This window comes from Vibrio sp. 3-2(1), from assembly GCF_963887575.1.
Taxonomy (GTDB): domain Bacteria; phylum Pseudomonadota; class Gammaproteobacteria; order Enterobacterales; family Vibrionaceae; genus Vibrio; species Vibrio anguillarum.
This window is the reverse complement of record NZ_CAWPGB010000011.1, coordinates 1-230,686: the sequence shown is the minus strand read 5'-3', so window position 1 is coordinate 230,686 and position 230,686 is coordinate 1. Positions and strand designations below refer to the sequence as shown.

Genomic DNA, 230,686 nt, shown 5'->3' with positions numbered 1-230,686 from the left:
CTGAAATATCCCCTTGAGCTTTTACGATATTTTGATTGAGGATATCGTCATTAAAAGAGCCAAGCGCAGTCAAGTAGTCACGCCAGAGGTTTTTAACTGGCTTAAAAATCGAACGCTCGTGATCGGTCCAAACCGCACGCTCATAGGTGGCTAGTGCACTATCAATTGCTTGATAGTGTTCCTGCATCCAACGAATATCCTCCGTAATTTCGGCTTGATCGGTTGCGGAAAGTAAACTGATTTGAGCACGTCGCACAGAAGCCATATTGTATTTGACGTTATTGACCATCATCATTGATGGGAGTGTGTCATCTGTTAGATTGAGCAGGTCATCTTGTATTTCGTTCAATGAACGATATAGGTAATAACCGAAGGCGATGTTGACTAACGCGATAATAGTAAAGGCAAGCGCAATTTTTTTGCGAATGGCTAAATCTTTTAAAAAAGACATGGTAATAAGTGACCTCGGAGTAAAACAACGGAGTTATACCTGTCCCACTTGCAGCATTGCTGTATTGATCACGTTCATTGACGCCAATTCCACCATTTTATTGATGTTTTTTCGGCCTCACTTACTGGTCATCTACAGCATCCTAAGTGGCTTGGGTATCGGGTCACGTCCATATGAAAATAGAGAGATATCCATAAAGTTGTGCATCGTATCACAATTGAAACTTGACTCCTATGGTGTTTTTGAGATTTTTGTGAGTGAGATATTGGGTGTGAAGAGCTTAGAATAACGCTCAAGACGGTTATTTTAAGCTCTGTTAAGGTCACAATTCTTTACATCTCAACCACCTAGTTTATAGTGATTTCCATTTTGAATTGGGTGCTAATTGGGTAACGAAAGGGATGGTTGTACTGTTCACTTGGTACTTTTGGCGTTAAGGTAAACGGAAAAAGGTATTTGAATCATGAAATTAAAAACACGTTTACAGCTACTGTCTGCGATCGAACATAAAACTGAAATTCCGATGCTGCTATTATCGGTAGTGTATGTGATCGTCGCTTTACTACCAGATATTGCACCTTTACAACCCGGAGAGCTTGATTTTCTGGAGCATCTGCTTTGGATTATTTGGGCATTGTTTGCAACAGAATTACTCATTAAAGTGTTGCTGAGCCCCAATCCTATCCGTTATATGATTAAGAATTGGCCTGACGTGTTGATTGTGGCCATGCCATTCCTACGTCCGCTCCGTTTTTTACGCATTTTACTGATCTTGCCAAGAGCATGGCGTCAAACAAAGGCGGTACTGAGACAAAAAACGCTCAGCTTTATTGGGCTAACCAGCTTATCGACAGTGCTTCTTTCTGCGGCTTTTGTCTATTTGGTCGAAAAGGGCACGGATAGCCCAATCAATGATTTTTCTGATGCGATTTGGTGGGCAATGACCACGATTACTACTGTTGGTTACGGCGATATGTATCCAATCACTCCATTTGGGCGTGGTGTTGCCGTGTTTCTGATGTTGACGGGTATTACACTTTTCGGTTTATTGACCGCGAGTGTCGCCTCATTTTTCATTGAAGAAGATGGGCAATCAGCAGAGCATAATAGTGCACATCACACGAAACAGCTTAATAAAGTGTTAAAACAACTTTCTGTTCAACAACCTGTTCGCAAGCGTTTTCATTTAGCTCGCTACCGTGCTCAGTTGGCCTCTCGTCATAAGAAATAACCACTGAAGTTCTAGTTATCATCGTATTGGAATGCCAGAGATTGATCTAGGTGGTTTTAAGCAGAGTGATAAACTCACTGAGCGGCATAGGTTTATAAAAGAAATAGCCTTGTAAATAGTCAATTTCTCTTTCGTTCAAAAAATCAATTTGATCTTGGGTTTCCACACCTTCGGCGATGGTTTTTAACCCAAGTCGCTTAGCCAAATCGACTAAGTTTTCAACAATATGGCTAGAGATCGCATCACTACCGATCATGGTAATAAAGCTTCTGTCGATTTTTAAAATGTCAAACTTGAACTCTTGCAAATAGTTCAAACTAGAATGACCCGTACCAAAATCATCAATTGCCAGCAACACACCTATTTTATCCAATGACTGGAAGAGCTTTTTTGCTTCATCACTATCAATAACCAACTCTCTCTCAGTGAGCTCTAGCGTTAAAATATGTTTACGATTGTTGAAGGTTTCAATGAAATGTTTGCAATCATCAAACAAATTGGAAGCTACGCAGTGCTTGGCTGAAATATTAAATCCAATACTGAAATGCTCTGGAAATTGTGACTGATGTAATGAAAGTTCATGCTCTACTTGGGACATTAACTGAGTCGTAATAGGAATGATTAGCCCAGATTCCTCCGCTAAGGGAATAAAAAGATCGGGCCTCACTAATCCATGAACAGGATGTTGCCAACGGGCAAGCACTTCGATATGGCAGAGCTGGCCACTACCATCAACAATTGGTTGTACATACGGAATGAACTCGTTGGATTGAATAGCGCGTTTCACTTCTCCTTGCATTGACGAAGCTTGGCCGAGTTTCCAATAAGCAAAGCCGCCTAAACCAATACTCATAAGAAGAACTAACATCGTGCTGGTTTGTTTGGTGTTTTTAAAATAAAGCCAATAGTCGTCCAATGTCAGCTTAGCTGAAAAGGTATAAGGGTATTGAGAGGATATGAGGCTCAGTGTTGTTTGAACCTGCTGATTCGATACCCTCCCTTCACTATTTAATTTATGTTCACCAACTCCAAAATAGAGAATTCCATAATCTTTTAACAGAGTAATAGTGTTGGTTAGATAGTAGCCATTGACCCCCGTTATTACCGAACCTTTGGGGTATTGCCGATGAAAAGTGAGCACGGGCATTAATGGGGTTAGCCGATTACCATCGGATAAATAGAGTTCATGTGCCGTATAATGCTGAGTGCGGTAAAAAGTTTCGCCGTGTAATGAATTACAATAAACGTTTGAATCTTTTGCCAAGTTTAATGTGCGTATATCGGGTGTGGTGGCAACAAGCTCTCGTAAATATGGAAATACCTCTTTGCATTCCATCTGTAGGTAATATGACGCACGTTCGTTAGCGACTTCAGCATTTCGAATGACCCGATTAAACTGAATTTCACCTACTTTGAGTTTATCTTTAATATAATTGTTCAAATCAGTTTGTGTTTGCCAAGCGATAATTGGACTAGCAATAATAATAGGCAGCAAGCAATATAAAAAGCTAACTACCCATCGTTTAGATCGTTCATGTTTTACTAATCTTTGCATTAAGTCTGGTGGTTGTTTGCGTGTTGATGCCATAAGTGTAGCAAATAGATTTAGAAAACCATTAGTTTATATTGATTTCCATCCCAAAATTGTCTCTAGTTATTTTGTTTTTCTATCAATTGCGTCTTACGGCAGCATTATCATTTAGCCAATCCATCGATCAAGCATGTGCTTATCTGGTAGCGCTGTCATTGCCCCTTTTTGAGTGGTGGCTAATGCTCCGCAGCCATTAGCCCATTGCACTGCGTTTATGATATTACCCTTAGTAAACCACTCTTTATGTAATGACAACTGGCACAGCAATCCACCGACAAAAGCATCTCCGGCACCTGTTGTATCGATAGGTTTTACGGCTTTTCCCGTAATCATTGTTTGCATCTCTGCGGTGATCACCAGCGCTCCTTTTGCACCTTGAGTAATGACAATCAGCGGAATGTTCAATTCTTTCACTGAGATTAATCCCTGCTCAAGGCTAGGGCGCTGCGTGAGCAAGAGCAGTTCGTCATCGGAAAACTTAACCACATCCGCCATTGCCACCACGCTCATCACCACTGGGATCATCTCTTCGGAGTTAGGCCAAACCTCTTCTCGTAGATTGGGATCAAAACTGACAAATCCACCGTTGGTTTTGATGCGTTTAATCGCTTCAATGGTAGTGCTGCGACTCGGTTCACTGGCCAGTGCAATGGAGCAACAATGCAGCCATTCGCCCGCTAAAAAGGTGGGAATGTCTGAACATTGGACAAATTGATCCGCGCTCGGTTTCACCATAAAGGTAAAACTGCGTTCGCCGTGCGAGTCTAAATCGACCACGACGGTTGATGTTCTTTGTTGATCATCCAACTGCAAATATCGGGTGTCCACTTTCTCTTCGGTTAATGTGGATTGCATAAAGCGCCCCATAGGGTCATTACCCACACGGCCAAAAAAGGCGCTCTTACCCCCCAATCTTGCGATGGCAACAGCCACATTCGCCGGAGCACCGCCCGGACATTTGAGATAGTGTGTTTCACCATCAGGAATTAAGTCGACGACCGCGTCGCCTGTCACCCAAACTCGATTCATTTTTTCTTCCAATATCCGTGTTATTCGCTGAAGAAATAAGCCCACTCACATCGAGCGGGCTTAGGAGCATAACAGCCTTGGGGGTTACGCTGTTGCTTGTTTATCAAGCTTTGCGCGCTCTTTGGCACCCAAAACAAGTGTTAAGGTAAAGGCAATGACAAAAGAAATCAGCATGCCAATGATGTAGTAGCTGATTTTCTCTGGGTTAATGGAAATCACTCCTGGAAGCCCAGCCGCGCCTAACGCTTGTGCTTTGACATTAAACAAGGTGATGAATGCACTGGCACAAGCTGAACCGATGATCGCAGCAATAAATGGGTAGCGAAGTTTCAGGTTTACACCGAACATTGCGGGTTCGGTAATGCCCAGAAGGGCGGTCACACCGGATGGAATCGCAATGCCTTTTAATTTGATATCTTTGGTGTTCATACCAACCGCTAAAGCTGCTGCACCTTGTGCGACGTTTGACATGGCCGCAATAGGAAAAATAAACGTACCGCCAGTAATGGCGATGTCAGCCAATAGTTGTGTTTCGATAGCAATAAAGCTGTGGTGCATGCCAGTAATCACAAACGGTGCGTAGATAAAGCCAAACAGTGCACCACCAATGAAGCCAGCAGAATCGTATAGCCAGTTCAGCCCATCACCCAATAGAAAGCCGATATCGCGAGTAATCGGACCTACCAGAGTGAAGGTTAAAAAGCCTGCAATGAAAATCGAGAGCATAGGCGTCAGTAAATTATCCAGTACAGAAGGGATAATTTTGCGCAGGCCATTTTCGATTTTTGCAAGAATAAAGGCGGAGACTAAAACGGGTAAGACAGAGCCCTGATAGCCGACTTTCTGGATCTCAAAACCAAAAATATTCCAAGTAGGGATGGTGCCTGCGACGGACGCGCCGCCAAATCCCCAACCATTAAGCAGGTCTGGGTGAACCATCAACATACCTAATGCAGCGCCAAGAAATGGGTTGCCGCCGAATTTTTTTGAAGCAGAAAATGCCAACAAAACAGGAAGATAAACAAAAGGGGCGTTAGCGAAGGTGTTGATCATGCTGGCAAGATCAGCCAAGCCCGGGTTGGCATCAATCAGTGACTGCCCTTCGATAAAAAGCCCAGTAGCTGTCAGTACATTGAACAGCCCCATCAATAAACCGCCAGCGACGATGGCCGGGATAATAGGGACAAAAATGTCCGACAACCCTTTAACGGCGCGCTGAACTAGGTTCTGCTTTTGTGCACCCGCGCTTGCAACATCATTGGTTGACATTTCAGCAAGTCCGGTCAGCTTGGCCATTTCCGCATAAACTTGGTTCACGATACCGGAGCCAAAAATAATTTGATATTGGCCAGCGACTTTGAATTGTCCTTTGACACCTTCAAGTGAATCAATGGCTTGTTCATCAACCAATGCGTCATCTTTTAGCGCTAATCTTAAACGTGTTGCACAGTGAGCAAGGGCTTGGATATTTTCTCTGCCACCTAATTGCTCTAATAATTGTTTTGCTATGACTGGATAGTTCATAACCCACCCCGGTTGTTGTTTGGTATCCAGATGACTTGATCTCTTTAAGATAAGCATGGTGGATAAAGTTAAAATAAGTATTTTTGGGAACGTTTGCAAAATGGATTTTTGATGAATAATTCAAAGTAGTCAAAAGCCAACCATTGATTCTGTGAATTAGATCAGTAAAAGAGAGATCGATAATTCTACAAACAGCGTTAGAATCACACTATTCGATCGTTTGCCGCGCTGAGTTTTGCAAACAATCCCAAAACAGAATAAGTAAGGTTATGTATGTCGAGTTTGCACGATGTCGCTAAGCTGGCCGGAGTTTCTAAATCGACGGTTTCACGCGTTGTAAATGATGAGTATGGTGTTAAAGAGTCTACAAAAATCAAAGTGTTAAAGGCAATTTCCGAATGCGGCTATATGGTCAACCAAGTCGCTAAAGATCTCAAATCACAAAAAACCAATTTAATTGGAGTCATCGTTCCGCGAGTCTCTTCGCATGCGACAGCACAAGGCGTTGATGGTTTAAGTGCCATATTTGAACAAGCGGGCAAACACGTGTTGCTTGCCAATACGCATCAAGATCACGCTAAAGAATTGGAATATATTCAAATATTTAATCAAAAGAGGGTCGAAGGCATTGTACTTTACGCCACACACCTTGATATGCCATTAGTGAAAGCAATCCAACAATCTAATGTCCCGGTGGTATTGGTTGGGCAAGATGGCTCACTGCACGATATCCCAAGTATTGTTCATGATGATCTTCGCGTTGGATTCGAAGCGGGTAAACGGTTGATAGCAAAAGGTTGTCAACACATTGGTTTTATTGGTGTTCAGAGCGATGACGTAGCGGTGGATTGCTTGCGTTCTCAAGGGTTAGAGCAAGCACTGGGTATCAACAATTTAACCCTGTTGTTTCATGTGCGTGGTGATTTTTCGATTGAATCTGGTTACTTACAAGCTAAAACATTAATCACGCAATACCCACAATTAGATGGTCTTTTTTGCGCAACCGATAGAATTGCGGTTGGAGCGGTGAAAGCACTACAAGAGTCTGGAGTTCAGGTTGGATCGCAAATAAAAGTATTAGGAGTTGGCAATGATGAGCTCGCATTTGTCAGTAACCCAAGCTTATCAACATTCAACTATGCCTTTGATAAAGCAGGTGAAAATGCAGCCAAGATGTTGCTTGAACGTATTGCTGGTCGTGGGCAGGAGATGAGTAAAGTCGTGTTAACATTCCAAAATATCGAACGTGAAACCGGCTAAGACTGAAGGTACTTGCTGAGGGGAAGCCCGCATAATTGAGGGCAATATTTCACCAATGCTTGCAAGCTGGCTTATTTTTTTATATTTTGCAATCGTTCCCAGAAATTGAGTGTAAGTCATGTCATTAGAAACAGTGCCAGTAGAAAAAATGTCATTTGAAGAGATGGTGAGATTAGTTGGAGGCCCGGCCAATATTCAGCGAGTACTCGCACCAAGAGGCGAAATCGTTATTGCGCTGCGAGATCCAGCTTTAGTCAATGTTTTGTCGAGCTATATGCGATTGCGAGAAGTGCTTGGTGAGTGGCAGCTTTCATTTTTGATTCAACAAGATAGCATCAATGAATATGCCGATGAACTGATCAATAATTTAGGTCGAATGATTGACTCTCAGCTGCGGCTTAATGCGTACGCCTATTCCTCGCCAAACGATTGTCCCTTTCGTCCAACGTGGCATATTTCTCCGCCGCAAGGGTTGCTCAATGATCCAAACGGTTTCATTTATCACCAAGGAAAATATCATCTTTTTTATCAGTGGTATCCTTATGGGTGTGAGCACAAGGATAAATATTGGGTACAACTGACGAGTACTGATCTTATTCACTGGCAATGGCAAGGTATTGCACTGACTCCATCAGATTGGTATGACAGTCACGGAGTTTTTTCTGGTCATGCTTTAAGTCACAACGATGAGTTGATGCTTTTCTATACTGGCAATGTTCGGTTAGGTGAACAGCGATTGCGTCAAACAACGCAGTGTTTAGCCGTGTCGCAAGATGGTCTCCGTTTTGAAAAACGTGGCCCAGTGATCCGTAATTTGCCAACGGGTGTCACGGAACACATTCGCGACCCTAAAATAGTGCGCCACCGAGGAAAATGGCTCATGTTGCTTGGCGCGCAAACAACGCAGTTGCAAGGTCGGCTGGCGATTTACCATTCATATGATCTTAAAGAGTGGCATTTCGATGGTCTATTTGGTGAAGAAATCGCACCGCTAGGTTACATGTGGGAATGTCCCGATCTGTTTGAAATCGCAGGCCAAAGTTATTTTGTTTTTGGCCCTCAAGGGATTATTTCAGATAACGTGAACCACACCGTTGTCCATCAAAATCGTATTGCAAAAGTATTATGGGATGAAAATGATCATCCTCACTTTTGTCATCTGCAGCCACTGGATCACGGCTTTGATTTTTATGCCCCTCAAACCATGCAAACGGCAGACGGGCGGCGCGTCTTGTGTGCATGGATGGGGCTGCCTGACGAAGTTAATCATCCTAGCTGTGACAACGGCTGGTTGCATCAACTTACGGCACTGCGTGAGTTGAGTGTTGAGAATGATCAACTTATTCAAAGGCCTATAAGAGAACTAGAGCAGTTATGTCACCAGCCGGTAAGTTTGGAGTTAAGCGATAAATGCACCATTCTCAACACCAAAAGTTTTGAAATGTGCATCACTTTACCGTGGGGGGCAAGCTTACGTTTGTTTGAAAAAGATGAGCAATACGTTGAACTGAGTTTGGATGCCCAGCAAAAAGTATTACGTTTTGATCGTTCCCATACTTTGATACGTCAAGGTGATGTGATTCGTGAATTGGCCTTAGAGTGTGAACAGGTTGAGCTGCAGATTCTCGCGGATAATTCTTCATTAGAAGTGTTCATCAACGGCGGAAAAGCAGTGATGAGTGCAAGAGTGTTTACCGAACAAAAGGCGACAGGGGTATCACTATTAAATGCGTTGGTTACGGCCAAATACTCTCCTATCCAGCCCGTCAGCGCTTCTTCATTCGCTACTCAATTCTAAATTAAGCCGAAAGTAAACTTTCGGCTTAAAAAATAATAGCCTTTTTCTTTCTTGGTCTATCCTTAAGTAAAAGATAAGTGAGATCAACATGATCGGTATGAGTTCAGACAATAGCAGAGATGATATTGACCTCTCTTCTGGTCTGCATTGTCCTATTCATTAAACACAAGAGTCAGATGGTTATCATGCGGTGCGATGAAGTCAACGCACAGTGCTTAACTCATACCATTGATTAAGGCGAAATGAAGTATGTGGAAAAGTGTCAAAGTGATCTTTGTTACCCAAGTTGTTCTGGCAGTGTCCATTGTGTTGGGCATTTCTAGTTACATTGATTACCAGTCAAAGAAAGCGGAGCTACAGCATAGCCTAGATACATCAATCTTGAATGCAAAAGAGCGTTTGAGCTACAGCCTACCTAAAGCAATTTGGGATTTTGATTTACATGCCGCTAAACTCACTATTTCAGCAGAGTTAAATAACCCAGACATACAAGCGGTTAGAGTGAAAGATGCGGGTGGTACACCGCTTCTTTTCCTGAGTACATCACCCGACTCTCAAGATGTGAAAGAGATGGAACCCAATGAGGGGAAACAATACGAATCCATGCTCTCTTCGGTGCAAAAGCTCACCTTTGTTGAGTATGAAAAGGAAAATGAAGTTGGTCAGGTAGAGCTTTTCTATAACACAGATAGGCTAGAAAAAACCTTGTTACAAAGTCTGCAATATAGCCTGATTGAGTTGCTGATTTTAGATAGCGTAATGATTGTATTCTTAATTTTGGCGTTAACGAAAACCGTCCTTCGCCCGCTCAACGATTTAACAGAGCGAGTGGCCGATCTTGCAACCGGTGAAGGGGATTTAAGTCGTATCATTCCAGAACCCAAATATAGAGAGTTTTCACAGATCATCCGCAGTATTAATCATTTTACGGAGTCGCTAAGGGAGATAGTTGTACAAGTAACGAATGCTTCTGTGCAGTTAAAAGACACTGCAGAGATGAGTGGTCAGGTTGCCATGAGAAATGCGCAGCAAATTGATCAACAAAAACACAGTTTATCGACCGTCGCTGCCGCTTCCACACAGATGAGTCAGTCGGTGGCAACAGTGGCTGAAACCGCTAATGACGCCGCAAGGCAAGCAAGTGAGGCTTCTCAACTGGTCGATAATGTTTACCACTCAATAGAACGCTCTGCCGCCGAGATTGTAAACATGCGTTCCGAAATGGGTTCGGTAAACGCGGAAATGCATAAGCTACTTGATGAAGGGCGGAAAATATCAACGGTGGTCGGGGTGATTAATGACATTTCCGAGCAAACCAACTTGCTGGCACTGAACGCTGCTATTGAAGCGGCACGCGCAGGTGAGCATGGCCGTGGTTTTGCAGTCGTGGCTGATGAAGTACGCAACCTTTCGACCAAAACCAGCCAATCCACCGAACAGATCCAAACCAATATTCGCTCACTTAGCAATGCAACAGAATCGGTTGAGCAAGAAATTATTCGCATCTCTAATTTGTTAGAAAGCACCGCTAAGCGAGTATCAGAGTCACAACATTCTGTTGAGCAGGTGAAAAATACTATCTCTGAAATTTCTGAAAGAAATGGCGAGATTTCGCATGCTACAGAAGAGCAGAAACAAGCCATTGATGAAGTCAGTCAGGCGATTGTTGAAGCATCAGAGGCCACTAATGAGCTGTCGAGTAGTGGTCAAGATAATGCTCAGAGAACGAAAGAAGTTCTTCAACTGAGCTCAAACATTAAAACTCATATGCGTAAGTTCAAAACATAAGTTCCACCTTCAAGGAGAAGAAAGTATGAAGCGTCTGTTGATCTTTATTTTCAGTATGATGATGGCCTTACCGAGTAGCTTTGCTGCTACTATTACGGCTGCGCAAGATCCATGGCCACCGTTTATTTCACCGGATAAAAGCATGCCGGGGCTATCGGTAGAAATCGCTGTTGCGGCTATGAAAACACAGGGCTATGACGTCAATTTTCAAATCATGCCTTGGTCACGAGCATTAGATGAGGTGAGTAAAGGCAGAATTGATCTGTTGCCTGCAACTTGGTATACGCAGGAGAGAACGGCTTATTTACTTTACAGTGATTCATATTTAGAGAATGAACTGAGCTTTATTAAAAGAGCAGGCGATGCTTTCGAATTTTCAGGTTTAAATAGTTTGAGTGGCAAACAAGTTGGCATCGTTAGGGGCTATGGTTATGGGGATGACTTTTTATCCGCCACTAATTTCAACAAACCAGACGCTAATGATCTCACGACTAACTTGAAGAAACTGCAAGCCAAACGAATCGATCTTACCCTTGAAGATAAGTTGGTTGCGTTATCGACCATGAAAGAGGCGGGCTTAAATAGCAGTGATTTTCAGTTTACCACTGCATCTTTGTCTAAAAATCCTTTACATGTTACCTCAGGTAAAGCAAACCCTAATGCGCAGAAATATATTGATGCGTATAACAAAGGGTTAGCCACGATTAAAGCTGACGGAACATTTGATGCCATTTTAGCGAAATACGGTATTCAGTGATTTTTTTAAAAAAAAGGCCGCAGTTTTAACGCTGCGGCCTTTTTCTATTCCAATAGGATTTGAATTCTTTGAAGTAAGCATTGGGGTAAATATTAGCGCTTTGAACCCCGCTGCTCAGCTTTACGTGCTAATTTTTGCGCACGCTTTTGCTCGATCAGTGATGCGGTATCGCCGCCAATGTGTGCTTCGCCACGCTGTTTTGCGAGCTGAACTTGTTTTTCTCGCTCACGGAAACGGGCCAGTTGTTCCGCAGAATGAGTACCGAAGCAGGATGGGCAACTGACGCCTTGCTCGTAGACTTCGCTCTGTTTGTCTTCATCGGTAATCGGCAAACGGCAAGCGTTACATACATCGTAGTGACTCTCTTTTAAAGCGTGCCCTACAGCCACTCTGCCATCAAACACATAGCAGTCACCTTGCCATAAGCTCTCTTCTTGCGGCACTTCTTCTAAGTATTTCAAAATGCCACCTTCGAGATGGTACACCTCATCGAACCCTTGCTCTTTTAAATAAGCCGTGGATTTTTCACAGCGAATCCCACCAGTACAAAACATCGCGACTTTTTTGTGTTTCTCTGGTGCGAGGTTCTTCTTCACATAATCAGGAAACTCACGAAAGGTTTCAGTGTGTGGGTTAAGCGCATTTTTGAAGGTGCCAATTTGGATTTCATAATCATTACGGGTATCGACAACCAGCACATCAGGGTCTGAAATTAGCGCATTCCAGTTTTCTGGTTTCACGTAAGTGCCCACAACGTGACGAGGGTCAATGCCTTCAACGCCCATAGTGACAATCTCTTTTTTTAGCTTCACTTTGGTACGGTTAAATGGCTGCTCTGAGGCTTGTGATTCTTTGTAAACCGTGCCTTTCAAATTCGGTTCAGCATCAAGCCAAGCCAGTAGCACATCTATCCCTTTGCGTGTTGATGCCACTGTGCCGTTAATTCCTTCACTGGCTAATAATAGCGTGCCACGAATTTGGTTTTCCTCCATTAGTTCAAGAAGCGGTGCTTGCAGCTCTTGGTAGTGATTGAGTTCAACAAACTTATAGAGTGCACAGACGACGTACTGACTCATGGGGTACCTTTTAAAAAACGATATGAAGAATTGGGGCGCATTATAGCGAAGGGACGCGCCCACAAATACGGACAATTATTAAGGACAATATTAGATGGGGTAGACCATTGGGAAATCCATGGTTGGATGCGCGGCGACAAGTGACGAGTAGCCATACACCTGCTCAATTCTTTCTGCATTGAGCGCTTCCCAAGGTGGGGCATCGCAAACCAGTTTGCCATTGTGCAGCATCACCATACGATCTGCATATTGAGCCGCAAGGTTGAGATCGTGCAGCACGACGACAACAGCGCATTGCTCTTGGCGTGCTAATGAACGTGCAATGCGCAGTGTATTGTGCTGGTGAGCCAGATCTAACGCTGACGTTGGTTCATCCAGCATCAGGATTTTTTTGTCACCGGAGTGGTGAAGTTGAGTTAATACCCGCGCCAGATGTAAACGTTGTTTTTCACCACCCGATAAAGCCGGGTAGAGATTGTTCGCTCTATCGCTGATATCGGTTTGTTGCATGTAGTGTAGCGCCACTTCACTGACTTGTTGATGGCTTAAATTTAATGGCAGTGCGCCTAATTCCACCACTTCTTGAGCGATAAAAGGAAAGCTCAACGTACTTTGCTGCGGAAGAATGGCCAAGTGCTTTGCTAACTCATTCGGTTGCCACAGTGCTTGCGGAACACCGAAGTAAGCCATTTTGCCTGTTGATGAGATTTCACCGCTGAGTATTTTCAACAAGGTACTTTTTCCAGCACCATTGGGGCCAAGTAACGCTGTGACTTGACCTGAAAAAATCTCAATATCAATCTTATCCAAAATGGTTCGATGGCCAAATTTAACCGATATATTACTGGCTTGGATCGCTGCCGTTGTACTCAAAATACTTTGCCTTTTTGTTGAAACAGAAGATAAAGGAAGAAAGGTGCACCCACCAGCGCAGTCACAATCCCGACAGGCAGCTCCGCAGGTGCTACTGCTATACGGGCAAACATATCGGCGACAGTGAGTAAGAGTGCACCAAGTAAAGCCGAAATGGGGATCAAACTACGGTGATCGGGGCCAACCAGCATCCGGCCTAGATGAGGGATGACCAACCCGATAAAACTAATCATGCCCACCGCGCTGACGGTCACTCCAACGCCGAGTGCGCTGAGTAAAATCATTGAACGTTTAAGCCGTTGCACAGAAATGCCTAGATGACGCGCTTCAGACTCGCCAAGTAATAGTGCGTTGAGCGCCATCGCTTGACGGGAGAAACAGACGAGCAGCAGCAGTAAGGTCACGGCGCACAAGAGAATATTTTGCCAGTTTGCACCCGCCAGTGATCCCATTGACCACAATGAGAGATCGCGTAGCATTTGATCGTCTGCAACATAATTCAAATAGCCAATACCCGCCCCCGATAGCGCGCTGATGGCGACGCCTGCGAGTAGCATGATGGTGACGGAAGTGCCAAATTTACTGGTGCCTAATCGGTAAACCAACAAAGTAGTCAATGCACCGCCTAAAAAGGCAAAAATAGGTATCACCGCAGCACTCATCCACGGGTTGGAAAACAGCGCTAAATTGGCGAATAGCACAATCGCAAGTGCGGCTCCGAGGGCTGAACCTGCCGAAACACCGATAATGCCGGGCTCAGCTAATGGATTACGAAACAAGCCTTGCATCACCGTTCCGCACAGCGCCAAAATTGCGCCGACCAACAAGCAGAGCAGGGTTCGCGGAAAGCGTATCTCGTGGATGACTAAATTGATATGCGCGGCAATGTCATTGGAGTGCAGCACGAGACTTTTTATGCTGTCACTGAAGCTGATATTCATTGGACCAACGGTGACAGAATAAAGGCTCACTAAGATTACCAAAACTAACAGCGTTGCATTCACCACATTTTTTGAGAGATGACGTAACAAAATAAGTTCCTTAAGGATAGAGCAATGCGTTTAGACGTTGCGCTTCAGCCAAGCTTTTAAGGCCTAACCCACCGACGAGAGCGTGGCCATCGATGGTGATGATCTGCTTATTTATCCCAGCCGGAGTTGCTACTAATGTCGGTATGGATTGCAAAATGGCGTCTGCTCCTCCGAGTTTTTCATAACTGCGGCCACTGACTAAAATCACGTCCGGTTGCATCTCAATTATCGCTTCCATCGACAGTGGTTTATAAGACGTCACTTGTTCAGCGGCGGGGTTAACCGCGCCAGCCAACTCAATAATGCTGTTTGGTGTGGTGTCACTGCCAGCCACGTTGGCTGCCCTTCCTTTGTGGATAAGGAGAAATAGCACTTTTTTCGATGTCTTGTGGGTAGATTGATGATGGGTTAACGCCGCTATTGTGCTTTGAACTTGCTGTTTGAGCGCTTTAGCTTGAGGCTTTGCATCAGCGAGCTTCGCGATTTGGTCAATGCGTGCCAACAACCCATGTGGTGTGGATTCATCGTTCACCACCTCGACGTTAACGCCAGCGCCTTTAAGCTGTTGCAATGTGCTTTCTGGCCCCATTTCACTAGAACCAATCAATTGTGTTGGTGCTAAGGCTAATAATCCTTCTGCGGATAATTGGCGATGATAACCGATTTTTGGGAGAGCAAGATCGTTTGGAATTTCACTGGTGACATCGACCGCAACAAGTTTATTTTGTGCGCCTAACGCAACGAGGATTTCGGTCACCGCGCTGCCCGCACTGATGATCCGTTCTTGCGCGCAGAGCCAAGGTGAGAAGATGAAGAGCGTTATGGCAACAAGCCAATGAGAAAGAGATTTGTGTGTCATCGTGTTGTACTCATGAAAATCATACGGTTTTTAAAAGCGCGTATGAATAGGCTATTGGGGATGGTCGGTTAATAACTGAGTGGCAGCGATGCCATTGTCTTGCAAGAACGCCAGCAATTTAACCAACTGCTGCACTTCGGCGGTTTTGTCTGCGCCAATCACGATCGGGCGATCACTCGCTTTGCTTTGCTCTAACAACGCCAATGTGAAATTATTCCAATCGATATACTGTTTGCCATCGATAGCCCAGTAAGGTTCGTGCGCCAGAAGATTCACTGTGATTGACTGCTTGTTCACTTCACTCACGGTGGGTGAGTCGGTTGTTGGCAGTGAAACGTCTAATGACTCAAATTTAACCGCGGCTGTAAGCAGTAAAAACACCATGACAATAAAAATGATATCCAACAATGGCGTTAAATCTGGCATTAATGCGGATGAGTGAGAGTGCGGCGTTTTAATCATGATGCATTAACCACATCATTATCAGAGACGTCTTCATACTTAGCTACACGCTCTTGTTTGGTGGTGCAATCATGCTGTAAAGAAACACCTTCGAGCCATAAGTTGACATAATTTAGTGTGTGCTCAAGTTTTGCCATCACTCTGTCAGCCCATACGCCAAGCAATTGAGCGCCGGTAATTGCGGGAAGCGCGATCAGCAAACCTGCAGCCGTGGTTCGCATCGCAATGCCGAGGCCATCCGCAAGGTCGTTTGGCGTAATATTGCCAGAAGAGAGCGCCACCCCCTTGAACATTTCAATTAAACCTAACACAGTGCCAAGTAAGCCTAGCAGTGGGCTGATCACACCAATCAAAGATAAAATACGCAGTCCGGAATGCAGTTGATGACGCTTTTCTTGCAACCAAATGCCCGCCGCATCTTCACGTAATCCTTTAGAGAAATCGTGATGAGCAAGTAGCATGGCAACCCCTTTATAAAGCAATGGGCGCTTGCTGGAAAATTCACTGGCTAACGCCTCAATTTGCGCTGTATTGGTCGGTGATATTTGGTTGAGCGCACTACCGATCGCACCTTTTCCAACACCAAGGCTAAGCAGTACTTGGAAAAGCCGTTCAGTAATGATCATTGTCGCAAGTGCTGAGCAGACAAAAAGAGGCCAGGCCATCAGGCCAAGTTGTTGTTCTAGTTGAGTAAGTAGTTCCATTATCCTTCCAATTTAAAACGTACTGGGATTTGCACTCGGTGGGCTATTTTTTCGCCGTCTACCACTTGAGGAGAGAATTTCCATTGTTTGATGGCATTAAGAGCTGATTCATCCAGCAGCGCCGCGCCCGACGAAGAGAGCAGCACCTGTTTGATTTGGCGGCCGTTTTCGTCTAACCACACCTCATACATAGCGACCCCTTCAATTCCTCGTTTTTGTGCAAGTCTTGGATAAACAGGAGGGGCTGGGCGAGTAACAAAAGACGGCGCATCGACTAATTTCGGTTGATTAGTTGCGCCGCTGCTGCTTGGGGCGGCGGCGGTTTTCGGTGTCGATTCAGCGCTATTTTCATTCTCTACAGAGGATGTCACAGCTTCCTTTGCAGGAGTTTGCACTTGTGCTGATTTTGTCGGTATTTTAGGAGCCGGTTTGTCTTTTACCGGTTTTGACAGGCTCTTTTTCTGCACCACTTTTTGCGGCGCTTTTTTTGCTGCTTTGGGCTTGTTGGCTCTCTTTTCTGGAGGTGGGTTTTTTGTTGCTTGCTCTTGTAATACCTGAGCTTGAGGTTGAGCCACAAAGTTAATCGACACTGAGGTGGATTGATTTCCCGCAGGCATGGCAAACACTTTTGATTCGTCGTCAACAAACAAAATCGCCGCGTGAATTGCGAGAGATAGGCTGCCAGCGACAAGATATCTAGTGAAATTCACGTGGTACTCCATATAAAAACAAAGCGTTCAGAGAGAGGATTATCGCCCATTAATTAAATAAGATCAATTATCAATTGCATTATCATTTGCATCAAATTATGATTTTATGAATTTGAAAAGCTGGGTTAGAAACGCCTTGTTAGCACAGGGTTTTCTATCAACCACAATTAATCATAAACAATCTGAATTAATTCACCTTTGCCATAACTTTACTTACTGGATCGGGTTTTTAGTGGCGATTAATGTGATGTACTGAGCCAGCGTAAGGCGATTTAAAGCGAAGAACGAACTGGAAATGAATATGGATTTACTTGAACAGAAAGTGGCCTCTTTATTAGAGCAACAACCGACCTTATTGCCGGCAGCGATGGCGCAAGAGTTGAATGTGACTGAATTTGAAGTGGTGCAGGCATTGCCTGAAGAGATGGTTGCGATTGTTGATGGGGCTCAAGCTCAATCGCTGTTGGAATCACTAGCGGATTGGGGAATGGTCACAACGATTGTCCACTCTTTTGGCTCTATATTTGAAGTGAAAGCGCCTTTTCCAAAAGGGAAGTTGGCTCGTGGCTATTATAACTTGATGGGTAAAGAGGGCGAGTTACACGGTCATTTAAAGCTGGAATCTATCCAACACGTAGCTTTAGTCAGCAAGCCTTTTATGGGACGTGAAAGTCATTACTTTGGTTTCTTTAGTGAGCAAGGCGATAACATTTTTAAAATTTATCTAGGCCGAGATGAAAAGCGCGAACTGATTGCAGAGCAAGTCGCACGTTTTAAAGCACTACAACAAGACGTTCATTCCAACCAATAATATTGATATAACGATAAGCCCTGAACGCAATGCGAAAGGGTCGAGGAGAAAGTCATGGATCAGCAGATCAAACAAGAGCGATTACAAGGACGATTGGAACCTGAAATCCAAGAGTTTCGTCAAGAACGCCGTACATTGCAATTGGCTACAGTGGACGCGGAAGGCCGTCCGAATGTGAGTTACGCGCCATTTGTACAAAACCAAGAAGGTTACTTTGTGCTGATTTCGCACATCGCTCGTCATGCGCGTAACTTGGAGGTGAACCCGCACGTCTCCTTGATGATGATTGCAGACGAAGGCTCATCAAAACAGATTTTTGCGCGTCAACGGCTGACGTTTGACGCCGTTGCGAGTGTCGTACCACGTGAAACGGCATTATGGCAGCAAGTCATTGGCCAAATGCAAGCTCGTTTTGGCGAGATCATTGACGGCTTAAGCCAGCTACAAGACTTTGCTTTATTCCAATTGAAAGTAGAAAAAGGTCTTTATGTGAAAGGCTTTGGCCAGGCGTATCAAGTGTCTGGTGATGACATGGTTGATTTTGTGCACCTTGATGAAGGACATAAGAAAATTTCCAACGCGTAATCTTAATCGCTCAAGATACATTGGACATTGGAAGAAAAGGCTAGTTATCTAGCCTTTTTTATTGAAGAGTTCATGGATATTGAAGAGTTCATGGAACAACAAAGCCAGCATAACGCTGGCTTTATGAATAATGGTTTAATCGCTAAAACTCATATTTAGCGGTAATAGCATAGTTACGCTCAGCTTGAGAGTAGTCGTTATCTAAGCTTGTTTTACCGCGGATATCATTCCAACGGTAGTACTCTTTGTCGGTTAAGTTAAATATGCCCGCAGTAATAGTGACATCTTGCATTGGTTTAAAGTAAGCGGTGATATCGACAATGGTCGCACTCGGCAGTTCCACTTGGTTTTCTGTACCGCTATTAAGTTGGTCACGGTTGATATTACCGGCTGACTTCGCAGCAGTATAATTCAACTTCAGGCTAGTACCCCAAGTGGTACTTTCATCATCATAATTTAGTGCTGCGACAACATTCCATGGGTTTACGCTGTTCAATGGACGTCCGTTACCATCTTCACCTTTGCTATAACTTGCCGCTAGGCGTGTTGACATACCATTCGGGGCTCCAATTAATTGATCCAATTTTAATTGATTTGATAATTCAATCCCTTTGATCGTCGCTTCACTTAAGTTGACATAGGAGTAGTGGGTTATTCCGTTCACTTTCTTAGTTGTAACTCGTTCAATGAAATCATCATAGTCGCTATAAAATGCAGAAATTTCAGTTGCCGAGACGTTTGTATTGTGACGATAACCCAATTCATAGGCCAAGCTTGTTTCTGACTTAAGGTATGGGTTTGGATCGTTCACATAACGGTGAGCAATGTTGTCATACGTGTAGTACAGCTCAGTAAAGTTAGGGGCACGGAAGCCTTGGCTGACTTGAGCAAATACCGAATGTTGATTATTGATGCGGTACAGTGCGCCAAGACGGCTGGTGAGTGCTGAATCGTCAAATTTAACGAGAGGTTCTGTGGTGTTACCACCGGGATCGGTGCTAAATGAATCATAACGAAGGCCTGGTGTGACAATCAAATTACCGCTCAAAAGGGTGATCTCATCTTGAACAAAGAGGCCAATTTTTTGGTCTGTAGCATCCGGTGTATAAACCAAAACTTGATTTGGCGTTGCAGGATCCGAGTTGAGTTCTGTATTGGTATTTGAAATATCGCTACTGGCAAAACTTAAACCATAAATAAAGTTATGTTCGGTTTGACCTAAGGTAACTAACTTATCCAGTTGCGTTTCTAATTCAATTTTATCTTCATTATAGAAGTAATCTTTGGTTTGTTGGTTGTCCGCATTGGCTGGAGTGTAAGGAGGCCTTCCTGACGATGCTGGCTGAAAACGGTGCGTTAAGCCGTTATCTTCTTTGCTTTGCCAAGATGCTCGGCTAGTGATGGTGTCTGCGATGGCAGAGTCAGCTAGCCAAATGTGTTTGATGCCAAGGCGATACTGTTTCGTTGTATCTTGACCATGATAGTTTTTGTAACTGGAATGAGCGATATCAGAATCTGTTTTGTTATGCAGTGCTTCACCAAAGAACTCCAAACGGTGAGCATCGCTCAGTTGATATTGGAGCTTAAGTAGCAAGTCATTTTTTGCACTATCTTGACTCTCTATCGAATAATCTTCTTTACGATCTGCAAAATTTTGTTGCTCTTGTCCATCACGGCGAGTATAGGCGACCAAGGTCTCTAAATTGCCACTTCTATTTGCAATGGCAATATGTTCACTGAAAGATTTATCTTCTGAAGAGTAGGAAAGCTTTGCTTGTCCGCCTGTGGTTGCGTCTCCTTTTAGGAAATCACGAGGATCTTTGGTGTCAAAAGCGACGACACCACCAATGGCATCACTGCCGTGAAGGCTTGACGCCGCACCTTTGATGACTTCAACACTCTTTACCATATCGGGATCGATACTGATAGCGCTCGAATTGACAAAAGAGTAAGGACCTCCGTCGAATGCTTGTCCTTGTGTGACTCCATCAACCATGATTTTGATTCGATTACCTTCTACGCCGCGAATATTGATGGTCTGTACACCTTGGCGAGATGAGCTATTGGTTGAAACTCCAGGGGTATATTCAAGGATAGCTGCGACATCTTTTGCCATATTGGCTTCAATGTCTTTGCTCGAAATGACAGCAACAGAAGCGGCGGTATTTTCGATGGTTTGAGAAGTTCGCGTTGCCGAAACAACAACCTCATCGAATCGAGAAACTTCTTCTGCGAGAGCAGCAGGGGAAAGCGCTAGCAATATGGAGGCTGATAGTAGTGTTTTAGTGTACATCTGAGTTATTACCTTATTCATCAATAACAGATTTAAGCTGTGCGCAATGATATTGGATCTAAATGGTAATTACTATCATTTGTATTTGTGTGTTGATGTGAAATATAAACAGAATTAGGAGTGTATGTTTTAAATATCAGTCATTTAATATGTAAAACACTTGCTTTACTTAATTTTGCGATGACTAAATTTGTGACTTTAATCACTTTCTGCTAGTTCAAACCTAGCCAAGCTGCACCACGGATGCCGCTGCTGTCACCATATTTCGCTTGGGTAAACACAATCTGTGCACTATCAGAAAAAACGTAGTTCGCTGTTGCCCGAGGTAGATCAACATACAGCGATGCTACGTTTGATAATCCTCCGCCAAGCACTATCACATCAGGATCCAACACATTAACGATGCAAGCAAAGCTGCGCGCCATTTGATCAATCAATTGTTGGTAAAGCTTTGTTGCTTGTGGGTCTTGCTGCTGGTGGCGAGTGATTATTTCGGCTGCACTCCACTCTTGTTGACCAATCAACTGAGCACTCTTTGTTAAGCCAGAACCGGAGATAAAGAGTTCAATACAGTTATCGCGTCCGCAATAACAGTGGCGAGTAGGCCCATCACGTTCACTGGTAAAACTTGGCAGCGGATTGTGCCCCCACTCACCGCATACGGCGTTCGCACCGACCAATACCTGGTTGTTGATCACAATACCGCCACCGCAACCTGTGCCCAAAATCGCGCCAAAGACTACGTTGCCATCTTTGGCGGCTCCATCGACCGCTTCAGACAGCGCAAAGCAATTGGCATCATTGGCAATCACAACATTGCGTTGTAGGCGAGCGCACAGATCGGCTTTTAAATCTCGACCATTTAAAAAAGTGCAATTGGCATTTTTGATAAGCCCTGTCGCTGGGCTGATGGCTCCGGGAAGTCCAATCCCGATTTGGCAGTGAGTTTGCGTTTCGCTTTCGGCCATTGCAACCAGCTGGCATAAGGTACTTAGAAAAAGCTCGTATTCATGTGGGGTAGGGGTTCGGTGTTTAAAGAGGGTGTTTCCTGATTTATCCAGTACGCAAATTTCAATTTTGGTGCCACCAATGTCGAAACCTATCAGCATGATTTTTCCTTATTTTGGATGTTGAGTGTGAGTCCTGACTATGGAATATAGTCTAATAATCAACGTGTTTTGTCTTTGAACCGAACAAGATAACGTGAAGCGGTGAGATTTTTTCTTTTGATTGCTGAAAATTGTTATATTATAACATTTCTCAGCAAGTGATCTTTTTATTGAAAAGGGGAGTATCTATCCCCATAGTTATGTCATCAATGGGTCAATTCGAATGCAAATCAATTCAGCATTGCAACAAGCAATTATTCAAGTGAGTGTAGATATGGCGGAAGTACGAGCCAGAGTGGATTTCAAAGTCGGTCTAAAAAGCAATATTGACGCCGAAATACTCTCTTTTAGAGGACTGAAAACAGACAAAGAACATGTTGCGGTCATTTTTAAATCCGCTGACGTTACTCAGGAAACTCCTTTAGTCCGTATGCATTCAGAGTGTTTAACGGGCGATGTTTTTCACTCATCACGCTGTGATTGTGGTGAACAATTAGAAGAAACCATTAATAAAATGGGCGAAGTTGGCGGCATTATCCTCTATTTGCGTCAAGAAGGTCGAGGTATTGGTCTGTACAACAAAATTGATGCCTATCGCTTACAAAGTGCGGGTATGAATACCTATGAAGCCAACAATCATCTTGGCTTTGGTGACGACTTGCGTGATTTCACTGAAGCGGCGCAGATGTTGAAAGCGTTAAATGTGACCAAGATTCGTTTAGTCACTAATAACCCTAAAAAAAGTCGTGAGCTAAAGGAGCATGGTATTGAAATTGTCGAGGTCGTGAATACCGCAGCACATATTAAGTCGGGTAATGAAAATTACCTCAAGGCCAAAGTTTCCCATGGCAAACACAACTTAAAACTATAATTCAGACTTATAGATGACAGCCAAAAACCTCACTTCGGTGAGGTTTTTGGCGTTTTTACCTTGCAAAAAAATGGATAATTTGTATTATCGGCGACTAAAAGTGCAAATGATAATAATTAGCACTACCATAAGATAACGCTCAAATCGCCTCAACAAGGATGCTCCCATGAAAGTTAACACGCTTCTTATTCAGTCAATTGCGGCCTCACTTGCCATCGCAAGTAGTGCGTCATTTGCGGCTACCGTCACTAAGGAGCAGGTGGTCGAACATTATGCCAATATTGCCCATGCCGTGTTTGCTGATTCGCTGACGACCGCTCAATCATTAGAAAAATCAATCGATCAGTTCTTGATGACTCCCTCGGCGGCTAAATTGGAAGAGGTGAAACAAGCGTGGTTAGCATCGCGAGTGCCTTACCAGCAGTCCGAAGTCTTCCGTTTTGGCAATGCCGTTGTTGACGATTGGGAAGGGCAACTCAATGCTTGGCCTCTTGATGAAGGGCTGATTGACTACGTCGCTACTGATTACCAATATGAACTGGGCAATGAAGGCGCCAGCGCTAACATCATTGCCAACCAAACGTTGAAAATTGGTGCGACAACGATTGATGTCTCCACTATCACACCAGAGCTGATTGCCAGCTTAAACGAAATCGGTGGCTCTGAAGCTAACGTCGCTTCAGGTTATCATGCCATTGAGTTCCTACTGTGGGGCCAAGATTTAAATGGCACCAATGCGGGAGCCGGTGCTCGTGCTTACACGGATTTTGTCGTGGGTAGCGAATGCACCAATAACCATTGTGATCGCCGTGCTCAATACTTAAAAGCGGCTGCTCAACTGCTCGTGCAAGATTTGGCATGGATGGAAAAGCAGTGGTCTGCGGATGAAAAAGCCAATTACCGTCATGAATTGCTTGCGGAATCAGCAGACAATGGTTTGCGTAAGATGTTATTTGGTATGGGGTCTTTATCACTGGGCGAATTAGCGGGCGAGCGTATGAAAGTGGCGCTAGAAGCAAACTCGACTGAAGATGAGCACGATTGTTTCTCGGATAATACTCATAACTCTCATTACTATAATGAACAAGGTATTTACAACCTTTATACGGGTTCTTACCAGCGTCAAGACGGAAAGGTACTAACAGGCCCAAGCCTGAATGATTTAGTGGCACAAAAGGATGCACAAGCAGCCAAAGAGATTCAAAAGCAGTTTGACAGTGCGCGCGCTGAAGTCGGTAAATTAGTCACGTCGGCTGAAAAAGATAATCAGCATTTCGATCAATTGATCGCGGCTAACAATCCTCAAGGCAACGCGATAGTCAATGGAGCCATTATGGCTTTAGTGGCTCAAACCGCTTCGATAGAACGTACCGCTTCAGTGATTGGGATTGATAACCTTAATCCAGATACTGCAGACCACGAATTCTAATAATAAGATGAAAGATCCAAGGGCTCAGATGAGCCCTTTTCCACGTTTACACTGAATAAAGATGTTGAGAAAAGCCCAATGAGATCGTTTTTTACCGTCGCGCTCCTAACCTTGCTTGCCAACCCCGTTTATGCCGATGAGGTGAAATCGGGTGGCAAAACCAGTACAACCAAAGCAGGGCCGAATGCTTACTCGCTTCCTGCGGCCAATTTGCCCATGAGTAAACGGCTCGATTTTAGCGTGGGAAACAGTTTCTTTCGTAACCCTTGGGTGCCAGCGCCATCATCCACTGATGCAAGAGATGGTTTAGGGCCGCTTTTTAACACCAATGGTTGCCAAAATTGTCACATCAAAGATGGTCGCGGCCATCCGCCAGAAAAAAATGACACACATGCCGTTTCGATGTTGGTTCGCCTGAGTATTCCAGCGGTGACGGATGAACAAAAAGCGATCTACGCTAAAGAAGGGGGGATCCCAGAGCCCGTCTATGGTGGACAGTTACAAGATTTCGCTTTGCCCGATCAAAAAGCAGAAGGACAGATCCAAATCGCTTATCAAGAGGTTGCGGTTGCTTTTATGGATGGCCACCAAGTGATGTTACGCAAACCTAATTTAAAAATTACTGAACTTGGTTATGGTGATATGCATCCTGATACCCAGTTTTCGGCGCGTGTCGCCCCGCCAATGATTGGCCTTGGCCTACTTGAAAGCATTGCTGATGCCAGCTTATTAGCAATGGCAGACCCTGAAGATAGTGATGGCGATGGTATCTCTGGCAAAGTGAACCGTGTTTGGGATGTAGAAAAAAAAGATTTTGCCATCGGGCGTTTTGGTTGGAAAGCCGGGCAGCCTAGTTTAATGCAACAGAATGCCGCGGCGTTTAACGGCGATTTAGGATTGACCAGCCGTTTATTCCCAAAAGAAAACTGCACCGAGAAGCAAATACTCTGTCAAACCTTACCTAACGGCGGCGATCCTGAGGTTAGTGACAACATTCTTGATTTTGTCGAATTCTATTCTCAGCATTTAGCCGTTCCAGTGCGTCGCAATGTCGACGATCCACAAGTGAAGCTGGGTCAATCATTGTTCAAACAAGTTGGCTGTGAGAGTTGCCACCGTACTAACCTCAAAACGGTAAAAAGAACGGATCGCCCAGCCTTGTCAGAGCAAGAAATCCATCCTTACAGTGATTTACTACTGCACGATATGGGCGAAGGGTTAGCCGATAATCGTCCAGAAGCCTTAGCCAATGGGCAAGAGTGGCGTACCCCGCCTTTGTGGGGGATCAGCTATACGCAAGAGGTGAGCGGGCATACTTATTTTTTACATGATGGCCGAGCACGTAATCTCATGGAAGCGGTACTTTGGCATGGTGGTGAGGCGCAAGGCGCCAAAGAGAAAGTACGTCAATTCAATGCCAGCGAACGCAACGCGTTGATCGCTTTTCTTAATTCTTTATAGGGTGCGAGCATGAAATTTCCTCTGTTATTTTCGATAGCGGTTACTAGCGTACTTTCGGCTTGTCAACCCACGCCGAAATCAGCGCTTGAGCCGCAAAAAAACAATCATGTTAGCCAAGGTGTTTATGAGGTTGAATTTGCTGCGGCGCAGCGTTTTGCTCAACAATCGCACCAGCTTGCTCAATTATTTGATCAGCAATGTCAGCTGGGCGATATCGCATTGCCCTTGCTGAAAGAACAGTGGCAGCAAACTATTGGGGCGTGGATGTTTTTACAAGGGCAAGAGAGAGGGCCAGCTAAAGCACTCGAGCAAAGTTGGAACGTACAATTTTGGCCAGATAAAAAAGACACTACCGGGCGAAAAATGAGCCTGTTAGCGAGCAGTGGCAAGCACTGGAGTGAGGAGCAGATTGCAAACCAGAGTGTCACAGTGCAGGGGATTGGCGCATTGGAATGGTTACTCTACGATGCTCAATCGCCGCTTCTGAAAAACCAGCAAGTAGAAACTGGTTGTATGATTGGACAAGCGATCAGCGCGAATTTGGCGACGAAATCTCATTTGATTGCTGAGCAATGGCAACAGAATCCATGGTTGATGCTGGATCTGAGCGCTTGGCAAGCCGAATACATTGCGCTGCTCTCCAATCAGCTTGATTACAGCATGAAAAAACTGAGCCGCCCCTTAGCCAATATCGGCCAGCCACGCCCTTATTTTTCAGAATCGTGGCGCGCCAAAGTCTCTTTGAATAACCTGCAAAAGAATGTGCAAGCGATGCAAGCACTCTATTTAGCAAAAGACGGTTTAGATCAGATGTTGCGGGAAAGAGATCAAGTCGCCATGGCCGAACGCGTAAAAGCACATTTATCCTTGATGTTGGAAACGTGGCCACAAACGGCCAGCTTATTTGATTTATTGCAAACGAAAACAGGCTACCGCGAGGTGCTTGCGCTCTATAACAAGTTCGAACAACTCAATTATTTACTGCATGATGAAGTCGCGGTAGAGCTAGGTGTAGTGATAGGATTTAATGCAACCGATGGTGACTGATCTAACAAGGCGTACGCTACTGAAAGCGGCGTTATTGAGCGCATCAGCGCCCCTGCTGCCGCTGGGGTGCGCTACTACGCGCCGTGGCCCACAACCCGCTTTGATTGGTTGCGCTATTCATAAAGGCTCGCAGTTTCGCGCCGTTGTAGCCGACGCTCAAGGCCAAGCGATTCACCAATTACCTTTGCCTGCAAGGGGACATGGTGTTGCTATCCATCCTACCTTGACGCATGCGGTCGCTTTTGCCCGTCGTCCCGGCGAGTTTTTGATGGTGTTTAACTATCAAAATGGAGAACTCATCAAATTGCAACTGGCGCAACCCACGCGACATTTTTATGGGCACGGCGTTTACTCAAATGATGGTGCGTGGCTTTATGCAACCGAAGGCGAGAAAGCGACAAGTCGCGGCATTATTGGTGTGTATGATGTGCAGCACAGTTACCAAAAAGTGGCTGAGTTCAGTGGTTTTGGTATTGGCCCTCACGAAGTCATTGTGATGCCAGATGGCAGGCTCGCGATTGGGGTGGGTGGGGTGCATACCTTCGGCCGCGAGCCACTCAACGTAGAGAGCATGATGCCAAGCTTGACCTACCTTTCTCATCAAGGAGAAGTGCTTGAGCAACGGATATTGAACGACCACCACTTGAGCATCCGCCATCTTGCTCATGATGGTGCAGATACTGTGCTGTGTGGCCAACAATACCGAGGTCAGCCGGAAGAGTATCCACCTTTGGTAGCGCTACATCACCAAGGTGGCGAACTCATTCCGCTCTTGGCAGAGCCTGAACAATGGGCAAGATTCAACCATTACATTGCCAGTATTGCGGCGACCGACCAATGGATTTTAGCGACTTCTCCACGAGGTAACTGTTACGGTATTTGGTCAAAAGAGACACTGCAACTGGTTGAGTTGGCCTCTTTGCCGGATGCTTCTGGCGTGGTAGTACAAGATCAGCAGTTCCAAGTCAGTTCAGGAGCTGGCTTGGTCGTTAATTCACCCTATCCTCAACCTGAAATGCGCATGCGTAGTAATGTCCAATGGGACAATCACTGGTCTGCCATTGATTACTCTCGCCAAAAAAGCTGAGTAAGCGAACTAAATTTGTTTAATGATGATTCTCATTGCATGAGAGTTTATGAATATATTGTTGATATCGACAACAACGTTTAGCAGATAGCCGTTTCTTTTGCCATACTGAAACGTGAATCAGCGTTGTTGGATAGATCGGAATGAGTAAAAGCATCCTATTTGCTTTATTATTGATTTTTAGTAGCTTTTCTCTTTACTCTGCCGAGAAGGTACAGCCTTTTGCTGCCTCGCAAGAGAATGCCTCGTTGCAATCTTTTATCCAATATCCGCATTTAGTCGAACGAATTTACCAAGAGAATGAGAATCGACGCATTTGGCAAGATGAGCAGATTGTTCGTCAATTTGAACATCAATTGGAAGTGATTCGCCGAGCGGGGTTTAGCCCTTTATTTTCACGCCAGTTAGCGCAAATGAAAGCGTACCGGAATCAGCAAGCGTTCAACGAATACGATCTGCTGGCGACCGATACTTTACTTTTGTATTTGAGTTATGCCGAGCAAGCTCCCAAAGTCGGTATGGCTTGGTTCTTTGAACGTAAGCTCAACTCTGCGATTGCTCCACCAAGCCAAGAAGCCTTGTTCGCTCTTCATGTTGCGGTGGAAGTTAACAGTATCGGCGATCTGCTCAATGGTTATGCGCCCAACAACGCGGCTTATGATCAACTGCTACATGCCTATGATTTTCTGCTCAGTACTGAAAATGCAGCGCTCTCGTTGTACAGCCAAAAAGGGTTAAAAAAACCTGGCGATAAGCTCTCACAACGTAGTGTGCTTATTGCCCGCTTATCATTAGTTAATATCGATGTTAGCACAGTGCGTGACGACGTAACTTGGTATGACAACAGCTTGGTCAAACCTGTGAAAGAGTTTCAAGCGATGCACGGTTTAAAAGCTGATGGCATGATTGGCCCCGAGACCTTAAAGTGGTTAAATTTGTCTTTGCAGGCACGCCTGTCTATGTTGGCATTAAATGCAGAGCGAACTCGTTTGTGGCCAGAATCAAAAGAGACACAGATCGTAGTCAACGTTCCCAGTTTTGATATGCGCTACTGGTATTTAGGTAAAGAAGTCTTTCAGTCTAAAGTGGTGGTGGGCCGAGTTTCACGCAAAACGCCACTCATGAGCACCAAATTAGATTCTTTGATCCTAAACCCGACGTGGAATGTGCCACACAAAATCATGGTTGAAGATATTCTGCCGATGGTAAAAAAAGATCAAAACTATTTGCGTCAACACAATATTGATATTGTTTCGAGCTGGCGTTCGAACGATCAAATTGACCCAAGCAACATCAACTGGTCTGCGGTGAATCCGGCCTCTTTTCCCTACCGAATGCGTCAGCAAGCCGGGCAAGATAATGCATTAGGTCTGTATAAATTTAATACGCCCAATCGCAGAGCGATTTACCTACATGATACGCCGAGTAAATACCTATTCAATAATACGTCGCGAGCCTTTAGTTCGGGTTGCATTCGAGTACAAAATGCCGATAAGTTTGCTTCGATGATATTAGAAACCCAAGGTATTAATGGTGATAAATTAACGGGTAAAGAAGGGCCTGCGAATGGCACGATCCCCTTAAAGCAGCGCATCCCCGTACACATCATCTATCAAACCGTTTGGTATGAAGGTGGGGAACTGCACTACCGAGATGATATCTATCGTTATGATGCATTCAGTACCAGTAATGGGTGAATGGATACTGCTAAAACAGTGGTCACCTAAGTAAGCAGGGATGCGTCTCTCAATTTACCAAAAAATGACTTAATAAAGATCTCTTTTATGTTCAAAGAGTAACGATGCTGTAGCTCTCTCTTGAGCATTTCGAGCACAATTTATGCATTTGATCTTCACAATGGAGTCCGGTAGTGTCCGGGCTTGTTGAAAATAAATTCAGTTGTGAAGGTATCCAACCTTGTTAGTTTCTCGTCGTCATTTTATAAAATTGGCTGGTAGTGGTGTAGTTGTAGCGGCGTGTGCCCCCCAAATAGTATTGGCATCGTACCCTGAAACCTCTCGCATACTCGCGATGAATAATTTACATACCGGTGAAACACTTGAAACCTGTTATTTCAACGGTGTTCGCTATGTTCGATCTGAGCTTGATCGGCTCAACCATATTTGCCGTGATTTCCGCCGCAACGAAGTCCATCCAATGGACAAAAATCTATTTGACCAAATATCGAAAATTCAATCTCTACTTGGTACGCAAGCGGAAGTACAAATCATCTCTGGTTATCGATCTCCTGCCACCAATGAAATGTTGCGCACTCACTCCTCTGGGGTTGCTAAGAAAAGTTTCCATATGCTAGGCCAAGCAATTGATTTTCGGTTAGATGGTGTTCAGTTGAGTCAAGTACGCGAAGCGGCGATCGAATTGGGCGCTGGCGGTGTTGGTTATTATCCTAGCAGTGATTTTGTGCACATTGATACTGGGCCTGTACGTCATTGGTCATAAGGCTGTTCGTGACTTGTCAAATGAAAGTGTCAATGTCATAGTTCGGCCAACTGCGAATTCGAACAAGGTTTTAGTATGTCGTTAAAGTATCAAGTGGTGCCCGTCACTTCCTTCTCTCAAAACTGCTCTATCGTTTGGTGTGATGACACCATGGAAGGGATCGTGGTTGACCCCGGCGGTGATGTGAAACAGCTCGTGATGTTGATCAATGAACTCGGGGTAAAAGTGGTCAGTTTGGTTCTTACTCATGGTCATTTAGATCATGTCGGTGGAACCGAACCGCTGGCGCAGCAGTTGGGCGGCGTCGATATTATTGGACCACATAAAGCGGACAACTTCTGGCTACAAGGCCTCGAAGGTCAAAGCAAAATGTTTGGTTTTCCACTGACGGAAGCCTTTGAACCTACCCAATGGCTTAATGAGGGTGATGAAGTGAAGTTTGGCCTTCAAACTCTGCAAGTATTGCACACGCCCGGCCACACGCCCGGTCACGTGGTGCTGTTTAGCCAGCAAGCGAAATTGGCGTTTGTTGGTGATGTATTGTTTAACGGTAGTATCGGCCGTACGGATTTCCCGCAAGGTGATTTCAATACCCTTATTCACTCGATCAAAACTAAGCTATGGCCACTTGGCAACGATGTGACGTTTGTGCCCGGCCATGGTCCGCAATCGACTTTTGGCCGTGAACGTGCCAATAACCCTTATGTCGCAGATGAAATGCCTCTGTATTGATCTTGATTAGGCTCAGAGTGTTCCTTCTGCGCCCATTAAACCATGTCTTAGTCTGGTTCGGCCGCCGCGAGGTAGCGCCGAATCAGCCCCACAAACGCCTCGGCGTCACGATCCAGATCGTGCGCTGAGATAAAAATATCATAATCAAAAAATTGCCGTTGATAGCGCATCCGATTGGCTAACATTGCCATAAGACCATGATAGTAATTACCGTTTGGCGCAGTGTAAGGTGCGTTGTCGAGTACCAAGTCTTCAAATTGAGTCTCTTTGCGCTGTTGTTTTGCTCCTAAGTAGAGCAGCGCGCGCTGGCTGAGCAAGATCTCACTAGCGATTCTGGGACATACACTCTCAAGGTAAGGTGAATAATCCTTCAGTTTGATCCCAATCCAAGGCAAAGGTTGGTGCCAACCATGATATTCATAACTGCATACCCCAATGCGGCTGATATTGTTCCATTTTACGACCCAACCTCCTTTAAAGAGATGCTGCTGAAAATGGGTAGCGGTTAGAGTGTAGCTAACTTTTCCTTTCAAAATCAAAAGATAGAAGGTGATTAGAGTCACTGCCAGTGCACTTACTAACAGCAGCGCATGAATAATGTTGGATGAGAACATGACAATGCAAATTGAAGCGATGATACAAGTCGTATTTATCCATTTCACTAAAGGTGATTGCAGAGAAAAGCGCGTATTAGACAAATGTTGGGTGTGCATAAACCAGTGAAACTCCTTCGAGCTACAGCATCGTTGTTGGCTGTTGCGACCTGTATAAATTGTAGTCAGTTACCGCATCAAAATGCGTTTTTGCCCCTCAATCTGTGCTATGCCCTACAAATCGAGGACGATTTTTGATATAAAACGCGCTTCAAATTTTCACCACTGCTTGAAACGCAGTGAAATGGAGAAATATTCGATGAGACTTGCTCATAAGCGTAAGGTGCAGGCAAAATTGCAAAAGCGTATTAAAGCGACTGTTGCAAACTTGATCGCCTCTCAATCAGCAAAGCCTGTAACAGCGCAATCGACCGTAGCAAAAACCGCTGCAACAAAAGTAGTTGTGGAGAAAGCTGCGGCGAACTCTAAAAAAGTGGATGTTGCGTTAACGCCAAAACAGCAACAGGTTTTAGATATCGTCGCTAACCACGCAGAAGGTATGAATCCTAAATCGATCGGCTTAAGTGCTGGTCAAGAAGATGCGAAAGCTGCCGCTTGGGCCACTGGCGCACTCAAGAAACTAGTAGAAGAAAATCTGGTAGTGAAAGAGCAGTTAGCAGGCAACAAAGTTATCTATAAAGCCATTTAATCTGCTGTTCGTTGTGAATGAATTAGCCTCGGTAGCCCCGAGGCTTTTTTACGATCAAATTTTAAATGCAATCAAAGCTACTCTTCTTTGGTAATTGAGCCAATTTCGAGCATCGGTGCGACATCGATGTTTTCGGCATTCATCATAGAAGATAAACGTTGTACTGATGAGAGCAACAAGCTTTGCTCCCACTCTTGAAGCTGCCTAAATTGTTCGACAAAGCTTTCTTGCAATGGTTGCGGTGCCTTTTCTAGCAGCTTCTTACCTTCGTCCGTTAAATGGGCGTGCACTTTTCGTTTATCGGTATTGCTGCGAATTCGCTGTACGTATCCGTTGCGCTCTAATCTATCCAAAATGGTGGTGGCAGTGGCCTGGCTCATGTTCGTATGATCCGACAATGTGCGGATAGTCACCTCACCAAGGGTTTGAATTGAGCGCATTAAAATAAGCTGGGGACCAGTAAGCCCAGCGTCTCTATTCAGTTTTTTAGAGTGCAGATCAATTGCGCGAATAATTTGTCGAATTGAGATCAAAACTTCTTCATGTTTTTCCAAACTCATTGTCCCAAAAAGAAAGTTATTAATAAGCGGGGACCATAGCGCAGTTCTTTTCACTTGAAAAGTAGCATTCGACCTCTTTTGTTTTGGTCTAAGATGATGAGTGTATAAGTTGAGATGTAAAATGATTAGTGCTCGAATGTTTTTGTTTTCGATTTTCACCCTAAATTGGTTGAAGTTTAACCATTAAAGCTTGTTTCTTGCCTTTCATGGCATTTTGTGTTGCTTTTTAGTGGATTTTTTCTGTGATTTTGGTAGGGTATTCAGCATATTGAAAAAATAAATTGCTATGAGTACGAAGTTATTTTTGGTTTTTGTCTTAAAATTGTTTCGTTCTCATGGTTATTAATCTCAACTGAAAAATCATGTCTAGATTTCTAGAGAGGTAAAATGACAAAAGGTATTGATAAGTACAGTATCGACAGTACTGACTACACCGTCGGGCAAGATAACGTGCAAAAGTGGGGGTTTGATGTTCATAACCCAGTGTTTGGCTTTAGCGCCGGATTTATTGCGCTATTTTTAGTCGCCGCTTTAGTCGTTGATCCTGAGGTTGCGAAGAGCGTGCTTGATGGCGTTAAATGGAAAATTATTGGCACTTTTGACTGGCTGTTTATTTGGTCGGGTAATCTTTTTGTGCTGTTTTGCTTAGGCTTGATAGTTTCTCCCTTTGGTAAAATACGTTTAGGTGGCCAAGAGGCGACAGCAGACTACTCTTTTATTTCTTGGCTCTCTATGCTGTTTGCCGCAGGGATGGGTATTGGTCTCATGTTCTGGAGTGTCGCTGAACCTGTGGCGTATTTTACCGGTTGGTATGAGACGCCCTTAGGTGTTGCAGCCAACACACCCGAAGCGGCTAAACTAGCATTAGGTGCAACCATGTACCATTGGGGTCTACACCCTTGGGCCATTTACGGTGTGGTAGCACTTTCCCTTGCGTTCTTTACTTACAACAAAGGGCTTCCGCTTTCTATTCGCTCTATTTTTTACCCGTTGCTTGGCGATCGTGCTTGGGGCTGGGCAGGGCATATCATTGATATTCTGGCTGTATTAGCAACATTATTTGGCTTAGCAACGTCATTAGGGCTGGGTGCGCAACAAGCGGCTAGTGGTATCCATCATGTGTTTGGCATTGATGCCGGAATGGGCTTACAAATTGTCGTGATTACCGTCGTTACTTTATTAGCGGTGGTCTCCGTGGTGCGTGGTATTGATGGTGGTGTCAAAGTCATCAGTAACATCAATATGATCGTTGCGTTCTTGCTGCTGATTTTGGTTGCACTGATTGGCTATACCGTAACCTTTTCATCCATTCCAACCACATTAATGGCGTATATTGAAAATATCATCCCACTCAGTAACCCGCACGGTCGAACTGATGAGGCTTGGTTCCAAGGTTGGACAGTGTTCTATTGGGCTTGGTGGATTTCATGGTCACCATTTGTTGGAATGTTCATTGCGCGAGTATCAAAAGGCCGTACTATCCGCGAGTTCCTCACCGCCGTATTATTAGTACCTACTGCTGTTACCTTGATTTGGATGTCTGTATTTGGTGGTTTGGCGATTGATCAAGTCATCAACAATGTTGGCCAATTAGGCGCGAATGGTTTGACCGAAGTGCCACTGGCGATGTTCCAAATGTTTGATGCGCTGCCTTATGGCACCTTACTTTCAGTGATTGCGGTTGTGTTAGTGTTGGTATTTTTTATCACCTCATCAGATTCAGGGTCACTGGTTATTGATAGTATTACTGCTGGAGGCAAAGTGGATGCCCCTGTCCTACAGCGTATTTTCTGGGCGTTGATGGAAGGCGCTATCGCCGTAGCCTTGTTATGGATTGGTGGCACCAATGCTATTGAAGCGTTGCAAGCCGCCGCCATATCAACGGCGCTGCCATTTACTATCGTGCTGCTGCTGATGTGTGTCAGCCTACTGTTGGGAATGCGAACCGAGCTCTTGAAACGTTAATTTCGACATTGATTTGAAAAGGCGACGAAAGTCGCCTTTTTTGATGTTTTTTTGACGATCGTCATTAGAGTGTTTTGCTAAAATACTAAGAAAAGCAAATGGTTATCTTGTGTCAGAATTCGACATATATTTCGTGCATCTTGTGTTAAATCTGGTTAATATTCGCCTCCGTTCCTGTATCAAACATTCTGCAAACCAATGAAATTAACCTTAAAGCAAAAGCTAATCGGTGCCAGTCTTTCTGCCGTCGTCGTTATGGCGAGCGCGTTGACTTGGCTAGCCGCTGATCAACTCTTTGAACAAACTCGAAATGGCGTATATTCGCGGGCAGAAAGCTTGTCAGCTGCCGCTGCGAAAGGCATTTCGGACTGGATTGTGGTCCGTAAAGAGATCTCAACCGCTTTTAATGACTACACCGCTCAAGATGATGTCGTTCCTTTCTTACAGCAAGCTCGCAAAGCGGGTGGCTTTGATGATATTTTCTTTGGTACACCGCAAGGTGAGATGTATCGTTCACACCCTGAGCGTAACCGTGCTGACTATGATCCTCGCCAACGTCCTTGGTATAAAGATGCCGTTTCAGCGAATAAACAAATTATCACCACCGCTTATAAAGACGCGATCACCAATGCACTGTTGGTGACAATTGCAGATCCTGTGCGTCGCAATGGGCAATTTGTCGGCGTCGTTGGTGCCGATGTGTTAATCGATCAGTTGATCCAAGATGTCATCAGTTTAGATGCGGGCAAAAATGCCTACGCGATGTTGATTGATGCGCAAGATGGAACCTTTTTAGCGCATCCAGATAAAAATTTCTTATTAAAACCAGTGTCGTCATTGTCGAAGACGTTGACGATGAACATGATAGAGCAAGCAGTGGCTTCAGGTACCGTTGAAGACGCGTCATTACAAGGTGTTGATAAGCTATTTTACTTCGCCAAAGTGCCGCAAACCGATTGGATCTTTGCTATCCAAATGGATCGTGCAACGGAAGAAGCAGCGCATACATCCTTGCTCATTGACCTAATTGTGACTGCACTTGTGATTACTATCGCTGTGATTGTGATCGTCTCTTGGTTAGTGAGCTTTTTGTTTAGAGATCTTAGCCGAGTATCCAAAGCCTTAGAGGAAATTGCTTCCGGAGACGGTGATTTAACTCAACGTCTTGAACCAAGAAGTGATGATGAAGTTGGGCAATTAGCACAAAACTTTAATACCTTTGTCGGTAATATGCACACCATGGTTTCTAAACTCAGCTTTGTTTCTGCTGCGTTGTCTGAACAGTCAAAACAGACGGCCGCTCAAGCCAAAGAGCGTAGTGCGCGTATCCGTTTACAACAAGATGAAATTAATATGGTGGCTACGGCCATCAATGAAATGGCCGCAGCTACACAAGAGATTGCCGGTAACGCAGATCATACCGCTCAGAACTCTGGCGAAGCAGTAACGGCTTGCGTACATGGCTCGAATCAAGTTTCACAAACACAAGGTTCGATTCAAAATCTGGCTCAAGAAGTTCAAGTGGCCACTGATGTTATCCTTGAGCTGGAAGCACACGGTAAACACATCAATACGATTCTGGCGACTATTCAAAACATAGCAGAGCAAACTAACCTGCTAGCATTGAATGCGGCGATTGAAGCTGCACGTGCTGGTGAGCAAGGTCGTGGCTTTGCGGTGGTTGCCGATGAAGTTCGTGTGCTTAGTCAACGTACACATGCTTCGACAAAAGAAATTCAGCAGATGATCGAAACGTTGCAATCAACGACGGGTAAAGCGGTTGGCATTATGGGTGATAGCCGTATGCTTGCTGGAACCAGTGTAGATGATGCGAACGCCGCTGCAGCAAGTTTGATGCAAATTCATAATTCAGTTGAGCGCATCAGTGACATGGCGACGCAAATTGCCTCGGCCGCTGAAGAGCAAGCTTCTGTGACGTCGGAAATTACTCGCAACACGGAAGGGATCCGCGATGTTTCTAACGATCTTGCACAAGAAGCGCATGAAGCAGCAGCACAAGCATCACAACTTTCTGAGCTTTCGCATCAGTTAGAAAATGAAATTCGTCGCTTTAAGCTGTAAGTTCTAAGCGTAAAAGCATAGCAAGGCGAGATGTTATTAGAAAAGAGGAACCCATGTTAGGTTCCTCTTTTTTTGCTCGTGTCGATCACGGTACTAAACCTTGAAAGAATCCCTTTAAAGGATAATCAAAAAGTTATAGCCACAACGTTCGGACACTTTGCTGCCGATCAAAATGATGAGCGATTTGTGCTTGGAATAATTCCGCGGTGGCAATAGCATCAACTAAAGCGTGGTGTGGAGTGTATGCTGGTAGCCCATAACGCGCCCGCGCTTGCCCTAAACGCACTGATTGTGGTTTTTGCCCTTTTAACTGGTTCCATAAACCTCCATGTAACCGTTGTTGAATTTCCGTTTCCAATTGCAAAGTATCGATCACAGGAAACTCAATGCCTTCACCCAATCGCACTTTTAATGCTTGATTGAGAAAGCTACGTTCAATATGACGGTAATGAACTACAACAATTTTTCCAGATAAGGCCTTCAGTATTGACTCCTGCACTTCTGCCAAATCTGGCGCATCTAAAATATCGTTGTGTGTGATGCCATGGATAACCACCGAATCCTCTTTTAACGCTTGGCGTGGCCGAACTATCCAATGTTTAGAGCGGTTGAGATAGATACGGTTTAAGGTAAAAGGCACCAAGCCAATGGTGATAATGTCATCATGCTGCGCACTTAACCCGGTTGTTTCCAAATCTAAAGCGACAAACTCTATTTCATCGATTGGCGTGCAACCCTTAGCAATCGGCCTTGAATAAAAATCTTTGAGTAACGGATGGTTAACCAACGACTGCTTATTGGCATATTTTGCTACCCAATCGATGCTCGGTTTTTGAAACCATTGTTTAATCATCACTCTCACTTAAAGTTATTGCTGGCTTGATAACGGAATTTCAAGAAATTTTGCGCATTGCTTAGGATTTGAAACGCATCTTTTAAGTTACGTCTTTCAAAATCAGATAGGTTTTCTGGCTCGATATTGTTATCTGGCTCTATTTCTTGTTCAACGTCAGCCGCTTGGTGGCGAATGCGCACCATAGCGATAAACTCCATTGCATCACGCAGATCTTGCGCCCGTCCTTTGGGTAGAATTCCGGCTTCAATGATGTCATCCAAACGTTCAAACGAGTTGGTAGAACGTGAACCGACAGCCAATGCATGCACACGGATTAAATCCGCTAACGGTGCAGTGCCGCGACGTTTTAAATTGATGGTGTTATTGTGTCGTCCATCTTTTTCCATCACAAAGTCTTTGAAAAACCCCAATGGTGGCGTGCGGTTCAGCGCATTTCGTGCAAGGCATGCAAGAAATCGATTATTTTTGCGTGCTCGACGGACAATAAACCCATTCAGTTGTTCTGCCCATTTGGTCCTGCCACACACCCCGTATAAGTCAAAAAAGATGGATGCATTCAATAGCGCCTTAGGGTTAGGGTTATCTATCCAATCGGCAAAGCAGGCTTCCCATTCTTTACGAGTCATACGCCACATCGGGTTGCTGGCCATAATGTCCCCCGTACAGTAGCTGTAACCGCATTGATCTAAGCTGTCGCAGACAAATTTGGCGAACGCTTCGAAATAAGCACCATGCTGTGTTTCTTCATAGCTATCGTCCAAAATTAAAGCGTTATCTTGGTCCGTGACAATTAACTGTTCGTCACGGCCCATAGAACCCAAGGCTAAAAAGCAGTATGGAATAGGCGGCGAGCCTAGTAATTCTTCAGCAAGTTCAATGATTCTTTGTTTAAAGCTACGGCCAATCACTGACATCGCCGTGCCGATCATATGTGAGTTTGCATCTTCATTGACTAAACGAACAAAACTGTCTTTGACTTGGTGCGACAGTGTGGCTAACTCTTCAACGCTTTGTTGCTGGAAGATGCGACTGACGAGCAGCAATGAGTTTTGTGATTCGTAGCGAACAATGTCGGTCGCTTCAATGATACCGATCGGCTTTTTTTCTTTGAGTATAGGAAGATGATGAACATTGTATCGAAGCATTTTCAGCATGGCCTCATAGACATAAGCATTATGATCTAATGAGATAACCTCCGTTGTCATCACTTCCGTGACGAGGTGATTAGGATCGATGCCAACGGCTAATACACGCGTGCAGAGATCTCGGTCAGTCAGGATGCCGATTACTGGGCTGTTATCGTCGTCACTCTCTTGCAAAATATCAGGGTCAATCACCAGCAGTGAAGAGATACTCTCTTCCGCCATCTTGATCGCCGCATGTTGAATGGTTTCTGTTTTGTAAACGAAAGGGGCTTCTCGGCTGAGTAAGGTTCGCACTTTCGAGGTGGTGAGATCATTCTGCTCTGTTTTACTTAGTACGGCTTGGCGAAGGCGTGCGTTATCTTGCACTTCAACGAAATCAGCAAAGGAATCATAGTTGTCATATAAATCCTGAAACCTTGCCTCTGGAATACAATAAACCAGCGTATCTTCAATCGCTGTGACCGGAAAACGAACACGGTTATTGGTCAATAGCCCCATTTGACCAAATAAACCGCCTTCGGTTAGGCGGTTGTATAATTCGCCTTTGCGACGGTACACCTCGACGACGCCGCTTCGGATCAAATATAAGTCTTGGATATGATCACCAAAATGAATGATGGGTGTACCTTGTCGAAAATAGGAGATTTCTACGCTCTGCGTCACTTCGATCAGTGTTTCTTCAGGTAGTTCATTGAACGGTGGATACTGAGCAAGGAAGTTCTTGATTTCAATTAATTCTGCTTCCATGGAGGCTTCCTTGTGTTTCGGAGTTCATATTGTGGGATTCTGACGTCGTGAGCCAGCTAAACGATGTAACTTGTCAAAGGGATCAGGTTACATCGGTGGCATTGGACATAGGATTCAGAGAGTTATAGTACATGAAAAGAACGTGCTTTGCAGGCAAGAGGGGAAAGTGTACGCGCTTCGATGTGAATCAAGTACTATTTCAGTGAATTGAAGATAAAAAAATAGCCGACAAGTGGCGGCTATTGTTGTCTATTTCTTATCATTATCGATTATAGAACCGCTGCAATACCTTTGCACAGTGGGCCCATATTCGATTTCGTCATGCCTGCCACACTGATACGGCCGGAACCGACGATGTAAATTGCCAATTCATCTTTCAGACGAGCAACTTGTTCCTTGTTCAAACCAGAAAAAGAGAACATGCCATTTTGACGTTCAATAAAGCTAAAATCAGCCTTCACACCTTCGGCTTTTAGGGTGGTAACAAACAGCTCACGCATCTCTTGAATACGTTCACGCATTTCTGTCACTTCGTTTTCCCATTCTGCGCGCAGTTCGGCGTTGTTGAGGATATAAGTAACGACCGCAGCACCGTGCGCTGGTGGGTTTGAATAAATGGAACGAATGATCGCTTTGATTTGTGAGAAAGCTGTTTCAGCGACATCTGTTGAGCCAGCAACGATGGTAAACGCACCCACGCGCTCATTGTACAAACCGAAGTTTTTAGAGAATGAGCTCGCCACTAAGATCTCTTTATTGTATTTCGCAAAAGTACGCAGACCTTGCGCGTCTTCTTCAACCCCTTTCGCAAAACCTTGATAAGCAAAGTCAAACAGAGGAAGAAGCCCTTTATCAGCGACCAATTTTGCTAACGTTTCCCACTCTTTATCGGTTGGATCAATGCCAGTTGGGTTGTGGCAGCACCCGTGTAGAAGAACAATATCACCCGCTTGAGCTTGCTCAAGATCGGCAAGCATCGCTGCGAAATCTTTATCTTTCGTTTCGGAATTGTAGTACGAATACTGCGTGGTTTCTAAACCAGCCGCATTAAAAACACCGTGATGGTTTGCCCATGTTGGGTTGCTGATCCACACTTTCACGTCGCCGATTTGACGCTTAATAAATTCACCTGCTACACGCAGTGCACCAGTACCACCGGGCGCTTGCGCCGTTTTTGCGAGCTTTTGCGTCACAATCTCAGATTCATCGCCAAACAGCAGTTTTTGTACCGCGAGCCCATATTCAGCAGTACCTTCAATGGTGAGATAAGATTTGGTCTTTTCAGACTCAAGCAACGCCGCTTCCGCTTTCTTTACTGTCGCAAGAACAGGTGTTTCACCTGCTTCATTTTTGTAGATACCAACACCGAGGTTAATTTTTTCAGTGCGAGGATCTTTTTTAAACTCTTCGGTTAAACCAAGAATAGGGTCAGCCGGAGCTGCGACAACTTTTTCAAACATAATCATCATCCATGTAAAGTGTTAGAAGGGATTTTAGAAACATAAAATTAAGGTATTTATACCTTTATGAAATATCCGTTACAACACACAAAACAGAAAAACTGAAAATAATTTGTGTTGGCTAAGAATCATGAACAAAAAGGCGATTTTTTTAAAAAAACTCTATCATCCACCGTTTTCAGGCGGGGAGATTAAATAGGTTTTACTTTGAGAAGTAGTCAGCTCAACGGCAAAATTCATCATCAAATACGATATTTTGCCGTTGAGCGGAGGAGTCACTGTAATAAGAGATTAATGTTTATCCTGATGGCGAGCGGCAATGGCGACAAATTGTTGTTCAACACTCAAAAAAGCCTCTACGACTTGTGGGTCAAAATGTGTCGCTTCGCCCTGTAGAATGATGGCTTTTGCTTCATCATGAGAAAACGCGGGTTTGTAAACGCGCTTTGAGATGAGCGCATCATATACATCAGCCAGTGCCATTAAACGGCCTGAGAGTGGAATCTCTTCCCCTTTGAGTTGTTTTGGATAGCCCGAACCATCCCATTTTTCATGGTGAGTGAGGGCGATTTCTTTCGCGATTGCTAAAAAGGAACTTGTGCCAAGGTGCTGCTCGGCAATCGACAGCGCTTGTGCGCCGATCTCAGGGTGCCCCTTCATAATAATGAACTCATCATCGGTGAGCTTGCCGGGTTTCAGTAGGACGGCATCAGGGATACCGACTTTGCCAACGTCGTGTAATGGGGCTGATTTGTAGAGTAAATCAATATAAGTGGGCGTTAATAAAGGCTGATATTTCGGTTTTTGGCTTAGATATTGCGCGAGTACTTTGACATATTCTTGAGTACGTAAAATATGAGCGCCAGTTTCATTATCGCGAGATTCAGCTAAAGCGGCCAGGCTGACGATGGCGACATCACGCGTGGTTTTTACTTCATCCTGTGAGTTTTGTAGGCTATCCAACATTTGATTGGTCAACCAAGCCACAGAGCCTAACTCGTTATTTTCAAAAATTGGTAAGCGTTGTGCTATATCACCTTGAGTCACTTGGCATAGCGAATGCTCTTGAGCGTGCAATATTTGCTTCATTAGCCTTCCCCACTGCCAGAGGATAGCGATCACATAACCGCCCAAAACCAAAGAAACATAAATAAACTCTTTAATAATACTTATCTTGCCATGCCCATTGATTAAACTGGCAGGGTTATGTTCAAGCCAAAAAAGATCTTTCACTGCGACCATCGTGAGTGTGGCTGTCAGAGTGATGATCATCAGCATCATTAACCCGATCATCTGCTTAACAATCGAATGCCTTTCACCTTGGAGTTGTTGACGATTCAATTGTACTGCGTGCTGGCGATATTGGGCTCGTTTAGCGATGAGTTGTAATAAGCTTCCGGTAAAGAAACCAAACAGTGTTAAACCAAACAGGACTTTTACGTTGCTATCGAGAGTAAATTGATAGTACTGGTTGTAGTAAAGGGATAGTGGAATACTGACAAGAAAAAACAAAACACTATCGAGTTTTGCATACTGCTCTGTTTTTGCCCAATCATGGTGAATAAAGACATATAGACGCATTACCCATGCACAAAATACGCTAATCGTCACATGGGCTGTGATTTCTAATGCGCTTAAACTGGACAACATCGGACATATTCGTCCGCCATAGGTGGCAAATAGCAGCGCAGCTAAGAGGTAGAGCAGTGCGGTGAGTTGGCTGTTGTTTCGCTTGGTATTATTCATGAATTTGATTTCATTACAGTATGTGATGCTTAAGTTTAGGTGATTAAATTCGTTCAATGTTGTGTTTTCGTGATTAACCGATGTGCGGAGGATCAGAAAAGCGATGGATTCTAGTGATGTATTTCTAGGAAAGATAGCTAAATTAAATGAAGCCCATGTGATCCGATCAGTGTGTCATGTTATGAGTACAGAGGAGAGGGCTCAATGACGTTACTCAGCCGAACTTAACGAAAGTCAATCGTTACTCTGATTGATAAGAGTGGACTGTTTAAAATTACCTAAAACAACAAAAGTAAAATTACATCTGCCGACTACATTGCAGATTCCTCCAAGCTTTCCTATCTTTAGTTATGAGCTCTAGGCGTTGCATAACAACTTCTTACATAACGTCATAGCTTTCGTCAGTGTTTTATGGCTAAAGGATAATAAATCATGCTCCTCATTAGGCTGGTACGTGTTTACGTGCCCTTAGTGCTATTGTCGATAGTTGCTCTTATGCCACAGCCAACACATTTTGGTGTTTGGGCTCTATTATTTGTTACTTTTGCTAGTGTTAGCTATGCCATTTGGAATTACGAATCCTTCATTTCCCAAGTCAAAGCTCAAAAAAAGACGATTGAACACCTTTCTCAAACACAAGAGATCCAACTGGATGGATATCATTCTTTAGAGCCTCTCTTTGCTCAATCTCTGCCAGTGTGGTCTCGTCATATTGATTTAGCTAATGTGCAACTTACCGATTCTGTTACTCAACTGAGCCAGCAATTTGGTGATCTTGTCACGCAGCTTTCACAAGCACTCTCCTTCTCGCAAGGTTCAACCTTAAAAGATGAGCGTAATTTAATGAGCGAAATTGAGCGTTGTCGAGCCATGCTTTCTAAAGCGGTTGATGAGCTTAGAGAAAGCCAAAAGACAAGAGAGCATATGCTTGATGAAATGCGCAGCCTTGATCAATACACAGTCGATTTAAAAAAAATGGCAACCGATGTGGTGGGCATTGCTGAAAAAACCAACTTATTAGCACTTAATGCTGCCATTGAGTCAGCCAGAGCAGGAGAGGCAGGTCGAGGTTTTGCAGTGGTGGCCGATGAAGTGCGTAACCTTTCACAGCGTTCAAGGGAGATCGCTAGCAGCATGACGGAGAAAGTGAACGTTGTCAGTGATGCGATTAATACTACATTTAAGACGGCTGAAATGGCTATTGCGGCTGAGAGTGAACAAATGGAACAAACCGAGCAGCGTATCGATTATGTCATTAACCACTTCCAAGATATGGCACAAACCTTACAGCAACAGTCTGAGCGGTTAAAAGAAGATGCATTTTCGGTGAAGGAAACAATCAGTAGTGTGATTGTGAAATTGCAATTTCAAGACCGAGTAAGCCAAATATTAGAGCAAATCAGCACCAATCTCAAAGAACTCAGTGACTCATTAGAGCTGCTCAAACAAGACAGCAATCATGCGATCGCAGGCGAATTATCCCCGCAAAAATGGCTGGAAAAAATGACCAAGAACTACACCATGATAGAACAACATGAAAGCCACAAAGGCAAGGTTACTGAGGTGAAAAGCAAGGTGACTAGCACGGACATTACTTTCTTTTGAGAACCGTAAATGAATAAATGAGGAACTCTGTGATGAACAAAACGGTACTTGTTGTAGATGATTCGGCTTCAATTCGGCAGGTTGTGAGTATGACCTTAAAAGGAGCAGGCTATCAGACGATCGAAGCTCATGATGGTAAAGATGCATTATCCAAATTGGCCGGGAATCGTGTTCATTTGGTCATCAGCGACGTAAATATGCCGAATATGGATGGCATTACCTTACTTAAAGAGCTGAAGCAAAGGCCAGACACAAAATTTACGCCGGTGATTATGCTCACAACTGAATCTGAGGCATCGAAGAAAGAACAGGGTCGTGCTGCGGGTGCGAAAGCTTGGGTTGTAAAACCCTTTGCACCTGAACAGATGCTTGCCGCCGTAGCAAAACTGATCCAAGCCTAAGGGGGGATTATGCTGACTCCACACCAAACCGATGAGCAATTAATGTTAAAACTTGACGGTGAACTGACGATTTATGAGGCTCGAAATTTGTTTGAGCAGCTGACCCCTTTTGTGTCTCATAGCGAGAAGATCGCCATTGAACTTTCCCAAGTCACTGCTCTGGACAGCAGTTGCGTACAAGTATTGATGGCATTTAAAAAAGCAAGAATAGAACAGGGATGTGAACTGATTCATCACAGTGAAGTCGTGGTGGATGTGCTGGGTAAACTGGGGCTAGTGGGATGGTTTCATGACCCTATCGTTCTTTCGAGTTCACAATAAGACAAAGTGACAAGCTAATGACGAAGCCCCAGGGAGATACTATGGACGAAATGATGGCTGCGGCGCTCCAAACTTATTTTAATGAGAGTAGGGAGTTGCTTGAAGGGATGGAATCTGACCTTCTTGAACTGGATAGCGGGAATCTTGATGGCTTAAATGAGCGATTAAACGCAATTTTCCGAGCAGCGCATACTGTAAAAGGCTCAGCAGGGATATTTAACTTAAATGAGATCGTTCGTTTTACTCATAAAGTAGAAAGCTTGCTTGATTTATTGCGCTCAGAACAACTTAAGTTGCATGAAAAGCATATTTCCTTGTTGCTTGAGTGCCGCGATCACATGGTGAGCTTGATTGATGATGCTCAAACGGGGCAAGAGTCATCAGAAGATGACGTTACCGGACAGCGCTTAGGAGCCCGATTGTCTGAGTTTTTAGGTCAATCTGAACCAGAAAGTCATTCACCAACCACGGAATCTGAACCTGATCACACCGCACTCGACAATTTCTGCTGGCATATCTCTTTAACTTTCCCGCTTCATGCATTCCAAGATGGTATGGATCCGCTCTCTTTTCTTTCTTATTTAACTACGCTGGGAGAGGTTATTTATATCGAGGCTGTCGACCGAAAATTACCTGATTGGCACAACTTTGATCCGGAATGTTGTTATTTGGGTTTTGAACTGCGCTTCTATTCGCCGGCATCTAAACAACAAATCGAAGACGTGTTTGAATTTATTCGTGAAGAAGGTGACGTTCGCATCTTTCCACCCAGTGCCAAAGTGGGTGACTTCATTGATCACATTCAATCAATGCCCGATGAAAATTATAGAATTGGCGAAATATTAGTTCGTTGTGGCGCGCTCACTGAGACTGAATTGAAGCGTGCATTGCAGCAACAAAGTGAGCGGCGAGAAACGAGTTCGGACGCGATACCCATAGGCGAAATTATCACTCAGGCCGATGCTCAATTAGGACCCGTACTCAATGCGGCAGTCGATAAGCAAAGTAAAGCCCGAGAGGCGCTAACCAAAGAGCAAAAAAGCTTGCGAGTGGATGCTGAAAAGTTAGATACCTTAATTAATTTAGTCGGGGAATTGGTCACCGCAGGTGCCGGCAGTGCATTACAGGCGGAGCTAATTGGCGAAAATGTAATGATTGAATCTGTTGCACGGCTTAATGGCCTTCTCGAAGAAGTCAGAGACGCGGCACTACAGCTTAGAATGGTGGCTATCGGTGCGACATTTGCCCGTTTTCAACGCGTTGTTCGTGATATGGCGAAGGAGCTAAACAAAAGTATTCATCTCACGATTACCGGTGCGGATACCGAATTAGATAAATCAGTGATTGAAAAAATTGGCGATCCTTTAATGCATTTAGTGCGCAATGCGATTGACCACGGCATTGAAACAGAGGAAGAGCGTGTCGCAAATGGTAAACCTTCTCACGGCACCATCACGCTCAATGCTTACCATGACTCAGGCAATATAGTGATCGATGTGAGCGATGACGGAAAAGGGCTCAACAGCGAAAAATTGCGCGCAAAAGCGATTGAAAAAGGGCTACTTGATGAAAACCAACTCGTGAGCGATGACGAGATTTTTCAGCTCATTTTTGAGCCCGGCTTTTCAACGGCCCAGCAGGTTTCCAATATTTCAGGTCGCGGTGTCGGTATGGACGTAGTGAAGCGAAATATTACCGATTTGCGAGGTCGAGTAGAGATTCACAGCCTACTTAATCGAGGAACAACTATCCGCATTGTATTGCCGCTCACACTCGCGATCATTGATGGTTTCCTAATTGAAGTGAGTAGCGAAACCTTCGTTGTGCCGTTGGATGCCGTTCAAGAATGCGTCGAACTTGATGACCAGTGGCTCAAAGATGGCCAAGGCAAACCTTATATTAATCTCAGGGGACAAGTGCTGCCTTTAATTGATTTAAGAGTGCAATTTAACCTCACTGCGCGTCGCTCAAAACGCCAAAATGTGGTGGTGGTCAGTAGTGCGGGGCAAAGTGCTGGTTTGATCGTGGATAATTTGTTGGGGGAATTACAAACCGTAATTAAGCCACTTGGGCCGATTTTTTCACGGGTTAAAGGAATCAGCGGTTCGACTATTTTGGGCAGCGGGGATATTGCTCTTATCTTAGATATCGCCAGTTTATCGCAACATATTATGAAGGAAGAGTCGAAGCATCGCTTATTGGCAATGCACTAACTTGGCTCAATTACATCGTCAGAAAGGAATAGGCTATGTTTAAAAATATTTCAGTTAAATTCAAACTAAGTATGCTAGTTGGCATCTTAAGTTTGTTACTCATTGTAGTCGGATCACTCGGGCTTTATGGCATGCAAAAAACACTGCATGGGCTAGAAACGGTCTACTATGACCGAACCGTACCAGCACTGTCTATCGGTGACATTAAATCTCGTCTTCTGAGCAATCGTATAGCGCTGGCTTTCTCACAACTGTACCCAGAAGCGGATATTATTCGTGCTCAGATTGAGACGGTTGAGAACCACCTCAAAGTGATTGATGACAAATGGGGCAAATACAAGTTAACTAAATTAACCAAGGAGGAGGCTGAATTAGCAACACAATTTGAAGAACAAAATAAAGTCTTTGTTGAGCAAGCTCTACAGCCCACCATTGATGCTTTGCGACGTTTAGACATTGATGAAGCGACTCGCCTTGCGGTTGATAAAGTGCGCCCACTCTATGCACCCGTTGAAAAAACAGTAAATGCATTAATTCAGCTGCAATCTAATGAAGCGCAGAATGTTTATAACCATGAGGTTGAGCTTTATGACAACCTACAAATAATAGCCATTGGATCAATTATATTGGGGCTACTGTTTGGTATTGGATTTGCGGTTACCTTGATCCGCGGGATCTGTAATCCTTTAGAGCAAGCAGTGTCGCTGGCTAACCGACTCGCTGTGGGTGATTTAACAGGTAAAATTGAAGCGACGTCAGGCGATGAATTGGGTCGCTTGCTTGAAGCCATGCAAAAAATGGTGGCCAAGTTGTCAGACATCGTAGGTGAAGTGAATAGCTCAAGTAATGCATTGGCTTCGGCATCCGAAGAAGTTTCAGCTACCGCTCAGAACTTAAGTCAAGGTGCGAGCGAACAAGCGGCCAGTGTTGAACAGACTACCTCGTCGGTAGAGCAGATGTCAGCCTCAATCGCGCAAAACACTGAAAATGCGAAAGTGACTGATAGCATGGCAGGTAAAGCGGCTAAAGAAGCGAAAGAAGGTGGAGAAGCGGTAGCTAAAACCGTGTTAGCGATGAAATCGATAGCTGAGAAAATTGGTATTATTGATGATATCGCTTATCAAACTAACTTACTTGCGCTCAACGCCGCAATAGAAGCTGCTAGAGCTGGCGAGCATGGTAAAGGTTTTGCAGTGGTGGCAGCTGAAGTTCGAAAATTGGCAGAGCGCAGTCAGGTTGCTTCTCAAGAAATTGGTGAGGTCGCTAAAAATAGCGTTGGTTTAGCGGAACAAGCCGGAAAACTGCTGGATGAAATGGTGCCTTCTATTCAAAGAACATCCGATTTAGTACAAGAGATCAACGCAGCTTCAATGGAACAGGCAACCGGAGCAACACAGATTAACCAAGCGATGGAGCAGCTCAACAGTATCACGCAACAAAGTGCTTCCGCATCAGAAGAGCTTGCGTCGACCTCTGAAGAGATGAGCAGCCAAGCACAGCAGCTCCAGCAACTAATGACCTTCTTCAAAACAGAAAATAATCGCCGTGAAGCAGCAAATAAATCTTCAGCTCACCACGAGCAGCAGCGCCCTAAACAGAAGAAAGATGTTGAGTTTGTCTCTATGGACGATGAACCTGAGTATGTGCGCTTTTAGTGGCTGGAGGTGAATGTGGCTAATCTTATCCCGGTTGAGGCTAACTCGATGATATTGGCTAAGTCCAATACAGAATTAGCACAAGATCAACAGTACTTAACATTTCAGCTCAATGGTGAAATGTACGCCTTTGCGATTTTGCATGTTAAGGAAATATTAGAGTATGGCAAAGTAACTCAGGTGCCAATGATGCCTGACTACATTCAAGGCATTATTAACTTGCGTGGTGAAGTGGTACCTGTCGTCAACCTAGCTCGGCGTTTTTATCTTAAACCGCAAGAAGTGAATAAAAAGACTTGTGTTGTCATTATCGAAGTGACGAATGAAGAACAGCGTCAAGACCTAGGTGTTATGGTTGACAGTGTTTCTGAAGTCATTGAAATATCAAGTAAGTTTATGAGGCCTGCCCCTAATTTTGGTACCAAGATCCGGACCGAATTTATTTGTGGTATGGCTCAATTCGATGAAGAGTTTGTCATTATTTTAGCGGAGGATAAAGTCCTATCTGTTGAAGAGTTGGCCATGATGGAACAGGTCAAAGAGCAGAATGAACTTGCAAGTTAAGCACAAATCTCAGCAACTTGGGAATTCAGCCATGGAGCAAATGTCCATCATCAGTGATGCAGACTTTGAGTTGTATCGTGGCTGGATATATCAATCTGCAGGTATCGCACTAACACCCAGTAAGAAAGCGTTGGTGGTTGGGCGTTTAAGCGGGCGCTTAAGAGAGCTCGGTATAAGTTCATATCGGGACTATTTTGAGTATTTGACGAAATTTAGCGATCAGCAAGTACGTAAACTTGAACAGCAACGAGCCATCAATTTGCTGACCACCAACGAAACGTACTTTTTCAGAGAAGAGGCCCATTTTGCTTATATCCAGCACCATCTCTTCACTGTATGGGGGAAAAAACAGATCCGTTGCTGGAGCGCAGCAAGCTCGACAGGTGAAGAGGCTTATTCTCTGGCAATGTTATTAGACAGCCGTTACCAAGGAGAATGGCAAATAGTTGGTACCGATATCAATAGTCAAGTGTTGCAAATTGCATCACAAGGTATTTATCCGATGCTACGCCATGAACATATACCGAAAGCCTATCTCAAAACGTATTGCCGAAAAGGCATTGATACCAAGCATGACACATTGAAAATCATTAATTCATTAAGGAAAAAAGTAAAATTCGGATTAGCGAACTTACAAAATCAGTTGGATGAACTTGGTCACTTTGATCTTATTTTTTTACGTAATGTTATGATTTATTTTGATCAAAATACCAAACAAAGAGTCATCAGTAACGTTACGAACCGATTAAAAAGTGGCGGTATTTTATTAATAGGCCACTCTGAAACATTAAACGGACTCAACTGCGATGACTTGCAATTACTGCAGCCGTCTATCTATCAAAAACGAGGGATTCGTGATTAATGGCGAACGAATTTTTACCTAAAACAGAGGCTCTGAACTTGATGCCTGGCGAGATATTCTTTGGTCATCACAGAGGTTGGATTCATACGCTGCTGGGTTCGTGCGTTGCCATTACGTTATGGCATCCAAAAACGCAGTTAGTGGGTATGTGCCATTATCTGTTGAGCCAGCGATCCGCCCTAGGTGAAGAGGCCAAACAACCTGAAGGCTATTATGCTAGCGATGTTGTGGCGTACTTTTCCCTTCAGTGTCGACGACATCAAATCAATCCTAAGGAATGTGTTGTTAAAGTATTTGGAGGTAGCACTATGTTTGCAGGTCACTACAGCAAAGTCGCTTCGATAAATGTTGCACAACAAAATGTGCGACTGGGTATGCAGTTACTGAAAGAGCACGGTTTTCAAGTAAGCCGCAATGATGTGGGTGGAAAGCGTTATCGTAAAGTATTTTTTGATGTCCAAAATGGTGATGTTTGGGTTCAATATGGGCGATCTTCTGCAAGAGAGGTAGCTTATTAATCAGCCATTGAGTGTCGATTTATAGAGGCATTACATGAAAAAAATAAAAGTATTAATCGTGGATGACTCCGCGGTTGTTCGGCAAGTGATCAGCGCTTTGTTGAGTAATGAACCTGATATTGAAGTGCTTACTCCCGCTTCTGATCCCATATTCGCTCAAAAAAAAATGGCTGTTCAATGGCCAGATGTGATTATTTTAGATGTAGAAATGCCTCGTATGGATGGTATTACGTTTCTTAAGCAACTGATGGCGGAGCATCCGACGCCAGTCATCATTTGTTCTACACTGACGGAACGTGGCGCGGAAGTGACTATGCAAGCATTGCAAGCGGGTGCGTTGACGATTATCACTAAACCCAAAGCAGGGTTGAAAGATTTTCTACAAGAAAGTCGGCAGGAAATGTTAAGTGCGGTGCGCGCCGCTGCACAAGCAAAGCTAGAAAATATTGTTAAACCCAAACCTCATGTACTCAAGAAAGTACAGCAAACAATGCCGAATCCGAATCACCCGACATTAACATTGAAAACCACACAAAAAGTGGTAGTGATCGGCACATCTACAGGTGGGACACAAGCTTTAGAAGCGATCTTAACAGCATTGCCAGCAGTCTCTCCGGGGATTGTTATCGTGCAACATATGCCCGAAAAATTTACTGCGATGTTTGCTGACCGGCTCAATGGGCTTTGTCAAATAGAGGTCAGGGAAGCAAAGAATGGCGACCGAGTTCTTCCGGGGTTGGCATTGATCGCTCCAGGTGGCCGTCACATGCAACTGAATCGAAGTGGTGCACATTATCAAGTTGAAATCAAAGATGGCCCCGCAGTTAACAGGCATAAACCATCAGTCGATGTACTTTTTCGCTCAGCGGCAAAACATGTAGGCCCTAACGCTGTCGGTTTTATTTTGACGGGAATGGGAGATGATGGTGCACGAGGTTTGCATGAGTTGAAAGAGAGCGGTGCCTATACAGTTGCACAAGATGAAGCAAGCTGTATCGTTTTTGGTATGCCCAAAGAGGCAATCGAACGTGGTGGTGCTTGTTCGGTGCTACCACTCAATCAAATAGCGCAGGAAATATTGCAACGAGCTTCATCGAGGCACTTATAGATCAGATCTTCATTTATTTTTAGTTGAAACCGACTTGTTGAGACGCTCCCAACAAGTCGTAGTAGTTACTTTTTTAAGCCAATTTGAGATTCGATGGCTTCGGTTTCTATTTCAGGGTGTTCGGCGAGCTTTTCTGAAGCCCATTGATTGATATGCTTCAAAATAGCCGACACGGCATGTTTTTTTGTTGCTTGCTCATTTTCTGCCACATCTAACGCTTGTTTAGGCTTTAAGCCAGTAGCATCTTCTGCGATATGAAGCCAATCAGGATGCCAGTAGTAAGGTTGACCAGAAGGGGTCATCCAGCCATGAACACCGTTTGTTTCACCATTGTACTGCAAATTATCTACATCATTTTTTTTCATATAAGTTCTCGTCATGGATCGATCTGAATACGTGGTTAATGTAACTCGGTTGCATAGCACAATAGAGTGAACATGATCATGTAATTGAACTAAATGTAACAAAGGAAGATGAAATTGAGGTGATTTTGATCTCATGTTTATTTGAAATTCACTCTATTGTTATTGAGAGTGAACACTGATTGTTGGGGAAATAAAAAACCACCGGGTTTAACGTCGGTGGTTTTTACAAAAATCGTGTTTGATTTTTAGAAGTTTGCAGAGCGTGGTGTACGTGGGAAAGGAATCACATCACGCACGTTGCCCATACCGGTCACATAGGATACTAAGCGCTCAAAGCCAAGGCCGAAACCCGCGTGCGGTACAGTACCGTAGCGACGTAAGTCGCGATACCAACTCATGTGTTCAGGATCAATGCCCATTTCAATCATACGCGCATCAAGAACATCTAAACGTTCTTCACGTTGAGAGCCACCGATGATTTCACCAATACCAGGGGCAAGAACATCCATTGCAGCGACAGTTTTACCATCGTCGTTTAGACGCATGTAAAATGCTTTAATGTCTTTAGGGTAGTTCTTGACGATCACAGGCGCTTTGAAGTGCTCTTCAGCAAGGAAGCGCTCGTGTTCAGAAGAAAGATCAATGCCCCATTCAACATCAAATTCAAACTTACGACCTGAATCGATTAGGATCTTCACCGCATCGGTATAGTCTACTTGCGCAAAATCTGAATTAACGAACTGCTCAAGACGAGTAATTGCCTCTTTGTCGATACGCGAAGCAAAAAACTCAAGGTCATCACGACGTTCTTCAAGAACGGCTTTGAAGACATACTTCAGCATATCTTCAGCCAGTTTCGCGACATCGTTTAGATCAGCAAACGCGACTTCTGGCTCTACCATCCAAAATTCTGCAAGGTGGCGGCTCGTGTTTGAATTTTCAGCACGGAACGTTGGGCCAAAAGTGTACACTTTGCTTAATGCACAAGCATACGCTTCGGCATTTAACTGTCCTGAAACTGTAAGAAATGTCTCTTTGCCGAAGAAGTCTTCATTGAAATCGACATTGCCTTGCTCAGTACGAGGAAGGTTAGCGAAATCCAGCGTTGAAACACGGAACATCTCACCCGCACCTTCTGCATCAGAAGCGGTAATCAGCGGCGCTGACATCCAGAAATAACCTTGCTCGTGGTAAAAGCGGTGGATGGCTTGAGAAAGGGAGTTGCGTACACGAGCCACTGCGCCAATCACGTTGGTACGTGGGCGAAGATGCGCCACTTCACGAAGATATTCAATTGAATGGCGAGTTTTTGCCATTGGGTAGGTTTCAGCATCTTCAACCCAGCCAACAACCTTCACCTCAGTTGCTGCAAGTTCAAATGCTTGACCAGAAGCAGGGGACTCAACAATCTTACCTGTTACTTCGACAGAGCAGCCAGTAGTGAGCTTTAGCACTTCGTCATTGTAATTATTCAGATTATTAGGGACCACGGCCTGAATCGGGTCGAAACAAGAGCCGTCATAAATGGCAAGAAAAGAGATTCCAGCTTTGGAATCACGACGAGAACGAATCCAGCCTCGGACAGTCACTTCACTGTCAACGGCCAGCTTACCGCTCAATACGTCTGTTACAGGCGCGTAAGTCATGTTTGATATAGTCTCCATTGAGGTAAAAATTCAACCCAATGTTCAAAGGTATTCTCACTCTATAAAGTGGACAAAAAACAAGCGAAACATTGGGTTGCTTATTACTTTTTAATTCAATGGCACATATTACCTGTCAATTCGTTCGCATCAACCTTTATTGTCGATTCGTGGCCGAATTCTTAGCAGAAAGCGTAAATTGATTCATCAATGTTTCTAAGCGCTGCGATAGCTGTTTTAAATTGACGCTGATTTCTCGGGTTTGCGTTGCCGATTGAGACGTATCATCAGCATGTCGAGTAATGACTTCGATCTTCCCTTGAATTTCTTGGCTGACTTGTGTGGTCGTTCGTGTTTGATCTTGAATATTGTTTGCATGATCAAGCACCTGCTGCATCTCTTGTACGGCATTACTCATTGCGGAAGATAAAACTTCGACTTCATTTGAACGTTGATGCGCATGTGAGCAGACCAAATCAACTGAGGTGAGCGATGTTTCACTGTCACGTTGGAATTGAGCGATGATTTTCTCAATGTTTCCAGTCGCTTCTGCCGTTCGTGAGGCGAGTTTTCGCACTTCATCGGCCACGACCGCAAAGCCTCTTCCTTGTTCACCCGCTCGTGCTGCTTCAATCGCCGCGTTTAAAGCCAGCAAATTAGTTTGTTCGGCGATACTTTTAATCGTTTCAAGAATGGAGGAAACCAGCCCTGTCTGATTATTAAGTTCAGAAATTTTATCTTTCACGGACTCGATATCGCTCACTAAACCTTTGATATCAGAGCTAGCTGTATGTGCTTGCTGTGCACTTTGTTGAGCGACGTTAGCGGTATGTTTGATAAGCTTTGATGCATCAACGGTAGCTTGATTAACCGTCTGTTGTTGAGATTGCATCTCTTCAATATTTAGCTGGACGTCAGAGGTTTCACGCTGCTGATTTTTTGCCGCTTGGTTAGTTGTTTGTGCTACGTCGGTTAGCTGGTTTGCTGAATCGGCAAGCGAATGAGAGGTTTCTTGCACTTTTGCCAAACTGTCCGAAACCGTGTCCATTAAAGAGTTGATGGAGATCGCGAGTTGTCCGAGTTCATCTTTTTTGGTGCTGATAAGTCGTTTTGATAAATCTTTGCTCTTACTGATTTCACACATGAATCGTGACGTATGCTGGATAGGGCGAACAATCATCTTGCGGATCAAAAAAAGCGTGATCATAAATCCGATAAAGGCAATGGAAGCCATAATAATAACGGCAATGACAGTGTGAGTACTGATCATTTGGTTTACATGGCTCAGGTTATATTCAAGACGAATAGCTCCTAAAACGGTTCCTTCTTCCACCATATGACAAGATACACAGTTTGTGCCTCGGTAATCTAGGCTTGATTTCATCGGTAAGGCGACGACCAATCCTTTCCCCCAGGAAGCATTGAATGGTTCAATGACGGTTTCCCCGGCCAGTGCGCGTTTATCTATCTCGTCCATTGGCTTTTGATTTTCTTTTCCAGGACCATAAAGTTTACTGACCGCCTCTGAACGTAATACTCGCACCTGTTCAATACCATCTTGCGCGAGTGCCTTTTGGCGTAAGGTCTCTTTCTGAGCCATGGTACCAGTCAACATCATCATATTGAGGCTATCAAAGTAGTTACTCGCTTTATCGTGTAACTGCTCGCTCAACACCGAATTGAGAAGGTCACGTTGTTGTATATATTGATAGCTCGTTGACACCGTTAATACAAAAGCAAAAACGGTGATGAGCGTAAGTAGCAATTTAGACGTAATTGTTGAGTTCATGATAATTTTATTATTATTGAGAGGGTGACAGTGTAAATATAGCGTTAATATGCACTAGTGCAAAAGTTGTAGTCTTTGGAGTGTGACCCTATACATATTATAGGTTTAACAAATGTGATGTGGCACGTCATGATTCCCTATTAATGCTTAAAATATCACTCAAAGGCGTGGGATTTTCCGTTGTATCACCGTGATAAATTGTACGGTTTCATCTGTCTTGCAATGTAAACAAAGCTGTCTAGAAACTTGTTTCGTGAGTCTATATTCCTTAGTATTGCCTCTCTTTTAAAAGCTTGAGAACCAAGATGAAAACAGAATTATACAAAGAGTTTATGTTTGAAGCCGCGCATCGCTTACCTCATGTACCTGCAGGGCATAAGTGCGGCCGTTTACATGGGCACTCTTTTTTAGTTCGTCTGTATGTAGAAGGTGAGGTCGATCCTCATACTGGTTGGGTGATTGATTTTTCTGAAATTAAAGCGATATTTAAACCTATTTATGATCGTTTAGATCACTATTACTTGAATGACATTGAAGGGTTAGAGAACCCAACCAGTGAAGTGCTTGCGAAATGGATTTGGCAACAATTAAAGCCAAGCTTACCACTGCTCAGCAAAGTTGAAATTAAAGAAACCTGCACGGCGGGTTGTATTTATAAAGGCTAATACCAGCAGATAATTCCCAACAATAAACAATAAACAATAAATAACAAGTAGATAGGCACTACTATCGCGCCTATCTACTTACCCAAAATAAAGAGCCTAATAACCCCAAATTTGGCTTACATATTCAGGATGATCGATATAGGGATTTCGGTTACCTTGAAATTGATAAACGGCGTCATTGCGCTGGCGTTCTTTAGCACTCACAGGATCTTCTTGGTGCCAACGCTTTAGCATAGCCAGAGCCCAAGCTTCAAAAACCACCGTGCTAGTACCATCAAGTATGGCATCAGCGTTGTCAGTATTTCCTTGCCAGCTGCCGATACGGTTCTCGTAGCGGGTTGCCATGTAAAAATAGGCGCGCGCTAGATCGCCTTTAAATTCATCAATAGGCTCAAATACGGTGCCATTATAACCTAGCGTATTGCTTGCACTGCCAAGTCTTGAACCATTGCTTGAGGTATAAGTGATATGACCAACGTCGCCAAATGGCCAGTTACTGCGTTTTGCATTGACAAAACCATCAGTGGCAAACAAGTGGTGACCGTCGGAATTCATTGGCTCAACGCTGCCCCCAAACCAACTTTTAGGAAATGAGTGTTCCCTATTGTAACAATCGCCTTCTCGTCGATACTGACCACACTGATCGCTGACTTTAGTAAAACTAACACTGTCGTTGTTGTCAGGTTTCTCAGAATAGATATCTAACATTGAACCGTCATTCTCATAGTAGTTATCTATGTCTGCATTTTGTAATAGTGTCCAAATTGCGGAATAACCGCGGCTATTATGATTCTTTATGATGTTGTATAAGGCCGTTTTTAGTTCAAAACCTGTTTTTCCTATCGCGGCTTGATAATAGTCATGGTTAGCGGGAGGTGTTGATTCACCAAGTAATAAGCTGTTTGATTGGTTGTATTGAAATTCTCCACCAGAGGCCAGTATTTCCGAGCCTTTGGCTAAGGAATAAAGGCCATTGCCAGAGCCACAGCAAATACCATCACCATAACTGTCATGGATGGTGAATTGATATTCACCATCCGATAAGCATATTTCTTGGCTATAAGATGTGGAGTCTGAGTAATTATTACTCGCATAAATAATCTGTGAGAGGCTGTTTTTTATTTCCCAACTTGTTTCAGAAGCATATTGATCGGTGGTTAAATTCAGAGTCAGGTTGTGAGCGCGACATGTCACATGGCTTGATGGTTGCTCAGCGTTACTATTTTCTGTCTGCGCACTGGTAAGGGGAGAGCAAAGCAGTGCCAGTAGGATAAGGTATGAAATTTTCGTTGTCATAATTTTCTCATTGGATGGTTAAATCGCAACTAAGATAACCATTTGCTCAGTCAATAAATTAAACCTATATCGCATTTTAATTTGTTATGTATGTGATGTTTCATTATTTATGCAGGAGATCTCACGTTCAGAAGGCTGTGCAAAAAGGTGTTCATAAAAACCTACGCAGTCTGCATATATACAATCTCTTTTCTTACCGCGACTGACACGCTGCCGTTTAGTCAATATCTGTGCGATAAAATTGCCAAAAAAGTTGATCGCTTAATCCTCTCAATGCTCATGAACAATCGTAATCATTCTCTTTCGGTGTGCGTGTTATATTCTTAAGTATCATTGTTTGTGATTGATTTTAATAAAATTATTTATTTTCTGTATGTATTTTCGTTGCGCACTTTTTCGCGTGAATTCTCACTTTCAAGACATCAACCTCATTGGGTTGGAACCCTTATCTCGTTACGGACATAGTGATTCTATCGAAATGAAATTAGGTAACTAATAATGAATCGGTAACCCAGTTGTCTATATCCGGAATCGATTGTTGCTTAACCAGCGCAGATTTCGTGGGTTGCTGCTGCTGAAATTCAGGCACGTCACTATAAACTAAAATGAGCAATCCAATGATGAATAAGAAACCATTAACGCTTCTGGTAGCAGGGCTACTGGGAAGCGCACCCGTTTGGGCGCAAAATGAGCTCACCTTGATCCAGATCGGGGAAAAAATCGTCGAGCGGTTAGAATCGATTAAAGCGACCGCCGAACGTGGAGAAGGGGTGTTTGAACGCAACGGTGAGCGTTGGATCCACTATAAAGGCTTCGATTATCGGCTTAGTTACAAAAATGATCTGCAATTCCCCTTTATACCTTATCAAAGTGGCGATGATACGCCTTATCGCAATGTGATCGATTTTGTCGATCAGAGTTGGGAATTCATGGTGTACGACGGCGGTTTTTATCTGATGAGCCGCGAATTTGGTGTTTACGAATCGGACGAGCAAGGCTGCTTTGTCGAATACATTCCTGCGGCACACGGGTCTAAGCGCGCCGATGGTAGCTACATCTGGCAACGTGATGTCATCTATCGTACCGAAACCTCTGATTGTGGTGCGTTAGTGAAGCCAGAGATTACCTCGTTAACCGTCTCGAGCCTGTCTGATGTCGGTGTGTCATTTGACTGGCTTGGGCAAAATGAAGCCGATAAGACTCAGCTCACCTTAACCAATTTGAGTGATGCGAAGGATGTTCGCCGCTATGATTCGGTTTCTGCGGGCTTTTTTATCGGTGACCTTAAGCCAGGCACATCATATGAGATGGTGTTGAACTCGTGTAATCCAGTGGATTGTGCTGAGCCCAAGGTAGTGCGCTTTACTACTCAAGATGCTCGAGTCGGTTTTGCCGATGAAATCCCAACCCCGAACCATTTGCAAGGCAGTTTAGAGGGTGGGTTGGGCATTACTCAAACCCATACATCAGTCGCGCCGAATAGCAATGAGTTAACTGGTCAAGGTCATTTGGACGTGATCATGAACCGTGAAGCGATGCTGCTGTTTACCCCGCAACAAGGGGAAGAGATTAACCAAGTCCGCGCCGAAGTATTCCTCGATGGCGAATTAGTTCACAGCGCATTAATGCTACCACCGAGTGCATTAGCAGCCTCGGATCAGCCGGACAATGGTCGTATGAAGGTGGTGTTCTCTCATCACGCTTGGTCACTGCCGCTGCAATGGAACTGGATGAAGCCGGAGCTCTCACTGCGCTTGACCGACAACTTAGGCCGTGAAGGTGTGCTCAGCCAAGGAGACATCCAGTTTGGTGGTGCGCCTGAGTTGGTGATTCAAAATATCGACATGGGCATGCTGACTCAACCGCGTAACCACAATACGATGATTCAAAATCTTCCAACTTTGGCCGCGGATTATTTCCAAAAAATACCCGCGTCTAAATTGGTGATGGCTGACTACACTCCTGCCTATTTCCCTGTTGTCACTATGCCAAATGGTGTGGTGTACACCGATAAGAGTGCGAGTACGGGTGGTTGGCACAGCGGCGATATGCGTGAAGCGATCGGTAAAGCGTTGGTCTCTACAGGTGTTAACAACGCCAACGTCGGCATTGTGAGTAGTGCGGGTTATTCGCAGCAATACAACCGCCGCTACAACCACATTACCGCACACACCAACGTCGGGGTGTATACCAAAGAAGGTACAGATTTAGCTCAAGTTGTGGTTCATGGCGGCAGTGGCGGTGGCGGTAAAGTAACCCTGCAAAATACTACCGGCAATGAATGGTCCCATGAACTGGGCCATAACTATGGGCTTGGCCACTACCCATATATGGCGTCGATTCACGATATGGAATCTGGCTGGGGTTGGGATGCGTTCCAGCAACGCTTTATCGGTAACCTGCACTGGAAAGGCGATGTCTACACCCAACAGCAAGGTGACGATATTGTACCGCCGTTTAAAGATGCTTTCCGTTTCCTGCGTGATGCGCAAAATGGCGGTGAACAAGAGTACGTTGGCACCATCAGCCGCTTTACCTTGGAGCATCCGGCTCAGTCGCGCAAAGCACAGCGTTGGATGAACAACGGTTTTAACCTTGATAGCAACAGCCCAAGCGGTTATGTGCAGTGGGATCAGAGTACCCAACGTTATAAAGCGGTAGAAACCGATACACCGAAACCGCAGCAAGTGGGCGTACCCGTAGTTACTTTATTGGGGATTTACGATCCGCAGAATGAGAACCCTAGCCAAATCTATCCTCTGGTTTACTCGAATTATGGCAACGTGTTTGAGCCGCCACAGCCAGAGCAAGGGGATTATCAGTTGGAAGGTTGGCAAGCGGTGGCGAACCTGACTCAGGCACAGCTCGATAGCGATATTTGGCAAACATTACGCATAGATGGTGAGCAGCAACGTTTGTGTAAGTTTACTTTCCAAGCGGCCAATAGCGATAGATCGCAGTTTGTCGGTGGAGTTGAACCCAGTACCGACCGTTGTTCTGTTGGACGCGATGTGACATGGAACATCAACGTGAACATGACTTCTGCACAAGGCGAGTATGAACTGCTTTCCAAGTATGGTCGCGGAACGGTGACTTACACACCGACGGCCGATGTCGGTGAAGTGAGCCTATGTACACTCAATAAGTCTGGAAATGATCACGATGGAGCTGGATTTGTCGTTGGTAATCACTGTGAACAGGTTGCAGGTGTGATGCATAAAAATGGCCAAACGTGGCGCTATGCCATTCGTGGCGATGAAGTGTTGCGTCCTACTTACCAGGTTCAGGGCCAGTGTCAGTTGGATGTTGAATTTGCAGATGGGATCCGCGAACAGGTGCGATTGAGTGCTTCTCGCCACGCTGGCAATGAAAGTAACAAGTTCCACGTTAACTTATCGATGGAGAATGGAGTACCAACTCAAGTGAGCTTGCACTGTTCGGATCGCGGTGGTGAAACAGAACTGACTCGAATGACGCCAGATCAGAACCCGCCGCTGGATAAGCTCAAAGGCCCAATCATCATTGGCCAAGAGTACGGTTACAGCCAAGTGGTCGATATGACACCAACCTTCGCGCAGAATGAAACTCTGCTGAACACGGATTTTGCGACGATCGCTGAGTTTGATGCTTTTGTGGCCGAACACTATGGGCGTGGCGTTCTAAACAATGGCGTGACGAAAGCGGAGCGCCGAGCGGGGGCATTGTATGTCCACCCGAACCCAGAAACGGGCATGCGTGATTACTTTGTAATGCGTATGGTAGATGCTGGCGCATTCCCGGCCGATCAAACCAGTAATCAAGGTTGGAAATACCTAGGTTCGGCAGATCGCTATGTGAACTTTGCTTTCAACCCAATCAAGCTCAATAGAGCGGCTGGTGTGAGCATTGAAGCGCGTGTACAAAGCTATTTTGGTGTATCTCGCTTATTGACATGGGATGAGCGTACCTCAACCACTTGGGATAAGGCGCAAAATGCGGTGTTTGTTGGGCAAATCGATGGTGAAAACCATTACTTTATCCAAAAACGCCCAGGAGAGGGGGAAGCTTTCCCGATGCTCGGAGAGTCAAACCTAGATTGGGTTTACCTTGGCAGCGACAGCACCATTCAAGCTTATCTTTCGGAATTAAATCGTGATTTAGCAATCTTTGAACGTTCGTTACTGGAGTGGTATCAACAAGATGCGATGGGCGTGTGGGGTAGTGATGGCCAGCGTGGTCAAGTGAACGATATTTATCAATACGCTTTCCGTGGCGGCTATCATTATTACCGCTTGAAAGTGACTAAGTACGGTTATTTCCCTTACCCAACCGATCCCAATCCAACCAACAGCAACTGGGAATATCTCGGTCAGTTTTAAGTTCCTCACTGGATCGTGAGGTAAAATGCGCCACTCGCTGTTAAGCGAGTGGCGTTAAGTTTTAATGAACGAGGTTTTTAAATAGATAGGTGCTCGTTAGCAAACGACTTTAATCGCTAAACCACCTTGGGACGTTTCACGATATTTGGCGTTCATATCTTTACCTGTCTCAAGCATGGTTTCGATCACTTTATCAAGCGAAACACGAGGTGCCGATGAGCGGCGTAGCGCCATCCGCGTTGCGTTGATCGCTTTCACTGCAGCAATACCATTGCGCTCGATACAAGGCACTTGTACTTGTCCCGCGACAGGGTCACAGGTTAAGCCCAAGTTATGCTCCATCGCAATTTCAGCGGCCATGCAAACTTGTTCGGGGCTTCCACCCATCAGTTCTGCAAGGCCCGCGGCTGCCATCGAACAGGCAACACCTACTTCACCTTGACAACCCACTTCCGCACCAGAAATAGAAGCGTTACGTTTGTAAAGCCCACCGATAGCGCCAGAGGCGGCAAAGTAACGGATATAGTCTTTTTCAGTAACGGTCTGAATGAATTTATCATAATAGGCTAACACTGCAGGAATAATACCGCATGCGCCATTAGTAGGTGCTGTCACCACACGCCCACCCGCGGCATTTTCTTCGTTCACTGCAAAAGCGTACATGTTTACCCAGTCAACGACCGCCATTGGGTCGTTGGTGGTTTTTTCTGAGGTCATTAACTGTTGACGAAGTGCTGCTGCTCGGCGTGGAACACGAAGAGGCCCTGGTAAGATACCTTCAGTATTCATACCGCGGTCCATACATTCGCGCATGGTTTTCCAAATATTGGCAAAGTAAGTACGAACTTCTTCATCAGAATGCAGTGCTTTTTCGTTAGCCATAACCAGTGTACTGATGGAAAGACCACTCTCTTTGCATTGGTTCATCATCTCGTCAGCGCTAGTGAAGACATAAGGAACTTTAATAGGGTTCTCTTTTTCTTTACCAAAGTTCTCTTCATCAACGATAAAACCACCGCCGATAGAGTAGTAGGTTTTTGAGTAAACGACCTCATCATCGATCCACGCGTGGATCTGCATGCCGTTTTCGTGCAAGGACAAATTCGTTTTGTGGAAATTCATTCCACCTTCTTTAGGAAACGATACGGTATGACAGTGCATACCAACGGGAAGACGCTCGGTTTCTTCAACGCGTGCGATAAAGCCTGGAATAGCATCGATATCAACTTTCTCAGGGGTATTACCAGCAAGACCCATGATGATAGCGATATCTGTGTGGTGACCTTTCCCTGTCAGTGATAATGAACCATAAACGTCCACGGTGATTTTAGTGATGTCGCGCAATTTTCCCATTGAACGTAAATCATCAATAAACTCTTTACCCGCTTTCATTGGTCCCACTGTGTGTGAGCTTGAAGGACCAACACCGATTTTATAGATATCAAATACACTAATCATATCGATTACCTCAAAAGTAAGCCCCCCTAGCTAAGAGGGAGGCTCATTATTATAGTTATGTTCTGTATGCAGTATTCATGACGGTTGATATAACCACCAGATTAAAGAGCGCCGTAGATTACAGAAGTAATAGCAGCAAGACCACAGATAGTTGTGAAAATCTGTACTGGTGCTGAAGTCTTGAACTTCGCCATTGCAGGGATCTTGTGCATTGCAAATACAGGCAGCAGGAACAAGATGCCAGCAATCATCGGTGCGCCCATGGTTTCAATCATGCCTAGGATGCTTGGGTTTACAATCGTTACGATCCAAGTTGTCAACACGATGAAGATCAGTGACATTTTTTCAATCTTGCTTACTGAGCTATTTGAGCGAGATTTAATCAAACCAACTAGGCCTTCATGTGCCCCTAAAAAGTGACCAAAGTAGCTAGAGGTAATCGCTGCAAAGGCAACAAGAGGACCCATGTAAGAGATGATTGGTGATTCATGGATGTTTGCTAGGTAAGAAAGCACAGAAATGTTTTGCTCTTTTGCTAACGCGAGTTGCTCTGGCGACAGAGACAGCACAACAGAGAACACGAAGAACATCACAAAACCCATCAGCATCATGGCCGAGCCACCAGTGATCATATCGGTTTTCTTAACCGCGTTGTCACCATGTTGTAGGCGTTGCTCTTTAGAGAACTGGCTAATGATTGGGCTGTGGTTGAATGAAAACACGATGATAGGAATTGCAAGCCAAACGATGGTTGGCATCGCAGACCAATCAGGTGCGACTTCAATCATAGAGGTGTTCCACTCTGGAATAAGGTAGAAAGAAAGTGCTAATAAAATGAAAACCAATGGATACACCATGGCAGACGTTGCTTTTAGCATCAGCTCTTTACCAAATACTACGCCAGCCGTCATTGCCACAATCAGCGCACCAGAAAGTAACCAACGAGGAATCGATTCCATGCCAACTTGGTTAACAAGGAAGGAATCAACGGTGTTTGTGATACCAACGCCGTAGATAAGAACGATAGGGTAGATGGCGAAAAAGTATGCGAACGTAATAAGGTTTGCGCCAGTTTTACCAAAATGCTCTTCTACTGTGTCAGTAATATCAGAATCAACATTTTTTGAAGAAAGAACAAAGCGAGCTAAGCCTTTATGTGCGAACCAAGTCATTGGCGCCGCAATTAGGGCTAACATTACTAATGGCCAAAAACCACCCGCACCAGCTTTAATTGGAAGGAAAAGTACACCGGCACCAACGGCTGTACCAAAAAGTGAAAGACACCAAGTGAAATCTTTATAAGTCCACTTGCTAGAGGATTGTACGGCAGATGCCGACGAAGTTGTTGTGTTCATATTGTATTACTCATTTTTGGGAACAGGAAATAAGTCGAGCGCATTTTGCATAATTTTCTCATTCGAAAACTAGATCTAAATCATGTAACGTTCTGGCTTATTGAATGATATGTCAAAAACCCATTTTTGATCACGAAAATGGCGTGCTACATGTGAGTAATGTTAATGATTTGGATTAGTAAAAGTTATCAATATAATGCTTCGATTAACATTTATTCATGCCAAACGTTTGCTTTTGGACGGGATAAGGAAAAATAATCATCCGTGTTATTTAAACTTATGGTTGAATAGTTTGAATATTAATGAGGTTGAATAACTTGTTTTTGCAAAACATGAATGATCTGCGCTGTCATCCCCCAAATAAAATGATGTTGATAAGGGATGGCGAAAACGCGATGTCGTTGATTTTTTACTTGAAATAATTCGCTATAGAGTTTGTTTCGATCAAACAGGTGGTGGGCGGGAACTTCAAATATTTCGTCCACTTCATTGGTATCAATAATGGCCTTGTAATTGGGGTTGATAAAAGCAAGAAAGGGCGTCACTACAAATTTACTGACGGTAACCAATTCAGGCAGTTGCCCAAAAATAGTGATGTCGTTTGCTAGAATTCCAATTTCTTCTCTTACTTCACGAAGCGCAGTGATCTGCAGTGAGCCATCGACTTCCTCATATTTCCCGCCAGGAAAACTGATTTGTCCTGGATGATGTTTAAGGTGCGCAGCTCTTTTGGTTAATACTACGTTTAGGCCATTTGGCCTCTCAACAAAACCAATTAACACCGAAGCCTTACGCAAGGTTTGAGGAGCAAGGTGTGCCACACGACGGATAGATTCTTCATAATAAGGCACAGGTTGTTGCAACTGAAAGCGCTGGATAAGCCGATCTTTTGTCAAGGGGGTCGCAGTCTGTACGCTGTTTCTCTTCATTTTCGTTACCTACTCGAATTTTGCATCTATCTCTTTTTTTAGCCTAGTTCAATAAACCTTGGAAAGGTTAACGAGAATGTTCAAGCACAGGTAAAATGCGGCTCAGTTTATCCAGTGTCTCCTGATATTCAAGCTCACACTGACTATCGGCAACAATACCGCCACCAGCCCAAACGTGCAGTTGTTGCTTTTCTGCCACCAAAGTTCGGATAGCAATACTGCTGTCCATTGTCCCGTGGCGGCTAATATAGCCTATGCTGCCACAGTAAGCGCTACGGCGGTGAGGCTCTAATTCCTCAATAATTTCCATTGCACGTACTTTTGGTGCGCCAGTAATTGAGCCTCCGGGGAAGCTGGCTCTTAATAGATCGGCCGCGCAATAGGTGGAATCAAGTTCTGCGCGAATGGTACTCACAAGGTGATGCACGGCAGGAAAACTTTCAATATCGAACAGCTTAGGCACATGTACAGACCCCGGTTTTGCCACACGGCCAACATCGTTTCGTAGTAGGTCAACGATCATCAAGTTTTCTGCTTGATCTTTTTCTGCGCAAGCAAGGTCTGCCGCGTTAGCGGCGTCAATGCTGGGGTTATCGCTTCTTGGTCGAGTGCCTTTTATCGGCTTAGTTTCGATGATGTTGTGTTTGACCTGCATAAAACGTTCGGGAGAGACACTCAAAATCGCTGACTTCTCTAAGCGAATAAAAGCCGAAAATGGTGCGCAATTAAACGCTTCCAGTTTTTGATAAGCTTGCCATTCACTGCCTTCATAATGCGCTTGAAAACGCTGTGCAAGGTTGATTTGATAACAATCACCACTGAGCAAATAGTGCTGGATTTGCTCAAATTTCCGTTGGTAGCTCTCTTTACTCATGTTGGATTGCCAATCAGAGCGTAATACAAAATGGCCGTTGTTTTTGGAGTTCTGAGTGTTGAGCCACTGCCATGCTTCATCAATATGATTGCCCACCACGTAGGCGGCTTGGTGCAAATGATCAACGACCACAGCCCATTGATAGAGACCAATCGCCATATCAGGTGTGGATAGATCGTGCTCAGCAAGCGTTGGAATTCGTTCTATCTGCCGCCCTAAGTCATAGGCAAAATAACCGAGTGCACCGCCCACGAAAGGAAGGTCTATATCGCTTTGAACATCGGGCAAATACTGCTGCTGCAACTGTTTGAGCAGTTGGAATGGGTCTGCCTGAGAATCATAACGAGACTGCGGTTCGCATACCGTCGTTTTATCCCCTTGTGTCACTAAGGTGGCCAGTGGCTCAGCGACTAAAATATCAAAACGGCTATCGATATGCGTCTTAGAGGCGGAGCGCAACAGCATAGCCCACGGGCAGTCTTCGATTTTAGAAAACAATTGGTGAGCGAGATCGACATGGTAAGTCAGTGCGTTAACTTGGATATGATTGAATTCGTTGTTGTTCATTTGCGTAATTTGTGACAAAGAGACCGATCACTGCATGGCGTGTTGAGTAAAGCAAGAGTATCATAAAATGCAAATTAAAAGCTGCTACTTGATTGAATCACATCAATAAGTTGATTTTTTGCTGAGAAGCTTACCGCTTATTGAATGAGGAACACGCAACAGTCAAGGGAAGCATAACAATAACGAGGCACGCAATGACGGTAATTCGCAAGCAGGATGTGATCAGCAGTGTCGCTGACGCTCTTCAATATATCTCTTACTACCACCCTCTGGACTTCATTCAAGCACTAGAAAAGGCTTATCATCGAGAAGAGAGCCAAGCTGCGAAAGATGCGATCGCACAAATTCTCATTAACTCGCGCATGTCAGCAGAAGGGCATCGACCCATTTGCCAAGATACCGGCATCGTAACCTGTTTTGTCAACATTGGTATGAATGTGCAATGGGAGTCTGATCTCACGGTGCAAGAAATGATTGATGAAGGAGTTCGTCAAGCGTACACCAATCCAGATAACCCATTGCGCGCTTCTATATTAATGGATCCTGCTGGTAAGCGTATTAATACTAAAGACAATACGCCTGCTGTCGTTCATATCAATATGGTGCCAGGAAATAAAGTCGACATTCAAATCGCAGCCAAAGGCGGCGGCAGTGAGAACAAAACCAAGATGGTAATGCTTAATCCTTCCGATGACATTGCTGAATGGGTAGAAAAAACCGTACCCTTGATGGGGGCGGGTTGGTGTCCTCCGGGTATGCTCGGCATTGGTATTGGCGGCACCGCGGAAAAGGCGGCTGTGCTTGCTAAAGAATCACTGATGGAGCATATCGATATTCAAGAACTGATTGATCGTGGTCCACAAAATGCGGAAGAAGAACTGCGGTTAGATATTTTTAACCGCGTGAACCGTTTAGGCATTGGTGCGCAAGGGCTTGGTGGCTTAACCACCGTTGTGGATGTAAAAATCAAAACAGCGCCGACTCACGCCGCGTCTAAACCTGTTTGTATGATCCCTAACTGCGCGGCGACCCGCCATGTTCACTTTACGCTAGACGGCACGGGCCCTGCTGAACTTACACCACCAAAGCTAGAAGATTGGCCACAAATTGTGTGGGACGCAGGAGCAAGCGCGCGCCGCGTCAACCTTGATGCGGTCACTAAAGAAGAGGTTCAAGAGTGGAAAACCGGTGAAACACTTCTTCTTTCCGGTAAGATTTTAACCGGCCGCGATGCCGCACATAAACGACTCCAAGCAATGTTGCAAAATGGCGAAGGGCTGCCTAAAGGTGTCGATCTTAAAGGTAAATTTATCTACTACGTTGGCCCCGTTGATGCGGTGGGTGATGAAGTTGTTGGTCCAGCAGGCCCGACCACATCGACACGTATGGACAAATTTACCGACATGATGCTTGATGAAACGGGCATTATGGGGATGATAGGCAAAGCAGAGCGTGGACCTGCGACGGTGGAGTCAATCAAAAACCACAAAGCGGTCTACTTGATGGCGGTGGGTGGCGCGGCTTACTTAGTGGCGAAAGCGATTAAGAAAGCACGCGTGGTGGCATTCGAAGATTTAGGTATGGAAGCCATTTATGAATTCGAAGTTGAAGACATGCCAGTCACGGTTGCGGTGGACTCGCGTGGCGCGAATGCTCACCAAATAGGCCCAGACACATGGAAAGTGAAGATTGCCGAAGCTCAAAAGAAAGCTTAATCTGATCTCATCGCGTTCTCACGATAACTGCAGCTTAGGCTGCAGTTATCGTCTATAAATCAGTAGATAATTGAAATGCTCATTTGCAAAACTAGGAGGGTAGATGCCTCGTTTTATTAAAATATTACAAATTATTATCGCTATTGTGGTTGGGGTTTTCCTCGGCTATGACCTTATTCTACATGGCATCAGCATCTTCGATGATAAGTACGTCACAATCACCTGCGTGTTATGGGTGATGCTTGAGGCTGCATTGTTTGTGATTTATAAATTAATAGAAGATGATTGAGCCGATGTGAGCAGCTCAACACAGAACAGCGATTTTTTTGGCCAAAAAAGCCTAAGCCTCTGATTCTTGTCAGGGGCTTTTTGTTCATCTCTGATTAAGGTGAATACACATAAAGTAGCGTCATCAAATGAAGTGGAGTGAGTGAATGAAGCACATTCGTCGAGAAATGACTGATTTAATTAACCGTGGATTAGATTCGCATGTTCGAATTGCTGTCACGGGGTTATCGCGAGCGGGGAAAACGGCTTTTATTACCTCCTTAGTGAACCAATTACTGCACACCTCTACCCATGATAATTTACCGCTATTTTCCGCAACGCGTGACCGACGCATTGTGGGTGCAAAACGTGTCCCTCAAACTAACTTAATGGTTCCACGCTTTGCTTACGATGAAGCGATGTCACAGTTACACAGCGAACCGCCACATTGGCCTGTGCCCACTCGTGACGTCAGCGAAATTCGCCTAGCGATCAAATACAAACCTAAAAAGCGCAGTAAAAAATTATTTGGTCACACGGCCACACTTTATCTCGATATTATCGACTATCCGGGGGAATGGCTGTTGGATCTGCCTCTGCTCGAAATGACCTATGAACAGTGGTCAGAACAGCAGTTTTCAGCGCTAAGTGAGCTACGTTCCTCATTAGCCGAGCCGTGGCTTGAGGGGTTAGCTAAACTTGATGTAACGCATGATACCGATGAGCAAAAGCTTGCTTCACTGTCGATGCTGTTTACGGAGTATTTGCACGCGTGTAAAAATGCCGGTTTGCATTGGGTGCAACCGGGGCGTTTTGTGTTGCCGGGAGAGCTAGAAGGTGCGCCTGTACTGCAGTTTTTTCCATGCCGTAATCCGTACGGTGAAGACAAGCCTGCTCCCAATAGTAATTACAGCATGTTAAAAGCACGCTATGAAGAATACCAAAACAAGGTTGTGAAAGCTTTTTACAAAAATTATTTTGCCACGTTTGATCGGCAGATTGTGTTAGTCGATTGTTTATCTCCACTCAATGATGGCTACGGCTCCTTTTTGGATATGCGTCGTGCGCTTGAACAGATTATGCATAGCTTTCGTTATGGTCGTAATGGTTTACTCAAGCGTCTGTTTGCACCCAAGATAGACAAAGTGCTGTTTGCAGCAACCAAAGCGGATCATGTCACCCCTGAACAACACCCGCATTTGGTGTCGTTACTGCAGCAGATGGTTCATCCTGCTTGGCAAAGCGCCGCCTATGAGAATATTGAGATGAGTTGCATCAGTATGGCATCGATACAGGCCACACAAGCGGGTTTTATTGATAGCGGTGAGCGCACCATTCCAGCCTTACAAGGTGTGACTCTCGATGGCGAAACTTTGACCATTTTTCCCGGCGATGTGCCGAAAAAGTTACCTAACAAAGAGTATTGGCACCATCAAGGGTTTGAATTCACCAGTTTTAAACCAAGAGCATTTAGCTGTGATGAACCTTGCCCTCATATCCGTTTAGATAAAGCGTTGGAATATTTAATTGGAGATAAGCTGAAATGAGTGATTTAAAAACCAAGCAAATCTTTAATCAAAAATTAGAACCACAACAGAAGAGTACGCCAGAGCTTACGGCTCAACAGCAATTTCAAAATAATGAAGCCTTCATTCCAATGCCGATCAGCAATGAAGAGAGTGCTGCGGAAAAAGAGTTGGAGCAAATCATTCGTCCACCACAAGGTCGGAGATGGCGAGCTGCGGCATTAGTTATAAGCTTTGCAGGTTTAATCGGTTGGCAAGCTATCGATTCAGTTATCACGGCGATTCAATCAGCGGACTGGTTAGCATTAGGCTGGGCGGGATTTATTGCTGGTTTGGCATCGTTAGGCTTAAGTACCTTAATCAAAGAGCTGTGGAAGTTACGAGCACTTCGCCATCATTTTAGTATTCAAGAGCAAAGCGAACAGCTTATGCAAACCGACAGCGTTGGTCATGGGCTCGCGTTCTGCCAAGCTCTAGCTAAACAAAGTGGCATAAAAACCGAAAGTCCAGCCTATGATCGTTGGTTAAACAGCGTTAATGCTTCACACAGCGATGCTGAAATACTCGATATGTACGATGCTATGGTGGTGAGTGAACAAGATAAACAAGCAACCCAAATCGTCTCACAATATTCAACAGAAGCGGCAGCTTTAGTGGCAATTAGCCCTTTAGCCATCGCAGATATGTTGTTAGTGGCATGGCGTAATTTCACTATGATTGATCAACTGGCAAAACTGTATGGAGTGTCATTGGGTTACTGGTCTCGTCTCTCTTTATTTAAGTCCGTATTGGTTAATATGGCAGCGGCAGGTGCCAGCGAACTCGCCATCGACGCCAGTATGGATCTCCTTTCTATGGATTTAGCCGGAAAAGTATCCGCGCGGGCAGGGCAAGGTTTAGGAGTGGGAATATTGACCGCTCGTCTTGGTTTGAAAGCCATGGCACTGCTCAGGCCGATGACATGGCAGCCAGACAGAAAAGTAAAATTAGGGGCGATTCGCAAACAGATCGTCGTAAGAATCGCCGCGCTTACGGTGAAATAAGCAACATTTATCAAATAATATGCCCGAATGTGAACCTCAAAACATGAGATAACTTGACGCCATACAAGGCTTGATAGAAACTACTGTCAACTTTTCCTGACACTTTTTATTAGGATTTTTAAGTGCGTCTTGAAGTCTCTTGTGAAGATAGACTCGGCCTAACCCGAGAACTGCTCGATATTCTTGCATCGAGAAACATTGATTTGCGTGGGATTGAAATCGATGTCATCGGCATTATTTACCTCAACTGCCCTGACATTGATTTTGAAACATTCAGTGAATTGATGGCTGAAATTCGCCGAATTTCTGGCGTAAAAGATGTTCGGAAAATTCAATTCATGCCCATGGAGCGGCATAACACCGAGTTAATTTCATTACTCAACAACGTGCCTGATGCTGTGCTGGCGATTGATCTGAAAGGGTTTGTTGATATGGCAAACTATTCAGCACTATCGCTGTTTAATAAAACAGAGAAAGAGGTGATAGGGCAGCCCATTTCGGCATTATTACCTTTCTTTAACCTATCACGCTGGCTTGAAGGCAACAAAGCACGACAACGTGAGGAGATCGTGCACGATGGTCTCGATTATCTGATGGAGATGATGCCTGTTTATATTACGGGTGAGTCGAAAGAATCCACCTTGGCGAGTACCATGATGATGATTCGTTCTAAAAGCCCTAGCGGCGTCGTCGATGATGCTTTGCCCTTACACAATAACCTTGGTTTTGAACATTTTGTCGGAGTTTCTAACCGCCATAAAGCGCTCATTAGCCAAGCTAAGAAGCTGTCAATGCTTGATCAACCTTTGCTTATAGAAGGCGAAACCGGAACGGGTAAAGAGATGTTGGCCAAGGCTTGTCATAATCGCTCTCACCGTGCCTCCTTTCCTTTCTTAGTTCTGAGTTGTGCTTCAATGCCGGATGATGTTGCGGAAACGGAGTTGTTTGGTCATGCGCCAGGGTCATTTAATCATCAACAAGGTCACAAGGGTATTTTTGAACAGGCGAATGGCGGTACTGTTTTTCTCGATGAAATCGGGGAGATGAGCCCCCATTTACAAATTAAACTACTGCGCTTCTTGCAAGATGGTACATTCCGCCGCGTTGGTGAGGAGCATGAAGTTCATGTTAATGTTCGTGTGATTGCTTCGACGCGTCACAAGTTGGCGGATTTAGCCGAATCAGGCGCATTTCGTGAAGATCTTTTTTATCGTCTGAATGTGTTAACTCTCCGTATTCCTACTTTGCGTGAGCGGTCTAACGACATTCAGCCATTGCTTGAACTGTTCGTGGCGAAACACATTAAGAAAATGGGTATGGTCAAACCACTACTAGCGGAAGATTTGGCGGATCAGCTCTCTCATTACCAATGGCCAGGCAACGTACGACAGTTGGACAACATGGTGCTCAGGGCGCTAACGGAGATGTCTGATAATCAGTTAACAGTGGACCTCTTCCATCTGCCGCAGCTTGAAACCGTTCATACTGGCAATACCCATGTCAATCTTGATGGCTCATTAGATGACATCATGAAAGAGTATGAATCTCAAATTTTGGAACGTTTATATCAGTCTTTCCCTTCAAGCCGTAAGTTGGCTAAGCGTTTAAACGTATCACACACCTCTATCGCCAATAAGCTACGCGACTACGGAATTAGGAAAAATTGATGCAGTCATGCAGCACCTTGTCCCAAGTGTATGAAGTGGACAATGATATTTTAGTGCGAACCGCAAAACTTGAAGATGCGGAGATGATCGCCGCCTATTTTACGAGTAATCGTGAACATTTACGGCCTTGGGAACCTAAGCGAGAAGCGGCGTTTTTTGAGGCTCACGGTTGGGCACAGCGGCTGATTAAACTTGGTGAGCTGCATAAAATGCAATTAGGCTATTATTTGCTCATCATCGATATTAACAGTGGTGACATGCTTGGCACCATTTCGTTTAGTAACCTCTCACGCTTTCCATTTTATGCTTGTAATCTCGGCTATTCGTTAGCGAAGAATGCACAAGGTAAAGGCATCATGGGCCGTGCATTAAAAATGGCGTGCCACTACATGTTTAAGGTACAAAACCTACACCGTATCATGGCTGGTTATATGCCAATCAACAAACGCAGTGAAGTGGTGTTGATGAAAATGGGCTTTCAGGCCGAAGGTCACGCTAAAAATTATTTGCTCATTGATGGCCAATGGGAAGATCACAACCTAACAGCATTGGTTAATGCTGATTGGCGCCCAAGCTAATGGGTTATCGTTTTAAAAGTAAAGCGGCTATATTCACAAGTCAGCTAAAACATTAAGGAAATTCAATGTCGTATTTGCCTTTGGATCAATACCAAAGAAAATGGATTTTCACTCACCAATCAATGCCAGTTCCTGAGCAAGATCTGGTGCATATTAAACCCATGTCTCAAGCCAGAGCGGCTCAGTTTTGGCTGGAAAATATCAGTGCTCAAAGCCCAGATTCAGAGAGGTTAAGTTCTCAAGATTGGCCTCGTAAAGCAGGCAGTTGGATCAATGAAATCAGTTGGATGAAAGAATGGGAAAGTGACGATGAATCATTACCCGTTGATATTTTGGCCCATATTGATTGGCAAAATGACGTGACCGTTTATTTTTGTTATGAAAAGTACGATATTATCGAAACCCAATGGTCGGTATTTAAAAAATACTGGAAAAATTTCTTATTTTACGATGATGGACCAATCTTATTGGGGCGTCGCCGTGCTCAAGCGTTATGGTTTGGTTCAAATGGCAAAGTCAAATTGGGTAATAGAAAGTAACGAATAAACGAATAAAAAGCAGCTTAGGCTGCTTTTTATTCGTTCTACAGTACTCGAGAGTTATTTAATTGATACAAACTTTATAACATCACGCTATCCATTCTTTCCTATACTGATCATAAGAGATGTTCGGGAGGGCGCATGGACGATAAAATTCTCCAATCTGTTGTTGAAATTACGGGGCAGAAAAATGCGGTGTCATTGGGTTATTGTGTCATCAGCGCTCTAGTCGAGATGTTGCCTCTGAAATCGGCCTGCTTAGAACATTATATTGGACCTCATTCCTATGTCATTGCAAAAGCTACTATCTGTAGCCGTATACCTGGAAAATTTGAAATTAACTGGGAATATGAGGGCGAGACGGTTCCAAGTTATGAACATAACCATTCTGATATCGAGCCCAAAATAGAAGATTTAGGTACAAACGGATACCATTGCATTTACCCTATTGCGATCAACGATAGTTTTTCTGCTAGGTTGTCTCTGATTCTAAAAGTTCCGCCCAAACAATATCGAATGCTCATTGAAGGCTTTGTTAAAATTTACCAAAATTACGTTTTATTATTGCATGAAAATGAGCGTGACAAACTGACAGGGTTGTTGAATCGAAGGACGTTAGAGGATAGGTTGCGCCTTAGCTTTGATGTGCTTCCTGAAACGACGACAGTAGGTTCAGTGATGCCTTGGGTTGCCATCATTGATCTCGACCATTTTAAACGGATCAATGATAATTTTGGCCATCTGATTGGCGATGAAGTTTTGCTCTTGGTGGCTCAGCAAATGCAGAATTTTTTTCTTAATCAAGAACAACTGTTTCGGTTTGGAGGAGAAGAGTTCGTCATTATTTTCCCTGCCAGTGAGTATGAGGTCGTGCTAAACAGAACCGAGAGGTTTAGACAGCACATCGAGCAGTTTCGTTTTCCTCAGGTTCAACATATCACGCTTAGCATTGGTATCTGCTCTATCTCGCCAAGAGAATATCTCTCAACGATTCTAGATAGAGCAGACAAAGCACTCTACTTCGCCAAAAACCACGGCCGCAATCAAGTACAATGTTATGAAGACTTGTTGCGTAGCGGTGTATTCATTGAAAACGAAGAGGGGGACAGTAGTGCCGAACTATTTTGAACGGTTCACCTTATTTCTTCGCCGATAGCGTGCTACCCATTGAGGCAGTGATGATCATCGTAATGGCGATCCATTGCGTTAAGCTTAATTGTTCTTGAAGAATAATTAATCCAGCTAATGCGGCGATGGCGGGCTCTAAGCTCATTAACACACTAAAGTGTTGTGTAGACAAACGCTTTAAAGCCGACATTTCTAGGCAATAAGGTACGGCGCTTGAAAGAATCGCGACAGATAACGCCATAGGCAGTATTGACCACGTAAAAATAGACGCCTCTGATAATACAACGCCGATTGGAAACGCAAACAGGGCCGCAATTGTCATCCCTATCGCAACGGTTGCGCCTCCAGAACCGACACTCCCCGCCCTTTGACCAAACCATATGTAGGCTGCCCAGCATCCGCCGGCCGCTAAAGCCAGTGCAACGCCAATCGGATCAAGTGCATCGACACCCGTTAGATCGGGCAATAAAAAAACAATACCCAGAATAGCAAGCGCAACCCAAATCAGATCTTTTTTGCGTTTAGATGAGAGAAATGCAATGAGTAATGGCCCAGAAAACTCCAACGCAACCCCAATACCAAGAGGAATTCGTTCAATAGCAAAATAGAACATCAGTTGCATGCCACCTAGGCTTGCTCCGTAAATGATCATTGAGCGCCATTGTGAAAGAGAAAGTCGTAACTGCCATGGGCGAAAAATCATTAACAGTATTAATGCAGAGAGACCAACGCGCAGTGCAATTGTTCCACCTGGGCCAACAATAGGAAATAACTGCTTGGCTAGTGACGCGCCAGATTGAATGGTGGTCATGGCCAAGAGTAGAGTTAACACAGCCAAGAATATAGGGGATTTAATCGGTTGCATGCGCATCCATATGAAATAAAAGGAACGGGCCGATTATGCCTGAAAAATAAAGGGGTTAATAGGAACAACGAGCGGTGAATTAAAAGGGGATACCGTGAGTGCAAAACACTCACGGACCAAAAGATAAATTAAGTGGGCTTGGCTTAGTGGATGTAGAAACGAGGGTTTGCCGTTCCCCAAATCGTATACAGTTCAGGGAATATGAGCTCTGCATTTTCTTCCAGCTCACTGACAGTGATTCGGCCTTGCTTTTGCGCGCCAAACAAGGTGACTTCCTGATTAGGAAGGACGCCTTTCACATCGGTTACGTCAACCAATGTGGTGTTCATTGAGGTTACTCCAACCACCTTTGCTCGTTGACCGTTAATCAATACTTCACCGCGATTGCCCATTTTTCTTGGGTAACCATCTGAATAGCCAACAGGCAGATTTGCCAAAACACTCTCTTTGGTTACGCGGTATGTACTGTCATAGCCAACAGTGCTTCCTTTAGGAAGATGATGCAATGACGCAATACGTGTTTTGAATGAGACGATTGACGGATATTCCGGGTTAGTTGGTAAGTCGCCATATAGGACGCCGCCAGGACGTACCATATCAAGTTGTGCTTCCGGTACATTGAGAGCAGTGTAGGAGTTGGCAACATGCAAAATCAGTTCATCGCGTTTTAGGTTTGCTTGCTGAATCAACCAAGCTGAATTGGTATTAAAACTGGCCAACTTGCTGCGGATTTCGTCTGGGTTGTAATTGGGGAAATGCGTCATTATCCCAACAATTTGTATGCCACTTTGAGTAGCAATCGCAATCGATTCTTGTTTTCCTGCATCGGTTGACATATCGATACCATTGCGTCCCATACCGCCATCATTTAATGCCAAATGTACTCTTATCGTTTTACCTTTTTGCTGGCTTAGCTGAGCGAGTTGCTCAGCTTGCATTTTACTACCGATGAGCTCTTCGATATCTAACTCGACACTTTGTGCGATTTCATCAATGCTCGCAGAGCGAACACGCATCAACTGGCCTTTAAACCCGCTCTCACGTACGGCTCTAGCCTCTGCATTACTGGTAATTGCGATACAAGGGATCCCTTGCGCGAGAATAGTTGGCATTAAACCGCGAATACCGTTGCCGTAAGCATCAGCCTTCATCACGGCGCAAATTTTAGTTTGGCTGTTGATGTGGCTCTTAAACTGCTCAATATTTTGTTTGAATTGGCCAAGATCGATCTCAAGCCAAGTATTGGATTGCTGAATTTCTTGTATAGAAGGCTCACTGACGTTAAGGCTTAAAGGTGCAGAAGTCGCTGAAAAAGAGGGTAAAGCCATGGCAATTGACAGTGTAAGAAAAGAGGCTTTGAAATTCATTCTATCTCCTAGGTAAGTAAAAACAAGAAAGCCCCGTTAGGGGCTGACTCTATTTTAGTTAAGTTTGAAACGCCCCATTGCGTCTTGCAATGTGACCGATAATTGACTGAGTTCGTGGCAAGCTTGCGCCGTTTGTTCTGAACCCTGCGCGACTTCTTGTGAAGCCGTATGGATATTTTCAATGTTGCGGCTTAGTTCATCGGCAACGGAATCTTGTTCACTACAAGCGCTGGCGATTTGTGTTCCCATATCCGCAATTTGAGCTACTGAGTTTTCAATTGAAACCATCAATTGCTGCGAGTGGGTTCCTTGAACGACGCAAGAGTCAATGCTGACGCGCGAACGTTCGGTTGCTTCTTTTGCTTCGCCTGCCATGGTTTGTAATTTTTCAATAATGGTTGTGATTTCGCCAGTTGAAGCTTGAGTTCTTCCCGCAAGGGTGCGCACTTCATCGGCAACAACAGCAAAGCCTCGGCCAGATTCACCAGCGCGGGCTGCTTCAATCGCAGCGTTCAGTGCCAATAGGTTTGTTTGCTCAGCGATGTTACGAATAACGTCAAGTACCACGTTAATTTGTGTGGATTGTTGTTCTAAATTTGCAACGGTTTCGCCAGCCTGACCAATAATTGTAGCCACTTGTTGAATGGAGCTCACCATCGCGGCATTGTCTGTCGCACCCTCTTTGGCTTTAGTGTTGGCGCTACTTGCTTGTGATGCTGAGTCTTCCGTGTTGCGTGCTACATCGGCCACTGCGGCTTTCATTTGCGTCATCGCTGTTGCGACTTGTGTGATCTGATATTGCTGCTCTTTCATACCTTGAGCTGAGATATTGGAGATTTGACTCATCTCTTCCACAGCACTGCTTAGTTGTGTTACAGCGGAGATGATCTCTTCGATCAGTTGACGTAAATTGTTCTGCATCTTTTGTGAGGCATCGGCAAGTTCACCTAATTCGTCATTGCCAATAGCATTACGATCGATCTGTTTTGCTAAGTTACCTTCTGCAATCGCGTTTGCTTGGTCAACAACTAATCGTAAAGGTCCACAAATTATGCGAGTCAAGAAGAGGGTGATAATGACCATGACGACGATAATGGAAACATTACTGATACTTGATGAAGTGTTCAGTGTGTCAACTGCTTTAAGAATATAGCTTTTGTTGCCATCCATTGCTTTTTGCAAGATGCCAATCAGCGTTTTTATGTCGGCTTCAATATGACGAAAATTATCGAGAGATTGGTTTAGCAGTTTATGCGCACTATTTTTGTCATTGTTCGCTAAAGCCTGATTAAACTGAGTCATGATCGTTGTGTAACTATCCCAATTAGCCATCAAACTCTTGAATGTTTGCTCCTCTTCTCCTGGCCAAACACTTTTTCCATACTGTTTTAAACCTGCATCAACCTCTTGTTGTAATTGACGGCTAGTCACTAGGCGTTGTTTCACTTCGTTTATATCATCGGTGAGCAAGGAAGCAAACTGCGTACGACGCCAATAGGAGAGTTTATCTCCCATAGAATCTACGTGTTGTAGTGCAGGCAGTGTATCGTCGGCAAAATTCACCAACTGACTTTTGACTTCTTGGAGTTCGCTATATAAAAACCAAGCGAAGAGGATGTTGATTAAAGCGATGAGGCTAAATGAGCCTGCAATTTTCTGTCTGATGGATAGATTTTTTAAAAACATGAATGAGTTACCTTTGATTGTTTTTGTCAAAAGTCGCTTGAGCGAACAACATCCATTTACCGACAATGTGATCTACATCCTAATTGGTCGCGGATATTATCATGTTATCTATAAATTGACGATACCTATACTATTAAAGTAGCAGATGTTTGATTGTGCAAAGATAAAACGATTGATTAATTTTAATGATGTGAGGGTGGTTGATTATTGGTTTAACACCTAAGAGTGGTGAGAGGATTTGCAAGCGACCCCTCATTCTGAGTATTTGCCTTAGTGGTAATCGTTGTTCATTGATCTAACACCAAACTTTTTGCTGAGTAACTGTAACATAATGGCAACGTTGTTCGAGATTCAAGTACACCTCTAATTATCGTTTCTATGAGTACTCAGGAAGAGTTTATATGGTGCGTCCTTACTTAAAATTTATCATCCCTATTTTAGTTCCATTACTTATTTTATTGTTGCCTATGACCGCTTTCCCTTTTGAAGGGATGACTGTAATACAGCAGCGAGTGATTGCCATCTTTTTGCTCGCCGCTCTTTGTTGGGTATTTGAACCGATCCCAATCTATGCCACATCGGTAGTCGTGATCGTGCTAGAGCTCCTAATGGTATCGGATAAAGGTATCTGGTTTATGAGGCTTGCTGAGGGAGAAGCTCATTTTGGTGGCTTGCTAAAACATACTGATATCATGGCGACGTTTGCCAGCCCAATTATTATGTTGTTTTTGGGGGGCTTTTTCTTAGCCATGGCCGCCACTAAGTATCGCTTGGATGTCAACCTTGCACGAGTGCTGCTCAAACCATTTGGCCAGAACCCCAAGTATGTCATGTTAGGCTTGATGTTAATTACTGGCATCTTCTCGATGTTTATGTCCAATACCGCAACAACAGCGATGATGCTTTCCATCTTAACGCCAGTCATCGCAGTGTTTGGCCCAAAAGATCCAGGGCGAATTGCTTTTGCTTTGTGTATTCCGGTCGCCGCTAATATTGGCGGTATAGGTACGCCAATAGGTACTCCTCCCAATGCGATCGCATTGAAATATCTGGTCGGTGAAAATTTAATTACCTTTGGTGAATGGATGGCCTTTGGGGTGCCGTTTGTGATCATAATGATGGCACTCGCATGGGTATTGATTAGCGCCATGTTTAAAGCAGAGCAACAAAAAATTGAATTGACCATTAAAGGTAAATTTTTAAAAACACCAAAAGCCATTATTGTGTATGTCACCTTTGCTCTGACCATTCTTCTTTGGTTGATGGGCTCAACCCATGGTATGAACTCTTATACTGTTGCACTGATACCCGTGGCTGTCTTTTCTCTTACTGGCATCATCAACAAAGAAGATCTAAAGAAAATTTCTTGGGATGTGCTGTGGTTAGTGTCTGGTGGTATTGCGCTAGGACTTGCATTAGACAAAACGGGGTTAGCGCAACTAGTGGTGAACAGCATTCCTTTTGCGCAGTATTCACCTTACGTTGTTTTATTTGGTGCGGCATTTTTGTGTCTCATCATGGCCAATTTTATGTCACATACCGCCACCGCGAACTTATTAATGCCCATTATGGCCGCGCTTGGTGCTTCAATGACTTCGCTTACTCCACTAGGTGGAGAAATTACGTTGATTCTCGTGGTTACCTTTGCTGCATCACTTGGTATGTCATTACCTATCAGTACACCACCTAATGCGTTGGCGCATGCTACCGGGCACGTTCAAAGTAACCAAATGGCTAAAGTAGGGGTTGTCCTCGGTGTGATTGGGGTGCTGCTCAGTTTTGTTATGGTTTGGTTACTTCATGCGGTTGGTCATATCGGTTAGGTAGCATTATGTCGGATAAAAGACTTGTTGCACTCATTGATCGTTATTTTCGCCATCCTGAACGGATGGTGAAACTGCCTTCGGGAAGTATTGTCATTGAGCAAGAAGGTTATAATGATCGACTCTATTTCGTATGGTCGGGAGAATTGAGTGGCTATTACAACGAAAAAGGCGATAAACCGATAAAAGTTTTTTCAGCCGGTGCAGGTGCTTTTATTGGCGTACACAGTTTTTTTTCTGGTGAATGGATAGCTTCTTCAACAGTGGTGGCTGAATCTACGGTAGAGCTTGCCTGGATCGACCGAACTACGGCCGTCTTAGAAGAAGATCAATATGGACCTTTAACCGCCCAGTTTACCCCCGTTATTGTGAATGAATTATCCCGCCGTCAACGACGCGCAACTCAAGAATCAGTGGCAAAAGAAAAAGCATTAGAAAGGTTATATTCGGCTGAGCAAATGACGACCTTGGGCCAGTTAGCGGCGGGCATTGCCCATGAATTGAACAATGCCATCGGGGTAGTGAGTAGCAAATCTGAGCGATTAGAAGTACTGTTTATGGAGCTGCTCGAAGAGGTTCATCCTGAAGCGAGCCTCTTTTTCGATTTTGGCTTGATGTATGGTCAGAAAGTATCGTCAAACGAAGCTAGAAGGCGAGGTGCTCTTTTCGAAAAGCAATACGCCCTGCCTAAAAATGTGGCAAGAGATTTAGCAAAAGCGGTTCCAGAAGACTACTTATCTTCGCACTGGCTGAAAAATCCACATTTAGCTATCCGTTATTGGCAAATGGGCCGTGACTTGCATGATTTACGTTTGGCCTCTAAACATACTGTTGGCATTGTTAAATCAGTAAAACAACTGGGCCGAACTGAAATTACTCAAGATGAAGAGTTCGATATTAACGATACGATCAATCGAGCATTGGCACTATTACAGAGTGATTTACGACGTGTCAGTGTCCGTATTAGGCCTGCTGCATTACCCTTATTTAAAGGATCTCAGACAGAGCTGGTACAAATTTGGGTAAACATCATCAAAAATGCCTGTGATGCGATGGCTAACATAGCAGAGCCAATGATAGAGATACAAACCAAATTAAGTAAACAACGTATATTGGTAACCATTGCTAATAACGGTCCTGAAATTAACGAAGCCACTAGACGGAAAATATTCCAACCAAGCTTCACCACCAAAAAAGGAGGGTTGTCGTTTGGTTTGGGACTAGGGTTATCAATAGTGAAACGCATTGTTTCTGGGTATGGTGGAAATGTCGTACTCAAAAGTGACAATGAAAGAACAATATTTAGAATTAAATTACCCACGGAGAGCGATTATGGAGAAGCTTAATATCATTTGTGTCGATGATCAAAGGGAAGTATTAAGTGCGATACTGCAAGATCTTCAACCACTCACTTCTTGGTTGAATATTGAAGATTGTGAATCGGCTTATGAAGTATTGGATCTAATGGATGAGTTTGACGAACAAGGTGAGCATATTGCGCTGCTGATGTCAGATCATGTGATGCCAGGAAAGACAGGAGTCGAATTATTAACCGAGGTCGCAGCAGATTCCAGATTTAAGAAAACAAAAAAAATTCTGTTAACAGGGCAAGCAACACACACAGATACGATCAATGCGATTAACACTGCAGGTGTAAATAGGTATTTTGAGAAACCATGGAATGCGAAAGAGCTGGTAGATTGTGTTCGCACTTTAGTGACAGAATTCATCTTTGAAGTAGGTTTAGATTATAAAGACTATCACAACGAATTGGATCAGAAAATAGTGCTAGCAAAACTGAGATAAGTGAATAATGCCCAAATAACTTTAACGGCGGCTATTAAAGTGTTTGGGTATTAATCGATGATATTAAAATGGCCAATAAGCTTGTCATCAGCATTCAATATTTGTCCTTGAGAAGATTCTTCATCATAAATAAAATTGAGATGAAGAGTGTCTAAATTGCAATTTATCTGACTTAATATATGACGTGTCAATATGTCACTATTAAGTTGATGAATAGTCGCATTCCAAGAGCAATGTTTAATATTAAAATGAATATTCATAGTGAGCGTAATTTTTGTGTTGCTTTAGATTTAGCAAACCAAAAACGCTTTCTACCAGTTGTACGAGACATAGTAGATCTCCTTTGTAAAAATGAAAATATTACATAGATAGAAATAGGATTGTCAAAACGGTTTATGCAAAAATGGCTGAATGTTCGAACGGGATAAGCAGAGGGAACGGAGCAGAAGTTTGAGCGATAACGTTGATAACTATAATTTATAATCTAGGTAAAAATAAGAGCGCTGGCGTGGTGCCAACGCTCACACATTCATGCGAAATTATTCAGCACGTACGTTAGCAGCTTGAGGACCTTTAGCACCTTGTTCTACAACAAAAGATACTTTTTGGCCTTCTGCTAAAGTTTTGAAACCTTCAGAAGCGATAGCGCGGAAGTGTACGAATACATCTGGACCGCCGTTGCTTTGAGAAATGAAACCAAAACCTTTAGTTTCGTTGAACCATTTTACAGTGCCAGTAGTAGTGTTAGACATGTTATGTCCCTTATAAAAATAAAAAATTTTAAAATACAGGTGTTGCTTTGAGACGAATTATTTAAATGAGACCATGAAACTAGAGGACACTTTGAATTGAATCTGAAAGGGAACTTTGGCTTACTTGTTACATTAATAACCCTGTTCAACAGAGCGAACACATAATCGCATGGTCCTCAATCAAAGTAAAGCATTTATTTTAAAATAATTGAGCATTAGGAATCTGAGCAGGTTATTCGTGATTTTTGTTACTTTTCAAACCATTTTTAGTCAACATTATCAGTGATAAGGCTCTGCCTATCTTTGGGGTTTTTGTCTTTTATTTTTAATATCAATCGGTTGTGTTTTATGTATTTTTAATTTCTATCATCTGTGTGGCTATTTATTTTCTATTTTATCAATTTATAGGAAAGGTGACATAGGTCACGCCTGTTCCTTGTCTAAATTGACTACTGTCAAGTTGACATCCCTCTTTGGGGGTATGATTTCCTTATGGAATACGATGCGCATCACATAAATGCAACGTGTTCTGTCAAAACCACATCCGTTGAGATTTGTGAGGAATAATGAATATTAAAAAAAGAATGATAGTGGGAGTTCTTGCTATTGGGGTGCTGCTCGGTTGGTTAAGCCTTGGAGGGACTCATGTCATCTTAGAAAAAACGTCGAGTACGGAATTTTGTCTCTCTTGTCATACTATGCAAGCACCCTTTCAGGAGTATCAAGGCTCGGTACACTTCAGCAATGCCAAAGGCATCCGTGCAGAATGTGCTGATTGCCATATACCCACTGATACTATGGATTATTTAGTCACTAAAATCAGGGCGTCCAAAGATATCTATCATGAGTTTATTACCAAGAAGATCAGCACACCTGAAAAGTATGAAGCGCATCGAGCCGAGATGGCTGAAACTGTCTGGGCGCAATTAAAAGCGAACGATTCTGCGACCTGTCGTTCATGTCACAGTGAAGATGCGATGGAGATTTACGACCAAACGGTGCAAGCACAAAAAATGCATCAGTACGGTATCGACAATAATCAAACCTGTATTGATTGCCATAAAGGTGTGGCGCACATGCTTCCTGAAGTCAAAATGGACAGCCAAGCATTAGCCCATTTAGTCGAAGAGGCTAAGTTAACCCCTGTGGGCACTTCTATTGTTTATGCGATGCAATCTACGTCCATTTCTGATTTCGGAACGATCAATCCAGCGACGCCGCTGAAAGTATTGAATGAAAGCGATGGCAAACGCACCGTTGAATTGAGTGGTTATCAGATGCAAGGTGCAGAACAAGTCTTGTATATGGGTGAAGGTAAGCGTGCTGTGATTGCTATGTTAACTGAAGCAGGGCAAAAAGCATTGAGCGTAAAAGAGTATAACGAAGATGCCTACGGAAATCAGTGGCGTCAAGTAACACTTGCCGGGGACATCGACACGCCAGTGTTGGGTAAAATGGATTCGCTTTGGGCATACGCTGAGCAATTGGACAATGTTTACTGTTCAACATGTCATGCCAAAATTCCGAGTAACCATTTTACGGTTAACGCGTGGCCTTCTGTGGCAAAAAGTATGGGGGACCGTACCTCTATTTCCGCAGAGGATCTAGAAATCCTCACGAAATATTTCCAATATAATGCGAAAGATGTTGTTGCCCAATAAAAAATGAAATAAGGATTCAGTGATGACTACTCTCACACGTCGAAGTTTTCTAAAAAGCGCTGGTGCAACTGCAGGTGCGGTCGCTATTTTTTCGGTTAAACCTATGCCAGTTCTCGCTTCCGCACCGCGAGGAGCTGGTGTACTGACTGCTGGGCGTTGGGGCGCTATGCTGGTTGAAGTTAAGGATGGGAAAATTATTTCCTCCAAGAATGCATTGCCGCAAACCGTACCCAATAGTCTACAAACCTCAGCGCCAGATCAAGTGCATACTCAAGCGCGGGTCAAATACCCGATGGTGCGTAAAGGTTTTCTAGCCAATCCCCATATGCCAGATGGTAAACGAGGAGACGATGAGTTCGTCCGCGTTAGTTGGGAAAAAGCGCTGCAATTAATCCACCAACAGCATGCCCGTATTCGCACTGCTTATGGAGCCGAGTCAATTTTTGCGGGCTCTTACGGCTGGCGATCCAGTGGGATTTTACATAAAGCCCAAACCCTACTGCAACGCTATATGAGTATGGCGGGAGGCTATTCGGGTCATTTAGGTGATTATTCTACGGGTGCTGCGCAAGTCATCATGCCTTACGTTGTAGGCTCAATAGAAGTGTATGAACAACAAACAACTTACCCTGTTGTACTTGAAAGTAGTGATGTTGTGGTGCTTTGGGGGCTTAACCCTATTAATACACTGAAAATAGCATGGAGCAGTACCGACGGCGCGGGGCTTGAGTTTTTTAATCAACTCAAACATTCTAAAAAAACCATTATCGCTATCGATCCTATGCGTTCGGAAACCATCGAATTTTTTGGTGAAAACGCTCAGTGGATTGCACCGCATCCTGGTACTGACGTTGCGATGATGTTGGGGATCGCCCACTCATTAGTTGAAAAGGGCCAACATAACCTCGAATTTTTGAATAAATACACCGCTGGTTACGACAAGTTTGAAGCTTATCTGCTAGGTCATTCTGATGGCACGCCAAAGACAGCACAATGGGCTGAGGCAATTTGTGGCGTTCCTGCCAAACAACTAGAGCTATTGGCTGATATTTTTAGCAAAAATAGAACCATGATCATGGCTGGTTGGGGAATCCAACGTCAGCAATATGGTGAACAAAAACACTGGATGCTTGTCACTCTGGCTGCAATGCTAGGGCAGATCGGTTTACCCGGTGGTGGGTTTGGTTTTTCATATCACTATTCCAATGGCGGTAACCCAACGCGAACTGCGGGTGTTTTACCTGCTATATCAGCGGCTATTGATGGTGGTTCATCTGCGGGTAATGATTGGGCCGTTTCTGGAGCAGTAAATAGTTTTCCTGTGGCTCGTATTGTTGAAGCGTTGGAAAACCCATCCGGTCAATATCAACACAACGGGCATGAGAAAACATTTCCTAACATCAAAATGATCTGGTGGGCAGGCGGTGCAAACTTTACTCATCACCAAGATACCAACCGTTTGATTAAAGCGTGGCAAAAGCCGGAACTCATCGTTATATCTGAGCCTTATTGGACTGCGGCCGCAAAACACGCTGATATTGTACTGCCCATCACGACGTCATTTGAGCGTAATGATCTCACCATGACAGGGGATTATAGCAATCAACATTTAGTGCCGATGAAACAAGCAATTGAGCCTCAATTTGAAGCGCGAAATGATTTTGATGTATTTGCTGATATGGCGGAGCTGTTAAAACCGGGCGGACGTGCAGTGTATACGGAAAATAAATCCGAAATGGAATGGTTGGCTGGTTTCTATAAAGGAGCTCAAGCTATCGGTCGCCAGAATCGGATTGCAATGCCTAACTTCAGCTATTTTTGGAAACAAAATCAGCTCATTGAGATGAAATGGAACGAAGCGAACGCGAAGTTTGTGCGTTATTCCTCTTTCAGAGAGGATCCTATCCTGAACCCTCTTGGTACACCAAGTGGCAAGATTGAGATCTTCTCCAAAACCATCGAAGGCTTCAAATATAGCGATTGCCCGCCACATCCTATGTGGATGCCGCCAACGGAGTGGGTAGGGAATGCTCAAGCCGATGAACTGCAATTGATGACATCGCATGCGGCTCATCGTCTCCATAGCCAGTTAAACTATGCGGCACTACGCGAGCAATATGCGATAGCAAACCGTGAACCGATCTGGATTCATCCAGAAGATGCAAAAGTTCGAGGGATCAAAGATGGCGATCTTGTCCGTGCTTATAATCAACGTGGCCAAGTCTTAGTTGGCGCGCTGATCACGGATGGAATTAAGCAAGGTTCGGTCTGTATTCATGAAGGGGCATGGCCTGATTTTGATAAACCTCATGGTTTATGTAAAAACGGAGGATGCAACGTACTGACCGCTGACATACCTACTTCAAGGTTAGCCAATGGCTGTGCTGGTAACTCTTCAATTGTGAAAATAGAGAAATATACAGGAGAGCCACTTCCTCTAACCGCATTCACACCGCCCAAAGGCGCGTAAAAGCAAAAAGGCCACTAGATGAGAGTGGCCTTTACTTTTTAATCAGAGAGTCGTAGTCAGTGAGTAATATCAGCTCGCCGCGATTTTGTTTGTTCTACGAGGTCTATTTTGTCCAGCCGATCCGCTTCTCGTGGGTTGGTTTGCACTTGGTTTGTTGCTGTTTGAACGAGTGGAATTGGCCGCTTTCGGCTTTCTGTCATTAGTTTTGGTATTCGCGCTTATGCTGTGACCTTTTGCTACATCACCAGAGCGCTGTCCGTCATTATGTTCTGGTTTGTTCTTTTTCGGCTTTTTCGCTTTAATCGGTTGTAGCGAAGGAGATGCCGGTAATTTGTTCACTGGCGCAAAGCCTTCAACCTCAATTCGTTCTAGTAAATTTTGGGTAAGGCGCTCAATGGCAAACATGTCTTTTGCTTCATCGGCGCAGACCAAAGAGATCGCATTGCCTTCAGCGCCTGCGCGGCCTGTACGGCCAATTCGGTGAACATAATCTTCAGGGACGTTAGGCAATTCAAAGTTTACCACTTGTGGTAATTGGTCAATATCAATGCCGCGAGCGGCAATATCCGTTGCTACTAAAATGCGGATCTCACCACTTTTAAAATTGGCCAATGCCTTAGTACGTGCGCCTTGACTTTTGTTGCCATGAATAGCGGCGGCGCTGATGCCACTGCCTTCAAGTTGTGCGGTTAAGCGATTAGCGCCGTGTTTAGTTCGTGTAAATACCAACGCTTGTTGCCAATTATTTTCTTTGATTAGTTGAATCAATAGCGCTGGTTTTTTCGCTTTATCTACAGGATGCACCCACTGTTTGACGGTTTTGGCGGTACTATTGCGTGGCGTAACCGAAATCTCGACTGGGTTGTTAACTAACCCTTTCGCAAGTTGGCGAATTTCATCAGAGAAAGTGGCCGAAAAGAGTAGGTTTTGACGTTTTGCTGGCAGCAGTGCAAGGATCTTTTTAATGTCACGAATGAAGCCCATGTCTAACATGCGATCCGCTTCGTCTAAGACCAAAATTTCTAATTGGTTAAATTTAATCGCATTTTGGTTGTATAAATCCAGCAGTCGACCCGGTGTCGCGACCAAAATATCTACTCCACGACGCATTTTCATCATCTGTGGGTTAACTTTCACACCGCCGAAAATAACTTCAGAGCGTAGTGGAAGGTTTTGTCCGTAAGTTGCCACGTTGTCGGCAACTTGCGCCGCTAATTCACGTGTCGGCGTCAGAATTAATGCACGCACTTGGTTGGGGCCTACTTTTGGGCCTTTAACTAATAGATCCAAAATGGGCAGGGTAAATCCTGCTGTTTTCCCGGTACCTGTCTGGGCCGCTGCCATCACATCTTTGCCTTCAAGAACGGCTGGAATAGCTTGCGCCTGAATTGGCGATGGTGTTTCGTAACCTTGAGAAGCAACGGCTTTCAGGATGGCATGGGATAAACCCAGAGAGGCAAAACTCATTAAAATGTCTCGATATGTAAATAAGGAAGTGATCCGCATCACGTTGCGGAAAGGCGCAAGCATACAGTAGTCACAGCAAAAGTGCTACGGAATGTCTCTGTTTGCCACTTGTCAGTAACAAATAGTGCGTATTTTCTTCCGAGAACATTAGAATTATTAATTTCAATGTAACCGGTTTCCGAAACCGGTTACATTTTTACGATAATCGTTTATGATGTCACGCAAAGTAGCAAAGCGATGATGTATTTCTATACAACGTGTCCACATGGCGTGAAATAGCATATTAGATCGACATAAGGGTACATTGAGTCAGCAAATAAAGACGAGGTAGATGACGATGGCAACGAATGGTTTTCCAAAAGATTTTTTATGGGGTGGGGCTGTAGCAGCACATCAAGTTGAAGGTGGATGGAACCAAGGTGGAAAAGGAGTCAGCATTGTCGATGTGCTCTCAAAAGGAGCGCATGAAGTACCTAGGGTGATGACCTCCGGTGTGGATGCAAATTATTTCTATCCTAATCATGAAGCCGTTGATTTTTATAGTCATTACAAAGGTGACATTGCACTTTTTGCTGAGATGGGTTTTAAATGTTTTAGAACCTCAATTGCTTGGACTCGTATTTTTCCACAAGGTGACGAAGTCTCGCCCAATGAAGCAGGGCTACAATTTTATGATGATCTTTTTGATGAATTGCTGAAATACGGCATTGAGCCAGTTATTACGCTTTCGCATTTTGAGATGCCATTCCACCTTGTACAACAATACGGGGGATGGGCAAATCGCAAGCTTGTGGATTTCTTCGTTAACTTTAGCCAAGTGGTGATGGAGCGTTATAAACAGAAAGTGAAATACTGGATTACCTTCAATGAGATCAATAACCAGCGAAATTGGGAATTCCCACTGTTTGGCTACTGTAACTCAGGGGTGATCTTCACTGAACATGACAACCCAGAGCAGGTGATGTACCAAGTCATGCATCACCAATTTATTGCCAGTGCTTTAGTGGTCGATCTTGGTCATAAGATCAACCCTCAATTTCAAATGGGTAGCATGATTCATATGATGCCGCTTTATCCCGCGTCGTGTCGTCCAGAAGATATGATCCGCTCTCAAGAAATGATGAGAGAGAAGTACTTGTTCAGCGATGTGCAAGTTCGTGGCTATTACCCAAGCTATATTTGGCGTGAATGGGAGCGAAAATCGATAACCGTTGATATGCTCGATGGCGATGAAGCGATACTGCGTAAGGGTTGTGCCGACTACCTTGCGATCAGCTATTACATGACAAATATTGTCTCTGATGATCGCAACGCTGAAGGTGAAACAACCAGTTTATTTAAACAAAGTCGCTTAAACCCTTATCTCACAGCGTCTGATTGGGGATGGCAAATTGACCCGGTAGGGCTTCGCTACGCGCTTTCTGAGTTGTATGAACGCTACCAGAAACCGATTTTTATTGTCGAAAATGGTTTTGGGGCGATCGATGAAGTCGATGAGCAAGGCCAAGTGCAAGACGATTATCGGATTGAGTATTTACAAGCACATATACGAGAAGTGAAGAAGGCCATTGCTATAGACGGCGTTGATGTCATGGGCTACACCCCTTGGGGCTGCATCGATTGTGTGTCGTTCACCACTGGTGAATATAAAAAACGTTACGGTTTCATTTATGTAGACAAACACGATGATGGTTCTGGTTCAATGGCTCGCAGTAAAAAGAAAAGCTTTTACTGGTATCAGTCCGTGATCAAAACCAATGGCGAACAATTATAAACGTGGAATGACAATAATAATTGTTGATTGAGAGCGTTCATCCAGCTTAGGAAATTAGGTAAACTCCCTCGGCTTCCAAGAGTCGGGGGTTTTTATTAGGAGTCACCATGGCGACAATCAATGACGTTTGTAAAGCAGCGGGCGTGTCTAAAGCCACCGTATCGCGCGTACTCAACCAAACTGGCCAAGTAAAAGCAAGTACGCGAGAAGCCGTTTTACAAGCCATGTCCACCTTGGGTTATCAACCTAATGTGTTGGCGCAAGCATTAGCCACAAACAGTGCAAATGCGATTGGGCTGATACTTCCTCAGTTTCAAGGGAGTTATTTTGGCAGCTTATTGCATCAAGCAGCACAAGGTGCCGAGCAAGCACGTAAGACCTTACTTGTCATGGACAGTCACGATAATGCGACAGGCGAATTAGCAGCAGTGCGCTCATTGCTCACTCAGCGTTGTGACGCCATCATGCTTTACAGCCGCCATTTGTCGAATCATGAGCTGGCATCATTGCAATCTGATGTTTCAGTGCCACTGATTGTACTCAATCGAACCTTGGAAGAGGTCGGTTTGCATAGTTTTGGTTTTGAGCAGCATCAAGCCGCTTCTTTAGCGATTAATCACTTGCTTGAACTTGGCCATCGCCGCATTGCTTGCATCACTAGCCCTTTGGACAGTGATACAGGACAACAGCGATTTGCTGCTTACCAGTCAGGCTTGCAGCAGACTGGTATTAAGCTCAATCACACGCTCGTTGTTGAAGGTGATAATTCTATGCTGGCGGGTTATGTCGCGGTTCAACGGTTATTAGAACAACAGAGTGAGTTCAGCGCTATTTTTGCCTGTAACGATGATATGGCACTAGGAGCAATGCGCGCACTTTACGAACATGCCATTTTGGTACCTAATCAGGTCTCTGTGATGGGGATTGATGATGAGCCTGCGGCTGCGTATTCGGTGCCCAATCTCTCAACAATATCGCTTCCCATTGAGCAACTGACGAAGGACGCAGTTGCCTTGGCCCTACAATTGGCTGAAGGGAAGGGCTCGGATGATGCCAAGATACATCGCTATCTAGGTAAGCTGGTGCTTCGAGAATCAACGTGCGCACCTTAAGAGGCCTCGCAGATTAATGACTCATTGAAATAATGAGCATTTATTTTAATTAACTGTATAAATCCACAGTTAATTGCTTGACATTATGTCACTCTTTACTAAGCTGTATGTATGCACAGTGAAGTTGGAGGTGAAATATGTTGTGGGAAACGCTAGAACGAGTTAACCGCCTTCGCCAAGAAGCGTTAGCCAACCCAGACTTTGTCCAATCCGCGCAAGACCATGAAGAGACATTGAAGCAGGTCGAGCAATACTTTGAACCAACGAAACGACGCAAGGCAGCAATACGTGCAAAAACCCTTGCAGATATTTATCAACAGACTGAATTTGGTGAAAATCCATCTGGTGTTCAACATTAGTCAGTGTTTAACATGAGCCAATGTTGAACATGCATTAGCCAAAATGGTTTAGCTTGCAAAGAGCTGCTTGATACGCAGCTCTTTTTCGTTTCCTTCCTTAAGGCTGAGCGCTTGTCTTTATTCGGCTCAGTTCATTCAGCCAGTTGATAAATAGTACAGTTTAAGTGAGATTTATCGTCTGATCTAAAGGCGATTGTCCGCATTTGGTTGGGGAGCAAAAAGAAGCTGGAGTCAGAAAATTGTAGTACGTTGTCATGTTCTAGGTGAACGTAAAGTGCTGGTCGGTCAGTGGTCAAACAGAGACTGCCCGCACGATATTCACTCAATATGCGAGCCGATTTTAAGGGCAAGCGTTTGGGTACATCCGGCAGCCAAAAATTATCCCGTTGGCCATCTGTACTGACAAAGTAGATCGCGCCTTTTTCTGGTGTGAAATCCTTTATTGTGTGTTGCCACACGATTTGGTTACTCTCTTGGGGCAGTCGTTCATTGATTGACCAATGTTTTCGCAATTCTCCTTCCCATCCAAACCAATATATATCACCCACAAGGTATTGCTCACTGGGTGCATCATTAATGGCTCTCAGTGATAGGTGTTTCTCATCTTCAGAAAAACAGGCCAAAAGCGGGTTATAAAATCGTTTGGCGTGATAATGTAATTGCTTCCAGCGTCCAGAATACTCAATGCTTGACCAAGACGCGACGGGCCAGTTGTCATTGAGTTGCCAATATAATATGCCACGGCAAATCGGTGAGGTTGCCCGCCACGCTTCGACAGCCGTTTTAATCGCCATGGCTTGCTGAACTTGGCTCAAATAAAGCATCTGCTGGAAGCCATTCGGGAAACGGAAATAGCGAGTAAACATTTCGGTGATGATGCTATTACCACGAGCATTCTTTTGGTGATGTTCAAAATGAGGCGCACTGATATTCCAGTCGCTTTCTGGGATAATCTGCTTCACTTCACTAAATGAAGGCCAAGACTGATAACCGAATTCTGAACAAAATCGTGGGGATATTGAATGGTAAGCGTCAAAAGATTTACCTGAATGCCACACATCCCAAAAATGCATGTCACCTTTATTATCATCATGCCAAGCGTCACCAAAATCTAATTCACCATTGCAAGGTGAGCTTGCCCAAAAACGGCGACTTGGATCTTGTTCATTGACGAGGATTTCTAAAAAACGATTGAGTCGGTCGTAATTGACTAGGTATTTTTCACGGTTTTCTCGAGATTCTGGATACCAAGTTAATGAACCAATCACCTCATTATCACCACACCAAATGGCAAGGCAAGCATGGTGCTTCAAACGTTGTATTTGTTGTGTGACTTCTTGCTTTATCTCTTCTAAGAAACTCGGTGTTGAAGGGTATTGTGCGCAGGAAAACATCAGATCTTGCCAGACTAATAATCCGAGTTGGTCGCAAAGTTGATAGAAATGATCGTGTTCATAATCACCTCCTCCCCACACACGAATCATATTCATGTGAGCTTCTTGTGCGGCTCGTAACAGCTGTTGATAACGGGAAAAATTGACTTTGCTTGGCATGGCGTCCATTGGTATCCAATTCGCGCCCTTCACTGATATCGAGACCTCATTCACGATAAAGGTCATTTCACTGCCGATGGAATCTTTATCAGTGCGCAACGTGAGACGTCTTAAGCCAACTTGGCGGTTGATCTGCTGCTGTGCCATGGTAATAGACAGTGTGTATAAATAAGGGTCACCGTAACCGTTTGGCCACCAGAGATGCGGATGGTGAACATCAATATCTACACTGCTTTGGTTGCAAAATGCCTCACTATCGATCGTAATAGTTTGATCGCCAAAAGTAAGTGTGATGGGTGTGGAGAGCGATTCGCTATGCCGTATTCTCACGTGCAGCGTAACGTGTGTTAAATCATGCCAAACTTGTTCAATATCCACACCCAGCAGTGAATATTCTTGTACCGTTTTTAATTGCATTGGTGCAAAAATACCACAAACAGCAAGGCATATACCCCAATCCCAACCACTGTGGCATTGAGGTTTTCGCACTGTGTTCATGTGAGGAAGTTGATTATTCCCTTGCGCCCACGGAATGGGAAAGGGCAGCTCATCGGCTCTTTGCTTGGCTACCGAAGCGGCAGGTTCAAATCGCCATTCAAAATGATTTACACCAATTTGCAGATAAGGGCGAATATTAACGGTATAGGTTTGAAAAGCGTTATGGCACTGTAAAACCTTCTGTCCGTTGATCCATAGATCAGCAAACGTATCGACCTTATTCAGCTCCAGTAAGTGGTTTGGGCACTGAAGATCTGCCGCATTTAAAGTGATCGCTTTTGTTAATACCCAATGACATAAACCAGCCCACTGAACCTGAGATTCATTGGATGCATAATAGGGATGAGGGATCAAACCCGCTTGCAGTAATGCATGATACTGGTCACCGGGCAGTGTCATCGCGATTTGGATATCGGGATACTCGGGTGAGCTCAATCGCCATTCACCGTTTAAATCAAACATAAATCCACCTCAAAAAATACGATTTACAAGGGCTAAATGAGCTGATTTAACCATGCACTATGAAATAAAAATGTGCATGGGTGGCAGGCTTAAAAGTTGTGCGAAGTTTTTAGATTAAGTTGCGAAGCAGTCAATAATTATGATTTTCTTGACTTTAATTTGACGTCACTAAGCTTGACGAGCGGCTTGTTTTAACTTGTTTTGTCTTGGTACATCTTGAAACAATTTGTTGTGAAAGTGTCCGCTTGTGGCGGTTTATATAAAGAATCATTTTGGAAATGGTGCTGAAAGGTGTATAAATGCCGCATTCAAACAGAGAGAGAAAATATGATGAAAATCGACAAGCTAGAAAATAAAAACCGCCGTATCCGTAAGAAACTGTTTTTAGGTGAATTTGCGATCCTCGGTTTTGAAGTTAGCTGTACAACGTCTATCAAAGACTTTGAACAATACGATCTCTTCGTTGATGAGTTTATTGATTACGTTGATAGCATCGGCCTTTGTTTCGGTGGTGGTGGATTAGAGATTTTTGACGGCTTTGTGTGCGCAGCCGATCGCTACCGTTCAGCAACAGAAGAAGATAAAGCGTTGGTTGTAAAATGGTTAGAAAATCGTGCTGAAGTGAGCAAAGTTGTTGCTGGTGAATTAGTGGATGCCAATTACGCTTAATTGCTCTTCTATTCTACGTTATTCAGCCAGTGCTTTTCATTTGCGATGTCTGACAAAAAAGCCGGAGTGAAACCACTCTGGCTTTTTTATTACGCTAAATTTTATTACGTTAAAAATCAGCATGTTTAACAAAGTAAGGATTGTTGAATTTATTGGCGTGACCAACAATCGAAACCACTAAACGGTTCCATAGCGCTTTATCAAAAGGTTCTTTAGGAATGGCAGGATAAAGTGTTTCGACCTCTTCTCTGGCAAAGGCCATAAACTCTTTCTTTTTCCTCTTGTTATACTCTTGGGCGACATTATTGTAGTTGCGGATCCACTCTTTCTTAAAGCGAAGCAAGGCGGGCTCGGCTTTTTCTAAAGGTAGCCGAGAGAGATAAACGCGCTTATATGAGATTTTGCGATCAATCATCGTTCGCATACTGGTTTGAATGTAGGTACCGTGCTGCGTAATGGAAATATCGCTCTCATCAAACAGATTCACACACCAGCCCTTAGGCCAAAAGTCAGCCTGTTTATACTGATTATTTCTAGCAGTTAATACTTGATGAAGCACTAAATCAGAAGTGCCTTTAAAGGTTTGCTGCCATGTGGTTATGCGAATTTGCAATGAACCAGGCAAGCGATAGACATTGGTAAACTTATCTTCGTTCATGACTTCTACAGTAATTGGTTGAATAAAATACAATTTTTGAATGCCATTTGAGTGCAGGGAATGCACCTCAAAGACGAAAGCCAAACGACGTGTCGATTATTTTATGACACATAAAATTATGTGCAGAGTACTCAGCTAATGATTTCAATTATAAGTATAAAAAGTGAGCGAGGTGGATTTTACAAGGTTTGCATTAAAATGCGAGCTTAAGTTGGCGTTAAATCTAATAATGATCAGCGATTATTTGCCTTATCTTGCAAAATTTGACTTTCTAGGTAGAGATAACTCGTTGTATTGCCTAGTCTAGCTAATAGAACTTCACAACTCGAGACCAATCATGGAGATCAAGTACCAGCAGTGGCAGCATAAGCTATACATGAAAGTGCTCAAATTGGCCGCAGCGATTCTGCCCATCTCCAAGCCAACCTTGTTTATTGGTAAAGAATCGCTCAAGCAACTCTGTTATTCGGTTTCTTTGATGGGTATTGAACGCGTGCTTGTCGTAACAGACCAAGGCATTGAAAAGCTTGGTTATGTAAAAAAACTAACCTTTGAGTTTGAGCGCGTTGGTGTCAGTTGTGTGGTGTTTAACCATGTATTGCCTGATCCTACTTATGATCAAGTTGAAGCCGGCCTCCATCAGTATCGATTGGAGAAGTGCCAAGGCGTTGTCGCTATTGGTGGCGGATCTTCAATCGATTGTGCAAAAGTGATCGCCGCTTGTGCTACTAACCGCAAGTCGATCAAACGTTTAGTGGGGCTGTTAAAAGTATGGAAAACACCTGCGCCGCTGTTTGTGATCCCAACCACGGCAGGTACGGGCTCTGAAGTGACCGTCATTGCGGTGGTTTCTGACCCTCAAACTCAGCAAAAAACACCGATTACTGACCCGAAACTTGTGCCACTTATTGCAGCGTTAGATCCGATGCTGATGATGGCCCTGCCTACTCATATTACTGCGCAAACGGGGTTGGATGCACTCACGCATGCAGTGGAAGCCTTTATATCACGTAATGCCACGCCAGAGACTGATCGCTATGCCATCGCTGCGGTTAAACTGATCCACGATAACTTGGAAAAAGCGGCGTTCTTTGGCCAAAATTTGACGGCGAGACAAAACATGGCACTGGCCTCTTATTACGCTGGACTTGCTTTTACCAAAGCCAGTTTAGGGTATACACATGCCATCGCCCATGCGGTTGGGGCGAAATACCATTTCCCGCATGGCTTAGCGAATGCGGTTGTGTTGCCACATGTATTGGAATACTCCAAAGAGGCGGCGAAAGATAAGCTGGCTAAACTGGCCGACGTACTCAAAATAACCGATCCACATTTGACCGATTCAATGAAAGCGGACGCCTTCATTGGGTATGTGAAAGAGCTCAATCACACACTGCATATCCCTAAACAGTTACAGGGGGTCATGCCAGAGCATATTCCAGAATTGGCCAAACAAGCTTTTCGTGAAGCGTTTTGGAATTATCCTGCGCCAAAATACATGCAGCAAACGGATTGCGAAGCGATTTTTAGGAAATTGTAATCTACATTCAGCGTTATCTTTGACCGCTCTCGTGATCATAGCAACGAGAGTGGTCAAATTAGGTCGATTCATTTTTTAAGCAGTATCAACCCACTTGGCAGAGTATCACCGAAGACACGTTTGGATTCTGTGTCAGACAGGTCATGCACTTCATTAACCAAAGTAAACCAAGTTTCTGGAACCTTACTCTGCTTTATCTTGGCTAAAACGAGCTGACGAACATCATCGCTAATATCAAAAAGACGATCTCCTGTCTTGCGGCACATCATTACCGCGGCAAAGGCAATCATCGGTTCTTTTTGCCAGTTTTGATCAAGCAACTTCGGTAACCATTGTTCCACTTGCGCTCTTGGGATGACTGAATGTTGACTACCATACAGTAGCGTCCGAGAGGTTAACCGCCCAACGGCCCACCAGTGTGCTTGTTCACATTGAGTTTGATTAATCGCTTTGTTCAAAAACCACGTTGCAAGTAATACTTTATCTTCCACTTCTAGATGTTCCAGCGAAGCGGCAAGCCGTACCATGGCTTCGTACCCTTTGTCGTGCGCTTCTTGAGCTGATTTTGGATTTTTGATTGCGCTAGGGTGAAGATACTTAGCGATATCCGCTAGAATCGTTTCTTGTTGTTCTTGACTCAGTCCGCCAGCCACACGCCGCCAAAATACCCACCAATCGCTCCAGCCTTGATGATTTTGGAATTGAATACCTTGTTGATACAGATTCCACATCTGTTCCATACGCCAAGGATCAGTTGGATCGCCAAATCCTGGTCGCAGGGCAAATCCAGCCAGACGCAACCAGTTTTTCTCGTGTTGCTCTGAGCGACGTCGACGTTTACGGCCTTGAGAAAATGCATCAAAGAGCGGTCTTAGCGTGGTGAAATCCCATTCATCACGTGGCCCTAAAAGCTTATCTAAATCTTTGCCAAGCGTTTTTATGGCTTGGTTATCAGAGGCTTTTTTATTGCCACTATAAAGGTGTGTGATGAGCGAAATCGCCTCTGACAAGCGAGGATGACGTTGGATTTCACTGTCTGACTCACTGTGCTTGCGAACTTCAAACTCAAGTTGCCATCGGTTTTTTTCGTCCTCAACACTGACACATTCAATCTTGAGCGTGCCGACTTCCGTTAATTGACAAGCCAGTTGAACTTCTACTCGTTGCTTTTGGTTAGCATGCAATAGAGCATCATCATTTCCTTTTAACGCTGTTATATAGGGAGGCAGTGGCGTAAAAAGTTCATGTTCAACGGTCGATAACAGCCCATTTTGAACGCGGCGATCAGCAAACATATCATGGGTTGAGGTCAGGATGTTGAAGCGTACTGGTTCACCTAACGTCAGTGAAAATCGGCGGCTGGTCAAGCGTATCTCTTGTCCTTCTTCGGTGCCTTTAGCCAAGACACACAGAGCATGTCCCGCACTGTTTTTTTCAGGCAGGTGTAAAAAATAAGAGCGTGCCGATCCGCCGCCGATTTTAAGCTGTGCACCTTGGCGAGCTTTACCATACGCGACAGCACCGAGTGCGACTGCCCAATCAGGGTGAGGATTATCAAGCAGGGTGATCGGCGAACCTCGCCAATCGGTCAATAATTGAGTGATGCGCTTTGTGATAAGCTCACTATTAAATACGCCGCCATTAAGTAGTAATCCAACTGGAATGGCCGTTGCGTTTGACTCTTGCTTGAGCGCAAGGCGAGAAACGGCTTGGTGTTCAGCTAAAAATTCAGCAATGTGTTTACTCACGGCAGGGTCGGCTGCGTAGGGCAAACCAAATTCCACCACTGCACTGCGGCGTTTATTTGGACGTTCTTGTACCGAGCAAAGTGGGAAAAAGCCTTCCAGTGCAATGTCATGCACCTCTTGTTTCGTCAGGGAAATGCTTTTTGCTGCGCCTAATAGCTTTGAACCACTGCCAAGTAGCGTAATTTTTAGCTGCTCTGGGGCTTGGTTTGATAAGAGTTGCTCTTTGACTTGGCGAGTTTGCTGAATTAGTTTGCTCAAACTGGCGGCGGTTAATTTTTTCGAACCGTCAAAGCGTTGCTCAGCTAGATGAGCTAATGCTAAATCAAGGTTGTCACCTCCGAGCATTAAGTGCTCGCCCACGCCAATTCGGTCAAGAGAAAGTTGGTTGTCTGCGCTGTGTTTCGCTTCAATTAAACTGAGGTCAGTCGTACCTCCGCCCACATCACAAACCAAGATCAAAGGGAGTGATTGCAGTTGCTGTGAGGCACAATGGCGGTGACGTGCGTACCAGTCATAGCAAACGGCTTGTGGCTCTTCAAGTAGTACAATTGAGCTTAAGCCAGCCAGTGTTGCAGCTTCGATGGTGAGCTTACGAGCCGTTTCATCAAATGATGCCGGTACGGTGATAATGACATTTTGATCTTCAAGTCGATGACTTGGATGGCGGTAGTTCCATGCTTGCCGGATGTGATTGAGATAACTGGCGCTGGCAATGACAGGGGAAACTTTCGCCACATCGTGAGCGCCTGCCCACGGTAAGATGGCTTGCTTGCGATCAACCCCTTGATGGGAGAGCCAACTTTTCGCGCTGGATACTTGTCGCCCTTCTACTTTTGCACCTAAATCTCTTGCCCATTGGCCAATAATTACCTCTTTGCTATCGCCCATAACCGGTTCAATTTGCCAAGGGAGCGATAGGGCATCAGGTGCGATCTGCCCGTTGGCTGGGTGATAACGAAATGACGGAAGGAGTGGTTTTCGAACCACTTCACCGGGGCCAATCAATTGGTCGACCTCAAAAAGATGCACGGGTGAGTCTTCTAGCGATTCGGTGATTTCACAAAATGCCACCACAGTATTGGTGGTGCCTAAATCGATACCGACGAGAAAGCGAGGAGAAGACATGGAGGCTCCTGAATTTCAAAAACGGCATCCGAAGATGCCGTGTGGGGATTATTGAGTGACTTGAGGATCTTCACGCACATCGAACTCAACGTGCCATGTTTGGCCGTTGTCTGTCGCAATGGCTTCTAAGTGAAGTGTCCCGAGCTCTGTGATCGTTGAGGCTAAGTGAACCGGAACGACTTCGCCTTGTCGACGTCCTTCAGAAACAGGTAAGGTGACGTGGATCTCGGGCAGCTCTACAAGTTCTTCTGGAGCCCAATAATCTAAGTGCATGCCAGCTTCGTCATCGCGGCGTATTGTTGAACCAAAGAATTGAAAATGTACAGGCTCACCAATGACCAATCCAAACTCTTGGCTTGGTACGCGGACACTGGTTCCTTCTTCCATGCTAAATGGAGCGACGCACAAGGCTTCCATCGGTGGTGCGATCCCCGGAATGGCAGGCATAGCACTTTCAATACCGACGTAATAACTCGAGGCTATACCACCGCGAATACGCACACCTTGTCCACGACGAACTGCGCCGTAATACGCTGCGCCGCAGGCGACGGCTAAATCAAGGTCTAAGCCTGTTAAGCGCTTCATCTGTGGTGCTCCCACAGTGCTCAACCAAGCATTAATAGTGCTGAGAAGACGGTTTGCTAATAAATCGGATCTTAACACGCCACCGTTTAGTAAGATGGCGGTCGGCTTGATAAAATCCATCTCCGGAGCTTCGCCCATACCGGGCATGCCAGCAAATGGATTATCATTCAGAGCGGATTTTTCCAGAGCGGATATGTTGCCACTCATTGCATGGGCTTGTTTTGCCAAGAACACGGCGATATGGCGGGTAATTCCAGCGTCTTGCGCGTAGGGAAGGCCCATTTGCGTTAATGCACCACGTGCTTTTTGCACCGGATGATCAGTGATATTCACTTGTGGGAAAAAACCATCGACCAAGGTTTGTTGCACTTCTTGTTGAGTCAATTCGGTTTTAAGCGTTGTACCGAGCAGTTTTGAACCGCGACTTGGTACCACAATCGGTACGGAATTTAGTGCACTGTCATTAAGAAGCGCCTCTTTTGCATCTCGGCAAGCGTGCGTCATCGCTTGTACTTGCCAAGGGGCTAATTCTTTACCTTCTTGCGCCAATTTCATTTTTAAACGGTAAGCAAGGGCAAGGTCCATATTATCGCCGCCGAGTAAAATGTGTTCACCAACCGCAATCCGATTGAGCGTTAAGTTACCAGCGTCTTCAGTCACTTCCACTAAGGATAAATCAGTGGTTCCCCCACCAATATCAACCACCAGAACAATGTCACCCACCTTGACTTCATCGCGCCACGCATCGTGGCTATTATCTATCCAACTGTATAAAGCCGCTTGTGGCTCTTCAAGCAGCGTTAATTGCTCAAAACCAACGTTGCGTGCTGCTTCAGCGGTTAAATCTCGGGCGGCTGGATCAAATGAAGCGGGTACTGTTAACGTGACATCTTGTGTAGCTAAGGGGAAGTCAGGGTGAGCGTGATCCCAAGCGCTTTTTAAATGCTCTAGATAATACTCAGTGGCTTTTAATGGCGAGATCTTTTCCATTTCATCGCTGCTACCCACGGGTAAAAATGCATCACGTCGATTGATGCCACCATGACATAGCCATGATTTGGCACTGGCGACTAAACGAATCGGTGTCTTACTACCAAGGTTGCGCGCAATGGCACCGACTAAAGCTTTTGGCTCGGACGACCAAGGCAAAACACGTGCGGCAGGGCTCATCTCATGTTCATGAGGTTGGTATAAAAACGAGCCTAATTGATGACGGCTTTCAACCGTACCGGGCGCGGTAAGTTGAGGGATGCTCATTACTGAAACGCGAGCGTTTTCATCCTGTGTATCAACATAAGAGAGCACGCAATGTGTTGTGCCTAAGTCAATACCAATACTAAATTTTGGCGCTGTCTGTTCCATTACAATTCAACCTCGGCAGGGGCGATGATTGAAGCATCATACTGTTCAGCCAATTTAGGCAAAGTGATAGCTGTTGCTTTCCAGCCTTTATGGACTAAGGTGCCATTAAAGGGTGCTGAACCCGTCACATTACCCGTTAAGCGAACTTCTTGCGGGTTGAAACCGGCTTCAATGGTAATTCGGCTTTCTTCATCTTCGCCGCGAATGGGCGTGAGCTGAATGTAATCTTGTAGGACTTTTTTACCACCGGCGTGGATCACGCGCGCCGCGGCTCCTACTTCTTCATCCGAAAAAGCGGTGACATCTTCATTTAAGAAGTCAATCAGACGAGCTTCTTGCTGCATTAACGACAAAAGTTGTAGGGCGGAATCGGTTGGCGCTGTCGCTAATTTAGATTCGACTTCAACTACGCGCTCAATCACTTTTTCTACTTCTACGATTTTTTCGACTTCAACAATCGTTTCAACCGGCTTTTCGACTTCGACAATTTTCTCGACAGGTTTTTCAACAACTTTCTCAACGACTTTTGATTTGCGTGATACCACAATGAGAAGTAGCAAAAGGCTTGATGCACTGAGCCCAGCATGCAGCATGTCAAAGGTGGTAGGGATCATATTTAAATCGAAGTTCATTACAATTCTCTTTACACAATGAAGTAGGCGTGGGAATTCTCGTGAGCCTACGGTGAATAGACTTAAAAATAGGGGCGCAGCTTACCATATTCAAGGCGAATACAGGATAGAAAGTCCGCATCATCACGTTTAAGCTAAAGTGATTGCTTGCGTTTTGAGCAGTATCAATCATTAATTCTCTATTCTGGTTCAACTTTAAGATTAATTGGTTAATAAATTGGTGACTGGCTATTGATTTACCTACTTTTATAAGAGTAATTTGAGTCCTGAGTCCTGAGTCCTGAGTCCTGAGTCCTGAGTCCTGAGTCCTGAGTCCTAAGCCACGGAGAGGCTGTTATGCTAGAGAGCGACAAAAAGGTGATCTACCCTTTATGTATTTCAATTATTACCTTAATGATGACAGCGTCAGTCATCTCATTACTCTACATTAATCAAAAGAATCATATTGTCATGTTGTTTGATAGCCATGCTGAACATCAAGCAAGCATATTAGACACGTTGGTTGGAAATGATGTCAGTTTTATTGGTTCGGCTGCCAATTTTTTGCATGCTACCGAGGGGGGGAATGTGCAAGGATTTGACGTTTTTGCTCATGGTGTTATGTCAACATCCTACAGCCTTATCGGTTTGCAATGGTTAGCGAAAGTAACGAAAGATGATGCTGATGAATTTGTAACATTAATGAGGGATCGTTTGCCTCAATTTGAGTTATTTACAGTACCTAAAGCGGGTCAAAAGGTGATTGGATTTTCTGAAGATAATGAACAACCCGTTTATGTTCTGAGTGATATTTATCCTCAAACCCAAAGTAACCTTGAATTGCTCGGTTTCTATTCGCTACGCCCTCGCTTTCAAAGAATTGCTGCACATATTGAGAGTACGGGGCTACCTGCTATATCCGATAAGGTCCGCCTATTGCAAGATGGCATAGAAGCACACCACAAAAAGGATGGATTATTGGTGTATCATCCCGTTTTTAACTACAACAAACAGGAAATGATTGGTGTGGTAGTGGGTGTTATTCGACTCTCTACTTATTTTGATGGATTGGTGAGCCGCACGGCATCCGATCATCGATTGTATATGAAAGTAACCGATCTCGGATTTGATGCCGAAGATGATCCGATTCTATTCCAAAGCCCAGATTGGGATTCAATCAAAGGCATAGAAATAGAGAAACGCTTATCTCTGCCTAACCGTGATTGGAAAATTGATTTTAAGTTCTCAGAACCAATAGCGAGCAACATACAGTGGATTTTAGTGGCGCTCAGCGTCGGTGGTTTAATTATTTCGATCTTGTTAGGTTATGTTGTCTATTTGTTGATGAGAGAAAAACTTCATCTTAGCGAGATGCTAGAAGAACGTACTGAAGAACTGCGCTTTTTAGCGGACCACGATAGTTTGACTGGGTTGTATAACCGACGTGCATTCGGACGTTTACTGCAAGAGAATGTCTTACAGAAAAAAGCTTTTTCGTTGGTAATGTTTGATGTCGATGATTTTAAACTGATTAATGACAACCATAGCCACATTGCAGGCGATGAGATGCTAATACATATCACAACGGTTATTTCACGTCATATGGGAAATAATGATGTTTTAGCTCGGTTAGGTGGGGACGAATTTTGCATTATTTGTGAATTGTCAGAACTTCAATCTTTGCAGTGTTATTTAGAAACGTTACGAGCGGCTGTTGAATCAACCGGATATGAGTTCATAGATGAGGTGCTGTATTGCACGCTCAGTATTGGGGCGGCGATCAATCATACTTATGATCAAGAGTCTTTATTACATTTGGCAGACAGTAAGTTATACGAAAGTAAAGAAAATGGTCGCAACCGAGTTTCAATCGCCCAATAACTGTCCGAACGAAAGGGCGAGAGTCGAGTTTTTGAGAGGAGTCGAGTAAGATAGCGTTCTTTGACCACTTATATTTAAAGGATACGCCTGAACAATGAACTATAACCGAGTTGTCTGCTTCGATTTAGAAATGTGCTGCTGGAATGAAAATGGGATTGGGACAACGGGTGAAATCATTGAAGTGGGGTTAGCTGAAATTGATGTGCAGTTAGGCACGATTGTGAAGCGTGCTCAATATTATGTCAGGCCAGAGCAAGACGAAATTTCGCTGTTTTGTAGTGAGTTAACCGGGATAACTCCGCGTAAAATTGAAAAACAGGGGCGATCACTCGCAGGTGTCATTCAATCAATGGTCAAGAATTTTGGCGGCCCAAATAAGATTTATGTTTCGTGGGGGCGTGATGACCAAATTTTAGCTAAAGAGTGTGAGCAGAAGGGGATCGTTATGCCTTTTAGCGAGTTCATCAACCTAGCAACGCTTTACCGTATTCAGCAGAGAATGAAAGAAAAACGTATTGGTCACCGCGCCGCACAAGAAGCGCAAGGCATTGAGTGGGAAGGGCGACAGCACTCCGCTTATGTTGATGCCTACAACCTTGCGAAATTGGCGTTAACGATGTTGTAATCCGCTCTATTTTTGAGCGGAAAGTTTAGCGCGGATAAATTCACTGTGGTCCACATACAATAATTCTGCCGCTTTGCGGATCACCGCCTCTTCGAGTGGGTCTATCTCACCGTCCGCGTGCGCCACTTGCCACATCGCCTTGATAAGTTCATATCGCGTATCTTGCGAGAGCTCGCGTAATAGTGAAGTGAAATCATACAATGAAGCTGACTGTTTGACGCTTTGTTCTGCCCGAATGAGCAGTTCCGTGGTTTCTGTATCATCTAACGCTAATAGTCGTTTAACTAATTGAAACTTAGCGTCATTTTCTCGTGTGTCAATTTGATGATCGGCTCCTGCCACTTCTCTGAGCAAACAAGCAATCGCTAGGTTGGGGTTAGTGTTGGAACGCTGGCCTAAATCTTCTCCGTCCAAGAGTTGCTTGAATAGCGATGTAATGGCATTAAACATAAAAAAACCTACTGAAAATTTCGAGTCATTATTGTTTAAATAGTGGCGTATTGAGCAAAACACAAGTCAGAATAAAGTGAGATTCTAAATATCACGAGATTCATCTTCATCGCTCTCGTGATAAAAATCATTCGGATCTTGAGGAACGCTAGGATCTTCTAGTATTTCAATGACTTCTGAACTTGAGTATTCATGCCCCATCAGGAAAAGCGCTAACATGGCATCGGCTTTGGATTTATTGTCCGCTTTTTCTAGCAAAATTTCTTCAAAGCGTCGCCGTATCATGGCAATCTCATGTCCAACAAAACCGCGACCTTCTTCCTCTCCTTCACCTTCCTCGGGCGCATTATCAAACTCCAGAAACAGAAAATGGCCGTCCAATTGTGTGTCAATAAGACGTTCAGGCAACCAAGCCTCACCCATCACCAATTCTGGATCGGTGTTATCGGGTAGTGAATCGAGTATGTGTTTCAGTTCAGATGCTTTCACAGTTTTATCGTTTCAGTAATCATGTCGCTATTGTAGCGGCGATTTTCTTATAAACATAAGAAATCCTGATCCGATTGCCCAATTTTAAATCGCTTAATCATACGAACGATGGCAAAACATACCGGAATCGAGGAGGAAGCGAATAAATGCTCGCCGTTTGTGAAAGGATAACTGATTGCAGGAGCGTTGATTATGCTACAATCCGCTCAGTTTTATGTAATGAAATGAATAGGAAATGCTTTGACCTCGTCACAGCCCAATCAACACAAGTCAATGAACGCTAGCAGCAACAGTGCGGCATCTCTGCGCAATGCATTGAAAGAATGCATGATGCGTGATCGTTTTCGTCTGAGTAAACGCATCTCTGGTGCGAGCAAAATAAAAAATGAGCAAGCCAAACATGCCGTTTTTGATCAAATTGCGCTCGATATTGCTCAGTCAATGATGGTGGCGCAGCAGCGTCTCAACAGCCGCGTTACCATCGACTACCCTGATTTATTGCCCGTAAGCCAAAAACGCGATGATATCGCCAAAGCGATTGCTGAAAACCAAGTGGTAATTGTGGCGGGTGAAACAGGGTCAGGCAAAACGACTCAGTTACCCAAAATTTGCGCAGAACTTGGGCGCGGTAAATATGGCCTGATTGGCCATACGCAACCACGTCGCCTTGCTGCGCGTTCGGTCGCGAGCCGAATAGCGCAAGAGATGGAAACAGAACTGGGTGGCTTTGTTGGCTATAAAGTTCGTTTTAACGATCAAATTTCCGAGCAGACTCAGATCAAATTGATGACTGACGGGATATTGTTGGCCGAAATCCAGCATGATCGTTTTCTCAATCAGTACGACACCATCATTATCGATGAAGCGCATGAGCGCAGCTTAAATATCGATTTTATCTTAGGTTATTTGAAAGAACTGCTGCCGCGTCGTCCGGATCTCAAAGTCATCATTACTTCGGCCACCATCGATCCTGAACGCTTCTCTAACCATTTTAGTGGCGCGCCTATCATTGAAGTGTCGGGTCGTACTTATCCGGTCGATACGCGTTATCGACCACTGCTTGGTGAAGAGGACGCAGACCGCGATCAACTTGAAGGTATTTTTGAAGCCGTCGATGAACTCTGTGCTGAAGGGCTTGGCGATATTCTGCTCTTCATGAATGGTGAACGAGAAATTCGTGATACGGCCGATGCGCTCAGTAAACGTAACTTACGTGATACTGAAATTGTGCCGCTTTATGCACGATTATCCGCCGGTGAGCAGAATAAAATCTTTCAGCCCCATGTAGGGCGGCGCATTGTTTTAGCCACCAACGTGGCAGAAACATCCCTTACCGTTCCGGGGATTAAATATGTCATTGACCCAGGTACGGCACGTATCAGCCGTTATAGCTACCGCACCAAAGTCCAACGTTTGCCGATTGAACCAATTTCTCAAGCGAGTGCAAATCAGCGTAAAGGACGTTGTGGCCGTGTTGAAGAAGGGATCTGCATACGCCTCTATTCCGAAGAGGATTTTCTTTCACGCCCAGAATTTACCGATCCGGAAATACTGCGTACCAACTTAGCCTCGGTTATTTTACAAATGACCGCACTTGGGCTGGGTGATATTGAAGCATTCCCGTTTGTGGAAGCGCCGGATAAACGCAACATTCAAGATGGTGTGCGTTTGCTTGAAGAGCTTGGTGCGATTGTTCCTGATACCAATAAACATAGTAACGACAGCAAAAAGCAGTTGACGGATATGGGGCGCAAATTAGCACGCTTGCCGATTGATCCCCGTTTGGCGCGTATGGTGCTCGAAGCGCCAAAGCTTGGCTGCGTAAAAGAGCTGATGGTGATTGCCGCTGCACTTTCGATTCAAGACCCACGTGAACGTCCATCAGATAAACAGCAAGCCTCCGATGAGAAACATCGCCGATTTTTTGATGAAGAGTCCGATTTTCTGAGCCTAGTGAATCTGTGGAACCACATTCAAACTGAGCAAAAAGCGTTAAGCAGCAGCCAATTTCGTAAGCAGTGCAAACAAGATTACCTCAATTATTTGCGGGTACGCGAATGGCAGGATGTCTACTTCCAAATTCACCAATCGATGCGTGAAATGGATTACAAATTGAACGACGAACCGGGCAATTACCAAAGTATCCACAGTGCAATTTTGGTTGGTTTACTGTCGCACATCGGTATCAAAGACCAAGAGAAAAATGAATACCAAGGGGCTCGTAACGCCCGCTTTAATATCTTTCCCGCTTCTGGCCTGTTTAAAAAGCAGCCCAAGTGGGTGATGGTCGCCGAATTGGTGGAAACCTCTAAACTGTGGGGGCGTATTGCAGCTAAAATCCAGCCTGAATGGGTGGAACCGCTGGCACAGCATTTGATCAAGCGTAGCTACAGCGAACCGCATTGGTCAAAAAAACAAGCCGCCGTCATGGCCTATGAAAAAGTGATGTTATATGGCATTCCTATTGTGCCTAAACGTTTGATTAACTACAGCACCATTGACGAGCCACTATGTCGTGAGATTTTCATTCGCAGCGCATTAGTTGAAGGTGATTGGGAAACCAAACATGCGTTTTTCAAGCAAAACCGTCGCTTATTACTTGAAGTCGAGGAGCTTGAGCATAAATCTCGCCGCCGCGATATTTTGATTGATGATGAACAGCTTTTTGAGTTCTACGATCAGCGAGTCGCAACGGATGTGGTCTCTGGACGTCATTTTGATGCGTGGTGGCGAAAAGTCAGCAAAGCCACCCCAGATCTACTCAACTTTGAAAAAGAGATGCTATTTAAAGGTGATGCTAGCCACATCACTGATTTAAATTATCCCAACTTTTGGCATCAAAACGGTATTAAGCTGAAGCTCAGCTATCAATTTGAACCTGGCGTGGATAGTGACGGTGTCACGGTGCATTTACCATTGCCGATCCTAAATCAAATTGAGCCGACAGGGTTTGATTGGCAGATCCCCGGGTTACGTCATGAATTGGTTGTCAGCCTCATCAAGTCTTTGCCTAAAACACTGCGCAAAAACTTTGTACCGGCACCTAACTATGCGGATGCGTTTTTAGCTCGTGTCACACCGATGGAATTGCCTTTATTGGATGCGATGGAAAAAGAGTTAAGACGCATGACGGGCGTCGAGGTGAAGCGTGAAGATTGGAAGCTAGAGCAAGTTCCGGATCATTTAAAAATCACTTTTCGCGCGGTGGATCATAAAAATCGCAAACTCAACGAGCATAAAGATTTATATCAGCTGAAAGAGAGTTTGAAAGAGAAAGTACAAGAAACACTATCTCAAGTGGCAGACGATGATATTGAACAGCAAGGTTTGCATACGTGGAGCTTTGGTGAATTACCGAAAGTGTACCAACAAAAGCGCGGCGGTTTCGAGGTTAAAGCCTATCCAGCGTTAGTGGATAGTAAAGAGAGCGTTGAAATTAAGCTTTTTGAGACCGAGCAAGAACAACTCAATGCAATGAAAGCAGGGCAACGGCGTCTGATTTTGCTGAACGTTCCTTCACCGATTAAATATCTGCACACCAATTTACCGAACAAGTCAAAATTGGGGCTCTACTTTAACCCGTATGGCAAAGTACTGGACCTGATTGATGACTGTATTGCTTGTGGGATTGATAAGTTAATTGAGCAGCAAGGCGGTTTAGTGTGGGAACCGGAGCAGTTTGAGGCACTGAAAGAGTTTGTGCGCGCTGAATTGGGCGATACTGTGGTCGATATCGCCCAACAAGTGGAGACGATCCTTACCACGGCATTCAACATTAATAAAAAGCTGAAAGGGAAAATCGATTTTACGATGGCTTTTGCGTTATCGGATATCAAAGCGCAGATCGAAGGTTTGATCTTTAAAGGCTTTGCCACCGAATGCGGCTGGAAGCGTTTGCCGGATATTCTGCGTTACATGCGCGCGATTGAACGTCGGATGGAGAAGTTACCCATTGATCCAAATAAGGATCGTTTGCACATGTTGAAAATTGAAGCGGTAACCAATGATTACAAAGCGCTACTAAACAAGATACCTCGTGGTGCAGAAGTACCTGAAAATGTTAAAGAGATCCGTTGGATGATTGAAGAGCTTCGGGTGAGTTTATTTGCTCAGCAACTTGGCACTCCTTATCCAGTTTCAGATAAACGTATAAAAAATGCGATTGATGCTTGTTAGGTATAAGATTTGCATCTAACCAACAGTTCACTATAATTTGACGCTATGTGGCAATCGGTCGCCGTTTTGAGGCCACTGCCAAATTAAATAAAGAAGGTTCATCATGAAAAAGACTTTAATCGCACTGGCGCTGATCAGTACATCTTCAATGGCGTTTGCTGACTCTTGGATTTATGGCGGCGCATCAGTAGGCCAATCGGATTTGAATGGTAAAAGCGGTACTTCGTACAACATTCATGCCGGTACTGGTATTCTTCCTCTGATTGGCCTCGAAGCGGGTTACACCGACCATGGCAAATTTGAAGTCACTGCCACGAATGAAATCGCGGCCTCTTCTGTTTATTTTGCGGTAAAGCCAAGCATTGATTTTGGCCCTCTGCATGTGTATGCCAAGGGTGGTTTGCATTCTTGGGATAAAAAATTAAACAGCAATAAAATAGATGATGGTTTTGACATCATGTACGGTGTAGGCGCTGAATACTTCCTGATGGGGCCAATTTCAGTTGGTGCAAGTTACATGAATTACACTTTGGGCGATGACGATATTGGTACGGTTTCATTCAACGCGACCTTCCACTTTCTTTAATCTAGTCACTCAATCGCTTTCAACCACTTCTTGCTCGTTAGTAGCAAGAAGTGGTTTTTTATTTGAGCAGTATGGTGTGGTGTACATTCTCAAGTACGCCAGTAACTGAAAGCAAAGCGTGACCAGTGATTGATGATGTAGTCAATAAATGCCTGAGTTCGCTCAGGAAGAAAACGTCTCTGAGGGTGCAGCAAATAAACATCCGCTCCTTCAATCTGCCAGTTAGGCAATAATGGCACTAATCGTTTCTCCTCTAACTCCTTATCAATTAATCCTTTAGGTAACCTTGCAATACCCATATTCATGAATGTGGCTTGCAAAATCGTATCAATTTCCTCAGAGCTAATACGTGCCTGAGGGATAAATTGAAAACGTTCTTTGCTTTGCTGATGTTCAAATATCCACGCTTGTTTGGTATTTAAAGTGAGTAGTGGCAGAGAAAGTAATTGCTCTGGATGTTTTAGCAGCAAAGAGGCCGAGTAGTCAGGGCTTGTGCACAACACGGAAGGGTTATTAGCTAGTTTGCGCGCAACCCAATCGGATTGAGGTTGTGGACCAAAACGTAGCGCTATGTCAAGGTCGTGCTGGGTATGATAATCCAGCCCTGCACCGACTTGAATACGAATGTTGACTTTAGGATGTTGCTGACAAAATTCCAGTGCTAATGGACTTAGCTGATGCCGAATGGGTAGGATTGGCGCGTTAATGACGATCTCGCCTCTAAACTCTTGTTTGGCTTTTAAAGCTTGTTCTTGTTTATCTTCTATTTGGCTAAATAGGTTGGCATAGGTTTCAAACAAATGCTCGCCTTCTTTCGTTAGTACCACTTCTTTACTGTTTCTGATCAGTAGAATGCTGCCAATATCTTGCTCCAACTGCTGAATTCTGCGGCTCAACGTGCTAGTGGACAAGGCTTTTTGTTTTGCTGCCAGCGTAAAATTGCCACATTTCACTACCGTTAAAAAGAGTGATAAATCATCAAGTTTCATCATTAATCCCATTTATGCAATAAGCCATCCCATTCTATCCTATTTTAGGATGTGCACTATTACGTTATCGTGTCGGTCGCGCATTCTAATCAAGTTCATATGAGGGGCACATGCCTACCGATTCAACTTATTCGGCTAATCCGAAAATTATTTTTGCCAGCGTTGCTTTAGTCATCGCTTTAGGCTCGCTTGAAAAAAGCATCGTTACCACTCCATTGGCTCTTATTGGGCAAGATCTCTCGGCAGGACAAGCATTAACATGGGTGATTACTGCTTATCTATTAGCATCGACCGCTGTATTGCCCGTCTACGGTAAACTGAGCGACTTGTTCGGACGAGTTCGGATGCTAAATGTCAGTATCGTGATCTTTATGTTGGGTTCCGCGCTGTGTACCTTTGCTTTTGATCTACCCAGTTTAATTGGTGCTCGTGTGATTCAAGGGATTGGCGGTGGAGGCTTAATAGCTCTGGCATTTACCGTTATCGCCGATTCAATTCCTGCGCGCGAAGTGGGCAAGTACCAAGGTTATATTTCAGCGGTTTATGCGGTGTCCAGTATTGCAGGGCCACTACTTGGCGGCTATTTTGCTGACTACCTCAGTTGGCGGTGGGTATTCGGTATTAATTTACCGCTAGGGTTGGTGGCACTTTACATGGTTAACCGCTATTTGAAGCATCTCAATAAACGCAGAGATAGTCGCTTTGATTGGGTGGGAGCAGCGTTACTCATGAGTGCGACGACTTTGCTGCTGTTATTACTTTCTTCACATTCATTTATCCCTACTGGCTGGGGCGCGTTTGCATTACTGGCGTGTTTAGTTGCTTTGGTGGTTGTTGAACGCAGAGTAAGTGATCCTATTTTACCGGCGCGTTTAGCACGTCTTCCGAATTATCTGACCGCGATTGTTCTTATTATGGGATCGCAAATGCTGATGTTTGCGCTTTTGGTCTATTTACCACTGCAGTTTCAGTGGCAAAAAGGACTCACTCCGTCAGAAAGCGGTGCCATTATGGTGATCTTCATGGTCTGTATTACCTCTGGCGCTTATGTGGGTGGGAAGCTCATCGCGAAGTTTGGTCGTTATAAGATGTTAGTGATCGTCGGTTTTGCTTTGGCTATGGCTGCATTGTGGCAAGTTCACTACGATATGTGGGTGAAATTTGCATTGGGTTTTGCGGGTATAGGTATTGGTTTAACCTTACCGGCCTTAGGCGTTGTTGTACAAAGTGTCTTACCCGCACGCGATCGCGGCATTGGCATGTCACTGTTTAATTTTGGACGAGAACTCGGCGGTGCACTCGGTGTTGCGTTCTGTTCCGCGCTCTTTTATCTGAGAGTGCCAAGCGAAGTCATGGTTGCTGAACACAGTGCCGAGCAGGCCGGCGTTTCCACTCAGGTATTATCACAAGGTTTTAGCTTGGTTTATATTGGCATGAGCGTACTAGCGTTACTGGCGATGTTACTGACAGTATGGCGCTTGCGTAAAGATGCATTGATGAAAAGTTCATCATGAATTCCTGCGTGTTATTGAGCGTTAACTAAGTATGAAAAAAGCAGCGATTTAAGCTGCTTTTTAAGTTTGGCGCTAAAGGTATCTATGCTTTAGGTGGTCTTGGAAATATTGAGCGTTAAGCACATCCCCAGTCGCTTGTTTCACCAATTCATCGGTTGTTAATAAGCTACCTTTCCGCCAAATATTATCGGCAAGCCAAGTAAATATTGGTGATAAATCACCACTGCGAATGGCGGCATCAACATCCACCGTTTTCTTCATTGCTGCCATAAACTGGGCCGCATACATAGCACCCAGCGTGTAACTAGGGAAGTAGCCAAAGCTTCCATCTGTCCAGTGGATGTCTTGCATGCAGCCGTTTTGGTCATTTCCTTGGGTAGAAAGGCCGAGGTAAGCCTGCATTTTGTGATCCCATAGCTCAGGCACATCGGTATGTTTGATATGACCATTGATCAAATCACGTTCAATTTCATAACGTAAAATGACGTGCGCTGGATAAGTGAGCTCGTCGGCATCGACACGAATAAAGCCTTTTTCAGCGCGAGTGTAGATCTTCTGGAAATTCGCTTGTGCAAATACTTTATCTTCACTACCTGAAAAATAGCGGGCGGCTAGGGTGGCTAAGTGCTCAATAAAGGGTTCACTGCGGCCCATCTGCATTTCAAAGAAGAGCGATTGAGATTCATGAATACCCATCGAACGCGCTTCTCCTGCTGGTGTACCAGCAAGATGTTTAGGCAAGCCTTGCTCATAACGTGCGTGGCCCGTTTCATGGACAATGCCCATTAGAGACTGAATAAACTCCGACTCATTATAACGAGTGGTGATCCGAACATCGGTTGGAACACCGCCGCAAAAAGGGTGAACGCTTTCATCAAGGCGGCCGTGTTCAAAATCAAACTGAAGCAGTTTCATGACTTCTAAGCCTAGCGCCTTTTGCTTTTCAGCAGGGTAATGGCCAGTTGGCATGATGATCTCTTCGGCGCGCTGCTTCTCTATGACTTGATCGATTAACGTTGGCAGCCAAGTTTTAACATCGCTGAAAACAGCGTCCAATGATTGAGTGGTTGTACCCGGTTCGTAAAGGTCGAGCATCGCATCATAAGGCGTTAAACCTGTAGCATCAGCGCGGATCTGCGCTTCTTGCTGTGAGAGTGTGACCACCTCAGCCCAGTTTTTCTCAAAACCGACCCAATCATTGTTTTTGCGTTGGGTACGCCAAGCATGTTCACACTTTGAACCAGCAAGAGATTTCGCTTGCACCAAAGCTTCAGGCAGTACGTTTGCCTGCTGCCAGTGGCGTTTAAGTTCACGCAGAGTTGCTTTTTGCTCATCGTCCAATGACTCATTTTGTGCTTTATCGAACCATTCAGCTAATTGAGGTTGAGTATGTAAACTATGAATATGAACGGACAATTGCGCCATCGCTTCCGAGCGAGCTTGAGCGCCGCCAGCAGGCATTACTGCGGCTTGATCCCAGCCACAAATAGCCGCTAAATGATTGAAATGTGAAATTTTCTTAGAGTGTTGAACTAATTGATTGAATGCATCCATGGAATTAGCCTTCCGTGACGTAAAAGAGGGGCTAGTGTAGCAACCATTAAGTGTCTAACCAAGGCCATCAAAGTCAATTAAGGTGAAAGAGCGTGACCCAAACCGACAAGGCTATGAGTATTTCATTATTTTCTTATCCAGTGAAAACTGTTAAAGACTTTATAAAAGAGGTCAGGTATAAAAAGGCAAACGATGACATTTCTTTTATACAAGGACGGGTATGTATATCCAAAACATTGAAGCCTTTCTGATCGCAATTACTATATTAACGCTAACTCCAGGGCTAGATACGGCACTGGTGATTCGTAACACATCACGAGCAGGGTTCACGGACGGCAGCATAACAAGTTTGGGTATTTGCATGGGGCTATTTGTGCATGCGACCTTTTCCGCTGTCGGTATTTCGGCGATTTTGGCACAATCGGCAGAGCTGTTTCATGTGGTTAAAATGATTGGTGCGGCGTATTTAATTTGGCTGGGACTATCCAGCTTAAAAGCGTTGCTGAAAAATAGCCAAGGTATGCAGGTTACGGCCATTTCACACAGTGAATTCACGCTGAAGCGGTCATTGCGTGAAGGTTTTCTTTCCAATGTGTTGAACCCTAAAACGGCGGTATTTTATCTCGCATTTTTGCCACAATTTATTAACCCAGAATATTCTCCGTTGTTGCAATCGCTTTTGATGGCTGCCATTCATTTTGTTATCGCTATGTGTTGGCAGTGCGGTTTAGCGGGCGCATTGAGCTTTGCAAAAAACTTACTCAAGAATGCGTCGTTTATGAAATGGATGGAAGGGACAACAGGTGTTGTGCTCGTTGCGCTTGGGGTGAAATTGCTACTAGAAGATGAAGCGGCTTAAGAAGTTGCTCGTTAGTCACCTAAAGTTGCCGATAAGCACTGCCACATGCTTATCGGCTGGCAAATGATTAATGTTGGGTTTGAGCATCACGCGTAAAAGGTGCTGACTGTTTTTCAAAAAACAGCTTGGTCTCTTCAAGCACAATATGGCGTAATGCGATTAGTCCGATCAGATTAGGGATAGCCATTAAACCGTTAACGATATCAGCAATAATCCAAATCATATCAAGGTGCAAGAACGCACCTGATGCCACCAAACCGATAAAAATCAGCTTATAAGGCATCACTGCTTTGGTGCCAAACAAAAACACCACGCAGCGCTCACCGTAATAGTTCCAGCCTAAAATCGTCGTAAAAGCAAAAAACATCAAACCAATAGAGACCATCATCGGGCCCAAGGTTTGCGCATTTAAGCCCACGGCAAATGCATAGGTTGTCATGGCAGCACCAGAAAAATCACTTTGCCATGCGCCAGTTAAAATCAGCGCAAGCCCGGTCATGGTGCAAATAATGATGGTGTCAAAGAAAGTGCCAGTCATTGAAATCAACCCTTGTTTTACGCAAGAGTCAGTTTTCGCTGCCGCCGCAGCCATTGGCGCGCTGCCAAGACCAGATTCATTAGAAAATACACCGCGCGCAATCCCTGATTGAATCGCCAGCATGATGCTCGCTCCTAAGAAACCACCAGTAGCGGCTGTGGAAGTGAAGGCAGAAGTGATAACTAAACTGATGGCCGTGAGTAATTGATCGCTGTTGCTGATGATCACACTCAAACACGCAAGGATGTAAAAAAGGGCCATGGCAGGTACCACTTTCCCTGCCACTTTTGCAATTGATTGAATACCACCGACCGTGACAAATGCGACTAACAGCGTTAGAACCACTGCTGATATTTCGCGTGACACACCAAAAGAGATTTCAGTAGCATCTAAAATCGCGTTGACTTGTGGGAATGTACCAATGCCGAAACAAGCGACGCCGATGGCAAATAGGGCGAATAAAACCGCCAAAGTTCGCGAGCCCACGCCATATTGCAGGTAATACATCGGGCCACCAACCATTTGGCCTTTGTCATCCACTTGACGATACTTTACTGCCAGTAAACATTCAGCGTATTTGGTCGCCATACCAAACAGCGCGGCTAACCACATCCAAAATAGCGCGCCCGGCCCACCGAGCTTAATCGCTGTCGCTACGCCAACGATATTACCGGTTCCAATCGTCGCGGAAAGTGCGGTACATAAGGCGGCAAAGCTTGATACATCGCCTTGTTTACCGGCGTCTTTGTCTTTACTAAACAACATCTTAAGTGCGGTAGGTAAATGTCGAAATTGGATAAGACCGAGACGAAACGTAAAATAGATGCCTGTACCGACCAATAAAATTAAAAGTGGTGGTCCCCAGACAAAGTTGTCTATAGATTCAAGAATAGATTGCAGGTTGTTCATTAGTTCCCCTTAATAAAACGACAGTTAAGGAGAAGAGGGAAAGGGCAGTAATCTGAAAAGATCCCACAAAAAGATCACAGCAGGCCAGTGGTGAAGAAACCACACCTATTTATGATTGTAACTTTCCACTCCTCTGTCCTTTTGCCTGAGAGTTTCACCCCAAATAGGGTTTGCTCCTTCGGCGACCGATTAAACGGTTCTCTCCAGAGGTTCCTCCAACTACAGTCCTCGCCAGCTCTCATAAGAGAGAGCATTAGCACCTGAAAGATTTACTTCTTCGGCGAGCCTGTTTACTCATACTTTGAATAAACTAAGGCTACTCTCCTGCAGTCTTCATCGGAACTGATGATAAGTGCGCTTACCATCAAGGCGAGATATGTTACATAAAGCGTTTTTCAAGACAAGAAAAATTGTGCTTTTGATCTCAATTTGCTGCCGTTTGATGGTTTGTTAACCATTTATAGACGTAAACGTTGGATTAGGGGGGAAAACTTTACGCTTGTTGTCGATTGTTCTACTTTTTTCTGACTTATCGCGTGTTATAAATGATATACACTACGTGAGAGGATAGGCTAATGACACGACTCATCACCATTATTTTATTGATCGCCATTGCTTTTATTTTTATTCGTTATCGTACCAACGAAAAGTTGCAAAAAGGTGTGGTGGTTTCTTTACTCACTGCTTTTGTCATTTATGCTGCCTCAATTGTGATTACTGAATTAACTCGCTGAGATAGATAGATAGGAGCGAAAGAGTGAACAAACAGACGGACATTGATGCACAAGACGATGTCGTAGTGATTGAAGAACGAGACAAACGCACCTACGTCTACATCGCGTTAGCAGGGGTGTTGGGGTTAGCATTAGGTGGCTTAATCGGTTCAAGTATCACCACGAATAACTGGCAAAAAACATACCATCAGCTAGAAGAAAAATATGAACAGCTCACCCAAGATAAAAGCCAATTAGCTGAAAAAGTGCAATTAAAAGTCGCCAGTGTCGACGCTGAAGTAGCAAATAAACTTCAACAAGCATTAGAAGAGCAACAAAAGCAGTATCAACAAGAGCTGGATCAAGCGCAAAGCCAATACCAAGCATTAATGGCAGAAAATAAAGCGCTGCAAGCGAAACTTAATACACAGGAAAATACACTAGCGCAAGTTGAGAACAAAAATTCTAAATTAAATCGGCAAGCCGATATGCAGGCAACGATTTTTGAACGTTCACGCGAACTGTTCCAACGTGAATTGAAAATTAAGCAAGAGTTAGAAGCGCTGCAAAAAGAGAAAGAAAGTTTAGTACCGAAGCTAAAAACGCTCAAAACCGATTGTGATGTCTACTTAGAAGGTAAGTCGTGGGATGCAAAATCAGACGCATGTGATAAGCAAGATGAAGCGAATTCAAGAATTAGCCAAATCGATCAGATGATCCAAGTTCACCGCATGGATTTAGAACAAATCAAAGCGTTAACGGAAAATATAGGCTTATAATTTATACAAATCCCACCAATGTTTCTTTAGCAGGCCTCGCGAAAATGAGGCCTGTTTTATCGTAAGGCTTATTCGGTCAAATACGTTGTTAGGAATTCTGCAATCTTCACCATATCACTGATCGCAATATACTCTTCGGTGGTGTGAACTTTCGCCATGCCCGTTGACAAATTGACGGTCACTAATCCTTTTTCGTTAAAGTTGTTTGCATCACTGCCTCCACCAGTACGTTTGGTTTTTGGTGCAATCCCAACCGATTCAAAGCTCTTTTTGATCGCAGCGATATGCGGATGCTCTTCATCCAATACAAAGGCGTTGTAAGCACGAGTAGATTCAATCTTAACCTGCGCGCCATGCTTGTGCGCCGCGGCCTGAAATGTTGACACCATATGTTCAACTTGTAGGCTCAACTTATCATCATTCAATGAGCGGGCTTCAGCGACAATTCTAAGATCAGGCATGACGATATTCGTTGCGCCACCGCCATGAACAAGGCCGATATTCGCCGTGGTTTCCTCATCAATACGCAGCAATTTCATTTGGGTAATCGCATCGGCCGCGACGGCGATAGCGCTAATACCTTCTTCAGGAGCAAGGCCTGCGTGTGCGGGTTTGCCTTTGATATTAACGATGATTTTTTGCTGCCCTGGGGCGGCTTTAACGATGGTTCCTATTGGACCACCAGTGTCGAGTACAATCGCCTTAGTCGATTGAATATGAGACATATCAAAGTGTTTGGAGCCTTGTAGCCCGCCTTCTTCATGGACGGTGAATGCAATTTCGATGGTTTTATGAGGTTGTTTTTGCGCTTTAATCGTTCGGATCGCCTCCATAATGGCCGCAATACCCGATTTGTCATCGCCGCCTAAAATTGTTTCACCGTTAGAGCGAATGACGCCATTTTCAATGACGGGTGTAATGCCAATCCCCGGTTTGACGGTATCCATGTGACAGCTCAGTACGACACTGTCATCGAGTTGTCCTGCTAGGCGAGCATAAAGGTTAAAGCCATTGGAAACATGTTCAGGTACGGGCAGTTTTTGGACTGAAAAACCAAGCTCACCCAATTGTTCAGACAGCGTTTCTGCAATCTGTTTTTCGTTACCAGATTCGCTGTCAATTTGAATTAGTTGTAGAAAGTGCTCAACCAAGCGCTGTTCATTTATCATGGTCATTTTGTTATCTCGTAGGAAACAGAAGCCATACCATATCGCGTGTGGATGACGCGATGTTCTGCGATAAATCAAAGAAGCACGACAAAACAACCGAATTTTTCGCTTATATATAGCCAATGGCTATTGTTTTTAACTTAATGATTCACTTGTGTTGGCCTAATGTTTTGTTCGTGTAGCTCGACATATAAAAATCATGTGCGCCTAACACCTCGCCCGATTGTGTGTTTTTTGCCGGAGGCAGTGTCGGCTTTTGATAAATGTAGCTAAAATGTTACGCTGTGCTATTTATCTTACTGATCAACTGGTTATGATTGACTTGTGATTAACGTGGCCAATTAAGTAAAAGTGCTTAGTATTCAGTCAAATAAAAACAAATCATCTCTGTGAAATTCGCTAATTTACTATCCTACTGCTCATTAATAGATTTGTGTAACATTTTAATTACATTGACACTATTTGTTCTCCGCTAAACCGTTTTTTGTTATAGGGTTCATTTTTGCTGAAAATTACGCCATGTTCGCAATACTCAACACAAGCGTTAACAAAAAAGGAGCGTGAGATGACCTCAACATTTAACCCATTGGGAACAGACGGTTTTGAATTTGTGGAGTACACCGCGGCTGATCCCGCTGGAATCGCGCAGTTAAAAGAGCTGTTTACTTCTCTTGGCTTTGCTGAGATAGCCAAACATCGCTCAAAAGAGGCGTGGTTATATCGTCAAGGGGATATCAATTTTATCGTTAACTCTCAACCCCATAGCCAAGCTGCAGCGTTTGCCAAAGTGCATGGACCTTCAGTGTGTGGGATGGCGTTTCGCGTTCATGATGCATCTGTCGCCATGCAGCATGTGCAGGCAAATGGCGGGCGAGAATACAAAACACAAATTGGCCCGATGGAACTGAGTATTCCCGCGATTTATGGAATTGGCGATAGCTTGCTTTATTTTGTCGATCGTTATGGTAGCCAGAGCATTTATGATGTGGATTTCAAGTTCTATGCCGATGCCAATCAACGAATGACTCACGCCAATGTTGGTCTGTTCGAAATTGACCACTTAACGCATAACGTCAAACAAGGCCACATGGACGTTTGGTCTGGCTTTTATGAGCGGATCGGTAACTTCCGTGAAATTCGCTATTTTGATATTGAAGGGAAGCTAACGGGGCTAGTTAGCCGTGCAATGACAGCGCCTTGCGGCAAAATTCGCATCCCAATCAATGAATCGTCTGACGATAAATCACAAATAGAAGAGTTTATTCGTGAATACAATGGTGAGGGGATCCAACACATAGCTTTATCCACTGATGATATCTACCAGACGGTACGTACTCTGCGCGAGCGAGGGATGGATTTCATGCCGACACCGGATACTTACTACGAAAAAGTCAATGATCGAGTTGGAGGGCATCAAGAAGATGTTGATCAGTTAAAAGCGCTGCGGATCCTGATTGATGGCGCACCGATGAAAGATGGAATTTTGCTGCAAATATTTACTCAAACCGTCATTGGCCCAGTCTTTTTTGAGATCATTCAACGCAAAGGCAATGAAGGGTTCGGGGAAGGTAATTTCAAAGCGTTATTTGAGTCGATTGAAGAAGATCAAATTCGGCGAGGAGTACTCAGCGATGCATAAATGGATCACATTTCCTCATCGAGAAGGGGTATGTTCAAACCAAGCTCATGCCGACTTCCCGCAAGAGGCCATCTATGAAAGAGAAGCAGGACGCAGTGGCTTTTTTGGCCCTGCGGCCCATTTCCATCACCAACATGCACCGACTGGGTGGAGTGAATGGCAAGGTGAGTTAAGGCCGAGAGCCTTTAATTTTAATTTGATCGAGCAAGCCAAACAAAGTTCACCGTGGAGCGTGCCGCATCTATTGCATAATGCACAATGTAAAGTCCGAGTATGGAAGCTGGCTCAAGCGATGGATCATTTAGTGCGTAACGCCGATGGTGATGAGTTACTTTTTATTCATCAAGGAAGCGCTGATTTTTATTGCGATTACGGACACTTGAGCGTTTCACAAGGGGATTATGTGTTGATCCCGCGCTCAACCAATTGGCGGCTTGAGCCAAGTGAGCCGATGTTCATTCTAATGATAGAGAATACGGATGCGGCGTATGCTTTGCCAGAAAAAGGGCTAGTAGGGAACCACGCCATATTCGATCCTGCGGTTTTGCAAGTCCCGTCGATTAACCCAGAGTTTAAAGCGCAGTATTCAGAAAAGACCACCCAAGTTCATTTAAAACGTCATGAGAAAATCAGCGTCATTACTTATCCATTTAACCCATTGGATGCAGTAGGTTGGCACGGTGATCTTTCCGTGGTGAAACTCAACTGGCGAGACATTCGGCCGTTGATGTCGCATCGCTATCATTTGCCGCCCTCCGCTCACACAACCTTTGTTGGCCAAGGTTTTGTGGTCTGCACCTTTGTGCCTCGGCCGATTGAGAGTGACCCCGGCGCTTTAAAGGTTCCGTTTTATCATAACAATGATGATTACGATGAAGTGCTCTTCTACCATGCGGGTGATTTCTTTAGCCGCGATAATATTGAAGCTGGCATGGTCACTTTTCATCCTGCCGGGTTTACTCATGGCCCACATCCGAAAGCGTTCCAAGCTGGGCAAGAGTATAAGAAAAAATTTACCGATGAAGTGGCAGTGATGATTGATACGCGGCATGCATTACACTTTAGTGAGGCGGCGCAGCAGGTTGAAAATCAACAGTACGTCTACAGTTGGAAGAGCGAATAAACGAATAAGAATAAGGAAGTGACATGAAGTTAGCTACGCTAAAAAACGGCACAAGAGATGGTTTATTGGTCGTGGTCAGCCATGACTTATCAAAATGCGTTGCTGTGCCTGAGATTGCCGAGCATTTACAGCAAGCCCTAGACCGTTGGCAGGAAACCGCACCGATGCTCAGCGAAATTTATACGGCGCTGAATGAAGGCGAATTGCTGCAAGAGATGCCGTTTGATCAAACCTTGTGTCATTCGCCGCTGCCTAGAGCGTATCAATGGGCCGACGGTTCTGCTTACGTCAACCATGTTGAGTTAGTACGAAAAGCACGAGGAGCGGAGATCCCTGAAAGCTTCTGGAGTGATCCGTTAATGTATCAAGGTGGTTCGGATGCTTTTCTTGGACCGCGTGATGACATTCAAATGCAAGATGAAGCATGGGGAATTGATTTTGAAGCCGAAGTGGCCGTGATCACCGATGATGTCAGAATGGGTACAACCCCAAGTGAAGCGGCGCAAGCGATTCGATTGGTGATGTTGGTAAATGATGTATCGCTGCGTGGTTTGATCCCTCAAGAGCTTGCTAAAGGATTTGGTTTTTTTCAATCCAAACCGTCTTCAGCATTCTCTCCTGTCGCTGTGACACCCGATGAACTAAGCTGCCATTGGGACGGCGGAAAACTCAACCTGCCATTGCTATCAACCTATAACAATAAACCATTTGGTTGCCCCAATGCTGGCGTGGACATGACGTTTGAATTCCCACAGTTAATTGCTCACGCAGCAAAAACGCGCCCCTTGTGCGCGGGCACTATTATTGGCTCTGGTACAGTTTCCAATAAACAGGGAACCGATTTTGGCAGTGCGATTGCTGAAGGGGGAGTCGGTTATTCATGCATTGCAGAAGTGCGGATGATTGAAACCATTCGGAACGGTAAACCAAGTACCGAATTTATGAAATTTGGTGACAGGATAACGTTAGAAATGCGTGATGATAAAGGGAACAGCCTGTTTGGTTTAATCGATCAACGCGTGGTGAAAGGGTCATGAGTGGCCTCAAGTTATATGGGTATTGGCGCTCTTCAGCCGCTTACCGAGTACGCATCGCACTTCACCTCAAGGCGCTCGATTACCAGTCGATTGCTATCCATTTAGTTAAGGAGGGCGGAGTGCAACATTCAGCCGAGTTTAGCGCTCTCAATCCGAGTGAGTTAATTCCGGTACTGGAAGATAACGGACATTGCATTACTCAGTCGTTAACCATCATCGAATATTTGGATGACCAGTATCCCCAAGTACGTTTGGTTCCGCTATCAGGTAAAGAGAAATATCAGGTTAAAGCACTGGCGCAAGACATTGCTATTGATATTCATCCACTGAACAATCTACGAGTTTTACAATATTTAACGCGTGAACTGGACGTAGATGAAAGTCAAAAAGGAGACTGGTATCGGCATTGGATAGCCACGGGGTTTTATGCCTTGGAAAAGAAATTGGCGACAGTATCAGGGGAGTACTGTGTTGGTGATCAACTGAGCTTAGTGGATGTTTGTTTAGTACCACAAGTGTATAACGCGGAGCGCTTTAATCTTGATATGGCGCAGTTTCCGATCATCAAACAAATCACTGCTGAGCTTCGTGCTCATCCGGCGTTTATTGCCGCTGCACCAGAAAACCAGCCCGATGCTGAGAGTTAATCGAAAAGCCAGCCTTGCGGCTGGCTTTTCTTTGCGCTGTTTATTGAGCATTCGCCACTAAACTTGCATTGCTGTAATTGTTGTATCCATGCAGCAAAATAGAATAGCGGCCCGGTTGAGCATTGGAGAACTGACACGTTTCATTATTGCCACTGCGATAAGGACGGCAGTCGTATTGCTGTAGATCAGCATCAGTTTGATACTTAACGTATAAATCGGCATCGCCGCTTCCCCCTGACAATACAATACTCAAGTTGCTCGCTTCCTGCAGTTCAAATTGATACCAGGTTTTGCTATTTCTGCTGGCCGATAAACCGTTCACAGGTACGCCATTTTTCAGTTGATTACTCGGTGTAGGCGGTGTTGAGGCATTACCCATTTCAACCACATAAGCCAATCCAAGTTTAGTAAATTTCACCGCATGCAATCCTGTTGGGTCGGAATTTTGCAGAGTGTCTTGCGGGCTATGAATATTAGGGTTGTAATCATTAAATTTGGATTCAAAAGGCATCGCAGCTGGGTAACCAACCGCATGCCAAGAGGCATGATCAGAGCAGGCATAGCCACAGGTATCAAATCCATAGGTTAATGACGGTAAATATTCATCCAATAGTTGTGTCAAATACTGGGTAAAATTACTGTCAGTGTAATCGGTTATGAAGACAATATCTTCGCGTGAACCTTGGTAGTTAGTCATGTCTAACTGCATCACAGACATTACTTTTTTACCTTCGGCTTTAAAACGATTGGCTAAGTCTTGTGAACCTCGAAGGCCCACTTCTTCAGCAGCGTAAGCCATGAAAGCGATGCTGCGTTTAGGACGAAAATTTTGCTCAGACAACAAACGGATGATTTCTGTCACGCCCGCGATACCTGATGCATCGTCGTCCGCACCCGGCGCAATACTGCTTTCGTTGGTTCGAGAACCAAGTGTCGAGTCTAAATGCCCGCCAATCACCACCCATTCGTCAGGTTTTTCAGAGCCTGTAATTGTGAGCATTACCGATTTCTGGTTGTAGCCTGAATGTGTGATTTGTTCTACTTTGCTTGCGGGCAGTGACGCAGAGAGTGAGCGCCAATGATCTGCAATCCAATTCGATGCTTGAGCACCAGTCGAGGTAGTATAAAAGCGATTTTTAAACTGGGTTAAGGTGGTGATGGTACTGGTGATTTGTTGCGCTGATACTGATGGCAACCAAGCATTAACGGTGGTTTGCTGAGTGATCTCCGGTGCACTGAAAGCGTTTAGATTCAGCGGCATTGCGCTGACACTCATCGCACTTTGTGCAGAAGGGTGGACCATATAACCACCACATCGCTGATGATTTTCGTGCATTTCATGTGAAAGCGTCGCCAACTCGCTTACTGGTACTTGCCCAACCCATACTGATGTTTGATTGATAAGATTTTCAGGTAATAGGCTTTGGGCTCCAGAGCGAAGCGCCGTTTGCGTCGCGTCACCACCAATGGAAATCCACACCTTTTCTTCTGCATAAGCGGTACTGAAACAGCCTGCTAGCGCAATCGCCAATAACGTTTGTTTCTGGTTCATTCTCTCCTCCCTGGAGTATTATTATCAACATGACGTTGACCATAAACCCTAGGCCAAAAATAGGAATAATGAGAACAATTCGTTTTATACTCAGTTGTTCATAACGGTTGTCACTAAACTATCAATAAGGTATTTCATCGACTGATAAAAAGAAAAAAGCCAGCGAAAACTTCAGCTGGCTTAAAGGTTTTAACGCTGTACCCATACTGGATAAGTGAAGAAAATAAGGTGGGAAAAATTAAAGAGAAAGTGGAAGAGTACAGCCGTCCATAAACGCCCGCTTAGATGATAGATCGCGCCGTAGCCAATACCAGCTAATGTGGCAAATAGAACCAAAGTCACGCCGCCAGAAAAATGCGCAAGACCAAATAGGGTACTAGCGAGCGCAATACCGAGCCATAGACCGAATTTTTCACTCACGGCTTTTTGTAAATAGCCCCGGAAAAATGCTTCTTCCACCACACAGGTTAAAAGCAAATTATTGAGAGCAAAGAGCCACCACCAAGTCGGTAAAGATAACTCGGGCTTAATCGCGCCAAGCGCCCATGCGACAAAAAGCAAAGCAAAAAGAGGAATCGACACTTTACCGATCGCGGCCCAACGAATGGTTTGATGGTTGCCAAGGAGTGGCGGCCAAGCGAGTAGCAAAGCAAAAAATACCACAGGTTTATCTAGGTTCAAGTAGAGACGAAAGGGGGCACTATTTGCACCAGCAACCACATTATCCAGCACTTTAGGATTATTAAAACCTGGAATAGCATGCAGCAGCAGTGCAATTGCCCATAATAGCAACGCACCATGAGCAAACCATTTCCAGCGGCCTTTCAGTTGTGGAATGTAATAAGCACCACATAATCCAATGGCGACATACAGCAGGGCCATTAACGATAATCGGTCTGTGAACCATCCGCCCACTAACGACAGTGCTAGCAAGGTGAATGCTGGACGTAACTGCTTTTGAAAACTGAAGATAACGGCAAAAAGCAGCGGGATCCAAATCCATAACGATGAGTCAAGTATCATAGAGAGTACCTTAGGAAATCATCCATATTATTGAGTGATGACAGAGTGGAAGAGTGGCGCATTATGAAGAATCATTCTCAATAAAGAGATTCTACCAGTCAGCTAAACGCTTGCAGGCTTACAAAAAGCACTGTGGATCGTCACTAAAAATGGCGTCAACTGAGTTGAGATGTTTGAACTTTTTCGGATTATTCACCGTGTAGCACCAAATTTGGTAACCCGCTTGATGTAACTCGGCAATGTGCTTTGCACTGATCCATTGATAGTTAAGGTTACAGCCAAAGGCGTCAATTTCGGCTAACACTTGCTTATCTTTACGCGTTAATCGCTCGCTCAACACCGCCAATTTATAACCCGGACAATGCTGATAAAGCTCGCGCATGATAGCGTGGCTAAAACTGGAGAGAACAATCTGTTCATTTGGTAATCCACATTGATCCAGTTGCGCTTTAAGCTGAGCAGCGACTTGAGCAACATCGTGTTTATCCACTTTGACTTCAATGTTTAAACCAAGGCTGTGCTGCTTTGCGAGTGTCAGCAACGTCTCTAATGTCATGATGGGTTCGCCTGCAAATTGAGGATCAAACCAAGCGCCAAAATCGAACTGTTGTAATTGCTCAAGCGTATAAGAATCAATGCGCCCTTTACCATTACTGCAACGATCAATGGTGTGATCGTGGCAAACAACCAATATGTGATCTTGAGTCGGTTGCACATCCACTTCAACCCACTTTAGGCCTAAATCAATAGCGGCTTGCACACTCACTTGCGTATTTTCAGGGTAATGGCCGGCCACTCCGCGGTGGCCAATAATCATAGGCTTCATAGCGTTATCTCCACACAATTAAAACCGGCTCAGCATAGCGCGCGCCTTCTATTTTGTCTTCAAATTGATGGAAATGAGAGACGACGCGCTTTGGACATCACTTTCGCTAATGCTATGCTTATCCAACATCAGGCAGGAGGTCTGATCTGTCAAGTAGGGATAACGGTGAAGCTACATACGATCAAAGGCTATATTCAGAATATGTATCTGGCTGAATATCCAGAACGATTATTACTGCTAGACGGTGCAAGTCGAGCAGACATACCTACGTTGCAGCACTTCATTGAGAATGAACTGAACCGTCCTTTTTCTCATCTTCATACCGTTGTGGTAACTCACATGCATCCAGATCACGCTGGGGCGGCTCATCAATTGCGTGCATTAACGGGTTGTAAAATTATCTCTGCCAATAAAGATCATGATTGGTATTGTGGTTTGGACGGATTTTTTATGCATCTAGCCGATCTTGCGCTTGCGCGTTGGATGGCGAATCGCCTAGGCCGCCCGCGGCAGAATTTATGGTATCCACGTGTCTTAAAGCCTGACATTAAGCTCAACGATGGCGACACTATTCCTCATTTTAACGAATGGCAAATCTTAGAAACTCCAGGGCATACCGACCGAGATTTGTCTGTCTACCATGCACAACAAGGCATTGTGTATGTTGCCGATTTAATGGTTGAAGTGAAAAAGCAGTTGATTGCCCCTTTTCCTATTTTCCATCCCAATCAATATCGCCAGTCACTTGAACGGATCTTCAAGCTCAACCCAGAAACACTGCTTCTTGCACACGGCAAAGAGGGGCGTTTGAGCGAAAAAACCTACCAACACCTGCTAAATACCGCACCTATACGGCCCATCACACATTGGCGAGTGGTCAAAATAAAAGTCAAAAGTTTAATGAAGTCTGTTTGGCAATTTGGGGTCAGCAAAGGTAAATAAAGGGTAGGTGGCTTTAAAACTCATCAGCAAAGAGTGTTCGCCGCATACTGTGGTTGTTTGCACCGGAAAAAATCGTTAGAATGCGATCCTTGATGATAATGAGAGCTTTTATCAACAAGGTGATAACACTTCGTTGAAGGTAATGAATAACGTCTATGAATCTTTTAAAAATCAGCTTGTCCTTGGTGGCGACTACCAGTTTGTTCGCAGTAAATGCTTCTACACTCAGTGAAGCGAATGCCATCCAAAATAAAACCAATTCGGCTTCAGTCGCCAGCCAACAGAACATCAATAACAGTTCTCAATCAGCGTTGCTGATGCAAGCTGACATCGATCAGTTAAAAGAAGAAGTGAAAAATCTCACTATTTATCGTAATCACTTGGCATCGCTGGTGGAAAACCAGAATCAGGAAGCGCAAAGTCTATCGTCACAAATTGATGAGATAAAACTGACTCGCCAAGGCATCGTTCCTTTGATGTATCAGATGATCGACGGGCTACGTACCCTAATCGAAAACGACAAACCATTAAAGCGCGAAACGCGTTTAGAGCGTTTAGAAAAGCTGGAATCGATGATGGTACGATCGGATGTCAGCGATGCTGAAAAATACCGCCGTATTCTTGAAGCGTACCAAATCGAAATTGATTACGGGACTAAACTGGGTGTTTATCAAGGCGCAGTGGTGCTCAATGAAAACAAAACCATTGAAGCTGACATTTTATACGTTGGCCGTTTATCGCTGGTGGCTCGTAGCTTAAATGGCAAACAGTATTGGAGCTGGAGCCAAAACTCGCACCAGTGGACCGATGTCGATAGTGGGCTATATGCCGATTTAGATACCGCTTTCAAAATGGCCAACAATTTAATTACACCAAACTTAATGACGATTCCTGTTTCACTTGAGTTAGTAGAGGGGCAAAGCAAATGAAGATGGTTTTCTCTCTCTCATCACTCTGTTTAACACTATTGGCTTTCAACAGCTTTGCTTCTACGGAATTAGTCAGCAGCGCCAAAGTGGAAAACAAACAGCAGCAGCAGCACAATATCGAACGCGAAGCGGGTTTTAAACAAACCGAACAGCAGCTACGCCGCGCCAAAGCAGAGCTAGAAGCTCAGCGCCAAGATTTACAAGCGCAAGCGGATAAGCTAAGCACGCAATTCAGTAATAATGAAAACCGACTAGCACGTTTAGAAGAGCAGCTTCGCTTAGAAACAGGAAGCCTTGGAGAGCTGTTTGGTGTGGTACGCCAAAATGCCAAAGCATTAAGCAGTGAATTGGAATCTTCCATCACTGCGGTTGATCGCCATCAGTATACATCGCGGGTACAAGAAATTGTTGCCGCAAAATCTTTACCCTCGATGCCGCAGCTGACGGGGTTATGGCACAGCTATGTTGAACAGATCATCGCCAGTGGTGAGCTAAGCCGCGTTCAGATCGCATTTATCAATGGTGACGGTGTCACGCAAAATGTGGCCGCTTATCGTATTGGAACCTTTGGTTTGGTGACGGAGCAAGGTTATGTCAAATGGAACGGGGATAAACAAGCCGCCACCGCTTATTTGAAACAACCGGACAATGGACCGATTTTCTCTGGCCTAAATACGGGGGAAATCGAAAGCTTAGTGGTCGATCCTTCGCGTGGCATCATGCTTGAACAGCTAGCCCTTACACCAACATTAGCCGAACGGCTACAAATGGGTGGTGCGGTTGGTAACATCATTTTGGTACTGCTTGGTATTGGTTTAATCATTGCTTTCTATCGCGGCTTCGCATTGGTGATGACTCACCACAAGATCAAAGCGCAGCTTAAAGATGTACAGAAAATTGGTAATAACCCATTGGGGCGTGTACTCAGCGTCTATAACAAAGAGCAAAATCGCAGCGTAGAAGCGTTGGAGCTGCGCTTGCTGGAAGCGGTGGTCGATGAACAAGCGCATTTGGAAAAAGGTTTATCGATGCTGAAGTTATTAGCTGCGATTGCGCCGATGCTTGGGCTATTGGGTACGGTGACTGGCATGATTGAAACCTTCCAAGTGATCACACAATTTGGTAACGGTGATCCAAAAGTAATGGCGGGCGGTATTTCAATGGCCTTGGTGACTACCGTTCTGGGTTTAGTCTCTGCGATTCCACTATTATTAGCTCATAATATCTTAAGCTCTCAAGCGGAAAATATTCGCTCTATTTTAGAAAAACAGGGGATTGGCCTCGTTGCTGCGCAAGCAGAGCAAGAATGCCAAGCTTCAATGAGGAATGCGGCGTAATGAACAGCGTATTGCCAAGCGCACTGCTCAGCAATGACTGGCTAACAACCTTGCAGCAGTTTATGCAGCAAGGGGGTATCGTCTTATGGTGGCTAGCTGGGGTGGTGGCGCTTTATTGGTTGTTGATCATCGAACGCGTACTGTTTGTGGTATTGAGCTTTCCTAAATATCGAAAAGGGTGGTTAGAGCAATGGCATCAACGCGCGGAACACCATTCATGGTATGCCCATGCCATTCGCGAGGGTTGGCTTGGTGAAGCACAGCAGATGCTGCGCCACAACCTTAACATGATCAAACTGCTCGTCACACTTTGCCCAATGTTAGGGCTGCTCGGCACAGTCACCGGAATGATCTCTGTGTTTGATGTGATGGCAAATCAAGGCAGTAGCGATCCTAAATTGATGGCATCTGGCATTTCATTGGCCACATTACCGACAATGGCCGGAATGGTCGCGGCCCTTGCGGGCATGTTTGTGCATGCTCGTCTTGCAAAAAAGTGTCATCTACTTGAATTAAAATTAGAAAAATCGTTAAGGAGTTTGCGATGAGATTAGGCAGACGCCAGCCAAGAAATGATGAGGCGCAGATAGACTTAACATCGATGCTCGACATCGTCTTTATCATGCTGATTTTTTTCATTGTCACCAGCTCATTTGTTCGTGAATCAGGTGTTGAGGTTAACCGTCCTCAAGCTTCTCACGCGGTGAGTCAGAAAGATGCGGGTATTTTTGTCGCTATCAATGCATCCAATGATATTTACATCGACAAACGCTTGATTGATGTTGAACGTGTAGAGGCCACCCTAGAACATCTGCTACTCGAACAACCAGATGCGGCGTTAGTGATTCAAGCGGATGAACATGCTTATAACGGTACGGTTGTTAAAGTGATGGATGCGGCCAAAGGGGCCGGAGTGAAAAATATCGCATTGGCGGCGGAGAAGCGTTAATGGGACGTTTACTGCTTGCTTTGCCAATTGCAGGAGCGATTTCGCTGGCGCTGTTCAGTTTTATGGCGTGGATGGTGGATAACGGTAACCAACACGCTGTAAAACCAACTCAAGCACTGCGATTTAACATGGTGATGATGGAACAAGAACACGATTTACAGCGTCGTCAACGTAGCGTTCCGGAACCTTTAAAGTTGCCTGAGCCGCCACCGCAAGCACAAGTGACACAGTCACAAACTACTGCTACGGCCGCTACATCACTCACTAGTTTACCAGCTTTGGGTTTGGATACCGCGCTTAATGGGGTGGCGATTAGCGCACCAACCTTTGGTGATTTTGGCTCAAACCAGCAAGCAATGCCGTTATATCGTGTCGAGCCTGTTTATCCAAGCCGAGCCCTAAAGCGAGGTGTAGAAGGTTTCGTTACATTAAGCTTTACCATTGATACAACAGGAAAAGCCGTCGACATCAATGTCGTCGATGCCAATCCTAAACGTATGTTTGAGCGTGAAGCGATGCAAGCGCTGAAAAAATGGAAGTATCAACCTCAGATTGTCGACGGTAAAGCCATTGAGCAGCCGGGACAAACCGTGACTGTGGAGTTTAAAATTGCCAAATGATGAAACGTATATTGATTGGCTTATCACTTGTTATCGGCTCGCTCTCTTTAAATGCGAGCGAATTAAGTGCGACAACAGTCCTGAAAGTGCAAAAAGCACAGCAATTTGCATTAGAAGAGAACCTCACTCAAGCCATTGAGGTACTGAGCAGTGTTGAAACGTCACGTCTTTATGATAAAGCATTTGTCGCCCGGATGCTTGGTGTGTTTTATTGGCAAAGTGGTCAGCCCAAAGCGGCAGTCAAACAGATCAAGTACGCTGTAGAGAGTGGAGAGCTGCAAGATGAGCAGGCATGGACCACCGAACGTATGTTGGCTGATCTGTATGTCAATGAACAACAATTTGAAAAGGCGTTACCGCACTACTACCAATTATTGAAATCCGTTCCGCCTTCACAGAAAGTAGACGATCTGTGGTTGCGTATCGCACAAACCCACTACCAAATTGCACAATGGAAAAAAGTGCTGCATGCGTTGGATAAATACCAAACCGTGACACCACTTAATACTAAAAACCCACTGTCACTTAAATTAGGTGCGCAGCTTCAGCTAGAACAATGGAAGGCGGCCATTCCAACTTTAGAAAAACTGATCATGCTGGAGCCTGACCAAGCCAGTTGGTGGCGACAGTTGGTCGGTTTACATCTGCGTTTAGATCAGCGTCGTCAAGCATTAAACAGTCTAGCGTTAGCCAAATTACAAGGTGTGGAATTAACCGATAAGGATAAACACTTGCTCGCGCAGTTGTATGCGCAAAATGGCATTCCAGAACGTGCGGCGCAAGTTCTGCAAACATTATCTGATGCTGATCAAGACTTAACTTTACTGAAAGAGCAAGCCACTTACTGGCAGCAAGCCAAAGAATGGCAATCCGCGATCAGAACATGGACAAAAGCAGCTGAACAGGATGAGCAATACTATTGGCAAGTGGCGCTGCTGTACAACCAGCAAGGGCAATTTAAAGAAGCGTTACAGGCGTTGGATAAAGTCACCACGCGCGAGAAAAAAGCCGATGTCGCGTTAGCGCGAGTTCATGCGCTGTACAAACTCAATCAACTCGATAATGCTCTATACCAAGCCAAGCAAGCTGAAAACCTAAACCCATCAAGCCATGCCAAAGGATGGATCAAATTCCTTTCTCGTTTACAAAAAGTTCAGCAAGCGCAAACTGCTAATATCTGATCATAGCGCCTCATCTGCCCGATGATGAGGCGTCTGACCTTTTACGATTTTTGAATCGTCATTATCAAGACTGACATTGGTTCGGTTTTGCCTATCTTAGTGATAAAGAGAACCTATTATTGTCTTTCTGATTTTTTCCGTACCATAACGTTTAACGATGAAGTACAGAGAGAGAATCATGATGAAAGCGTTAGTGGTTGAAGGTGGTGCGATGCGCGGCATTTTTGCCAGTGGAGTCTTGGATAGTTTTTTACACCATCAGCATAACCCATTTGATTTTGTATTAGGTGTTTCAGCTGGAGCTTCAAACTTAATCAGCTACCTTGCGAAGCAACCGAGACGCAGTTATCACGTTGTAACTCAGCTTGCCACCGACCGTCTTTTTTTTAACCCAATTCGCTTTATTAAGGGGGGAAATCTCGTCGATGTGCGTTGGCTAATCGATGAGTCCAACCGACGTTATCCGATTGATGAAGACAAACTGTTTAACTCAGTCCCTTTCTTTGCCGTTGCAACCAATATCGAAACGGGTAAAGCCGATTATTATCGAGTGACTCAAGAAAACTTGAGTACGGCCATTGAGGCCACATCCGCGCTACCGATAGTTTATAAGCATACGCCTTGTTTCCATGGTGGTTGCTACACTGATGGAGGGGTTGCTGACTCGATCCCTGTTAAAGAAGCGTATCGCCGTGGAGCACGAGATATTACGGTTGTTTTATCACATCCACTTAGCTATATCATGTCGCCCCCTAAAAGTAAGTGGATGATGAAAAAACTCTTTTCACGCCATCCAAATATGGCTAAATCAATGCTATTTCGTGCGAAACATTACAACCAATCACTTGAATTTATTCGCAATCCACCTTCTGATGCCATCATCCGAGTAATCGCGCCACCTGAAGGGTTTCCCGTTAAGAGATTGACGATGAAGTTACCGTTGCTCAACATAGGCTATGACATGGGCTTAAAAGCAGGGCAAAATCATTTGGAGTGGCTTGAATACACACGTGCAGCCTAAAAACGCTTAGGTTTAAAAGGCTGATAAAACACTATCTACATGTCGTAACTGTCTATGTAATAAGCTGTTTTTTAGAGATGATTGAGTATGAATTTCATCGCAATTTATCTTGTTTATGGTTTTCATATGAGTGGCACGTGCTAAGTATGTACCACATTTTGATTGATCGAGCCTGATGGCATGCAACTGAAACTATCGCTACTCTCCATCGCTTTATTGAACACAATTCCTGTCACTGCAACGGAAAACTCTCAGATGTTTATTCCGGTCACAGCAGCCAATAGTTACCAACATGGCATTGATGTTGCTGAGTACTGGAAAAGTGAAAAACTGGATGGAATTCGCGCCGTCTGGAATGGACAATATCTTCATACGCGTAATGGTAATAAGATAAATGCGCCTGCTTGGTTTACTGCACCATTACCTAATAAAGCATTAGAAGGAGAGCTTTGGGCTGGACGAGGTCAATTTCATCACGTTCAACAAACGGTATTGGATACCATACCAACCGATGAAGCGTGGCAAAGCATCCGCTTTATGCTGTTTGATATGCCCGAAGCGATCGGTGACTACCAAAAGCGATATCGCAATCTTATCCACTTATCCTCACTTATGAATGCTCCGCACATTACCTATATTGAACATTCACCAATTCACTCAGAAAAAGAGCTGCTTGGGTATTTAGACAACGTAAGTGATGGGCAGGGTGAAGGGGTGATGTTGCGAAAAATTAATGCCCATTACCAAGCCGGCCGCAGTAACGATTTACTTAAGCTTAAAAAACACCAAGATGCTGAAGCTACGGTCATTGGTTATAAACTGGGTTCTGGCAAGTACCAAGGTATGATGGGATCAGTGCTAGTGCGCTTAGAAAACGGTGTTGAGTTCTATATCGGCAGCGGTTTTTCTGATGAGATCAGAAATAATCCGCCAAAGATCGGATCCATTATTACTTTTCGTTTTAATGATCTCACTGCAGAAGGAAAACCAAGATTTGCACGTTTTATGAGAGAAAGGCCAGCAATATAAATAAGGCCAGACAATGTCTGACCTTATTATTGCATCACAACGCCTTTTCGCCACGTTGAAATTCAGAGAATCAAGCTGTTATTTCGATGCAAAATCGAGTTGCACGCTATCGGCTTGTTGATGCATCCAGTGTAAGCGGATACCCAGCATTAAAGCAGCAGAAGATAAGCCAACGATAAATCCTATCCAGAACCCACTGGCACCCATAGGTTCGACAATGAAATCTGTCATTGCTAATACATAGCCCGTTGGCAAGCCAATCATCCAATAAGCGATAAAGGTACGATTAAAAATAGCCGTCATGTCTTTATAACCACGTAGCGCTCCTGCTGCAACGACTTGAATCGCATCCATACATTGATAAATAGCCGCAAAAATAAGCAACTGCATCGCCATGGCTACAACGGCTTGGTTTTCCGTATAAAGCAAAGCCACATATTCACGAAATAGGACCGTTAACGTCGCCGTGATAATTGCAGTAGATAAACCGACTAACAAGCCAACCTGTGAAGCGATGGTTGCCCCTTCAATATTTTTTTCGCCCAGCTTATGGCCAACACGGATGCTCACTGCCGCGCCGATACTCATTGGTAACATAAAAATTAATGATGAGAAATTCAAAGCGACTTGGTGAGCCGCCACCACCAATGAACCGAGTGGAGCGACCAACAATGCGACCACAGCAAATAGAGTAACTTCAAAAAATATCGCTGCCGCCACAGGAAAACCAAGCTTGAATAAGCGAATTTGCGCTTTCAATTGTGGTTTATGGAATTCACCAAAGATATTAATGTGCGCCATGCGTTTAGAAGTGACGACATAAAACAGCAGCATAAAAAACATCAACCAATAGACAATTGCCGTCGCCACACCACAACCCACACCGCCTAGCTCTGGTGCGCCAAATTTTCCGTATACGAAAATCCAGTTAAGTGGAATGTTAACTAATAAGCCCGCGAAACCAATCACCATGGCGGGTTTCGTCAGTGAGATACCATCCGTGAAACTGCGCAATGCTTGAAATAGTAAATAAGAAGGTACGGCAAACATCACGGCGTACATGTACCCGTTAGTTTTTTCAGCCATCAACGGCTCAATATCCATCCAGCCCAAAATCCATTGAGTTTGAAAAAGAACACCAATAATGGGAATAGAGACAAACAACGCTAGCGCTGCGCCTTGCTGTATTTCAAAAGGAATTTTCTTTTGCCGCCCTGATCCGTTGAGTTGCGCTACCACAGGAACCAACGCCATTAACAACCCAACACCAAACAGAATCGAAGGTAGCCAAATACTCGCTGCGATCGATACCGCAGCCATATCAATCGCACTCACACCACCTGCCATGACGGTATCTACAAAGCCCATTCCAGTTTGAGCAATAGAGGCAATCAACACAGGTGTTGCCAATTTGATTAAATTTGAAGCTTCTTGTTTATAACGATGCACAAATATCTCCAGAGGAAGGACAAGCAAAAATCGCGACCAATAATCAACTTATCGCGTAGGCATGGATGATAAAGAAATGTCACACTAAGCTCCATGAAAAACTGATGAAATTACCTAATGTTTATTTGGAAGGTTGCTCGTCGCGCTATATGCGGTGAAATCTATTTCAGACAAAGCTTGATTAGGCTAGATAGGGGGGCTTGGCGTGTTGCACGTAACCATTAAGAAGAGCGCTTGCCAAGCGCTCACTTTTTAAAAGATTTGTTCATCATCGGCATCAACAAACAACTCTATTTTGTCTAAACGTTCATCGACCATCATATTGAGATGAATCGCATGGCAACAGGCGGGGCAATCGTCATAAAACTCTTGGCTACCATTTGATGCATCTAGGGTGATCCTAATGGAATGACCGCAGTGAGGGCAGTTGACCATTCTTTCCGTATAATTTTTCATATCTCTTTCCTTACATCCTTGGAGATACCTTAATACTAAGTCGCTAAGTTCCTTTAAGTGGCAAATTAAGTTCAAACTTTGAATTGGCCCATAAAACAACAAAAGAGCCATTTATTAAGGCTCATTTGTTGTCTATACAGCTCGGTTATTTACACCGTTAAAAGGAGAGGATTTTCTTGATCAAACTTTCCGCTTCGACCAGATAGTGGCCACCAAATTGATTGTAGTGATTGAGGACATGATAGAGGTTATAAATATTTTTACGTTCCACATAGTCCAAACTCAAAGGTAAGATACTCTCATAACCTTGGTAAAACTCAGGTTGAAAACCTTCAAATAACTCTGTCATTGCGATATCGCATTCACGATCACCCCAATAACAGGCGGGATCGTAGCAAATTGGACCAAATACAGAGTTTGCCACATTCCCATGCCACAAATCTCCATGCAGCAGAGATGGGCGAGGGCTATGGTTAGCTAAGCGAGATTGGACAACGTCGACCAACTCGCTGATATTGAACAACTCAATTCCTTTTTCACGCAACAATTGCAATTGCCAGCCGATACGTTGTTCCGCAAAAAAACGACCCCATTTTTTGTCCCACGGATTTGGCTGCAAAGTGGAACCAATATAATTGTCTGCATCAAACCCATACTCTTTTTGTTCTCCCCATTGATGCAGTTTGGCCAGTTGTACACCGAACTCATAGCTGTTCGTCGCGTTATCTAGGGGTTTGGTTGGTAGATAGTTTAGAACAATGAAAGCATGATTTTTACTGGTTCCAATCATCACTAGCTCGGGAACCTGTACTGTTGACGTTTCACGAAGCGAACGTAGGTTTTCACCCTCAATCTCAAACTTAGCTAAGAAGTCTCGTGTGTTCACTTTAACAAAATAGCGTTGCTCACCATCGCTGATCATGTAGCAATCACTAATGTCACCACCGCTGACTTTTTCTTTTTCAACAGGGTTAAATTCAAACATGAGCGTATCGGATAACTGCTGAATGAGAGTTTGCCACATAACGACCTCTGCCTTGATTTACTTAATAATTCGTAGTTTAGGTCATGGTTACGAATATTTCAGAAGTGCGTGACACATAATTTAGCCACTTTCCTTTTGAGGGAGCACCAATGCTCATAAATGTGATTAAGTGCAAGAATTTGCAGATGCGAATACAGAAATAGTATTAAAAATAACGCTATATTTTCCATAAGTTGATCTTGCTTAGGTGCTAGTAACCCAATTTATAGGATGGCGTATCCTACTTTGGGGAAAATAAATGCTCGTGAAATAGATGCTTATCAAGAAATCGCGGGAAATTTGAACGTCTAAACTATCAAATCTGTGAAAATGGGCTGACATGGCTTAGTATTATTGAAGGTACAGTGATTACTAGCAATTTAGCGGTAAAGCGGAGAATTAAAGTGGTTGTAGAAACCGATGGTTATTTGGCTCTGATAGAGCATCTCTCTTTTAATATGGATGTGTTCACATCAGGCGGAGATATTGGCGCTGAAAGTGTAGAAGATGTTGTGACCGACATGGTTTCAAGCAACATCATGGCTATTTTTGAACAAAACCCTGAGCTACATTCCAGTGTTCGATTCCAGTTGCTCAAAGAAGCCGATTCTGTAGTGGAAGATCTTGGTGAAGTATTGGCGGGTGTTTGGAGTAAACCTGCGACCAATGAACAGATCCTTTTTCTTGATGAATACATCGCCTTAGTGAAGAATCTGTTCGATACTGCCGTTGCGAAGTACGACTAATTGAAGTATGACTAATCAGAGTTAGGCGGGCTTATAATCCGCCTAAATTGCCAGAATTTAGAAGCCCAATAGGGGTTATCGATTCTTGAGATCATCACACCTTTAGACGTAGAGGCGTGCATGAATTTTTTGTCTCCTAGATAGACTCCAACATGATTGCTCGTCCTTGATGTTCTAAAAAAGACCAAATCCCCGCGCTGCGCATTTTGATAATTTACCTCAAAACCCGTTTCACTCTGTGAGCGTGTGGTTCGTGGTAGAGGGATCTGCCATACATCTTTAAACGCTATTTGCACAAATGCTGAGCAGTCGACTCCGTTCAATGTTTCACCACCTAATCGGTACGGCACTCCTTGCCAGCGCTGAAAAACCGTGCCTAATCCATCGTCTTTATCTTGGACAATTGACAGAATCTCTTCTTGAGTAACATAAGCAGGGCCAGAATTGGACGAAATAGGAGATCCTACGCAACCCGTTAGTACACTAGTTATTGATAATGCGAAGAGTATTGGACTTTTAATCATTTATCATCCCAATGAAATGTAACTGAAACATTTTTGAAATATTGCATTCCTACTATGGTTGAGCATTAACACATTCTCTAATCACTTAGTTGCATTTATCATGAATTCCTCAATAAATAACCGACATTCACTGTCGTTGATTCAAACCATCAGTGCCATTTTCATCACGATGACGTTACTGGTGATCCTTTTATCCATCACCAGTTTAAAAAGCATCGATAAGGTAGGGCTACAGTTTTCTGGATTGTCTGAACAAACACTACCTTTGGCATTAAATAATGCAAGGTTGACGCAAAATATATTAGAACAAGTACAATCTCTCGGAGATGGCATTCGCACAACGGAATCGGCAGAATTAGAAGCGGTAAACCAGCAATTAAGCCACTTGAACCAGCAAACGGACCAACTTACTGACCAGCTTTTCTCCATCGCTACTCGTATCGGTAACGCGATTACTCAAGATCATCAAGTGTCGTTACGCAGCAAAAGTGCGGCTTTTCAGCAGCTCACCTATTCTATTTTATCAACGCAGGCCTCTTTGCTTGAACAGCAGAATGCTATCGATAACGCCGCCACCGCGTTTCGTTACGGATTAAGCTCCATTGGACCGGAGATGAACCGGATCAGTTCATTTCTCGCATTAGATAACCCGGAATCGATGGATGCGGCTAACCGCTTTATTGCCAGTGCAAGTTCGATGGAAAGTACCTTCTTACTGTTAATGATGCAAAACGATCCTGAACAGGCCAAAGTGCAATTTAAGGAAATCCGTAATCGCATGGCGGGAATTGAGCTAGCCTTTGATGATTTCAAAGAGTGGCATCCTGATGTTATAGAGTTTGCGAGCCTGACGGCACCTTATGAAATGGTTAAAGCGGGTTTTGTTGAGCATGGCATCTTGGCACTGATCTTAAATAAAATTGAGCAAGCACAGCAGCAGCGACAAGAAATGGCACAAGCTGCGCAGCTAGCCAAAGACACGGTAGCACTGCTAAATACGATTTCTGCCACCGCAAGTGAGTTGATCAAACACAGTGAGAACGTGGTTCATGACGCAATGCTAATGGTTAAGCAAGTACAATATACTGGCGGCATTATTCTGGTCGCTTTGGTTTTACTAGCATGGCTAGGGTTACGCCACTGGCTAAAGCTGGGGCTGAATAACTTATTGGCCAAGCTTGCATTATTAACTCAACACGATTTTTCTCAACCCGCTCGCTTGATTGGCCCGAGTGAATTTAAAGAAGTTGCTCTACAACTAAACCAAGTTATTGAATCAACAAAATATTCAATTTCTACCGTAACGCGCAATTGTGAAATGCTCTACCAAAATGCCGAAACCAGTCACGATGCAGCCGATAAATCCAACCGCAGTTTAGCCGCACAAAATGATTCGTTGGTTAACATGGTTTCCACCGTGAGTGAGTTGGAATCGGCGATTCGGAATATCGCGCTTGTGACCAGTGAATCTTATGAAGAATCAGTGGCTGCCAGCCAGTTTTCTACGCAAGGGGTGAAAGTAGTGGAACAAAACCGTGTTCGCTTGGAATCTCTTGAAAATACACTGCATTTAAACGATGAAGCAATGCACGAGCTTGACCAGCGCGTGAAGAAAATTCGCGAGATGGTGGATATGATCAGCGGTATTGCTGACAGTACCAACTTACTGGCGTTGAACGCCGCGATTGAAGCAGCAAGAGCTGGCGAACAAGGGCGTGGTTTTGCGGTTGTAGCCGATGAAGTACGCAAATTAGCCAGCGATACATCACAGCAAACCACCAATATCCGGGACATGATGAATGAGCTCACCAATGCAACGCAGCGCTCTCGTCAAGCGGTATCGGATTCGCGCCAAGAGATGAGTAATGCGCTGCAATCGAGTCAAGAAGTCAAAACAACATTTGAGCAGATAGAAAAAGCAGTGGAACAGATTCGTGCTCGAGTTGAGCAGATAAGCGTTGCAACAGAAGAGCAAGAGCGAGCGACGGCCGATGTAAGCCAATCTATCAGCCATGTTTCATCGCAAGGCGAGCAAACCAAATTACAGCTTGAAGCCATGGTCGAAAGTTCAGAGCAGGTAGCTGAAGTTGCGGGTGAACAGCAGGCTATGTTGCATAAATATACGCTCAACTAGCTTATCCAGTGCGAATTTCTGTATTTTCATGACGTTGTCACTTTTTTCTAAATGGTTGGGTAAGCATTTTATCCAACCACTGCTCACGCTTCGCTCGAAAGAGTGGTAGGCCGATAATGACCTGCTTATGGCCCAATTCTGGCTGCGCACGATAAGTACGAAATAGCCGATCCCAACATGACAAGAAAAAACCAAAATTGGAGTGAGTTTCTCGCACAATGACTGAATGATGCACCCGATGCATGTCAGGTGTCACCACCAACCAGCGAAGCCAACGGTCCATTTTCAACGGTAATTTTGCGTTACTGTGGTTAAACATCGCGCTCGCATTGAGCACAACCTCAAATATCAATACCGCGAATGGGCTGACACCCAACATGATCACGCAAGTGATTTTGATCCACAAAGAGAGAATCATTTCGAATGGGTGAAACCGCGAGCCAGTGGTCACATCAATATCTTGATCAGCGTGGTGCATGCGATGTAAACGCCATAACCAAGGAGAGAAGTGAAAAAGCACATGCTGGGCGTAAATCACGCCATCAAGAATAATAACTGACAGCGCAATTTCAGCCACTTGTGGTAAATCCACCCAATTAAAAAGGCCAATCGAGTCTTGCTGCGCCCAATAAGCCGCTTCAATGGCTAACACTGGCATCAATAGCGATAAGCACACGCTATTTAAACCAACCAAACCTAAATTATTCAGCCAGCGAGTGGCTTTACTTTGGGTGAGTGTTTTACGTGGGCAAGACCATTCCCACAGCGCACAAAGCATAAATACAGCGAAAAATATGCTCAAACGGATCAATTCAGGGTTCAGGTTCATACTTAATGGCTCATCTTCAATGGTCTTGTGCTAGGAATCTGCTTGTACTGTAAGTACAATCGGCAGCACTTTCCAGCTTGCCGCCCTGATTTATGAGAATCCACGCATTTAACCATTTGTTCCAACATCGCTTAGCGTTATCGACCAAACCTTTTCAAGCTCGTGGTGCGAAAGTTGAACGTTGCGCCTATTGTCAGGTCGCCACGCAATACTGCTTATGTGGTCATCAACCGGATATGGATACGGATATCGCAGTATTACTGCTGGTTTCTGAAAATGAAGTATTTAAACCCAGTAATACTGGTCGACTAATTGCCGATGTGATTAAAGAAACTTACGTTTATCAGTGGAATCGCACCGAACCTCACGCGGAAATGTTAGCACTGTTGAATAACCCCGCCTATCAACCAGTCGTCATTTTTCCCGAAGAGTATGTGGATGAAAAGCCTCGAGTAATGCAAAGCCCTCCCAGCGCGCACGATAAACGCAAACCACTGTTGATATTGCTTGATGGAAGCTGGCGCGAGGCAAGACGAATGTTTCGCAAATCACCTTATTTAGATGCGCTTCCGGTGATGTCTATCGCACCTAAAAGCGTATCGCAATATATGATGCGTAAATCTGATAATGAGCAGCATTTATCAACGGCTGAAGTGGCGTCGTTGGTATTGGCTGAAGTGGGTGAGCATCAAGCCTCTCTGCTATTAAGCCAATGGTTTGAAGTGTTTCGAGAAAGTTACTTGCTGAGCAAAACCCGCCTAAAGCATGATTTGAGCAGGCCAGTCTTGAAACGTTTCATCGACCAGCAGCAAAGCGAGACGTGACTCTAAAGTTGATCGATTCGGTGATGAGTAATTGTTCAATCGAACCTATAGACCAGATAAATTGGTACTCGGTCACGGATTGTAGGCTGAGCTCTGTGGATAATGCCCAAAGTTTTATTTTTAGCTCATTGATGAGCAAATTTTAGGAGAGATTGCATGTACTACGGCTTTGATGTCGGTGGCACTAAAATTGAGTTTGGTGCGTTTAATGAGAAGTTAGAACGCGTAGCAACGGAGCGCGTTCCTACCCCAACAAACGACTACAATCTGCTAGTTGAAACCATTGCGCAGTTGGTGAGTAAATATGACGCGCAATTGGGTGTGGAAGGTAAAATAGGCCTTGGCCTACCAGGTATGGAAGATGCTGATGATGCTACGGTATTAACCGTCAACGTTCCTGCTGCAAAAGGCAAGCCGTTACGCGCTGATTTAGAAGCAAAAATTGGCCGCAGCGTGAAGATTGAAAACGATGCAAACTGCTTTGCGCTTTCTGAAGCATGGGACGATGAGCTGAAAAATGAGCCTTCGGTTATGGGCCTAATTCTCGGCACAGGTTTTGGTGGCGGCCTTATCTATGAAGGGAAAGTGTTCTCTGGTCGTAACCACGTCGCGGGGGAGTTTGGTCATATGCGTCTGCCTCTTGATGCATGGTTACATCTTGGCGATAACGCGCCGATGCTCGGCTGTGGTTGTGGCAAACAAGGATGCTTAGACAGTTATCTCTCTGGCCGCGGTTTTGAGCTATTGTACGAGCACTATTATGGCGAGCACAAAAAAGCGATTGATATCATTCACGCCAATGAAGCAGGTGAAGCGAAAGCCGTTGAGCATGTTGAGCGCTTTATGGAACTACTTGCCATCTGTTTTGCCAACATTTTCACAGCCAATGACCCACACGTTGTTGCACTCGGTGGCGGTTTATCAAACTTTGAATTGATCTACCAAGAGATGCCTAAACGCGTACCGAAATACCTGCTTTCTGTCGCGAAATGTCCGAAGATCATCAAAGCAAAACATGGTGATTCAGGCGGCGTACGTGGTGCGGCTTTCCTTAATATCAAATCATAAAATCAAACAAAAAGGGCCTATAATCAAACGGGCCCTTTTTTATATCAGTCAAAAGTTAACTCTTTAACCTAAGTTCTGTTTATTTGGTGTTAGCGCCTTTTTTACCCACACCTACGTTTTCTTTTTGTTGCAGTGTTAGCTTGCTAAAACCTAACTTTTTAAAGTGGTTATCGCGGTAATTGCGTACCGCTTTTGCGTCAGAAATCATTTCCAGCTGCTGTTCCATTTTTAAAAAATCAGTAATATCAATACCTTCTGCTTCGGCTACTGCTTCTTGAATGTTGTGATGCTTTTCGTAAGAAAAAGTCAGCGTTTTATCTTCATTTTTGTAAGTGTACAAAATGGTGCGAGCCATGATCATCTCTCTAAAATCGTCATTCCCAATTTCGGGAAAATAAACAAAGGCTGATCGCTTACTATCAACCGATTGAAAATGGGGGCGTTGGCAGCGCTGAAACATGACTAACCAACATGTAATGGGCTAGATTTTGCCTTTAAGTGGGATAATTGTCACGCTTTCACCACCGAAATAGCGCAGGATATTTCATTTACAACGCTGTACATATTCAATCACAAACGCCGCTATTGCATCGAGATCATTGATGTCCATCTGTGGTAAAGCACTTTTCACAACTTCATCCGCGGCGATAGCGATGATATTTTCATCATTTGGATATAGCCAAGGTTTACCTACTTCAGCACGGTGCAATTCAATTTTTGGAAAGGTGAGGTTTTTACACCCTTCAACTAAAATTACGTTGAGTTTATCGCAATCAAAGCGAGATAAAAGATATTCGAAATCGGGTTCGGCTTCTGGCGTTTCAGTCATCATGGCATGACGATAGCGCGATGCAACTAACATCTGGCTTGCCCCCGCTTTACGCAGCCGATGGCTATCTTTACCTGGTTTATCAATATCAAAATCGTGGTGCGCGTGCTTAAGTACGCCTAATGTTAGGCCTGCTGCCCTTAACTTGGGCAACAAAGCTTCAAGCAGGGTTGTTTTTCCTGTGCCAGAGTAGGCCGCAAAACCAAGTAAAGGGCATGAAGGCGCTTGATATTTCATGATGTCAAAGTTCCAAATTGTGCCAGATCTTGAGGCGTGTTGAGGTTCAAAAAGCAGTTTGGCGAGTCGCTAAAGTCAACGTAATCTGTGTGGCATTCTTGATAAAGACGGGTGATTTTTCTCTCGCCACGTTCTAAAAATGCAGTCAGTGTTGGCAGCACACGTTGGTGAATAAGGGTGAATACGGGTTGAGCGAAGTGACCATCATGGGCGACTAAAATATCATGCGAGTCTTGAGCAGCATGGCAAAAACGCGCAACAAGATCGTCATTGATCAACGGGCAATCGCAAGGGACAAATCCGACCCAATCGGTTTGTGCATGGGTTAACCCTGCCTGAATTCCAGCGAGTGGACCGGGATAATCAGCCATGGTATCGGAAATGACAGGCGCAAACTGACGATACTGTGCATGGTTACGATTAGCGTTAATCGTCAGGTTAGTAGATTGCGGCTTAAGCTTATTCATGACATGTTGAATCAAAGGTTGGCCATTGAGTTCAATCAGCCCTTTGTCTTGTCCACCCATACGGCTGGCTTGCCCACCCGCTAAAATAACCCAACTTGTTTGTGTGGGAAGTAACATGAAATGTCTCTTAATTGTGCGATGAGAAGAGCGCCGTACAGACAAGTTAAACTCATTGATTGAGCATCACTCGCCCATTTTTAGTGGCGACAAACCAAGGTAAGGATGATAACCCAACTCATGCCTTGGTGCTAACTGGCTGATGATTATAACCAATCTCACCTGTGCGGGTGGATCTTTTTCATTGCTCTCGTTAAGTTGTTCATTGCTCTCACTAAGACACAAACGCCCCCATTAGTTTGGAGGCGTTTGGTCAAGCTAGGCAGTATTAAGCATCTTCAGGTAGTAGGAATAACCCCACGGGGTTGATCGTCAGGTAAGGGTGATCAGCGTAACTGGGGTCAAATTGTGACGAGTTGAGTTGCAGTAACAGCTCTTTGTTGTGCCATTTAACCAACACTTCATACATCGACCCCATGTAAGCAATACTGGTAATTTGACACTGTTGGCAGGCATCACCGTCCGCGCAGAGCAAAATAGCTTCTGGTCGAACACCAATTTGATAATTCCCCGCAGGCAAAGCCGTGACACTGTCATCATTAGCGGGGATCTTATAGCCATTGATGATCAGATATTCACCATCATATTGACCCTCAAAAATATTGGCTTCGCCCATGAAGTTGGCCATAAACATCGAGGTTGGGTGCTTATACAGTTGAGTTGGTGAGCCCTGCTGCATGATGTCGCCATCTTTCATCACAATCACAGTATCAGAAACGGCAAAGGCCTCAGCCTGATCGTGCGTCACATACAAAGAGGTGATATTAAAACGTTGTTGCAACTCTCGAATAGTTTCACGCATGCTGCGTCTTAAATTGGCGTCCAAGTTACTGAGCGGCTCATCGAATAGCAATACCTTAGGCTTAAGCACCAACGCGCGAGCGAGCGCTACTCGCTGTTGCTGACCTCCTGAAATTTGGTCAACGTAACGTTCCCCAAAGCCTTCTAAATCAACCAATTTCAAGGCTTCATCCACTCGCTGTTTCACTTCATCTTTACTCAAGCCAATCATTCTTAGGCCATAACCTACGTTGTCATGTAAAGAAAGGTGAGGAAACAGAGCGTAAGATTGAAACACCATGCAGATGTCACGTTGCTGGATGGAGGTGCTCGTGACATCTTCACCATCAATAAAAATTTGGCCACTGGTTGGTTTTTCGAGCCCTGCGACCAAACGCAGCACGGTCGTTTTTCCACATCCTGAAGGGCCGAGCAGTGTTACAAGGCTGCCTTTTTTGATTTCTAAATCCAAATTACCAATGACGGTTTTATCGCCAAAACGCTTGCAGACATTCTTTAAAACAACAAAGTTTTCATTTTCCATGGTGATATCTCCAACGGTTATTCTTGGTTATTGGCTTTAGAACGAGAAACACGTGCCTCACCAACGATAAAATCAAAAATTAAAATAATAGCCAACATCACAACAATCAAAATCGAGCCATATGCGATCGCAACGCCATACTCACCATCTTCTACACGATTCAGGATGTAAGACGTTGCCACCCGTGTTTCTGGTGTCACCAAGAAAATAATGGCGCTGACGGTCGTCATTGCTCGAACAAAGCTGTAAATCAGTGTTGAGAGAATTGCTGGTCGTAATAACGGCAACAGAATATGAGTAATGGTTTTAAAGGAGTTAGCCCGCAAACTGAGTGACGCTTCATCGAGCGATTTATCAAGTTGGCCTAGCCCTGCAATACCTGAGCGAATGCCTACAGGCACGTTACGCATCACCATGGAAATCACAACAATGGCCGCGGTACCGGTGAGGTAAATAGGCGCATCATTAAATGCAAGAATGTAAGATACCCCCGCCACGGTACCCGGAACGGCGAAGCAAAGCATGGTTGCAAACTCAATCACTTTCTTACCGTAAAATTGCTGACGGACAACGATATACGCAATCAACAGACCAAAGAAGGCGGTCAATGGCGCTGCAACGCCGGCATAAATCATCGTCGTGATGAGTGATGGCCAAGCACCTTCACTCATTCCCATGCCAAACAGATGAATATAGTTTTTAAGCGTTAAACTGTAATCTACACCCCAGTTCACAGTGAAGCTGCCGAAGATGATGCTGCCATAAAGCAAGATGTTAAATGCCATCCAAAAATAGAGCAGTGCCGAAACCGTATGTTTAAGTAAGGTAGGCAGCGCTTGCACATCGCCACGATATGATTTGCCGGAAATGGTGACGTATGAACGCTTTCCTATCCACAGATATTGGACAACAAAGATCGCCAATGAAAATAGCAGCAAGACGGCCCCAAGTGTGCTGGCGGAAGCGTAATCTAATTGAGCTCCTGCGATGTAGAAGTAAATCTGAGTGGCTAACACATCGAAACTGCCCCCAAGTACAAGCGGGTTACTGAAGTCGGCCAGTGATTGGACAAAGATGATTAAGAAACTGTTGGCCAAAGCAGGTTTGAGCAATGGCATGACAATTTTAAAAAAAGTTTGATAACGATTGGCACGCAGCGTGTAGGACGCCTCTTCCAGTGATGGATGTAGGGATTTCATCGCGCCATCTAAAATCATGAATGACATAGGAGCAAAGGCGAGCACTTGTGCCATCCAAATGCCTGTAAAACCATACAGCCAGTTTGTCTGTTGTAACCCAAACCAATCCACCATGAGTTCGGTGATATAACCGGAGCGCCCAAGCATTAAAGTCACCCCAAGCCCAACGACAAAAGGGGGAGTCACAATGGGAAGAATAGAAAAAATTCGCGCAATGAAAGCGGAGCGAGTGGCAATGCGTGTGGTATAGATAGCAAAGATCAAACCAAAGAAAGTGGCACCTATACCCACAGATACGCCAAGCAGTACGGAGTTCCAAACAATTTGTATGATCTGCGCTCGGCTCAAAATTTCAATGAATTGCCACGCAACAAAGTTCCCCATTTCATCTTGGAACATCGGTACAAAGATGGCGATACTCGGAAAGATAATAAAAATCGTGATCAAGAGAATAATCGAGATCAGAGCACCAATCACGAAGCTGTCACCGCCCAAAAACTCAAGACGAGCCAATGCCAATGTCATGACAGCACTTAAGGCAATAAATAGTGCAATGGTTGAATAACCTAAACCTTGCTGGGTATACCAAGAGCTGACCAACACGAAAAACATGCATGCCGCTGAATAACCGATATCAAAATAGTGACGGCGTTTGGCGTACTTATTACCTGCATAGCAAGGACGAATGAGAAGTACACCCGGAAGCGCAAACCATAACCAAGAAATATTGGCACGGCTCCAACCCATAGCGGCATAAAACTCTTGCGATGTTGAATCAAACACTCCGTAATCAAGTGCAAAAGATGGCAACAGCACAAACGCACACAATAACGTCAGGATCCAATAAAAAATCGGGTCCCTATGCGAGGTTTTTAGCGGCCGATGTGGTGCAGTGCCTGCTGTAAATTCATTCATTTTTCTGTACCAAAGTTATTTGTAGCCACACGGTGATAAGCCTGGTATTGGCTTTATAAAAAGGGCAGTAGGCACTGCCCATCGAGGCTAAGACAAGGGAACGCGTTGGCTATTCACCCATTTTTACGACATTAACCCACTTATTAATCAATCGCTTACGTTCATCAGAGGACCCATAGGTATCCATGTCATAATCGATCAAGGTTAACTTTTTAGGGTCGAGGGCGTTGGGGGATTGTTCCGCTTGAGTGTTAGTTAAAATTTGGAAAGATTGACCTTCTTTCCATGCCAGCTCTTGTCCTTCTTTTGACATGACCCAGTCAACAAACCGTTTCGCGTTATCAAGGTTACGCGACCCTTTGATAATGCTCACACCACCAATTTCATAACCTGTACCTTCACAAGGAGAAATCAGCTCCAGCGGTGCTCCTTTCGATTGTTCGAGTGAGTAGTCATGCAAAAAACCAATACCAATCGCAATTTCACCACGCGCTGAGTTACGTGAAGGGGTAACACCTGATTTGGTGTATTGAGAGACGTTTTTGTCGAGTGCTTTGAAATAATCAAAGGCTTTATCTTCATCCCAAAGTTGAATGAAGGTGGCTAATGCGGTGTAGGCAGTCCCCGAACTTTGTGGGTCAGAGATTTGAATCTCTCCTTTGTATTCAGGTTTGGTTAAATCATTCCAGCAGCGCGGGATCGGTAATCCTTTTTCAGCCAAACGTTGAGTGTTCACCCCAAAACCTAAAATACCCATATAAACGGCCGAAGAGTAGTTCCCTTTGCGTTTCGCTGGATCTTTAAATCCATCCATAATGAATTCAAGCTGCGGGGATTGGTAAGCGTGTAAGAGATCCATTTCACCCGCCTGTGATTGAGGATCCAACGTGCCGCCATACCAAACATCCGCGCGTGGGTTCTTCTTCTCTGCTTCGATTTTGGCCAGCGTGCTGCCCGAGCCATTGCGAACAAAAGAGGTTTTTACGTCATATTTATCAGAAAAGGCTTTAGTCGCTGTCTCGCACATGGCGTTAGTGGCACTGCAATAAACCACGAGTCGGCCTTCAGCAAATGCTTGAGGCGCGGCAAGCGAAGCACCGAGAATGCAGGTAGCAAGTACACTGCGAGGTAATCTATCTTTCATGTCTGTTTCCTCTTGTTATTTTCATTACTTAACGTAGACGTAGGGCAGCGTTAAGTTTCATCACATTCCTGTGATTTCGTTTTTGCTGCATGACACAGCGAAATCAGAAAACAACGTGAGGAAAGGTTATGACATAGTGACGGCATTCCCTGCACGCTGTTGTGCTTTTAAAAAGGGCAAAATCAGTAACCCAATCAGTGCGGCTGAGAGGGTAATGACACTGAAAAATCCTTCCCAACTAAATTGTTCAATAATGACAGCCAATGGGTAACTGGCTAACGCTGCACCAAGATAGCCAAATAAGCCGACAAAACCGGTCGCGGTTCCAGCCGCATCCTTGTGCGAACATTCAGCGGCGGCCATTCCTATCATCATTTGCGGACCAAAAATAAAAAATCCGATGGAAAAGAAGCAGCCCGACAACACCACAAAGTTATTAATCGGTGTTAGCCATAACGCGGCCACTGAAATGAAAATGCCTAGCGCAAAAATCAAGTTCATCGGAGCTCGATTGCCTTTAAAAAATTTGTCCGAGCCCCAACCACCAAATAGCGATCCTAAAAATCCTCCGACTTCAAACATCGATACGGCAGCGTTGGCCGAAAAAAGCTCATAACCATGCCGTTCAGTGAGGTATAAATTACCCCAATCATTTAGCGCGATACGCACCACATACACCAGTAGATAGGAGCTACATAACAGCCAAATGTACTTATTCCCTAGCACGTAACGACTTAAAATTTGGCGAAATGGCAGCCCTTTACCTTCAGACTCATGGCGCTTTTCTAATTCATCGTTACGCCACTCACCCACTGGGGGTAACCCTAACGTTGTGGGCTTATCTTGCATGCGAAAGCAGAGCACTAAACCAACGATGATCGCCAAGCAACCCGGTGCAATAAATCCGTACCGCCAACCAAAAGTCACAGCGATAAAACCAATGCTGATCGGAATGAGTGCGCCACTTAAATTGTGGCAAGTGTTCCAGATAGACCACCAAAACCCACGTTCAGATCGGGAATACCAGGTGGTGAGCAATTTAGCGCACGGCGGCCATCCCCAACCTTGGAAAAAAGCGTTCAATGTCCAAAGCACGGTAAATGCGGCTAGGGAAGAGCTCAAACCAAACAGCACATTGATCACGCCCGTTGCAACCAGCCCCAAACCCATGAAGTAACTCGGTTTTGATTGGTCGCTGACCATGCCAGAAACAAACTTTGACAAACCGTAAGTCATGTAAAAGAGCGTACCAAGCAGACCAACATCGGAATGTTCAAGCCCGAGATCAGTGAGCATCGCAGGCATGGCAAAATTGAGACTTTTGCGTGTGAAATAAAACACCCCATAGCCGACGTACATCGATAACATTAAATGCAAGCGCCAGTAACGATAGGTTGCATCAATGTCCTGTGGTTCTATAGGTGCTGATGTCGGTTTTGAAATCAGAAAACCCAGCATGCTTTGTTTCTCCCTAGTGCTAAGAGATGGTATCGGAGTGATTCACCAAATGAATGAGACAAAGTTATAAGTGACTAGGAAATTTTCCTAGTTTGTTGATATTGTGAGCGGTTTTGTGGGCAAGTTAACAGTTATGCGCGTCCCAAGCGGTATTTGGCTACGCTGCGATTCAATTAAAAATGTGCCACCCAGTGCGCTGACGCGTTCTTCGATGCCGAGTAAGCCTTGGCCTTTGCTGCGCCAATCGGAAGCTAAACCAATGCCATTATCACGCAGCTCGACACTGAACATGTCACCGGGAACAAGGCTTAATTGCACGGCTGATGCTTGTGCATGTTTGCACACGTTATTAAGCAGCTCTTGAATAATTCGATACAGTGTAACGGCCGTAATGTCATCTAAACGCTCTGCAAAAATTCCGAAATTCAGACGAAAATCGACGTGTCGTTCCGCAAATTTCATTTCACTTGCAAGCTGCCGAATTGCACTCTCGAGCCCCAATTCATCAAGCGCATGAGGGCGAAGCTCGGTTAATAATTGACGTGTCGATGAGTGAATTCGTAGCGCGAGCGTGTTGATCGTCTCAGCGATGTTGGTTTGTTTTTCATTTTGTGCCAAGCGACTAGCGAGCATGGATTGGATCTGTATCGCGGTGATATTTTGGCCAATTTCATCATGCAGTTCGCGTGCAACTGATTTGCGAATTTGCTCTTCAACCTTGACTAATTGCCGAGCCAGTTGCTGTTTGTTCGCGAGTTCGATTGCCAGCTTTTGGTTAATTTTAGCTAAGCGTTGCGCCAAGAAATATTGACGGCTAATCGCAATACCAAGCCCTAAACCAACAAAAGCCTGCGTCGCTATAAAACTTTGGAGTTCAATATCGGATTCAAATGAACCTGTCATTTGCCGTGCCGTAGCAAGTAAAATACTGTTCATTAAACTAGCCAATACGCCGCCTTGCCAACCGTATTTATAAGCCATAAAAATATTGGGAAGCAGGAAAATGAGCAGGGCGATCGGTTTGAGCTGCTCTAGCAAGGTTAACTCCGCGATCAATCCGCCACTAAAAAAAAGCAAACACCACAGCAACGCAGAGGGGCGAAGTGTTACGTCCTGATGAATAAGATCGGGTGACAGTGGTCTCCAGATCTGCTGATGTAGATAATCGTACAGGAGAAATAAGAACGGAGTGAGCAGTATACCGCCGGTCAGAGCTGAAACGGTCGCTTGTGCCACGTAATGCAGTTCGAGGTTGAGCGGTTTGACCAACAGCAAAACCGAGCTTCCACATAAGATGCCGTAAACGACCGTCAACCCGGTAAGCGCCAACAGTTTTTTCCAATAAACGTGCAGTGATGTCCAGAGAGATTGAAAGGCAATCGCCAGCCAATAAGCGATCAATGCAAACAGCAGTAATAGATATTCATGAGCAGCGATAGCCAACACATGCCCGAGCAACGCCACTATAGCCATTTCGCATAAAGTGATCCCAAGCCAAAAACGACGCGGTGCAAGAGCGAGTGTGGCCAGCTTTAAGCCTGTGGGCAAAAACAGACCAGCCAGCAATAAATCAGGAGTTAAGTAGCGGCTGATGTTCCATAAACAAAACCAACCAATTGAATACAAAACGCATGCAAATGCATAGCTAAAGCCAGAGGAGAGAGACAACCGAGGTAAAGCTTCAGAAAATCGGTGATGAAAATGCATAGTCGCTTCTATAACGTCTCGTTAACCAACAGTTGGTGAGTAATAGCAAAGCGGATGAGATCCACATTGTTGGTAAGCCCCAGTTTGCTTAAAATATTTGCCCGATGCACGTGAATCGTTTTGTGGCTAATTGATAAATCGTAACCAATCTCTTTGACGTCTTTGCCTAAAATCAGGTGATCAAACACCTCTCTTTCGCGTTTAGTTAACCCTTCAAGGACAGATGGCGTACCTGAAGCATTGCTTAGGTTAATTAAGGCATCGGCACACAAATAGCGATCACCATTAGCCACGGTACGAATGGCGCTCACTAACTCTCCAGGCCCACAACGTTTTGATAAATAACCACAAGCACCAGCTTCTAACGCTTTACTGACAAAGGACGCTGAATCATAAATAGAGAGAATGATGGCTTTAAAGTCCGGCTGAGCGCAGCGCAGTTTCTCTAACAACACAAGCCCACTTTCGTCGGGCATTGAAATGTCGATAACTGCCACATCGATAGAAGCGTTCACCAGCGCACGAAATGCTTCGCGCGCGCTACCATACTCACTGTGGACATGAATGTCTGGTTCAACCGATAACAGTTGTGCAAAACCAGAGCGAACCATGAGGTGGTCATCCACCAAAGCAACTGAAATCATACGGGTATCCTATAGGTTTGCAGTGATAGTCGCAGATGTATCAATAAGTATCAAAAACCAGCGCAGGGGATGTGATTGCTCTCTCGAAACTTATGATCAGTGGCAGGTAGGCATTAAATGAGCGAGTTACTCGCACTACGAGGGCAGTGAAACAAAAACATCGCTTGCAGTTCGAGCCTTGAACAAGTAACGTTGCGCAGTTTTTTATACAATTCACATTTATTAAGGTACTGGTTTTGATCTCCACCGCGAATATCACTCAACAATTTGGCGCAAAGCCTCTGTTTGAAAACATTTCCGTTAAGTTTGGCGAAGGTAATCGCTATGGCCTGATTGGCGCTAACGGTTGTGGTAAGTCAACATTTATGAAGATTCTAAGCGGAGAGCTTGAACCTTCGAGTGGTAACGTTAGCTATGATCCTAACGAACGCGTGGCGAAACTGAATCAGGATCAATTCGCTTACGAAGAGTTCACGGTTATCGACACGGTAATCATGGGCCACAAAGAGTTGTGGAAAGTTAAACAAGAACGTGACCGTATCTATTCTCTGCCTGAAATGACCGAAGAAGATGGCATGAAGGTTGCGGATCTCGAAACTGAATTCGCGGAAATGGACGGCTACATGGCCGAGTCTAAAGCCGGTGAATTGTTGCTTGCAGTGGGCATTCCTCTTGAACAGCACTTTGGTTTGATGAGCGAAGTGGCACCAGGTTGGAAACTACGTGTGCTATTGGCGCAAGTTTTGTTTGCTGAACCACACATCATGCTGCTTGACGAACCAACCAACAACTTGGATATGGATACCATTCGCTGGCTAGAAGATACGCTAAACCAACGTAACTGCACCATGATCATCATCTCGCACGACCGTCACTTCTTAAACAGCGTATGTACACATATGGCTGACTTGGATTATGGTGAACTACGTCTTTACGCGGGTAACTATGACGAGTACATGACGGCAGCATCGCAAGCGCGTGCTCGTCTGCTCTCTGATAATGCCAAGAAGAAAGCACAGATTGCTGAACTGCAAACTTTCGTTGCACGCTTTTCTGCGAACGCATCTAAAGCGAAGCAAGCGACGTCACGAGCTAAGCAGATTGACAAGATCCAATTGGACGAAGTTAAAGCGTCTAGCCGCCAAAACCCTTTCATTCGTTTTGAACAATCGAAAGAGTTGTTCCGCAACGCGTTAGAAGTTGAAAACCTTAGCCAAGGTTTTGAAAACGATCTATTCAGTAACTTCAACGCCATTTTTGAAGTAGGCGAACGCGTAGCGATCATTGGTGAAAACGGCGTCGGTAAAACAACACTGCTTAACACCTTAGCAGGTGTACTTGAGCCTCGTAGCGGCAGCTATAAATGGTCTGAAAACGCAAATATTGGTTACTACGCTCAAGATCACGCGCACGATTTTGCCGAAGATATGAACCTGTTTGACTGGATGAGCCAATGGCGTCAAGAAGGGGATGACGAGCAAGTGATCCGCAGCTTCTTAGGGCGCATGTTGTTTGGCCAAGATGACATCAAGAAATCCGTTAAGGTCATCTCTGGTGGTGAACAAGGTCGTATGTTGCTTGGTAAACTAATGATGCATAAGCCAAACATGCTGTTGATGGATGAGCCAACCAACCACATGGACATGGAATCGATCGAATCACTCAACACGGCTTTGGAGAACTACAAAGGGACTCTGTTCTTCGTATCTCACGACCGCGTATTTGTGGACTCACTGGCAACGCGCATCATTGAAATCCGTGATAACAAACTGACCGATTTCAAAGGCACTTATGCTGAATTCTTGAAATCTCGTGGCGTAAACTAATCCACAGTTTACTCTTAAGAAAAGGCTTCCTGCGGGAGGCCTTTTTAATGCCTGCAATCTGGAACGAGCCAAAAAATAGAGTGCATTAAAATGGAGCGCACGTTCCAATTTGGTGCGCTTTTTATGAATACGTTTATTCTTCCATCATGCAACAACTCCCTTGATATTTATATAATTCACTCTATTTCAATAAGTTATTTGATATTGAAAAGTTATTGATTCATTTGTTTATTTTGGAATGTATTTTGCTTTAAGGCTGTTCAATACCAATAACTCACTATATTGGTGAGAAAACAATCAAGTAGCACAGGATTGGTGCACAACATTTCAATGGAGAATCACTAAGATGACTCAAACCGTAAGTCAGGTTCAAGGTGCCGTACAAGCCCTGACTCAAAGTTCTGATACGCTATTTTTGCTGCTCGGTGCAATCATGGTGTTTTTAATGCACGCTGGATTTGCCTTTCTTGAGGTGGGGACAGTGCGTAAAAAGAACCAAGTGAACGCGCTGGTAAAAATTCTCGCCGATTTCGGTATTTCTACGATCGCCTATTTTTTTATCGGTTACTGGATAGCCTACGGCGCTCATTTCTTTGCTGATGCCCAAACCCTTGCCCAAGGGAACGGCTATCATCTAGTTAAGTTTTTTTTCCTATTGACGTTTGCCGCCGCTATTCCTGCTATCGTTTCTGGAGGTATTGCCGAGCGCGCTCGGTTTTACCCTATTCTCATTGCTACTTTTTTCACAGTTGGGTTTGTTTATCCGCTGTTTGAGGGAATGATTTGGAATGGCAATTATGGCGTGCAAAGCTGGTTTGAAGCTCAATTCGGTGCTGCTTTTCACGATTTCGCTGGTTCGGTGGTCGTGCATGCGGTCGGCGGATGGATTGCACTCATCGCTGTCATGTTTCTAGGAATGCGTAAGGGAAGAGTACGTGCAGGAAAGCACACCAACTTTGCTCCATCCAACATTCCGTTTCTAGCACTGGGCGCGTGGATCCTTTGTGTGGGCTGGTTTGGTTTTAACGTCATGTCAGCGCAAACATTAAATGGAATTAGTGGATTAGTCGCGATGAACTCTTTAATGGCCATGACTGGTGGTATTTTAGCAGCGTTAATTGTCGGAAAAAATGACCCTGGCTTTATCCACAATGGTCCTCTAGCAGGATTAGTCGCGGTGTGTGCAGGATCGGACTTGATGCACCCACTGGGTGCCTTAGTGACGGGAGTAGTTGCGGGTGCTTTATTTGTTTGGTTGTTCACTCAACTGCAAAACCGAACGAGAATAGACGATGTATTAGGTGTATGGCCATTACATGGTGTTTGTGGTGCATGGGGCGGGATTGCCGCTGGGATTTTTGGCCAATCATCACTCGGCGGCCTAGGTGGTGTCAGCCTCGCCGTTCAACTACTAGGAACCTTATTGGGTATTTCAGTGGCAGTATTGGGCGCCGCAATCGTTTATGGCTCTCTCAATGTATTGACTGGATTGCGTTTATCTGAAGAAGACGAATTTAACGGCGCGGATTTGGCTATCCATAAAATCTCCGCCATTAACGAAGATTGATTACATATAGACCGAAGTCGCGCGGTATTTCGGTCTATTTCGTAGCTCGGTTTATGTCACAGAAAATAAGCAATCAATGGCTATTTTATACTATGGTCTAACCCTCAAAACTACTGTTGTTATTGCATCGGTGCTAAGCTAGCAAAAAAGCGTGCAATAAGGACATAGTATGAATTTCCCTTACAAGAATATCGTGATCCTCACGGGGGCAGGCATTTCAGCGGAATCAGGCATCAAAACATTTCGTGCTCAAGATGGGTTATGGGAAAACCATAAAATAGAGGATGTCGCGACCCCTGAAGGTTTCGCACGTGATCCCGATCTCGTACAGGATTTCTATAATCAGCGTCGTCGAAAACTCCAATCTGAATCAATACAACCTAATGCCGCCCACATCGCGCTTGGTAAATTAGAGCAAGAGATAGAGGGAAACGTAACGATTATTACGCAGAATATCGATAACCTTCATGAGCGGGGGGGTAGCAAACAGGTGATTCATATGCACGGTGAGCTGCTTAAAGCACGCTGCAGCGTTTCTAACCAAGTAATAGAGCATAAAGACGACATTCTGAGCGGAGAGCTTTGTCATTGCTGTCAAATTCCAGCTCAAATGCGACCTCATATTGTTTGGTTTGGCGAAATGCCACTGCGCATGGGCGATATTTATTCAGCACTCGAGACGGCTGATCTTTTTATCTCTATCGGTACATCGGGCGTTGTTTATCCTGCTGCAGGCTTTGTTCATGATGCCAGAATGCATGGTGCGCACACCATTGAGATCAACTTAGAACCGAGTGCCGTTGAAAGTGAGTTTGAGGAAAAACGCTACGGTAAAGCCAGTATTGAAGTTCCGCGGTTAGTGGAAGAGATATTAGGGTTAGAAATGCCAAAAAAGAAACACGCCTAGAGTAGGCGTGTTATCTAAACATTGAATATGATCAATTATTTACTTTGAGCTTCTGGAAGTATTCGTCGTACAACACATTCGCTTCTCCCACCTCATCTTGCCAAAACCCGCTGTCCATAACAGATTGTGGAGGGAAGATATTAGGATCATTGGCGAAAGATTTGGGTAACAGTGAATAGGCTGTTTTAACGGGAGTTGGGTAACCAATTTCTAATGCGATTTTTGCTGCATTCTCAGGGCGCAATAAGAAATCAATCATCTTATGAGCCGCATCAACGTTTTTGGCCCCGGCCGGAATGGATATGCTATCCATCCAGAAAATCGCGCCTTTTTCTGGCCAAATAATGTTAATTGAAGCGCCTTCTTGGCGGGCCATATACGCCGAGCCATTCCATAACATACCTAAAGAAACTTCACCCGCTAAAAAAGGGTTTGCGGGAAAGTCGGAGTTGAACACTAACACGTTTGGAATCAGTTTTTTAAGCTCTTCATAGGCCGCTTTAATTTCGTCAGGATCCGTCGTATTAGGTGAGTAACCAAGCTTACTCAGTGCAATATGGAACACCTCACGAGCATCGTCCATCATCATCAACTGACCTTCCCATTTGGCATCCCATAAGTCGCCCCAGTTTTTGATCAGTGATTTATCAAGCATATCGGTATTAATACCAATCCCCGTGGCGCCCCAGATATAAGGGATAGAAAATTTGTTGTTTGGGTCGAACGATTTATTGAGATAGTTAGAATCAAGATCAGCAAAATGAGAAAGCTTAGCGTGGTCAATCTCCTGCAACATGCCTTCTTTACGCATTTTAGAAACAAAGTAGGTGGATGGCACGACAAGATCGTAGCCGGAACCTTGAGTTTTTAACTTGGCATACATGCTTTCATTAGACTCATAGGTTGAGTAAATGACTTTAATTCCTGTCTCTTTGGTGAAATCTTCGAGAACGTCGTGGGGGATATATTCAGACCAGTTGTAAAAATAAAGCTCTTGATCTGCAGCCATTGCAGGCGTAGTGAATAGAGTTGCTGCGCAAATAGCGCCAGCATACAGTGTGCTTTTCATTACGTTTCCATTTTAGTCGGTGCCAAAGCTTAACTAGGCAAGGGTGCGTGATACGAAAGTGCAAAGTATACCAGTTTTAACGAAAATAGGCAGCTAGTGCTGCCTATTTCATACTTTTTGCGGAATTATTGACCCGCTTTTAACTTCATAAAGTAATCTTCATACTGCACAGTTTTTTCACCAACGGCAGATTGCCATTCAACACGATCTAAATCATCTTGAGATGGGAAAAGAGCAGGGCTGTCTTTAAATTTCTCATTAGACGCTTTCACGCCGGTTAAATAACCCGTGTCGCGAGAAATTTGTTCTGCAATTTCTGGACGTAGCAAGAAGTCGATCATCTTATGTGCGGCTTCTACGTTTTTGGCACCAGAACTGATAGCAAAGTTGTCAACCCAACCGATACCGCCTTCTTTAGGGAAAACAAGCTTAATTGGCAAGCCTTCTTTTTGCGCCGCTGCAGCAGAGCCATTCCACAGCATACCTAAGCCAACTTCACCAGAGAGGTAAGGAGCGGCAGGGTTATCTGAGTTAAATACCAATACATTAGGCATTAGTTTTTGCAGCTCAGCGTAGGCCTCATCAATTTGCTTTTCATCCGTAGTGTTACCTGAGTAACCTAACTTACGAAGGGCAATGTGGAATACCTCACGAGTATCATCCATCAACATTAGCTGGCCTTTCAACTCTGGGTTCCATAGGTCACCCCAGCTTTGGAAATCATTGGGATCATACATATCGGTATTAACCGCAAGCCCAGTGATAGCAACCACGTGTGGAATTGAATAATCATTATTTGGATCGTAAGGTTTATTCAAATAGTTGTTATCAAGGTTTTTAAAGTTGCTTAATTTAGACTTATCAATCTTTTGTAACATACCTTCATCGCGCATTTTAGAAACGAAGTAGGTGGATGGAACAACAAGATCATAACCTTGGTTGTGAGTTTTTAGCTTTGCATACAGGGTTTCATTCGATTCATAAGTTGAATAAATGACCTTGATGCCGGTCTCTTTCGTAAACTGCTCTAGAAGACCACTGTTAATGTATGGCCCCCAGTTCATGAATACTAGTTCCTTGTTTTCATCCGCTGTTACTGCTCCAGAGAACAAAGAAAGCGCACATGCACTACCAGCTAATAGAGTAGCCCATTTTTTCATTGACGTTAGCTCCAAACCAAACGTTGCCTATTTTTAGGCGTTAGATAGAAAAACAGAATGACGATTTGTCATTCTGTTTCGCGTAATGTATTACAAGATGTCGATTCTACTTCACTTTTTCCCTTGCTAACAACTGTGATGTGATTACTAGAGCCAATGAGACAACTAACATCACGGTCGCCAGAGCGTTAACTTCTGGGGAAATTCCAACTTTAACCATAGAATAAATCTTCAATGGTAAAATCTCGTAAGTAGGGCCGGTTACAAACGAGCTAATGATCACATCATCTAATGACAGTGTGAAACTCAGCAACCAACCAGCCGCAACTGCCGGTTTCGCTAATGGCAAAATGATTTTGGTCAAAATCACCCATTCGCCAGCACCGAGATCTTTGGCAGCTTCGAGCATCTTTACATCAAATCCGTTGAGGCGACTGTAAACAGTCACAACAACGAAAGGTAAGCAGAATGTAATGTGTGCAATCAACAAAGTAAGAAAACCTAGCTGAGCACCTAACACTAAGAATAGCGCAAGTAGCGAAATTGCCATGACAATATCTGGGGACATCATTACAACAAACAACATACCATTAACTGCACGTTTACCTTTAAATTGATAACGAAAAAGAGCTACAGCAGTTAAACTGCCAATCAGCGTCGCTGCTGTTGCTGAAAAAACCGCTACATTCAGCGAGTGCCATGCGGCCTGAACTAAGCTGTCGTTTGCAACTAGCGCGTGGTACCACTTAGTAGTGAAACCGCCCCATTTAATACCAAATTTGTTGTCATTAAATGAATTTACAATCAGCACTATGATCGGTAGGTATAGAAATACATACACTAAACTCATAAAGCTAAATCTAACTGTTTTGCCCATTAGTCTAGCTCCACTTTCTTATTCAATAACTTACCAGCACGATAGTATGCATAAAGCATTACAGCCATCGCCAGAGTCAAGGCAATGCTGGTCGCGGCGCCAAATGGCCAATCACGAGCATTCAATACTTGGCTCTTAATCACGTTACCAATCAGCAGGTTTTTCGCGCCACCGAGTAAGTCAGCAATATAGAACATACCTAATGCTGGCAGTAACACCAACAAGCAGCCCCCGATGATACCCGGCATGGTCAATGGCAATACTACCTTCAGCAAAGTTTGAAGCTTATTTGCCCCTAGATCTCGCGCGGCTTCAATGTAGGTATCGTCCAATTTTTCAATAGCAGAATAGAGCGGAAGAATCATAAAAGGCAGCAAGATGTAAACCAAGCCAATCATTACCGCTGTCTCGGTGTACATAATACGCAGTGGTTTGTCTATGATGTCTAAAGCCATTAAAGCTTGGTTTAGGATGCCTTGCGTACCCAGCACTATTTTTAATCCGTAGGTACGGATAAGAGAGTTCGTCCAAAAAGGAACAATCACCAAAAACAGCATAATTGGACGCCATTTTTGTGGCATTTTTGCGACAATGTAAGCAAATGGATAACCAATAACCAAGCAGAGAAGGGTAGCCACAATTGCCATATAGAAAGAGTGCATGAGCACTTTGGCGTAAAGTGGATCCAATAAGCGTGTATAGTTATCAAGCGTGAAGGTCATTTCAATTAAGTTGGCTTCATCGCGAGTCAAAAAGCTAGTACCAATGATCATAACGTTAGGGATTAGCACAAACAGCACTAACCACCCAACAATCAATGTGATAATAGCATTTTGAAGATTAAGCTTCTTGCTCATCATCGAGTACTACCTCCCAGCTTTCAACCCAAGTGATAGCGACTTTCTGACCGAGAGAATGGTCCACATCAGGATCATCTTCGTTAAAGAATTCGCTAACCGTCACGCGCATGCCTGATTCTTCCAATTCGACTACAGATTCTAGAGTCATGCCTTTGTAGGTACGTTCTGTCACGTGTCCAACAATGCCTTTTTCTTCTGACTCTTTAATCTCTTCGATGCGAAGATCTTCAGGACGCAGCAAAACTTGTAGTTTGTGTCCGGGTTGTACATTTTGATCGTGGTAAACCACCGCTTCAACACCTTCGATATGTGCACGAATACGCTTATCGTCAATTCGTTCGATCGTTTCAGCATTAAATACGTTGATCTCACCGATGAAGCGGGCAACAAATAGGTTTTTAGGGTCTTCGTAAATTTCACGTGGAGAGCCATCTTGCTCAATTTTCCCTTCACGCATAACAATAATGCGATCCGACATTGATAAAGCTTCTTCTTGATCGTGTGTAACGAAGATAAAGGTGATCCCAAGCTGACGCTGAAGCTGCTTAAGCTCCATTTGCATCTGCTTACGAAGTTTATAGTCAAGCGCGGATAAAGATTCGTCTAGCAACAGAACCTTAGGTTTATTAACAACGGCACGCGCGATCGCGATACGTTGTTGTTGACCACCAGAAAGTTGACTTGGTTTACGCTGGGCCATCGCGTCGAGACGTACCATCCGCAGTGCTTCCATCACACGGGGTTCAATGTCCGCCGTTGGCACTTTTTGCATACGCAAACCAAACGCGACATTTTCAAATACTGTCATATGTGGGAAAAGTGCATAGCTTTGAAAGACGGTGTTAACGTGTCTCTGTTCAGCAGGAACTTTTGTAACATCTTGATTATCAAGAGTAATTGAACCTTGATCTGCGGTTTCAAAACCTGCAATCATTCTTAGTACTGTTGTTTTACCACAGCCAGAAGGACCAAGTATCGTTAAGAATTCGCCATGATTAACATCAAGGTTTAGGTTGCCAATGATTTCCTTACCATCGAAACTTTTACTGATACCAGAAAGACGAACTACTGGTTTTCCTACTGATTCTTTTACGTTCAACGTCTGTTTTTCTCCCACCTTGGTCTATAGGGATGCCTATCTTACGACCTGTCGCTATACACAATTGAGGCGCGCATCATAATCACCAAAAGAGTGAATTCAAAGCGTTTTCTTATATTGATACAGAAAAAGTTTTGTAGGTAGCAGTAAAGATTGATTACCATACAGAGCTAACTAACTGTTCAATGCTTTCAAGTGGTTAATTATCAACCAAACACATAATAATGCAAGATCAGTTTAGGCTTCTGATTTTGGACTAGAGTGTATTGCAGTATAATGACAATAACTTTGTGACCCAAATACAGGCAACTTGCTTTTCCGTTGCCTAGGACATTTTATGAATAATGATATTGAAAAAGATTTCAATTTAGGCGGTAGTGTAGAGCATGCGCTCAAGGGAGATTACGAGCTAAAAGTCAACGCCGTGCTCAAAGAGGCATGGGATTGCACGATCAAGCAATTTATCTCCTTTTCTCCTTCCATCGTGATTCTTTTATTTGTGCAGCTTGCGATCTTCTATATTGCTTTAAAATTGCAACTGGGTGATCCATCACTAATCTTGGATGCGTTAGAAACACCAGAAGCTTTCACAGGCAATATTGTACAAGCTATTTTTGTGGCTAATTTTAGCTATGAGGTCGTTAGTGCACCTATTTATGCTGGCGTGAGCTTAATGGCGATGAGTCATGTCGCTGGGTTAAGAACACAGCCAAGACATATAGGTAAGGGATTACAGTTCACCATCCCAGTGATTTTAGCAACGCTATTCAGCTTATTACTGCAAGGTGTAGCAGGAATGATTTTCCCATTGCTATCAATGTATTTGAGTATTGCGTTTAGCCAATCCATCTTATTGATCTGCGAAAAACGGGTTCCACCTATGCAATCACTACTATTATCCTTACGCGCAGTAAATAAAAAAATCGTTCCTATTGCCGTGATTTATTCCGTGATCATGCTGATGTTCGTTGCCGCCGCGCTCTTTTATGGGATAGGTTTCATTTTTGTATTACCTTTCTTCTTCCATGCTAAAGGGATTATTTATCGCAATATGTTTGGCATCAAACTAAAGATCATAGCGACTAATCAATCCGACAATAATCCAAATTCTCAGGTGTTCAATGCGTAAAATAATCTTACTTACCGCCATCTCGCTCGTGGTTGTGAGTTGCAGCGTTTATTACGTCAAGCAAACCTCAACCGAGACGACTTACAAAAGCGACATTCCATCTTTGCAAGGTGCTAGAGCTGTTGGAAAAGCGCCTGACTTCTCAGCCATCGATGATGTGAATGAGAAAAAGCATGCTTTTTTTTCTTTCTTAAAACCAGGGATAGCTTGGGAAAATTTACGTGTTTTGCGAGAGCGTGAAATATTAGAGAGGATTGCACAGCATCATCTAAGTAATCAGATAGCCAAAAGTGACTATAGTGAGGCGCAAAAACTCTCTAAGCGATATGAAGTACCGATTCCTGCGGAAGGCATCACTAGCGCATGGCTAGAAAACATGCTGCATCGAGTTGACGTTTTACCCGAAGCGTTAGTCTTGACCCAGGCAGCGAATGAATCGGCTTGGGGAACCTCTCGCTTTGCAACTGAAGGAAACAACTATTTCGGTCAATGGTGTTACAGTGCAGGGTGTGGGTTGGTACCTTTGCAACGAGTGGAAGGTATGACTCACGAAGTGGCGAGTTTTGGTTCTGTTCAAGAGTCAATCCACGGTTACTTCATGAATGTTAACCGCAACTCCGCTTATCATGATTTACGAGAGATTCGTTTTCGATTAAGAAAAAATAATGCCGATTTATTGAGTGCCGACAGTGCCATGGAGATGACTAATGGCTTACTGAAATACTCAGAGCGCGGAGAAGCTTATGTGCAAGATCTTCAATCTATGATGCGTCACAATCAGCCTTTCTGGACAGAATAATAATGAAAAAAAGAACGCTTACCTTATTACTGACAACGTTATGCTTTGCTAACGCATTTCCCGTTAACGCTCAAGAGTATATGTTTACATACTCCAAGTTGTTTTCAGCAATGAAAAATAACGTGAAAGAAGAGTACCCCAATGTCAAAGTCGCTTATTATTTCCTTAATGCCAATACCAAGCAGCTCTGCCCAATAGAGAAGGCTTGGATGGAAAAAGAAAAGCACTATGAAGCGTTGAAAGTCAGTAGCAACCACGAGCTACTACTTCCTTTAGACGATCATTTACGGCAAGCGAATCCGTTAGTGTTTGTCGATACTCCTCAAGATATGCGTTGTGACTTTTCGACTGTTGTTATGGCAAAAGAGCAGTTCAAAGGAGAAATATCTTACCAGCAGGTCGCCATCTTATTACCTCAGATGCAAAAATTACTGGAAGAGCTCGGCGGGATGTTTGCGAGTTGGTTCACACCCGATGTTTCTGGTGTCACACTCGAATTTGCCAATAATTTGAATTCGGTCATTCAGTTGAGTAACGGCGAAACCATTAACATAGAAAATGGCAAAGCCCAAGTGGAGCTCAGTCAACTGAGTGAAGGTGGATCGATGCAGTTGCCACAAGAAACGGTTCGCGTGTTACCTTACCTTCCCAAAGCGAAACATTAGACATGTTGGGCTAATATCAATAGGGCTGCATTCGCAGCCCTTACTCGTTTTATCTTTGTAGGAATATCAAAGATTGGTGACATCCAACTTCAAACTAGGATCAAACTCCATCACGCTATCCTCATCTTCGAGCGCTAGGATTGGCATCTCTTCTTTATCAAAACCAATGTCGCCGCCATTAATAACGCCTGAATCACGGTTAATCGACTTAAAGTCAAACAACTTGAAATCAGCCAAATGGCTAGGCACTACATTTTGCATTGCACTAAACATGGTCTCGATGCGCCCAGGGAACTGTTTATCCCAGCCATTTAGCATTTGCTTAATGTTTTGACGTTGCATGTTTGGCTGAGAGCCACATAGATTACATGGAATAATCGGATACTCTCGCATGTTCGCATATTTGATAATGTCTTTTTCACGACAGTAGGCTAGAGGGCGAATTACCACATGTTCACCGTTATCAGACACAAGTTTAGGTGGCATTCCTTTGATCTTTCCACCATAAAACATGTTCAAAAATAGCGTTTCTAGAATGTCGTCACGGTGATGGCCTAACGCAATTTTCGTCGCACCGAGTTCTTTGGCTGTACGGTACAAAATGCCGCGGCGTAAGCGTGAACAAAGTGAGCAGGTGGTTTTCCCTTCAGGGATCTTATCTTGAACAATAGAATACGTGTCTTCTTCGACAATTTTATATTCAACGCCTAGCTGCTCTAAGTACTGCGGCAGAATGTGTTCAGGAAATCCGGGCTGTTTTTGATCAAGATTCACGGCAATAAGCTCAAAGCTAACAGGGGCACTTTTCTGAAGGCTCATTAGAATATCCAGCATGGTAAAGCTATCTTTACCGCCAGAAAGACATACCATAATACGGTCGCCATCTTCAATCATATTAAAGTCAGCAATGGCTTGACCCGTATTACGACGGATACGCTTCTGAAGTTTATTGAAATTATATTGTTGAGCTTTGGTGCGCTCTTGAATTTGCTCAGTCATCAGTGTCTGGTCTTTAATCTTTAAACAAAATAAAGTGCGTATGATACGGATAAATAGCGCAGATGCCAGATCTAACAAGTAAGGAAGATAAAAAATCCCCCTCGTCTATGACAAGGGGGATCGATGATAGATCGGGCCATTTTAAATAGAGGTTTTAGGATCTAAAGGGCTCACGTAGCCATGCGGCTTTAATGCTAAAACATCACAGTTAATTTTATCAATGACTTGTTCTGCCGTGTTGCCAATAAATACTGCCGATAACCCTGTACGCCCCGTCGTACCAAGAATAACCATCGCCGCATTGAGCTTTTCAGCAGCTTGAGGAATGACGTCTTCAGGCAAGCCTTGCTCTACAAGTGTTTGCGATTCATCTATACCATGCTTTTGTCGCAATGCTTTCATTGCCATCAAGTGGTGACCACGAACAGCATCAGTGTAGGTCATTGGATCAAACTCGGGCAACTCAATGGTAATATTCGCAGGCGTAATAGGGTATGAATTCACCAGATAAGGCGTCGCACCTAAACGAGTGGTGAGGCTTTTTAGTTGTTCAACCATGCAATCATTTAAATCAATATGAGCCGGATTTTCTGACCCCACATGTACCGAAGCGATTATATTCGCATTCTGTGGCCAATCTGAATTTTTAACCAATAGCACTGGAGTTGGGCATTTACGCAATAAGTGCCAATCTGTCGGTGTAAAAATAACGGATTCCAGGACATCATGCTTACGCGTCCCTTTGATCAGAATGTCATGTTCTCCGTAAAATATCTCAGCAATAATCGCTTCATAAGGGCGGTTATGCCACACCACTTTCACTTCAAATTGGATCGAACTATCAATATACGGTTCAGCTACTTTCCTCATCCATTGCTCGCGCTGATGGATAACACCACGTCGCATAGCATCACGTTCATCAACAGAGAGCATCGACGTCATGTCATAAGAGAAATCATAAATAGATAGAAAAAATGTAATGTGGCTAGAAGACGTGCTTTGCTGCGCTAACTGTATGGCTCTGGCAAGGGCGGGTTGTTCATCGTGGTTGATGTCAGCAACTACCAGAATCTTGCTATAAATACTCATATCGACTCCTTAATTATGGAGGAGGGCGTTAGAGTTACTTTAGCTCATAACCAGCGAGAATTTTAGAAAAAAAGAGAGTTTTTAACAGAAGTATGACGTAGCTCATTTAAGAGCTACCTCATTGAAGTTACTTAGTTTCTTTAGATACGCCTGCCAGTTCCATCAGTTGGTCATGGTCAAGGATTGTGATGTATTTGCCTTTAACGCTAAGGATTTCAGACTTCTGAAAACGGCCGAGTAGACGACTGATCGTTTCAACAGTGAGACCAAGGTAATTACCGATATCACCACGAGTCATTGTCAGACGAAACTCTCTAGGGCTAAAGCCGCGCTGAGAGAAACGAGTCGACAAGTTATAAAGAAAAGCCGCCAATCTTTCTTCTGCATTCTTTTTAGATAGCAGAAGAATCATCTCTTGGTCACCCTTAATTTCATTACTCATCAAGCGCATAATTTGCTGACGTAACTTAGGCATTTTACCCGAAAGATCATCAAGAATTTCGTAGGGTATTTCGCATACCATTGATGTTTCTAGAGCCTGAGCAAAGCTAGGATGAGAATCATCAGTGATCGCGTCAAAACCAACTAAATCACCCGCTAAATGAAACGCAGTGATTTGTTCATCACCTTGCTCAGTAATGGTATAACTTTTAATTGTACCTGAGCGAATAGCGTAGAGAGACTTAAGGTCGTCACCAGCTTTAAATAGCTCTTGGCCCTTTTGGATAGGTTTTTTACGCTCAATAATTTGATCAAGTTGATCAAGTTCAGATTCATTGAGAGTAAAAGGAATACAAAGCTGGCTAATGCTGCAATCTTGACAGTGAATTGCACAACCACCAGATTGAATGCGCTTTGCCGCTGGCTTATCAGAAATCATAACAACCTTTACAACCTTTCACTTTTTGATGTACATCAATATTTTAGCACCCATTACCCCTAAAGGATAGCGAAAAAAGATGCCATAAATCAGACAGCTACCACGTAGATGATAAAATACTCACTGCTCCATAACCCGTGTATAGACCATAGAGTATGATAAAAATCGCAGCAAAATGACGAAATATGAATGATTGTTGAATGTTCTTCAAACGGGTCGCTCCGTAACCAACAAGAAGCATCGCAGGTAAGGTTCCCAAACCAAAAGAGGCCATAACCAGTGCCCCAGACAGCGCACTACCGGACACCACAGACCAAGTCAGTACCGAGTAAACTAGCCCACAAGGTAACCATCCCCAGATAAACCCAAAAGGGAGAGCGAACCACGTTTTCCTAAGCGGGAGCAATGATTGCCCAAAAGGCGAAATAAAACTCCAGATTTTTTGCCCAACCTTCTCCAGCTTCAACAGACCAAACCACCAACGCCCAACATATAATCCAAGTACAATCATTAGGCCTGCCGCAATGAGCCTCAACCAAATCAACGCATGATTAAGTGTAGAGAATTCGGATAGCGAGGCGGCGAGGCCTCCTAATAAACCGCCAAACAGCATATAGCTGGCAATACGCCCAAGGTTGTAAAAAACAAGCAGTATTGGGAGTCGATCACTGCGTTTTTCACCTAAGGTCAAAAGAGAAGCAATTCCGCCACACATTCCCATACAGTGGCCAGCTCCAAGTAAACCGATAAAAAAAGCACCAATCCAATCTGCGGTCATTTTTTCTCTTCTTTTGATGAGGTAAGTTCATCTTCATCAAACAAAATATTGTGTCCTTGGCGTTCTAAATCTTCAAACTGTTCGCTCTTTACTGCCCATAAAAAGATGATGACGGCGATCGTAACCAAAACGATCGCTATGGGGATCAATATATAAAGACTTTCCATCTACTTATCCCTCTTTTTGAGTAGTCGAAGAGAATTAGATACCACAATAATCGAACTCGCCGACATGCCCACGACGGCAATGTAAGGAGCAACCAGCCCTGCAACGGCGAGTGGCAAAACAATAATATTGTATCCAAGTGACCACGCTAAATTTTCCCGAATGATTTTGCGAGCTTTTAACGCTAAGCTTCTGGCTTCCAATAATCTGTCGAGTTTATCACCAAGTAAAACCATATCAGCGGATGCTTTTGCGACATCGGTTCCACCACCCATAGCGACTGATAAGTGCGCACCAGCAAGCGTTGGCGCATCATTAATGCCATCGCCAATCATCATGGTGATATCATCATCTGGTAACGACTTTAAGTAACTCAGTTTATCTTCTGGTTTGGCATTCGATACGACAATATCGATATCCATTTCAGCGGCCACACTTTGGGCATTAACTTGAGAATCCCCCGTTAATAGCGTGATCTTAATTCCTTCCTGATGAAAACGATCGATAAATTGTTTCGCTTCACTACGGATAGGATCGCGGTACGTGAAGGTCGCAATGTGTTGCCCGTTGAGCGACAGATAAATACGATTTGCTCGATCGTCACTGATGTCGTTCAAAACAAATTCGGCACTGCCGATACGAACATCGCCGCCTAAATATTTACCTTGAATACCAGACCCAATCATATTCTGCACATGCTCAACACGAAACTCGTCATTACGATATTGCGCAAACGCTCTGGCAATGGGGTGATTGGCATGATGCTCCAAAGCAGCGGCTAGCGCCAAACAATGGTTTTCGTCTATATCACCATGCAACTCAACGTCACTAATTTCGATATCACCACGTGTCAACGTTCCCGTTTTATCAATAATCAAATGGTTAACTTTACAAAGTGTTTCAAAGACATGGTTTTTTCTCAATAAAATACCAAAGTCACCCATTCGTGATGTAGCGCAAGTGATGGCTGTGGGGGTGGCAAGAGAAAGCGCGCACGGGCAGGTTGCCACCAAGACCGCTAACATGATCCAAAATGCATCTTCAGGTTTTGTCTGGTGCCAATAAAACCAAGTGGCTGCTGCAATAATCAAAATTACAGCCACAAAATATCTCGCGACAATATCAGCAATTTCTGCAATCTTAGGCTTAGACATTTGAGCTTCATCTTGCAGTCTAACAATATTGGAAATAACGGAATCCGCTTTAGATGTAGTGACTTCCAACTCGAAAGACTCATCGCCATTTAATGTACCAGCAAAAACAGCATCACCGACTGTTTTGACAACGGGTACTGATTCACCGGTCAACATTGATTCATTAATATGAATACGCCCATTCAACACTCGACCATCAGCAGGGACGTGTTCTCCAGGCAACACGCGAATTCGATCACCAAGAGCTAGAGTTTTTACAGGCACTTGACGGCCATCCAACGTAGTTGCAACCGCAGGGATCAATTTCAGTAAATTGCCGCTAGCCGCCGCGGCTTTTCTACGCGCCCGCATCTCTAAAAATCGTCCAACCAGTAAGAAAAAGGTAAACATTGAAATGGATTCAAAAAAGACTTCGCCTTGTTCGGTCACTGTCGCTATCAGACTAGCAACATACGCAAAAATAAGAGCGATAGAAACAGGGACATCCATACCTAATGTTCTGCCTCTAATGCTTCGCCAAGCATTGAGGTAAAAGGGAAGGGCAGAGTATAAAAGTACGGGGGTTGCAAAGATCAAGCTAACCCAACGAAAATAATTGCGAAACTCAGAATCAAGATCACCGAAGACCTCAAGATAGAGCGCCACAGCAAGCATCATCACTTGCATGGTGGCTAGACCTGCAATACCCAAGCGATAAAGATATTGCTTCATTGATTGATGGTAGGCTGCCTCATGTGCGTCTGCTTCAAAAGGGGCAGCCTTATAACCTAATTTATGAATAGTGGAGAGTAATTCACTGAGTCGTGTTTGTGTCTTATCCCAACTGAGTAAAGCACGGTTGGTAGTGGTATTGACCCTTATCGAAATTACCCCATTTTTATGAGAGAGTTGTTTTTCAATTAACCAAGCACAAGCCGCACAGGAAACACCTTCTAACGATAACGTCACTTCGGACGTTTCGTTGTCGTTACGAACGAACTCTGCTTGTACATCATCATTATCATAATGAATGAGTGCTTTGAGCTGCTCTGGCACAAGCTCCACTTTATCTGCAGTGGTCGTTCGGTATTGGTAATAAGATACTAGGCCACTCTCTACAATGGTTTTAGCCACGGTTTCACAACCGGGACAACACATATCTCTGCTTTCACCTAGAATATCAACTTTATAGTCCGTGTTGGCTGGTACATCTTCACCACAGTGGTAACACGCTTTGCACATAGTTTAATTCATTAATTGAGTAGAAGTTGGCATTGGAAACGTTACTCGACCTTGGATTAACCACTCCTCATTGTGAGGAGTGAGTTCGATGAACCAAGGGCCTTGTAACGGGGCAGGCAGGGTAATGCGATATATACCTTGTGCATCCGATGCGACAAGTTGTGTGAAATCACGGTCTGGCAGTGTCCGATGAGCAAACATCATTTTAATCGCGGGGTAGTGTTCAAGCTCACCTTTATTAAATTTGAAGATAATATCATTACCCTCAGAGTAGACTTCCGAGCTGAGCTTTAATGCTTTCGCTTCGTTAATTTTTGATAGGTCAATATTAATGCCTTTGCCTTTTTTGTAGTAATCCTCTGTCACCAATGACACTGAATTCTGAGAAAAGACGATAACCGTTGCAATCGTCCATATCACCACAGTTAACGGTAAGATGATCAGAAACCACGGCCAGAATTGTTTATACCAAGGAGTTACCATAAAAAAGTTCTCAACAACAAAATAAAGAAGGCTTATTAAAAAGAGAAGAAAGACAGCCCTAATAAAGAGCTGCCTTTGTTGTGCAATTAGTTCTCTGTATTGCTTAAACTCCACACGTAAGCAGCAACCAATTGAACTTTATCTTCACCGAGAATGTCATTCCAAGCAGGCATAACACCTGATCGGCCATGCATGACCGTTTGAGTAACATCGGCTCTTGAGTCACCAAATAACCAATCGTTATCAGTAAGATCAGGTGCTCCAAACGCAGGGTTACCTTTACCATCCGTACCATGACAAGCGGCGCAAACGACGAAGCGAGCTTTACCTGCTTCCGCTTCTCGAACGTTCACAGAACGCCCAGAAAGGCTTAGGGTATAACTCACCACTTCCTTCACACCTTGCTCACCGAGGACATCTTTCCAAGCTGGCATTTGTCCAATACGACCATGTCGGATAGTGGTCACAATCGCTTCTGGTTCACCACCATATAACCAAGCATTATCGGTTAGATTCGGAAAGCCTTTTTGACCACGAGCGTCAGAACCATGACACTGAGAGCAGTTTTGTAAGAATAAACGCTGACCAACCTTCAATGCATCAGAATCTGCTGCAATTTCAGGAATAGGGCGTAAATCCGAACCGCCGCCAGTATAAGCTAAGCGTTTAAATGCTTCACCAAAGTAGGTGTTTGCGTCATCTAACTCTTTTGCATACTGTACTAACACTTTATTGTTTTGCGCATTTGCAATCGAGGCTTTGGACTCATCAAGAGAGCGAATGGTTTGATCTGAACTTTGCCAACCAAGTACGCCCTTAAAACTACCTAACCCAGGATAGAGGGTCAGATAGATAGCGGCAAAAATAAACGTACTAATAAAAAGATAGGTCCACCATTTAGGCAGAGGGTTGTTGAGCTCACGAATACCATCGTATTCATGGCCCATATCCGAGCCTTCTTCCACTCCCATTTTGTCTTTTAAACACCAAACGAGCAGAATCGCACAGCCCAGCAAAGTTCCCACCGTAATGATGATGACCCATAGACTCCAAAATGTCGTCATTGTTTAGTCACTCCTTGTTCCTTAGAGGATTTGGGCTGTTCATCGGCAAAAATGAGGTTAGCCGCTTCATCGAAACGAGCTTTACGGTTTTTGCCATAGGCCCACCACACTACGCCTATAAAACAGACGAACAGCACTATGGTCCAAATACTGTGAATAGTACCGATATCCATAACTACCCCTTACTTCATTGCGTGACCAAGAGATTGAAGATAAGAAATGATTGCATCCATTTCTGATTTCCCTTCGACATCTTTTGCTGCATTCGCGATTTGTTCATCGGTATACGGCACACCAAACTGATTACGGAATAATTCAAGTTTGCTTTGCGTAAGCTTGCCGTCCAACACATTTTTTGCTAGCCAAGGAAAACCGGGCATGTTTGATTCAGGAACCAGTTCGCGAGGATTAGTCAAGTGAACTCGATGCCATTCATCAGAATAACGACCACCAACACGAGCCAAATCAGGCCCAGTCCGCTTCGAACCCCACACAAATGGATGCTCCCAAACACTTTCACCAGCCACCGAATAATGACCATAACGCTCCGTTTCGGAACGGAATGGGCGAATCATTTGGCTATGGCAAACGTTACAACCTTCGCGAATATAGATATCACGGCCTTCAAGTTGCAGCGCAGTGTAGGGCTTAAGATTTTCAACAGGCTCAGTAGTTTGCTTTTGGAAAATCAATGGCGTGATTTCAACCAAGGCTCCCCAACTGATGGCAAAAATAATGAAAATAGCCAGTAAACCGACATTACGTTCGATGATTTCATGGCGATTATTAGAACTCATTCTTTCATCTCCTTATGCCGGTTGAGGAATAGCTTTTAAGCTATTATCTGGTGCAAAAACCGTTTTATACGTGTTGTAAGCCATCAGGAACATACCTGCTAAGAAGATAAATCCACCAATGAATCGAACTGTATAGAATGGGTAAGAGGCTTGGACAGACTCAACAAAACTGTACGTTAACGTACCGTCAGAGTTAACAGCACGCCACATCAGGCCCTGCATAACACCTGAAATCCACATCGCAACGATGTAGAGCACCGTACCAATAGTCGCTAACCAGAAGTGAGCATTGATTAGACCAACAGAGTACATACGCTCTTGGTTAAATAGGCGAGGGATTAAATGGTATACCGAACCAATCGACACCATTGCCACCCAACCTAGAGCTCCAGAATGCACGTGACCAATAGTCCAGTCGGTGTAGTGTGACAGTGCATTAACTGTCTTAATCGACATCATTGGTCCTTCAAACGTAGACATTCCGTAGAATGACAATGAAACGATGAGGAATCGTAAGATTGGGTCATAGCGCAGTTTATGCCAAGCACCAGATAACGTCATGATCCCGTTGATCATCCCGCCCCATGAAGGAGCAAACAACACCAACGACATCACCATGCCAAGTGATTGAGTCCAGTCAGGCAGAGCAGTGTAGTGTAAATGGTGCGGACCAGCCCAAATGTAAAGAGAGATCAAAGCCCAAAAGTGAACAATCGATAAACGGTATGAATAAACAGGGCGTTCAGCTTGTTTTGGTACAAAGTAATACATCATACCAAGGAAGCCGGCAGTAAGCAGGAAACCCACCGCATTATGACCGTACCACCACTGAACCATAGCATCCACCGCCCCAGCGTAAACTGAATACGATTTACCCATAGAAACAGGGATTGCCATGCTATTTACAATATGTAATACAGCAACAGTAAGGATAAAAGCTCCGAAGAACCAGTTTGCCACATAGATATGTGCCGTCTTACGTTTGACGAGTGTTCCAAAAAACACTATCGCATAAGATACCCATACAAGAGCAATGGCGATATCAATTGGCCATTCTAATTCCGCGTATTCTTTACCGGAGGTATAACCCAAAGGTAAAGTTATTGCTGCAGATAAAATAATGGCTTGCCATCCCCAAAAGGTGAAGGGCACAAGAGGACCACCAAATAGACGAGTTTGACAAGTACGCTGAACAACATAATAAGATGTTGCAAAGAGGGCACTTGTACCAAACGCAAAAATAACCGCATTAGTATGCAGAGGACGTAAGCGACTGTACGTCAACCACGGCGTATCAAAGTTTAGCTGTGGCCAAACTAATTGAGCGGCAATCAAAACACCTACAGCCATACCAACAATACCCCAGAGAATAGTCACTAAGGTAAATTGCCGAACAACTGTATAGTTGTAGTTTTGTTCAAGCTGCTTTTCTTGGCTCATTTGCATGCTTCCAATTTCTAATTAACTACACTTTACTTCCAACACGACACATGTCGTAATGCCCCCCAAATCCACAATAGAAATACTGCTTTATCAGAACGTTACTATCTATTGCTGACTTTAAAAAAAAGTGGCATTTTCAACCGTCAACTATACTGCAATTAACAATTCAATGACAGAGTAGTAACCTTACAGTTGTTCAGGATTTGGCCTTTTATTTCAAAACTTTGAAGTTTGTTACACGAGGAAGGAAGCATCATGGCTTCAGAAAAGCTTACAAAACACAGGTTTGCTCAAATACTAATCACATTACTCATTCTTTTGGTCGCTTTTTTCTGGAGGACTTTTTCTTATCAAAACGTCGACATGACGAGCTGCACTCCAACGCCAAATTGTTCTGTATTTGTAAATGAACAGGAAATTATAGTGATTAAAGATGATAAAAACCCAAATCAATACATAATTGGGCCACGAATTCCTGAACTAGAAATACATACAAATGGAACACTTATTCAACATTCCGACCACTGGATAATCCAACCAAATTCACCCAATAAACCTATAACTTTCAAGATAATTGGGAAAAGATCCTCGATATAAACTCTTACTAAATAATAACTAGAATGAAATCTTCGATTATCAGACTAGTTATTAGGTATTTTATGGTAAATACTGATTATGTTTAATGTCATGAGGATAGATAGAAAAGAGGAAGGAAATATTCATACGCTAAAATATAATCATTTGCAATTTAACATAAGATATATAATACGCACTTTAGTATTATTAATTTCAGTAAATTCAATGGGATAAAAATCACCATAAGTATTATCCCATACCATCAATTGCATCAGCTTGCCGTTTTTTTATGATTAATATAGTCAGTTTTATCTAAGTACAGCCGCGAATGAAATTGGCAAACGTTTCTAACGTGACTATTGTCTACCTCAAACTTACGGGCTATCTCGCAGAAATTTAAACCCGCCTCGGCTAGCTCTCTAATGAGCTCAATATCCTCGTTAGAAAGCTTAACTGTTGGTGCCGTCTCTGCGATTTTTCGAAATGACACGCCAAGTTTACCAGCGCGAACCTTAACCGAGTCTCGACTACGGCCAAGAACCTGAGCAACTTCAGCAAATGACATTTTGTCTTGCGTCGTCGTCATTCCGTCGCTTGGTCGTCATGGAATGTCACGCAGTGGCGTGAAAGTCGCACACTGAGGCGCGAGATAGTCCCAAAATGCGTTGAGTGAAACTGCCGCGCGGTGTCGGCATGATGAGAACGGCTTAGCGTTCTTTCCGCTTGGCTGCTCATTTTCTCTCTACACGCGAACGTAGCGTATAGCAGAGAAAATCGAGCCTATTAAAAACAAAGTCTTGTTGATGACATTCGACATACATCCACTAACATCTTGTTTTTATTACAGCAACTGGCGTTATTTTTAGTCGAGATAAGAAAAGCAATATAGTCACCACTAAGCCCTGAAAAGGTTTCAGGGCTTAGTGGTCAACGTGATAAAGGAGAACGGTATGTTAAAGTTGCCAACAGCAATAGTTAAATTGCTTACAGTCATCATCGAAGCATTTTTAAGCAGTAGGGAAAACACCTGAATTCGTATTATCCGACATTATATTACGGGTTCATTTTTGCAGAACGACTCAGCAAGCTGCCCACGTTCTGCTGCAAATGAAGTCGCCAGTGCTGACGCAATGGTACTGACGACTGCCCCTCAACATAATGACGCGCCACATAATGCGCACTCTGATTTATTAACCACCATAGCAATTGAAACCATACATCCAAATTTTCATTTCACAGTGAAATCATACCTTACTCATAACTCTGCTGCATTGATTTGTATCCGTATGTATTTCTCTGGAACTTTATATTTAAATTTTTTGCCTATCTTAATTTTAGATTTTGCTTTCGCGCAGATTTGGTAATCACCGTTTGTCCCAACGCCTACAATTTCTGCATAACTTTGAACATGCTTCATTTCGATCATCACGTCACAATATCCATCAAGCTTAGATCTATATTTTTTAAGAGCTTTCAGCGTTTGCTGTTTTATTGATTTCGCGACAGGATTACTTTCTGAATCGTCGGCATAACCCTTTGAACAGAAAACTACTAACACTAACGAAATGATAACTACACAGATTTTTTTCATCGTCGAGAACCTTTACAGAGACTTCCATCATGATATCAGCGAGTTATAAATGGACGATATGTAAAGTTAATCGTTTCGACGATGTTCGTTTTTTAATGAAAACAATCTGTAACTTAAGAATGGCAGACTCAATGTGACTTCTTGGTTCGTTGCTCTTTTGTATGAAATCCCTGATGAGGAAAAACATTGCGAATACGCTGTTGAATTTTTTTAGGTACGTCTTTAGAAAAAACCAACTTAACACCCGTTCTCTGCTGGTAAACTTTTAGTTCGCCGCTCAAGCCTGTCTTTTCAGCAATCTCAGTCACATTATGTTTAAAACTTGGAGGGAAATGCCCTTTAACTTGTGCTACGACACCATCTTTGAATTTAACTCTCAATATAGGCCGATCAACAGCGACTAACCAAAAGATAACTGCAGCAGCAGCCAGAATGACATACAACATTTTTATCTCCTTTCTTATTCAGACAGTAATTTACTTAAATCTTCTTTTAAACTTGAGACGGTTCTACTCGCTTTTTCGCTACGAGATGCTTCACTTAACAGGTATTCAATCGCGTCAGACAAAGTGCAACCAAGCTCATTGGCTCGATATGATAGTTTTTCCCACACTCGATAATCGAGATCGATAGATTTCTTTCTGGTGTGTAGTTGCTCGGCATTAAAGTGGCGTTTGCGTTTGGCTCTAATTGCTTGCTTGAGTTTATTACTCAGTTCAAGTGACATGTGCTGATCAATCCATCCAAGAACCAGATTGGGTTCATGCTCTATTTTTTTTAACTGTTCAATTGCAGCTAGAGCTTCACTTTTGTCTACATAACGAGTGATTGTTTCGCCATCCTTCCACTTATTAATTAAGTATTGCCACTTCCAACCCGATTCCAAATTTTCAAGCTGTTGATATTTCATAACGTAAAATCCATGCCAAGTTAGGGTGACAGCGTAACCCACCACCGTTCAGAGTTCAATTTTTGGATTCAAAAAAGCGAACAAGATCAAGCATAATAATGGAGCTGTTAGACATTGCTATTTTTCTATATAATCTGGCTTCTTTTAATAAACACTAGATTTCAATGACTCAAAATATTTGGCGTTCAGTCACACCTCAGTATGATCAATTCCACTCGCAACTAGCTCAGTACCCTAGTCTATCTCCGGTAACATTACTCGACACACAGCCCAGACTAGCAACCGCTATTCAGCAGTTTGTTCAATTGAAAGGTTTTACACGAGTGATGTTGATCAACGCGCCAGATAACTCAATCTATCGTCAATTAGTCAGTCAAAAACTTCAAGTAATAAAGCCCAACTCGCACGTTATTTGTACAGAGTCCCTCGATATGGGGACTATCTTTGGCCAATACCGCGCTGAAAATGGGCTTATCACCAGCGAAATTCCTGGTTTATTGGATAAAGCCAATGGTGGTTATCTTCTGATCTCCGCTAATATGCTGTTGGCTAATCCTAAAATGTGGCCATTATTAAAAGCGGCAGTATTAGGCGAAGATGTAAGCCCCATTAATTGTGATGCTAAATCACCACACCCCTCACCAATCTCTAAAAGATATGAGGTCAAACTGATCATTTTAGGTGATAGGAACCAGTTAGCCGATGTCGACTATTTGGATGCAGACGTCCGCTCAAGCTTTTGTTTCTACACCGAATTAGAGTTGGACCTGAAAATTGATGAACAGTCGATATTGACCTATCTCGCTTATTTACGTTGGATATCTGAAGAATACCAACTCCCTACACTGACTGAAGATGCCATTCCTGCTCTTATGACCGCAGGTGCCCGTTTCACGGAAGATCAACATTACACACCGTTATGTGTAATATGGCACAGAACACTCATAGAAGAAGCGGCCTTAGAGTCAAATCAGTATCCGATTACTAAATCTCATATCGAAAGTGCCTTAGACAAACGCTATTATCGAGAGTCTTATCTGCAGCAACGAGCACTCGACGATATACTTGATGGACAAGTCATTATCGAAACTCAAGGCGAACAAGTCGGCCAAGTCAATGGATTAACAGTGATCGATGTTGCTGGCCATCCTCTTTCCTATGGTGAACCAGCTCGTATCTCATGCGTTGTGCACTTTGGTGACGGTGATATTACCGATGTCGAACGCAAAGCCGAGCTCGGTGGTAATTTGCATGCAAAAGGCATGATGATAATGCAAGCCTTTGTAAGCAGTTCAATGAACCTTGACGCACCGCTTCCCTATTCTGCTTCGGTTGTCTTCGAACAATCATACAGCGAAGTGGATGGCGACAGTGCATCACTAGCCGAGTTATGTTCTTTAGTAAGCGCTTTATCTGAACATCCCATTAACCAACAAATCGCTGTGACAGGTGCGGTTGATCAATTCGGGCGAGTCCAAGCTGTTGGCGGGCTAAACGAAAAAATTGAAGGCTTCTACCATGTGTGTAAGCATCAGGGATTCACGGGTGGACAAGGCGTCATTCTACCAAGAACAAATCTAAAACATCTTGCGCTTCATAAAGATGTAGTCAATAGCATTAAAAATGATGAATTTCATATTTGGCCAGTCGCTACAGTTGATGAAGCAGTACCGATCCTTATGGGTGCGTCATTCAGAGGCGATGACGAAGAAAGCATCATTAATAAAATTGCTCAACGTATTGAAAACTTTGAAAGGCATGACCAATCACACAGTATTGCAGAGCGCATTAAAAACTGGTTTGTGTAGCACTGATCGGAGTTGTTTAGCGTACACGTGTTCCCTAATATGCACCCTATCAAAAATTGGAGTAACTGATAATGCAGAATAAACGAGATTCATATAATCGTGAAGACTTACTAGCCTCTAGCCAAGGTGAGCTTTTTGGGCCTGGCTACCCTCAATTGCCAGCGCCAAATATGTTGATGATGGACCGCATCACCAAAATGTCAGAAACCGAGGGCGAGTATGGTAAAGGCCTTATTCTTGCTGAGTTAGATATTACTCCTGATCTATGGTTCTTCGATTGCCATTTCCCTGGCGATCCTGTAATGCCTGGCTGTTTAGGTTTAGATGCGATGTGGCAATTGGTTGGTTTCTTCCTTGGCTGGGTTGGTGGCAAAGGAAAAGGCCGGGCATTAGGTGTTGGTGAAGTCAAGTTCACAGGTCAGATCCTACCAACAGCAAAAAAAGTCACTTACGAAATCACGATGAAACGCGTTGTTAACCGTAAACTTGTAATGGGCCTAGCTGATGGTCGCGTTCTTGTCGATGGCAAAGAGATTTACGTTGCAAAGGACTTAAAAGTAGGTCTTTTCCAAGATACTTCTGCTTTTTAGTGACGTTAAACTATTCATAAGCGACTCATAGAGTCGCTTTTTTCTCATCAAAATACTTAGTTATAGTGCTTTAGTGTGACTTGAATACTAAAAAGCCCCTTCCGGGGCTTAAATCCTTTTGCATGTATGTGGGAGTTTATTTGTAGAGACCAGCTTGTTTGTCATCTCTGGCATCGCGCCAACCACCTAGCCAATATGAACGAGCGTCCGTTTGTTGATAAGGGCAAGCCTCTACGGAACGTCCGTTTAAGCCAGCTTTATACCCATGAGACTGTGCTCTTTCAAGGCGATCACGCTTTTGTCTCTTCATCATAGTGTAGTCCTCATACAGTAACTTGTGTCTTACATACAACTATTAAATCTACATGGCATATCTGTTACGCCACAATTAAGAATTGCTCAAAAATTCGACTTTCTCAAGTTACAAAAAAGGCGCAGATTCTAAATTGTGAACTTGCGCCATTCTTTACACTATTTAATTATTTTCTGCGGAACCCAAAGAGAGCAAGTAGTGTCAGAGGAATCCACCCCATACTACCGCCTTTACGTTCAACGGGCGGAAGTGCCGTGCTGCGGACTTCAATATCGCTAGCCGCCGCGCCAGCAATCGGGATCAGTTTAATCGCGACAACGCTTTCACTTCCAGAAGAACAGTATGAGTTATGGGAGAAATCGTCATAGCCACCAGTACATTTAAATGCACTTGCTGCAATCACACCATCATCATTGATATCTGAGGCTTCAAAAATACGGAACTGGTTATTATGTTGTGAGTAAGCCCCACCATTGGTTAGATCATCTAACCACCAACCTTGGTTCTGGAACAACGCCATTCTTGCTGCATTACTCCCTGTACCGTTGAAAGGATAGATAAAGCCACGATGACGACGTTGTTTGCCTCCATCTTCACGACCTTTTTCTGCATCGATTTGACCGACAATTTCATTGAAATTGTTGATCGCTTTCGCTTCACCGCCAGCACCGGTAAAGAAAATTCCACCTGATAGATAGTTAGCTACAGGCGTTCCGCTATTGGCATCCGACACAAAAATACGGTTTGCTGCTGCGCCGCTTTCAGGTTTATCGCCTCGACGTTTTGTTTCACCGATCACGATTAAATGGTTATTAATATCTGTCGCTAATGAGTTGGAGTAAATCACATCTCCATCCACCTTCAGTTCTGTGCCAGTAATAACCTTACTACTCCACATATCATGCTTAGGAGTTGTTACGTCGTAACTTGCATTAGGATAGAATACCGTTGCTTGCATTCTAAACACATTGTCATCGCGATAGGTATTAAAACCAGCCATAACCGGCTTGTTAGCGTAACTGCCAGATGTAGGAACAGCAGCGCCTCTTACACTTGCTTGTGCAGAGTATCCGCTACGGTTTGCTTCAACATCACCGACCCACCCTGTTACACGGTAACCCGTCGAGATAGATGCTGTATCCCACATATAAGCTTGCGTTGCAAATGCAAAATTTTGACACTGACGAGTAAACTGTGGATCGAGACCATCACTCACACAAGTGTTAACATCTCCATTGTAGTCTTTGTTATCATCATCACCGTTACCTGTTAAATAAGGGCTAACTGATGCACTACCAACCACGAAATTATGGGTACCATCATTGAATACATCATAAGCGAACGTCCGACCCATTTTTTCAACAATTTTATTATTTGTGTCTTTGACAATTGTGGTGTCTGTTGGTGGATTTAAAATATTGCCATTATAAAAACCACGTTGACGGTAGCCTAGAGCGTAATTACTCCCAGACTGTGTGTAACCGCTGCTCGTAATACCAAAAGCAGAAATGCCGTCTAACCCAGTTAAAACGGTATTCTGAGTATTTGCAATAGAGCCAAAAGTCAAAACAACTTGCGATGAATTAACAAAGGCCGCTGCATTTTGTAGATAACTACCATTATCCCAAGCATCACGCTCACGTTTCAAACCGCCAGTTTCAACATTGTTGTACTCAAAACCATGCCATTGCTTATCAGCCCATGCCTCACAAGTAGAATAACCGAGTTCGTTAGAGCAATAGTTTTTGAGATCATCAATATCCTGATAAACAAAACGATTATCCATTTTGAATGGCACTTCATCATGATAGGAAATGCCATCAGAGCCATTGAGCGTATCGCCACCAAACGCAAAAGTATTACAGCTATTTCCGGCCGTAAAACATCCAAGAGGATTTGCTGAAAGGTTATCTTTTTGTATTGCCCTTCCATAATATTCATTAGCGACTAAGTTACCGGGTGTCACTTCTACAATTTGGTAAAGTGCAGCATGAGCTTGAGTGGCAGCCAGAATACTGGCCGCAATTACGGTGATTTTAAATGTTTTACTACTCATTAATAATCTCTAACTTTCCTGTTGCATTGCTTCGAGCTCTTCCCAGCGCTCGAAAGCAATTTCAAGCTCCTGCTCTTTCGCAGTTAACTTATCTAAAACGGGCTGTGTTTTGTCTGCTGATTGCATGAAAAACTCAGGATCGTTCACTTGCTGTTGAAGCATTTCAATATCATTCTCAAGTTGCTCTAACATTGCGGGCAACTCATCCATTTCTCGCTGCAGTTTATAAGATAACTTTTTAGGTTTTGTCTTAATTGGCGCTGTTTTGAGAGTTTCCTCAACCACTTTTTCTTTATTGCTGACATTTTCAGCAACTCGTGACTGCAAAACTTGGGCTCTTTGTTGCTGAGCATCGTGATAGCCTCCAACAAATTCTTCAATTTTGCCATCACCTTCAAAAATCCAACTCGTTGTTACAGTATTATCAACAAATTGACGATCGTGGCTGACAAGCAGCAATGTGCCTTGGTAATTGGCAAGCAAATCTTCTAAAAGTTCCAAAGTTTCGATATCTAAATCGTTGGTTGGTTCATCTAAAATCAATAAATTATTCGGTTTGAGGAAAATACGAGCAAGCAACAGTCTGTTTTTCTCACCACCAGATAGCGCTTTTACTGGCGTTCTCGCACGTTTAGGGGCAAACAAGAAATCTTGTAAGTAGCTTAATGCGTGCCGTGGGCGCCCAGCCACCATTACTTCTTGTTTTCCGTCAGCTAAGTTGTCAATTACCGACTTCTCAGGATCGAGGATCTCACGGTACTGATCAAAATAAGCAACTTCAAGTTTGGTACCGCAATGTAATTTGCCACTCTGAGGTTGTAAATCACCCAACAGCAGTTTCAGCAGCGTACTTTTACCGCATCCGTTAGGGCCAATAAGTGCAATGCGATCACCACGCATGATATTGAAACTGAAGTTCGAGACAATGTTTTTGCCATCAATGCTATAGCTAATATCTTTCGCTTCGAAGACAATTTTTCCTGAACGCGCAGCGTCATCGATTTGCAAGTTTGCTTTGCCCTGTACCTCACGGCGATCATTACGCTCTTCTCTTAGCTTCTTGAGTGCTCTTACACGCCCTTCGTTACGAGTACGACGCGCTTTGATGCCTTGGCGAATCCAAACTTCTTCTTGGGCCAATTTCTTATCAAACTCGGCATTTTGCATCTCTTCTACACGCAAGGCTTCTTCCTTGGCGACAAGGTACTGATCATAATCACCAGGAAACGAGCTGAGTTTACCGCGATCAAGATCAACAATGCGTGTCGCCATTGAGTGGATGAACGTCCGGTCATGCGATACAAAGATGATCGAGCCTCTAAAATCTTTCAAAAAGCCTTCGAGCCATTCGATGGTGGTTACATCAAGGTGGTTAGTCGGTTCATCAAGCAGAAGGACATCAGGATCACACACTAGTGCTCTTGCAAGAGCCGCTTTACGCTGCCATCCACCGGATAAATCCGTTAGTTTGGTGTGGCCATCCAGTTTCAACGCCGCCAGAACATTTTGGATACGTTCTTCAAAACGCCATGCCCCTGTATGCTCTAGCTGCTCTTGAATGCGAGATAACTTATTGATATTACTTTCACTTGGATCGATAACGATGAGATCTAAAAGATCTTGATAGATCTTTAGATACTCACCAACTTCCGCTAATCCACCAGCAACATAATCAAAAACGGTGCCAGCTTCATCTCTAGGCGGATCTTGTTCTAATCGAGAAACAACAACATCTTGTTCTATCTGCATTTTTCCGTCGTCCATGATGATTTCTCTCGCAAGAACTTTCATCATAGTCGACTTGCCTGCACCGTTTCGGCCGACGAGACAAACTCGTTCATTTTCTTGCAATGCGAAATCTGCATGATCGAGTAATGGGTGGTCACCAAATGCTAATTGACCGTTATGGATGGTAATTAATGCCATTATTTTCTAACCAATGAAGTAATGTTTGTTGGTCAAAGGGCCAGCTCAGTTCGGATTCTTGGTATTTAAGAACCGGAATAGTGACCCCGTAACGAGAGAAGAGCGCATCATCAAATGCAATATCAACGAGTTGTACTTGTTCAGCAATGTTTGCCTGCTGAACAAGCTGAAATGCCATCTCACAGAGATGGCATCCTTCAGTACTGTAAAGCGTGAACAACTTCATTCCCTATTCACTGCATGCATGGGAAATCGTCCAGCAGTTATGGATCTGTTTGTTACGTTCAAAATCCAGTGGTAATGTTTGTGCTGAAATGTTTTGAGCAACTAAACCAAGCTCAGCTAGCGCTTCTAAATCCATTTTAAAATGTCGTTTATTGTTTGAAAACACAATCGTACCTTCTGGACATAGGATACGTTTTAAATTTTCCATCAACTTAATATGATCGCGTTGCACATCAAATGTGTGTTCCATACGTTTGGAATTTGAGAATGTCGGCGGATCGATAAATATCAAATCAAATTGTTCTTTTGCAGTCTCTAGCCATTGCACACAGTCGGCTTGTTCAAAGCGATGCTGGTGTCCAACTTGACCGTTGAGCTTTAAGTTGTCTTTAGCCCATTCTAAATAGGTTTTAGACATATCAACCGTCATGGTTGATTTTGCTCCACCGCAAGCGGCATGAACGGTTGCAGAGCCGGTGTAAGCAAATAGATTGAGGAAATCTTTACCCTTTGCCATTTGCCCTAAGCGACGACGCGTCAATTTATGATCAAGGAATAAACCCGTATCGAGATAATCATGTAAATTGACAATCAGTTTAACGCCATACTCGTTCACTTCCATTGTCTCAGAAATTTGCCCTAATTTTTGATATTGAGAGCGCCCTTTCTGTTTTTCACGAACTTTGAGTACTACTTTATTTGCTTCTGTTCCGGTGACTTGAATCGCGGCACGAATGATATCGGTTAAACGGCGTTTCGCCTTTTCTTCTGGAATATCTTTAGGTGCGGCGTATTCTTGGATCACTAGGTGGTCGAGATAAACATCGATCGCAACATTGTATTCAGGCAAATCAGCATCATAAATACGATAGCAATCTAGTGATTCACGTTTCGCCCACTTACCAATTTTCGCAATATTTTTCTTTAAACGATTCGAAAAATCAGGAGCGATCACCGATTCTTGAGAAATAGACGCTCCCGGTTCTACCGTGCGCAATGAAATTGAGTAGTTCTTTTGGTGACAAGGTAACGCACCGTTATTTAACTTAAACTGCTTTTCAGCGCGCATACGCAAACAACTGAGTAATTCGTCAGAGCTTGAGAAAATCGATGCTTGGCAACCGCCAAATTCAGCCTTTAATTGACCACCAAATGCCGTGTATAAAGCAATCAAACCAGGATGTGTACCTAAACGTTCACCATAGGGTGGGTTACAGATAACCACACCATCCTCAAACTCTTCAGGACGTTTGATCAGTACCGCATCACCTAGCTGGAAGGTAATCAGTTCTTCAACCCCTGCGCGGCGAGCGTTATCTTTCGCGGTCTGCAGCACTCGTGCATCGTTATCAAAACCAAAGAACTTACAGTCAACTTTCTTGACACCACGTCTTGCTTGAACATTAGCCTCTGATTTTATTTGCGCCCACAGTTCTGCATCAAAATCCTCTAAAGCTTCGAAACTCCACTTTGGACGCTTGAGACTGGGGGCCATACCAGCAGCTATCATGGCCGCCTCAATGAGCAAAGTACCAGAACCACACATTGGGTCGAGCAGTGGCTTCGCTTCACTCCATCCACTACGCAAAATAATAGCCGCTGCTAATGTTTCACGAAGTGGTGCTCGCCCCGCTTCGGTACGGTAACCGCGCTGATGTAAACCACCGCCCACCATATCAATCCCTAAAATGGCTTTATCTTTATGCAAGCGTACATGGACACGAAGATCTGCATGATCTTTATCGATCGAAGGGCGCGGTAAGTTCTTTTTGGTGAAACAGTCGACAACCGCATCCTTTACTTTCATCGCGCCGTACTGACTGTTGCGGATTTCGTTATTTGTGCCGTTGAAGTCGACAACAAACTTTTTCGAACTATGAAAATGATTAACCCAGTTCACTGAACTTGCTGACAAGTAAAGATCCATATCATTTTGGCAGGTAAATTCAGAGAGGACGCGAACAAATCTTGATGCTAGACGGCTCCACAAACAACAGCGATAAATCTGCTCTTTCGACGCTTTAAATTTTACCCCGGCCTGCACGGGTTTTGCGTCCGTAATCCCTAATTTGGTTAGTTCTTCAACTAATAGGTTCTCAAGCCCGTTTGAGGTAACCGCTAGATATTGATTCATACTGCTCTTTTACTGATAAAAATGACCACGCATTATACCTGACAATCCCACGCTTGAGTAAAACAAAGTGTCTCTTTCACCTTCTCAACCATTCAATTGCTTAACTACTCGCCAATTTTACAAATAGACAAGCTTCGAGCATTGCAAAAACATCTCACTAGATATAGCAAGACCTACGGGATAAGTGAGTATTTATTCACTGCATAATTGGACTATACCAGATTGATTTTTGTAGTGTAAATTAATTACAAATGAGCTAAAAATGGGAATATGTCGGCCATTTCTAGCAATGTAGACACTGTTTATAACGTCACTTTTGAAGAAAAAAACATCAGAATCCTGAACAAATCTCACATTTAAGATCGAATTCAGACGGATAGGATTGAGTTGGGGAAAAGCTCTAGGCAAAAAAAATCGGCTATTAAGCCGATGGGAAATGAAACAAAGGAACGAAACGTTGTGCTATTAGGGAAAAGTTAACTCACAAGAGCAACGTGCTCTTCGAGCAAAATATGATTGGCGCAAGCCATACGGTCATGCATAACCTTAATGACCTGTCCGAATTCCAGCTGTTTGGAACCATTCAGTATGAACGCATCCAAATCGACTAAGGCGCAAAGACTAGCGCAGTCCCCTACCTCAAGTACGATGAAATAACCTTGGCTGTAGCCGTTGACCAACCGAACAATGTCACCTTCACTCGGTTCAAAACCGTAGCCTTGATGATCAAAAAACCAACTTTTAGGCTGGACAGGTTTATGAAAACGCTTAGCGGCAACACAATAGAGTGCTAATTCGGCTTGTCTTGGCTCACTTAAACCTAAATAGGCAATTTGCTCTTTGTAGGTTTGGAAAGCACTCGCATCATCGACTGAAAAATGATTCTCAGCAAAAGCACAATCGACGAGCAGATTACGGTAAAGATTGGTCTTAAAAACCATCTCATCACCAAGGTACAACATCAGGCAGCTTTCGCTATCTGAATAATACCAACTCCATTTGTCACTTGGTTTAAGCATCGTTCCACTCTCTAATTTTAATGAATTATCAAACTATTAGGTAAAACGCTTAATTACCTTTGCCAGCTAGTGAATGTAATTTTAAGAACAGAAATATAAAAAAAAAGAGGAAATGAATAACTCATTCCCTCTTACTTTGACCCAGTCACTTTTTATTTTTCTGAGTAAATACCTTTAAATCGCACTTATTTACAGGTTCTTGACAATATCTCTCACTAAACCTGGGCCGTGGTAAATGAATCCTGAATAGACTTGTACTAGTTTCGCGCCCGCCAACATTTTTTCTTTTGCAGCGATACAAGAATCAATACCACCCACTCCAATAATGGGCAGCTTATCACCCAACTCTTGGTACAAGCACTTAATCACTTCAGTACTTCTTGATTGAACAGGACGGCCACTTAACCCACCCGCTTCATTCGCGAATTTCATACCTTCCACCAGCGACCGATCCAATGTGGTATTAGTCGCGATAACGCCATCAATATTATGCTTGAGTAACGATTGGCAAATTTGTTTAAGTTCGTCATCAGAAAGATCGGGAGCGATCTTTAATGTTAACGGAACGTATTTATTATGCAGCTTAGCCAATTCAGATTGCTTCGCTTTCAGTACGGCAAGCAAATCATCCAATGCCTCACCATATTGTAACGTTCGTAACCCAGGAGTGTTGGGGGATGAAATGTTCACTGCTATGTAACCAGCATATGGGTAGACTTTCTCCATACAAATAAGATAGTCATCTGCCCCATTTTCAATCGGTGTATCTTTATTCTTTCCAATGTTGATACCGATAATGCCGTCATATTTAGCTTTCTTAACGTTCTCAACTAGGTTGTCGACACCTAAGTTGTTAAAGCCCATTCGATTGATAATACCTTCCGCTTGGATCAAACGGAATAAACGCGGTTTATCGTTACCAGATTGAGGACGTGGAGTCACGGTACCAACTTCGACAAAACCAAACCCCATTGCACCAAAAGCTTCTATGCATTCCCCATTTTTATCTAGGCCAGCGGCCAAACCTACAGGGTTTTTAAAAGTTAAACCCATGCATTCGACTGGGCGATTGGGTAAGTGTTGACGATAGAAGAGATCAAGAGGAGTGCCAGTGAAACGTTTAAAGTTTTCAATGGCGAGATCATGTGCCTTTTCGGCATCAAGTTGAAAAAAGCCAGTCCTGGCTAAGCGGTAGAGCATTGTGCCTCCGAAATAAAAAGCCCCGTATAAACGGGGCGTTATTATTTACTCATTTGCCGCACAATTCAAATTTAAAAGTACTAATTCTCTTAATGCTACTGAGAATTTTGCAAATTCATGTACTGCACCAACTTTAAATTCGTTGAGGATACTCTCCCAGCGCATTAAGGATACTTCATTACTAGCAATCCATTCATCCAGTGCTTTTATTACATCGAGTTCTTCTGGCGCACAAGTACAATTCAATACTTGCGCAGTAAGTTGACGCTGCTGCCAGTCTAAATCTTCACGGAATGCAGCGCGAGCTAGTGCTTGCCAGTTGTTATCCACCGCTTGACCGTTAATCTGTTTCAAGAACCAGTGCAGTGATAAACGATCACCCAAGTTAAAGTAAAGCTTAGCTGTCTGAGCAACGGTCTTACCTTTATCACGAGCCACTGTGGATATATCCAGTGCTGAGTACAGGCTTGATAAACGAGCAACGTAATTCGCCAGTTCGGAGTTAATGCCTTTATCAATCCAGACTTGAGCCATGGCATTATGCTCTGCAACCTCTTCAGCAACGAGCATATTGTCTAGTTCAGCGGAAACGGCATTGACGTCAGTTTGATAAAGCGCAATCAAATCTTTGACCGATTGTTTGCCTGAACGATTACGCAGCAACCAACGAGATAAGCGGCGTAAGGTTCGGCGTACTAAGAAAATCACATCGTACTGTGCATCGGCTTCTGCTTTATTGTCGAGTAAACGAACCTGCTCAAGAACACGGCCTAAGCCATAGATTTCTCTTGCCGCAGTGTAAGCATTGGCAATATCGACAACATTCGCACCAGTCTCTTCTTGAAGACGGGTCACGAAATTACATCCCATTTCGTTCACCATCTGATTGGCCAGAGCCGTAGCAATGATCTCTGCACGAAGTGGATGCTGTTGCATGTGCTGAGAATAGTTACGACGTAACTCCGTAGGGAAATAGTTGATCAACTGCTGCGAATGGAATTCATCGTGTGAAATCTCTTCACAAGCCAATTCCTCTTTCAACACCATTTTGCCGTATGCCACTAATACCGATAGCTCCGGACGGGTTAATGCAAATCCCTGCTTCTCACGCTCAAGCAAAGTTTCATCATCTGGAATGTATTCCAATGCTCGGTCAAGGTGCCCTGCTTTTTCCATAGCATGGATGAAACGAATCTGCTCTTTAACTAACGATACACCCTGTTGCTCAGTGACAGAAATAGCTTCAGATTGAGCGTAAGCATCTTCAATAACGATGCCTCCTACTTCGTCTTCCATCGACTCTAAGATCTGATTACGTTGTTTGACGGTAAGATCACCATTCGCCACCAAGCCATTCAAGAAGATCTTAATATTAACTTCATTATCCGAGCAATCGACGCCGCCAACGTTATCAACAAAGTCGGTATTAACACGACCACCAGTTAATGCATACTCAACACGTCCAAGTTGAGTCATACCTAAGTTACCACCTTCACCGATCACTTTTGTACGAAGATCGCGTCCATCAATTCTTAGAGCATCGTTAGCACGGTCACCTACATCAGAATGGCTCTCTTTCGATGATTTAACATAGGTGCCGATGCCGCCGTTCCACAAAAGATCCACTTCCATTTTCAAGATCATTTTAATCAGCTCATTAGGCGCAACAGAAGCCTTCTTAGTGCCGATCATTTTTTGAATTTCAGGCGTTAAGGTGATCGATTTCGCTTTGCGAGAGAAGATACCACCACCTTTTGAGATCAACTTTGCGTTGTAATCTTCCCAGCTAGATCGTGGCGTGTTGAATAAGCGATTGCGCTCTTCCCAACTTTTTGCTGAATTTGGTGTTGGATCGATGAAAATATGCAAATGGTTAAACGCTGCTTGCAAACAGATGTGTTTAGACAGCAGCATACCATTACCGAACACATCTCCAGCCATATCGCCAATGCCAATCGCTGTGAAATCTGTGGTTTGGCAATTAATGCCCATCTCACGGAAGTGGCGCTTGACTGACTCCCATCCCCCTTTTGCTGTAATCCCCATGGCTTTATGGTCGTAACCATTTGAACCACCAGAAGCAAAAGCGTCACCTAGCCAGAAATTGTATTCTGCTGACACTGAGTTAGCCAAATCGGAAAATGTTGCTGTCCCTTTATCCGCGGCTACAACTAAGTAAGGGTCATCTTCATCATGACGAACGACATTTTTAGGTGGAACGACTTCGCCTTCAATAATATTGTCGGAAACATCGAGTAATGCACGAATAAAACGTTTATAGCAGCGTTGTCCCTCGGCAAAGATCTCATCACGCGTGGTAAACATGTGCTGTTTCTTACACACAAAACCACCTTTTGCTCCCACAGGAACAATAACGGTATTTTTTACCTGTTGCGCTTTCACTAACCCTAGAATCTCGGTACGGAAATCTTCTTGGCGATCAGACCAACGTAATCCGCCACGTGCTACTTTACCACCACGTAAATGAACACCTTCAATATCAGGCGCATAAACGAAGATTTCGAAAGCCGGCACAGGAGCTGGAATTTCAGAAATCTCTTTCGGTTTCATTTTTAAAGAAAGCCAAGGTTTGATCTGATTGTTTTCATCCAGCTGGAAGTAGTTAGTACGGATCGTCGCACTGATCATCTCCATATAACGACGAATAATACGATCATCATCCAAGCTATCAACACGATCTAACTCTTCAGTAATAGCGTTGATAAGATCCGTTTGTCCTTTTTGAGCCCCTTTGTGTTTAGGATCAAACCGCTTTAAGAATAGTTCCACCAGCCCTTTTGCTACATCTGGATAATGGCTGAGTGTATCTTCAATATATTGTTGACTGAATGGGAAACCCACTTGGCGCATGTAACGCGCATAAGCACGAAGAATCGATACTTCGCGCCCAGTTAATGAAGCACCGAGTACTAGTCGGTTGAAGCCATCACTCTCTAATTCACCAGCCCAAATAGCCGCAAATGCTTGTTGAAAACGATCTCTCGCTTCTCGAAGATCGACACTCTTATCGCTCTTATGCAGCATTGAGAAATCTAAGATCCAATACGTTTGTCCATTTAACTTGCGTACTTCATAAGGTGACTCTCCGATCACCCTCAGCCCTAAGTTTTCCAACATCGGCATCACATCAGAAAGATGGATTGGCTCGTCACGGTGATAGAGTTTTAAGCGCACCGCTTTTGAATCGGCCGCTTCTTCTTGTGGACGATAGAACAACATGCCGAGTTTGTGCTCTTCATCTAAGGCTTCCAATCGCTGGATATCATCCACCGCTGAACCCGGCATCATGTCTTCTTTGTAAGAACGAGGGAATGCACGCATGTATTCTTTCGATAATGGCAGTCCTTTACTCTCTCCAAAGTTTGCTACGATCGCATCTGATAAACGATCATCCCAAGTTGATGATGCTTCCATTAAATTCTGCTCTACCGTTTTTACATCGACATCCATATTGTTGTTATCAACACGTACGATGTAGTGTGTTCTTGCCAATGGGCTTTCTGAAAAATAAGTGGTGAACTCAACATCTTGCTCACAACCAAAGTACTGTTTGAAAATTCGTTGCGTTTGGCGGCGAAGCTCGGTGTTATAGCGCTCTTTGGTCACATAGACCATACAGCTGAAGAAACGACCAAACGGGTCTTTACGAACAAACAGACGCAGCAAATCCCTATCTTGCATTTGCACTACGCCCATCCCAACTTCTAACATCTCTTCTTCACGTGCTTGCAGTAACTCATCACGAGGATAGTTTTCTAGAATATTGTGCAGCGCTTTATAGGAATACGAGCCTGCACGATAACCGCTGGCTTTTAGGATACGTTCTACTTTTTCGCGGATCAGCGGAATAGTTTCGACACTTTGGTTGTACACCGCCGAGGTATATAGGCCAGTGAAACGATGTTCACCGATCACTTTACCTGCTTTGTCGAACTTTTTAACGCCGATATAATCGGTATAAGCTGGGCGGTGGATACGTGATTGGGTATTGCCTTTAGTGACAATCAATAAAAAAGGCTTTTTGGCTTCAAGGCGCGCGGAATCAGGAAAGTCAGATAATTTTACGCTGCGTACACGTTTTGAATCAGAAAATAAACCCAACCCTTTTTCTGCTGTTGGTCTCAGTTCAGTATCGCCTTCGACCGTCACGAGGTCGTATTCTTTGTACCCCATGAAAGTGAAATTATGATTTCCCATCCACTTTAAGAATTTGATGGTTTCTTCGTAACGATCACTTTCTACAGGAATGAACTCTTTTTGTGTCTCCAATTGCGCAATCACTTGCACCAGTTTTTCTGACATTGGTTGCCAGTCTTGCACCACTAAAGCTGTATCGCTCAGAATACTAAGCAACTCATTTTTCAACTGTGTCATCGCTTCTTTGCTACTAAGGCGGTCGACTTCAATATGAAAAAGAGATTGCAGAACACCCTCACCTTGGTTTACCGAAGTAATAACACCGTTATCGGTGCGCGAGATTTGCGTTGGACCATTGAGCATGAGGTGTGACGATAAATCCAAACGGCTGAGCGCCATTTTAATGGAGTCCACAAGAAACGGACTATCAGGGATTACTATTTCAACAATCGTGTGCGTTGACTGCCAACCTTGGCGGCTTACTGTCGGGTTAAATACCCGCACTGAACGCTCCTCCGGGTTTTTCTCATTAATATGGTGCCATAGGCTAACTATCGCACCATATAAGTCAGATTCATTACGTTCAGTCAGATCATCTTTCGAAATGTTACTAAATAGATGTTGAGCAAGTTGGGTCACGAGCGGTTGATGAGCAAGATCGAGTTTGTCTTGAATCAGTTTGTACACTTTTTCAAGCAGAACTGGCACTAAAGTTTCACGCGCAGTCATAGTAGACTCCAAGATTATTATTTTTGTAGGGTATGCGGTAAGCATAGCGCTTACCATTGGTAATGCTTGCTTTATTGTAAAAGCTTTATTGACAAATAGTTAACAGTTTTAGGGCGGGTCTGAGGTGAAATGTTTGAGAATGTGATTAAGATTCCTATTTAAATATCTAGAAAATCAGCGGCTCACAGAGTTTCTAACTTTACAAACTTGTTATTTTGGTCAGTTGTCAGCCGAAATCGACCTTTTACTCCAATTTGGCTAAGAAATGGACGAAATCGAGACGCGGGTAGCTGAAGGCGTAAACCTTGATCTGTGTAGACTTGTACAGAGCTTGCTACACCAGAATAGTGCGCTAAGTAAGTTTGATAGGAAATGTTGAGAGTAAAATAGTATTGCTTCATAGCCGTTAACCAAAATAGAGCGAGGAGACGTATCTATCACCTCGCTCTTAGTAGAGTTAAGATCCTTAAGATTCGAGCGCTTTTGTTACTTTTTCAAAGAGATCCCGAGCTAAATTATCCATTGACTTCAAAGTCTCCAACTCCGATTTCATCATTGCTTGACGAGTTTCATCGTAGAGCCTGAATTTAAGTAAAGGATCAATTAAACGCGACGCAACTTGGGGGTTACTATCATTGAGTTCACGCAGTATCTGCCCTGCAAAACGGTATCCCTCACCCGATTTTGCATGGAAATTAACTGGGTTTGCGCTGAGGAATGAACCAATTAAACTGCGAGTACGATTTGGATTTTTTAAGCTAAATGCTTCATGTTTCATGGTTTGTTGAATGGTATCCAAAACACTTGGCGCGGGGTTAGTCCCTTGCAGTGCAAACCATTTATCCATCACCAATCCATCGTGTTTCCATTTATTGCTGTAATCATCCATCAGTGCTTGACGGCACATAAGCTGTGCACTATTCGCAGCGCTCATAGCGGCGATGGTGTCAGTCATGTTGTTGGCGCTGTGATACTGAGCCAGCACCAAATCATTGCCTTGGTCGGTATAAGCTAAATAAGCAAGGCAAGTATTGCGCAATGCTCGTTCACCAATTGCACTGTGTTCAATGCTGTATGCTGTCTGTTTTAAACTGTGGTAAACCGCATTGAGCTCGTCTTGCAATGCGTTAGCAAGCTGTACTTTCATCGCTTTAAGTACGGTCGCTATGGCATCAACATCAACACGTTTATACCAACCTGAAACCTCATTATGGCTAGGTAATGAGAGCATTTCCGCAATAAAAGCAGGCTCTAGAGCCTCACTCAGTAACACACCACGGAATGCATCAACTACCGATTCAGGCAAATCCGCCGCCTTACCCGACTGCACTCCAAACACATTACTACGGATATATTTGGCTAACAACATTTGGCCTGCATCCCAGCGAGCAAATTCGTTACGAGCATTGACCATCAAGAAGATCAGCTCATCATCACTGTAGTCATACTCCAGTTTCACTGGTGCTGAAAATTCGCGCAACAAGGAAGGGATCGGTTTCTCTGGCACATTTTCAAACACGAAGGTCTGCTTAGCCTGTGTTACGTTCAGTACATTAGAGATTCGCTTTCCGTTACATTGTAACTCAATTACATCACCATGAGCGGTGTATAACTCAACATCAAAAGGAATATGCAGCGCTGCTTTCTCTTTTTGCTCGTGCGTTGGTTCGGTTGTTTGCTCTACGGTTAAGGCATAGGTTTTCTGTTGTGCGTCATATTCAGTGCTCACTGAAACAATCGGTGTACCAGATTGGCTATACCATAAACGGAATTGGGTAAGATCGACGCTTGAAGCATCTTCCATCGCTGCTACGAAATCTTCGCAGGTAGCGGCAGTGCCGTCATGACGCTCAAAATAGAGCTTCATCCCTTTTTGGAAATTCGTTTCACCCAATAACGTATGTATCATACGAATCACTTCACTGCCTTTTTCATAGACAGTTAATGTATAGAAGTTATTCATTTCTATCACTTTATCGGGACGAATTGGGTGTGACATTGGGCTGGCATCTTCCGCAAATTGTGGCCCGCGAATAATGCGCACATTATTAATGCGATTCACGGCTCTCGACCCTAAATCAGACGAAAATTCTTGGTCACGGAATACCGTTAGGCCTTCTTTTAAGCTTAATTGGAACCAATCACGACAAGTGACGCGGTTACCAGTCCAGTTATGGAAATATTCGTGGCCAATCACCGCTTCAATACCTAAATAATCAGTATCGGTAGCGGTTTTTTCATTGGCTAGCACAAACTTAGAGTTAAAAATGTTGAGGCCTTTATTCTCCATCGCACCCATGTTGAAAAAGTCAACGGCAACGATCATGTAGATGTCGAGATCATACTCTAAGCCGAAGCGCTCTTCGTCCCACTTCATTGCGTTGATAAGTGATGTCATCGCATGAGAAGCGCGGTCGAGGTTACCTTTATCAACAAAAATCTCGAGGGCAACATCGCGACCGGACTTGGTTTTATATTGATCACGTAATACGTCAAAATCACCCGCAACGAGAGCAAATAAGTAAGCAGGTTTCGGATGTGGATCTTGCCACTTCACCCAATGACGCCCTTCTGCGAGATCGCCATGTTCGATACGGTTACCGTTACTTAATAAAAATGGGTAATCTTTTTTGTCAGCAATCACGGTCGTTGTGTATTTTGCAAGAACGTCTGGACGATCGAGGAAGTAAGTGATGCGACGGAAACCTTCCGCTTCACACTGCGTACAGAACGCACCACCCGATTTGTATAACCCTTCTAGTGCGGTATTCGCTTCAGGGCTAATCAGTGTCACGATCTCCAATTCAAACTCTTGAGGTAATGATGAGATCGAGAGCCCGCTTTCAAGCAGCTGAAAATCTTGCCATTCGGTGCCATTCACTTTGAGCGATTTCAGCTCAAGGTTTTCACCATCCAGCACCAATTGGTTATTCTCTTTTTGCTGCTTAACGTGAGAAACGGCAGTCACTGTGGTGTTGGTATCAAAGAGATCGAATGTTAATTCGAGATCCGTAATGGTATGTGATGGAGATTGATAATCTTTGCGATACTTGGCTTGGGGTGTATGAGCCATGTCGGAATCCTTGTTGACGGAGTGAAATGTGACGTTTTTGATAAACATTCAGTAAGATGGCTATAGATCTAAGGCTTGTTATCATTAATAACAACCCCTCAAACCGAAAAACGAGGCATTTAAGACAAATACCCCGTTATTTCGCTGACAATTTACCCATATATCAACAGATTTCACTCATTGCCTTTCTTATGATGAAGATTACAAGACTACGGATTTACTCGCGCTAAAACAGCCGACATGGAACCATTCTCCACTTCTAAAGTTAACATATCGCTAACAAGCGTATAGCGGGTATCATGTTCTCCGTCTTCATAAAGGAGCACCAAATGATCACCTTCTGTGTAGTACACTCCTTTATGGATCGATTCGTTACCATTAGCACCACTTACTCTGAACATAAATACAAAATCCGGCTGTAAAACGAGATCAAGTTGGTTAATGTCGGTTGCTATCGCATCTTCACCAAATATCCGTTTGCTAGACCACACCCCTGCCAACGCATTTGGTAAAGCTTTAGTGAACATAATGCCGTTTAAGTTGAGCATGTTGTGGTTCACTTTGTATTGATAAACTTGAGGTTGCGATGAATTAAGCCCCAAAATCAAGCTGTTATCGCTGGCGTCAAATTCACCTTCCCAGTGCTCCACATTGTAATTTTTCTTTTGAATATCGATCTTGAAACGATAATTCGATTCCAAGGTCAGTTTAATAGAACGAAAATCATCGGAAGAAGTGTCAGGATTGGGGTTAAGTAGGTACCAATCACCAAGTAAAAAAGGGAGATCAAACTGAGTTAAGTCTTGATGAGTCTGCGTACTACTACTTTGACTTTGTGCCGCACTGGTGCTGATAAGAACAATGCAGGTAAAAATGATGCTTATCCATTTCATAACACGCTCCTCGCTTTTTTCTTAAGCTTAGAACCGGTTGTACGATAAAGCGAAATGTTTGATCTGTATCACGTTATTTATTTGGTTTAAATAAGATCAAAAAAGCGAGCACTAAGGCTCGCTTTTCATTGATACTGGTTGCTAATTTAGCATATCAACAGTGATCGCCACTGCTTCTTCTAAATAAACATCTGGAGTTTCATAATCTTTAGGCACATCTTGCAAGGTTTTATAGGGCTTCAAACCATTGGCGGCTTGTCGCATGTTAATCCGCGCCAAACGCAATTCATCTGCCTTGTCACTCTCTTGCTTACGCACAGATTCATTGAGAGAAATTGTGTTGTCATCTTTCTCCGCTTTATACTTTGCAATATCCTCGTTAATGAAGCCGAACTCCATATCGTTGGCAATACGAGCTTGATGCTGTGCAGATAACTTAGCAATCAGTTTTTCATTAGCTTGTAACTTGTCGTATTTAGCTCGCTCAATTTGATCCCAAGGAAGCGCATTAGGTTCAACGCTCTCACCGGTATCTTTTGCTTCAATCGCAGTGGGTAACGCAATATCAGGCACCACACCTTTATTCTGCGTACTACCACCATCAATACGATAAAATTTCTGAATCGTATATTGAACGTAGCCTAATTCTTTATCAAACAAGTCGTAGATATGATTCAACGAGCGATGCTGTTGAACCGTTCCCTTACCGAATGAGTTTTCGCCAACAATGATCGCTCGTCCATAATCTTGCATTGCCGCTGCAAAAATTTCTGAGGCTGATGCGCTGTAGCGATTCACCAATACCGTCATAGGACCCTGATAACTGATTTTTCCATCCGTGTCACTATTAACGTTTACTCGTCCATAGCTATCGCGAACTTGCACAACCGGACCGCTTTCAATAAATAAGCCGGATAATGCCGTCGCTTCCGTTAATGCACCCCCACCGTTATTACGCAAATCGACGATCACGCCATCCACTTTTTTCTGCTTCAGTTCAGTCAGCAATTTGTCCGTGTCTTGCGCTAAACCGACATAGAAGCTAGGGACTTCAAGCACGCCGATTTTCTTGCCATTTTTCTCGATGATTTTTGATTTAACCGCTCGATCTTCTAAACGAATTTTGTCTCGAACAATAGTGACAACGTGACTTTTAGCGTCTTTACCTTCCGGCAAAACTTGCAACTTCACCTTAGTGCCTTTCGGGCCTTTGATCAGTTGTACGACATCATCTAAACGCCAGCCGATAACATCAACCATCTCTTTGCCATCTTGGCCCACACCAATAATACGATCGCCTTCACCCAACTGCTTGCTATTTGAGGCAGGACCACCCGCAACTAACGAACGAATGATGGTGTAGTCGTCGGTCATTTGCAGTACAGCACCAATCCCTTCCAATGAAAGATTCATTTCTGATTGGAACTGCTCGGCATTACGTGGAGAGAGATAACTAGTATGCGGATCAACTTCACGCGCGAAAGCATTCATATAAAGCTGAAATACATCTTCGCTGTGGGTCTGAGACAGACGTTTGATCGCGTTATTATAACGCTTGCCTAGCGTTTCTTTAATTTCCGGCCACTCTTTACCCGTAAGCTTTAAGTTCAGTGCATCATATTTGACACGTTGCTGCCATAACTTATCGAGCTCGGTTTTATCTTTCGGCCAAGCTGCTTTTGAGCGATCAAGTTCCATCGATTCATCGGCTTCAAATGTAATTTCTTTGTCGAGCAGAGAAAGCGCATATTGAAAACGCTCAAAGCGCTTTTGCATTGATAAGTTATAAACATCAAATGCAATTTGGTTATTGCCAGCCTTGAGTTGATCATCAAGTTGTGTCGACCACGTATGAAAGGAATCAATATCGCTCTGAGTAAAGATATTGCGGTTGTAGTCGAGCAGTTCGAGATAACGATTGAAGATAGCTTGCGAGAAATCGTCATTCAAGTTGAAGTGTTTGTAATGAGAACGAGTAAAACGGGAAGTCACACGCTTACTCGCCGTTTCATGCTGTATTTCTGGGGCAAGAAGAGGTAAATCTTCTTTGCTAAGAGTGGCTTCTAAGGCCTGAACGGATGACGCTGCTAGCCATAGGCCAGCAGCGATCAACGTTAATTTTGAACGGCATTTCATGCGTAGGAATTTCTCCTTTATGCGCGCAAGTGCTCCGCTTTCACAACCATTTGTAGGCCGTTGACAAGTTGAACGCGCACATCTTCCTTATTAACTTCAACAATGGTCGCAGCCATGTTTCCTTTACCCATGTTTACGTTCACTTGTTTGCCAGTGATCATTTCATCAGCATTTAAAGCGCGCGTCTCGACAGGTTTTTCAGCTTTTAGCGCTTTCGCTTGAGGACGACGAGCTTGTGCTTGAGGCTTTTTCGCTTTTGGTTGCTTCGCTTTTGCCTCTTCGCGTGCTTTTTGTCCTTGCTCTTTACGACGAGCCTGTACTCGAGCTTTACTTTCTGCCAATGCGGCTTGTGCGTGCTCTACATGTTCTTCTTCTAACTCTCCACATGGGTTGCCATCAAGGTCAACACGAGTTGCACCTAGTTTAACACCATGTAGATAACGCCATGACGAGGTGTATTGTCTTAACGCAGCACGCAGCTGTGTTTTACTTACTTTTGAGTCTTCGTTTAGGCGTTCAGCAAGATCTTGAAAAATACCAATTTTCAAAGGCTTTGCTTCACCTTCTAAAGTAAAGCACTTAGGGAAACATTCAGCAATGTACGCAATAACTTCTTTGCTGTTTTTTAACTTTTCAGTGTTTTCCATGAGGATTCCTGGTTTATGCGGTCTTTCCGCGAGGCATTAAGATAAATATGTTCGGTATTATAGTGACCTAAATGCGAAAAACCACAGGCAATGACCAATTTATGCCTTGTTAGCGTGTGAATTGAGCAGCTTTTCTATCTCAATCATTAATTCTGCCATCCCTTTCTCATCAATTTCAGAAAAACGGCCAATTGTTGGGCTATCGATATCCAATACTCCCACCACTTGACCATTGATAGAAAATGGCACCACCAACTCAGAATTGCTCGCAGCATCGCAAGCAATGTGACCAGCAAACTCATGGACATCATAAACACGTTGTATACGGTTAGTCGCCGCCGCAGTACCACACACACCTTTTCCTAAGGGGATGCGTACACAAGCTGGTTTTCCTTGAAAGGGACCGAGAACCAGTTGCTCTTCTTTTATTAGGTAAAAACCCACCCAGTTAAGATTTTCAAGCTCCATGTTAAATAAGGCGCTCAAATTGGCAAGATTAGCGATTAAATCCGTTTCAGATTCAACCAGTGCCACCGCCTGCTTGGTAAGACGGCGGTATTCTTCTATGTTCATATAAACTCAACGACCTTTTGAAAACGGAAGACATCTATTTTTGAACAGCGTACAATTTCTCACACGATAAATAGGATGCATTCTCATCATAATGACTAATTCCAATGACACTATTAGCCGCTCTTGGGTAATAAAACAAGTAAAAAAACATCGACCTACACTTCTATTTGCCAATGCGATCGCGGTTATTGCAACGCTGGTTAGTGTCCCTATTCCACTATTAATGCCATTAATGGTCGACGAAGTTCTGCTGAATAAACCCGCTTCTGGTTTGGCGATGATGAACACTATTCTACCGACATCGATGCAAAACCCAACAGGCTATATTGCGCTCACGTTATTGCTAGTGGTCTTAATGCGTAGCGTCAGCCAAGCGCTCAACATACTTCAAAGCCGTCAATTTACTTTGGTGTCCAAAACCATCACTTACCAAATGCGCTGCAAAATGATTGATAAATTAGGACGGATCAGTATCAGGCAGTACGAAACCAAAGGCAGTGGTGGTATTAATGCTCACTTAATCACCGACATCGAAACCATTGATCAATTCATAGGCAGCACACTCAGTAAATTTATCATCAGCCTACTGACCGTGTTAGGCACAGCAGGTGTTCTACTCTGGCTTGAGTGGCGTTTAGGGCTGTTTATTTTATTGGTCAACCCGATTGTGATTTACTTTTCACGTAAACTCGGAAGCAAAGTTAAGCATCTGAAAAAGCGAGAAAACCAAGCGTATGAACGCTTTCAAAATCGGCTAGTCGAAACATTAGATGGCATTTATCAATTGCGTGCCGCTAATAAAGAGCGAGAGTTTCTCAATGAACTCAAGCAGCAAGCCAACCAAGTCCGAGAGAATGCAGACAAATATGCATGGCAATCAGAGGCTGCAGGGCGCGTCTCATTTCTCCTGTTTTTACTTGGTTTTGAGCTATTTAGAGCGGTCGCGATGCTGATGGTGGTCTTTAGCGACTTGACCATAGGGCAAATTTTCGCCGTTTTCGGTTATTTGTGGTTTATGTTAGGCCCAGTGCAAGAGCTGCTGAGTATTCAATTTTCTTGGTACAGTGCAAAGGCGGCCTTCCATCGCATTAATGATCTGCTTGCACTGGAGGAAGAGCCTCGCCCTATTTGCAAAATTAACCCATTCACAGATAACCGCCAGGTCGATGTTGAGGTTTCTCACGTTAATTTTGCCTACGATAGTGAAAAGAGTGTGCTCAACGATCTCTCGCTCACGATTCCGGCGGGTAAAAAAGTTGCGTTGGTTGGCGCAAGTGGTGGTGGGAAATCCACGTTGATCCAACTGTTAATTGGTGTGTATCAACCCAATTCCGGGCAGATCCGTTTTAATGGTGCGACCACTGAAGAGATAAGTTTTGATATTATTCGCGATAACATTGCCGTGGTATTACAACAACCTATACTATTCAACGACACCTTAAGGCATAATTTGACCCTCGGCGGTCAATATGCAGAAGAGGAATTATGGCAAGCGCTGCATATTGCACAACTGGATGATGTGACTGCGAATCTCAGTGACGGTTTAGAAACGCTAGTTGGCCGAAATGGTATTCGCTTGTCGGGCGGACAACGTCAACGTTTAGCCATCGCTCGGATGGTACTGAGCAATCCTAAATTTGTTATTTTGGATGAAGCAACATCCGCGTTAGATACGGTAACTGAAGCGGCATTGCACAATGCTCTGACTGGATTTTTGAAAGGTCGAACTACTTTAATTGTTGCGCACCGCCTTTCGGCAGTGAAACAAGCCGATATAATTTACGTGCTGGAAGATGGTCAAGTTAGCCAAATGGGTACGCATCGAGAATTAGTCGAGCAAGATGGGTTATATCAGACCCTTTATGGAAATCTCCAATCGTACGTTTAGTGATTGGGTAACAATAAATTAGGATGATTGTTTGTCTCAACATTCAGCGCTTATTCAACATCCACAATCACCTAACGGCGTGAGGTTGTGTCACGGCTGTGAATTGGCCGTTGATCTCGTCGAGGTTGAGCATGGAAAAAGTGCCTATTGTCCACGCTGCGGTACCCAACTGTACCGCGGTGGATCTCCCTCTTTATCTGGGGATTTAGCCGTCGCCATCACTTGCTTGTTACTGTTTATCCCCTCTCATTTTTTTGAATTCATCAGTATTCGCTTGGTTGGGGTGATGATCCCCGCCACCTTGCCATCCGGTGTCTTTGCGCTGGCTGAAGAGGGCTTTGGAGCGCTCGCTTTATTGGTGCTATTTTGCAGCTCTATTGCGCCACTTTTAGTGTGTGGTTCCGTAGTGACCGCTCATATCGCCTTGCGTTATCGATGGTTTCATCTACTGCGTGGCTCACTGATCATTATTCAGCGATTAAAAGCATGGGTAATGCTCGATGTTTTTTTAGTCAGCGTGGCGGTATCTTGTTTTAAACTTCAAGATTATTCCGACATTTTTATCGGTGTGGGGTTGTATGGTTTAGTTTTGCTGCAACTGGCAACCGTATTGCTAGCGACTCGAGTTAGCGTAAGGCGCTATTGGCAAGCGTGGCAGCCAGAGAATCAATATGCCTTCGAGCGTAAAGAGGTGCATTGCCACCATTGCCATCTTTCACAACCAGAAAATACGCACTGCGTGCGTTGCGCGCAAAAATTATATCACCGGAAACCCAACTCGATACAACGAACTTGGGCCTATTTAATTGCAGCAAGTGTCGCTATTTTCCCCGCGAACCTGATTCCAATATCGATTTTAATTACCAACGGACAGCGATTAGAAGACACCATTTTCTCTGGTGTTGCGTCACTGATTAATAGTGGTATGGTCGGAATTGCAATCATCATTTTTGTGGCCAGTATAATCGTGCCTATTGTAAAAATATTCGGCCTGACCTATCTATTACTGGCGATTAAATTTAAGCGAACGGTTTACCACCGTCAGAGAATGAACATTTATTTCGCGATTAAATGGATCGGCAAATGGTCGGTAATGGATCTGTTTGTCATCTCAATTATGTTGACACTGGTTGATCGCGGTCAAATTCTCGACTTCACTCCCGGTTATGGAGCCGTTGCCTTTGGCTTGGTGGTTGTACTCACCATGCTCGCCACGGAAAGTATGGACCCAAGACTCATCTGGGATAATTACCCAGAAATCGCAGACCAAAACGAGCCTTCACATGAGTAAACAAATTTCAAGCCAGCCCTCATACACTCCCGATGTTAAGCGAAACAGGGGCATCTCACCTTTGTGGATACTGCCCATACTCACCATGGCGCTCGCAGGTTGGTTAGTCGTTAAAGCCATTCACGATGCTGGCGAACGAATCCAGATCTATTTTTCGGACGCACAAGGCTTAGTCGCAGGGCGAACAACAATTCGCTACCAAGGGCTCGAAGTCGGCATGGTAAGAGATATTAAACTGTCCGAAGGATTAGAAAACATCTATGTGGAAGCCGATATTTATCCAGAAGCTACTCAGTTACTCAATGACAATACCCGATTTTGGTTAGTGAAGCCAACGGCCAGTTTATCTGGCGTTTCAGGTTTAGATGCATTGGTTTCAGGAAACTATATTGCGATTCAACCGGGTAACGAAAATAGTTCAGCTGAACACGATAAAGTGTTTAGTGCTTTAGATGGTGCACCTTCTGATCTACTGCCTAATCAAGGGCTTATCATTTCTCTAAAGGCTCGCGATCTCGGAGGTATTTCTGTTGGCTCACAAATCGTCTATAAAAAAATTCCGATTGGTGAAGTGTTTAACTACAAACTCGATGACGATGCAAAGTCGGTACTCATTCAAGCCTCGATAAAAGACGAGTATCGCCACATTATTACCAATGAAAGCCGTTTTTGGAATGTCAGCGGTGTTGGTGCAAGCATTGGCTTTGAAGGTGTTGACGTCCGCTTAGAAAGTTTAAGTGCATTAATCGGTGGTTCAATTGCCGTCGATTCACCGGACGGTGGGGAGCCTGTTGAACAAAATACCCAATTTAGTCTCTATCGCGATTTAAAAACCGCAGGGCGTGGTATCCCTGTGAAAATCACCCTACCCGATCAGCATAATATTAACCAAACCGGTGCCCCCATCATTTACCGAGGAATAGAAGTCGGCCAAATCACGGAATTGCAGCTCAGTAAAAGTCACCAACAGATCATCGCCTCTGCCGCTATCCAACCGGCTTTTAGTGATATGCTCAATTCGGGAAGCCGTTTTGTGTTGGAAGAAGCCAAAGTCTCACTCTCTGGAGTTGAGAACATCGGTAATTTGATCAAAGGGAATTACTTGACACTCATTCCTGGCAAGGGCGAAAAGGCCAGAAGTTTCACTGCAATTCGCCAATTTGAATTTAATCAGTCACAAGCAAAATCGATTGCTATCAAACTTACAGCGGAAAGCTCATATGGCTTAGATGTGGGCAGCCAGATTTTGTATCGAGGTATCGCGGTAGGTTCAGTAATTGACGTAAAGTTGCAGCAAGACAGTGTTGTGCTCAATACGCTGATTGATGAAGAGTACTCATCACTCATACGCTCACAGAATCGTTTTTACATTACAGGCTCGGCCACCGCAGAGCTCACCGAATCAGGCCTTAATGTTTCGATCCCTCCTGCCAAACAACTGCTCGCCGGCTCAATCAGTTTCATCAGCGAAGGCGCTGAAAATGCGAGTAATGAATACCCGCTATATCAAAGTAAATCCTTAGCTGAGCTTGCAAAATATAATCAAAGCGGCTCACAGACACTGACTCTTTTTGCCGACGAGCTTCCTCCCATCAATCCGGGCAGCCCGCTCCTATACCGTAATCTTCAAGTAGGCAGTGTTTTTGGCTTTAAGCTCACGAAAGAAGGTGTGAAAATCGAGGTCAAAATAGAGAATCAATATCGCCATCTGATTACGAATCAAACTGTTTTTTGGAACCGTTCTGGCGTCGAAATTAATGCAACACTTGCAGGCGTAAAAGTCAAAGCCGCTCCTTTAAAAACATTAATTCAAGGAGGCATTGCATTTGATTCGTTGCAAGGCATTGATAACAAAGATCAGAATTTGTGGAAGCTCTATGACAGCTACGATCAAGCACGTAAGGCGGGCCAAGAAATCATCTTAACGGCCGATTCATCCTTTGGCATTACGATAGGAACATCCATCAAATATAACAATATCACTGTGGGAGAGGTTGTTTCTGTAACACCCGATTTCAAGACAAACCAAGTTACACTCCAAGCGAGAATTGAGCCTAGCTACGCATTAGGCATTGCCAGAAATGGCTCTCACTTTTGGGTAGCGAAAACTAAGATTGGCTTCAATGGTGTTGAAAATCTGCAAAACTTACTCAGTTCCAGCATTGAGGTCCAACCTGGGTTTGGCGATGTGCAGTATCAATTTGAACTAGAAAAACAGCCACAACAAGCACTCGGTATTGAATTCACCTTACAAAGTGAAACACGAGGATCAGTGACTGAAGATAGCCCGGTTCTCTACCGTGAAATGGAAGTGGGCAAAGTAACCCATGTTGCTCTAGGAGACTTTGCAGACCGCGTCATGTTTACCATTGAAATCCAAAAAGAGTTCGCTTATCTGGTTCGCAGCAATAGCGTATTTTGGAACACTTCTGGCGTCGATGTATCCATCGGTTTATCTGGTGCAAATATAAAAGCAGGCACGTTAGATAGCATCATGAAAGGCGGAATTACATTTGCCACTCCAGAGCAAAAACAGCTACAGCCTATCGCTAAACAAGGCCAAGCATTTTACTTATATCCTGAAGCCAAACCAGAATGGCATCAATGGCGAACAGCCATACCAAAACCTTAAAGGGTTAACCTTGATTCTTATAAAATGCAGCTGATCGGCTGCATTTTTTATTATTTTGATCTCATCACGATTCTTATATAATCCGGCCTCAACTCCCAGACGAGATACTGCTTTGCACGCCAATATAACCCTACCTGAACCTTTTCTTGCGACAATTGAAGCGATACTGCCCACACATCTAACGATGAGTGATTTTATTGCAGCTTGCCAGCGTCCTTTGCGTAAAAGTATCCGAGTCAACACGCTAAAAATCTCTGTCGATAGTTTTTGTCAACGTGCCGTAGAAAAAGGATGGGCTTTATCACCAGTGCCTTGGTGTAATACGGGTTTTTGGATTGAAGCCGACGAGTCTGTCGTACCTTTAGGTAATACCGCCGAACATATGGCAGGTCTTTTTTACATTCAAGAAGCCAGTTCTATGATGCCAGTATCCGCTCTTTTCACTGGCGGTGAATCGTTCAATTCAGTACTCGACATGGCGGCGGCTCCGGGTTCAAAAACAACGCAAATTGCGGCGTGTATGGAAAATGAAGGCGTATTAGTCGCCAACGAATTTTCAGCCAGCCGTGTTAAAGTGCTGCATGCTAATATCGAACGCTGCGGTGTACGTAACAGTGCACTGAGCAATTTTGATGGTCGAGTCTTTGGCGGTTGGTTACCGGAACAATTTGATGCGGTGTTAATAGATGCGCCATGCTCAGGAGAAGGTACCATCCGTAAAGATCCTGATGCGATGAAAAACTGGAGCAAAGAATCTGTATTGTCGATTTCCACAACACAAAAAGATTTGATTGAAAGTGCGTTTCAAGCTTTAAAGCCCGGCGGTGTGATGGTCTACTCAACCTGTACATTGAGCACAGAAGAGAACCAACAAGTGTGCTTGCATCTAAAAGAAAAATATCCACAATCAGTTGAATTTGTTTCCCTTAGCTCATTGTTTGAGGATGCAAAAGCAGCGATTACAGACGAAGGGTTCTTGCATATATTCCCTCAAACTTATGATTGTGAAGGTTTTTTTGTTGCAAAAATCCGTAAACTTAGCTCTGTACCCCACCCTGAAGTCAACAAACGCTTAGGTCAATTTCCTTTTGCGAAAGCCAACCTTAAACTCACACAAGAGATCGCGGATCAACTCATGAAAACGTTTGAAGTTGTGATCCCCGATGATACCAGTGTCTGGCTACGTGATAATGATGTATGGTTATTTCCAAACGCACTGGAACCTATGCTCGGCAAATTCCGCTTCTCTCGCATGGGGATAAAAATCGCTGAAACACATAAAAAAGGTTATCGCTGGCAACATCAAGTCGCTACATCATTAGCGACTGGTAACGAATCAAACTGTATCACACTATCGATTGAAGAAGCGCGAGATTGGTACATGGGCAGAGATGTCAGACCAGCACTACAAACTGGCACTGGCGAAGTGCTGGTTAAACTCGGTAACGATGTGATTGGCCTAGGAAAATGGGTAGGAAACCGCATAAAAAATGGTTTACCAAGAGAACTCGTTAAAGATAAAAATTTGTTTTAACACGCCCCAAAATAGGACAAAAATCTAGAAAACACGCGCACTTCTAGCGATAACAACTATACTTACAGGGAAGCATAAGTACGACTATTTTAATGATTAGCGTAGGCTCAAATGAGCCATTCCCCTAGGCCCAAAAACGGAAAAGTTTTGGGCCTTTTTTTATCGTCAAGGAAAATAAATTGCAACAGGAGGTGGACGCCTCAGCTATACAAGATGAATTCCATCTTCCCCAATGGTAATTTTTCCCTGCTTGTACAAACCACCAATACTCTTCTTAAAGGTTCCCTTACTGGTACGGAACATCGAAAAAATAGCTTCTGGTGTCGATTTATCACTTAATGGAAGAAAACCACCCTTTTTCTCAAGTAACTCTATGATCTTAGTGCTTAGCTCATCCATTTTTGCTACGCCAATTTTTTGCAGAGCTAGGTCAATTTTTCCATCTTCACGGATATTTTTGATATAGCCTTTTAAGGTCTTACCAATAAACAACTTACCAAACACATCTGATGGGAAAATCATCCCCCAGTGCTCACCATTGATGATGGCCTTGTATCCGAGTTCTGAGTGTTCTGCAATTAATAGATCAACTTGCTGATTCTGCGTATAGTTTGCAGGGGTTTTGTCCAGCCACTTGTTGAATTTAGTTGTGCCTACGATGCGGCCGGAAGCCTTATCAGTGTAGACATACACTAAAATCATTTGTCCTTCTTTAAAACGAGCACGCTGTTCGCTGTAAGGCACCAATAAATCTTTACCCTTCAGACCCCAATCAACAAAAACACCAGTGCTATTCACACCCTGAACTTTCATCAATCCCCACTCGCCTACTTTTGCAATCGGTTTTTCAGTCGTCGCGGCAAGTTGATTGTCTGAATCGAAATACAAAAATACGTCTATTTTCTGCCCCAATTCAACCCCATCTGGGGTAAATCGTTTAGGCAGTAAAGTGGTTCCAAAATCTTCAGCATCCAAAAATACGCCGAAATCAGCAATCTTTACGACTTCTAAACTGTTTATTTGACCAACGTTAATCATTTACTATGTCTCACCTCAATTTTGCAGAGATTATACGTGATCTCTGTTATCCTTTCCTGCATTCAAGGGAAAAATAAGCATTTTTTCAGGAGCTTTCTTTGGTTAATGTCGATAAGCAAGATGCCATCACGCTTAAAATTTCACATGCCATGTCTCAGAGCAAAGAACTTGATCTAGACATTTACCTATTCATTCCCGGTGATTTAGGTCTAACACCCGAAATACTTCCTGAATCTGACTTTTACTATAGCTTCATCCATCAAGAGCGTGCGTATTACAGTGATAAAACGTTACTGCCCTTAGTACACAGCCGGCTTGCACAACGAGGCCATCTCTCTTCTACTCAGTATCGAGTCAGTTTGAGTTTATTTGCTTATCAGTATGTTATCGCTCTAGATAAAGCTGTAGTACAACTCAATACGACGAGTGACACCGTCACATCAGATGAAGTTGATAGTGTCATTGAACTCTCTTTAGATATTTTGAAAAGATTGCGCCGCAGCATTCCTTATGAAGAGAGCTTAAAACGCTATTACGCCAATATTGATAACTATTTATCTTGGTATACTGAGCAAAAGTTTCTTTCCCTAGTCGCACACATGAACCGCGATGGTGAATATAAAACCATCAAAGAGCGTCTAATTACACTGGTTGAAAAAGAACAGGCACATCGTAAACTTAACAATTACAACTCGGCAAAGGCAGGGGAAGACATCACTCGGCTGAGTAACAAGATGCGCCTACTACGCCGTTTAATCGAGCATCCCATTGTGCTTAATGAACACGTCACCTCTTTAGGTAATAATATGAAGCGTGCCGTAAAAGGCATCGCGACTGGGCTTGTGATGCTGTTTGTCACCGTCATCGCCATTACAGCTCGCGACTATTGGGGGGAAATCACCGCCTCTTTTATCATCGCTATGTCGTTTGTTTATGCATTACGCGAGATCTTTAAAGATGACTTACGCGATATGCTGTGGCGCTGGATCCGTAAAGGAAAACCTAAATGGAAGCGTCGTTACATAGATCCAACGACCGGAAAATCTGTGGGTTACAAAATTGAATGGCTTGATTATACCAACCTGAGTAAATTACCAGACCGGATCAAGACAATTCGAAAAAAACGCATTGTTCAAAGGGAGGAACAGGTACTTCACTATCGCTCAGAAACGGCCATGTCAACCTCACGCTTCATGAGTGGCTATGAGGAAACACGCGAAACTTTACACATTGATCTACGCCCGATTACCCGTTTGATGGACAAAGGCTCTAATCGCATTTATCAGTTAAGTGGTGGTCAAGTGAGTCGAGAAACCGTAGAAAAACGGCACTTGCTCAACTTGATTATCAAAGAAGATAACCATAAAGAAGAGCCCCGCTACTACCGTTGGAAAATTGTTTTAAATAGAAATAAGATTGTCGACATTGAACCGATAGAATTAAGCGAGTAGTCTCTAGTTCAGCCTTATTTACCAATACGCTTTAACGATAAAGTAAGATGAAACTCCGCCATAGGCTCGTCACCATGCAACGAAGGGCAGGTTGCAATGATCTTTACTGTCTGATTGACTCGCTCTCCGGTTGCGATAGTTTCATCAAGCATACTGTCTATTAGCTGGCCATCATGGCAATGAAAATGAACATCCGCCTCCGGCCTTTTTAAAAACTCCGCACTAACCGCTTTAAACGCCAACGATACTTTGGAGCCACGCTGTTGTGCTTTATGCATTGCCATAAAACCGCCCGCTACGTCTGCACCAACGGCTAACACACCAAAATACATACTATTTAAATGATTTTTATTGCGACGTTTAAGTGGAATTCTGATTTCTACAGAGCGTTCATTTAGCACTAAAATCTTTGGCCTGCAGGACCAAATCAGTGGCACTTTTAAAAAACCAAACAGATTTAAGTAAAGATTCGCTTTTGTTAATGGGGAGAGCATGAGGCTTGACCTTTTCAATATGGTTGTCGGACCAGTTCAAGGTATACGCTGTGAAATGTCAATAAGTTGTTACAAAAAGTTAGGGTTGAGCGCAGCTATTCTGCGCCCAAATCAGATCATTACATTTTTACCACAACATCAGCCTGAACACTTTCAGCTAAGTGCTCCTGCAGCTTTGGATAACTTGCGAGTGCTTGGGTGACGACCAAAATCGGCTTATTCGCATGACGTGCCGCTTTTGATGCTAAATCGAGCAACGTGATGACCGCCTCACTCTCTGGATTAAACAAATGGGAAAGTTCGGGATTCTCTTTATCAATGCCTAATGTGTATTGTGTTAAGTTATCGATGTTGATGACCACACCATCAAAATAGTGCATCAAACGCTCTGCCAATAATGCCGCTGATGGAACATCGCAAGAATAAAGCACTTTCAAACCATCTAAACTCCGAGGTAAAGACTGCTCTGCCAGTCGGTCAATGATCGTAGCCGCATCACTTAATGTTCGAACAAATGGCACCACAATTTCGATGTTCAATCCTTGCTTGCGCAATGCCTTGATCACAGCGCATTCATAACTAAACGCTTTCGCATACTGGATGGAAGAAAAACGCGATACGCCACGCACTCCCATCGCTGGGTTAATTTCATCCGTTTCAACACTTCCACCGATCAACGCTTTATAAGTGTAACTATCTGCATCACTCAAACAGACACGAATCGTAGTGTGATTTTTTTGAACCGCTGCCACGACTCTATCAACAATGGTTGACGTAAAATGCTCCGCCACCGCTTTGTCATCAAGAATGGATTGCAAAGAGCCTTGCTCAAGTTCAGTTAGATTCGCAAAATGTTGCTCAATCGAAGGATGATAAAACAACGAATCTAAAATAATGTCGGACAGCGATACATACAAATGCTGGGCATTTCCACTTGATTCAATTGCCGCTGGAAGGGCATCACCTAAGATCAACTGAGGGTGGATCGTATCATGTTGTGCCAAACTCATTCATTACTCCCTACATTTTTAATTATCTTGCTCAGGAAAATACCCATAGCCGAGTATTAATTCAAGTAAAAGTAAATATTTATGATAAATTTATGAATAAAATTTCATCTTACAGATGATAAGCAATAAGTTTTCCGTTTTGGAGTTTATTCCTATTGCCAATTCCGTTATCTTTACCGCTTCGCAATAAGAGTACAGGCTTTACCATGCCATTAAAAACAGATGAATTAAGAACTCAAGCCTTGGGCCCAATGCCGACTCCGGCAGAGCTTGGAAATGCGCATCCGATCACAGACGACGTAGCAGAGCGCATCGCAAACTCACGCCGTCAAATTGAAAATATTCTGACTGGTCACGATGATCGCTTGTTAGTCATTGTCGGTCCGTGTTCAGTACACGACACTGAAGCCGCAATGGATTACGCTCAACGTTTGAGTGCGATCCAAGACCAATATAAAAATGAACTGTTTATCGTCATGCGTACCTATTTCGAGAAACCACGCACCGTTGTGGGCTGGAAAGGTTTGATTACGGATCCCAATCTGGATGGTTCATATGCACTGGAAACAGGGCTCAATAAAGCACGGAAATTATTATTAGATATCAACAAGCTAGGCCTTGCTACTGCGACTGAATTTTTAGACATGATCACCGGGCAATACATCGCAGATCTCATCACGTGGGGAGCTATTGGTGCACGTACTACGGAATCTCAGATACACCGAGAAATGGCGTCTGCGCTGTCATGCCCTGTCGGTTTTAAAAATGGCACGAATGGCAACATCAAAATTGCTATTGATGCCATTCGAGCGGCCCAAGCATCGCATTACTTTTACTCACCGGATAAAAATGGCCGTATGACCGTTTATCGTACCAGTGGTAACCCCTTTGGCCATGTTATTTTACGCGGTGGTGATACAGGGACAAACTATGACGCTGACTCCGTATCTGCAGCCTGCGAGCAACTGATCGAATTCGGCTTAGCCCCGCGCCTCATCGTAGATTTTAGCCACGCGAATTGCCAAAAGCAGCATAGAAAACAGATAGATGTAACGGCCGACATCTGCACACAAATACGTACAGGTAAGGATTTCGTTGCTGGTATTATGGCTGAAAGCTTCATTATCGAAGGTAATCAGCCAATGCATGACTTAAATAACCTCACCTATGGTCAATCGATTACCGATCCATGCTTAGGATGGGATGACACAGCAACTATGCTGGATATGCTGGCACAAGCGATCACTGACCGCCGTAACTTAAAATAAATACTAAGCAATAGATAAGGAAACACCATGCCTTCTTTTGATATCGTTTCAGAAGTCGATACTGTTGAACTTCGTAATGCTGTCGATAATGCAAACCGAGAGCTTTCTACTCGTTTTGATTTTCGTAATGTAGAAGCTGGATTTGAACTCAAAGATGAAGTTGTAAAACTGTCTGCAGAAGATGATTTTCAATTGGGTCAAATGATGGATATTTTACGTGGTAACCTCGCTAAACGAGGTGTTGATGCCAAAGCGATGGAAGCGAAAGATTCCGTACATTCCGGCAAGCGCTGGTTTAAAGATGTCCAATTTAAACAAGGACTGGACCCGTTAACCTCTAAGAAAGTGGTGAAAGCCATCAAGGATGCCAAGCTCAAAGTCCAAGCATCCATTCAAGGTGAGAAAGTAAGAGTAACGGGTAAAAAAAGAGATGATTTACAGTCAGTGATCGCTCTCATGCGTGAATCGGATATGGGCCAGCCATTCCAATATGACAATTTTCGAGACTAACAACACCACGAATAAATATCAAAGCCACCTCATTAGGTGGCTTTTCAATCACTGATAGTCATCATTTACAATGAATCTATTTCTTCCCTCTGACTTGGGTGAATAAATACCCAACGTCTTACAACATTAAGTCTTTCCCCACAAGCAAAGCGTACTCTGTTGTGTTTATAGGCAATAAAACACATATTCTTTTGCAATCAGACTTTGCTTGCTCAAGCTTTTCTGCAAGTTGCGCGGCATTCTTAAAACTTTCCCTTTCAGCATCACGGCGAACAAGATCAATCAATTCAAAAGGAGAATGTTGTTCATAAAAAACCACCTCTGCCCTTTGCATGTAACGTAGGGCTTTGATCGGCAGCATTTCAACATCATCGCCACAGCTTATCCATGTACATTGTGCTGATTCTTCTATAGGTACTAATAGAGCTTGTTGGTATAAACGCTCTAATTCTTCACGGCTTACTGCATTTTCCGTTTTGGAATCACTTAAAAAGGCTTCCCAAAACTTTCTTCTAGCAGTGACAGAATTGAGTGATTGTTTAATTGAATTTCTCTTGGAGGCAGCGAAATCAGCAAGCAACGAGAGATTTTGCGGAAGAACCGCTTCCAATGTTTCTCGGATATTTCTCACCAACACTGGTGATGCACCACCACTGGATATTGCGATCTGAATTCGCCCACGGTTTACCATCGATGGCGTAATAAAATCACAGTATGGTTGATCATCGACAACATTGACCAAAACACCTGTCTTTCTTGCATCTTTATGCACTTGGTGGTTAAGCGACGGATTATCCGTTGTGGCCCATACCTGCCAGTATTCTTTCGTTAATAGTTCTGATGAATAAAAGTTTTGAACCCATTGGCAACGATTCTGCTCTACCAGTTCTAAAAGATAACGTTCAATCTTAGGTGATACGACGGTGACTTGAGCCCCAGCTCGAATCAATGCTTCTACTTTTCGACAGGCGACTTCGCCCCCACCCACAACCAGTACTGGTTTGCCCAATAAATTCAAAAACAGAGGAAAATACTGCATTTCATTCCATGAATAATCTAGATAACTATTCGCTTGATGCTACCAAAAATAGGGCATCTTCGACACTAATTAAATGCTGCTAAATAATTATCAACCAAATTTTCGTCATTAGACAGTTGAAAATCCTGACAACATACTAATGACACAATTGTTAATTTTACGTTAAAAGAGAAATATACTGCTTCTATTCTGTTGCCCCACTATTGAACATGGTTGCACTATTTACAATCGTGCAACATTTGTTCATTCTAGCTGCAGCTTAGGTTTGTGAATCTAATCAAAAATCTTTCAAATTACTAATTTGAGAAAATACAAATCATTACCTACGCTTATAAACGGTTGATTTGTAAATGTGCGATTGCATGCAAATACAACTTGGAAAGCTACACAACAACATTTTTAGTACGTTGTATCAGGTGTCACCTGGTTTAACATGGATCATACAGGAAGGATACAAATGGCGAATAAACTCACTGTTCTTGCTTCTGTTGTAGCAGCTTCTACTGCCATGATGGCGACGACAGCTTCAGCAGCAGATAGCACTTTAGATAAAGTACTTTCGCAAGGTTTTATTACTTGTGGTGTGAGCACTGGTCTACCAGGCTTTTCCAACCCGAACTCAAAAGGGGAATGGGAAGGCATTGATGTTGAATATTGCCAGGCACTTGCCGCAGCAGTTCTTGGTGACAAATCGAAAGTAAAATATGTTCCACTCACAGCAAAAGAACGGTTTACCGCCCTACAATCAGGTGAAATCGATGTTCTTTCGCGCAATACAACCTGGACGCTCCAACGCGACGCAGCACTCGGCCTTAATTTTGTCGGCGTAAACTATTATGACGGTCAAGGGTTCATGGTGAAAAAAGACCTAGGAGTGAAAAGTGCAAAAGAGCTTGATGGGGCATCGGTTTGTGTCCAATCTGGTACAACTACTGAGCTGAACTTGGCGGACTACTTCCGCAACACGGGCATGAAATACAAACCAGTGGTATTCGATACAGCAGCGCAAACCTCAAAAGGTTTTGACGCGGGCCGTTGCGATGCTCTAACAACCGACCAATCTGGTTTGTATGCGCTACGTTTGAACTTAACTGATCCTAACGTCGCGGTTGTATTACCTGAAATCATTTCTAAAGAACCACTTGGGCCCGTTGTTCGTCAAGATGATGACAAGTGGTTTAACGTGGCGAAATGGACTCTCAATGCGATGGTTAACGCAGAAGAGTACGGTATTACCTCAAAAAATGCAGATGAAATGCTTAAATCTAGCGATCCTAATATCAAACGCATACTTGGCCTGGACGGCCCTAAAGGTAAAGGTTTGGGCATTCGCGATGATTGGGGATACCAAATTGTAAAACAAGTCGGTAACTATGGTGAAAGTTTTGAACGCACTGTAGGTAAAGGTTCTCCACTGCAAATCGCACGAGGTGCAAATGCGTTGTGGAATGCTGGCGGCTTTATGTACGCTCCACCACTTCGTTAATAGTCACACAATCCCAAATAGGCGGTTTTAACCGCCTTTTTGGAAAAATGGATTTGAGGTTATAGTTGTATGAAACCTACTAAAACTATTGCGGCTAGCTCAGGAGCTCCCTCGGCTAAAAGCGCAAATTTGTTCTACAATCCTACTTTTCGTTCAGTCGCCTTTCAAATTATTGCTGTTCTCGTTCTGGTTTTTTTCTTTTACACCATTGTGACCAATGCACTTTCTAACTTAAGCTCTCGAGGCATTGCCACGGGGTTTGACTTCCTAGATCAAGAAGCTGGCTTTGGGATTGGCCTTACTTTGATCGAATACAATGAAACCTTTAGTTATGGGCGAACTTTTATCATAGGTTTACTCAATACCGCGCTAGTTTCTTTTTTAGGCGTTGTATTTGCCACCCTTTTAGGTTTTTTTATCGGTATTGCTCGTCTCTCTTCCAACTGGTTAGTCAGTCGACTTGCTGCTGTGTATATAGAAATCTTCCGTAATATTCCTTTATTACTGCAAATTTTCTTTTGGTATTTTGCCGTGTTACAGGCTCTACCATCGCCTAGGCAAAGCATGCAGTTAGGGGATTCTATTTTTCTCAATGTACGTGGTCTGTTCTTCCCTGCTCCCATTTTCGAAAGTGGCAGCACATTTATCTTTATTGCCTTTCTTGCTGGCTTACTAACTACCTTAATTATTGGCATTTGGGCTCGAAACAAACAGCGTTTAACAGGTCAGCAGACGCCTATGGGTAGAATTGCGGCTATCTTGTGCATACTACTTCCTGTCATTGTGTACTTTGCTATGGGCCGTCCAGTGTCAGCAGAGTATCCACAACTGCAAGGGTTCAACTTCCAAGGTGGCATCAGTATTATCCCTGAGTTAGCCGCACTGCTGATTGCACTAAGTATTTATACGGCCGCATTTATTGCCGAAATTGTCCGTTCTGGCATTAATGCGGTGAGCCATGGCCAATCCGAAGCAGCAATGTCATTAGGATTATCTCGTTCAAAAACATTAAAACTCGTGGTCATTCCTCAAGCGCTGCGCATCATCATTCCGCCACTCACCAGCCAATATCTGAACTTAACCAAAAACTCATCATTAGCGATGGCGATTGGCTACCCTGATTTGGTTTCTGTTTTTGCCGGCACAACGCTCAATCAAACGGGTCAAGCGATTGAAATTATTGCGATGACTATGGGTGTTTACCTCACTCTCAGTTTGACGACATCGGCATTAATGAATATCTATAACCGTAAAGTTGCTTTGGTGGAGAGATAAGATGAAAGTACATCAGTTTCAACCTAACTTGCCACCGCCAGCCAATACCGTTGGCTTCATTGGGTGGCTGCGCAAAAATCTTTTTAATAACGCACTCAATTCCATCGTTACACTGATCTTAGGGTATTTCGCCTTCTGGCTTGTTTGGCATACTGTCGATTGGGCGATTATTAATGCAGATTGGGTAGGTACACAACGTAGTGATTGCACTCGTGAGGGGGCGTGTTGGGTGTTTATTAGCGTACGCTGGGATCAGTTTATGTATGGATTTTATCCAGAAGCTGAGCTATGGCGACCTCGCCTCTTCTATTTCACTCTTGCTATTTTTAGTGCGTTGCTCGCCTATGAAAATACACCGAAAAAAACGTGGATTTGGTTGTTTTTTGTCAACATCTACCCATTTCTTATCGCGGCGTTACTCTATGGCGGCTTTTTCGGCCTAGAAGTGGTTGAAACGCATAAGTGGGGAGGCTTATTAGTTACGCTGATCATTGCCTTAGTTGGGATTGTTGTTTCGTTACCGATTGGTGTTGTACTGGCGTTGGGCCGGCGTTCCGAGATGCCCATTATTCGCAGCCTATGTACCGTTTACATCGAGGTTTGGAGAGGTGTGCCACTGATTACAGTTTTGTTTATGGCATCCGTTATGCTGCCTCTGTTTCTCTCGCAAGGCTCGGAAACGGATAAATTGGTTAGAGCATTAATTGGGGTGGTCATGTTCAGTTCGGCTTATATGGCAGAAGTGGTTCGTGGTGGTTTACAAGCGATACCTAAAGGTCAATACGAAGCCGCCGATGCGTTAGGTTTAAGTTACTGGAAAAAAGTCGGTTTGATTATTTTGCCGCAAGCACTGAAGATCACGATCCCATCTATCGTTAATACCTTCATTGGCCTATTTAAAGATACCAGCTTAGTACTCATTATCGGGATGTTTGACGTGCTCGGTATTGGACAAGCTGCCAATACCGATCCGGATTGGTTAGGCTTTTCTACTGAAAGTTATATATTTGTCGCGTTAGTGTTCTGGGTGTTCTGCTTTTCTATGTCTAGATATTCGATATGGCTTGAAAACAAACTCCATACTGGTCACAAACGATAACTACAAATCAAGGACGTATTATGACGCAGCAACGCAACCTCGCACCTTCTGAAGAAATCATGATTCAGATTAATGATATGAATAAATGGTACGGTGAATTTCATGTACTAAAGAACATCAATCTTACCGTTAAAAAAGGCGAAAAGATCGTTATTTGTGGCCCTTCAGGCTCAGGAAAATCGACCATGATTCGCTGTATTAACCGCTTGGAAGAGCACCAAAAAGGACAAATCGTCGTCGCGGGAAACGAACTGACGGAAGATCTTAAAAATATCGAAGCCGTGCGACGCGAGGTCGGTATGTGCTTCCAACATTTCAATCTTTTTCCACATTTAACCGTGTTAGAAAACTGTACACTCGCTCCAATTTGGGTAAAAAAGATGCCTAAAGGAGAAGCTGAAGCGGTTGCGATGAAGTACTTGGAACGCGTAAAGATTCCTGATCAAGCAGACAAATATCCCGGTCAACTTTCTGGCGGTCAGCAGCAACGAGTTGCGATTGCACGCTCATTGTGCATGAACCCACAGATTATGTTATTTGATGAACCAACATCTGCACTTGACCCAGAAATGGTACGGGAAGTATTAGATGTTATGGTTGAACTCGCAGGAGAAGGCATGACGATGCTTTGTGTTACCCATGAGATGGGCTTTGCTAAAGAAGTGGCCGATCGCGTTATTTTCATGGATGCTGGTGAGATCATTGAAGAAAATAACCCTGTTGAATTTTTTGAAAATCCTCAATCCGATAGAACGCGCAATTTTCTCTCTCAAATTCTCCATCATTAATGGATTAACGACCAACAAAGAGAGAGAGGTGAACATCACCTCTCTCTTTGTTTATGAGCATAGACACATGGTGTTACACATTCTTTAACATTTAAGTGACTATTTTTATTAAAATTTACACAAAACAAATACGATACAGGGCTTGCTTTTTAGCTCATTCAGCCCCATAAATGTACAAACAAACATAAACCCTTACGAGGAAGATTATGAACAGCCCTATGTTTACTCGCTCAGCTAGCTTAGAGAGCACAGTACAAACTAATAAAGTGTTGAAGAATACTTACTTCTTGCTTTCAATGACTCTTATCACTAGTGCTATTGCTGCGATGGCAACAATGGCAATGCAGATTTCACCATTCATGGCACTCGCTATGCAGTTGGGAGCAATCGGTATTCTATTCTTCGTGATGCCTAAAGCCATTAACTCTTCTTCTGGTATAGTGTGGACATTTGTGTTCACCACATTAATGGGCGGTGCTCTGGGACCAATGCTTAATCACTATGCGGCAATCCCGAATGGCTCTAGCATTATTGCTCAAGCACTCGGTCTTACTGGCCTTGTTTTTATGGGCTTATCCGCTTATACCATTACGACTAAAAAAGACTTTTCGTTCATGAGAAGTTTTTTAATGGCAGGCCTCATTATTGTCATCGTTGCGGCGATTATTAATATTTTTGTTGGTTCTACCGTTGGCCAACTTGCGATCAGCAGCATTGCGGCGCTCGTGTTTTCTGGTTTTATCCTATTTGACACAAGCCGCATCGTACGAGGTGAAGAGACAAACTACATTAGTGCTACCATCTCAATGTATCTAAATATTTTGAACTTGTTCACAAGCTTATTGGCTATTTTAGGCATTATGAACGACGACTAATTTACGTCGACATTTTGTCCAAACGAGCCCGCAAGCCACAGCTTGCGGGCTTTTGGCTTTCTAAACAGTTGAGATCACACATTAACTACGCTACCCTAAACGCGGATTTTTAATCGAGTAATAAAGATGTTTGAATACAATGGTAAAACCGTCGAAACTGATACTCAGGGTTACCTCCTAGACCATACCCAATGGGAAGAAGGAATGATCCAGACACTGGCCAATCAGGAAGATATCGAGTTAACCGACGCTCATCTAGAAGTCATTTTGTTCGTGCGCCACTTTTATGAAGAGTTTAATACTTCACCCGCAGTACGTATGTTAGTCAAAGCCATGGCAAAAGCGCATGGTCCAGAAAAAGGCAATAGTAAATATCTGTTCAAACTCTTTAAAAAAGGCCCGGCCAAACAAGCAACTAAACTTGCTGGGTTACCAAAACCTGCCAAATGCTTGTAGTGCGAAACTAAGCTCCAAGCAACTTAACCATACAAAGTACAAAGCGGTGCTACTTTTAAAGTATTTCGAATCCGCTATATTTTTCAGTATAAGAAAGAAGTGATTCACGCGACACCGACATTACTTTCGCCGTTTTGGGGCCTTGTTGAAGCCACTGATAAAACTGCTCCAAATTTTCACTATTTCCAATGGCGATGACTTCAACCTCGCCGTTATGTAAATTTTTAGCATAGCCTGTTAAGCCTAGCTTTAGTCCTTGATGAGCGGTGTGATAACGAAAACCAACCCCTTGGACCCTGCCTGCCACGATAAACTTGTCGCACTGTTGAGCCATTTGGATCCCTCTCTATGTTTAAATACTCAATCATTTATCTACTAAAATGCGTCGTTCACTATAATGAAAGAAATGACAATGGGTTAATTTGATGTACATCCCATAGACACTCTCCCCAAACAATTTCCTTTATTTACGTTTGAAGCTCGCTCTTTGTTTGCTTTCCACAACCTTTTCTATGAAAATACGCCCCCATTTTGAATATTCATCGAGTAATGTATGACAGCTGCAATCTATCTAGTCAAAGGCCGTGAAAAATCTTTGCGCCGTAAACATCCATGGGTTTTTTCCCGAGGGATCAACAAGGTAGAAGGTGAGCCTAGCCTTGGAGAAACTGTCGACGTTTATGCTCATGATAATCAGTGGTTGGCAAAAGCAGCCTATTCACCTACCTCTCAAATTCGTGCTCGCGTTTGGAGCTTTGAGAAACAGGAGATCAATGTCGATTTCTTTGTGAAACGAATCGAAGATGCACTGTTAGTCCGCCAGGATATTATTGAACGAGATGGTCTTACGGGCTTTAGGCTGATTGCGGCAGAATCTGATGGGCTGCCAGGAATTACTATCGATAAGTATCAAGATTACTTAGTGTGCCAACTGCTTAGCGCAGGAGCTGAATACCATAAAACGAATATTGTTAAAGCGCTGACAATCGTTTTCCCAGAGTGCCATGTTTACGAACGTTCAGATGTTGCCGTTCGTAAAAAAGAAGGTTTGGAAGAGCGCATGGGCGTGCTGCATGGCGATGAGCCGCCAAAATCAGTCATTATCGAAGAAAATGGCGTAAAAATTAGCGTCGATATTGTTGGTGGACATAAAACAGGCTTTTACCTAGACCAACGTGACAGCCGCCAGAAATCAATAAAATATGTGAAGGATAAAGATGTCCTTAACTGTTTTGGTTATACCGGAGGCTTCGGTTTGTATGCTCTTAAAGGCGGTGCCAAACGTGTAATTAATGCCGACGTCTCACAACCTGCATTAGATACCGCCAAATACAATGCAGAGATCAATCAATTCGATATCTCCAAAAAACGCGCTGTATTTTTAAATGCCGATGTTTTCAAATTATTGCGAGAATACCGTGATCAAGGAACGCTGTTTGATGTGGTGATTATGGATCCACCTAAGTTCGTATCGAGTAAAAATAACCTGATCTCCGGTGCAAACGGTTATAAAGACATCAATATGTTGGCAATGCAAATTTTAAAACCGGGTGGCACTTTACTCACCTATTCATGCTCTGGCCTTATGGGCACCGATCTCTTCCAAAAAATCATTGCGGACGCGGCGCTCGATGCAGGTCGTAGCGTTAAATTTGTTGAAAGGTTCGAGCAAGCCGCTGACCACTTAACAGATTCAGCCTACCCTGAAGGGTTTTATCTAAAAGGGTTCGCTTGTAAGGTCTTGTAAGCCGTATTTATAGACAGCAAGAAAAACCGGAGCTCTTATCAAGCTCCGGTTTTCGTTATTTTAGTCCTTTAAATGGTTTAGGTTATCCATCAAGCTACTGGTGATATCCGCAGCTGACGCACCATCAAAGTCCACGGTCAATGTTTGACCTGACTTAACAATCGTTAGGTGCGATTCATGTTCATTTCCTGTAACACGGATAGATACATCGTCCGCAACACCTTGATGATCTACACCACCCAGTCCATCAAGCAATGCTGTGATCTCATCTTTGGTCATATCTTCAAACAAATCGGAAAAATCTAACGAATCCCCTTCCGAACGATGGAAGTCAGTAACGCGGTCAGTCGCGGTTTCCATCTCAACCCATTTGAATATGTCTGCGCCACTATCACCCGTTAAGATATCACTACCAAGGCCGCCAATAAGGGTGTCGTTACCTTCACCACCTCTCAAACCATCGTTGTGAGAACCACCATCAATATAATCATCACCAGTATGACCAAAAAGGATATCAGAGCCAGATTGACCAAATATTCGATCATTGCCACTACCGCTATTAACAACGTCAGCATTACGGCTTGATACATCGTTCGATAATAACAAACCATCATTATCTAACATTGAATCAGTGCCAGAAAGATTGCCTGTCATTACGTGATGATTGGCAATCTCAGACGCAGAAAGTTCCAAATCATCATCACTACTGTAACCATGAGATCCCGTCATTCCTGCATAAATGACGTCATTTCCAGAGCCCGTCTCAATATGATCGTTCCCCGATCCACCACTAACAGTTTGGTTTTGAGAGCCATTATTATAACCTTGCCCGACGTGAATATGGTTTTCATTGCCATGAACATCACGTACTGTACCTAACAAATTACCCCCAAAAGCAACATCGAATCTATCTGGGTGCTGTGAGTTTTCACCATTTCTAATAACTATCATGTCATTTAAATCATTGCCTTCAACCGTCAATGGTAAACCTACGGGTACACCATTTTTATCTACAGCGTTGACCGAAATCGTTAAAGTACTATTGGCAGCATCACCATCATTATCTCTCACGGTATAACTAAAAACTTCCTGTGCGTTGAGGGGGATCTTAGAGGCATCCTCAGTCACTTGATAAGTATAGCTACCATCAGCCATCAGAATCAGCTCGCCATACAAACCAATAACCTTAGTGCCAACACCGGTATTAATACTGCTTGATGTTTCTCCATTCACACACCCTATGACCGTCAATGACCCATCGGCACCGTGCAAATCGTTATGCATTACATTACCTAAAGCACTTGGCAAATGGTAACCACTTCCTTCAACAATCTTTGCCACCAAGTCAAACTGGTTGGATGCATTTTCGTCTGTCTTTATCGAGTTGATAACATTACCGTTTTTATCAACAAAACCTAAGACTTCAACTGTATACATCTTACCTTCAAATTCAAAAGTCACAGATTGACTTTCAATAGTAATGATATCCCTTGGATCAGACTGATTATTTGGTGTTTCGTTATGGGCAAAATTCACCGTAATCGTCACAGGCGTTACTCGACCATAAGCATCGGTTACTGAAAACGTTACATCTAGTGTTGCCCCCGTAATCGAGTCATAGATAGGGTAATTATAGTGAGTAAAGGTTCCTAGTTGGACTAGCTCATTGAGAGCTATGTTTCCAGCCAATCCACTATCGTTATCAATAAAACCATACCCTGATTGCCCATACCCTGCACTCGTTCCCCAGCGTACTTGGTCTAAATCAGGGTCAGCATCGCGCGAATCATAAATTGTAATATTTGAACCACCTGCGATATTGCTCCACTTAGCCGAAACACCGTTAAAATTAAATGAATCGGCTAATACATTGATTGAAGCAACATCCGCATTAGCGATAGGGGCATCATCTTCGATAACAATGGTGATTGTACTTGTGCTCGAAATACCACTTGAATTTTGTGCTTCAATGGGAATATCAATCACAAGGTCATCTTCTCCACCATTATTCGTGTGGTCGAATACAGCATGCAACTGACTAGTCACCTTGCCTTGGTTATCTACGGTAATTTCGACCACTTTATTGTCAGCAACCGTTCCAATCAGTCTCTGTTTATCCGAAGATAAGTTCCAGGTAATAGCTACACCATTAGAAGTGTAAGTACCAACCGGAATCCCCATAGAAAGCTCAGAGGTGTTCGCAATATTAAGCTGCCCTTCCACTGAGGTCTGGTTAGTCGTGTCTTGTGAACCAGTGATAGATGCGTCATCCGCAATCCCGCCTTGTAATCCTTCTTCAGAAACATTGAGCGTCAATTCACCAATAACCGGTGGAGACACAGGCTTGACCGCAAAACCAAGCACAGCACTGTCACCATCGGCATCAGTAACTTTCACTTGGAAATCAATATCTCCATCACCTGACGGCGATTGTATATTTTGATACTGGTAAAACTCCCATTTTCCCGTTGTCGGTGTAAACTCGAGTTTGAAGACTAAATGCCCTTCTGCATCTTTACCAGTAAGAGTATTTGCTCCTACTAATCCAACAGTAATGTCAGAGCCAGTAACCGTTTTGAGTGTCGCAGATTCATCCAGGCCAACTAATTGCAGTGCCCCTCGACCATCGGCCCCCCATTGCGGTTCAACGACACCAGAACCATAAGCAATTGGCTGCGGCGCATCCAAACCAAGAAACTCGATATTTTTAACGGTAAAGTCACTATTATCTTTATGATTGAACGAGTGACCATTATCAGTAGCTTTGATAACCATCGTATCAAAACCACCCTGTTGCACAGAAAAGTCTTTAGCGTAATCTCCACGGTTTTCATCAGAGGTAAAACTTTGAGTTGCAATCAGCTTTCCATCTCGCCAAAACTCAACAATCCCGCTTTCGCCTTCACCGCCAAACATTTTGCTGAACTCAATTTTCGCACCATAAGCTACCGTGTTAGGATCGAGTTTAATAACCAACTCTTCGGATGCAGAACTGCCATCTGAAAACTTACGAAAATCAACTTCATTAGCAAGATTATGGTACGGAGAACCCTTACTACTAACGCCGATACCTTCGCTGTCACCATTAATATTTGCACTAACCAAAGTGGACGATAAAGCTGAAGAGAAGCCTTTTGCAGTAATCGTAAATTGACCACCATCAATAGTAGTCCTATCACCACGGTAACCCGTTAGATCAAACTGGCCAATTAACACATCAGGAATATCAGTTACTGTGGCAGCAACTGGCTCCATCACATGATTGCTAGGTGCATCGTCTTCAATGATAATCGATAATTTGCTTTCCGTTGTGGTTTGCCCATCTGAAACAAATACACCAAGATCTAAACTCAGTGTATCTTCTTGGGAGCCATCTGGATGGTCGACAGGGTTGAGTAAAGTGACTGTATAGTTCCACTCGCCCTTGCCACTTGCATTAGGAGCAGTAAGTTCGATTTCAATAACGGATTTAGAATCACTCCCAAATGTAGAGCCTATCAGCTTGTGATTTTGAGCATCCCATTCCCAAACGACTTCCATACCTCCCGACGTGATGCCCACCGGGCCCGAAAGAGTGATCTCTACGGAATCGCTATCTACATCATCAATTGTGATGGTGCCAGATGCCTTAACTGCGTCGCTTGTATCTGAGGATCCAATATCATCTTGAAGTCCACCAGATAAGCCTTCCTCGGAGAGAGGAGCAATGCTTGAGATTGCGATGATCGCCGCGTCGTTGGTGCCCGTGATGGTGATGGTCACTTGTTGCTCTGTGCCGTCTTCCGATTTCACCGTGAAGGTTTCAGTCAGAGTCTGGTTCTCGTTCAACGCGTCGACCTTCTCGTTGCTGTTATCCAGCACGTAGGTCCACTTGCCGTTCGCATCCACACTGAACGTGCCGTACTGGCCCGGCGCATCGGTTTGCGCCTGGAACTCGTTGTCGGTGTTGTCCACGTCTTTTGAGGTCAAGGTGCCCGTCGCGGTGTTATCCGCCGCGTCTTCGGTCACGCTGCCGCTCACCGCGCCTTGGATGTCTGCCTTATCGTTCGCACCATTGATGGTGATGGTCACTTGTTGCTCTGTGCCGTCTTCCGATTTCACCGTGAAGGTTTCAGTCAGAGTCTGGTTCTCGTTCAACGCGTCGACCTTCTCGTTGCTGTTATCCAGCACGTAGGTCCACTT

195 protein-coding genes, 1 pseudogene and 1 riboswitch (1 of these 197 cut by a window edge) are annotated in these 230,686 nt (G+C 43.9%); of the genes and pseudogenes, 95 read left to right on the top strand and 101 right to left on the bottom strand.

What is annotated here, in order from left to right; translation table 11 throughout:
- Positions 1 to 451 carry the start of a methyl-accepting chemotaxis protein gene (locus AACQ79_RS03690; protein WP_170898469.1) on the bottom strand. 1,181 nt of this gene lie to the left of the window's left edge, so only the first 451 of its 1,632 coding nucleotides appear in the window; it begins with the start codon at positions 449 to 451; its stop codon lies off the left edge, out of view.
- 463 nt (positions 452 to 914) lie between these two features.
- Between AACQ79_RS03690 and AACQ79_RS03685 the strand changes: the two genes are divergently transcribed.
- Complete coding sequence (locus AACQ79_RS03685; protein ID WP_170898467.1) at positions 915 to 1,682, top strand: potassium channel family protein; 768 nt, start codon at positions 915 to 917, stop codon at positions 1,680 to 1,682.
- 46 nt (positions 1,683 to 1,728) lie between these two features.
- Here AACQ79_RS03685 and AACQ79_RS03680 read toward each other — a convergent pair whose 3' ends face one another.
- The 3 genes from AACQ79_RS03680 to AACQ79_RS03670 form a co-directional block, all read right to left on the bottom strand.
- On the bottom strand, positions 1,729 to 3,123 hold the full coding sequence (locus tag AACQ79_RS03680) for an EAL domain-containing protein (RefSeq protein WP_240507705.1): 1,395 nt from the start codon (positions 3,121 to 3,123) through the stop codon (positions 1,729 to 1,731).
- A gap of 258 nt (positions 3,124 to 3,381) precedes the next feature.
- The gene (locus tag AACQ79_RS03675) at positions 3,382 to 4,302 is read right to left on the bottom strand and encodes an aminoimidazole riboside kinase (RefSeq protein ID WP_170898462.1); all 921 of its coding nucleotides are present in this window, start codon (positions 4,300 to 4,302) and stop codon (positions 3,382 to 3,384) included.
- A gap of 84 nt (positions 4,303 to 4,386) precedes the next feature.
- The gene (locus AACQ79_RS03670; protein WP_094164526.1) at positions 4,387 to 5,826 is read right to left on the bottom strand and encodes a sucrose-specific PTS transporter subunit IIBC; all 1,440 of its coding nucleotides are present in this window, start codon (positions 5,824 to 5,826) and stop codon (positions 4,387 to 4,389) included.
- A gap of 273 nt (positions 5,827 to 6,099) precedes the next feature.
- Between AACQ79_RS03670 and AACQ79_RS03665 the strand changes: the two genes are divergently transcribed.
- The 4 genes from AACQ79_RS03665 (at position 6,100) to AACQ79_RS03650 (ending at position 11,429) form a co-directional block, all read left to right on the top strand.
- Positions 6,100 to 7,086: a LacI family DNA-binding transcriptional regulator gene (locus tag AACQ79_RS03665; RefSeq protein WP_010319758.1), complete on the top strand. Its 987-nt coding sequence runs from the start codon at positions 6,100 to 6,102 to the stop codon at positions 7,084 to 7,086.
- A 118-nt stretch (positions 7,087 to 7,204) separates the two neighbouring features.
- Positions 7,205 to 8,884, top strand: a complete 1,680-nt coding sequence (locus AACQ79_RS03660; RefSeq protein WP_170898460.1) for a glycoside hydrolase family 32 protein — start codon at positions 7,205 to 7,207, stop codon at positions 8,882 to 8,884.
- A 249-nt stretch (positions 8,885 to 9,133) separates the two neighbouring features.
- On the top strand, positions 9,134 to 10,672 hold the full coding sequence (locus AACQ79_RS03655; RefSeq protein ID WP_170898458.1) for a methyl-accepting chemotaxis protein: 1,539 nt from the start codon (positions 9,134 to 9,136) through the stop codon (positions 10,670 to 10,672).
- Between the two features lie 25 nt (positions 10,673 to 10,697).
- Positions 10,698 to 11,429 (top strand): transporter substrate-binding domain-containing protein, encoded by a 732-nt coding sequence (locus AACQ79_RS03650; RefSeq protein ID WP_013856728.1) that lies wholly within the window; start codon positions 10,698 to 10,700, stop codon positions 11,427 to 11,429.
- 92 nt (positions 11,430 to 11,521) lie between these two features.
- On the opposite strand, the gene trhO is transcribed toward AACQ79_RS03650, so the two are convergent.
- From trhO to AACQ79_RS03615, 7 genes are all read right to left on the bottom strand, one after another.
- Positions 11,522 to 12,505 (bottom strand): oxygen-dependent tRNA uridine(34) hydroxylase TrhO, encoded by a 984-nt coding sequence (gene trhO / locus AACQ79_RS03645; protein WP_026027546.1) that lies wholly within the window; start codon positions 12,503 to 12,505, stop codon positions 11,522 to 11,524.
- Positions 12,506 to 12,595: 90 nt separating this feature from the next.
- Positions 12,596 to 13,378: a heme ABC transporter ATP-binding protein gene (locus tag AACQ79_RS03640; protein WP_010319753.1), complete on the bottom strand. Its 783-nt coding sequence runs from the start codon at positions 13,376 to 13,378 to the stop codon at positions 12,596 to 12,598.
- Entirely contained in the window at positions 13,375 to 14,409 is a 1,035-nt protein-coding gene (locus tag AACQ79_RS03635; protein ID WP_170898456.1) for a FecCD family ABC transporter permease, read from the bottom strand. The genes AACQ79_RS03640 and AACQ79_RS03635 overlap by 4 nt, the downstream gene beginning before the upstream one ends.
- A gap of 10 nt (positions 14,410 to 14,419) precedes the next feature.
- Positions 14,420 to 15,268, bottom strand: a complete 849-nt coding sequence (locus tag AACQ79_RS03630) for a heme/hemin ABC transporter substrate-binding protein (RefSeq protein ID WP_170898454.1) — start codon at positions 15,266 to 15,268, stop codon at positions 14,420 to 14,422.
- A 51-nt stretch (positions 15,269 to 15,319) separates the two neighbouring features.
- Positions 15,320 to 15,730, bottom strand: coding sequence for an ExbD/TolR family protein (locus AACQ79_RS03625; protein WP_013856733.1), 411 nt, complete (start codon positions 15,728 to 15,730; stop codon positions 15,320 to 15,322).
- Positions 15,727 to 16,434: a MotA/TolQ/ExbB proton channel family protein gene (locus tag AACQ79_RS03620; RefSeq protein ID WP_013856734.1), complete on the bottom strand. Its 708-nt coding sequence runs from the start codon at positions 16,432 to 16,434 to the stop codon at positions 15,727 to 15,729. The genes AACQ79_RS03625 and AACQ79_RS03620 overlap by 4 nt, the downstream gene beginning before the upstream one ends.
- Positions 16,434 to 17,144 carry a TonB family protein gene (locus AACQ79_RS03615; RefSeq protein WP_170898452.1) on the bottom strand — a complete coding sequence of 237 codons (711 nt, stop codon included), beginning with the start codon at positions 17,142 to 17,144 and terminating at the stop codon, positions 16,434 to 16,436. The genes AACQ79_RS03620 and AACQ79_RS03615 overlap by 1 nt, the downstream gene beginning before the upstream one ends.
- Before the next feature lie 301 nt (positions 17,145 to 17,445).
- Between AACQ79_RS03615 and hutX the strand changes: the two genes are divergently transcribed.
- Together hutX and hutZ are read left to right on the top strand one after the other, a co-directional pair.
- Positions 17,446 to 17,955 (top strand): heme utilization cystosolic carrier protein HutX, encoded by a 510-nt coding sequence (hutX, locus tag AACQ79_RS03610; RefSeq protein ID WP_170898450.1) that lies wholly within the window; start codon positions 17,446 to 17,448, stop codon positions 17,953 to 17,955.
- A gap of 54 nt (positions 17,956 to 18,009) precedes the next feature.
- Positions 18,010 to 18,540, top strand: coding sequence for a heme utilization protein HutZ (gene hutZ / locus AACQ79_RS03605; RefSeq protein ID WP_017044790.1), 531 nt, complete (start codon positions 18,010 to 18,012; stop codon positions 18,538 to 18,540).
- A 142-nt stretch (positions 18,541 to 18,682) separates the two neighbouring features.
- Here the strand turns inward: hutZ and AACQ79_RS03600 are convergent, their stop codons facing one another.
- Positions 18,683 to 20,833 carry a TonB-dependent hemoglobin/transferrin/lactoferrin family receptor gene (locus AACQ79_RS03600; protein ID WP_170898448.1) on the bottom strand — a complete coding sequence of 717 codons (2,151 nt, stop codon included), beginning with the start codon at positions 20,831 to 20,833 and terminating at the stop codon, positions 18,683 to 18,685.
- A gap of 212 nt (positions 20,834 to 21,045) precedes the next feature.
- Positions 21,046 to 21,942, bottom strand: coding sequence for an ROK family protein (locus AACQ79_RS03595; RefSeq protein WP_170898445.1), 897 nt, complete (start codon positions 21,940 to 21,942; stop codon positions 21,046 to 21,048).
- 223 nt (positions 21,943 to 22,165) lie between these two features.
- Between AACQ79_RS03595 and AACQ79_RS03590 the strand changes: the two genes are divergently transcribed.
- The 8 genes from AACQ79_RS03590 (at position 22,166) to AACQ79_RS03555 (ending at position 31,029) form a co-directional block, all read left to right on the top strand.
- A complete protein-coding gene (locus tag AACQ79_RS03590; RefSeq protein ID WP_013856740.1) occupies positions 22,166 to 22,813 on the top strand; it encodes a GTP cyclohydrolase II in 648 nt (215 codons plus the stop codon).
- 166 nt (positions 22,814 to 22,979) lie between these two features.
- On the top strand, positions 22,980 to 24,242 hold the full coding sequence (locus AACQ79_RS03585) for an imelysin family protein (RefSeq protein ID WP_047691824.1): 1,263 nt from the start codon (positions 22,980 to 22,982) through the stop codon (positions 24,240 to 24,242).
- 78 nt (positions 24,243 to 24,320) lie between these two features.
- Positions 24,321 to 25,703, top strand: coding sequence for a di-heme oxidoreductase family protein (locus tag AACQ79_RS03580; RefSeq protein ID WP_170898443.1), 1,383 nt, complete (start codon positions 24,321 to 24,323; stop codon positions 25,701 to 25,703).
- 9 nt (positions 25,704 to 25,712) lie between these two features.
- Positions 25,713 to 26,750: an imelysin family protein gene (locus AACQ79_RS03575; protein WP_019280958.1), complete on the top strand. Its 1,038-nt coding sequence runs from the start codon at positions 25,713 to 25,715 to the stop codon at positions 26,748 to 26,750.
- Positions 26,740 to 27,837 (top strand): DUF1513 domain-containing protein, encoded by a 1,098-nt coding sequence (locus AACQ79_RS03570; RefSeq protein WP_170898441.1) that lies wholly within the window; start codon positions 26,740 to 26,742, stop codon positions 27,835 to 27,837. The genes AACQ79_RS03575 and AACQ79_RS03570 overlap by 11 nt, the downstream gene beginning before the upstream one ends.
- A 143-nt stretch (positions 27,838 to 27,980) precedes the next feature.
- Entirely contained in the window at positions 27,981 to 29,534 is a 1,554-nt protein-coding gene (locus tag AACQ79_RS03565; RefSeq protein WP_170898439.1) for a L,D-transpeptidase family protein, read from the top strand.
- 220 nt (positions 29,535 to 29,754) lie between these two features.
- Positions 29,755 to 30,297: a YcbK family protein gene (locus tag AACQ79_RS03560; RefSeq protein ID WP_017044782.1), complete on the top strand. Its 543-nt coding sequence runs from the start codon at positions 29,755 to 29,757 to the stop codon at positions 30,295 to 30,297.
- A gap of 75 nt (positions 30,298 to 30,372) precedes the next feature.
- Complete coding sequence (locus tag AACQ79_RS03555; RefSeq protein ID WP_019282382.1) at positions 30,373 to 31,029, top strand: MBL fold metallo-hydrolase; 657 nt, start codon at positions 30,373 to 30,375, stop codon at positions 31,027 to 31,029.
- A gap of 47 nt (positions 31,030 to 31,076) precedes the next feature.
- Here AACQ79_RS03555 and AACQ79_RS03550 read toward each other — a convergent pair whose 3' ends face one another.
- The gene (locus tag AACQ79_RS03550; RefSeq protein WP_017050560.1) at positions 31,077 to 31,742 is read right to left on the bottom strand and encodes a DUF2982 domain-containing protein; all 666 of its coding nucleotides are present in this window, start codon (positions 31,740 to 31,742) and stop codon (positions 31,077 to 31,079) included.
- A 199-nt stretch (positions 31,743 to 31,941) separates the two neighbouring features.
- On the opposite strand from AACQ79_RS03550, the gene AACQ79_RS03545 reads away from it, so the two are divergent.
- The gene (locus AACQ79_RS03545) at positions 31,942 to 32,331 is read left to right on the top strand and encodes a hypothetical protein (protein ID WP_026027541.1); all 390 of its coding nucleotides are present in this window, start codon (positions 31,942 to 31,944) and stop codon (positions 32,329 to 32,331) included.
- Between the two features lie 77 nt (positions 32,332 to 32,408).
- Here the strand turns inward: AACQ79_RS03545 and AACQ79_RS03540 are convergent, their stop codons facing one another.
- Entirely contained in the window at positions 32,409 to 32,885 is a 477-nt protein-coding gene (locus AACQ79_RS03540) for a MarR family winged helix-turn-helix transcriptional regulator (protein ID WP_010320725.1), read from the bottom strand.
- A 393-nt stretch (positions 32,886 to 33,278) separates the two neighbouring features.
- On the opposite strand from AACQ79_RS03540, the gene AACQ79_RS03535 reads away from it, so the two are divergent.
- Positions 33,279 to 34,856 carry a BCCT family transporter gene (locus AACQ79_RS03535; RefSeq protein WP_017044778.1) on the top strand — a complete coding sequence of 526 codons (1,578 nt, stop codon included), beginning with the start codon at positions 33,279 to 33,281 and terminating at the stop codon, positions 34,854 to 34,856.
- 198 nt (positions 34,857 to 35,054) lie between these two features.
- Positions 35,055 to 36,938, top strand: coding sequence for a methyl-accepting chemotaxis protein (locus AACQ79_RS03530; protein ID WP_017043629.1), 1,884 nt, complete (start codon positions 35,055 to 35,057; stop codon positions 36,936 to 36,938).
- 133 nt (positions 36,939 to 37,071) lie between these two features.
- Here the strand turns inward: AACQ79_RS03530 and AACQ79_RS03525 are convergent, their stop codons facing one another.
- The 4 genes from AACQ79_RS03525 to AACQ79_RS03510 form a co-directional block, all read right to left on the bottom strand.
- Entirely contained in the window at positions 37,072 to 37,791 is a 720-nt protein-coding gene (locus tag AACQ79_RS03525; RefSeq protein ID WP_202599105.1) for a 3'-5' exonuclease, read from the bottom strand.
- 5 nt (positions 37,792 to 37,796) lie between these two features.
- Positions 37,797 to 39,686: a putative nucleotidyltransferase substrate binding domain-containing protein gene (locus AACQ79_RS03520; protein ID WP_013856754.1), complete on the bottom strand. Its 1,890-nt coding sequence runs from the start codon at positions 39,684 to 39,686 to the stop codon at positions 37,797 to 37,799.
- Positions 39,687 to 39,955: 269 nt separating this feature from the next.
- A complete protein-coding gene (locus AACQ79_RS03515; protein ID WP_170898437.1) occupies positions 39,956 to 41,146 on the bottom strand; it encodes an amino acid aminotransferase in 1,191 nt (396 codons plus the stop codon).
- A gap of 291 nt (positions 41,147 to 41,437) precedes the next feature.
- Positions 41,438 to 42,892, bottom strand: coding sequence for an HD domain-containing phosphohydrolase (locus AACQ79_RS03510; RefSeq protein ID WP_170898435.1), 1,455 nt, complete (start codon positions 42,890 to 42,892; stop codon positions 41,438 to 41,440).
- Positions 42,893 to 43,324: 432 nt separating this feature from the next.
- Between AACQ79_RS03510 and AACQ79_RS03505 the strand changes: the two genes are divergently transcribed.
- From AACQ79_RS03505 to AACQ79_RS03465, 9 genes are read left to right on the top strand one after another with little or no spacing between them, the layout of a single operon-like run.
- A complete protein-coding gene (locus AACQ79_RS03505; RefSeq protein ID WP_013856758.1) occupies positions 43,325 to 44,497 on the top strand; it encodes a methyl-accepting chemotaxis protein in 1,173 nt (390 codons plus the stop codon).
- 17 nt (positions 44,498 to 44,514) lie between these two features.
- On the top strand, positions 44,515 to 44,898 hold the full coding sequence (locus AACQ79_RS03500) for a response regulator (RefSeq protein ID WP_013856759.1): 384 nt from the start codon (positions 44,515 to 44,517) through the stop codon (positions 44,896 to 44,898).
- 9 nt (positions 44,899 to 44,907) lie between these two features.
- The gene (locus AACQ79_RS03495; protein WP_013856760.1) at positions 44,908 to 45,219 is read left to right on the top strand and encodes an STAS domain-containing protein; all 312 of its coding nucleotides are present in this window, start codon (positions 44,908 to 44,910) and stop codon (positions 45,217 to 45,219) included.
- A 17-nt stretch (positions 45,220 to 45,236) separates the two neighbouring features.
- Entirely contained in the window at positions 45,237 to 47,432 is a 2,196-nt protein-coding gene (locus AACQ79_RS03490) for a chemotaxis protein CheW (RefSeq protein ID WP_170898433.1), read from the top strand.
- Between the two features lie 35 nt (positions 47,433 to 47,467).
- Entirely contained in the window at positions 47,468 to 49,087 is a 1,620-nt protein-coding gene (locus AACQ79_RS03485; protein ID WP_170898431.1) for a methyl-accepting chemotaxis protein, read from the top strand.
- 15 nt (positions 49,088 to 49,102) lie between these two features.
- Positions 49,103 to 49,651, top strand: coding sequence for a chemotaxis protein CheW (locus tag AACQ79_RS03480; protein ID WP_228209078.1), 549 nt, complete (start codon positions 49,103 to 49,105; stop codon positions 49,649 to 49,651).
- Positions 49,635 to 50,513 carry a CheR family methyltransferase gene (locus AACQ79_RS03475; protein ID WP_170898429.1) on the top strand — a complete coding sequence of 293 codons (879 nt, stop codon included), beginning with the start codon at positions 49,635 to 49,637 and terminating at the stop codon, positions 50,511 to 50,513. The genes AACQ79_RS03480 and AACQ79_RS03475 overlap by 17 nt, the downstream gene beginning before the upstream one ends.
- Positions 50,513 to 51,031, top strand: a complete 519-nt coding sequence (locus tag AACQ79_RS03470; protein ID WP_013856765.1) for a chemotaxis protein CheD — start codon at positions 50,513 to 50,515, stop codon at positions 51,029 to 51,031. Before AACQ79_RS03475 ends, AACQ79_RS03470 begins: the two co-directional genes overlap by 1 nt.
- A gap of 34 nt (positions 51,032 to 51,065) precedes the next feature.
- Positions 51,066 to 52,139 (top strand): protein-glutamate methylesterase/protein-glutamine glutaminase, encoded by a 1,074-nt coding sequence (locus AACQ79_RS03465; protein ID WP_017044770.1) that lies wholly within the window; start codon positions 51,066 to 51,068, stop codon positions 52,137 to 52,139.
- Between the two features lie 65 nt (positions 52,140 to 52,204).
- Here the strand turns inward: AACQ79_RS03465 and AACQ79_RS03460 are convergent, their stop codons facing one another.
- The 3 genes from AACQ79_RS03460 to AACQ79_RS03450 form a co-directional block, all read right to left on the bottom strand.
- A complete protein-coding gene (locus tag AACQ79_RS03460; RefSeq protein ID WP_017043621.1) occupies positions 52,205 to 52,504 on the bottom strand; it encodes a hypothetical protein in 300 nt (99 codons plus the stop codon).
- A 245-nt stretch (positions 52,505 to 52,749) separates the two neighbouring features.
- Positions 52,750 to 54,150, bottom strand: a complete 1,401-nt coding sequence (asnS, locus tag AACQ79_RS03455; protein WP_026028293.1) for an asparagine--tRNA ligase — start codon at positions 54,148 to 54,150, stop codon at positions 52,750 to 52,752.
- Positions 54,151 to 54,304: 154 nt separating this feature from the next.
- A complete protein-coding gene (locus tag AACQ79_RS03450; protein ID WP_170898427.1) occupies positions 54,305 to 55,936 on the bottom strand; it encodes a methyl-accepting chemotaxis protein in 1,632 nt (543 codons plus the stop codon).
- A gap of 305 nt (positions 55,937 to 56,241) precedes the next feature.
- Between AACQ79_RS03450 and queD the strand changes: the two genes are divergently transcribed.
- On the top strand, positions 56,242 to 56,601 hold the full coding sequence (gene queD / locus AACQ79_RS03445; RefSeq protein WP_010320709.1) for a 6-carboxytetrahydropterin synthase QueD: 360 nt from the start codon (positions 56,242 to 56,244) through the stop codon (positions 56,599 to 56,601).
- A 96-nt stretch (positions 56,602 to 56,697) separates the two neighbouring features.
- Here the strand turns inward: queD and AACQ79_RS03440 are convergent, their stop codons facing one another.
- Positions 56,698 to 57,897 (bottom strand): HNH endonuclease signature motif containing protein, encoded by a 1,200-nt coding sequence (locus AACQ79_RS03440; RefSeq protein WP_170898424.1) that lies wholly within the window; start codon positions 57,895 to 57,897, stop codon positions 56,698 to 56,700.
- 620 nt (positions 57,898 to 58,517) lie between these two features.
- On the opposite strand from AACQ79_RS03440, the gene AACQ79_RS03435 reads away from it, so the two are divergent.
- Positions 58,518 to 62,255 (top strand): M66 family metalloprotease, encoded by a 3,738-nt coding sequence (locus AACQ79_RS03435; RefSeq protein WP_170898891.1) that lies wholly within the window; start codon positions 58,518 to 58,520, stop codon positions 62,253 to 62,255.
- 96 nt (positions 62,256 to 62,351) lie between these two features.
- Here AACQ79_RS03435 and AACQ79_RS03430 read toward each other — a convergent pair whose 3' ends face one another.
- The 4 genes from AACQ79_RS03430 to pabB all read right to left on the bottom strand — a co-directional run bounded on the left by AACQ79_RS03430 (position 62,352) and on the right by pabB (position 67,456).
- Positions 62,352 to 63,713: an L-serine ammonia-lyase gene (locus AACQ79_RS03430; protein ID WP_013856773.1), complete on the bottom strand. Its 1,362-nt coding sequence runs from the start codon at positions 63,711 to 63,713 to the stop codon at positions 62,352 to 62,354.
- Positions 63,714 to 63,814: 101 nt separating this feature from the next.
- On the bottom strand, positions 63,815 to 65,068 hold the full coding sequence (locus AACQ79_RS03425) for an aromatic amino acid transport family protein (RefSeq protein ID WP_017047579.1): 1,254 nt from the start codon (positions 65,066 to 65,068) through the stop codon (positions 63,815 to 63,817).
- Positions 65,069 to 65,367: 299 nt separating this feature from the next.
- Positions 65,368 to 65,997 (bottom strand): CoA pyrophosphatase, encoded by a 630-nt coding sequence (locus tag AACQ79_RS03420; protein WP_170898422.1) that lies wholly within the window; start codon positions 65,995 to 65,997, stop codon positions 65,368 to 65,370.
- Between the two features lie 67 nt (positions 65,998 to 66,064).
- Positions 66,065 to 67,456, bottom strand: a complete 1,392-nt coding sequence (gene pabB, locus AACQ79_RS03415; RefSeq protein WP_170898420.1) for an aminodeoxychorismate synthase component I — start codon at positions 67,454 to 67,456, stop codon at positions 66,065 to 66,067.
- Between the two features lie 176 nt (positions 67,457 to 67,632).
- On the opposite strand from pabB, the gene AACQ79_RS03410 reads away from it, so the two are divergent.
- The 8 genes from AACQ79_RS03410 to AACQ79_RS03375 all read left to right on the top strand — a co-directional run bounded on the left by AACQ79_RS03410 (position 67,633) and on the right by AACQ79_RS03375 (position 75,901).
- A complete protein-coding gene (locus tag AACQ79_RS03410) occupies positions 67,633 to 69,153 on the top strand; it encodes a fumarate hydratase (RefSeq protein ID WP_010320695.1) in 1,521 nt (506 codons plus the stop codon).
- Between the two features lie 103 nt (positions 69,154 to 69,256).
- Positions 69,257 to 69,442 carry a hypothetical protein gene (locus AACQ79_RS03405; protein WP_010320694.1) on the top strand — a complete coding sequence of 62 codons (186 nt, stop codon included), beginning with the start codon at positions 69,257 to 69,259 and terminating at the stop codon, positions 69,440 to 69,442.
- A 145-nt stretch (positions 69,443 to 69,587) separates the two neighbouring features.
- Entirely contained in the window at positions 69,588 to 70,967 is a 1,380-nt protein-coding gene (locus tag AACQ79_RS03400; RefSeq protein WP_170898418.1) for a YcjX family protein, read from the top strand.
- Positions 70,964 to 71,989 carry a YcjF family protein gene (locus tag AACQ79_RS03395; RefSeq protein ID WP_170898416.1) on the top strand — a complete coding sequence of 342 codons (1,026 nt, stop codon included), beginning with the start codon at positions 70,964 to 70,966 and terminating at the stop codon, positions 71,987 to 71,989. The genes AACQ79_RS03400 and AACQ79_RS03395 overlap by 4 nt, the downstream gene beginning before the upstream one ends.
- A gap of 122 nt (positions 71,990 to 72,111) precedes the next feature.
- Positions 72,112 to 73,656, top strand: a complete 1,545-nt coding sequence (gene tyrR, locus AACQ79_RS03390) for a transcriptional regulator TyrR (protein ID WP_013856782.1) — start codon at positions 72,112 to 72,114, stop codon at positions 73,654 to 73,656.
- Complete coding sequence (rimJ, locus tag AACQ79_RS03385) at positions 73,653 to 74,234, top strand: ribosomal protein S5-alanine N-acetyltransferase (RefSeq protein WP_170898414.1); 582 nt, start codon at positions 73,653 to 73,655, stop codon at positions 74,232 to 74,234. Before tyrR ends, rimJ begins: the two co-directional genes overlap by 4 nt.
- A gap of 65 nt (positions 74,235 to 74,299) precedes the next feature.
- A complete protein-coding gene (locus tag AACQ79_RS03380; RefSeq protein ID WP_170898412.1) occupies positions 74,300 to 74,773 on the top strand; it encodes a DUF2947 domain-containing protein in 474 nt (157 codons plus the stop codon).
- A 141-nt stretch (positions 74,774 to 74,914) separates the two neighbouring features.
- Positions 74,915 to 75,901: a GGDEF domain-containing protein gene (locus AACQ79_RS03375; RefSeq protein WP_094131948.1), complete on the top strand. Its 987-nt coding sequence runs from the start codon at positions 74,915 to 74,917 to the stop codon at positions 75,899 to 75,901.
- A 10-nt stretch (positions 75,902 to 75,911) separates the two neighbouring features.
- Here the strand turns inward: AACQ79_RS03375 and AACQ79_RS03370 are convergent, their stop codons facing one another.
- The 3 genes from AACQ79_RS03370 to AACQ79_RS03360 form a co-directional block, all read right to left on the bottom strand.
- The gene (locus AACQ79_RS03370) at positions 75,912 to 76,766 is read right to left on the bottom strand and encodes an EamA family transporter (RefSeq protein WP_096036417.1); all 855 of its coding nucleotides are present in this window, start codon (positions 76,764 to 76,766) and stop codon (positions 75,912 to 75,914) included.
- Between the two features lie 143 nt (positions 76,767 to 76,909).
- The gene (gene alr, locus AACQ79_RS03365) at positions 76,910 to 78,133 is read right to left on the bottom strand and encodes an alanine racemase (protein WP_170898410.1); all 1,224 of its coding nucleotides are present in this window, start codon (positions 78,131 to 78,133) and stop codon (positions 76,910 to 76,912) included.
- Between the two features lie 54 nt (positions 78,134 to 78,187).
- Complete coding sequence (locus tag AACQ79_RS03360; RefSeq protein WP_026028720.1) at positions 78,188 to 79,819, bottom strand: methyl-accepting chemotaxis protein; 1,632 nt, start codon at positions 79,817 to 79,819, stop codon at positions 78,188 to 78,190.
- Between the two features lie 404 nt (positions 79,820 to 80,223).
- On the opposite strand from AACQ79_RS03360, the gene AACQ79_RS03355 reads away from it, so the two are divergent.
- The 3 genes from AACQ79_RS03355 to AACQ79_RS03345 are packed head-to-tail and all read left to right on the top strand — an operon-like array spanning position 80,224 to position 83,448.
- Entirely contained in the window at positions 80,224 to 81,642 is a 1,419-nt protein-coding gene (locus AACQ79_RS03355; RefSeq protein WP_026028719.1) for an SLC13 family permease, read from the top strand.
- Positions 81,643 to 81,650: 8 nt separating this feature from the next.
- Positions 81,651 to 82,988 carry an ATP-binding protein gene (locus tag AACQ79_RS03350; RefSeq protein WP_017044755.1) on the top strand — a complete coding sequence of 446 codons (1,338 nt, stop codon included), beginning with the start codon at positions 81,651 to 81,653 and terminating at the stop codon, positions 82,986 to 82,988.
- Positions 82,975 to 83,448: a response regulator gene (locus AACQ79_RS03345; protein ID WP_010317964.1), complete on the top strand. Its 474-nt coding sequence runs from the start codon at positions 82,975 to 82,977 to the stop codon at positions 83,446 to 83,448. Before AACQ79_RS03350 ends, AACQ79_RS03345 begins: the two co-directional genes overlap by 14 nt.
- 50 nt (positions 83,449 to 83,498) lie before the next feature.
- On the opposite strand, the gene AACQ79_RS03340 is transcribed toward AACQ79_RS03345, so the two are convergent.
- Both AACQ79_RS03340 and cspE read right to left on the bottom strand, forming a co-directional pair.
- On the bottom strand, positions 83,499 to 83,708 hold the full coding sequence (locus AACQ79_RS03340) for a hypothetical protein (protein WP_013856790.1): 210 nt from the start codon (positions 83,706 to 83,708) through the stop codon (positions 83,499 to 83,501).
- Between the two features lie 279 nt (positions 83,709 to 83,987).
- Positions 83,988 to 84,200, bottom strand: coding sequence for a transcription antiterminator/RNA stability regulator CspE (cspE, locus tag AACQ79_RS03335; protein ID WP_010317961.1), 213 nt, complete (start codon positions 84,198 to 84,200; stop codon positions 83,988 to 83,990).
- A gap of 566 nt (positions 84,201 to 84,766) precedes the next feature.
- Between cspE and AACQ79_RS03330 the strand changes: the two genes are divergently transcribed.
- Positions 84,767 to 85,861: a NapC/NirT family cytochrome c gene (locus tag AACQ79_RS03330; RefSeq protein ID WP_094126923.1), complete on the top strand. Its 1,095-nt coding sequence runs from the start codon at positions 84,767 to 84,769 to the stop codon at positions 85,859 to 85,861.
- A 22-nt stretch (positions 85,862 to 85,883) separates the two neighbouring features.
- On the top strand, positions 85,884 to 88,331 hold the full coding sequence (locus tag AACQ79_RS03325; protein ID WP_017050542.1) for a trimethylamine-N-oxide reductase 2: 2,448 nt from the start codon (positions 85,884 to 85,886) through the stop codon (positions 88,329 to 88,331).
- Positions 88,332 to 88,400: 69 nt separating this feature from the next.
- Here the strand turns inward: AACQ79_RS03325 and AACQ79_RS03320 are convergent, their stop codons facing one another.
- A complete protein-coding gene (locus AACQ79_RS03320; protein WP_017042471.1) occupies positions 88,401 to 89,861 on the bottom strand; it encodes a DEAD/DEAH box helicase in 1,461 nt (486 codons plus the stop codon).
- Positions 89,862 to 90,135: 274 nt separating this feature from the next.
- Here AACQ79_RS03320 and AACQ79_RS03315 point away from each other — a divergent pair, with 274 nt between their 5' ends.
- From AACQ79_RS03315 to AACQ79_RS03305, 3 genes are all read left to right on the top strand, one after another.
- Positions 90,136 to 91,572, top strand: coding sequence for a 6-phospho-beta-glucosidase (locus AACQ79_RS03315; protein ID WP_026028850.1), 1,437 nt, complete (start codon positions 90,136 to 90,138; stop codon positions 91,570 to 91,572).
- Between the two features lie 107 nt (positions 91,573 to 91,679).
- Positions 91,680 to 92,684, top strand: a complete 1,005-nt coding sequence (locus AACQ79_RS03310; RefSeq protein WP_013856795.1) for a LacI family DNA-binding transcriptional regulator — start codon at positions 91,680 to 91,682, stop codon at positions 92,682 to 92,684.
- A 137-nt stretch (positions 92,685 to 92,821) separates the two neighbouring features.
- On the top strand, positions 92,822 to 93,043 hold the full coding sequence (locus tag AACQ79_RS03305; protein ID WP_170898408.1) for a hypothetical protein: 222 nt from the start codon (positions 92,822 to 92,824) through the stop codon (positions 93,041 to 93,043).
- A 131-nt stretch (positions 93,044 to 93,174) separates the two neighbouring features.
- On the opposite strand, the gene AACQ79_RS03300 is transcribed toward AACQ79_RS03305, so the two are convergent.
- Complete coding sequence (locus AACQ79_RS03300) at positions 93,175 to 95,556, bottom strand: glycoside hydrolase family 2 protein (RefSeq protein ID WP_170898406.1); 2,382 nt, start codon at positions 95,554 to 95,556, stop codon at positions 93,175 to 93,177.
- A 330-nt stretch (positions 95,557 to 95,886) separates the two neighbouring features.
- On the opposite strand from AACQ79_RS03300, the gene AACQ79_RS03295 reads away from it, so the two are divergent.
- Entirely contained in the window at positions 95,887 to 96,225 is a 339-nt protein-coding gene (locus tag AACQ79_RS03295) for a YggL 50S ribosome-binding family protein (RefSeq protein WP_010319363.1), read from the top strand.
- A 109-nt stretch (positions 96,226 to 96,334) separates the two neighbouring features.
- On the opposite strand, the gene AACQ79_RS03290 is transcribed toward AACQ79_RS03295, so the two are convergent.
- A complete protein-coding gene (locus AACQ79_RS03290; RefSeq protein WP_170898404.1) occupies positions 96,335 to 96,967 on the bottom strand; it encodes an MSHA operon transcriptional regulator in 633 nt (210 codons plus the stop codon).
- Between the two features lie 253 nt (positions 96,968 to 97,220).
- Between AACQ79_RS03290 and AACQ79_RS03285 the strand changes: the two genes are divergently transcribed.
- Positions 97,221 to 98,423: an iron-containing alcohol dehydrogenase gene (locus AACQ79_RS03285; protein WP_017042476.1), complete on the top strand. Its 1,203-nt coding sequence runs from the start codon at positions 97,221 to 97,223 to the stop codon at positions 98,421 to 98,423.
- A gap of 68 nt (positions 98,424 to 98,491) precedes the next feature.
- Here the strand turns inward: AACQ79_RS03285 and AACQ79_RS03280 are convergent, their stop codons facing one another.
- The 3 genes from AACQ79_RS03280 to AACQ79_RS03270 are packed head-to-tail and all read right to left on the bottom strand — an operon-like array spanning position 98,492 to position 103,875.
- Entirely contained in the window at positions 98,492 to 101,296 is a 2,805-nt protein-coding gene (locus AACQ79_RS03280) for an Hsp70 family protein (RefSeq protein ID WP_170898402.1), read from the bottom strand.
- A 48-nt stretch (positions 101,297 to 101,344) separates the two neighbouring features.
- Entirely contained in the window at positions 101,345 to 103,243 is a 1,899-nt protein-coding gene (locus AACQ79_RS03275; protein WP_170898400.1) for an Hsp70 family protein, read from the bottom strand.
- Complete coding sequence (locus tag AACQ79_RS03270; protein ID WP_026028849.1) at positions 103,243 to 103,875, bottom strand: DUF2760 domain-containing protein; 633 nt, start codon at positions 103,873 to 103,875, stop codon at positions 103,243 to 103,245. Before AACQ79_RS03270 ends, AACQ79_RS03275 begins: the two co-directional genes overlap by 1 nt.
- 336 nt (positions 103,876 to 104,211) lie before the next feature.
- On the opposite strand from AACQ79_RS03270, the gene AACQ79_RS03265 reads away from it, so the two are divergent.
- Together AACQ79_RS03265 and AACQ79_RS03260 are read left to right on the top strand one after the other, a co-directional pair.
- A complete protein-coding gene (locus AACQ79_RS03265) occupies positions 104,212 to 105,735 on the top strand; it encodes a sensor domain-containing diguanylate cyclase (protein ID WP_170898397.1) in 1,524 nt (507 codons plus the stop codon).
- Between the two features lie 94 nt (positions 105,736 to 105,829).
- Positions 105,830 to 106,360, top strand: a complete 531-nt coding sequence (locus AACQ79_RS03260) for a 3'-5' exonuclease (protein ID WP_170898395.1) — start codon at positions 105,830 to 105,832, stop codon at positions 106,358 to 106,360.
- Positions 106,361 to 106,366: 6 nt separating this feature from the next.
- Here the strand turns inward: AACQ79_RS03260 and AACQ79_RS03255 are convergent, their stop codons facing one another.
- Together AACQ79_RS03255 and AACQ79_RS03250 are read right to left on the bottom strand one after the other, a co-directional pair.
- Complete coding sequence (locus AACQ79_RS03255; protein WP_170898392.1) at positions 106,367 to 106,810, bottom strand: tellurite resistance TerB family protein; 444 nt, start codon at positions 106,808 to 106,810, stop codon at positions 106,367 to 106,369.
- 84 nt (positions 106,811 to 106,894) lie between these two features.
- Positions 106,895 to 107,299, bottom strand: coding sequence for a hypothetical protein (locus AACQ79_RS03250; protein ID WP_170898390.1), 405 nt, complete (start codon positions 107,297 to 107,299; stop codon positions 106,895 to 106,897).
- Positions 107,300 to 107,539: 240 nt separating this feature from the next.
- Between AACQ79_RS03250 and hrpA the strand changes: the two genes are divergently transcribed.
- Positions 107,540 to 111,475 (top strand): ATP-dependent RNA helicase HrpA, encoded by a 3,936-nt coding sequence (gene hrpA / locus AACQ79_RS03245; protein ID WP_170898388.1) that lies wholly within the window; start codon positions 107,540 to 107,542, stop codon positions 111,473 to 111,475.
- Positions 111,476 to 111,578: 103 nt separating this feature from the next.
- Positions 111,579 to 112,061, top strand: a complete 483-nt coding sequence (locus AACQ79_RS03240; RefSeq protein ID WP_017044743.1) for a porin family protein — start codon at positions 111,579 to 111,581, stop codon at positions 112,059 to 112,061.
- 89 nt (positions 112,062 to 112,150) lie between these two features.
- Here AACQ79_RS03240 and AACQ79_RS03235 read toward each other — a convergent pair whose 3' ends face one another.
- Positions 112,151 to 113,062: a LysR family transcriptional regulator gene (locus AACQ79_RS03235; RefSeq protein WP_088732470.1), complete on the bottom strand. Its 912-nt coding sequence runs from the start codon at positions 113,060 to 113,062 to the stop codon at positions 112,151 to 112,153.
- Between the two features lie 98 nt (positions 113,063 to 113,160).
- Between AACQ79_RS03235 and AACQ79_RS03230 the strand changes: the two genes are divergently transcribed.
- Complete coding sequence (locus tag AACQ79_RS03230; protein ID WP_088732468.1) at positions 113,161 to 114,564, top strand: MDR family MFS transporter; 1,404 nt, start codon at positions 113,161 to 113,163, stop codon at positions 114,562 to 114,564.
- A gap of 72 nt (positions 114,565 to 114,636) precedes the next feature.
- Here AACQ79_RS03230 and AACQ79_RS03225 read toward each other — a convergent pair whose 3' ends face one another.
- Positions 114,637 to 116,118: a carboxypeptidase M32 gene (locus AACQ79_RS03225; protein ID WP_170898386.1), complete on the bottom strand. Its 1,482-nt coding sequence runs from the start codon at positions 116,116 to 116,118 to the stop codon at positions 114,637 to 114,639.
- Positions 116,119 to 116,338: 220 nt separating this feature from the next.
- On the opposite strand from AACQ79_RS03225, the gene AACQ79_RS03220 reads away from it, so the two are divergent.
- The gene (locus AACQ79_RS03220; protein WP_088732464.1) at positions 116,339 to 116,977 is read left to right on the top strand and encodes a LysE family translocator; all 639 of its coding nucleotides are present in this window, start codon (positions 116,339 to 116,341) and stop codon (positions 116,975 to 116,977) included.
- A gap of 67 nt (positions 116,978 to 117,044) precedes the next feature.
- Here AACQ79_RS03220 and AACQ79_RS03215 read toward each other — a convergent pair whose 3' ends face one another.
- Positions 117,045 to 118,424 (bottom strand): alanine/glycine:cation symporter family protein, encoded by a 1,380-nt coding sequence (locus AACQ79_RS03215; RefSeq protein ID WP_010319275.1) that lies wholly within the window; start codon positions 118,422 to 118,424, stop codon positions 117,045 to 117,047.
- A 123-nt stretch (positions 118,425 to 118,547) separates the two neighbouring features.
- Positions 118,548 to 118,641, bottom strand: a riboswitch (glycine riboswitch).
- Positions 118,642 to 118,999: 358 nt separating this feature from the next.
- On the opposite strand from AACQ79_RS03215, the gene AACQ79_RS03210 reads away from it, so the two are divergent.
- Positions 119,000 to 119,158 carry a hypothetical protein gene (locus tag AACQ79_RS03210; protein ID WP_010319274.1) on the top strand — a complete coding sequence of 53 codons (159 nt, stop codon included), beginning with the start codon at positions 119,000 to 119,002 and terminating at the stop codon, positions 119,156 to 119,158.
- A gap of 23 nt (positions 119,159 to 119,181) precedes the next feature.
- Positions 119,182 to 119,916 carry a chromosome partitioning protein ParA gene (locus AACQ79_RS03205; protein ID WP_088732462.1) on the top strand — a complete coding sequence of 245 codons (735 nt, stop codon included), beginning with the start codon at positions 119,182 to 119,184 and terminating at the stop codon, positions 119,914 to 119,916.
- Between the two features lie 68 nt (positions 119,917 to 119,984).
- Here the strand turns inward: AACQ79_RS03205 and AACQ79_RS03200 are convergent, their stop codons facing one another.
- Complete coding sequence (locus AACQ79_RS03200) at positions 119,985 to 121,091, bottom strand: M20/M25/M40 family metallo-hydrolase (protein WP_170898384.1); 1,107 nt, start codon at positions 121,089 to 121,091, stop codon at positions 119,985 to 119,987.
- Positions 121,092 to 121,650: 559 nt separating this feature from the next.
- Here AACQ79_RS03200 and hppD point away from each other — a divergent pair.
- The 4 genes from hppD to maiA are packed head-to-tail and all read left to right on the top strand — an operon-like array spanning position 121,651 to position 125,531.
- Positions 121,651 to 122,724, top strand: a complete 1,074-nt coding sequence (hppD, locus tag AACQ79_RS03195; RefSeq protein WP_170898382.1) for a 4-hydroxyphenylpyruvate dioxygenase — start codon at positions 121,651 to 121,653, stop codon at positions 122,722 to 122,724.
- Positions 122,717 to 123,847 (top strand): homogentisate 1,2-dioxygenase, encoded by a 1,131-nt coding sequence (locus AACQ79_RS03190; RefSeq protein WP_096036405.1) that lies wholly within the window; start codon positions 122,717 to 122,719, stop codon positions 123,845 to 123,847. The genes hppD and AACQ79_RS03190 overlap by 8 nt, the downstream gene beginning before the upstream one ends.
- Before the next feature lie 23 nt (positions 123,848 to 123,870).
- Positions 123,871 to 124,884, top strand: coding sequence for a fumarylacetoacetate hydrolase family protein (locus AACQ79_RS03185; protein WP_170898380.1), 1,014 nt, complete (start codon positions 123,871 to 123,873; stop codon positions 124,882 to 124,884).
- Complete coding sequence (gene maiA, locus AACQ79_RS03180) at positions 124,881 to 125,531, top strand: maleylacetoacetate isomerase (protein WP_017044736.1); 651 nt, start codon at positions 124,881 to 124,883, stop codon at positions 125,529 to 125,531. The genes AACQ79_RS03185 and maiA overlap by 4 nt, the downstream gene beginning before the upstream one ends.
- A gap of 40 nt (positions 125,532 to 125,571) precedes the next feature.
- Here maiA and AACQ79_RS03175 read toward each other — a convergent pair whose 3' ends face one another.
- From AACQ79_RS03175 to AACQ79_RS03165, 3 genes are all read right to left on the bottom strand, one after another.
- Complete coding sequence (locus AACQ79_RS03175) at positions 125,572 to 127,083, bottom strand: M28 family metallopeptidase (RefSeq protein WP_170898378.1); 1,512 nt, start codon at positions 127,081 to 127,083, stop codon at positions 125,572 to 125,574.
- A 189-nt stretch (positions 127,084 to 127,272) separates the two neighbouring features.
- Positions 127,273 to 128,106: a CPBP family intramembrane glutamic endopeptidase gene (locus tag AACQ79_RS03170; protein ID WP_170898376.1), complete on the bottom strand. Its 834-nt coding sequence runs from the start codon at positions 128,104 to 128,106 to the stop codon at positions 127,273 to 127,275.
- A gap of 118 nt (positions 128,107 to 128,224) precedes the next feature.
- Positions 128,225 to 128,932 (bottom strand): glycerophosphoryl diester phosphodiesterase, encoded by a 708-nt coding sequence (locus AACQ79_RS03165; RefSeq protein ID WP_013856850.1) that lies wholly within the window; start codon positions 128,930 to 128,932, stop codon positions 128,225 to 128,227.
- A gap of 165 nt (positions 128,933 to 129,097) precedes the next feature.
- Between AACQ79_RS03165 and AACQ79_RS03160 the strand changes: the two genes are divergently transcribed.
- The 9 genes from AACQ79_RS03160 to AACQ79_RS03120 all read left to right on the top strand — a co-directional run bounded on the left by AACQ79_RS03160 (position 129,098) and on the right by AACQ79_RS03120 (position 136,940).
- Entirely contained in the window at positions 129,098 to 129,874 is a 777-nt protein-coding gene (locus tag AACQ79_RS03160; RefSeq protein WP_019281017.1) for an MBL fold metallo-hydrolase, read from the top strand.
- 155 nt (positions 129,875 to 130,029) lie between these two features.
- Positions 130,030 to 130,803 (top strand): DUF3450 domain-containing protein, encoded by a 774-nt coding sequence (locus tag AACQ79_RS03155; protein ID WP_170898374.1) that lies wholly within the window; start codon positions 130,030 to 130,032, stop codon positions 130,801 to 130,803.
- A complete protein-coding gene (locus AACQ79_RS03150) occupies positions 130,800 to 132,140 on the top strand; it encodes a MotA/TolQ/ExbB proton channel family protein (RefSeq protein ID WP_170898372.1) in 1,341 nt (446 codons plus the stop codon). The genes AACQ79_RS03155 and AACQ79_RS03150 overlap by 4 nt, the downstream gene beginning before the upstream one ends.
- A complete protein-coding gene (locus tag AACQ79_RS03145; protein ID WP_013856854.1) occupies positions 132,140 to 132,688 on the top strand; it encodes a MotA/TolQ/ExbB proton channel family protein in 549 nt (182 codons plus the stop codon). Before AACQ79_RS03150 ends, AACQ79_RS03145 begins: the two co-directional genes overlap by 1 nt.
- Complete coding sequence (locus AACQ79_RS03140; protein WP_013856855.1) at positions 132,685 to 133,089, top strand: ExbD/TolR family protein; 405 nt, start codon at positions 132,685 to 132,687, stop codon at positions 133,087 to 133,089. The genes AACQ79_RS03145 and AACQ79_RS03140 overlap by 4 nt, the downstream gene beginning before the upstream one ends.
- Positions 133,089 to 133,709 carry an energy transducer TonB gene (locus AACQ79_RS03135; protein ID WP_017044729.1) on the top strand — a complete coding sequence of 207 codons (621 nt, stop codon included), beginning with the start codon at positions 133,089 to 133,091 and terminating at the stop codon, positions 133,707 to 133,709. The genes AACQ79_RS03140 and AACQ79_RS03135 overlap by 1 nt, the downstream gene beginning before the upstream one ends.
- Positions 133,706 to 134,890 (top strand): tetratricopeptide repeat protein, encoded by a 1,185-nt coding sequence (locus AACQ79_RS03130; protein ID WP_094147899.1) that lies wholly within the window; start codon positions 133,706 to 133,708, stop codon positions 134,888 to 134,890. Before AACQ79_RS03135 ends, AACQ79_RS03130 begins: the two co-directional genes overlap by 4 nt.
- A 157-nt stretch (positions 134,891 to 135,047) precedes the next feature.
- Positions 135,048 to 135,911 (top strand): patatin family protein, encoded by an 864-nt coding sequence (locus tag AACQ79_RS03125; protein ID WP_212756336.1) that lies wholly within the window; start codon positions 135,048 to 135,050, stop codon positions 135,909 to 135,911.
- 186 nt (positions 135,912 to 136,097) lie between these two features.
- On the top strand, positions 136,098 to 136,940 hold the full coding sequence (locus AACQ79_RS03120; RefSeq protein ID WP_445285853.1) for a DNA ligase: 843 nt from the start codon (positions 136,098 to 136,100) through the stop codon (positions 136,938 to 136,940).
- Positions 136,941 to 137,018: 78 nt separating this feature from the next.
- Here AACQ79_RS03120 and AACQ79_RS03115 read toward each other — a convergent pair whose 3' ends face one another.
- The 3 genes from AACQ79_RS03115 to AACQ79_RS03105 all read right to left on the bottom strand — a co-directional run bounded on the left by AACQ79_RS03115 (position 137,019) and on the right by AACQ79_RS03105 (position 139,869).
- Positions 137,019 to 138,389, bottom strand: coding sequence for an MATE family efflux transporter (locus AACQ79_RS03115; RefSeq protein WP_026027236.1), 1,371 nt, complete (start codon positions 138,387 to 138,389; stop codon positions 137,019 to 137,021).
- A gap of 252 nt (positions 138,390 to 138,641) precedes the next feature.
- Positions 138,642 to 138,845 (bottom strand): CPXCG motif-containing cysteine-rich protein, encoded by a 204-nt coding sequence (locus AACQ79_RS03110; RefSeq protein WP_010320526.1) that lies wholly within the window; start codon positions 138,843 to 138,845, stop codon positions 138,642 to 138,644.
- Positions 138,846 to 139,002: 157 nt separating this feature from the next.
- On the bottom strand, positions 139,003 to 139,869 hold the full coding sequence (locus tag AACQ79_RS03105) for a fructosamine kinase family protein (protein WP_017042505.1): 867 nt from the start codon (positions 139,867 to 139,869) through the stop codon (positions 139,003 to 139,005).
- Between the two features lie 404 nt (positions 139,870 to 140,273).
- Between AACQ79_RS03105 and AACQ79_RS03100 the strand changes: the two genes are divergently transcribed.
- A complete protein-coding gene (locus AACQ79_RS03100; RefSeq protein WP_026027237.1) occupies positions 140,274 to 140,615 on the top strand; it encodes a DUF3802 family protein in 342 nt (113 codons plus the stop codon).
- An 11-nt stretch (positions 140,616 to 140,626) separates the two neighbouring features.
- On the opposite strand, the gene AACQ79_RS03095 is transcribed toward AACQ79_RS03100, so the two are convergent.
- A complete protein-coding gene (locus AACQ79_RS03095; protein ID WP_170898367.1) occupies positions 140,627 to 141,139 on the bottom strand; it encodes a C40 family peptidase in 513 nt (170 codons plus the stop codon).
- A gap of 58 nt (positions 141,140 to 141,197) precedes the next feature.
- Here AACQ79_RS03095 and AACQ79_RS03090 point away from each other — a divergent pair, with 58 nt between their 5' ends.
- Positions 141,198 to 143,273: a methyl-accepting chemotaxis protein gene (locus AACQ79_RS03090; protein ID WP_170898365.1), complete on the top strand. Its 2,076-nt coding sequence runs from the start codon at positions 141,198 to 141,200 to the stop codon at positions 143,271 to 143,273.
- Positions 143,274 to 143,310: 37 nt separating this feature from the next.
- On the opposite strand, the gene AACQ79_RS03085 is transcribed toward AACQ79_RS03090, so the two are convergent.
- A complete protein-coding gene (locus tag AACQ79_RS03085) occupies positions 143,311 to 144,102 on the bottom strand; it encodes a sterol desaturase family protein (protein WP_129532490.1) in 792 nt (263 codons plus the stop codon).
- 92 nt (positions 144,103 to 144,194) lie between these two features.
- Here AACQ79_RS03085 and AACQ79_RS03080 point away from each other — a divergent pair, with 92 nt between their 5' ends.
- Together AACQ79_RS03080 and nagK are read left to right on the top strand one after the other, a co-directional pair.
- Positions 144,195 to 144,926 (top strand): tRNA-uridine aminocarboxypropyltransferase, encoded by a 732-nt coding sequence (locus tag AACQ79_RS03080; RefSeq protein WP_017042509.1) that lies wholly within the window; start codon positions 144,195 to 144,197, stop codon positions 144,924 to 144,926.
- A gap of 156 nt (positions 144,927 to 145,082) precedes the next feature.
- Positions 145,083 to 145,994, top strand: a complete 912-nt coding sequence (gene nagK / locus AACQ79_RS03075) for an N-acetylglucosamine kinase (RefSeq protein WP_088732431.1) — start codon at positions 145,083 to 145,085, stop codon at positions 145,992 to 145,994.
- Between the two features lie 79 nt (positions 145,995 to 146,073).
- Here nagK and AACQ79_RS03070 read toward each other — a convergent pair whose 3' ends face one another.
- From AACQ79_RS03070 to AACQ79_RS03030, 9 genes and pseudogenes are all read right to left on the bottom strand, one after another.
- Positions 146,074 to 146,349, bottom strand: coding sequence for a DUF2960 domain-containing protein (locus AACQ79_RS03070; protein ID WP_026027239.1), 276 nt, complete (start codon positions 146,347 to 146,349; stop codon positions 146,074 to 146,076).
- 198 nt (positions 146,350 to 146,547) lie between these two features.
- Positions 146,548 to 147,060 (bottom strand): annotated as a pseudogene (mobB, locus tag AACQ79_RS03065) (molybdopterin-guanine dinucleotide biosynthesis protein B); the annotation flags it as partial.
- Positions 147,057 to 147,644 (bottom strand): molybdenum cofactor guanylyltransferase MobA, encoded by a 588-nt coding sequence (gene mobA, locus AACQ79_RS03060; RefSeq protein WP_026027998.1) that lies wholly within the window; start codon positions 147,642 to 147,644, stop codon positions 147,057 to 147,059. The gene mobA and the pseudogene mobB, both read right to left, overlap by 4 nt.
- A gap of 268 nt (positions 147,645 to 147,912) precedes the next feature.
- Positions 147,913 to 148,968: a ferric ABC transporter ATP-binding protein gene (fbpC, locus tag AACQ79_RS03055; protein ID WP_017044718.1), complete on the bottom strand. Its 1,056-nt coding sequence runs from the start codon at positions 148,966 to 148,968 to the stop codon at positions 147,913 to 147,915.
- Positions 148,969 to 148,985: 17 nt separating this feature from the next.
- Entirely contained in the window at positions 148,986 to 151,082 is a 2,097-nt protein-coding gene (locus AACQ79_RS03050) for an ABC transporter permease (RefSeq protein ID WP_170898361.1), read from the bottom strand.
- Positions 151,083 to 151,191: 109 nt separating this feature from the next.
- The gene (locus AACQ79_RS03045; RefSeq protein ID WP_013856874.1) at positions 151,192 to 152,226 is read right to left on the bottom strand and encodes an ABC transporter substrate-binding protein; all 1,035 of its coding nucleotides are present in this window, start codon (positions 152,224 to 152,226) and stop codon (positions 151,192 to 151,194) included.
- 126 nt (positions 152,227 to 152,352) lie between these two features.
- A complete protein-coding gene (gene uhpC, locus AACQ79_RS03040) occupies positions 152,353 to 153,684 on the bottom strand; it encodes an MFS transporter family glucose-6-phosphate receptor UhpC (RefSeq protein ID WP_170898359.1) in 1,332 nt (443 codons plus the stop codon).
- Between the two features lie 87 nt (positions 153,685 to 153,771).
- Entirely contained in the window at positions 153,772 to 155,391 is a 1,620-nt protein-coding gene (locus tag AACQ79_RS03035; protein WP_017050507.1) for an MASE1 domain-containing sensor histidine kinase, read from the bottom strand.
- Between the two features lie 8 nt (positions 155,392 to 155,399).
- Complete coding sequence (locus AACQ79_RS03030; RefSeq protein WP_170898357.1) at positions 155,400 to 156,035, bottom strand: response regulator; 636 nt, start codon at positions 156,033 to 156,035, stop codon at positions 155,400 to 155,402.
- Positions 156,036 to 156,271: 236 nt separating this feature from the next.
- On the opposite strand from AACQ79_RS03030, the gene AACQ79_RS03025 reads away from it, so the two are divergent.
- From AACQ79_RS03025 to cobB, 3 genes are all read left to right on the top strand, one after another.
- The gene (locus tag AACQ79_RS03025; protein ID WP_017042874.1) at positions 156,272 to 157,861 is read left to right on the top strand and encodes an ABC-F family ATPase; all 1,590 of its coding nucleotides are present in this window, start codon (positions 156,272 to 156,274) and stop codon (positions 157,859 to 157,861) included.
- Between the two features lie 346 nt (positions 157,862 to 158,207).
- Positions 158,208 to 159,428 carry an ammonium transporter gene (locus AACQ79_RS03020; RefSeq protein WP_019281009.1) on the top strand — a complete coding sequence of 407 codons (1,221 nt, stop codon included), beginning with the start codon at positions 158,208 to 158,210 and terminating at the stop codon, positions 159,426 to 159,428.
- A 169-nt stretch (positions 159,429 to 159,597) separates the two neighbouring features.
- Positions 159,598 to 160,335: a Sir2 family NAD+-dependent deacetylase gene (gene cobB / locus AACQ79_RS03015; protein ID WP_017047639.1), complete on the top strand. Its 738-nt coding sequence runs from the start codon at positions 159,598 to 159,600 to the stop codon at positions 160,333 to 160,335.
- A gap of 31 nt (positions 160,336 to 160,366) precedes the next feature.
- Here cobB and AACQ79_RS03010 read toward each other — a convergent pair whose 3' ends face one another.
- The 5 genes from AACQ79_RS03010 to potA all read right to left on the bottom strand — a co-directional run bounded on the left by AACQ79_RS03010 (position 160,367) and on the right by potA (position 165,418).
- Entirely contained in the window at positions 160,367 to 161,404 is a 1,038-nt protein-coding gene (locus tag AACQ79_RS03010) for an extracellular solute-binding protein (protein WP_170898355.1), read from the bottom strand.
- A gap of 125 nt (positions 161,405 to 161,529) precedes the next feature.
- Positions 161,530 to 162,564 carry an extracellular solute-binding protein gene (locus AACQ79_RS03005; RefSeq protein WP_029388221.1) on the bottom strand — a complete coding sequence of 345 codons (1,035 nt, stop codon included), beginning with the start codon at positions 162,562 to 162,564 and terminating at the stop codon, positions 161,530 to 161,532.
- A 106-nt stretch (positions 162,565 to 162,670) separates the two neighbouring features.
- A complete protein-coding gene (potC, locus tag AACQ79_RS03000) occupies positions 162,671 to 163,441 on the bottom strand; it encodes a spermidine/putrescine ABC transporter permease PotC (RefSeq protein WP_013856883.1) in 771 nt (256 codons plus the stop codon).
- Positions 163,441 to 164,298, bottom strand: a complete 858-nt coding sequence (gene potB / locus AACQ79_RS02995; RefSeq protein WP_026027331.1) for a spermidine/putrescine ABC transporter permease PotB — start codon at positions 164,296 to 164,298, stop codon at positions 163,441 to 163,443. Before potB ends, potC begins: the two co-directional genes overlap by 1 nt.
- Positions 164,282 to 165,418 (bottom strand): spermidine/putrescine ABC transporter ATP-binding protein PotA, encoded by a 1,137-nt coding sequence (gene potA / locus AACQ79_RS02990; protein WP_170898352.1) that lies wholly within the window; start codon positions 165,416 to 165,418, stop codon positions 164,282 to 164,284. Before potA ends, potB begins: the two co-directional genes overlap by 17 nt.
- Positions 165,419 to 165,737: 319 nt before the next feature.
- Here potA and AACQ79_RS02985 point away from each other — a divergent pair, with 319 nt between their 5' ends.
- The 3 genes from AACQ79_RS02985 to AACQ79_RS02975 are packed head-to-tail and all read left to right on the top strand — an operon-like array spanning position 165,738 to position 167,993.
- On the top strand, positions 165,738 to 166,529 hold the full coding sequence (locus AACQ79_RS02985; protein ID WP_026028002.1) for a membrane protein: 792 nt from the start codon (positions 165,738 to 165,740) through the stop codon (positions 166,527 to 166,529).
- Entirely contained in the window at positions 166,522 to 167,328 is an 807-nt protein-coding gene (locus AACQ79_RS02980) for a glucosaminidase domain-containing protein (protein WP_170898350.1), read from the top strand. Before AACQ79_RS02985 ends, AACQ79_RS02980 begins: the two co-directional genes overlap by 8 nt.
- Before the next feature lie 2 nt (positions 167,329 to 167,330).
- The gene (locus AACQ79_RS02975) at positions 167,331 to 167,993 is read left to right on the top strand and encodes a DUF2987 domain-containing protein (protein WP_170898348.1); all 663 of its coding nucleotides are present in this window, start codon (positions 167,331 to 167,333) and stop codon (positions 167,991 to 167,993) included.
- Positions 167,994 to 168,059: 66 nt separating this feature from the next.
- Here AACQ79_RS02975 and ttcA read toward each other — a convergent pair whose 3' ends face one another.
- The 11 genes from ttcA to ccoN form a co-directional block, all read right to left on the bottom strand.
- Positions 168,060 to 168,992, bottom strand: a complete 933-nt coding sequence (gene ttcA / locus AACQ79_RS02970) for a tRNA 2-thiocytidine(32) synthetase TtcA (RefSeq protein WP_013856889.1) — start codon at positions 168,990 to 168,992, stop codon at positions 168,060 to 168,062.
- Between the two features lie 141 nt (positions 168,993 to 169,133).
- On the bottom strand, positions 169,134 to 170,081 hold the full coding sequence (uspE, locus tag AACQ79_RS02965; RefSeq protein WP_013856890.1) for a universal stress protein UspE: 948 nt from the start codon (positions 170,079 to 170,081) through the stop codon (positions 169,134 to 169,136).
- A gap of 127 nt (positions 170,082 to 170,208) precedes the next feature.
- The gene (locus AACQ79_RS02960) at positions 170,209 to 170,961 is read right to left on the bottom strand and encodes an FNR family transcription factor (protein WP_010320258.1); all 753 of its coding nucleotides are present in this window, start codon (positions 170,959 to 170,961) and stop codon (positions 170,209 to 170,211) included.
- 97 nt (positions 170,962 to 171,058) lie between these two features.
- A complete protein-coding gene (locus tag AACQ79_RS02955) occupies positions 171,059 to 171,739 on the bottom strand; it encodes a sulfite exporter TauE/SafE family protein (RefSeq protein WP_013856891.1) in 681 nt (226 codons plus the stop codon).
- On the bottom strand, positions 171,736 to 171,906 hold the full coding sequence (gene ccoS, locus AACQ79_RS02950) for a cbb3-type cytochrome oxidase assembly protein CcoS (RefSeq protein WP_013856892.1): 171 nt from the start codon (positions 171,904 to 171,906) through the stop codon (positions 171,736 to 171,738). Before ccoS ends, AACQ79_RS02955 begins: the two co-directional genes overlap by 4 nt.
- Complete coding sequence (locus tag AACQ79_RS02945; protein WP_170898346.1) at positions 171,907 to 174,279, bottom strand: heavy metal translocating P-type ATPase; 2,373 nt, start codon at positions 174,277 to 174,279, stop codon at positions 171,907 to 171,909.
- Between the two features lie 3 nt (positions 174,280 to 174,282).
- Complete coding sequence (locus AACQ79_RS02940; RefSeq protein ID WP_017042885.1) at positions 174,283 to 174,762, bottom strand: FixH family protein; 480 nt, start codon at positions 174,760 to 174,762, stop codon at positions 174,283 to 174,285.
- Positions 174,763 to 174,848: 86 nt separating this feature from the next.
- On the bottom strand, positions 174,849 to 175,826 hold the full coding sequence (gene ccoP / locus AACQ79_RS02935; RefSeq protein WP_013856895.1) for a cytochrome-c oxidase, cbb3-type subunit III: 978 nt from the start codon (positions 175,824 to 175,826) through the stop codon (positions 174,849 to 174,851).
- Complete coding sequence (locus AACQ79_RS02930; protein ID WP_010320252.1) at positions 175,823 to 175,999, bottom strand: CcoQ/FixQ family Cbb3-type cytochrome c oxidase assembly chaperone; 177 nt, start codon at positions 175,997 to 175,999, stop codon at positions 175,823 to 175,825. Before AACQ79_RS02930 ends, ccoP begins: the two co-directional genes overlap by 4 nt.
- A 9-nt stretch (positions 176,000 to 176,008) precedes the next feature.
- Complete coding sequence (ccoO, locus tag AACQ79_RS02925; protein WP_013856896.1) at positions 176,009 to 176,623, bottom strand: cytochrome-c oxidase, cbb3-type subunit II; 615 nt, start codon at positions 176,621 to 176,623, stop codon at positions 176,009 to 176,011.
- A 12-nt stretch (positions 176,624 to 176,635) separates the two neighbouring features.
- Positions 176,636 to 178,063: a cytochrome-c oxidase, cbb3-type subunit I gene (ccoN, locus tag AACQ79_RS02920; RefSeq protein WP_026027333.1), complete on the bottom strand. Its 1,428-nt coding sequence runs from the start codon at positions 178,061 to 178,063 to the stop codon at positions 176,636 to 176,638.
- A 258-nt stretch (positions 178,064 to 178,321) separates the two neighbouring features.
- Here ccoN and AACQ79_RS02915 point away from each other — a divergent pair, with 258 nt between their 5' ends.
- Entirely contained in the window at positions 178,322 to 178,663 is a 342-nt protein-coding gene (locus AACQ79_RS02915; RefSeq protein ID WP_013856898.1) for a hypothetical protein, read from the top strand.
- A 250-nt stretch (positions 178,664 to 178,913) separates the two neighbouring features.
- Here the strand turns inward: AACQ79_RS02915 and AACQ79_RS02910 are convergent, their stop codons facing one another.
- The 4 genes from AACQ79_RS02910 to matP all read right to left on the bottom strand — a co-directional run bounded on the left by AACQ79_RS02910 (position 178,914) and on the right by matP (position 181,143).
- Positions 178,914 to 179,228, bottom strand: coding sequence for a hypothetical protein (locus AACQ79_RS02910; protein ID WP_228209123.1), 315 nt, complete (start codon positions 179,226 to 179,228; stop codon positions 178,914 to 178,916).
- A gap of 669 nt (positions 179,229 to 179,897) precedes the next feature.
- Positions 179,898 to 180,233, bottom strand: a complete 336-nt coding sequence (locus tag AACQ79_RS02905; protein WP_170898343.1) for a hypothetical protein — start codon at positions 180,231 to 180,233, stop codon at positions 179,898 to 179,900.
- A 128-nt stretch (positions 180,234 to 180,361) separates the two neighbouring features.
- Positions 180,362 to 180,679: a DUF3634 family protein gene (locus tag AACQ79_RS02900; RefSeq protein WP_017047648.1), complete on the bottom strand. Its 318-nt coding sequence runs from the start codon at positions 180,677 to 180,679 to the stop codon at positions 180,362 to 180,364.
- Positions 180,680 to 180,693: 14 nt separating this feature from the next.
- Positions 180,694 to 181,143 carry a macrodomain Ter protein MatP gene (gene matP / locus AACQ79_RS02895; RefSeq protein ID WP_026027109.1) on the bottom strand — a complete coding sequence of 150 codons (450 nt, stop codon included), beginning with the start codon at positions 181,141 to 181,143 and terminating at the stop codon, positions 180,694 to 180,696.
- A 164-nt stretch (positions 181,144 to 181,307) separates the two neighbouring features.
- Between matP and AACQ79_RS02890 the strand changes: the two genes are divergently transcribed.
- Entirely contained in the window at positions 181,308 to 182,951 is a 1,644-nt protein-coding gene (locus tag AACQ79_RS02890) for a S16 family serine protease (RefSeq protein WP_017044702.1), read from the top strand.
- 71 nt (positions 182,952 to 183,022) lie between these two features.
- On the top strand, positions 183,023 to 183,541 hold the full coding sequence (fabA, locus tag AACQ79_RS02885) for a bifunctional 3-hydroxydecanoyl-ACP dehydratase/trans-2-decenoyl-ACP isomerase (protein WP_013856904.1): 519 nt from the start codon (positions 183,023 to 183,025) through the stop codon (positions 183,539 to 183,541).
- A 136-nt stretch (positions 183,542 to 183,677) separates the two neighbouring features.
- On the opposite strand, the gene rmf is transcribed toward fabA, so the two are convergent.
- From rmf to AACQ79_RS02815, 14 genes are all read right to left on the bottom strand, one after another.
- Positions 183,678 to 183,851, bottom strand: a complete 174-nt coding sequence (rmf, locus tag AACQ79_RS02880) for a ribosome modulation factor (RefSeq protein WP_010320553.1) — start codon at positions 183,849 to 183,851, stop codon at positions 183,678 to 183,680.
- 169 nt (positions 183,852 to 184,020) lie between these two features.
- Entirely contained in the window at positions 184,021 to 185,910 is a 1,890-nt protein-coding gene (locus tag AACQ79_RS02875) for a DUF3466 family protein (RefSeq protein ID WP_170898341.1), read from the bottom strand.
- Between the two features lie 9 nt (positions 185,911 to 185,919).
- The gene (locus AACQ79_RS02870; RefSeq protein WP_017041963.1) at positions 185,920 to 187,836 is read right to left on the bottom strand and encodes an ABC transporter ATP-binding protein; all 1,917 of its coding nucleotides are present in this window, start codon (positions 187,834 to 187,836) and stop codon (positions 185,920 to 185,922) included.
- A complete protein-coding gene (locus AACQ79_RS02865; RefSeq protein WP_013856908.1) occupies positions 187,814 to 188,062 on the bottom strand; it encodes a glutaredoxin family protein in 249 nt (82 codons plus the stop codon). The genes AACQ79_RS02870 and AACQ79_RS02865 overlap by 23 nt, the downstream gene beginning before the upstream one ends.
- Before the next feature lie 3 nt (positions 188,063 to 188,065).
- The gene (gene rlmKL / locus AACQ79_RS02860) at positions 188,066 to 190,195 is read right to left on the bottom strand and encodes a bifunctional 23S rRNA (guanine(2069)-N(7))-methyltransferase RlmK/23S rRNA (guanine(2445)-N(2))-methyltransferase RlmL (protein WP_170898339.1); all 2,130 of its coding nucleotides are present in this window, start codon (positions 190,193 to 190,195) and stop codon (positions 188,066 to 188,068) included.
- A 476-nt stretch (positions 190,196 to 190,671) separates the two neighbouring features.
- On the bottom strand, positions 190,672 to 191,214 hold the full coding sequence (locus AACQ79_RS02855; RefSeq protein WP_010320557.1) for a cell division protein ZapC: 543 nt from the start codon (positions 191,212 to 191,214) through the stop codon (positions 190,672 to 190,674).
- A gap of 189 nt (positions 191,215 to 191,403) precedes the next feature.
- Entirely contained in the window at positions 191,404 to 192,414 is a 1,011-nt protein-coding gene (gene pyrD, locus AACQ79_RS02850; RefSeq protein WP_013856910.1) for a quinone-dependent dihydroorotate dehydrogenase, read from the bottom strand.
- A gap of 45 nt (positions 192,415 to 192,459) precedes the next feature.
- Entirely contained in the window at positions 192,460 to 197,301 is a 4,842-nt protein-coding gene (locus AACQ79_RS02845) for an NAD-glutamate dehydrogenase (protein WP_064625169.1), read from the bottom strand.
- Between the two features lie 182 nt (positions 197,302 to 197,483).
- Positions 197,484 to 197,702, bottom strand: coding sequence for a DUF2835 domain-containing protein (locus AACQ79_RS02840; protein ID WP_013856912.1), 219 nt, complete (start codon positions 197,700 to 197,702; stop codon positions 197,484 to 197,486).
- 65 nt (positions 197,703 to 197,767) lie between these two features.
- Positions 197,768 to 200,374, bottom strand: coding sequence for an aminopeptidase N (gene pepN, locus AACQ79_RS02835; protein ID WP_170898337.1), 2,607 nt, complete (start codon positions 200,372 to 200,374; stop codon positions 197,768 to 197,770).
- A 209-nt stretch (positions 200,375 to 200,583) separates the two neighbouring features.
- A complete protein-coding gene (locus tag AACQ79_RS02830; protein ID WP_017050490.1) occupies positions 200,584 to 201,267 on the bottom strand; it encodes a hypothetical protein in 684 nt (227 codons plus the stop codon).
- A gap of 141 nt (positions 201,268 to 201,408) precedes the next feature.
- Positions 201,409 to 203,403 (bottom strand): carboxy terminal-processing peptidase, encoded by a 1,995-nt coding sequence (gene prc, locus AACQ79_RS02825; protein WP_170898336.1) that lies wholly within the window; start codon positions 203,401 to 203,403, stop codon positions 201,409 to 201,411.
- Positions 203,404 to 203,420: 17 nt separating this feature from the next.
- Positions 203,421 to 204,050, bottom strand: a complete 630-nt coding sequence (proQ, locus tag AACQ79_RS02820) for an RNA chaperone ProQ (protein ID WP_170898334.1) — start codon at positions 204,048 to 204,050, stop codon at positions 203,421 to 203,423.
- 99 nt (positions 204,051 to 204,149) lie between these two features.
- Positions 204,150 to 204,623 carry a GAF domain-containing protein gene (locus AACQ79_RS02815; RefSeq protein WP_013856917.1) on the bottom strand — a complete coding sequence of 158 codons (474 nt, stop codon included), beginning with the start codon at positions 204,621 to 204,623 and terminating at the stop codon, positions 204,150 to 204,152.
- 91 nt (positions 204,624 to 204,714) lie between these two features.
- Here AACQ79_RS02815 and AACQ79_RS02810 point away from each other — a divergent pair, with 91 nt between their 5' ends.
- The 4 genes from AACQ79_RS02810 to rsmF all read left to right on the top strand — a co-directional run bounded on the left by AACQ79_RS02810 (position 204,715) and on the right by rsmF (position 211,968).
- Positions 204,715 to 206,511, top strand: coding sequence for an ABC transporter ATP-binding protein (locus AACQ79_RS02810; RefSeq protein WP_013856918.1), 1,797 nt, complete (start codon positions 204,715 to 204,717; stop codon positions 206,509 to 206,511).
- Between the two features lie 31 nt (positions 206,512 to 206,542).
- Positions 206,543 to 207,802 (top strand): paraquat-inducible protein A, encoded by a 1,260-nt coding sequence (locus AACQ79_RS02805; RefSeq protein ID WP_013856919.1) that lies wholly within the window; start codon positions 206,543 to 206,545, stop codon positions 207,800 to 207,802.
- Complete coding sequence (locus AACQ79_RS02800; RefSeq protein ID WP_170898331.1) at positions 207,795 to 210,434, top strand: MlaD family protein; 2,640 nt, start codon at positions 207,795 to 207,797, stop codon at positions 210,432 to 210,434. Before AACQ79_RS02805 ends, AACQ79_RS02800 begins: the two co-directional genes overlap by 8 nt.
- A gap of 112 nt (positions 210,435 to 210,546) precedes the next feature.
- A complete protein-coding gene (rsmF, locus tag AACQ79_RS02795; RefSeq protein ID WP_196360465.1) occupies positions 210,547 to 211,968 on the top strand; it encodes a 16S rRNA (cytosine(1407)-C(5))-methyltransferase RsmF in 1,422 nt (473 codons plus the stop codon).
- Between the two features lie 204 nt (positions 211,969 to 212,172).
- On the opposite strand, the gene AACQ79_RS02790 is transcribed toward rsmF, so the two are convergent.
- A complete protein-coding gene (locus AACQ79_RS02790) occupies positions 212,173 to 213,006 on the bottom strand; it encodes a CvfB family protein (RefSeq protein ID WP_013856923.1) in 834 nt (277 codons plus the stop codon).
- A 98-nt stretch (positions 213,007 to 213,104) separates the two neighbouring features.
- Between AACQ79_RS02790 and AACQ79_RS02785 the strand changes: the two genes are divergently transcribed.
- Positions 213,105 to 214,457, top strand: coding sequence for a hypothetical protein (locus AACQ79_RS02785; RefSeq protein ID WP_105977460.1), 1,353 nt, complete (start codon positions 213,105 to 213,107; stop codon positions 214,455 to 214,457).
- A gap of 14 nt (positions 214,458 to 214,471) precedes the next feature.
- Here AACQ79_RS02785 and AACQ79_RS02780 read toward each other — a convergent pair whose 3' ends face one another.
- Positions 214,472 to 214,951: a PaaI family thioesterase gene (locus tag AACQ79_RS02780; protein ID WP_017047658.1), complete on the bottom strand. Its 480-nt coding sequence runs from the start codon at positions 214,949 to 214,951 to the stop codon at positions 214,472 to 214,474.
- A 119-nt stretch (positions 214,952 to 215,070) separates the two neighbouring features.
- Complete coding sequence (locus AACQ79_RS02775) at positions 215,071 to 215,961, bottom strand: putative PEP-binding protein (protein WP_094143135.1); 891 nt, start codon at positions 215,959 to 215,961, stop codon at positions 215,071 to 215,073.
- Between the two features lie 206 nt (positions 215,962 to 216,167).
- Here AACQ79_RS02775 and AACQ79_RS02770 point away from each other — a divergent pair, with 206 nt between their 5' ends.
- Together AACQ79_RS02770 and AACQ79_RS02765 are read left to right on the top strand one after the other, a co-directional pair.
- Positions 216,168 to 217,229 (top strand): 3-deoxy-7-phosphoheptulonate synthase, encoded by a 1,062-nt coding sequence (locus AACQ79_RS02770; RefSeq protein WP_026028836.1) that lies wholly within the window; start codon positions 216,168 to 216,170, stop codon positions 217,227 to 217,229.
- Between the two features lie 27 nt (positions 217,230 to 217,256).
- Positions 217,257 to 217,739 (top strand): YajQ family cyclic di-GMP-binding protein, encoded by a 483-nt coding sequence (locus tag AACQ79_RS02765; protein ID WP_010319065.1) that lies wholly within the window; start codon positions 217,257 to 217,259, stop codon positions 217,737 to 217,739.
- 118 nt (positions 217,740 to 217,857) lie between these two features.
- Here the strand turns inward: AACQ79_RS02765 and AACQ79_RS02760 are convergent, their stop codons facing one another.
- Positions 217,858 to 218,778 (bottom strand): precorrin-2 dehydrogenase/sirohydrochlorin ferrochelatase family protein, encoded by a 921-nt coding sequence (locus AACQ79_RS02760; protein WP_170898329.1) that lies wholly within the window; start codon positions 218,776 to 218,778, stop codon positions 217,858 to 217,860.
- Between the two features lie 457 nt (positions 218,779 to 219,235).
- On the opposite strand from AACQ79_RS02760, the gene AACQ79_RS02755 reads away from it, so the two are divergent.
- The 6 genes from AACQ79_RS02755 (at position 219,236) to AACQ79_RS02730 (ending at position 224,757) form a co-directional block, all read left to right on the top strand.
- Positions 219,236 to 220,264 (top strand): amino acid ABC transporter substrate-binding protein, encoded by a 1,029-nt coding sequence (locus tag AACQ79_RS02755; RefSeq protein ID WP_026027113.1) that lies wholly within the window; start codon positions 219,236 to 219,238, stop codon positions 220,262 to 220,264.
- 69 nt (positions 220,265 to 220,333) lie between these two features.
- The gene (locus tag AACQ79_RS02750; RefSeq protein WP_017044681.1) at positions 220,334 to 221,539 is read left to right on the top strand and encodes an amino acid ABC transporter permease; all 1,206 of its coding nucleotides are present in this window, start codon (positions 220,334 to 220,336) and stop codon (positions 221,537 to 221,539) included.
- 1 nt (position 221,540) lies between these two features.
- A complete protein-coding gene (locus AACQ79_RS02745) occupies positions 221,541 to 222,638 on the top strand; it encodes an amino acid ABC transporter permease (RefSeq protein ID WP_026028006.1) in 1,098 nt (365 codons plus the stop codon).
- Positions 222,639 to 222,658: 20 nt separating this feature from the next.
- Complete coding sequence (locus AACQ79_RS02740) at positions 222,659 to 223,426, top strand: amino acid ABC transporter ATP-binding protein (RefSeq protein WP_013856933.1); 768 nt, start codon at positions 222,659 to 222,661, stop codon at positions 223,424 to 223,426.
- A 206-nt stretch (positions 223,427 to 223,632) separates the two neighbouring features.
- The gene (locus AACQ79_RS02735; RefSeq protein WP_170898327.1) at positions 223,633 to 224,301 is read left to right on the top strand and encodes a Bax inhibitor-1 family protein; all 669 of its coding nucleotides are present in this window, start codon (positions 223,633 to 223,635) and stop codon (positions 224,299 to 224,301) included.
- 126 nt (positions 224,302 to 224,427) lie between these two features.
- Positions 224,428 to 224,757, top strand: coding sequence for a TusE/DsrC/DsvC family sulfur relay protein (locus AACQ79_RS02730; RefSeq protein WP_170898318.1), 330 nt, complete (start codon positions 224,428 to 224,430; stop codon positions 224,755 to 224,757).
- A gap of 55 nt (positions 224,758 to 224,812) precedes the next feature.
- Here AACQ79_RS02730 and yccX read toward each other — a convergent pair whose 3' ends face one another.
- The gene (gene yccX, locus AACQ79_RS02725; protein ID WP_170898316.1) at positions 224,813 to 225,091 is read right to left on the bottom strand and encodes an acylphosphatase; all 279 of its coding nucleotides are present in this window, start codon (positions 225,089 to 225,091) and stop codon (positions 224,813 to 224,815) included.
- 219 nt (positions 225,092 to 225,310) lie between these two features.
- On the opposite strand from yccX, the gene AACQ79_RS02720 reads away from it, so the two are divergent.
- Complete coding sequence (locus AACQ79_RS02720; protein ID WP_170898314.1) at positions 225,311 to 226,504, top strand: class I SAM-dependent methyltransferase; 1,194 nt, start codon at positions 225,311 to 225,313, stop codon at positions 226,502 to 226,504.
- Between the two features lie 60 nt (positions 226,505 to 226,564).
- Here AACQ79_RS02720 and AACQ79_RS02715 read toward each other — a convergent pair.
- Positions 226,565 to 230,686 (bottom strand): VCBS domain-containing protein (locus tag AACQ79_RS02715; protein ID WP_170898311.1); only part of this gene is annotated, 4,122 nt, incomplete at its 5' end.

Bases quoted from the DNA above. Each gene is read 5' to 3' on its own strand.
- AACQ79_RS03515 (WP_170898437.1), bottom strand. From the start codon at position 41,146: ATGTTTGAAAAAGTTGTCGCAGCTCCGGCTGACCCTATTCTTGGTTTA.
- AACQ79_RS03235 (WP_088732470.1), bottom strand. From the start codon at position 113,062: ATGGGATTAATGATGAAACTTGATGATTTATCACTCTTTTTAACGGTA.
- yccX (WP_170898316.1), bottom strand. From the start codon at position 225,091: ATGGCTCAACAGTGCGACAAGTTTATCGTGGCAGGCAGGGTCCAAGGG.
- AACQ79_RS03190 (WP_096036405.1), top strand. From the start codon at position 122,717: ATGCATAAATGGATCACATTTCCTCATCGAGAAGGGGTATGTTCAAAC.
- asnS (WP_026028293.1), bottom strand. From the start codon at position 54,150: ATGACTTACGCGCCTGTAACAGACGTATTGAGCGGTAAGCTGGCCGTT.
- AACQ79_RS03460 (WP_017043621.1), bottom strand. From the start codon at position 52,504: ATGAAAAAAAATGATGTAGATAATTTGCAGTACAATGGTGAAACAAAC.
- AACQ79_RS02755 (WP_026027113.1), top strand. From the start codon at position 219,236: ATGGCGAATAAACTCACTGTTCTTGCTTCTGTTGTAGCAGCTTCTACT.
- AACQ79_RS03555 (WP_019282382.1), top strand. From the start codon at position 30,373: ATGTCGTTAAAGTATCAAGTGGTGCCCGTCACTTCCTTCTCTCAAAAC.
- AACQ79_RS02720 (WP_170898314.1), top strand. From the start codon at position 225,311: ATGACAGCTGCAATCTATCTAGTCAAAGGCCGTGAAAAATCTTTGCGC.
- hutZ (WP_017044790.1), top strand. From the start codon at position 18,010: ATGGATCAGCAGATCAAACAAGAGCGATTACAAGGACGATTGGAACCT.
- AACQ79_RS03225 (WP_170898386.1), bottom strand. From the start codon at position 116,118: ATGGATGCATTCAATCAATTAGTTCAACACTCTAAGAAAATTTCACAT.
- AACQ79_RS02890 (WP_017044702.1), top strand. From the start codon at position 181,308: ATGACTCAAAATATTTGGCGTTCAGTCACACCTCAGTATGATCAATTC.
- prc (WP_170898336.1), bottom strand. From the start codon at position 203,403: ATGAAATGCCGTTCAAAATTAACGTTGATCGCTGCTGGCCTATGGCTA.
- AACQ79_RS03050 (WP_170898361.1), bottom strand. From the start codon at position 151,082: ATGAATGAATTTACAGCAGGCACTGCACCACATCGGCCGCTAAAAACC.
- AACQ79_RS03435 (WP_170898891.1), top strand. From the start codon at position 58,518: ATGAATAAGAAACCATTAACGCTTCTGGTAGCAGGGCTACTGGGAAGC.
- AACQ79_RS02870 (WP_017041963.1), bottom strand. From the start codon at position 187,836: ATGGCATTAATTACCATCCATAACGGTCAATTAGCATTTGGTGACCAC.
- AACQ79_RS03085 (WP_129532490.1), bottom strand. From the start codon at position 144,102: ATGAACCTGAACCCTGAATTGATCCGTTTGAGCATATTTTTCGCTGTA.
- AACQ79_RS03150 (WP_170898372.1), top strand. From the start codon at position 130,800: ATGAAGATGGTTTTCTCTCTCTCATCACTCTGTTTAACACTATTGGCT.
- pyrD (WP_013856910.1), bottom strand. From the start codon at position 192,414: ATGCTCTACCGCTTAGCCAGGACTGGCTTTTTTCAACTTGATGCCGAA.
- AACQ79_RS02940 (WP_017042885.1), bottom strand. From the start codon at position 174,762: ATGGTAACTCCTTGGTATAAACAATTCTGGCCGTGGTTTCTGATCATC.
- fbpC (WP_017044718.1), bottom strand. From the start codon at position 148,968: ATGGAAAATGAAAACTTTGTTGTTTTAAAGAATGTCTGCAAGCGTTTT.
- AACQ79_RS03305 (WP_170898408.1), top strand. From the start codon at position 92,822: ATGTTGTGGGAAACGCTAGAACGAGTTAACCGCCTTCGCCAAGAAGCG.
- AACQ79_RS02760 (WP_170898329.1), bottom strand. From the start codon at position 218,778: ATGCAGTATTTTCCTCTGTTTTTGAATTTATTGGGCAAACCAGTACTG.
- AACQ79_RS03550 (WP_017050560.1), bottom strand. From the start codon at position 31,742: ATGCACACCCAACATTTGTCTAATACGCGCTTTTCTCTGCAATCACCT.
- AACQ79_RS03200 (WP_170898384.1), bottom strand. From the start codon at position 121,091: ATGACCATGATAAATGAACAGCGCTTGGTTGAGCACTTTCTACAACTA.
- AACQ79_RS03450 (WP_170898427.1), bottom strand. From the start codon at position 55,936: ATGAACTCAACAATTACGTCTAAATTGCTACTTACGCTCATCACCGTT.
- AACQ79_RS03280 (WP_170898402.1), bottom strand. From the start codon at position 101,296: ATGTCTTCTCCTCGCTTTCTCGTCGGTATCGATTTAGGCACCACCAAT.
- AACQ79_RS02915 (WP_013856898.1), top strand. From the start codon at position 178,322: ATGGCTTCAGAAAAGCTTACAAAACACAGGTTTGCTCAAATACTAATC.
- AACQ79_RS03585 (WP_047691824.1), top strand. From the start codon at position 22,980: ATGAAAGTTAACACGCTTCTTATTCAGTCAATTGCGGCCTCACTTGCC.
- AACQ79_RS02910 (WP_228209123.1), bottom strand. From the start codon at position 179,228: ATGACGACGACGCAAGACAAAATGTCATTTGCTGAAGTTGCTCAGGTT.
- mobA (WP_026027998.1), bottom strand. From the start codon at position 147,644: ATGTTACTTCCCACACAAACAAGTTGGGTTATTTTAGCGGGTGGGCAA.
- AACQ79_RS02790 (WP_013856923.1), bottom strand. From the start codon at position 213,006: ATGATTAACGTTGGTCAAATAAACAGTTTAGAAGTCGTAAAGATTGCT.
- AACQ79_RS03300 (WP_170898406.1), bottom strand. From the start codon at position 95,556: ATGTTTGATTTAAACGGTGAATGGCGATTGAGCTCACCCGAGTATCCC.
- AACQ79_RS02800 (WP_170898331.1), top strand. From the start codon at position 207,795: ATGAGTAAACAAATTTCAAGCCAGCCCTCATACACTCCCGATGTTAAG.
- fabA (WP_013856904.1), top strand. From the start codon at position 183,023: ATGCAGAATAAACGAGATTCATATAATCGTGAAGACTTACTAGCCTCT.
- AACQ79_RS02765 (WP_010319065.1), top strand. From the start codon at position 217,257: ATGCCTTCTTTTGATATCGTTTCAGAAGTCGATACTGTTGAACTTCGT.
- AACQ79_RS03005 (WP_029388221.1), bottom strand. From the start codon at position 162,564: ATGAAAAAATGGGCTACTCTATTAGCTGGTAGTGCATGTGCGCTTTCT.
- AACQ79_RS03260 (WP_170898395.1), top strand. From the start codon at position 105,830: ATGAACTATAACCGAGTTGTCTGCTTCGATTTAGAAATGTGCTGCTGG.
- AACQ79_RS02905 (WP_170898343.1), bottom strand. From the start codon at position 180,233: ATGAAAAAAATCTGTGTAGTTATCATTTCGTTAGTGTTAGTAGTTTTC.
- AACQ79_RS03210 (WP_010319274.1), top strand. From the start codon at position 119,000: ATGACACGACTCATCACCATTATTTTATTGATCGCCATTGCTTTTATT.
- AACQ79_RS03110 (WP_010320526.1), bottom strand. From the start codon at position 138,845: ATGAAAAATTATACGGAAAGAATGGTCAACTGCCCTCACTGCGGTCAT.
- AACQ79_RS03140 (WP_013856855.1), top strand. From the start codon at position 132,685: ATGAGATTAGGCAGACGCCAGCCAAGAAATGATGAGGCGCAGATAGAC.
- AACQ79_RS03230 (WP_088732468.1), top strand. From the start codon at position 113,161: ATGCCTACCGATTCAACTTATTCGGCTAATCCGAAAATTATTTTTGCC.
- AACQ79_RS03685 (WP_170898467.1), top strand. From the start codon at position 915: ATGAAATTAAAAACACGTTTACAGCTACTGTCTGCGATCGAACATAAA.
- AACQ79_RS03675 (WP_170898462.1), bottom strand. From the start codon at position 4,302: ATGAATCGAGTTTGGGTGACAGGCGACGCGGTCGTCGACTTAATTCCT.
- AACQ79_RS03275 (WP_170898400.1), bottom strand. From the start codon at position 103,243: ATGGAACAGACAGCGCCAAAATTTAGTATTGGTATTGACTTAGGCACA.
- AACQ79_RS02930 (WP_010320252.1), bottom strand. From the start codon at position 175,999: ATGGATATCGGTACTATTCACAGTATTTGGACCATAGTGCTGTTCGTC.
- AACQ79_RS02980 (WP_170898350.1), top strand. From the start codon at position 166,522: ATGCGTAAAATAATCTTACTTACCGCCATCTCGCTCGTGGTTGTGAGT.
- hutX (WP_170898450.1), top strand. From the start codon at position 17,446: ATGGATTTACTTGAACAGAAAGTGGCCTCTTTATTAGAGCAACAACCG.
- AACQ79_RS03650 (WP_013856728.1), top strand. From the start codon at position 10,698: ATGAAGCGTCTGTTGATCTTTATTTTCAGTATGATGATGGCCTTACCG.
- AACQ79_RS02740 (WP_013856933.1), top strand. From the start codon at position 222,659: ATGACGCAGCAACGCAACCTCGCACCTTCTGAAGAAATCATGATTCAG.
- AACQ79_RS03575 (WP_019280958.1), top strand. From the start codon at position 25,713: ATGAAATTTCCTCTGTTATTTTCGATAGCGGTTACTAGCGTACTTTCG.
- AACQ79_RS02815 (WP_013856917.1), bottom strand. From the start codon at position 204,623: ATGAACATAGAAGAATACCGCCGTCTTACCAAGCAGGCGGTGGCACTG.
- AACQ79_RS03095 (WP_170898367.1), bottom strand. From the start codon at position 141,139: ATGATTAAAAGTCCAATACTCTTCGCATTATCAATAACTAGTGTACTA.
- AACQ79_RS03020 (WP_019281009.1), top strand. From the start codon at position 158,208: ATGACTCAAACCGTAAGTCAGGTTCAAGGTGCCGTACAAGCCCTGACT.
- potB (WP_026027331.1), bottom strand. From the start codon at position 164,298: ATGAGCAAGAAGCTTAATCTTCAAAATGCTATTATCACATTGATTGTT.
- AACQ79_RS03330 (WP_094126923.1), top strand. From the start codon at position 84,767: ATGAATATTAAAAAAAGAATGATAGTGGGAGTTCTTGCTATTGGGGTG.
- AACQ79_RS03510 (WP_170898435.1), bottom strand. From the start codon at position 42,892: ATGAATAATACCAAGCGAAACAACAGCCAACTCACCGCACTGCTCTAC.
- AACQ79_RS03340 (WP_013856790.1), bottom strand. From the start codon at position 83,708: ATGAATATTCATTTTAATATTAAACATTGCTCTTGGAATGCGACTATT.
- rlmKL (WP_170898339.1), bottom strand. From the start codon at position 190,195: ATGAATCAATATCTAGCGGTTACCTCAAACGGGCTTGAGAACCTATTA.
- AACQ79_RS03130 (WP_094147899.1), top strand. From the start codon at position 133,706: ATGATGAAACGTATATTGATTGGCTTATCACTTGTTATCGGCTCGCTC.
- AACQ79_RS03400 (WP_170898418.1), top strand. From the start codon at position 69,588: ATGAAGCACATTCGTCGAGAAATGACTGATTTAATTAACCGTGGATTA.
- AACQ79_RS03030 (WP_170898357.1), bottom strand. From the start codon at position 156,035: ATGATTTCAGTTGCTTTGGTGGATGACCACCTCATGGTTCGCTCTGGT.
- AACQ79_RS03285 (WP_017042476.1), top strand. From the start codon at position 97,221: ATGGAGATCAAGTACCAGCAGTGGCAGCATAAGCTATACATGAAAGTG.
- AACQ79_RS03105 (WP_017042505.1), bottom strand. From the start codon at position 139,869: ATGTGGCAAACTCTCATTCAGCAGTTATCCGATACGCTCATGTTTGAA.
- AACQ79_RS03215 (WP_010319275.1), bottom strand. From the start codon at position 118,424: ATGAACAACCTGCAATCTATTCTTGAATCTATAGACAACTTTGTCTGG.
- AACQ79_RS03535 (WP_017044778.1), top strand. From the start codon at position 33,279: ATGACAAAAGGTATTGATAAGTACAGTATCGACAGTACTGACTACACC.
- AACQ79_RS03125 (WP_212756336.1), top strand. From the start codon at position 135,048: ATGAAGTACAGAGAGAGAATCATGATGAAAGCGTTAGTGGTTGAAGGT.
- AACQ79_RS02985 (WP_026028002.1), top strand. From the start codon at position 165,738: ATGAATAATGATATTGAAAAAGATTTCAATTTAGGCGGTAGTGTAGAG.
- AACQ79_RS03035 (WP_017050507.1), bottom strand. From the start codon at position 155,391: ATGCATTTTCATCACCGATTTTCTGAAGCTTTACCTCGGTTGTCTCTC.
- AACQ79_RS03630 (WP_170898454.1), bottom strand. From the start codon at position 15,268: ATGACACACAAATCTCTTTCTCATTGGCTTGTTGCCATAACGCTCTTC.
- AACQ79_RS02955 (WP_013856891.1), bottom strand. From the start codon at position 171,739: ATGACCGCAGATTGGATTGGTGCTTTTTTTATCGGTTTACTTGGAGCT.
- alr (WP_170898410.1), bottom strand. From the start codon at position 78,133: ATGAATTTCAAAGCCTCTTTTCTTACACTGTCAATTGCCATGGCTTTA.
- AACQ79_RS03080 (WP_017042509.1), top strand. From the start codon at position 144,195: ATGAGAATCCACGCATTTAACCATTTGTTCCAACATCGCTTAGCGTTA.
- AACQ79_RS02775 (WP_094143135.1), bottom strand. From the start codon at position 215,961: ATGAGTTTGGCACAACATGATACGATCCACCCTCAGTTGATCTTAGGT.
- AACQ79_RS03470 (WP_013856765.1), top strand. From the start codon at position 50,513: ATGGCGAACGAATTTTTACCTAAAACAGAGGCTCTGAACTTGATGCCT.
- AACQ79_RS02810 (WP_013856918.1), top strand. From the start codon at position 204,715: ATGACTAATTCCAATGACACTATTAGCCGCTCTTGGGTAATAAAACAA.
- AACQ79_RS03375 (WP_094131948.1), top strand. From the start codon at position 74,915: ATGGACGATAAAATTCTCCAATCTGTTGTTGAAATTACGGGGCAGAAA.
- AACQ79_RS02865 (WP_013856908.1), bottom strand. From the start codon at position 188,062: ATGAAGTTGTTCACGCTTTACAGTACTGAAGGATGCCATCTCTGTGAG.
- AACQ79_RS03165 (WP_013856850.1), bottom strand. From the start codon at position 128,932: ATGAAGCCTATGATTATTGGCCACCGCGGAGTGGCCGGCCATTACCCT.
- AACQ79_RS03410 (WP_010320695.1), top strand. From the start codon at position 67,633: ATGACGGTAATTCGCAAGCAGGATGTGATCAGCAGTGTCGCTGACGCT.
- matP (WP_026027109.1), bottom strand. From the start codon at position 181,143: ATGAAATATCAACAGCTTGAAAATTTGGAATCGGGTTGGAAGTGGCAA.
- AACQ79_RS03525 (WP_202599105.1), bottom strand. From the start codon at position 37,791: ATGATTAAACAATGGTTTCAAAAACCGAGCATCGATTGGGTAGCAAAA.
- AACQ79_RS02735 (WP_170898327.1), top strand. From the start codon at position 223,633: ATGAACAGCCCTATGTTTACTCGCTCAGCTAGCTTAGAGAGCACAGTA.
- AACQ79_RS03570 (WP_170898441.1), top strand. From the start codon at position 26,740: ATGGTGACTGATCTAACAAGGCGTACGCTACTGAAAGCGGCGTTATTG.
- AACQ79_RS03600 (WP_170898448.1), bottom strand. From the start codon at position 20,833: ATGTACACTAAAACACTACTATCAGCCTCCATATTGCTAGCGCTTTCC.
- AACQ79_RS03430 (WP_013856773.1), bottom strand. From the start codon at position 63,713: ATGATTAGTGTATTTGATATCTATAAAATCGGTGTTGGTCCTTCAAGC.
- AACQ79_RS03625 (WP_013856733.1), bottom strand. From the start codon at position 15,730: ATGATTAAAACGCCGCACTCTCACTCATCCGCATTAATGCCAGATTTA.
- ccoN (WP_026027333.1), bottom strand. From the start codon at position 178,063: ATGAGCCAAGAAAAGCAGCTTGAACAAAACTACAACTATACAGTTGTT.
- AACQ79_RS03220 (WP_088732464.1), top strand. From the start codon at position 116,339: ATGTATATCCAAAACATTGAAGCCTTTCTGATCGCAATTACTATATTA.
- AACQ79_RS03420 (WP_170898422.1), bottom strand. From the start codon at position 65,997: ATGAAGAGAAACAGCGTACAGACTGCGACCCCCTTGACAAAAGATCGG.
- ccoO (WP_013856896.1), bottom strand. From the start codon at position 176,623: ATGAGTTCTAATAATCGCCATGAAATCATCGAACGTAATGTCGGTTTA.
- uhpC (WP_170898359.1), bottom strand. From the start codon at position 153,684: ATGCTGGGTTTTCTGATTTCAAAACCGACATCAGCACCTATAGAACCA.
- AACQ79_RS03265 (WP_170898397.1), top strand. From the start codon at position 104,212: ATGCTAGAGAGCGACAAAAAGGTGATCTACCCTTTATGTATTTCAATT.
- AACQ79_RS03490 (WP_170898433.1), top strand. From the start codon at position 45,237: ATGACGAAGCCCCAGGGAGATACTATGGACGAAATGATGGCTGCGGCG.
- AACQ79_RS03665 (WP_010319758.1), top strand. From the start codon at position 6,100: ATGTCGAGTTTGCACGATGTCGCTAAGCTGGCCGGAGTTTCTAAATCG.
- AACQ79_RS03325 (WP_017050542.1), top strand. From the start codon at position 85,884: ATGACTACTCTCACACGTCGAAGTTTTCTAAAAAGCGCTGGTGCAACT.
- AACQ79_RS03660 (WP_170898460.1), top strand. From the start codon at position 7,205: ATGTCATTAGAAACAGTGCCAGTAGAAAAAATGTCATTTGAAGAGATG.
- ccoS (WP_013856892.1), bottom strand. From the start codon at position 171,906: ATGGAAAGTCTTTATATATTGATCCCCATAGCGATCGTTTTGGTTACG.
- AACQ79_RS03010 (WP_170898355.1), bottom strand. From the start codon at position 161,404: ATGAAAAGCACACTGTATGCTGGCGCTATTTGCGCAGCAACTCTATTC.
- AACQ79_RS03045 (WP_013856874.1), bottom strand. From the start codon at position 152,226: ATGAAAGATAGATTACCTCGCAGTGTACTTGCTACCTGCATTCTCGGT.
- AACQ79_RS03175 (WP_170898378.1), bottom strand. From the start codon at position 127,083: ATGAACCAGAAACAAACGTTATTGGCGATTGCGCTAGCAGGCTGTTTC.
- AACQ79_RS03170 (WP_170898376.1), bottom strand. From the start codon at position 128,106: ATGATACTTGACTCATCGTTATGGATTTGGATCCCGCTGCTTTTTGCC.
- AACQ79_RS03520 (WP_013856754.1), bottom strand. From the start codon at position 39,686: ATGGAAGCAGAATTAATTGAAATCAAGAACTTCCTTGCTCAGTATCCA.
- pepN (WP_170898337.1), bottom strand. From the start codon at position 200,374: ATGGCTCATACACCCCAAGCCAAGTATCGCAAAGATTATCAATCTCCA.
- AACQ79_RS03145 (WP_013856854.1), top strand. From the start codon at position 132,140: ATGAACAGCGTATTGCCAAGCGCACTGCTCAGCAATGACTGGCTAACA.
- AACQ79_RS03670 (WP_094164526.1), bottom strand. From the start codon at position 5,826: ATGAACTATCCAGTCATAGCAAAACAATTATTAGAGCAATTAGGTGGC.
- AACQ79_RS03485 (WP_170898431.1), top strand. From the start codon at position 47,468: ATGTTTAAAAATATTTCAGTTAAATTCAAACTAAGTATGCTAGTTGGC.
- AACQ79_RS03070 (WP_026027239.1), bottom strand. From the start codon at position 146,349: ATGGCTCGCACCATTTTGTACACTTACAAAAATGAAGATAAAACGCTG.
- AACQ79_RS03565 (WP_170898439.1), top strand. From the start codon at position 27,981: ATGAGTAAAAGCATCCTATTTGCTTTATTATTGATTTTTAGTAGCTTT.
- hppD (WP_170898382.1), top strand. From the start codon at position 121,651: ATGACCTCAACATTTAACCCATTGGGAACAGACGGTTTTGAATTTGTG.
- AACQ79_RS03620 (WP_013856734.1), bottom strand. From the start codon at position 16,434: ATGGAACTACTTACTCAACTAGAACAACAACTTGGCCTGATGGCCTGG.
- AACQ79_RS03595 (WP_170898445.1), bottom strand. From the start codon at position 21,942: ATGCTGATAGGTTTCGACATTGGTGGCACCAAAATTGAAATTTGCGTA.
- AACQ79_RS03475 (WP_170898429.1), top strand. From the start codon at position 49,635: ATGAACTTGCAAGTTAAGCACAAATCTCAGCAACTTGGGAATTCAGCC.
- cobB (WP_017047639.1), top strand. From the start codon at position 159,598: ATGAATTTCCCTTACAAGAATATCGTGATCCTCACGGGGGCAGGCATT.
- nagK (WP_088732431.1), top strand. From the start codon at position 145,083: ATGTACTACGGCTTTGATGTCGGTGGCACTAAAATTGAGTTTGGTGCG.
- AACQ79_RS03155 (WP_170898374.1), top strand. From the start codon at position 130,030: ATGAATCTTTTAAAAATCAGCTTGTCCTTGGTGGCGACTACCAGTTTG.
- AACQ79_RS03500 (WP_013856759.1), top strand. From the start codon at position 44,515: ATGAGGAACTCTGTGATGAACAAAACGGTACTTGTTGTAGATGATTCG.
- AACQ79_RS03465 (WP_017044770.1), top strand. From the start codon at position 51,066: ATGAAAAAAATAAAAGTATTAATCGTGGATGACTCCGCGGTTGTTCGG.
- ccoP (WP_013856895.1), bottom strand. From the start codon at position 175,826: ATGACGACATTTTGGAGTCTATGGGTCATCATCATTACGGTGGGAACT.
- AACQ79_RS03135 (WP_017044729.1), top strand. From the start codon at position 133,089: ATGGGACGTTTACTGCTTGCTTTGCCAATTGCAGGAGCGATTTCGCTG.
- AACQ79_RS03345 (WP_010317964.1), top strand. From the start codon at position 82,975: ATGGAGAAGCTTAATATCATTTGTGTCGATGATCAAAGGGAAGTATTA.
- AACQ79_RS03580 (WP_170898443.1), top strand. From the start codon at position 24,321: ATGAGATCGTTTTTTACCGTCGCGCTCCTAACCTTGCTTGCCAACCCC.
- AACQ79_RS02780 (WP_017047658.1), bottom strand. From the start codon at position 214,951: ATGCTCTCCCCATTAACAAAAGCGAATCTTTACTTAAATCTGTTTGGT.
- AACQ79_RS03350 (WP_017044755.1), top strand. From the start codon at position 81,651: ATGTCGGATAAAAGACTTGTTGCACTCATTGATCGTTATTTTCGCCAT.
- AACQ79_RS03405 (WP_010320694.1), top strand. From the start codon at position 69,257: ATGCCTCGTTTTATTAAAATATTACAAATTATTATCGCTATTGTGGTT.
- AACQ79_RS03545 (WP_026027541.1), top strand. From the start codon at position 31,942: ATGAGACTTGCTCATAAGCGTAAGGTGCAGGCAAAATTGCAAAAGCGT.
- AACQ79_RS02855 (WP_010320557.1), bottom strand. From the start codon at position 191,214: ATGCTTAAACCAAGTGACAAATGGAGTTGGTATTATTCAGATAGCGAA.
- AACQ79_RS03505 (WP_013856758.1), top strand. From the start codon at position 43,325: ATGCTCCTCATTAGGCTGGTACGTGTTTACGTGCCCTTAGTGCTATTG.
- AACQ79_RS03295 (WP_010319363.1), top strand. From the start codon at position 95,887: ATGAAAATCGACAAGCTAGAAAATAAAAACCGCCGTATCCGTAAGAAA.
- AACQ79_RS03320 (WP_017042471.1), bottom strand. From the start codon at position 89,861: ATGCTTGCGCCTTTCCGCAACGTGATGCGGATCACTTCCTTATTTACA.
- AACQ79_RS03270 (WP_026028849.1), bottom strand. From the start codon at position 103,875: ATGAACTTCGATTTAAATATGATCCCTACCACCTTTGACATGCTGCAT.
- AACQ79_RS03395 (WP_170898416.1), top strand. From the start codon at position 70,964: ATGAGTGATTTAAAAACCAAGCAAATCTTTAATCAAAAATTAGAACCA.
- AACQ79_RS03590 (WP_013856740.1), top strand. From the start codon at position 22,166: ATGCAAATCAATTCAGCATTGCAACAAGCAATTATTCAAGTGAGTGTA.
- AACQ79_RS02840 (WP_013856912.1), bottom strand. From the start codon at position 197,702: ATGAAGCAATACTATTTTACTCTCAACATTTCCTATCAAACTTACTTA.
- ttcA (WP_013856889.1), bottom strand. From the start codon at position 168,992: ATGACTGAGCAAATTCAAGAGCGCACCAAAGCTCAACAATATAATTTC.
- rmf (WP_010320553.1), bottom strand. From the start codon at position 183,851: ATGAAGAGACAAAAGCGTGATCGCCTTGAAAGAGCACAGTCTCATGGG.
- AACQ79_RS02975 (WP_170898348.1), top strand. From the start codon at position 167,331: ATGAAAAAAAGAACGCTTACCTTATTACTGACAACGTTATGCTTTGCT.
- AACQ79_RS03360 (WP_026028720.1), bottom strand. From the start codon at position 79,819: ATGTTTTTAAAAAATCTATCCATCAGACAGAAAATTGCAGGCTCATTT.
- AACQ79_RS03495 (WP_013856760.1), top strand. From the start codon at position 44,908: ATGCTGACTCCACACCAAACCGATGAGCAATTAATGTTAAAACTTGAC.
- AACQ79_RS03185 (WP_170898380.1), top strand. From the start codon at position 123,871: ATGAAGTTAGCTACGCTAAAAAACGGCACAAGAGATGGTTTATTGGTC.
- AACQ79_RS02730 (WP_170898318.1), top strand. From the start codon at position 224,428: ATGTTTGAATACAATGGTAAAACCGTCGAAACTGATACTCAGGGTTAC.
- AACQ79_RS03440 (WP_170898424.1), bottom strand. From the start codon at position 57,897: ATGACAACGAAAATTTCATACCTTATCCTACTGGCACTGCTTTGCTCT.
- potC (WP_013856883.1), bottom strand. From the start codon at position 163,441: ATGGGCAAAACAGTTAGATTTAGCTTTATGAGTTTAGTGTATGTATTT.
- AACQ79_RS02750 (WP_017044681.1), top strand. From the start codon at position 220,334: ATGAAACCTACTAAAACTATTGCGGCTAGCTCAGGAGCTCCCTCGGCT.
- AACQ79_RS03370 (WP_096036417.1), bottom strand. From the start codon at position 76,766: ATGCAACCGATTAAATCCCCTATATTCTTGGCTGTGTTAACTCTACTC.
- AACQ79_RS02770 (WP_026028836.1), top strand. From the start codon at position 216,168: ATGCCATTAAAAACAGATGAATTAAGAACTCAAGCCTTGGGCCCAATG.
- maiA (WP_017044736.1), top strand. From the start codon at position 124,881: ATGAGTGGCCTCAAGTTATATGGGTATTGGCGCTCTTCAGCCGCTTAC.
- AACQ79_RS02945 (WP_170898346.1), bottom strand. From the start codon at position 174,279: ATGTGCAAAGCGTGTTACCACTGTGGTGAAGATGTACCAGCCAACACG.
- AACQ79_RS03240 (WP_017044743.1), top strand. From the start codon at position 111,579: ATGAAAAAGACTTTAATCGCACTGGCGCTGATCAGTACATCTTCAATG.
- AACQ79_RS02900 (WP_017047648.1), bottom strand. From the start codon at position 180,679: ATGTTGTATGTCATTCTGGCTGCTGCTGCAGTTATCTTTTGGTTAGTC.
- AACQ79_RS03255 (WP_170898392.1), bottom strand. From the start codon at position 106,810: ATGTTTAATGCCATTACATCGCTATTCAAGCAACTCTTGGACGGAGAA.
- AACQ79_RS02960 (WP_010320258.1), bottom strand. From the start codon at position 170,961: ATGATTTCTGATAAGCCAGCGGCAAAGCGCATTCAATCTGGTGGTTGT.
- AACQ79_RS03655 (WP_170898458.1), top strand. From the start codon at position 9,134: ATGTGGAAAAGTGTCAAAGTGATCTTTGTTACCCAAGTTGTTCTGGCA.
- cspE (WP_010317961.1), bottom strand. From the start codon at position 84,200: ATGTCTAACACTACTACTGGCACTGTAAAATGGTTCAACGAAACTAAA.
- trhO (WP_026027546.1), bottom strand. From the start codon at position 12,505: ATGAGTCAGTACGTCGTCTGTGCACTCTATAAGTTTGTTGAACTCAAT.
- proQ (WP_170898334.1), bottom strand. From the start codon at position 204,050: ATGGAAAACACTGAAAAGTTAAAAAACAGCAAAGAAGTTATTGCGTAC.
- uspE (WP_013856890.1), bottom strand. From the start codon at position 170,081: ATGAGTATTTATAGCAAGATTCTGGTAGTTGCTGACATCAACCACGAT.
- AACQ79_RS02875 (WP_170898341.1), bottom strand. From the start codon at position 185,910: ATGAGTAGTAAAACATTTAAAATCACCGTAATTGCGGCCAGTATTCTG.
- AACQ79_RS03315 (WP_026028850.1), top strand. From the start codon at position 90,136: ATGGCAACGAATGGTTTTCCAAAAGATTTTTTATGGGGTGGGGCTGTA.
- AACQ79_RS03530 (WP_017043629.1), top strand. From the start codon at position 35,055: ATGAAATTAACCTTAAAGCAAAAGCTAATCGGTGCCAGTCTTTCTGCC.
- AACQ79_RS02845 (WP_064625169.1), bottom strand. From the start codon at position 197,301: ATGACTGCGCGTGAAACTTTAGTGCCAGTTCTGCTTGAAAAAGTGTAC.
- queD (WP_010320709.1), top strand. From the start codon at position 56,242: ATGAAAACAGAATTATACAAAGAGTTTATGTTTGAAGCCGCGCATCGC.
- AACQ79_RS02830 (WP_017050490.1), bottom strand. From the start codon at position 201,267: ATGAAATGGATAAGCATCATTTTTACCTGCATTGTTCTTATCAGCACC.
- AACQ79_RS03425 (WP_017047579.1), bottom strand. From the start codon at position 65,068: ATGAACACAACAACTTCGTCGGCATCTGCCGTACAATCCTCTAGCAAG.
- AACQ79_RS03380 (WP_170898412.1), top strand. From the start codon at position 74,300: ATGTCGTATTTGCCTTTGGATCAATACCAAAGAAAATGGATTTTCACT.
- AACQ79_RS02745 (WP_026028006.1), top strand. From the start codon at position 221,541: ATGAAAGTACATCAGTTTCAACCTAACTTGCCACCGCCAGCCAATACC.
- AACQ79_RS03310 (WP_013856795.1), top strand. From the start codon at position 91,680: ATGGCGACAATCAATGACGTTTGTAAAGCAGCGGGCGTGTCTAAAGCC.